Origin of the sequence: Lentzea xinjiangensis (assembly GCF_900110955.1) — a bacterium.
GTDB lineage: Bacteria > Actinomycetota > Actinomycetes > Mycobacteriales > Pseudonocardiaceae > Lentzea > Lentzea xinjiangensis.
The window spans coordinates 563,528-791,293 of the sequence record NZ_FOFR01000002.1; the positions used below are offsets into that span (position 1 = coordinate 563,528).

The following is a 227,766-nucleotide window of genomic DNA, read 5'->3' on the forward strand; positions in this document are numbered from 1 at the left end:
GGGCGCCTTGACGGCGACGGACTTGAAGGTGCCGCGGATCTTGTTGACGACCAGGGTCGCCAGGGCCTCGCCCTCGACGTCCTCGGAGATGATCAGCAGCGGCTTGCCGGACTGCATGACCTTCTCGAGCAGCGGGAGCAGGTCCTTGACCGTGGAGATCTTGGAGCCGAACAGCAGGATGTACGGGTCCTCGAGGGTCGCTTCCTGGCGCTCGGGGTCGGTCACGAAGTAACCGGAGATGTAGCCCTTGTCGAAGCGCATGCCCTCGGTGAGCTCCAGCTCGAGCCCGAGGGTGTTGCTCTCCTCGACGGTGATGACACCTTCCTTGCCGACCTTGTCCATCGCCTCGGCGATCAGCTCGCCGATCGTGGGGTCGGCGGCGGAGATGGACGCGGTGGCAGCGATCTGCTCCTTCGTCTCGATCTCCTTGGCGGCCTTCAGGAGCTGCTCGGCCACGGCTTCGACAGCCTGCTCGATGCCGCGCTTGAGGCCGAGCGGGTTCGCACCCGCGGCCACGTTGCGCAGGCCCTCGCGGACCAGAGCCTGGGCGAGCACCGTCGCGGTGGTGGTGCCGTCACCCGCGACGTCGTCGGTCTTCTTCGCGACCTCCTTGACGAGCTCGGCCCCGATCTTCTCCCACGGGTCCTCGAGCTCGATCTCCTTCGCGATGGAGACGCCATCGTTGGTGATGGTCGGCGCGCCCCACTTCTTCTCGAGCACGACGTTGCGGCCCTTGGGGCCGAGCGTCACCTTGACGGCGTCAGCGAGGATGTTCATCCCGCGCTCGAGACCGCGACGGGCTTCCTCGTCGAACGCAATCATCTTGGCCATTGCGGTGTGTTCCTCCGCCTTTGTGGATTCTGGGCCACTGCGGGCGCACGCCCACAGCGGAACACGGTGCGAGTGGCCAGGTTCGGTGCCCGCGACGGACGACCCCGGAGGGCCTCACCGTCCCAGCCTCACTGCTTGGCACTCGACTGAGCCGAGTGCTAAGACGTGTTTAGCACTCGGGCACGTCGAGTGCAAGCGAACCCGGGGTGAAGCCGGCGGCGGGACGCCGCGGGAGTCAGCGCGACGTGCGCACCGGCACGGAGGTGGGCAGCGGCTTGCGCGAGGTCGGCTCGTCGCCGATGTTCAGCGTCGGCGAGGAGTTCGTCTTGGGCTGACGTGCGGGTTCGTCGCCGGGCGACAGGATGATCACCACGACGATGATCAGGGCGATCGCCACCGCGGCGGCGATGACCGGTGCGAACCACGCGGGCCGCTCCTTGCGCCCCGGCGTGAACGCGCTCGCGCCCACCTGGTTGGGCGGGCGCAGCCGGACCGGGTCCGACAGCGGCTGCTGCTGGTAGCCGCCCTGGTACGGGCCCTGCTGCGCGGACATCGGTCCCGACATCGGGTGCTGCTGCGCCGGGATCGAGCCGGACTGCGGCCCGAGTTGAGCGGCGGCCGAGCCCAGCGCGGCCCCGGCGAGGGCGACGCGCGCCGCGGCGATCAGCTCGGCGCAGCTCGCGTAGCGCTGCGCCGGCTCCTTCGACGTGCCCTTGCGGATCACCTCGTCGATGGCCGGCGGCAACGCCACGAGCTGCGACAACGCCGGAACGGTCTGGCCGAGGTGGCCCTGGATGACCTCCTGCACACCGCCCTGGAACGGTGGCCGGCCGGACAGGCAGGCGAAGAGCATGCAGGCGAGCGCGTACTGGTCGGTGCGGCCGTCGACGGGCTCGCCGCGCAGGTGCTCCGGTGCCGCGTAGGTCGGCGAACCGAGGAAATCACCCGTCCGGGTCCGGTGGCCGGTGGCGCCGCGGCGGGTGAGGCCGAAGTCGGCGACGTAGACGTGCTCGCGCAGGCCTTCCTTGGTGGTCACCAGCACGTTGGCCGGCTTCACGTCGAGGTGCACGAGCCCCTTGCCGTGCAGCATGTCGAGCGCTTCGGCGACCTGGCCGAGCAGCGTCAGCGTGCGGGCGGGGGTGAGCGGCCCCTCCTTGATGTGACCGGCCAGGTCCTGGCCGTCCACGAGCCGCATGGCGATGTAGAGCAGGCCGTCGACCTCGTCGAAGTCGTACAGCGGCACGATGTTGGCGTGGTCGATGGCGGAGGTGTTGCGCGCCTCGTCGACGAACCGCTCGCGGAACTCCGCGTCGGGTGCGAGGTGCTCGCCGATGACCTTGAGCGCGACCTTCCGGCCGAGCCTCACGTCCGTGGCCTTGTACGTCACGCTCATGCCACCACGGCCGAGCACGCCGTCGATCCGGTAGTGCGCGATGCGCCGTCCGCTCAGGTCCTCAGACACGCAAGGCAGCCTAACGCCCGTGCGGATCCGCGTGTCCGGGGTTGGTCCAACCTGTGATCAGTTCGGCCCTAGCCGGCCCGGCGGACGTCGGAGGCCTGGCTGCGCCCGTCCCGCCCGGCCTGCACCTCGAACTCCACCCGGTCGCCCTCGGAGAGGGTCCGGAAGCCTTCCATCTGGATAGCCGAGTAGTGCACGAACACGTCGGGCCCGCCGTCGGTTGCGATGAAGCCGTATCCCTTTTCGGAGTTGAACCACTTGACGGTACCGAGAGCCAAGGCGTCCTCCTTCAGATCACACAGGCAGAACGCAACGCTAAAAGAAGAAATGTCACTCGGATACCTCCTTACGGAGTCATGAACGCGAGCTGACTCCGTTGGCGCGCAACCAGGTGGTGAGCCTGCGCGGACCGCGCGTCTGCGTCAGCACAGCGCCGGGACCAGCGAAGTCGAACACCAGGCCTTCACCTGTCTGAATGGATTGCACGCCATCGGGCGCCGAGGGGCGAAGCCGGCATTGGAGGGTGTCCGCGAACGCCACCACGTGATCGCTGCCGATGGTCACGGCCTCACCGGCGGCCAGCGTCACGAGGTCCAGCGCGCCGCAGCAGGCGAGCACCACCGAGCCCTGGCCGTGCGCGTAGCTGAGGAAGCCCTCCGCGCCGCCGAAGAGCGCTTGCACCGGAGGCGCCTGCGGGTTCATGGCCACCGTGCTGCTCGACGCGACCCAGCTCTCCCGGGCGAGGCACCAGCCGCGGGTCCCGTCGAGCTCGACGAGGTGCAGGTCGCCGGGCAGCACGGGCGCCGCGTCGAGCCAGCCGCCCTCGGCGCCCGCCGTGCACAGCGCCACCGCCTTGGCGCCCGCGCCCTTCACCTCGACCGCGAGGCCGTAGCTCGTGGCCATGACGGTCAGCGGCTCGACCAGCACCATCTCGCCGGGCGCGAGCACGAGCCTCGCCACGCCGAACGCCGGTGTGTGCCTGGTCCGGACCTGCACGAACAACACCTCCGGAGAAGAACCGCCCCAAGCGGTCGTCACGATCACCGCGACGTTGGCAGTATGCAGTCGTGTCCCCCACCACTGTCGCCGAACACCGCCAACGCGTCGCGGAGCTCGTCGGGCTGATGCCCGTGCTGCACCAGCCGCTGGACGAATGCCTCGGGCTGGTGCTCGCCGCCGACGTCCTCGCCCCGCTGCCCCTGCCGCCGTTCGACAACTCCGCGATGGACGGGTACGCCGTCCGCGCTGCGGACCTCGCCGGGCAGCTCCCGGTCCGGCTCCCGGTCGCCGACGACATCCCCGCGGGACGCACGGACGTGCGCGCGCTCGAGCCCGGCACCGTGCAGCGGATCATGACCGGCGCGCCGGTGCCGCCCGGCGCGGACGCGGTGGTCCAGGTCGAGCTGACCGACGCCGGCACGGAGATCGTGACGATCACCGGGCGCGTCGAGGCCGGCGGCAACATCCGGACCGCCGGCGACGACGTCCGCGAGGGCGACCCGGTGCTGACGGCGGGCACGGTGCTGAACCCCTCCAGGCTCGGTCTCGCGTCCGCGCTCGGGCTCGCCGAGCTGCCGGTGCGCCGCCGCCCGCGGGTGCTCGTCCTGTCCACGGGCTCGGAGCTGGTCGAGCCCGGCGAACCGCTGGCGCCCGGCCAGATCTACGAGTCGAACGGCATGATGCTCGCCTCCGCCGTGCGGGACGCGGGAGGCATCGCGGTGCGGCTGCGGTTCGTGCCCGACGACGTCGAGGAGTTCCACCGCGCACTGGCGCCGTACCTCGGCTCGGTGGACGTGGTCCTCACCTCCGGCGGGGTCAGCGCGGGTGCGTACGAGGTGGTCAAGGACGCCCTGGCGAGCCACGACGTGCGGTTCACCAAGGTCGCGATGCAGCCGGGCGGGCCGCAGGGCTCCGGCACGTACGAGGGCCTGCCGGTGCTGGCGCTGCCGGGCAACCCGGTGAGCGCGCAGGTGTCGTTCGAGGTGTTCGTGCGGCCCGCGTTGCTGGCGTCGATGGGGCACGCACAGGTCGAACGGCCGGTCGCGCGCGCGACCGTGTCGACGTCGCTGACCTCCCCGGTGGGCAAGACGCAGTTCCGGCGCGGCCTGTACGACCCGTCGTCGGGACAGGTCGTGACGCCGGTGGGCGGGCCGGGCTCGCACCTGCTGTCCGCGCTCGCGATGTCGAACTGCCTGATCGAGGTGCCGGCCGACGTCACGGAGCTGGCGGCCGGAGCCGAGGTCACCGTCAGGTACCTGCAGTAGCACTTCCTCCTGGGGGCGGGATGAGAGCGGCACTGGCGCTGGTGGTGCTGGCGGGCTTCTTCGTGCTCGCGGTGGCGCTCGTGGGCGGCCTGACGGCGCTGGCGGTCTGGCGGTTCTCGGCGGGCGACGCGGAGGGCGGCACCTGGCTGGTCGTCGTCGCGCTGGCGTTCGGCGGACCGGCGCTGTGGGCCACGCTGCGGGCGGTCTTCGCGCGGCCGGAGCCGACCGGGTTCCCGCTGACCCGCGAGGACCACCCCGGGCTGTGGCGGCACGTCGACGAGCTGGCGCGCCTCGCGGGCACGCGCGGGCCCGACGACATCCGGCTCGTCGACGGCGCGAACGCGAGCGTGTGGGAACGCCGCGGCGTGCGCTACCTGGAGCTCGGGCTGCCGCTCGTGGCCGGGCTGGGCGTCGGCGAGCTGCGGTCGGTGCTGGCGCACGAGCTCGGCCACTACGGCGGCGGTCACACCCAGCTCGCGGCGGTGACGTTCCGGGCGAAGCTCGCGCTGGAGCTGTCCCTGCGGCAAGGCCACGCGTTCGGGGTGCTCAGCGCGTGGGCCAAGCTCTACGCGCTGCTGGCGGCCTCGGAGAGCCGCGACCACGAGCGGTTCGCCGACGAGGTGGCCGTCGCCGCGGCGGGGCGTGACGCGGCCCGCCGGGCGTTGCTGCGCAGCGGTCCGGTCGGCGAGGCGTGGAGCGACTACCTGACCTCCTACGTGGCGTTGGCGCTCATGGCGGGCCGCACGCCGCCGTTGCTCGACGGCTTCCGCTGCTACCTGGGCCACCCGCGGCGCGGACACGAGCTGCGGGAGCTGGAGACCGTGCTGGCCGAGCGCGAGCCGACGTCGGTGTTCGACAGCCACCCGCCCGTTCGCGAGCGGGTGGCCAGGATGGCCCAGGTCGGCGGCGGTGACGCCCCGGTCGACGAACGGCCTGGCTGGACGTTGCTCTCGGACATCCCGCCGGAGGCCGTGGCGGAGCTCGTCGGCGTGCGGGGCCCGTTCGCGACGTGGGAGGAGCTCGTGGCGCTCAGCGGTCCCGCGCACGTGCGCCGCTACGCCGACGCGTTGCGGCACGCGGGCCGGGTGAGCAAGGTCGGCGGAACGCTCGCCGACGTGCTGGCCGCGCTGGAACGCGGCCGGCTGCACGAGCTGACCGGGGCGCCGGTGGACGCCTCCCTCACGCCGGAGCAGGTCCGCGAGACAGCGGTCGAGACGGTGACGGAACTCCTGGCGTGCGCGGTGGCCGACCAGCTCGTGACGGCGAACCGCGCGGTGCTGGAGCTCAACTGGGGCGGGATGTTCGTGCTGAGGCTGCCGGACGGGGCAGCGGTCCACCTGACCGACCTCGTGGGACCCGCCGTCCGCGACCCCGGCCGGGTGCCGCGGGTGCGGCGCGACCTGCGGGCCATCGGCGTCGACGGAGTGTGACGGAAGGCTCACCGAACGACGTTGTTCACCCATGTGACCGGGATTACACTGGTTGCAGGCGCCGGTCGTTGCGTGCATTCGTCGGGGGATGCACGCACCGACCGGCCACTTGTCTTCCCGGCAGTCCCGATGGGCGGTTTGGCGTGTTGCCGTAGCGTGATGCCGCCCGACAACTCACGGAAGCTACGGACCCACAGACACGATGAGCAGCGAGAAGCCCGTCTCCCACTTCCTCGAACTCGCGCGCGGCATGGTGCCGCCGATGCACCCGGCCGGCCGCCCGTTCGTCGCCGGCGCGGCGATCGCGACCCTCCTCGTCCGGCTGCGCTCCAAGCGCCTCGGCGTCGCCCTCGGCCTGGTCACGGCGTGGGTGGCGTGGTTCTTCCGCGAGCCGAAGCGCGTGACGCCGACCCGCCCGAACATCGCGGTGGCCCCTGCCGACGGCACGGTCTCGCACGTGGTCGACGCCATCCCGCCGGCCGAGCTCGGCCTCGGCTCCCAGCCGATGACGCGCGTCAGCGTGTTCCTCTCCGTCTTCGACGTGCACGTGCAGCGCGTGCCCGCGGAAGGCGAGGTCGTCCAGGTCTCCTACCACCCCGGCAAGTTCCTCTCGGCCGACCTCGACAAGGCCTCCGAGGAGAACGAGCGCAACACCGTGTGGCTGCGCACCACCGCGGGCCACGACCTGGTGGTCGTGCAGATCGCCGGCCTGGTCGCCCGCCGCATCGTGTGCGAGGTCGCCGAGGGCGAGAAGGTCGCCGCCGGCCAGACCTACGGCCTGATCCGCTTCGGCTCGCGCGTGGACCTCTACGTCCCCCGCGGCAGCCGCGTCCTGGTCGAGGCCGGCCAGCGCACCATCGGCGGGGAGACCGTCCTCGCCGAGCTCCCGGAGGCCTGATGGCACCCAGCGGGCCCGGCGTTCGCCTGCTGCCGAACGCGATCACGGTCCTGGCGATGTGCGCCGGCCTGTCCGCGGTGCACTTCGCGAACGTCGGCATGTGGGGCGCGGCCATCGCCTCGATCGCGGCCGCGGCCGTCTTCGACGGCCTGGACGGCCGCATCGCCCGCCTGCTGGACGCGACGTCGAAGATGGGCGCGGAGCTCGACTCGCTGGCGGACGCCATCTCGTTCGGCGTCGCGCCCGCCCTCGCGATCTACCTGTGGAAGTTCGAGGGCAACCGCGCGGGCTGGGTCATCGCGCTGATCTTCGCGGTCTGCATGGTGGTCCGCCTGGCCCGCTTCAACACGTTGCTGGAGAAGGAGCAGCCGCCGTTCGCGAAGGAGTTCTTCGTCGGCGTCCCGGCTCCGGCCGGCGGCCTGTTGCTGCTGCTGCCCCTGATCATCGAGGAGCAGGTCCGCACCGACGGCTGGTGGAACTCGCCCTTCGTCGTGGGCGTGTGGACCGTCGTCGTCGCCATGCTGCTGGTGTCGCGCATCCCGACGCTGTCGGTGAAGACCGTGAAGGTGCCGCCGCGCGCGGTCGCGCCTTTGCTGGTCGTCGTGGGCCTGCTCGCCGCTGCTGTGATCACGTACCCGTTGGTGGCGTTGATCATCGCGATGGTCGTGTACCTGGCGCACCTGCCTTACTCGGTGCGGCGGTACATGTGGCTGTCCAAGCACCCCGAGGCGTGGACCGTCACGGGCGTCGAACGCCGTGCGATCAAGCGCGCACACGGGGTGGCCGCTCGCCGTCTTGGGCTGCGTCAGCCGTTGCGCGGTCGTGTGGCTGGTGCGGCTATGCGGGCGGTGCGTCGTCCACGGCGTGACGCCCCCACCGCTGTTGCGGCGGATGGTGCTGCGCCTACTGCCGGTGCGCGTCGGCGTTCCTGGCGTCGGCTCGGGCTCCGGCGACAGCCCAAGCCCTGATCCGGGTGTGCATAGGCCGGGGCCGGACACGATCATCGTGTCCGGCCCCAATTTCATTGACGTTGAACCATCACTGCATGGTCCTGGATATCCCCCAAAGCGTCTTCCGCTATTCCTCCGAGGTCTGGGTCAGCAAGGAGTCCTCGAAGACGCGTCACGATCCGACCACTGATTTGACCACGCCTGAGACCCAGATGCCCCATGCAAGTAACGGCGATGGAATGCAGTTGTGGATCTACGGAATCATCGTCCAGCGTCCGCAACAACAAATCTTCCAACCATAGTCGATCCGGATCATCGAAGGTCAGATCAAGCAAAGCTTGAGTTGATTGCGCAATATCATAAGAAGCAAGATCACGCAGCAGCTCACTCCGCTTTTCGAGATCACTTGATTCCATATCCGCCACGGCCTTTGACAGCTCCCGACTTGACAGATTTACGCAAAGCGCTCTTTGCAGCGCACACAGAAGGAATGCGTTTATATCGGTCCTCGCACGCCCGCAAAAGATATCATTTACCCCTTCATTTCCGACGACCAAAACCGGCTTCCGTCCGTGGCGACGATCTTCTCGGCCTGCCCCTCGACCGTCAGCTCGACGAGGTTCCTGGAACCGTCGCCGAGGATCGTGCGCACCACCTCCTCCGCCGGTCTCTCACCGGTCTCCGGATCTGTGGCCAGAATTTGATCGCCTAGCCGTATCTCCGATCGGCTTCGACGACCCGTCAGCCATGAACACCCGTGCACCCGGCATGAAGCTCTTGACCAGGCATTACGCCGGATCCAAAGCCTCGGTCGCGTCCTCGCCAGCTTCTTCGACCTTCTCCTCGACCCGGCGGTGTTGGCCGAATCCGCGATCTTGTCAATGATCCGGGTGGCCTTGACGATCGCTCTGACGATCCGCTCACCGGCCTGCAGCAGCTTGAACGCCTTCGTCGTCGGCACGAGACTGACCCAAGCGAGGATGTCGGAGTTCGAGAAGCAGTCCTTGACGTCGTTGATGCCCGCGAGGCCATCAACAGGTCGAAAAGCTTCGCGACGACAACACTCCACCGCGACTGCGGATTATTGGCCTCGCGCAGGTAGTCCTTGTACTTGTCCTTCCCGCCGGCAGCGGCATAGCGGGCTTGCTGCGCCTTGTTGTGCGCGGCGTGGACTTCTTGGTGCTTCTTCGTGGCGCTGAGATACGCCGGCGCGTACTCCTCGTCATCGTTCGGCGAGTTGCCGACGCGGGGTGGCTGCTCGCCGGCTTGGGCTGCGTCAGCCGTTGTGCGGTCGGGTGGCTGGTACAGCCCCATGCGCGGTGCGTCGTCCTCGGCGTGACGCCTCCACCGTTGCTGCGGCGGACGGTGCCGCGCCTGCTACCGGTGTGCGTCGGCGTTCTTGGCGGCGGTCGAGGCTTCGGCGGCAGCCCAAGCCCTGATCTTTCGCTTGAACAGGCTGTGAGCCGGACACGTTTAACATGTCCGGCCCACAGCATTTCAGTGGCAGCTCATCAGTTGATCTCGACGCCTTCGATCATCGAACCGGGAGGCAAGTCCCTGACCTTGGACCACAATTGCCCATGGGTCGACCAGTAGACCTCTTCGTCTATGACTTCGAGATTCTCGACCGTTCCGTCACCGCCCAGGAACAACGGCACCTTGAACCCCACGCACATACCGGCCGGGATCCGTTCCGGGTGCACTGACCGCCAGGCCCTGAACAGGTCTTGAGCGAGGAACGTATCTGGATCATCGACCATCTGCTCGTCGAGCAGCTCAGGAATGGTGCCATCGAGCTCGTAAACACCGCCAGAACCGGGCTCCAGGAGAATCAGCATGGCGTTCCGGTGGAGATCCAGCGCGTACTGACGCCCGAGCCAGTCCCGCGCGATTGGCCTGATTCTCACCGCCCACTCGGGAAACATCGCGTTCGCCAGGCGCTGCGCCCGCAGTGCCTCATCTTCGGTGAACACCCGGAAAATGCCGTCACCAAAGGTGCATCCCGCAGCCGTCGTGACCAGTTCAGCAAGCCCCGGTACCTGCTTGAGCGGCTTAAGGTCGGCGGGTGGTAAGACCACACCTCCGTCGAACGGGTACATCGCCCCGAAGCGTCTGAACATCAACATCTCCCTGAGGTCGAAACACCGCAGCTCGTAGTCCTGAGTGGCGAGTGCTTGACCCTGGCAGCGATCTGAGACCCGAGACTTCTATTCACGCTGCTGTCCAATGGACGCGCCTGTCTATGGCGCATTAGATTGAGCCCCCCACGTTGTACGACGTCACACCGCCGCGTGACGACCGAGCCAGAGCTCGGATCCAGCACCACGGTGCCGTTCGGCCGTCTTGCCGGGAAGACTCTGATCGGGTTAACAACCATCTCAGCTGGGCTGCGGCGACCGCGGTGTGAGCGGTTCAGATCGGCCGGCCGCGGACCGAGCACCCGGCGTGCTCGTCGCGAGGAACTAGAGTCGTCGGGGTGATCACGCTGACGGCTCGCCTGTCCCCGTCCGCACTGGACACCCGGCGCGGGGTCGTCCGCCTCCACCCGGAGGTGCTCGACGCCTTGGGGCTGCGCGCCTGGGACGCCGTGAAGCTCACCGGCGCCCGCGTGAGCGCCGCTCTCGCCGCCGCAGGGGAACAGCCTCCCGGTGTGGTCCTCGTCGACGACGTCACCCTCACCAACCTCGGTGTGGTCGAGGGCTCCGAGATCGTCGTCGCTCCGGTGCAGGTCGCGGGCGCTCGGTCGATCACCGTCGCCGGCTCGCGGCTGGCCACCACGGCGCTGACGCCGGACCACGTCCGGATGGCGTTGACCGGCAAGGTCATCACCGTTGGCGACAACGTGTCGTTGCTGCCCCAGGACCTCGCACCGCCGCCCGGTGCGAACGTGTCCGAGACGCGCCGCAGGCTGTCCAACGCCATCGGCATGACGTGGACCAACGAGCTCATCACCATCACCTCCACCGACCCCGCGGGGCCCGTGGCCGTGCAGCCGTCGAGCGTGGTGGGCTGGCGGTCCGCTTCGGCTCCGGCCGCCGAGGTGACGCCCGTGGTGGTGCAGGAGACGCACGAGGCGCTGCCCGTCGCGGACCTGGTGGGCCAGCGCGAGCAGGCCAAGCGCCTGACCGAGTGGCTGGAGCTGATGTTCCGCCAGCCGGAGCTGCTCACGAAGCTCGGCGCGTCCGCCCGGCTGGCCGCGATGGTCAGCGGGCCGGAGGGCGTCGGCAAGGCGACGCTGGTCAGGGCCGTGGCACGGGCTGTCGGAGCCACCGTCGTCGAGCTGGCCGCGCCGAGCATCGCCGTGCTGGAGCCCGGTGCCGTGGCCAAGCAGCTCGGCGACGCGATCTCCGGTGTGCCCGAGCAGCCCACGGTCCTGCTGCTCACCGACATCGACGCGCTGCTGCCGACCGCGCCGCCGCCGGTCGCCACCGTCATCCTCGACATCCTGCGCACCGCCGTCTCCCGGCCGAACCTCGCGCTGGTCGTCACCTCGGCCCGGGCCGAGTCGGTCGACGCCCGGCTGCGCGCCCCTGACCTCGTCGACCGCGAGCTGGCGCTCCCGCTCCCCGACGCGTCCGGGCGGACCGAGCTGCTGCGCGCGCTGCTGCGCGACGTCCCGCTGGAGTCCGATGTGGACTTCGGTGAGGTGGCCTCCCGCACGCCGGGCTTCGTGGCCGCGGACCTGTGCGCGTTGCGCCGCGAGGCGGCCGTGCGCGCCGCGCTGCGCCAGCGCGAGGTGGCGGAACCCCGGGTGGGGCAAGAGGATCTGCTGGGCGCGTTGAACACGGTGCGCCCGATCTCGATGTCCGCTTCGGACACCGTGCAGACCGGCGGCCTGACGCTGGACGACGTCGGCGACATGAAGGAGGTCAAGCAGTCCCTCACCGAGGCGGCGCTGTGGCCCCTGCGCTACCCGGACTCCTTCGCCCGCCTGGGCGTGGCGCCCCCGCGCGGCGTCCTGCTCTACGGCCCGCCGGGATGCGGCAAGACGTTCCTGGTGCGCGCGCTGGCGGGCTCCGGCCAGCTCAACGTCCTGACGGTCAAGGGCGCCGAACTGATGGACAAGTTCGTGGGCGAGTCCGAACGGGCCGTTCGCGAGCTCTTCCGCCGCGCCGCCGACGCCGCGCCTTCCCTGGTCTTCCTCGACGAGGTCGACGCGCTGGCGCCCCGGCGGGGCCAGTCGTCCGACTCCGGTGTCGCGGACCGAGTCGTGGCGGCGCTGCTGACCGAACTGGACGGCGTCGAGCCCCTGCGGGACGTCGTGGTGATCGCCGCGACGAACCGCCCGGAGCTCATCGACCCCGCGCTGCTGCGGCCGGGCCGGCTGGAACGGCTCGTCTACGTGCCGCCGCCCGACGCCGAGGCGCGCACCGAGATCCTCAAGGCGGCGTCGCGGAACACGCCGCTGGCCGCGGACGTGGACCTGTCGGCACTGGCCGGAGAGCTGGACATGTACTCGGCGGCGGACTGCGCGGCGCTGGTGCGGGAGGCCGCGCTCACGGCGATGCGGGAGTCGCTGGACGCGGCCGAGGTCACGCAGGCGCACCTCGCGAAGGCCCGCCAGGTGGTGCGGCCATCGCTGGACCCGGTGCAGCTCGCGGGACTGGCCGCGTACGCGGCGGCGCGCTGACGGGCCGGGGTGTCGGTGGTGCGCTGACGGGCGAGTCGCCAGTGGGCGCACCACTCAGACAGAACTGACGAGCCGTACGGCGCTCCCCTCGGGGAGCGGCCGCACGGCGACAGGCACCGGAAGCCCGGCGCCGGACGTCACTTGCTCTTCGCGGCGCCCTGGTAGTCGTTCGTCACGATCAGGATGATCCCCGGCGCCGACGACTGGATCCCGTCGAACCGCGGCTCCACCCGCGCCCGCAGCACCGCGGCCAGCTCCTTCGCGGAGGCCTCTTCCTCGGTGCCAGGACGGAAGTACACGGTCGTGGTCGGGATCGTGCCCTGCGAGTAGTTGCCGGTCTCGGCGACCGTCCACCCGTTGGTCCGGACGTCGTCGGCGGCCTTGCCGGCCAGGCCGGTGATCGTCGAGTTGTTGTAGACCCTGACCGGCACCTTGGTCGTCCCCGGCGGGGTGACGGGCGGAGGCGGCGCGGCCGCGGACGTCGAGGTGCCCGGGGCTGTCGTGGTGCTGGTGGGAGGTGTGGACGCCGCCGACGATGACGACGGCGGCGCGCTGGTCGGCGCCGCCGAGGACTCGGAGGCGGGTGCCGAGGTGGTCTGCGCCGGTGGCGCGGTGGAAGATCCCTCCGCGGCGGGCGGTGTGTCGGAGCCCCAGTCGAAGAGGCTGATCACACCGATCACCAGGGCGACGGCGGCGACGCCGAGCAGGGCGAAGCCGGCGGCCTTGGCCGGGCGGGACGGGCTTGCGGACTCGGGGGAGGTCATCGGTCCTCGGTGCTCCTGGCGCGTGCGCGCACCCTTTGGCGGCCTGTCCGCACGCCCCGCAGCCGCTTGACCAGCATCGGGTCGGCGGCCATCGCGGCCTCGGACTCGATCAGGCCGTTCAGCAGCTGGTAATAGCGGGTGGCGGACATGTCGAACAGTTCCCTGATGGCCTGTTCCTTGGATCCCGAGTACTTCCACCACTGGCGCTCGAACGCGAGCATCGTGCGTTCGCGGCTGGTCAGCCCGTCAGCGGAGGTGAGCGTCTCGGCGTGATCCATCTGGCTCCCCACGGTCGCCACACCATCTCAGGTGCGGGCAATTCAATCACGTGATCGTTCCAACCTACCGCGCGACACCGACAGTTTTGGACCACTTAAGGTCTGACCATGGCCGTGCAACGCATCCGCATCGCTGGTGACCCCGTGCTCCACCACCCGACTCGCGAGGTCACCGAGTTCGACACCGAGCTGAAGACGCTCGTCGACGACATGTTCGAGACGATGGCCGCCGCTCGCGGAGTCGGCCTCGCGGCCAACCAGATCGGCGTCGACCTGCGGGTCTTCGTCTACGACTGCCCCGACGACGAGGGCAACCAGTACCGCGGCGCGATCTGCAACCCGGTGCTCGAGACCTCCGGGGTCCCGGAGACCATGCCCGACCCGGACGACGACTTCGAGGGCTGCCTGAGCGTGCCCGGCGAGGCGTACCCGACCGGACGCGCCCGGTGGGCGAAGGTCACCGGGCAGGACGTCGACGGGCAGCCGTTCGAGGTCGAGGGCACCGGCTTCTTCGCGCGCTGCCTGCAGCACGAGACCGACCACCTCAACGGCTACCTGTACCTGGACCGGCTCGTCGGCCGGTACAAGAAGGAGTCGAAGCGGATGCTGCGCGACAACGAGTGGGGCGTGCCGGGCCTGTCGTGGGACCCGGCCGACCCCGCGAACTTCGGCGACGACGAGGACGACTAGGGGCGGAGCACCGACTCCACCTGCGCCAGCTCCTCCGCGGTCAGCGGACCGAGCTCCAGCGCGCCCGCGTTCTCCTCGACCTGGGCCACCGTCCGGACGCCCGGGATCGGGACCAGCCGGGGAGAACGCGCCCAGAACCACGCCAGCGCGCCCTGCACCAGCGTCCGGCCGCCCGAGGTGAGGACGTCCCGCACGGCCTCCCGCGCCCGGAAGTACTCGGGCGACGGCCGGCCGTCGACGAAGAACCGCAGCCACGACGGGTTCGTGACCCGCACGTCGTCGGCGGGCAGCTCGCTGAACGTCTCCCTGGCCAGGAGGCCCATCGCGAGCGGGCGCCGGCACAGCACCGCGAAGTCGCCCGCGTACATCTCGGGGTTGTCGAACAGCAGGTTGACGTCCGCCTGGGCGGCGATCCCGTGCTCACCCGCGCAGAAGAACCGCGCTCGCTCGGGGTCGTCGGTGCTCCAGCCGTAGGCCCGGATCTTGCCGGCGGCCACCAGCGCCTCGCACTCGTCCCGCAGCAGCGCGGCCTCCTCCAGGCCCAGATCGCCGATGTGCAGCTGGTAGAGGTCGATCCGGTCGGTCCCCAGCCGCCGCAACGACCCCTCGACGGCGCGGCGCAGGTACTCGACCGATCCCTCGTCGCCGGTCATCCGCTTCGCCGCGACGTCGAACCCGCAGCCCCACTTCGTGGCGATCAGCACCTGGTCGCGCACGTCCGCAAGCGCTTGCCCCAGCACGGTCTCGGCGTGCCCGCAGCCGTAGACGTCCGCGGTGTCGAACAGCGTCACGCCGAGCTCCACCGCCCGCCGCAGCGCCTTCACCGACTCACCGTCGTCCGCCGGTCCCCAGCCGACCGGCGCACCGTCCGGGCCGGAGAACGGTCCACCCATCGCCCACGTGCCGAAACCCAGCTTCCCCAAATCCGTCATGGGGCCACCGAACATCCTGGAGCGCGCTCCAGGTCAAGCGGGAAAAAGGGATTGCCCGCGGCGCCACCATCGATGGCATGCCACTGGAAAACCTCGTCGCCTTCGTCGCGGCCTCGTTCCTCATCGCACTCTCCCCGGGACCCGGCACGGCCATGGTCCTGCGGCAGTCGGTGCACGGGCGGAAGGCGGCGCTGGCGACGGTGTTCGGCATGGAGGTCGGCGTCGCGGGCTGGGCCCTCGCCGCCGCGCTCGGCCTGAGCGCGCTGCTCACGGCGTCCGAGATCGCCTACCACGGGCTGCGCATCGCCGGCGCGGCGTTCCTGATCTACCTGGGCGTCAAGGCCCTGATCAGCAAGAACCTGCCCGCGCAGGAGCCGCCGCCCGCGAGCCGCGCGTTCCGCAGCGGGCTCGTGGTGAACCTGGCCAACCCGAAGCTCGGCGTGTTCGCGATCTCGTTCCTACCGCAGTTCCTGCCTGCCGGGCAGACCGGCGAGGGGGTTCTGCTCTTCCTCGCCGCGTTCTGGGTCGTCATCGACACCGTCTGGTACCTGGTCATCGTGTCGGTCCTGCACACGATCCGCGGCTGGCTCGGCCGGCCGCGGGTCCGCGCGGCTCTCGAGAAGCTGTCGGGCGGCGTGCTGCTGGCGCTCGGAGTCCGGCTGGTACTCGACCCGCGTTGAGATCGGGTCGCCCCGGCGCCAGAACAGCTCGGGCAGCCCGGCCAGCTCGGCGAACGTGTGGCAGGCGGCCATCGACGCGTAGCCGCCCGCCAGGACGTGGGCGCGGATCCGGTCGAGCCGGCCGAACTCGATCACCTCGCCGGCGATGAGGAACGGCAGCACGAGCTGCCAGGCCCGCACCACCGCGGGCCGGCGCCGGTGGGGTGCGCGCAGGGCGGCGCGGGCGACGCGCAGCAGGTGCTCGTTCGCGCTCATCGTGGACGGGTGCGCCGCGTGGTCCCAGCTCCACCGGCGCTCCTCCGTCACGGCGCACCGCACGCACTCGACCGGTCCGGTGCCGAGCTCGGCGCCGCAGCGGGAGCACGCGAGCAGGGTCATCGCCCAGTCGACGCAGGTCCAGGGGTACTGCCCGACGTCGGCGGAGGTCACCAGCTCGGCCAGCTCGCGGTCCGCCAGCTGGGACGACATCCGCAGGGCCTCCCAGTCCGCGAGCCAGAACTGGTCGAGCAGCTCGGCGCAGAAACCGCAGTCGGGGTAGCCACGACCTGCGAGTTCTCCGCATGACGGGCATGCGGAGACCACGGCGGGACGTTGACCGCGACGCGCGCCGGGCGGGAACGGCTGATGATCCGCCACGAGAGAGAAGGTTAGGGCCAAACCGTGCCCTTGGCAGCTAAGGCGCGCTCTGACTATGGTCAGGTCTCGACAACTCAACAAGAACGCGGGAGCTCGCGCCTGAGCGGGCTGAGAGGGTGACTGGCAGTGCTGCCGGTGTCACCGACCGCCTGAACCTGACCGGGTAATGCCGGCGTAGGGAGGAATGTCGTGACGGCACTTGACGACCGTTCGGTCAAGCCCAGTGTGACCACCGGCCCGATCTCGGGCTCGCGCAAGGTGTACCGGGAAGTCTCCCCTGACATCCGGGTGCCCTACCGCAGGGTGGAGCTGACCAACGGCGAGCATGTCGATCTCTACGACACTTCCGGTCCGTATACCGACGAGAACGCGACCATCGACGTCCACAGTGGACTTCCCGACCTGAGGTCGGGGTGGATCGCCGCACGGGAACCGATCAACGGAGCTGTCAGCCAGCTCGCGTACGCGAAGGCCGGGGTCATCACCCCGGAGATGCGCTACATCGCGACGCGGGAGAACCTCGACGCCGAGTTCGTGCGCAACGAGGTGGCCATCGGGCGTGCGGTCATCCCGTTGAACCGCAAGCACCCCGAGGCCGAGCCGATGATCATCGGCAAGAAGTTCCTCGTGAAGATCAACGCCAACATCGGCAACTCCGCGGTGTCGTCGTCGATCGAGGACGAGGTCGAGAAGATGGTGTGGGCGACCCGCTGGGGCGCCGACACGATCATGGACCTGTCCACCGGCAAGCGAATCCACGAGACGCGCGAGTGGATCCTGCGCAACTCGCCCGTCCCGGTGGGCACGGTGCCGATCTACCAGGCGCTGGAGAAGGTCAACGGCGATCCGGCCGCGCTGTCGTGGGAGGTCTACCGCGACACCGTGATCGAGCAGTGCGAGCAGGGCGTCGACTACATGACGGTGCACGCGGGCGTGCTGCTGCGGTACGTGCCGCTCACGGCCAAGCGCGTCACGGGCATCGTCTCGCGCGGCGGCTCGATCATGGCCGCGTGGTGCCTCGCGCACCACAAGGAGAGCTTCCTCTACACGCACTTCGAGGAGCTCTGCGACATCCTGCGCACCTACGACGTGACGTTCTCGCTGGGTGACGGGCTGCGGCCCGGTTCCATCGCGGACGCCAACGACGAGGCGCAGTTCGCCGAGCTCAGGACGCTGGGCGAGCTCACGCACATCGCGCGGGCCAAGGACGTCCAGGTCATGATCGAGGGCCCCGGCCACGTGCCGATGCACAAGATCGCCGAGAACGTCCGGCTGGAGGAGGAGTGGTGCGGTGAGGCGCCGTTCTACACCCTCGGGCCGCTGGCCACGGACATCGCGCCGGCCTACGACCACATCACGTCCGCGATCGGGGCGGCGCAGATCGGCTGGCTGGGCACCGCGATGCTCTGCTACGTCACGCCGAAGGAGCACCTCGGCCTGCCCAACCGCGACGACGTGAAGACCGGCGTGATCACCTACAAGATCGCGGCGCACTCGGCGGACCTCGCCAAGGGCCACCCCGGCGCCCAGGACTGGGACGACGCGCTGTCGAAGGCGCGGTTCGAGTTCCGCTGGGAGGACCAGTTCAACCTGTCGCTCGACCCGGACACCGCGCGCTCGTTCCACGACGAGACGCTCCCCGCGGAACCGGCGAAGACGGCGCACTTCTGCTCGATGTGCGGGCCGAAGTTCTGCTCCATGAAGATCACACAGGACGTGCGGCGCTACGCCGAGGAGCGCGGCCTGTCCACAGTGGAGGCGATCGAGGCGGGCATGGCGGAGAAGTCCGGTGAGTTCGCCGGCACCGGCAACAAGGTCTACCTGCCAGTGGTGGAAACGACGTGACAGAGGCACCTCCGCGGGTCCTCACCATCGCCGGAAGCGACTCCGGCGGTGGTGCGGGCATCCAGGCCGACCTCCGCACGTTCTTCGCGTGCGGGGTGCACGGCTGCGTCGCGCTGACCGCCGTGACGGTCCAGAACTCCCTGGGCGTCACGGGCGTCGCCGAGATCCCGGCGGAGACCGTCGCGGCGCAGATCCTCTCGGTGGCCGAGGACATCGGTCTGCAGGCCGCGAAGACCGGCATGCTGGCGTCGGCGGCCATCATCGAGGCGATCACCCCGGCCCTGGACCGCGTCGGGATCGGGCGCGGTGGTCGCACGCCCTTCGTCGTCGACCCGGTCTCGGCCTCGATGCACGGCGACCAGCTACTGGCCGACTCCGCCTTGGACGCGTTGCGGGGCTTGCTCTTCCCGCGCGCGACGCTGGTGACACCGAACCTCGACGAGGTGCGGCTGATCACCGGCATCGCGGTCGAGGACCGCGCGGACCAGCGGGTGGCGGCCAAGGCGCTGCACGCCCTGGGACCGGAGTGGGTGCTCGTGAAGGGCGGCCACATGTGGGACGACCCGGAGTGCCTCGACCTGCTCTACGACGGCAGCGAGTTCATCGAGCTGCCGGGCCCGCGCTACGACACCAGGCACACGCACGGCAGCGGCGACACGCTCGCGTCGTCGATCAGCTCGGCGCTCGCGAAGGGCGCGACCGTCCCGGAGGCGGTGCGGTTCGGCAAGGACTTCATCGTGAGGTCCGTCGCCGCCGCCTACCCGCTGGGCGCCGGCGACGGGCCGGTGTCCCCGCTGTGGAGGCTCGACAGGTAGCGGGCGCACATCGCCTTCGGGTCGGTGGTCTCGGGTCGAGCGGCCAGACCACGCCTGGTGAACGCCGAGGAGCTCACCAGGATCCGCGGCGGCCGGCGCGGCGCCTCAGCCAGGCGCTGCGCCGGGTCGTCGCCGGCGAACGCCGGCCAGCGGAGCGGGCGCTACTTCGGCTCTTCGCCGACGAGCGTCTCCAGGGCGTCCAGGGCGTTCACCAGCGCGGCGACGTGCTCGGGGGTGAGCTGCTCGATGCGGCGCTGCAGCTCGCGCACCCGCGCGGACCGCACACCGGACACCATCGTCTCGCCCTCGGGGGTGGGGGTGGCGAGCCACGCGCGGCCGTCCTGCGGGTCGGGTTCGCGCTTCACGTACCCGGCCTCGACCAGCGCGGCGACGATGCGGGACAGCGTCGGGGGCGCCACGCCCTCCTTGTTCGCGAGGTCGCCGAGGCGCATGGGGCCGCAGCGCGCGAGGGTGGCCAACGCGGAGACCGCGCCGGGACCGAGTCCGGGCGAGCCGGTGCGTCGCAGCAACCGGGCCAGCCGGCCGATCGCCAGGTACAGGCGCGCGGTCGCGTCCTCGACCTCGGCGTCAATGGGGGCCGTCACGGCTAGTCGTCCTCCTCGGCGGATTTCAGGTAATGCTCAATCATCCCCCAACACGTGAGTACCCAAGGTAGCGACTCAGAGACCCGGCGAAGACGCTTGGGCCCAAAAGCGCCGCGGAATTCTTCCGGCCAGTCGCGCCAGTCGTCCGCCCTCGACGGCACAACGCATGGCGGCGCCCATCCGTTCCGGGTCCTGCGCGCGCGTCACGGCCGTCGCCAGCAGCACCGCCGAGCAGCCGAGCTCCATCGCGAGCGCCGCGTCGGAGGCGGTCCCGATGCCCGCGTCCAGCACCACGGGAACGCCTGCGCGGGCCGTGATCAGCTCGATGTTGTGCGGGTTGCGGATGCCGAGGCCCGTGCCGATCGGCGAGCCCAGCGGCATCACCGCGGCGCAGCCGACGTCCTCCAGCTTCCTCGCCAGCACCGGGTCGTCGTTGGTGTACGGCAGGACGACGAAGCCGTCGGCCACCAGCCGCTCGGCCGCGTCGAGCAGCTCGACCGGGTCCGGCAGCAGGGTCTCCTCGTCGAAGACCACCTCGAGCTTGACCCAGTTCGTCTCCAGCGCCTCCCGCGCGAGCTGCGCGGTCAGCACGGCCTCGGCGGACGTGCGGCAGCCCGCGGTGTTCGGCAGCACCTCGATCCCCAGGCGCCGCAACAGCTCCAGCACACCGGTCCGGCCGGCGGCGTCGACCCGGCGCATGGCCACGGTCGTGAGCTCGGTGCCGGACGCCACCAGGGCCCGCTCCAGCACCGAGAGGTTCGCGGCACCACCGGTGCCGGTGATGAGCCTGGACCGGAACTCCCGGCCCGCGATGATCAGCGGATCGTCCACGTCAGCCTCCCTGGACCGCGGTCAGCACCTCGACCACGCCGCCGTCCGGCACGATCGTCTTCTCCCACAACGCCCTCGGCACGACGGCACCGTCGAGCGCCACCGCCACGCCGGAGGACGGCGCGCCCACCAGCGACACGACGGCGGCGACCGACGTGCCGTCGGCCAGGTCGCGGAACGTGCCGTTGACCTGTGCTTTCACCAGCTTCCTCCTTCGAGCAGCCCGACCACGAGACGAGCGGTGTGCGGGGCCAGCAGCAGACCGTTGCGGTGGTGGCCGGTCGCGGCGATGACGCCGGGTTCGAGCCAGCGCACGACCGGGACGTTGTCGGGACTGCCCGCGCGGAACCCCACGGAGGCCTCGGCGAGCGCGTACTCGGCGATGCCCGGCAGCACGGTCTCGGCGTCCCGCAACAGGTCCCGCACACCCGCCACGGACACGTCGGTGTCGAACCCGGCCTCGTACTGGGTCGCGCCGACGACCAGGCCGCCGGCCCGCGGGACCAGGTACACCGGACGGCCGGAGACCAGGGCGCGGATCGTGTGCTTCGGCGGCGGCAGCGCGCCGGGCCGGTGCGCCAGCCGCAGGATCTCGCCCTTGACCGGCCGGATGACGCCGCGCAGGGCGGGGTGCAGCTCGCCGCTCCACGCCCCGGCCGCGATGACCTCGACCCGTCCGTCCACATCGGACTGGACGCCCAGCTCGACGCACGCCTTCCACAGGGCGGAGAGCAGGAGGCGGTTGTCGACGGCGAGATCACCCGGCGCGTGCACGCCGCCGCGCACCGCCGGTCCCAGCGACGGCTCCAGGGCGCGGACCTCCCGCGAGGTGAGCACCTCGCCCGCGTGCCGCAGGTCGGCGAGGTCGCCGGGCTGCGTGCCCACGGCCAGCGTGCCGGCGGTGAACAGCGGGACACCGATCGACGCCGCGAAGCCCGGCCACATCGCCAGGGCCTCGACCCCCTGCGCCGTCACGGCTTCCTCGCCCGGCCACGCCTCCGTGACCGGTGCGAGCATCCCGCCCGCGACCCGCGATCCCGCGTGCGGCGAGCCGGCGTCGGACACGGAGACCGAGTACCCGGCCCGCGCCGCGGCCAGCGCGACGGACAGACCGATGACGCCGCCACCCCGGACGGCCACTTCCACACTGCTCAAGGCATTCACGCTCCCTGCGCCGGCATGACCCGGATCAGGTTCGACGGTCGGAGCGAACCACGCTCCCTCTCAGCCCGGTGTTCTCCAGGCTCCCGTGCGGACCGGCTTCAACATAACGGTTAACGTGCGCACGTGCCAGGACTCGACGGAAACCTGATCAGGCAACGACTCGCCGACGCGACGCTCTACCTCTGCACGCCGAACCGGCCCGACCTGGCCGAGTTCGCGGACGCGGTCCTCGCGGGCGGCGTCGACATCATCCAGCTGCGGGACAAGTCACTGGAGGCGAAGCAGGAGATCGAGGCCATCGAGGTCCTCGCCGAGGCCACCGAACGCCACGGCGCGCTGCTCGCCGTGAACGACCGCGCCGACATCGCGCACGCCGTCGACGCGGACGTGCTGCACCTCGGCCAGGACGACCTGCCCGTCCCGCTCGCCCGCCGGATCGTCGGCGACGGCGTCGTGATCGGCCGCTCCACCCACGACGTCGGCCAGATGCGGGCCGCGGCCGGAGAACCGGGCGTGGACTACTTCTGCACCGGTCCGTGCTGGCCGACGCCGACCAAGCCGGGCCGCCCGGCACCGGGTCTCGACCTCGTCCGGGCCACCAGGAGCGAACGCCCGTGGTTCGCCATCGGCGGCATCGACCTCACCAACCTCGCCGAGGTCAGGCAGGCCGGGGCCACCCGCGTGGTCGTCGTCAGGGCCATCACCGACGCCGAGGACCCGCGCGCGGCCGCCAGGGCGTTCAAGGCGGAACTCGGTAGTTAAAATTTGAACAAACAGGCGTACGCTCGGAGACGTGAGCGCACCTGTGCTTTACCTGAGCCACGGGGCACCCCCGCTGGCCGACGACGAGACGTGGACCGGAGAGCTCGAAGCCTGGTCCGCCGCTCTCCCGCGCCCGGAGGCCGTGCTCGTGGTCTCCGCGCACTGGGAGGAGGCGCCGACGACCATCGGCGCGACCGAGACCGTGCCGCTGCTCCACGACTTCTGGGGCTTCCCGCGGCGCTACTACGAGGTCACCTACGAGGCGCCGGGCGCGCCGGCGCTCGCCGACGACGTGCGCAAGCTGCTCGGCGGTCACGTCGAGCAGGACGCCGCGCGCGGCCTCGACCACGGTGCCTACGTGCCGCTCAAGGAGATGTTCCCCGGCGCGGACGTGCCGGTGCTGCAGATGTCGCTGCCCACGCTCGACCCGCGCGAGCTGCACGCGGTCGGCAGGAAGCTGGCGCCGCTGCGGGAGGGCAACGTGCTCATCGTCGGCAGCGGGTTCATGACCCACAACCTGAGCTGCGTGCACTTCAGCCGGGGCCCTGACTACGAGCCGCCGTCGTGGTCGAAGGAGTTCGACGACTGGGCGCACCGGCAACTGGCGGACGGCGACGTGGACGCGTTGCTCGACTTCCAGCACAAGGCCCCGGCGGCCGGGATCGCGCACCCCAGGACGGAGCACTTCGCGCCGCTGTTCGTGGCGCTCGGCGCCGCGAGCGACGAGAAAGCCCGTACCAGCGTTGAAGGCTTCTGGTACGGGCTCTCGAAACGATCCGTGCAGTTCGGCTAGGGCAGTTCAACCCGGGGCGGTTCAGCCAGGGCCGAACCGCCGGGAGGTCAGCCGCGGGTCAGGGTCAGGCCCCAGCGCGACAGGATCGGGTTGAGCGGCTGGAAGTACGTGGTGCCGCCGGACGAGCAGTTGCCCGAACCGCCGGACGTCACGCCCTGGGCCTGGCCGAACCCGGAACCGGCCACCCACGAACCACCCGAGTCGCCACCCTCGGCGCAGGCGTTGGTGCGGGTGAGGCCGCGCACCTGGCCCTGGGGGTAGTTCACGGTCTGGTTGAACGCCTGGACCGTGCCGCAGCGCCATCCGGTCGTGGAACCGGAACGGCAGATCTGCGAGCCGACCGCCGCCTGCGTGGAGCCCTGGACGGTCACGTTCGAGCCGTTGTAGCGGTTGACCCACGGACGCGGGGTCCAGTTCGCGTTGGTGCGCACCCAGGCCATGTCGCTGCTGGGGAACACCGAGCCGGCGAACGTGCCCTGCGCGACGCGGTTGTAGCCGGAGACGGCGGTGCCGGTGGTGCCGCAGTGGCCGGCGGTGACGTAGCCGCCGCTCACGGAGAAGCCGAGCGAGCAGCGTCCGCCACCCATGTAGATGGCGTCACCACCGCGCAGGTCGTACAGCGGCTTCGGGCTCTCGGTCACCTCCTCGACCGTGACGGCCGAGCCGATGGACTTCGCGGTGGCGATGAACTTCTCCGCCGCGGCGTCCCTGGTGTTCTTGTTGACCTCGACCACGACCGTGTTCGACTTCTCGTCGACGCGCCAGCTCGTGATGCTCGAGGGAGCGCTCATCAGGTCGAGCACCGACTTGGTGCCGTTGAGCTGGGCGAGCGAGCTGCTGACGACCTTGACGTCGGCGCCGCTCACGGAGAGTCCCGGCCTGGTCACGGCGACGGTGAGCTTTCCGCTCGCCTGGTCGATCCACGCTCCGCCGAACGCGTCGCCCAGCGAGGCCTTCGCCTGCTCGGCGAGCTCGCTCGACTTCTGGTCGGATGCCAATCGGACGCGAGCCTGCTCAGCGTTCAGGCCCAGGTCGCGCTGGACCGCTTGGAGCAATTCGGCCGGGTAGCTCTCCGTGTCGGAACCGGTTGGGGCGACTGGTGCAGCAGGGGCGCCAAACGCCGGTACGCTGAGAGCAGTGACGACTCCGGTGGCGAGCAACACGGCACCGGTAACACGGGCCGCACTCGTGCGGTTCATCAAGCGTCTCCCTCACTTTCGGGTGCAGGGGAACCCGAGAGATAGGTTGCAGGGACCTCTCTCGGGGGCTCTAGGGGGACGGGTGGTGGGGCGGCGGCAGGGGTCGCCCCACCCCTCCACTTCCCTTCCGGCTGTGTCCGGCGTCGAGGACGCTGCGCTCAAGTGGTCCTTCCACGAGCCTCATCGCGCCCTCCTTCAGTCTCTTTCGGAGCTAAACGTTCACCCGTTCGAGTGACGTTACGGTCTCGTTATTTATGACGCCCAGACCCAACCGTGGACGAAGTGTGTCACAGCTCACGACAGATCAACTCCGCTGCGTAGCAATTGACAGTTAACTATCGCTCAACGTAGTGACGTGATCACCGAATGGGGTCGCAGCCGGACGGGGTCTCGCCGAGCTGCCGGGGCAGGTCGAGGAGCCGGGCGGTCCGGTCGGCGTAGTGCTTCCGGCCGACGGCCGACCGGACGCGCGGGGGATCATCGGCAGGTAGGACGTCGGGCACATTTCACGAGCTGAGCCCCGGTGACGTGCATCATCAACACCATGCGCCTGGTGACTCTCGAAGACGTCCGAGCGGCGGCCGCCGCCATCGCCCCGCATGTCGTCCACACGCCACTGCTGACGTTCGACTCCGGCCTGCTGATCAAGCCCGAGTCCCTGCAGCCGATCGGCGCCTTCAAGCAGCGCGGCGCGGTGAACGCGTTGTCCCGCATCCCTTCCGGGGACCGCGAGCGCGGTGTCGTGGCGTACTCGAGCGGCAACCACGCGCAGGCGGTCGCGTACGCCGCGAAGACGCTGGGCATGCCCGCGGCGATCGTGGTCCCCGAGAACACGCCGCAGCTGAAGATCGACGCCACGCGGGCGCACGGCGCCGAGGTCTTCGTCGTCGGCATCACCGAACGCGAGTCGCGCGCCGCCGAACTGGTCGCGGAGCGCGGTGCGACGCTCATCCCGCCGTTCGACCACCCCGACGTCATCGCCGGCCAGGGCACCATCGGCCTGGAGATCTGCGCCGATCTCCCCGACGTGGCAACGATCCTGGTGCCGGTGAGCGGCGGCGGGCTGATCTCCGGCGTCGCGGCGGCGGTGAAGGCCCTGCGCCCCGACGTCCGCGTCATCGGTGTCGAGCCGGAGCTGGCCGGCGACACCGCAGCCTCGTTCGCCGCGGGCTCGCTCGTCCGCTGGAACGCGCACGACCGCGCCCGCACCTGCGCGGACGGCCTGCGCGCCGAGCCCTCCGAGCTGACCTGGGCGCACATCCGCGAGTACGTCGACGACTTCATCACCGTCTCCGAGGACGAGATCCGGGACGCGGTCAACCAGATCGCCCGCCGCACGCGGGTCGTGGCCGAGCCGAGCGGCGCCGTTCCCGTCGCCGCCTACCTCAACCGCTCGCTGCCCCCCGGCCCGGCCGTCGCGGTGGTGTCGGGCGGCAACATCCCGCCGTCGCTGCTGGCGTCGATCCTCGGATGATCTCGCTCGACGACGTCCGTTCGGCGGCGGCGGTGATCGCACCGCACGTGGTGCGCACGCCGTTGCTGCCGTTCGGCTCCGGCTGGCTCAAGCCGGAGAACCTGCAACCGGTCGGCGCCTTCAAGCTGCGCGGCGCGCTGAACGCGTTGGCGCGCTTGGAGGACCGCGCGAACGGCGTGGTGGCCTACTCCAGCGGCAACCACGCCCAGGCGGTGGCGTTCGCGGCCCGGTTGCACGGTGTTCCCGCCGCGATCGTGATGCCGGACAACACCCCGGCGGTCAAGGTCGAGGCCACCAGGGCGCTGGGCGCCGAGGTCTTCATCGTGGGCATCACCGAACGCGTGGAACGGGCGCGGGCGCTCGTCGCCGAGCGCGGCGCGGCGCTGATCCCGCCGTTCGACCACCCCGACGTCATCGCGGGCCAGGGCACGATCGGCCTGGAGGTCGTGGAGGACCTGCCCGGCCTCGACTCCGTGGTCGTGCCGATGTCCGGCGGCGGGCTGATCTCCGGCGTGGCCACCGCGGTCAAGGCGCTGCGCCCGGACGTCCGGGTGATCGGCGCCGAACCCGCGCTGGCCGCCGACATCGCGGAGTCGCTGCGGGCGGGCGAGCTCGTCCGGTGGGACCCGCTGCGCCGCGCCCGGACCGTCGCCGACGCGCTGCGGGACGAGCCGTCGGAGCTGACCTGGGCGCACATCCGCGAGCACGTCGACGACGTGATCACCGTGTCCGAGGACGAGGTCCTGGCGGCGGTGGCCGATCTCGCCAGGAGTGCCCGGCTCGTGGCCGAGCCCAGCGGTGCCGTCGCGGTGGCGGCGCAGGCGAAGCTCGGCCGCGGCGTCGCCGTCGTGTCCGGCGGCAACGTCGACCCGGCGCTACTGGCGCGCCTTCTCGCCGCCTGACCGGACGTGCGTCGGCGGTCCTTCGACGCCGCAGTGCAGGCACTCGCCCGGATGCGGGGTCTCGTGCTGCTCGGGTGCCGCGTCCAGCACCCGGTTGTCCACGCCCACCGCCAGCAGACCACCGATGATCGCGGCCACCGCGCACAGCACGAGGGCCGTCTTCCAGCCGTCGGTCATGACGGCCGGGTTCGCGTAGTCCTCACCCATCAGGCCGACCGCGGCGGGCAGCACGGCCATCGCGAGCAGGCTGCCGGTGCGGGCGACGGCGTTGTTCACGCCGGACGCGACACCCGCGTGGTGATCGGGCGCCGACGCCAGCACGGTCGCGGTCACCGGGGCGACCACGATCGCCAGGCCGACGCCGAAGACCAGCACGCCGGGCAGCACGCCGAAGACGTATGACGCGCCCGGCACGGCGTTGCGCAGCAGCAGCATGCCGACGCCGACCAGGACCGGGCCGACGACCAGCTGCACGCGCGGGCCGTAGCGCTGGGCGATCTTCCCCGACGTCGAGGACGCCAGCAGCATGATGATCGTGATCGGCACGCTGGCCAGGCCGGACGCGGTCGGCGAGTAGCCCAGCGAGATCTGCAGCTGGAGCACGAGCAGCACCATCACGCCGCCGAGCGCCGCGTAGACCAGGAACGTGAGGACGTTCGAGACCACGAACGTGCGGTTGCCGAACAGCTCCGGCGGCACCAGCGGGTCGGCCGAGCGCTTCTGCACGAGCCCGAACGCGATCATGGCGGCGAGCCCCGCGGCCGCGAGGAGGTACGACTGCTCGACGAGGCCGCCCGTCAGCAACGCGAGCCCCACCGCGCCGACCAGCGCGGACAGGTAGTTCGGGTGTCCGGCCGAGTCGTCCCGCGACTCCGGCACGAACCGCAGCGCGAGGTACACGCAGAGCGCGGCCACCGGCAGGTTCACCAGGAACGCGAGCCGCCACGACCAGGCCTGCACCAGCAGTCCTCCGACCAGCGGCCCGACGGCCGTGGCCACACCGGACAGCCCCGACCACGCGCCGATCGCGCGCGAGCGGTCCTCCCGGTTGAACGACGCCTGCAGGATCGCGAGCGCGCCCGGTGTCAGCAGCGCCGCGCCGACGCCCTGCAACACGCGGGCGGCCACCAGCACGGGCACGTTCCACGCGGCACCGCACAGCAGCGAGGCGACGCCGAACCAGATCACGCCGGCCACGTAGACGCGCCGCCGCCCGAACCTGTCGCCGAGCGAGCCGGCGACGAGGATCAGCGAGGCCAGCGCGAGCAGGTACCCGTTGAGGATCCACTGCAGGTCGGTGACCGAGGCGTTGAGCTCCGCGCCGATGCGCGGCAGCGCCACGTTGACGATCGTCCCGTCGAGCATCGCCATGCCGGACCCGAGGATCGTCGTCGTCAGCACCCAGCGGGCGCGCGGCGTGCCCCAAGCGATCAAGACGGCCTGTTCAGCGTGGCGACGAACTTGTAGCGGTCACCGCGGTAGACCGACCGCACCCACTCGATCGGGTTGCCCTCCGTGTCGAACGAGTGCCGCGACAGCAGCAGCATCGGCAGACCGATGTCGGCCCCGAGCAGCTCCGCCTCCTCGGGGGAGGCGAGCGCGGTCTCGATGGTCTCCTCGGCGTGTCCCATCTCGACGCCGAACCGCTCGGACAGCACCTGGTACAGCGAGGCGCCGGGCGCGAGGTACCGGCGCAGCCCGCGGAACCGGCCGAGCGCGAGGTGCGTGGTCTCGATGGCCATCGGCTCGTTGTCGGCGAGGCGCAGGCGGTGCAGGCGCAGCACCTTGGCGCCGGGGCGCACGCCGAGCAGCCGCGCGAGCTCGGCTTCCGCGGGCATCTCGGAGGCCTCGATCAGCTGGGACGACGGCACGCGGCCCTGGGCGCGCATGTCCTCTGTGTACGAAGACAGCTGCAACCTCTGGGCGACCTTCGGTTCCGCCGCGAAGGTGCCCTTGCCCTGCACGCGGAGCAGCCGGCCCTCCACCGTCAGCTCGGCGAGCGCCTGGCGAACGGTCGTCCTGGAGACGTCGAACTCGGCGGCCAGCGAGCGTTCCGTGGGGATCGGCGAACCGGGCGGCAGCGCCCTCAGCAGGTCGAGCAGGTGCCGCTTGAGACCCCAGTACTTGGGCTCACGCTGCGCGCGCGTCCTGGCGTCCACGCCTGTTGCAGGCGTCGTCTCCAGCATGGCCTCCTCCTCGCACTCCTCGTCACGCTCCACAAGGATGCCTTGTCCGCGTCGTTCCGCGCGTCCGAACCCCCGCCATTGGCACAAAAAACGTCCGAGGACTCGGCAACGCTTTGGCAACGCGCTTGACAGGAACGGTGACGCAGCACACGCTGTTCCGCATTGGTCTACACCACTTGGACGTTCCGGCGAGGGCCGGGCTCGGTGAAAGGGCGCGACTGTGAAGGGCTGGAGAGGACTCGCTGCCGGTGCCGCCGCACTGGCAGTGGCCGTGACCGGATGTGGCACGAGCACGAACAGCGGTGGCAGCACGGAGACCAAAGAGATCACCGTGTGGCTCATGGACGGCTCCGCGCCGACGACCCTGACCGACGCGTTGAACAAGGAGTTCGAGAGCGCGAACGGCATCAAGGTCAAGTACGAGGTCCAGAAGTGGACCGGCATCCAGGAGAAGCTGACCACGGCTCTGGCCAGCAGCACGCCCCCGGACATCATCGAGCTCGGCAACACCCAGACCGCGAGCTTCGCGGACCAGGGCACGCTGGCCGACGTCACCGCGGACGCGAGCCAGTTCAACAGCGGTGAGTGGCTCGGAGGTCTCAAGGACTCGCTGACGCTCAACGGCAAGCAGTACGGCGTGCCGTTCTACGCGGCGAACCGCACCGTCATCTACCGCACGGACCTGCTGCAGGCCGCGGGCGTGGCGCAGCCGCCGACCTCGCGCGCCGAGTGGCTCGACGCCATCAACAAGCTCAAGGCCGCGAACGCGTCCAACCCGGACTTCCAGGCCCTGTACCTGCCCGGTCAGTCCTGGTACTTCCTGCTCTCGCTGATCTGGGACGAGGGCGGCGACATCGCCAAGCAGGACGGCGGCAAGTGGACCGGCACGCTCGACACCCCGCAGGCCAAGGCGGGCTTCGAGGCCTACAAGGCGCTCTACGACGCGTCGGCCACCAAGAAGGTCCCGGCTGACATCGACGAGGCGAAGCCCCAGCAGATGGAGGTCTTCGGCACGGGCAACGTCGGCATGATGGTCGGTCTCCCGTGGGAGCTCGCCGGCGCCGTCAAGGCGAAGCCGGACCTGAAGGACAAGACCGCGGCGTTCCCGATCCCGTCGAAGAAGGCCGGCTCCGCCGCGCCCGTGTTCCTCGGCGGCTCGAACCTCGCGATCCCGGCTTCCAGCAAGAACGCCGACGCCGCGAAGAAGTACCTCGCGCTGCTGTCGTCCAAGAAGTACCAGGACATGCTCGCCGAGGGCGGCGCGGTTCCCGGCACCTCGAAGGACACCGCGAAGCTCGCCACCAACGCGATCGGCAAGGCCATGGCGGACTCGTCCCCCAACGGCAAGGTCACCCCGGTGACGCCGAAGTGGGCGGCCGTCGAGGCGGGCCAGAACCCGCTGAAGGACGCGCTGACCGCGTACCTCACCGGCGCCAAGTCGCTGGACCAGGCGACGAAGGACGCGAGCGAAGCCGTCACCAAGGCGATGGGCTGACCCAGCCGAGATGACGGCCGTCGAGACGACCGAAACGGCAGCGCCGGCCGGGAGCATCCCGCCGGCGCTGCCGCCTGCCGTGACGGGTGGCGCGCGCAAGCGCCGCCGGGGCGGCGCCTTCGACCGGGCGCTGCCCTACCTGCTGCTGGCCCCCGCGCTCATCGCGATCCTCTGGCTGATCGGCTGGCCGGTCGTCTCCGTCTTCGTGACGAGCTTCCGCCAGCTGAACCTCGGCGAGCTGGTGCGCGGCGAGATCGTGTGGACCGGCTTCGACAACTACGCGACGGTGCTCCAGGACGAGCGGTTCTGGACCGTCTCGCTGCGGACCGTCGTGTTCACCGCCGCCGTCGTCGGCGCCTCGGTGGGCATGGGCCTCGGCATCGCGTTGCTGATGCGCGTGCTCACGCCGTGGGTGCGGATCGCGTTGCAGATCGCGATGCTCTGCGCGTGGGCGATGCCGATCCTCGCGTCGACCACGGTCTACCAGTGGATGTTCGACCAGAACTACGGCATCTTGAACAAGACGCTGGTGCAGCTCGGCTTCGACTCCTTCGCCGGCTACTCGTGGTTCTCCTCCGGCACGTCGACGCTGTCCGTCGTCGGTCTGCTCATCGTGTGGCAGGCGATCCCCTTCCTCGCCTTCTCGCTCTACGCCGGGCTCGTCGGCATCCCGCGCGACCTCTACGAGGCGGCGGGCATCGACGGCGCGACCGGCTGGCAGACGTTCCGCGCGGTGACCTGGCCGGAGATCCGGTCGCTGCTCATGATGGTGACGTTCCTGTCGACGTTGTGGGACTTCAAGGTCTTCGCCCAGATCTGGGTCTTCCGCGAGGGCGGTCCGAGCGGTGAGAGCACCACGCTCGCCGTGCTGCAGTACCTGGAGGGCATCGCGAAGAGCCACTTCGGCGTCGCCGCCGCGATCAGCGTGCTGATGATGGTCATCCTCGGCCTGATCACGTTCCAGTACCTGCGCAGGCTGCTGCAGACCGAGGAGGGCAAGATCTGATGCTCAGGAAGTCTGCCGCGAACGTCGTGGGCCTCGTGCTCGCGCTGTTCTTCCTGTTCCCGACGTACTGGATGATCACGTCCGCGTTGAAGCCCAAGGGCACGACGATCACCTCGGACTACGACCTGGTCCCGTTCTCGGTGACGTTGACGAACTTCGCCACCGCGTGGACCAAGCCGGGCTTCCTGTCGGCGCTCGGCAACAGCCTGCTGGTGACGCTCACCGCGGTCGTCGCCGCGATCATCATCGGCATCACCGCGGCGGTCGCCATGTCGCGCTTCGCGTTCCGCGGACGCAAGAGCTTCGTGCTGCTGATGCTGGTGGCGCAGATGGCGCCGTTCGAGGCGCTGCTGATCCCGATGTTCCTGATGATGCGGGACCTGCAGCTCTACGAACACCTCTCGTCCCTGGTGCTCGTGTACTTCGCGGTGACGCTGCCGTTCTGCGCGTGGACCTTGCGCGGGTTCGTCAACGGCATCCCGGTCGAGCTCGAGGAGGCCGCGATGGTCGACGGCTGCGGCCGCTGGGGCGCGTTCCAGAAGGTGACCCTGCCCCTGCTCGGGCCGGGTCTCGTGGCCACGTCGGTGTTCGCGTTCATCACCGCGTGGAACGAGTTCCTCTTCGCCAAGGTGCTGATCCGCAGCCAGGACTCCGAGACGCTCCCGGTCTGGCTGTCCGGCTTCCAGACGGCGTTCGGCACCGACTGGGGTGGCGCGATGGCCGCCTCCGTGCTCTTCACGGTGCCCGCACTGGTGTTCTTCCTCATCGTCCAGCGCAAGATGGTCGCCGGCGTCACCGCCGGCGCAGTGAAGGGATGACCGTGGATCAGTTGGCCGCAGCCGTCCTGCTTCCGGGTTTCCACGGAACGACCGCCCCCGGCTGGTTGCTGCGGCGCGTCGCCGACGGCCTCGGCGGCGTCGTGCTCTTCGGGCGCAACGTCGTCGACGACGCCCAGGTGACCGCGCTGTGCACCGAGCTGCGGTCGGCGCGCCCGGACGTGGTGATCGGCATCGACGAGGAGGGCGGCGACGTCACGCGGCTCGACGCGGGCCGCGGCTCCGAGGTGCCGGGCAACCACGCCCTCGGCGCCGTGGACGACCTCGACCTCACCAGATCGGTGGCCGCCTCGATCGGCTCGCGGCTCGCCAAGTGCGGCATCTCGCTCAACCTGGCCCCGTCCGCCGACCTGGTGCTGACCCTGGACGACCCGATCATCGGCGTCCGCGCGTTCGGCTCGGACCCGGTCCTCGCCGCCCGCCACGTCGCCGCGTGGGTCGAGGGCCTGCAGACGGTGGGCGTCGCCGCCTGCGCCAAGCACTTCCCCGGTCACGGGGCGTCCACCGAGGACTCCCACGAGCAACTGCCCGTGCTGCCGCGCACCGAGGAACAGCTCCGCGCGGTGGAGCTCGTGCCGTTCCAGGCGGCCGTGAACGCGGGCGTCCGCTCGATCATGACCGGCCACCTCGTCGTCCCCGAGTGGGGCGCCGCGCCGGTGACGCTGAACGAGCACGCGATCGGCCTGCTGCGCACGGAGCTGGGCTTCACCGGCGCGGTGATCACCGACGGCCTGGACATGAAGGCCGTCGGCGGCGACCTCGCCGTGGGCGCCGTGCGCGCGCTGGCCGCGGGCGTCGACTCGTTGTGCCTCGGCGGCATCGCGCTGGACGACACCGACATCCAGTGGCTGATCGACTCGATCGTCGCCGCCGTGAAGTCCGGCGAGCTCTCGGAGGAGCGCCTCACCCAGGCGGCCGCCCGGTCGCTCGCCCTCGGCCTGCCCCCGTCGACCGTCGACGCGCACGACGCCGAGATCGGTCTCACGGCCGCCCGGCGGGCCGTCGAGGTGCGCGGCCGGATCGACGCCGGCACGTCGCCGGTGGTCGTCGACCTGGTCGTGGACCCGTCGATCGCGGTCGGCGACGTACCGTGGGGGCTCGGGCCGTACCTGAGCGAGGTGCTGCCCGGCACCGAGGTGATCGCCTCGCGCGACGTCTCCGCGGAAGAAGTCGCGAAAGCGGCGGGCGACCGCACTGTTGTCGTCGTCACCCGGGACGCTCACCGCCACACGAGCGCCCGGCAACTGGTGAGAAACTTGACTGACCTGGGCCTGGACGTCGTGCACGTCGAGACCGGCGTGCCCGGCCCGGACCTGGGCAGCGCCGCCCGCGTCGACACCCACGGCGGTTCTCGGGTGAGCCTGCGAGCCGCGGCCGAGCTGATCCTGAAAGGCACGACATGACCACGCCCCAGCCGGGCCGGCACATGGCAGCGGAGATCGCGGCCCAGCCGTCGATCTTCTCCTCGCTGTACGCGTCCCGTGCGGCCATCGCCGAGGTCGCGGCCGTGATCCGCGAGCGCGCACCTCGCTTCGTGCTGTTCGCCGCGCGCGGTTCCAGCGACCACGCCGCGATCTACGCGAAGTACCTGACCGAGATCCTCCTCGAACTGCCGGCCGGCCTGGTGTCGGCCTCGACGACGACGCTGTACGGCGCCGAGCCCGACCTGCGGGACGTGCTGCTGGTGACGGTGTCGCAGTCCGGCGGCTCCCCCGACCTGCTGGAGGTCACCGCCTCCTACCGCAGGCGGGGCGCGCTGACGGTGGCCGTGACCAACACGCCCGACTCGCCCCTGAACGCGGCCGCCGAGCTCTCGGTGGACGTCTCCGCGGGCGTCGAGCACGCGGTCGCCGCCACCAAGACCTACTCGGCGACGCTGCTGGCCCTGTACCTGCTGGTCGACGCCGTGCGCGGCGGTGACGGCGCGGCGGCGGCCTCCCTGGGCGAGCTGGCGCAGGTGACGCTCGACGCGTCGGCTCCGACCGTGGAGGAGGCCGTGCGCCGCTACCGGTTCGTGGACCGCGTGCTCACGACCGGCCGCGGCTACTCCTACGCCACGGCCCTGGAAGCGTCGCTGAAACTCGCCGAGACCTCCTACCTGGCGGCGCGGGCGTACAGCGGCGCCGACCTGCTGCACGGCCCGGTCGCGGCCGTCGACGGCGAGACCGCCGTCCTGGCCATCACCTCGCTGGGCAAGGGCGGCGAGTCGCTGCGCGACGCCCTCGACGTGGTGCACCAGCGCGGCGCGGACGTCGTGGCGGTCGGCTCGGCCTCGGAGAAGATGGGCGCGACGCTCGCCGTCGCGATCCCCGAGACGGCCGAGGAGGTGGCTCCGGTGCTGGAGATCCTGCCGGTGCAGCGCCTCGCCTACGGCCTGGCGCTCGCGCGCGGCGGCGACCCGGACAGCCCGCGCGGCCTGAACAAGGTCACCCGCACCCGCTGACCGCATGCCACGCGGGGGCCCCGCGTTTCCCTGGAGGAAACGCGGGGCCCCCGCGTGACTTGAAAAAAGCTTGGCTACTGGCCGGCGGTGGCGTAGCCGGCGGCCACGGCCTCGACGGGGGCGACGGGCACCTCGGCGTCGAACACGACCTCGCCGTCGACCCAGACCTTTCTGGGCCGCAGGTCGTCGTCCCACCACACGAGGTCGGCGACGGCTCCGGGGGCGAGGCGCCCCAGGCCCGGCTCGCCGATGACCTCGGCCGGCACGATCGTGGCGGAGGCGAGGGCATCGGCCACGGGCACGCCCACGGACACGATGTTGCGCACCGCGCGGTCGAGCGTGAGCGCGGAGCCCGCGATCGTGCCCTCCGGCGACCGCGGCACACCGTCCTCGGTGAGCAGCACCTCCGCCCCACCGAGGTGGTAGCGGCCGGGCGGCATCCCCGCGGCGGCCACGGCGTCGGTGACGAGCGCGACCCGTGCCCCGGCGGCGTTGAACACGAGGCGGCACACGTCCGGGCCCACGTGGGCCAGGTCCGCGATGAGGCCGAGGGTGAAGCGCTCGTCGACCAGCGCCACGCCGGGCACGCCGGGTTCGCGGTGGCCGAGCGGGCGCTGGGCGTTGAACAGGTGCGTCACCATGCGGGCGCCCGCGTCGGCGGCGGCCCTGGTCTGCTCACCGGTGGCGTCGGAGTGACCCACGGCGACCAGCACCCCGGCGGCGACGAGACGGCGCACCGCCTCCAGGCCACCTGGCTGCTCCGGCGCCATCGTCACCATCCGCAGCGCGCGGCGGAGCGCGTCGTCGTCGAGCAGGGCCGAGATCTGGTCGGGACCAGGGTCGACCATGAACGACGGGTCGTGCACCCCGGCCCGCTTCGGCGACAGGAAGGGGCCTTCCAGGTGCACGCCGAGAGGACGCGCCCCCACCCCGTCCGGCAAGGCGGCGGACGCGGCCAGCACGGCCCTGGCCTGCCGGATGACCACGTCGACCGGTGCGGTGATCAACGTGGGCAGGAACCGGGTCACCCCGGTGGACGGCAGTGCTTCGGCCACGGCGCGCATCCCGGCGGCGTCCACCTCGGCGAAGTCGACGCCGACGGCGCCGTTCACCTGGACGTCGACGAGGCCCGGTGTGAGGAGGCCGTCGGACAGGACCTCCGCGCCAGGTGGTGCTTCACCGGTGGTCACCTCGACGATGCGGCCATCTCTGATCCGCACCGAGGCAGGACCGACGATCGTGCGACCGAGCAAAGCGCGCGGTGCTGCGACAACGGCGTCCAAGATCCCTCCTAGAATGGTCCAGACCATTATGGCCACAACAGGGGTTCCCGTCACCCTTCGTTAGTAGATAACCATCTCATATCCCAATCCGTGAATCGCGGCCAAAGATGCCGGGGTGCCACGAAGGTGTCCGGCGGTGCCGCATACTGACTCCCAGACATCCGAGGTCTACGACGAGTTGAGGGTGCCCGTGGCAGTCACGGACGACGCGATCCTGCGCGTCAAGGAGATGATCGTTTCGGGCGAGCTCAAGCCCGGCGACCGTCTCCCGCGAGAGGCCGACCTGGCCGAACGCCTGGGCCTGTCCCGCAACTCGCTGCGCGAAGCCGTGAAGGCGCTGTCACTCGTCCGGGTGCTCGACGTCCGCCAGGGCGACGGCACGTACGTCTCGTCGCTGCGCGCGGACGACCTGCTCGGCGCGCTGTCGTTCGTCCTCGACCTGCACCGCGGCGAGGACTCGGTGCTCGAGGTGCTCCAGGTCCGCCGCATCCTCGAACCGGCCGCCGCCGCGATGGCCGCCCAGCGCATCGACCCGGACGAGGTCGTCAAGCTCCGCACCCTGTGCGACGCCGCAGAGTCGGCGAAGTCCGTGGAGGAACTGGTCGAGCACGACCTCGAGTTCCACCGCGCCATCGCCCAGTGCTCGGGCAACGCCTACCTGGCCCAGCTCCTCGACACCCTCGCCGGCCCGACCGTGCGGGTGCGGATCTGGCGCGGCATCACCCAGTCGAACGCCGTGGACCGCACCGTCGCCGAACACCGCGCGATCGTGGACGCGCTGGCCGCTCACCAGCCGGAGCTCGCGCGGAGCTGGTCGACGGTGCACGTGGCCGGCGTCGAGCAGTGGCTGTCGGACCTGGCCTAGCCGAACCAGGCAAGCCGAGTAGCCGCCCACTCCCGCTCTCAGACCTGCCGGAGCTGCTCCAACACCACCCGCACGGCCGGCTGACCATCCGCCCGGTTCCGCACCACCGCCGACACGGTCCGGAAGACCTGCTGCTTCAACGGCCGCAGAGCCACCCCGGGCCGCCGGGCCACGGACGGCACCAGCGCCACCCCGAGCCCGGCCTCGACGAGGCCGCACATCACCCCGAAGTCGTCGCAGTAGGCCTGCGCCCGAGGCACGAACCCGGCCGCCCCGCACGCCCGCTGGGTCAGCTCGTGGCAGGAAGCGTCGGTGCGCGGCATGATCCAGGGCCGGTCGGACAGCACCGCCAGGTCCACGGAGTCCTGCTGCACCAACGGGTCCGAGAGCGGCAGCGCGACGTTCACCGGTTCCACGAACAGCTCGTGCGACTCGCAGGACGCGGGCAGCGACCGCGGCATGATGTTGTACGAGTGGATGATCGCGATGTCGACGTCCCCGCGCCGCAACGCCGGCAGCGACGCCTCGGGTTCCATCTCGTGCACGAAGAGGTCCACATCGGACCCGTGCGCCGAGCGCAGCACCTGGATCACGCGTGGCAGCAACGCGGCCACCGACACGAACGCGCCGATCCGCACCACGCCCGAGACCGAGGTCCGCAGCGAGGCCAGGTCGGCCTCGGCGGCGGCGAGCTGGTCCAGCACCAGTTGGGTGTGCGCGGCCAGCACGTGCCCGGCGCGGGTCAGCGAGAGGCGCCGGCCGTCCCGTTCGACCAGTGGCACCCCCGCCTCGCGCTCCAGCGCCGCGAGTTGCTGGGACACGGCGGGTGAGGTCACGTGCAGGGCCTCCGCGGCGGCGGTGACCGTGCCGTGGACCGACAGAGCGTGGAGCAGCCGGAGCCGCCGAACGTCCAACACAAAGCTCAGCTTAACGTTCCGAGCAGAACTTCTAACTGGAACTTCGCGAAAACTGGAGCCACGCTGGAGTCATGTTCGGACGAGTGCTGGTAGCGATGGTCACCCCGTTCACCCCCGACGGCGACCTGGACCTCAAGGGTGCGCAGGAGCTGGCGGCGCACCTCGTCGACCGGGGCGGTGCGGACGGGCTGGTCGTCAACGGCACGACCGGCGAGGCGCCCACCACGACCGACGCCGAGAAGGCGCAGGTCGTCAGGGCTGTGAAGGAGGCCGTCGGCGACCGGACGCAGGTCCTCGCTGGCGTCGGCACCAACTCCACCCGGCACACCGTCGAGCTCGCGCGCCAGGCCGAGGCGAACGGCGCGGACGGCCTGCTCGTCGTGACGCCGTACTACAGCAAGCCCACGCAGGAGGGCGTCGAGAACCACTTCCGCGCGGTGGCCGACGCGAGCGGGCTGCCCGCGCTGCTCTACGACATCCCCGGCCGCACGGGCACGGCGATCGACACCGAGACGCTGCTCCGGCTCGCCGAGCACCCGCGCGTCGTCGGCGTGAAGGACTGCAAGGTCGACCTGCTCGCGACCGCCCGCGTGATCGCCGAGACCGGGCTCGACTACTACTCCGGCAACGACGAGCTGATCCTGCCGCTGTACTCGATCGGTGGCGTCGGCACGGTCAGCACCGTGGGCCACGTCGTCGGCAACGAGATCAAGGCGATGCTCGACGCCTACGACGAGGGCGACAACAAGGAGGCCCTGCGCCGGCACCAGGCGCTGCTGCCGGTGATCACCGCGATCATGACCCGCGAGCCCGGTGCCGTCGCGGTCAAGGCCGCGCTCAACCTGCTCGGGCTGCCGTCGGGGCCGGTCCGCGAGCCGCTGGTGGGAGCGACCCCGGAGCTGATCGACGAGCTGAAGGCGCTGTTCGCCTAGGGCGTGTCCCGTGGGTCCGTTCGATGAGAGTCACGGGCGAGAGTTCCGGAGGCGGGACACGCCCTAGATGCCGTAGACCCGGCGAGCGGTGCCCGCGAAGATCGCGGCCTGCTCGCCGGGCGCGAGCTCCGCCACCAGTTCCCTGGCTGCCCCGAGCCATTCGGCGTGCGAAGCCGCCAGCAGGCACACCGGCCAGTCCGAGCCGAACATCAGGCGATCCGGGCCGAACGCGTCGAGCACGACCTCGAAGTACGGGCGCAGGGTCGCCACGTCCCACGACTTCCAGTCGGCCTCCGTGACCATGCCGGACAGCTTGCACGTCACGTTCTCGTGCGCCGCCAGCGACCGGACCAGCCCGGCCCACTCCCCCGCGCCGGACCCGATCGCGGGCTTCGAGCAGTGGTCGAGCACGAACTCCACGTCCTCCAGCGCCGCCACGGTCCGGCGCGCGGCCGGGAGCTGGTGCGGCAGCGTCAGCAGGTCGTAGACCAGCCCGTGCGCACCGACCTGCCGCAGGCCGTGCCGGACGTCCTCGCGGCACAACCACTCCGGGTCGGGCTCGCTCTGCACCTGGTGCCGGATCCCGCGCAGCCACGAGCCGTCCGGTCCGCCGGCCAGCGCGGCCAGCTCGTCGCCGACAGCGGGGGACGTCAGGTCCGTCCAGCCCACCACCGCGCTGACCACGTCGGAGGACGCGGCGACGGCCAGGAACTCCGGCGTCTCCTCCGGCACGCAGATCGTCTGCACCAGCACGGAGGCGGAGACCTCCGGTGCCGCGGCGATGAAGTCGGGTTCCAGGAACGAGCGGCGGATCGCACCCATCGGCGGGTCGGTGATCCAGTCCTGGTCGCGCACCGACAGGTCCCACAGGTGGTGGTGAGCGTCGACGATCACGGCGTCGGCACCTCCTCGCCGAGCAGCCCCGCCGACTTCAGCTCGTCCCACAACGCCGCGGGGACCGGAGCCGAGAAGTGAGCCGCGTTGGACGTCATCTGCTCGGCGGTCCGCGAGCCGATCACCACGGACACGACGGCCGGGTGCCCGAGGGCGAACTGGATCGCCACCTGCGGCAACGTCACCCCGTGCCGCCCGCACACCTCGGCGATCGCCCTGGCGCGGGCGACCAGCGCGGCGGGCGCGTCCGCGTAGTCGTACTTCGCGCCGGACGGCACCACCGGCTTCGAGAGCAGCCCGGAGTTGAAGACACCGCAGGCCACGACCGACACCCCGCGTTCGGCGCACGCGGGCAGGAACGACGGCAACGCCGGCTGCTCCAGCACCGTGTACCGCCCAGCCAGCATCACCACGTCGACGTCGGTCTCGCGGACGAACCGCTCCGGCATCTCCCACTGGTTCATGCCCACTCCGATCGCGCCGACGACGCCCTGCGACCGCAGCTCCTCCAACGCCGGGTAGGCCTCGCCGAACGCCTCGTCCCAGTGGTCGTCGGGATCGTGGATGTAGACGATCTCCACCCGGTCGGTGCCCAGACGCTCCAAAGAGGACTCCAGGGACCGCTTGACGCCGTCGGCCGAGTAGTCGCGGACCCGCCGGAAGTGCCGCGGCACCGCGAAACCCTCGTCGTCGAGGCCTTCGCCGTCGAACGGCTCCAGCAACCGCCCCACCTTCGTGGAGAGCACGTACTCGGCGCGCGGCCGCCCGGTCAGGGCCACGCCGAGGCGCCGTTCCGACAGCCCGAGGCCGTAGTGCGGCGCGGTGTCGAAGTAGCGGACGCCGGTCTGCCAGGCCGCCTCGACCGCACCGAAGGCCTCGGCGTCGGAGATCTCGCGGTAGAGGTTCCCGATCGGCGCACCGCCGAAGCCCAGACGAGAAACAGCGACCTTCACGGCAGCTCCCACACGAGTCGCACATCGGGTTCGCTGCCGGAGTAGTCGTCGGGGACCTCCAGCAGCTCCGCCACCCGAGCCTGCCACGGAACGTTCGCCGGGTGAGTGGCCAAATGGGCCCTCATCGCCCGGTAGTCGTCCACCTCGACGAGGTGGAACAGCTCGCGGCCGGAACGCCAGATCCGCCACGAGCGCACCCCTGCCTCGCGCAACGCGCCGTCCAGCTCGGCCGGGATCGACGCGTGGACCCGGTCGTAGTCGGCTTCGCGTCCCTCGCGGAGCCGGGTGTGCAGCGCGACGGTCTCCACGGCCTACTCCTGCTTCTGCCCGGTGGCGAACCTGGTCACGACCAGCGCGAGGATGATCACCGCGCCGTACGAGGCCTGGATGTAGAACCCGGACACGCCCTGCAACCGCAGGATCTGCTCGACCAGCCCGAGCATCAGCACGCCGGACAGCGCGCCGAACAACGTGCCCTTGCCGCCCTGCAACGAGATCCCGCCGATCACCGCGGCCGCGAAGACCTGGAAGATCATGCCCTCGCCCTGCGTCGCGGCGACCGAGCCGAGGCGCCCGGTCATCAGGATGCCCGCGACCACGGCCAGCACCGATCCGATGACCAGCACGGTCCACACCACGCGGTCGACCCGGATGCCCGCGGCCCGCGCGGCCTCCGAGTTGCCGCCGATCGCGTACAGCGAGCGGCCGGCGCGCAGGTACTTCAGCACGAAGATGCCCACGGCGTAGCAGACCACGCAGATCCACACCGCCGCCGGCAGCCCGAGCCAGGTCGTGGAGCCCAGGTACAGGAACGACTCCGGCACGTCGATCAGCGACTTGCCCTCGGTGATCGCGAGCTGCAGGCCGCGCAGCAGCGTCAGCATGCCGAGGGTCACCATGAACCCGGACAGCCCGACCTTGAGGATCAGGAAGCCGTTCACGCCACCGACGACCACGCCGATGAGCAGGCACAGCGGCAGCGCCAGCCACGCGGCCAGTCCCACGTCGAGCCCGCCCGCCGACGCGGGGATGATCAGCGCGACCGCCAGCGCGGGCGCGAGACCGACGGTTGACTCGAGCGACAGGTCCATCCTGCCGACGATCAGGATCATCGCCTGCCCCAGCACCAGCAGCGACAGCTCGCTCTGCTGGGTCAGCACGGCGATCAGGTTGGCGGGGGTCAGGAAGATCGGCGACAGGACCGCGCCGATGACCAGCAGGATGAGGATGACCGGGACGAGTGCGAGGTCCTGGTACCGCGCCAGCCGGAACCTCTGCTTCGCCGGCGGTGGCGGTGTCCGGACGGGCGGTGTCATGGCTTTCGTCATTGCCCTGCGTCCATTTCTCCGGCGATCCCTTCGATGGCGGCGATGAGGTCCTGGTCGCGCCAGCCGCGGTCGAACTCGCGCACGACCCGGCCGTGGAACAGCACCAGCACGCGGTCGCAGACCCGCAGGTCGTCGAGCTCGTCGGAGACGACGATCGCGGCCTTGCCCCGGCGCGCCTGCGCGTCGACGACCCCGAGCAGCGACTCCTTCGACTTCACGTCGACGCCCGCGGTCGGGTTGATCAGCACCAGCACGGACGGGTCACCGGCGAGGGCCCGTGCCATCACGACCTTCTGCTGGTTGCCGCCGGACAGGTCGGACACCGGCTGGTCCGGCCCGGCGGCCTTGACGTCGTACGCCGCGATCGCGGCGCGGCCGGCCGACCGTTGCGCCGACGGCCACACGAACGACCCGGCCGTGCTCATCGTCGCGTTCTCCGCGATCGACAGGTCCAGCACGAGCCCCTGCTGGTGGCGGTCCCTTGGCACGCAACCGATTCCGGCCTTCAGGGCCGCGGGCACGTCACCGCCGCGCACAGCGGAGCCGTCGACCGAGATCGTGCCCAGGGAGGGCCTGCGCAGCCCGTACACGGTCTCGGCGAACTCGTGCTTGCCGGACGACGCGCTGCCGGCGAGCCCGATGACCTCGCCGCGCGTCACCAACAGCGAGACGTCCGAGAAGTGCTCCCCGCTCAACGACGACACCCGCAGCACCTCCTCGCCCGACGAAGGCCGGTCGTCGCCACCGGGCACGTTCAGCCCGCCCGCCTCGCCGGTCATCGCCTCGATCAGGCCGGGCTTCGACATCTCGGCGACCGGGGCGGTGACGACGTGCCGCGCGTCGCGGTAGACCGTCACCGTCTGGCAGACCTCGTAGACCTCCTGCAGGTGGTGGGAGATGAACAGGAACGTCACCCCCTTGTCCTGCAACGACCTCAGCCGGTCGAAGAGCCGCTCGATCGCGGGTCCGTCGAGCTGCGCGGTCGGCTCGTCGAGGATGACGAACCGCGAGCCGATCGACAGCGCCCGCGCGATCTCGACGAGCTGCCGCTGCTCGACGGTCAGCGCGGACACCAGCTCGTCCGGGCTCACCGCCACGTCGTAGGTCTCCAGCAGCGAGGACGCCTCCCGCCGGAGCTTCCGCCAGCTGATCAGGCCGCCGCCGAGGTCCTGCCGGTTGATGAACAGGTTCTCGGCGACCGACAGCTCCGGCACGACCGTCGACTTCTGGTAGACGCACGCGACATGCCGCCGCCACGCCGCGCGGTCGGCGACGGGCGGCGCGGGTTCGCCGAAGAAGCTGACCTCACCGGCGTCCGGCACCTGCATGCCGGTGAGGACCGAGACGAGCGTCGACTTGCCCGCGCCGTTGCGGCCGACCAGGGCGTGCGACTCGCCGGCGCGGATCTCGATGCCCACGTCGTCCAGCGCGAGCGTCTGCCCGAACCGCTTCGTCACGCCACGCGCGACGGCCGCGTACTCGCTCATTTGGCGATCTGGTTGCCCCAGAAGGCCTTGTCGTCGACGTTGTCCTTGGTGATCAGCGGTGCCGCGAGCTGGTCCTCCAGCCGGCCGCCGCCGGTGTCCACGATGACGGAGTCGTGGTCGGTCTTGCCCGGCGCGAACGTCTTCCCCTCCACGGCGGCCTTCGCGTAGAACAGCGCCCACTGCGCGTACAGGTCGGCGGGCTGCGACACGGTCGCGTCGATCTCGCCCTTGCGGATGGCCTCCAGCTCCTGCGGGATGCCGTCGTTGGAGACGATGAAGATGTGCTTCGGGTCGGTCGGCGGCACGATCAGGTTCTTCTGCCGCAACACCTGCAGCGTCGGCGTGAGGAACGCGCCACCGGCCTGCATGTAGATGCCGTTGATGTCGGGGTGCTGGTTGAGCCTCGTCTGCAGGGCCGCCGACGCCTTGGGGCCCTCCCAGTCGGTCGGCTCCTCGAACACCGTGATGCCGGGGTAGTTCTGCTTCATGCAGGCGGCGAACGCCTCCGACCGGTCGCGGCCGTTGATCGACGCGAGCGCGCCCTGGAACTCGACGACCTTGCCCTTGCCGCCCAGCTTGTCGCCGAGGAACTTGCAGGCCTTCTCGCCGTACGCCTTGTTGTCCGCGCGCACGACCATGTAGGTCTTGCCCTTGTCGGGGCGGGTGTCGACGGTGACGACGGGGATGTTCGCCTTCTCCAGCCGTTCCAGCGTGCTGGCGATGGCCCCGGTGTCCTGCGGCGCCATGATGATCGCCTTCGCGCCCTGCGACTGCAGCGACTGGGCGTTGGCGACGAGGTTCTCCACCTTGTTCTGCGAGTTGGTGGGGTTGAGCAGGTTGATCCCGAGGTCCTTGGCCTTCTCGGGGAAGTACTTGATGTAGGAGTTCCAGAAGTCGGTGTCGGCGCGCGGGTGGTCGGCGCCGATCGGGCCGGCGCCTGAGCTGCCGGTTCCGGCGGTCCCGCCGCCGCAGGCGGTCAGCGGGAGAGCACCGGCGAACGCGAGGCACACCGCGGCGGTGAGGTTGCGACGCTTCATCGTGGAGTTGCCTTTCATGACTGCTGGGGACGCAAGCGCAGGCCGTGCATGCCACCGTCGACGGCGAGGACCGTGCCGGTGGTGGATCCCGACAGCGGGCTCGCCAGGTAGGCGATGGCTCCCGCGACCTCGTCGGCGGTGACGAGCCGGCCGTGCGGCTGGCGCGCCTCGAGCGCGGCTCGTTCGGCGGCCGGGTCCGGTGCCGAGTCGAGCAGGCGGCCCACCCACGGGGTGTCCGCCGTGCCGGGGGCGACCGCGTTGACGCGGATGCCCTCGCGCAGGTGGTCGGCGGCCATCGCGAGCGTCAGCGAGTGCACGGCGCCCTTGCTGGCCGAGTAGAGAGCGCGCTGCGGGAGGCCGGCCCAGGCAGCGATCGAGCCGGTGTTGACGATCGCCGCGGACGGCGACTTCCGCAGGTGGGGCAGCGCGGCGCGGGACACCCTCGCCATGCCCACGACGTTGACGTCCAGCACCTTCGACCACTCGTCGTCGGTGTTGGCCGTGACGTCGCCCTGGGCACCGATGCCCGCGTTGTTCACCACCACGTCGAGGCGGCCGAACCGCCGCACGACCTCGCCGACCGCCGCCTCGACGCTCTCGTCGTCCGACACGTCCGCGCGGATCCCGGTGAGCGGGTCCGGCACCTCCGGGACGAGGTCGAGCGCCACGACGGTCGCCCCGCGCGACGAGAGCAGCTTCGCCGTTGCGAGCCCGATGCCGGACGCACCGCCCGTGACGATCGCGACGAGTCCTTCGAAGTCGGTCATCCTCGCTCCTCCAGCACCGTCCACACCGGACCCCCGGGGTAGACGTAGTCGGCCAGCGTCTCGTCCTTGAGCTGAGCGGAGAACCCCGGCCGCGCGGGCGCGAGGTAGCGCCCGCGCTCGACGACGGCCGGGTCCAGGAAGTGCTCGTGCAGGTGGTCGACCCACTCGATCACGCGGTCGCCCACCTCGCCGGAGACCGCGACGTAGTCGAAGAACGACAGGTGCCTGACCAGTTCGCACAGGCCCACGCCGCCGGCGTGCGGGCACACCGGGATGTCGAACTTCCTGGCCAGCAACAGGATCGCGATGTTCTCGTTCACGCCGGCGACCCGGCACGCGTCGAGCTGGAGCACGTCGATCGCGCCGGCTTGCAGGAGCTGCTTGAACACCACGCGGTTCTGCACGTGCTCGCCGGTGGCGACCCGGATCGGGGCCAGCGCGTCCGCGATGGCGCGGTGCGCCAGCACGTCGTCCGGCGAGGTCGGCTCCTCGATCCAGTACGGGTCGTACGGCGCCAGCTCGCGCATCCAGCGCACCGCCGTGCCGACGTCCCAGCGCTGGTTCGCGTCCACCGCCACGCGCACGTCGTCACCGACGACCTCGCGGGCGAGCTTCATCCTGCGCACGTCGTCGTCGAGGCTGCCGCCGACCTTGAGCTTGATCATGTCGAAGCCGTCGGCGACGGCCTGGCGCGCGAGCGTCGCGAGCTTCTCGTCGGAGTAGCCGAGCCAGCCCGGTGACGTCGTGTACGCCGGATATCCCTCGCGCGCAACGGTGTCCGCCCGCTCGGCCTTGCCGTGCTCGGCCGCGCGCAGGATCCCCAGCGCCTCGTCCGGCGTCAGCGCGTCGGAGAGGTAGCGGAAGTCGACGAGGCTGACGACCTCCTCGGGCGTCATGCGGGCGAGGAACCGCCAGACCGGCAGCCCCGCGCGGCGGGCGGCGAGGTCCCACGCGGCGTTGACGACCGCGCCGATCGCCATGTGCGCGACGCCCTTCTCCGGGCCGAGCCAGCGGATCTGCGAGTCGCCGATCAGCTCGAAGTACAGCTCCGCCAACGCCTTCGCGTCCTCCGGCACGTCCTTGCCGACGAGGTGCGGCGCCAGCGCCCTGATCGCGGCGGCCTGGACGTCGTTGCCGCGGCCGATGGTGAACGCGAGCCCGTGGCCCTCGGGTCCCTCGTCGGTCCGCAGCACCACGTACGCGGCGCTGTAGTCCGGGTCCGGGTTCATCGCGTCGGAGCCGTCGAGCTCGCGCGATGTCGGGAACCTGATGTCCAGCACGTCCAGTTCGATGATCTTGGGCATGGTTCAGGCCTGCCCGAGGATCTGCCGCTGCCTGCCGAGGCCCTCGATCTCCAGCTCGACGACGTCACCGGCGCGCAGGTACGGCTTGGGCTCCGGCTGGCCGAGCGCGACACCGGCGGGGGTACCAGTGTTGATCATGTCACCCGGTCGGAGGACAAGGAACTGGCTGAGGTAGCGCACGACCTCCGCGACCGGAAAGATCATGTTCTTGGTGGACGAGTTCTGCCTGATCTCACCGTTGACCCAGAGCCGCATGTCGAGGTTCTGCGGGTCGGGGATCTCGTCGGCGGGCACGAGGAAGGGACCGAGCGGGTTGAACGTCTCGCAGTTCTTGCCCTTGTCCCACGTCCCACCGCGCTCGATCTGGAACTCGCGCTCGGAGACGTCGTGCGAGAGCACGTACGCGCCGACGCAGGCCAGAGCGTCCTCGGCGGAGTCGAGGTAACGAGCGGTGCGTCCGATCACGACACCGAGCTCGACCTCCCAGTCGGTCTTCACCGACCCGCGCGGAACGAGCACCTCGTCGTACGGGCCCACGATCGTGTCGGGCGTCTTGAGGAACACCACCGGCTCGGCGGGGATGTCCGCGCCGGTCTCCTCCGCGTGGTCGCGGTAGTTGAGGCCGATGCAGATGACCTTGCCGGGGTGCGCGAGCGGCGGCCCGATCCGGACGCCTTCGACGTCCACGGCCGCGAGCTCGCCGGCGTCGAGAGCGGCCCGCACACGCGCCACCCCGTCGTTCGCGAGGAACGCGCCGTCGACGTCCGGCGTGATCGGCAGGAGGTCGTAGGTGGTCCCGTCACCGATCCGCACTGCAGGACGTTCATCGCCGACCGGCCCGAGGCGCAAGAGCTGCACGGCCGTTCCTCCTCTGGTCACACCGCACGAATACATCGGATGTATAGCCCTGCAAGGGCACATGCGTCTAGGTCTCGGCGAGAAGTCGTCCGATGAATAGGAAGAAATGATCATGCACTTGGCGGCCGCGTCGCTCCTGGCCGGCGCACTGCTCACCCCATCGGCCCCGGTGGAGCCCGTCACCGTCTTCGTGGAGCTGAACTCCGCGGCGGCGGTCGACACCCGCACCGCGGCACAGGCCCGTTCCGCACGGGACAGGACCTCGGCGCAGGCTTCGCGGGTGCTCTCGCGGTCGGGCGGGCGGGAGATCGCCCGGACGACCAACGCCGTCCCCGGCGTGGTGCTGGCCGCGGACAGGTCACGGGTGCCCGCCCTGGCGCGCCTGCCGGAGGTCCGCGCGGTGCACCGGATGGTGCCCAAGCAGCTCACCAACTCCCACGCCGCCCGCCTCACCCGGACCTCCGACGCCTGGAAGTCGTTCGGCCGCTTCGGCGACGGCGTGCGGATCGGCATCGTCGACACCGGCATCGACTACCGGCACGCGGCCTTCGGCGGCGGCTCGTTCCCGAACGCCAAGGTCGTCGGCGGCCACGACTTCGCGGGTGACGCGTACACGGGCAAGCCGGGGGCGGTGCCCGCGCCGGACGCCGACCCGCTCGACTGCCAGGGGCACGGCACGCACGTCGCCGGAACCGCGGCCGGGTTCGGCGTCAACGCCGACGGCAGCACCTACCGCGGGTCGTACTCGTCGGTGGACCTCGACTCGATGAAGATCGGGCCGGGCACGGCTCCGCGCGCGCTGCTCTACGCGCTGAAGGTGTTCGGCTGCGGCGGCGGCACGACCCTGACCGCGCAGGCGCTGGACTGGGCGCTCGACCCCGACGGCGACGGCGACTTCTCCGACAAGCTCGACGTGGTGAACCTGTCGCTGGGCGGCGACTTCGGGGCGGCCGACGACCCCGACTCGTTGTTCGTGCGCAAGCTCGTGGAACACGGCGTGGTCGTCGTCGCGGCGGCGGGCAACGGCGGCGACCTCTACGACGTGGCCGGGTCACCGGCGAACACGCCCGAGGCGATCTCCGTGGCGAACAGCCGTGACGCGTTCGCGATGCTGGACGGGCTGGAGGCGCTGGGCCGGCGGTGGCCTGGCCAGTACAGCCAGGCCTACAAGGGGCCGCTGGACCTCACGCTGCCCGTCGTGCGGCTCTCCTCCGGCGCGGACGGCTGCCAGCCGATCCCCACCCCGCTGACCGGCAAGATCGTCTGGCTGGAGTGGGACGACGACGACGCCACGCGCGCCTGCGGCAGCGGTGCCCGCACGGACAACGCGTGGAGGGCAGGGGCGGCCGGGGTGCTGCTGCCGACCACGCTGCCGGTGTTCTCGGCCGCCATCGCCGGGAACGCCCACATCCCCGCGTTCCAGCTCACGGAGGCCGCTTCCCGCGCGTTGCGGCCCGCGCTGGAGGGCGGCACGCTGACCGTGCGCCTGACCTCGTCGCTGAAGCTCGCGGTGCCGTCGGTGGAGCCCTCGATCGCGGACACGATCACACCGTCCTCGTCGCGCTCGCGTTCGTCGATCGCGGTGGCCGCGCCGGGCGACACGATCTTCTCCGCCGCGTCCGGAACGGCGTCCTCCGGTGCGTCGATGGGCGGGACCTCGATGGCCGCGCCGCACGTGGCGGGCATCGCCGCGCTGCTGCGCGAGGCGCACCCGGACTGGACCGTCGCCGAGGTCAAGGCCGCGCTGGTGAACACCGCCTCCGGCGTCGTCCGGTCAGGTTCGGGCGTGCGGGAGGCGCCGATGAGGGTCGGCTCCGGCCGGGTGGACGGGCTCGCGGCGCTGTCGGCGGACGTGCTCGCGCTGGGCGACGCGGCGTTCGGCACGGTCGAGGTGGCCACCCCGCTGACGGACCTCCGGACGATCCGCCTGGTGAACAAGGGCACGAGCACCGTCCGCCTGAACGCCCGCCACGAGCCGATCACCACCGTGCCGGGCGTGTCGTTCCAGGTCATGAAGCCGCGCGTGGTGCTGCCGCCGGGCGGGACGGAGACGGTGACCGTGCGGCTGCGGATCGCCGGCCCGGACGCGTTGCGCAAGACCCCCGACCCGACGGTCTCGCTGGCCGGCGGGCGGCAGCACCTCGCGGAGGCGTCCGGGCTGGTGCTGTTCTCGGGCGACCGCTCGCTGCAGGTGCCCGTCTACGCGGCGCCGAAGCCGGTGTCCCGGCTGGGGCTCACGTCCGACCGGGTCACCGGGTACGGCCTCGACCAGCCCGACTACCGGGCGCGCATGACCGTGCTGCGGCTCGGCGCGAGCTCTCCCCGGCTGCCGGACTGCGGCCCGGACGTGCAGGACGGCTGCGCCGTGAACCGCACGGCCCGCAGCGGCGACCTGCGCCACGTGGGCGCCACCGCGACCGGCGACCTGCTGGCGTTCGGCGTCGCGACCTGGGACACGTGGGCGAACGTCGCCGGCAACACCCAGCCGGAGGTGCGGTTCTCGGTGGGCGGCAAGGACTTCGTGACGAGGGCCGTGAAGCAGTCCAACGGCGGCGGCGTGACGGCCGACGTCTGGTTCGCGCGCACGAAGGTAGTGAGCACCGGCGAGGTCGTCGACGAGCAACCGCTGAACGGCTTCGACGGTTCCGTCGACACGAACCTGTTCGACAGCGACGTCGTCGTGCTGCCGGTGTCGCGGTCGGTGCTGCCACCTGGCCCGGTGAGCTACACCGTCGGCATGCGCAGCAACTACACCGCGCCCGCCGATTCGGACGACCTGGTCGATGTCGCCCCTGCGGCCGTGTTCGACTACGACCTGATCGTGCCTGAACTGTCCACAGTGGTGCAACGGGGTGACCGCATCCCGCCGGGATCGCTGGTGTTCTTCCACCACAACGCGAGCGGTAACCGCGCCCTGACCAGGTGACACCCGGTTGGGTGTGCCTCACTGCCCCCGACTCTCGGCATACTCGGTCGTCATGGACCTGGTGGTGGGACTCGACGCGGGCGGTACCTCGACCAGGGCGCTGGTGCTGGACCTCGACGGCGCCCGCCTGGGTCAGGGCGTGGCGGGCGGCGCGAACCCGAACTCGCACCCGCCGTCGGTGGCAGCGGCCCACATCGGCGAGGCACTGGCGGAGGCGCTGGACGGCCTGGACTCGCGCCGGGTCCGCTCCGGCGTCCTGGGCATGGCGGGCGCCTCCCGCATGACCGATCCCGCCGTGCTGGACCTCTTCCGGGCAGCTTGGGAACGCGCGGGCCTGCACTGCCCGATGCGCGTGGTCACCGACTGCGAGGCGGCCTTCGCCACCGGCACGTCGTCTCCCGACGGCACGGTCCTGGTGGCGGGCACCGGCTCCATCGCGGGCCGGATCTCCGGCCACCGCATGGTGGGCCAGTCCGGCGGCTACGGCTGGCTGATCGGCGACGACGGCTCGGCGTTCTGGCTGGGCCGCGAGGCCGTCCGCGCGACGCTGCGGCTGCTCGACCTCGGCGCACCCCTGGAAGGCCTGGCCACCGCGGTCCTGACCACCGCGAGCGCGCGCAACCGCGGCCAGCTGATCAACGCCGTCAACAGCCGGCCGCCGATCGCGCTGGCGCAGTTCGCCCCGCTGGTCAGCTCCGCCTACCACCACGGCGACCCCGAGGCGCTGGCGATCGTGGCGTCCGCCGCCCGCCTGCTCGCCGACATCGCGTCCGCCGTGCGCGAGCCCTCGGAGACGTCACCGATCGTGCTGGTCGGCAGCCTGATCAAGACGCCGGTCGGCACGCACCTCAAGCAGGAGCTGGTCACCCGCTGCAACGCCCAGGTGATCATGGCGACGGAGGGGGCCGCCGGCGCGGCCTGGCTGGCGGCGGTGGACGTGCTCGGACCGACGGCGCCACGCCCGGTGTCCTGACGCGCTTCCCCGTCGAGCCGGGCGGGGGCTTCCCACCGCAAGATCGCGAACATGGAGCCGCTCCACGCGCTCCCACCTTCAGGCACATCCGGCCGGAAACGGTGGAGCGGAAAGCCGTACCGGGCCTACCTTCCCGCCATGCCCAAAAGATCGTCCAGCGTGGTGGGACGGGAGTTCGGCGGCGGCGTTCGCGCCGTCATCGCCAGGACGGGTCTCACCCACCGCAGGCTCGCCGAGCTGCTCGGCTGGCAGGAAGCCAAGATCTCCGACCTGACGCTCGGCAAGGGCGGCGTGAGCGAGCCGGACGTCCTGCTGCTGCTCGGGTACTGCCAGGCCACGGTGGAGGAGCGGGAGCACCTCCTGTCGTTGTTCCACGAGGCGGGCAGCGCCTGGCTCCAGATGCCGAAGGACGGCGTACCGGACCAGGTGCGGACGTTGATCGAGCACGAGCGGGACGCCGAGGAGATCATCGCCTGGTCGATGGTCATCGTGCCCGGCCTGTTGCAGACACCCGACTACGGCCACGTCGTCACCGGGCACTCACCCGTGATCGAGGCCGAGGCCGTCCCGGCGGTCGCCGCCGCCAGGGCCGCGAGGGCGAGCATCCTCGAACCCGGCCGCAGGTTCGTCTTCCTCGTGCACGAGCAGGCGCTCGAACTACCGGTCGGCGGCATCGAGGTGTGGCGCGAGCAACTGGCCCACCTGCTCAGGATGTCGGTGCGGCAGTACCTCAGCATCCGGGTCGTTCCCCGGTCGGCAGGCATGCACGCGGGCACGTGCGGTGACTTCTGCCTGATGAAGTTCCCGAAGTACCCGCCGGTCGTCTACGCCGACAGCGTCAACTACTGCCTGTTCTTCGACGACCCGGAGACCGTCAAGATCCACGAGGACATCCTGACGGCTCTCGCGGCCGTCGCCCTGAGTGAGGAAGAATCGAGGGCGGTGATCGACAACATCTTGGAGGGCCTCCAATGACCGCCTGGCGCAAGAGCAGCTACAGCGGCAGCAGCAACAACTGCGTCGAGGTGGGCCGGAGCGTCGGCATCCGGGACAGCAAGGCGCCGACCACCCACATCCCCGTGTCGGCGGACGCGTGGTCGGCCTTCCTGAGGCTCGCGACCAGCCGCTGACCTACGAGGCGGCTTCCGGCACCTGCGGGTGCCGGAACCCGGGGTGCCCGTCCGGCAGCGCCCGCCGCAGCACCCACCCCGACACCAGGATGCAGACGATCTGCAGCGGCCACGACATCGCGGCCCGCACGGTGGCCAGCCAGAAGACCTGGGCGTCGAGCCACAACGGCGTGAAGACGGCGACGCGCAGCACGTACTGCCCGACCCAGGGCCACGAGGCGATGGAGTACGCGCGCAGCAGCGCCGGATCCCGCCGCCACCGCGTCTTCTGCCCGAGGATCGTGCCGACGACGACGCCGAGCAACGGCCAGCGCACCGCGATCGACCCGGCCCAGGCCAGGGCCGAGGCGGCGTTGGACAGTAGCTGGATGAGGAAGAAGTCCTCGACGCGGCCGGTGTAGAGGGCGATCAGCGCCGCCGCCACGACCAGCAGGACGGACAGGACCACGGCGCGGGGCTTCTCGCCGCGCACGAAGCGGAAGACGCCAATGACCACGCCGCACAGCACGGCGGCGACGGCACCCGCGCCGATCGAGTGGTCCCAGATCAGCCAGCCCGCGACGAACGCCAGCGGAGGCAGGGAGGCGTCGAGGGCGCCGCCTCGGCCTCCGAGCAGTGATACCAGCGACTCCTGGCGCACGTCCGTCATGGTTCCAGAGTGCCTTAGGTGAACCTAAGTGAGGTAACGGACCCGTATCGGGGATTGACCGCCGTGAACCAGGTCACTACCGTCTCCCGAAATCGTCTGGAAAGTTAACAGACAGGAGCGGACCGAATGCGCGCCGGGAGCCCACGACTGCTGCGGGAGATCAACGACCGCGCCGCCGTCGAGGCCCTGCTGCGCAACGGCCCGCTGACCAGGTCGGAGCTGGAGGGCCTGATCGGCCTGTCCAAGCCGGCGACCGCACAGCTCCTCACCCGGCTGGAGACCGCCGGCACCGTGGTCCGCGACGGACTGCGCGGTGGCGGGCGCGGACCCCGTGCCCAGCTCTGGTCGGTCAACGGGACACTGGCCCACGTCGCCGCCGTCGACCTCACGCCCGAGACGGTCGACATCGCGGTCGCGGACATCTCCGGCGCCGTGCTCACCGAGCACCGGGCGCCGATGCCCGCGAGGCACGGCGTGCTCGACGCGTTCGTCAGCGCGGTGGGCAAGGCGTGCGCGCGGGCGGGCCTGAGCGCCGACGAGCTGCTGCACGTCGTGGTGGGCTGCCCGGGAGCGGTGAACCCCGCGAACGGCGAGCTCGCCTACGCGCCGCACCTGCCCGGCTGGAGCGGTTTCGACCTGCCAGGCCGGCTGCGCGAGCGGCTCGCGACCTCGGTGAGCGTCGAGAACGACGTCAACCTGGTCGCACTGGAGGAGATGATCGCCGGACGGGCCACCGGGGTGCGCGACTTCGTCGTCATGTGGCCCGCCGACCTCGTCGGCGCCGCCGTCGTGATCAACGGGGCGCTGCTGCGCGGCGCCTCCGGCGGCGCGGGTGAGATCGACGGGCTGATGATCCCCGACCGCGCGGTCGCCGGCACCGGCACCGACCGCTCCGGCGGCACGTACGGGGAGCTGCTCAGCAGCGCGTCGATCTGCCGGCTCGCCAGGGCTCACGGGCTCGCCGCGCGCGACGGCCACGGCGCCGTGCGCAAGGCGCTCGCCGCGGGGCCCGCGGGCCGGGAGTTCCTGGGTGATCTCGCCAGACGCATCGCCACGGGCGTGGCGGGCGTCGTCGCGGTGCTCGACCCGGAGCTCGTCCTCCTGTCCGGCGACATCGCCCAGGCAGGCGGGACCACGCTGAACGACCTCGTTGCCGCGGAACTGCGGCAACTGGTGGTGCCGAGGACACCCGTCCAGCTCGCGCTGGTGACCGGGAAACCGGTGCGCAGCGGCGCACTGCACTCGGCGCTGGCCGTCGCACGCGAGCAGGTGTTCGGCCTGCCGGCGGCCACCACGGCTCCATTCCGCGGCCCTGCGGTCGCCGGGTCCCCACGTTGATCGAGAAGGAGTGCACATGCGCAAGCACACCCGTGCTGCCTTGCTCTGCGTCGCCGCAGGAATGGCTACAGCGCTGACCCTCACCGCGTGCGCGGCGGGCAAGGGCGGCGGCGCGAGCTCCGACGCCGCGGCTGCTCCTGGCAAGGACGACAAGCTGACCCTCACGGTCTGGAGCAACTACGCCGACCGCGAGTACGAAGAGGTCACCAAGGCCCTCAAGACGTTCAACCGGAAGTTCCCGAACATCGAGATCAAGCACGAGGGCTCGCAGGACGACGACAAGATCACCGCGGGCATCCGGTCGGGCAACACGCCCGACGTCGCGCTGTCGTTCACCACCGACAACATCGGGCAGTTCTGCTCCTCCGGCGCGTTCCAGCCGCTGAAGGCCTACATCGACCGCGACAAGGTCGACATGGAGCAGATCAGCCCCGCCGTCCGCGAGTACACCGAGTACAAGGGCAACCGCTGCGCGATGCCCATGCTCACCGACGTCTACGCCATGTACTACAACAAGGACCTGCTGGCGGGCGCCGGCGTCACGACCCCGCCGAAGACGCTCGACGAGCTGTACGACGCGGCCGTGAAGGCGACCAGGAAGGCGCCGAACGGTGACATCGAGGTCGCGGGCTACCTGCCCACGATGGGCTTCTACGCCAACCGCCCGACCATCCTCGCGCCGTCGTTCGGCGCGGAGTGGGAGAAGGACGGCAAGTCCTCGCTCGCGAGCTCGCCCGGCTTCACCGAGATGATGACGTTCCAGAAGAAGCTCGTCGACTTCTACGGCTACGACCGGCTGGAGCGCTTCCGCGCGGGCCTCGGCCAGGAGTACTCGGCCGACCACGCGTTCCACCAGGGCAAGATCGCGATGATGATCGACGGCGAGTACCGGACCGCCTTCCTCAAGGCGCAGGCGCCGCAGGTCAAGTTCGGCACGGCACCGTTCCCGACCTGGAAGCCCGCCGACTACGGCACCGCGTTCACCACCGGCACGATCATGGGCATCCCCAAGGGCGCCAAGAACCCCGGCGCCGCGTGGGAGCTGATCAAGCACCTGTCGTTCGACACCGACACGATCGTCGACCTCTCGAACGCCATCAAGAACGTCCCGAGCACCAAGGCCGCCATGGACAGCCCGAAGCTCGAGGTGGACGAGCAGTTCAAGACGTTCATCGACCTCGCCAGGAGCGACAAGCTCAAGGGCAACCCCGTCACCCCCATCGGGGACGCGCACATCAAGGCCGTCACCGACTTCTCGGTCTCCTACCAGTCCGGCAAGGTCGCGGACCTCGCCGCGGGCCTGAAGGAAGTCGACAAGAACATCGACGACCAGATCGCCAAGAGCGGCAAGTAGGGACCCGCGCGATGACCGCCACGCTCGGCGCGAGGCCCGCCCCCGGCAGGGGGCGGGCCCGTGCCCGCCACCGCCTCGCCGTGCTCGGGTTCATGGCCCCGGCACTCATCGGCTTCGTCCTGTTCTTCGGCTACCCGCTGGTCGCCACGGTCGTCTTCAGCTTCACGAAGTACGACCTGATCAACGCGCCGGAGTTCAACGGCCTCGACAACTACGCGTTCATGCTCAAGGACCCCCTGCTCACCAAGGCGATCACGAACACGCTGTGGTTCGTCGTGGTGCTCACGATCGCGCGCACGGTGTTCGCGCTGGGCGTGGCGTCGGTCATCGCTCGTCTCAGGTCGGGCGTCGGGCTGATCCGGACGCTCTGCTACCTGCCGTCGCTCGCGCCGCCGGTGGCCGCGACGCTCGTGTTCTTCATGGTGCTGCGCCCCAACGGCGGTCCGGTGGACAGCCTGCTCGGGGTCTTCGGGATCGACTCCCCGCTGTGGTTCTCCGACCCGGCGTGGGCCAAACCCGGCATCACCGCGATCATGCTGTGGATCTCCGGCGACCTGATGATCATCATCCTGGCCGCGATCCTCGACGTCCCCCAGGAGCAGTACGAGGCCGCCGAGCTCGACGGCGCCGGCCCGATCCGCCGCTGGTGGCACGTCACCCTGCCGACGATCTCCCCCGTGCTGCTCTTCGGCGTCGTGAACTCGGTGATCCTCGCGCTTCAGCTCTTCACGCAGGCGGTCGTCGCGGGGTCGGCCGGCTCGGGAGCGGCGGACGCGACCGGCTCGACCAAGTACCTCGGCTTCCCGGACAACTCCACGCTGACGTTCCCGGTCTACCTCTACACACAGGGCTTCCGCTACTTCGACATGGGCTACGCGGCCGCGATGGCCACCGTCCTGTTCGTCATCTCGTTCGCCGTGACCATCGTGCTGGTCCAGCGGATGCGCAAGAACTCCACCGCCGAGGAAGGAGGCCCGGGAGCATGACCGCCACGCTGACCAAACCACCGGTCGACGCACCAGCGGACCCGGTGCGGCCGCGCCGCGAGCGCAACGCCGGCGGCCTCCTGCACTGGGTCGCCACGCACGCGATCGGCCTCGCACTCGGCCTGATGTTCGCCACGCCCGTCGTGTTCGTCTTCCTCACCGCGGTGATGTCGGACGACCAGGCGTTCACCGCGGACCTGTGGCCGCGCGAGTGGCACTGGGAGAACTTCGTCGAGGTCTTCGACAAGGCCCCGCTGCTGCGGTACCTGGTCAACAGCCTCACCTACTCGCTGCTCGCGACGCTCGGCATGCTGATCTCGTCGATCCCCGCCGCCTACGCGCTGGCGAAGCTGCGGTGGCGCGGGCGGAACGTGGCCTTCCTGCTCGTCATCGGCGCGATGATGCTGCCGCCGCAGGTCGTGGCCGTGCCGCTGTACGACACCTGGTCCTCGCTGGGCCTGACGGGCACGCTGTGGCCGTTGATCGTGCCGTACTTCCTGTTCGACGCGTTCAGCATCTTCCTGCTGCGCCAGTTCATGCTCACCATCCCGCAGTCCTACGTGGACGCCGCGCGGGTGGACGGCTGCTCGGAGTTCCAGACGCTGGTGCGGATCATCGTGCCGATGGCCAAGCCCGGCATCGCGGCCACGGCGCTGTTCTGCTTCCTCTTCACCTGGAACGACTACTTCGGTCCGCTGCTCTACACCGGCGAGGTCAAGGACCAGTGGACGTTGTCGCTGGCGCTGGCGACGTTCAAGGGCATGCACATCGTGCAGTGGAACTCGTCGATGGCGGTGACGTTCCTGACGATGATCCCGGCCGTCGTGCTCTTCGTCTTCGCCCAGAAGTCGTTCGTCAAGGGAATCACGTTCACGGGAGTCAAGGGTTGACTTCCTCCCGCTCGTGCACGAGGAGATTCCCACGGCTCGCGCCGCGGGGTTTCTGCTTCGTCGCCGACAGCCCGCCCGGAGTGTTCCGTTGAGGTCTTACACCGGCTCCACAGACCGACACCGCCAGCCCCGCGGCCAAGATGTTGCGTGCCGCGTTCACGTCCCGATCATGGGTCGTGCCGCAGCCACAGGTCCACGTGCGCACGTGCAGCGGCATCGTCGGCGCGAGCACGCCGCAGATCGAGCACAGCTTGGACGACGGGAACCAGCGATCAACCACGATCACTTGCCGTCCGTACCAGCCGGCTTTGTACTCCAGCAACTGCCGGAACTGTCGCCATCCCGCGTCACCGATGGCGCGGGCCAGGCTCCGGTTGCGAACCATGTTGGACACGGCCAGGTCCTCGATCACGAGCGTTTGGGTCTCACGCACGAGCCGAGTGGTGACCTTGTGCAGGAAGTCCGATCGCCGGTCGGCGATCCGGGCGTGCACGCGAGCGACTCCGACGCGTGCCCTGGCCCGGTTGCGGCTGCCCTTCTGCTTGCGGCACAGGGCTCGCTGGGCCCTCGCCAGCGCGGTCCGGTCCCGGCGTCCGTGCCGGGGATTGCCGATCTTCTCGCCGGTCGACAGCACCAGCAGGTGATCGATGCCGACGTCGATCCCGACCACGGAATCCACCACGGGCAGCGGAGTCACGCTCGGGTCTTCGCACAGCATGGACACGAACCAGCGGCCTGCCGCGTCCCGCGACACGGTCACCGTCGAGGGCACTGCCCCCTCGGGCAGTGGCCGCGACCAACGGATGTCCAGCGGCTCGGCCATCTTGGCCAGCGTCAGCGCGCCATCCCGCCAGCGGAAGGCCGAGCGCGTGTACTCGGCACTGGCGCGCGACTTCTTGCGCGACTTGAACCGCGGATGCCTGGCACGCTTGGCGAAGAAGCCCGCGAAAGCCATCTGCAAATGTCGCAGCGTCTGCTGGAGCGGTACCGCCGACACCTCGTTGAGGAACGCCAGCTCCTCGGTGCGCTTCCAGGCAGTCAGCAGCGCCGAAGTGGCGCCGTAACCGATCCGTTCCCCGCGCTGCGCCCATGCCTCGGCACGAACGTGCAACGCCAGGTTGTAGACCCTGCGGACACATCCGAACGTGCGCGACAGCTCCACAGCCTGCGTCTCGCTCGGGTAGAAGCGATACCGGAACGCACGCTTCACCTGCCCATTCGCCGTTCACAAGCTATCAAGCCGTTGCTCGACCCCACCGGGCCGGTGGCTGAACACCACGGCGCGTTGACGGCTGACCGGCGATCTGCGCCCTGTTCAGCAGGGGTTCGTCTCCTCCCCGCCCCGTCGGACGGAATCTTCTCGAAGGACTGCACATGAAACTCACCGTCGTCGGAGGCGGTTCCACCTACACACCCGAGCTGGTCGACGGCATCGCCGGCCGTCGCACCAGCCTGGCGGTGGACGAGATCGTCCTGGTCGACCCGGACGAGCACCGCTTGGGCATCGTCGGCCCGTTCAGCCGCCGCCTGCTGGAGCACGCGGGCCACCCGGCGAAGGTGCGCACCACCACGTCGCTCGAAGAGGGCGTCGAGGGTGCGGCCGCGGTGCTGCTGCAACTGCGCGTGGGCGGCCAGAAGGCTCGCGCGTCGGACGAGACGTTCCCGTTGGCCTGCGGATGCGTCGGCCAGGAGACCACCGGCGCGGGAGGTCTCGCGAAGGCCCTGCGGACCGTGCCGGTGGTCCTGGACATCGCGGACGAGGTTCGCCGGATCGCCGGGCCGGACACCTGGATCGTGAACTTCACGAACCCGGTCGGCATCGTGACGCGCGCCCTGCTGCAGGCCGGTCACCGGGCGATCGGCCTGTGCAACGTGGCGATCACGTTCCAGCGCTGGACCTCCGCGCTGCTCGGCGTCGATCCGTCCACTGTGGAGCTGGAGCACGTCGGCCTGAACCACCTGACGTGGGAGCGCGGCGTGCTCGTCGACGGCGTCGACCGCCTGCCGGAGCTGCTGGCCGACCACGTCGAGGGCCTGGCGGAGCACATCGGCATCGACGGCGCGCTGATGCGGCGCCTGAACATGGTGCCGTCGTACTACCTGAACTACTTCTACAACCACGACGCCGTGCTGCAGAAGCAGCTCGGCTCACCACCGCGCGCCGAGGTCGTCGCGGCGGTCGAGGAGGAGCTGCTCGACATCTACCGCGACCCGTCGGTCGTGACGAAGCCGGACCAGCTCGGGCAGCGCGGCGGTGCGTACTACTCCGAGGCGGCCGTGCAGCTCGTGCACGCCCTGACCGGTGGCGCGGGCGCCGAGCGGCACGTGGTGAACGTGCGGAACAACGGCGCCCTGCCGTTCCTGCCGGACGACGCCGTGGTCGAAGTGTCGTCCACTGTGGACTCATCCGGTGGCGTGCCGCTGCCGGTCCGCCCCGTGGAACCGGCCATCTCCGGCCTGATCTCGCACGTGACCGCGTACGAGCACCTGGCTCTGGAGGCGGCGGTCCGCGGTGGCCGCGACCGGGTGGCGAACGCGCTGCTCGCCCACCCGCTGATCGGCCAGCACGCCATCGCGGACCGGCTGGCCGACGAGCTGATCGCGCAGAACCGCGACCTGCTGCCGTGGGTGAAGGGAGCTTGACGACGATGACCGACCGGGTGCTGGCCATCGACGGCGGCAACAGCAAGACCGCCGTCCTGCTGGTCGACGCGAACGGCAAGGTGCTGGCGCAGGTCCGCGGCCCCGGCGCCCCGCCGCAGACCGTGGGCATGAAGCGCGGCCTGGACGTGTTCGAAGGCCTGGCCCGCGAAGCCGCGGCCCAGGCGGGCCTGTCCCCCGACGAGCCGATCGCCACGCACACCGCCGCCTACCTGGCGGGAGCCGACCTCCCCCGCGAGGAGGAGGACCTGACGCGAGCGATCACCGAACGGGGCTGGTCCCCCTCGGTGGTGGTCGGCAACGACACGTTCGCCCTGCTGAGGTCCGGCACGGCGGCCGGCGTGGGCGTGGCGGTGGTCTGCGGCGCCGGCATCAACGCCGTGGGCGTGGCAGCCGACGGCCGAACCCACCGCTTCCCCGCCCTGGGCCCGATCTCCGGCGACTGGGGCGGCGGCGGCCACCTGGGCGAGCAGGCCCTCTGGCTGGCGGTCCGAGCGGAGGACGGCAGGGGCAGGCCCACCGAACTGCTCCCCGCCCTGCTCCAGCACTACGGCGAGTCCTCGATCCTCGACGTGGTGGAGAAACTCCACTTCGAGGAGGTCAGGTTCGACCCGCACGTCCTCTGCCCGATCCTGTTCGAGGTGGCGGCGGCAGGCGACGCCGTGGCACAAACGGTGGTCGATCGCCTGATCGAGGAGATCGTCCTGCTTTCCACCGTGTCCCTGCGAAAGCTGGACCTGGTGAACGACGCCGTGGACGTGGTCCTGGGCGGCGGCGTCATGACCGGCACGGGCGACACCGTCCTGGTCCCGGTCCGCGAGCAGGTCCTGAGAATCGCCCCCGCGGCCAGGGTGAGGGTGGTCGACCTCCCCCCGGTGGTGGGCGCCGCCCTGCTGGGCCTGGACACCATCGGCGCCGCACCGGCCGCGGAACTGCGCCTGCGCTCGGCCTACGACGACCACGTCCCCACCTCCCTGAACGTGGCCGCCAGCGGCTGACCCAGCCCCCTCTGGAGGCGATGACCGGCACCGGAAACGCGGGGCCCCCGCGTTCCCCTGAGGGGAACGCGGGGGCCCCGCGTTTCCGGCCCAAGCCCACTGCCCGGGCGACGCCGCAGGCCAGCCGTCTTGCCCCAATGAGGCGTCGGCTCCCGACATCGCGAGTGACAAGTACGAAGTGGCCACGTACGAACCAGAAAAGCCCTAAGGCACCGCCACAACCGACTCAGAAGGCTCAACCGACAAAACCGGCCCAGCGGACACACCAGGCAACTCCGAAGGCAGAACAGTCGTCCCCATGACGCTCTCCCGAACCACCGGCACCTCCGGAGTGACCACAGGCGTGGAATGCGGCGGCGAGGTGGTCACCACCGGCCGACCGGCCGATGACGCCCGGGAGGACGACCGCGCCGCCACGGTGGCGGAAGGGGTGAACTCCATGGGCGGCTGATCCCCTCCCACCACGGAGGGTTCGGACGGAGCAGCCCCGGACGGCTCCCCGAGCCGGGCGGCCGGCCCGGTGCTCAGGACCACCCCGGCGAGAGCCCCGGCTGTGACAAGCGCTACGCCAAGAGAAATGGAGGGAAGCGGCAAACCAGAACGCACCCGGCAGAAGGTAGCGATCGAACTGGACGAATCCCCCGAACTCACTCGAGCTTCCCTCGATCGAGTGGTAAAAGAATCGTCACCCACAGCCATGAACCCTACGATGCCGTAACCGACGGTGGCGTAACCAGCGGTTGTTTGTGCATGCTGACCAGTCGCCCGCGGCCGAAAGCCGCCGACGAAACCGGGAAAGCGGACCCGCGGACGCGACCGGGGCCGCAGAATCGGGCGAGGAGTGCGCAAGAAGGGGGATGTTGTGCTGCTGCGATGGAACAGTCTGGTGGCCCTGGGGGACAGCTTCACCGAGGGCATGGACGACCCTGGACCCGGAGACACCTACCTGGGCTGGGCGGACCGCCTGGCCAGCATGATCGCGCAGAACGCGCCGGGCTTCCGGTACGCCAACTTCGCGATCAGGGGCAAGATGCTGCAGGAGATCATCGACGAGCAGGTGCCGCTCGCGATCTCCCTCAAGCCCGACCTCGTCACGTTCTGCGGGGGCGGCAACGACATCCTCGTGCCCAACAGCGACCCGGACGCGCTGGCCGAGGTCTACGAGGTGGCGGTGGCGGACCTCCGGGCCGCCGGCTGCGACGTCGTGATCTTCACCGGCTTCGACACGCGCAGCACGCCCCTGCTCAGGAGCCTGCGGGGCAAGGTGGCGATCTACAACGCGCACCTGTGGTCGATCGCCGAGCGCTACCACTGCCGGATGGTCGACCTCTGGTCGATGCACGTGCTGCACGACCGTCGCGCGTGGAGCGCCGACCGGCTGCACCTCTCGCCGGAGGGGCACCAGCGGGTCGCTCTCAAGGCCGCCGAGGTGCTCGGGCTGACGAACGACCAGGCGTGGAGCGAGCCGTGGCCCGCACTTGTGCACACCGACTGGGTCACGCAGCGCAAGGCCGACCTGAAATGGGCGCGCGAGCACGTGGTGCCGTGGATCGGCAGGCAGTTGCGGGGTGAGTCCATGGGCGACGGCCTGGTGCCGAAGCGGCCGGAGCTGCTGCCGTTCGCGCTGTGCGCGGAGGAGAGCTAGCAAGAGCAGAGAGCCCGACCGGCACTCTCCCCCGAATGCCGGTCGGGCCTTCCAGGTGCAGGCGCCTTACCCCCTCGGTAATCCCCCACTCGGCGACCTGCACGTCCAACATCCCATGTTTTGGGACCAGTCGACTAAACGCCCGCTAAACCTCGGAGGACAGCGCGTCCAGCGCGGCCCGCACCTCGATCGCCCGTGCCGAGTTGACCTGCGAGAACAACCGCAGTGCCTCGGTCAGTTCCGCCGCCGCGGCAACCCATTCCGCCCGTCGGAGCAACACCCCGCCGAGCACGTGGCGGCCGAAGCCCTCCAGGTGGGTCACCTCGGCGACGGCGGCCTGGTCGACGACCTGCCTGGCGAGCGACTCCGCCTGGTCCAGCGAGCCCGCCTGCAGGTGCAGCTCGGCCAGGTTGGCCAGCCCGCGGAGCAACGCCACCTGGTCGCCGGAGCGGCGGTACACCTCGACCGCGTGGGCCTGGTGCTGCAACGCGACCTCCACGCGGCCGCGGGCCTGTTCGACCTGCGCCACGTTGTTGAGCCCGTGGCCCTCGCCGACGACGTCGCCGGACTGCTGGGCGAGCTGCACGGACTCCCAGAAGTGCAGCAGCGCCTCGTCGTGCTGCTCCAACCGGAACAGGACGTCCGCGAGCTGGGCGAGCGTCAGCACCAGGTACTGGCGCTCGCCCAGCTCCACCGCGAGCCGGTGCGCACGGCGGGCGTCCGGCAGCAGGACGGGGCGTCCCAGCCGGGCGTTCGTCGTGTAGGCCGTGTCCAGCATCAGGACCTGGCCGAGGCGGCTCCCCGTCACCTCGGCCGAGGCCAGGCCGAACCCGACCAGCGCCACCCACTCCCCCGTGAGCGCGCGCACGGTCGCGTAGGTGTGCAGCAGCCTCACCAGCTGCCACACCTGGTCGTGCAGGCCCGCCTCGGCGGACGCGTGCACGACCGCGACGACGTTGGGCCACTCCCGGTCGAACCAGGCGATCGGGTCGCCGTAGGCCGGCAACGGCGTGGACCCGTTGTCGCCCAACGCGAAGTCCAGCCCGTCCCTGGCCGGCCGGATGGCGCGGCGGGCGTGGTCGCAGGCGACGAGGTAGTAGTTCACCAGGCGCCGCAACGAGTCCCGGTCCGACCGGCCCGCCCCGCGCACGTGCAGGCGCACCAGCTCGTGCATCGTGTACCCGTCCGGCCACGGTTCGACCAGCAGGTTCACCCCGACGAGCTGGGAGAGCCGGTCGCGGGCCGACTCGACGCGGGTGCGCGTGAGCGCGGCCACGGCGTGCGAGGACATCCAGCGTCCGGGCGCCAAGCCCACCGACGTGAAGACCTCGCCCAGGTCGGCCGGCAGGTCGCGGGTCGACAGGTCCAGCGCCCGCGACACCCCCACCCCCGCCTCCGGCAGGTTCAGGCCGCGCATCCGGTGCCCGTCGTCGGCCAGCTCCCCCACCAGCTCCTCGACGGTCCACTCCGGACTGATCACGAGCTTGGCCGCGGCCACCCGCAGTGCCAGCGGCAGCCCGCCGCACAGCTCGGCGAGCTTGCGCGCCGCCGCCGGGTCCTCCGCCGACAGCGGCTTGCCCAGCACTTCGTCCACGAGCTCACGGGCCGCGTCGTCGTCCAGCGGGCCGAGCTTGCGCACGCGGGCGCTGTTCGTGACGACGAGCCGTTCCAGCCGGCTGCGCGACGTCACCAGCACCACCGAGCCGGACCCCGGCGGCAGCAGCGGCTGGACCTGCTCGACGGCCGTGGCGTCGTCCAGCACCACCAGCACGCGGCGGCGGTTGAGCAGCGACCGGTACAGCCCGACGCGGTCTTCCACCGCGACCGGCACGCCGTCCGCCGGCACGCCCAGCGCCACCAGGAACCTGGTCAGCACCTCGCCCGGTTCGGCGTCGCCGAGCGACGCGAACAGCACGCCGTGCGGGAACATCTCGGAGTTCTCGTGGCCCCACGTGATCGCGAGGGCGCTCTTGCCGACACCGGGCGGGCCGGTCAGCACCGCCACGGTCGTCGCGAGCAGGTTCCTGGCGGCGCAGAGGTCGTCGAGCCACGCCTTGTCGTCGTCGCGCCCGAACAGCCGGGTCGCGGACGCGGGCAGCAGCGCCGGCGCCACGATCCCCGCCCGCGGTGCGACGGGACGCGACTCGACCGGGCCGACCACGGCGAGCGCCGGATCGTCGCGCAGCACCTGTTCCTGCAGCAGCCGCAGCTCGGGACCGGGGTCGATGCCCAGCTCGTCCGCCGCGCGGCGCTGGAACCGCTGGTAGGTCTCGAGGGCGTCGGCGCGCTGCCCGGACCGGTACAGGGCGCGCATGCTGTGCGCGACCAGGCGTTCGCGGAACGGGTACTCGGTGCACAGCCCGCGCAGCTCGCCCACGAGCTCCAGGTGGCGGCCGAGCTCCAGCTCGGCGTCGATGCGCTCCTCCAGTGCCGAGAGCCGCAGCTCTTCGAGGTCGGAGGTCATCGGGTCGCCCGGCACGTCGGCGAGCACCGGCCCGCGCCAGAGCCCCAGCGCCTCGCGCAGCAAGCCCGCCCTGATGGCGGCGGGCTTGCCGCGGGACGACGCCACGAGCTGCCGGGCGCGGTGCAGGTCGAGGCGCCAGGGGTCCACGGTCAGCTGGTACCCGGTCGGCGTGGTGCGGATGGTCGCCGAGCGCGTGGGATCGGCCTCCTCCAGCACCTTGCGCAGCCGGGAGACGTAACCGTGCACGATCGTTCGCGCGGTGGCGGGCGGCGAGTCCGTCCAGAGCGCGTCGACGATCTGGTCGATCGAGACGGGTCGGTTCGCCTCGACGACCAGCATGGCCAGCAGGCCGCGCATGCCGCGCCGGCCCAGGTGGACGAGCCGTCCGTCCGCGAGGACCTGGAGTGGTCCGAGCACGCCGAACTCGAGTCCGGTTTTGCTCCGCATACCCCTCCTTCTCCCGTGCTGACCTCGTCACTTCAACAGGTGCGGGAGGGGCCGTCTCAGATACAAGTGCGGCCCGAGTTGGACGAGACGCTACTGTTCATCCGTGCCGCGAGATCGGAACTCCGTGGTTGACCGCGGCGCCGGGTGCCTCCTCGGCGGCGCTCTCGGTGATGCCCTGGGCGCGCCCGTGCAGTACCTCGGCTGGGCCGACATCCAGCGCGAACACGGTCCCGAGGGCGTGCTGGCGCCGCCGAAGCCCGCCCTGTTCACCGACGACACCCAGCTCACGCTCTTCACCGCCGACGGCTACCTGCGCGCGTGGGTGCGCGGGAAGAGGACGGGCGAGTGGGAGCCGGCGGAGATGGTGTGGCACAGCTACCGGCGCTGGCTCGTCACCCAGCAGCAGCCCGCCCCCGAACAGGGTGCGGTGGGCCTGCTCGCGGACGAGAGGCTGTACGAGAGCCGTTCGCCGGGGCTGACGTGCCTGCGCGCGCTGGCCGCGGAAACACCGTCCACACCGGAGAACCCGCACAACGAGTCGTCCGGCTGCAACGGCGTCACGCGCACCGCGCCCGCCGGCTTCGCGCCGTCCGCGGCGATCGCGTACGACCTGGGCTGCCGGTTCGCCGCGCTGACGCACGGCGGCACGGGCGGCTGGGTGTCCGGCGGCGCGCTCGCGCTGCTGGTCCACCTGCTCGCCGTGAAGGGCAGGCCGCTGCGCGAGGCGATCGACCAGGTCATCGGCCGGGTGTTGCGCGACGACACCTACACCGCGACGGTGCTGACCCGCGCGGTGGTGCTGGCCGAGGAGCACGACGGCGACTCGTCCGTGCGCGTCGACCGGCTGGGCAGCGGCTGGACCGGCCCGGAGGCGCTGGCCATCGCCGTCTACACCGTGCTCACGCACCCGAAGCCGGTGCAGTTCGTGGACGCGATGCGGGCCGCCGCCAACCACTCCGGCGGAAGTGACGCGACGGCGGCGCTGACCGGGAACATCCTCGGCGCGCTGCACGGCACCGAGGCGCTGCCCCGCGACTGGCTGAGCGGGCTCGAGATGGTGGACGTGCTGGACGCGATGGGCCGGGACCTCGGCATGTCCGCCGTGAACATCGACTTCAACGAGGACCGTTACGCCTGACCGGCTTCGCACCCGCGAGACGTCCGGTCCGGCGGCGGGAACAGAAAGAGCCCGTCCGGCGCGCGCTCCCGAATTCGCTCGCCGGACAGGCTCTCTCGCACGAGTTGTTGGTCGACAGCAGGCCGGGTCTTGCCCCGAGCGCGAGCTCCGATCCAGCTCTTGATCAACGAGAAACGTGCCCCGGAGTCAAAGCTCCGTTGGCCTGGCATGTTAACAGAGGTGTACCGGAAGTCCAGGACTCGAGTGCACGCGTCGATCTTCGTCGACGATGAAGACCTCGCACCCCTCCTGCGCGGCCGCCCACCCGATCCCGTCCCTGCCCAGCGCAAACGCTGCTGTGGCGGTGGTGTCCGCGATCGCGAGGTCGTCGGCGAAAATCGTCACCGACAGGAGTCCGGTGACGGGCTCGCCGGTCCGGCCGTCGACGATGTGGTGCCCGCGCTCGTACAACGCTGACGTGGCAACGGCTCCGTCCCGCACGCCGAGCACGACGCAGACCTGGTCGGCGAGATCGGGATGGCGAACGCCCACGCGCCAAGGCTTTCCCGGTTCGGGCTCGCCGGAGGTCACGACGTCACCGCCCGCGTTGACGCAGAACGAGGTCGCCCCGCCCTCGCGCAGGACGTCCGCGGCCCGCTGCACGGCCCAGCCCTTCACGACCGCGCACGGGTCGAGCCCGCGGCCGGGCACGTTCGCCGTGAACGCGCCGCCGGTCGACTCCTCGTACCAGTCGCACAGGGAGAGGACCTCGACCAGATCCGGGGTGAGCTCCTCCACGCCGAGCTCACCCCGGTCCAGTCTGGACACTTCGCTGCTCGGCTTGAACGGCGAGAACCGCTCGTCCGCCTCCCTCAGCCACGCGAAGGCCCGGTCGGCCAGTGCGGCGTCGCCGTCACGCAGGTCCACCGAGATCGGCAGGCCCATGATGTGCTCGACGCGCCGCACGGCCACGCCTACCGCGCTCCGTCGATCGCGGCCTGCAGCGACTGCCGGTAGCCCTCGGAGGTCGCCGTCGCGCCGGACACCGTGTCGATGTCCGCGCTCTGCGCCTTGAGCGCCGACTCCCGCAGCAGCGGCAGCGCCATCCTGGTCGGGTTGCTGTTGGGCGCCCGCAACGCCTTGACGTCGGTGATCTTGGCGCTCTGGAAGGTGACCTGCACCTGCACGGTGCCTTCCGACGTCTGCACCGCCGGCCCGGACACGGTGCGGGGCTGGGCCTGCTGCGGTTGCGGCTGCTGGGCCGACGGCGCGGCTCCGGTCGCCCTGGGCGCGGTGGACCCGCTCGCCTTCGGCGCGGACGCCGTCGTCTGCGGCGCGGACTGTTGTTGTTGCTGCTGCTGGGTTTCCGGCGCGGCAACCTCGCTGATCTCGCCCCCGTGGCCGGAGCCCGGCGAGTACAGCCAGACCGGGACCAGGCCGGCCACGCTCAGCGCCAGGACGGGAATTGCCCTCTTCACGTCGTCGGACCCCTTCAGTCGGCCAGCGCGAAGCGCTCGGCGTGGACCTGGTTGGCAGGCACTCCCAGCTCGTCGAGGCTGCGGACCACGGCGTCGGTCATGCCGTTCGGGCCGCAGATGAAGACGTCGCGGTCCTGCACGTCCGGCACCAGCGCGGCGATGTTCTCCGGGCCGAGCAGCGGACCGTTCGCGGTGATGGTCTTCGAGGACCCGGTGACCAGGCGCAGCACCGCGCCCTTCGCCCTGACCAGTCCTTCGATCTCGCGCAGCAGCACGGCTTCCCGCGGGTCGCTCACCCGGTACAGCACCACGACGTGGCCCCGGATCTCCTCCAGCAGCGCGCGGATCGGCGTGACGCCGACACCACCGGCGACGAGGAGCGCGTTCGCCTTGGTCTGGTGCATGGTCGTGAAGGCGCCGTACGGCCCCTCGGCGAACACCCTGGTGCCGACCCGGACGTTGCGGACGTCGGCGCTGCCCTCGCCGAGCGCCTTCGCGGTGAGCCGCAGGTACTTGCCGTTCGGCGCCGCGGACAGCGAGAACGGGTTGGCCTGCCACCAGCGGTCCTTGGTCAGGAAGCGCCAGAGGAAGAACTGGCCCGCCTTCGCGCCCAGCCGGTCGAGGTCCCTGCCCTCGATGTAGACCGAGACGACGTTGTGCGCCTCCGGCACGACGGCGGCGACGCGGAACTGATGGCGCCAGTTGCGCCAGAGCGGGAGCACCAGCCGGCCGGCGAAGACCGAGCCGAGCGCGACCGTCCAGAGCCCCCACCAGTACCCGGTCGCGAGCGCGGAGTTGCGGAACGTGCTGCCGACCGCGACCTGGTGCGTGAAGGCGAGGAAGATCGCGATGTAGGTGTAGAGGTGGATGAAGTGCCAGGTCTCGTAGGCCATCCGGCGCCGCGCGAAGCGGGCGGAGACCACGCCGACGACCATGATGATCGCCCACGCCACGAGCGCGCGGAGGATGCCCTCCAGCTCGGTGGCCTGGCGTACGACCTCGGCGACGGGGCCCTCGTCACCGGCGTTGCCGAACGCGATGAAGACCAGGTGGCCGACCAGCATCCAGAAGATCGTGAAGCCCACCCACCGGTGCCACGAGGTCAGCTTGTCCATGCCCAGCCGGCGGTCGAGCCACGGCAGCCGCGCGACCAGCAGGAGCTGGAACGCCATCGCGAGCGCGCCGTACAGACCCGTCAGCCGGCCGAGGTTCACCAGCTTGTCGGAGCCGGTGCCGGCCGCGTCGAACAGGTAGGTGACGAACGCCGCGTTGGCCAGGAGGAACAGGGAGAGACCGGCTTTGGCCAGCGCCTTGTGCGGCGTCGCCCGCCCGGCCGGAGCCGGTCGCACGGGGTGCGGCAGGGTGGTCGTCACGGCGGGCTCCTCGATCGGGCGGTCGCTGGCGGTCTTCGTCGGTCGTGGTCGATCCTCTGCGCCGGAGCTGTGGCTCCGCTTTGCCCGGGCTGTCGACTTCCTGTCGATCGAGCGGGCGGAGCACCAGGTGACGCACCATGAGCACGTGGACAAGGGGAACTCGGTTCGATTGCTCGTCGTGGACGACGAGCCGCACATCGCTGACCTGGTCGCGACGGTCGCCCGGTACGAGGGCTGGCAGGCCACCACCGCGCTCAACGGCGAGGACGCGCTCAGGGAGGCCGCCGAGTTCCAGCCGGACATCGTCGTGCTCGACCTCATGCTGCCTGACCTGGACGGATTCACCGTTCTCGATCGGATGCGGGCGGCCGGCGCGATGGTCCCAGTGGTGTTCTTGACCGCCCGTGACGGCACCGCGGACCGTGTGGCGGGACTCACCCGAGGCGGCGACGACTACCTCGTGAAGCCTTTTTCCGTCGAGGAGCTGATGGCCCGCCTGCGGGCCGTGCTGCGCCGTTCGACGGGCCCGTCGTGGAAGCGTTCCGTGCTGAAGGTCGCCGACCTGGTGATGGACGAGGACACGCGCGAGGTCCGCCGGGGCGGCAAGCTGGTGACGCTGACGCCGACCGAGTACGAGCTGCTGCGCTACCTGATGCGCCGCTCGCCGGCCGTGCTGACGAAGGCGCAGATCCTCGACCACGTGTGGGAGTACGACTTCGGCGGCCGCTCGAACGTGGTCGAGCTGGTCATCTCCCACCTGCGCCGCAAGCTCGACGACGGCCGCGAGCCGCTGATCCACACCGTGCGCGGCGTGGGGTACGTGCTCCGCCGAGCCGCGGAGTGAGCGGACCCGTGAAGCTCGCGGTGAAACCCGTCGGCCAATGGCGGCTCGGGACCCGTCTCGCCCTGGCCCTGGGCGCGCTGGCGCTGACCGTGTTCGTGATCGTCGGCTGGGTCATGGTCACGTCGATGCAGACCTTCCTGGACCGCCGCCTCGACGACCAGATCGCGATCAGCCAGCAGGGCGCGGCCAAGGAGGTCGAGTACCACCTCAAGGTCAGCAAGCTCCCGCCCGACTGGTTCGCCGTCGTCTACAAGGTGGAGAACGGCGAGCTGCGCGCCCAGCCGGGCGACCAGCAGCCGGAGGACCGCGCGGAGTTCGACGCCATCGCGAGGAAGGCGTTGAACGGCGACACGTTCGAGACCGAGTACCTGCGCGGCGACGGCAAGTTCCGGCTGCGCGCGTGCGAGGTCAGGGAGAACGAGATCGTGCTGGTCAGCGCGGCTCCGATGAACGACAGGGACGGCACGATCTCGCAGCTCGTGACGGTCGGCGTGATCGCGTTCCTGGCCGCGCTCGTCACGTTGGTGGTGGGCGGCCAGGCACTGATCCGCAAGGGCATGCAACCGCTGTCGGACATGGCCGACACCGCGCATGACATCTCCTCGCAGGACCTGACGGACTCGGGCGATCTCGCCGTGCGGGTGGACGGGCGGGGCGGCGGCGTCGAGGTGGAGGAGCTGCGCGAGGCGTTCAACAAGATGCTCGCCCACATCGACTCCTCCTTGGCCGCCCGTACGGCCGCGGAGCAACGGCTCCGGCGGTTCATCGCCGACGCGTCGCACGAGCTGCGCACGCCGTTGACGTCGTTGCGCGGTTACGCGGACCTGTTCAAGTACGCGGCGGCGAACGAGCCGGGCGAACGCGAGAAGCACCTGGAGAAGCTCCGGTCGGAGGCGGCCAGGATGAGCGTGCTGCTCGACGACCTGCTGCTGCTGGCCCGCTTGGACTCCGCGGAGTCGGAGCCGCCGCTGCGCCAGGAGGAGCTGGACCTCGCCGTGGTCGCGGAGGCGGCGGCGGACGCGTTCCGGGCGGCCAGGCCGTCGCACGCGCTGGAGGTCGACGCCGACACGGTGCTGATGACCGCGGACGCGACCCGCCTGCGGCAGGTGCTCGACAACCTGCTGACCAACGCGGCCGTGCACACCCCGCCGGGAACCGCGGTGCGGGTGCGGGTGACCGCCGAGAACGGCTCGGCCGTGCTCAGGGTGAGCGACACCGGCCCCGGCATCCCGGAGGCGGACCAGGCGCGGATCTTCGACCGGTTCTACCGCGTGGACGACTCGCGGACCCGCCAGCGCGGTGGCAGCGGCCTCGGCCTCGCCGTGGTGCAGTCGCTCGTGCACGCGCACGGCGGCACGATCGAGCTGACCAGCCGCCCCTCCTCCACAACCTTCACCATCCGCCTCCCCCGCCTTGTGGGGAACGCGGGGCCCCCGCGTTCCCCACAAGGAAACGCGGGGCCCCCGCGTTCCCAGAACTAGTCGGCTTGGGAGCTTGGCGCCCACAGGTCGATGCCCGACTCGACGGCGTGCTGGTCGATCTCGGCGAGCTCGTCGTCGGTCAGCGGCGGCGCCTGCAGTGCCGCGAGGTTCTGCTCAAGCTGCTCCACCGACGACGCGCCGATCAACGCCGACGTGACGCGCGGGTCGCGGATCGTCCAAGTCAGCGCGAGCTGGGCGAGCGACTGGCCGCGCGACCGGGCGATCTCGTTCAACGCGCGGACGCGGGCGAGGTTCTCGTCGGTCAGCAGGTCGGTCGACAGCGACTTGCCCTGCGTCGCGCGCGAGCCCTCCGGGATGCCGTCGAGGTAGCGGTCGGTCAGCATGCCCTGCGCGAGCGGCGAGAACGCGATGCAGCCCGCCCCGACCTCCTCCAGGGTGTCGAGCAGCTCCGGCTCGATCCAGCGGTTCAGCATCGAGTACGACGGCTGGTGGATCAGCAAGGGCACACCGGCGCTCCTGAGCAGCTCGGCGGCCTCGCGGGTCTTCGCGGGCGAGTAGGACGAGACACCGGCGTAGAGCGCCTTGCCCTGCTGCACGGCGCTGACCAGCGCGCCCATCGTCTCCTCGAGCGGCGTCTCCGGGTCGAACCGGTGCGAGTAGAAGATGTCGACGTAGTCGAGGCCCATGCGGGTCAGCGACTGGTCGAGCGAGCTCAGCAGGTACTTGCGGCTGCCCCACTCCCCGTACGGGCCGGGCCACATGTCGTAGCCGGCTTTCGTCGAAATCACCAGCTCGTCGCGGTAGGGCCTGAGATCATCCTTGAGGATCCGCCCGAACGTGATCTCCGCCGAGCCGTAGGGCGGGCCGTAGTTGTTGGCGAGGTCGAAGTGCGTGACGCCGAGGTCGAACGCCCTGCGCGCGATGCCGCGGCCCAGCTCGTACGGCCGGTCGCCGCCGAAGTTGTGCCACAGGCCGAGGGAGATGGCCGGCAGCTTAAGACCGCTGCGGCCGGTCCGTCGGTACGTCATCTGGTCGTAGCGCGCGCTATCCGCGAGATAGGACATGGGGCCCACGATGTCACGTCCTGATGGGACAGAGCACGACCTGAGGCGCGCCGCCGAGGCGGGCGAGGTGCTGGACCTCTCGCGGCGCGGCGACAACGTGCTGCGCGCCGAGGCGATCCACGACCTGCTGCAGACGGGAGACCTCGGTCCGGTGGGGCTCCAGGTGTCCGGTGCGCGGATCACCGGTCAGCTCGCTCTCGACTTCTTCCAGTCCACGATGCCGTTGTTGCTGGATGACTGCCTTTTCGAGGAACCGCTGTCGCTGTTCCACACCGAACTGCCCGGGTTGTCGCTCGACGGCTCGACGATGCCCCGCGTCGACGCCGAAGGCCTGCGCACGAGCTACTTCGCCATGCGGAACGCCCGCTGCACCGGCGTTCTGGACCTGGACAACGTGAGGATCGACGGACCGCTGCTGCTCCAGGGGAGCAGCCTGGGAGGGCTCACCGGCGGCAGCATGAGGATCAGCCGCGACGTGTGGATGTCCGGCGTGTTCATCGCCGCGGAAGGGATCGGGTGCTGGCTCGACAGCTGCGAGATCGGCATCGACCTCATCCTCAACGACGCGGTCATCGACGCGGCCGGTACCGCGCTGCACCTCAACGGCGGGCAGATCGGCGGCGTGGTCGGGCTCCACCGCGCCTTCCTGCGGGCAGGAGGGGACGGCGACGCGCTGGCCTTCGTCGACGCGACGGCACGCGGGCTGAACGTGTCCGGCACCGTGCTGCGCAGCGATGCGGGAAACGCCCTGTGCGCCGACGGCGCTCACGTCCGCGCGGGCATCGGTCTCGCGGAGGACTTCGACGCCCTCGCGAACAGCGCGGACGCCACGATCCGGATCGTCAACGCGAAGGTGGGCGGCGCGCTCGTGATCGACGGGTCGGTCCGGAACCGGCGCGGCCAGGCGATCTCCGTCCACCGGGCGACCGTCGACGGCAACCTGCTGATCGGCGGGAAGCTCCTCGAAGCCACCGCACCCTCCTCCGCGCTGGAGGTGAGCGACACCGACGTCGGTGGCGAGGTGACCATCCGGCCGGAGAAGACCGTCAACCACGGTGAAGGGCTCACAATCGACCTGTTCAGCACGAGAGCGGGACGGGCGCTGCGGCTCGACGTGCCGAAGCTGGTCGAGAACACCGAGTTCGCCGCGACGGTGAACGGTCTGACCTATCCCGAGCCCCCGGACGACACCGACGCGTGGCTGACGATGCTGCGCGACCACACGTTCCGGTACGAGGCCCAGCCGTACCAGCAGCTCGCGGCGGTCCACCGCGCCGCCGGCCACGAGCACGCCGCCCGCAAGGTCCTCATCGCCCAGCAGGAGGACCTCCGGCACCGCGGCGACCCCGGCAACAAGCTGTGGCACTGGTTCCTCGGCGTCACGCTCGGCTACGGCTACCGGCCCTCCCGGGCCGTGGCCGGCCTGCTGGTGACGTTCCTGCTCGCGATCGGCCTGGTGTGGACGGCGGGCGAGCTCAACGGCCTGACCCCGGCGAAGGACCGCCCCGCCGACGCCTGCTCACCGGTGAACCGGATCAGTCTCGCGGCCGATCTCGCCATCCCGCTGGTGAAGCTCGGTGGCACACCGCGGTGCGAACTGGCGAACGGGGCCGCCGGGCAGTGGGCGACCGGGGCGGGCTGGGTCGTGCAGGTCCTCGGCTGGTCGTTCGCCACGCTGAGCGTCGCGGGCTTTACCGGGCTCGTTCGCAAAAGCTGACGAACCTTCATGTCCAAATGCAGCGAGGGCCCGCCCTGCTGGGCGAACCCCCGTTCACAAGAGCCGGCGAGGGGAATCGAACCCCTAACCTTTCGCTTACAAGGCGAGTGCTCTGCCAATTGAGCTACGCCGGCCTGGCTCGTGTTCGCGGACATCGTAAGCGTCCCTTGCGGGTGCTCCCTGCGGCGAACGGTCTGCTCTCAGTGTGATCGGATTGCTCCGACCGGAGCCGGACCAACCAACCGATGGATCACGGCGCCAACCAGGCCGCCCTGACCAGGTCAGGAGGGTAATCGACGGAACGTGATCATGTCCTCCTTTTCGGGTCGCTCGATCGGGGGTGGTCGACGCCACAGCAACTGCGGAAGTGCCCGTCACGATCGCACAACGGAGGTGCGCAAGATTTCAACGAACAACCTGCACGGCCCCTCGCTGCCCGACGACACCACTGTTCACCTGGTACTCGATCTGGCGCTCAGGATCGGTGAGGTCCAAATGGCCAGTGGCGCGGGCGCGGCCGATGTGACAGCGACGATTCTCTCCGTCACCGAGAGCTATGGACTTCCGCACACGGAAGTCGACGTGATCTACACCTCTATCAGCGTGTCGTGCCACCGGGGCACCGAAGCGCCGCCGGTCACCGCCGTGCGCGTGGTCCGGCAGCGCAGCCTCGACTACACCCGGCTCGCGGCCGTCGAGCACCTCGTGCGCAACCTCGGGCCGGTCGAGGAGGCGCACGCCCGCCTCGAGGCCATCACGACGGCCAAGCACCCCTACCCGCGCTGGGTCGCCACCGCCGCGTGGGCCGGGATGGCCGCCGCGGTCGCGTTCCTCGTCGGCGGTGGCCCGTCCCTCGCCGTCACCGCCGCCGTCGTCACCGCCGTGATCGACCGGGTCGGCAGGGTCCTGAACCGCCGTGCGCTGCCCTTCTTCTTCCAGCAGCTCGTCGGCGGTGCGCTCGCCACGGGTGCCGCGCTCACCGTCTACGCCACCGGCTTGCTGCCGGCCGTGCGCCCGAGCCTGCTGGTCGCCGTCAGCATCGTCGTGCTGCTGTCCGGGCTGGCCCTGGTCAGCACCGTCCAGGACGCGATCTCCGGCTACAACGTCACCGCCGCCGGCCGCACCGTGGAGACCGTGCTGCTCAGCGCGGGCCTGATCGCGGGCGTCGCGCTCGCCATCCGCACGGCGGTCCACTTCGGCCTGGAGATCCGGCTCAGCGACCCGCTGCCGCCGTTGATCTCCGCGGTGCCGATGCAGTTCGCGGCGGGTGCGGCGACCAGCGCGTTCTTCGCCCTCGCCTGCTACGCGCGGCCCCGCGCGCTGGTCGCCGCCGCCGTCTCCGGCGCGATCGGCACCGCCGCCTACGGCCTGGTGACCACCTTCGGCCTCGACCCCCTGCTCGGGTCGGCCGTCGCCGCCGCGATCACCGGCTTCGGCGGCGCCACGATGACCCGCCGGCTGCGCATCCCCACGCTCGTCGTCGTCCAGGCGGGGGTTGTCCCGCTGCTGCCGGGCTGGACCACCTACCGGGGGCTGTTCCAGCTCACGGCCGAGAGCGATCCGGCCGGGCTGAGCACGCTGGTCTTCGCGAGTGGCATTGCTCTCGCCCTGGCCGGAGGTGTCGTCTTCGGCGAATACCTGGCCCAGCCCGTGCGCACCGGACTGGGCCGTCTGGAGCGCAAGTTCGCAGGTCCACGCATGTCCGGGCCGCTCAAACCCACCAAGCGTCGGTTGGAGTGAACCTCCCTGTGACGGGGGTTACACGGCACGCCGACCGCACGGCCGCGCACTAGCCTCACAAATGTGAGCATGGACATTGGCGAGAACGGGGCGGAATTCGTGGTCGTGGCCAACCGGTTGCCGGTTGACCTGGAGCGCTTGCCCGACGGATCGGAACGGTGGAAGCACAGCCCCGGTGGGCTGGTCAGTGCGCTGGAGCCGTTCCTCCGCTCACACAGCGGCGCTTGGGTCGGCTGGCCCGGCGTGGCCGATGCCGACGTGGCGCCGTTCGAGGACGACGGCCTGCTGCTGCACCCCGTCGAGCTGTCGGCCAAAGAGGTCGAGGACTACTACGAGGGCTTCTCCAACGGCACGTTGTGGCCGCTCTACCACGACGTCGTGGCGCAGCCCGCGTTCCACCGGCACTGGTGGAACGCCTACGTGCGGGTCAACCAGCGGTTCGCCGACGCGACCGCGAAGGTGGCGGCGCAGGGCGCGACCGTGTGGGTGCAGGACTACCAGCTCCAGCTCGTCCCGGCGATGCTGCGCGAGCAGCGGCCCGATCTGAAGATCGGCTTCTTCCTGCACATCCCGTTCCCCCCGGTCGAGCTCTTCATGCAGCTCCCGTGGCGCACGGAGATCATCCGCGGCCTGCTCGGCGCCGACCTGGTCGGCTTCCACCGGCCCGGCGGCGCGCAGAACTTCCTCTGGCTGGCCCGCCGGCTCGTCGGCCTCGAGCCCAGCCGCGGCACCGTGGGTGTCAGGACCCGGCCAGGTGTGGTGCAGGTCGGCGACCGCACCGTGCGCGTCGGCGCGTTCCCCATCTCGATCGACAGCGCGGGCCTCGACGCGGTGGCCCGGCGCAAGGAGACGCAGGCCCGCGCGAAGCAGATTCGAGCGGACCTCGGCAACCCCAAGCGCATCCTGCTGGGCGTGGACCGCCTCGACTACACGAAGGGCATCGACGTCCGGATCCGCGCTCTCTACGAGCTGATCGCGGACGGACGCGTGGATCCCGAGGACGTCACGATGATCCAGCTCGCGACGCCCAGCCGCGAGCGCGTGGACCACTACAAGACGATGCGCCAGGACATCGAGCAGTCCGTCGGGCGCATCAACGGCGAGTTCGGGCGGGTCGGCAAACCCGTCGTGCACTACCTGCACCAGTCGGTGAACCGCGAGGAGCTGGTCGCGTTCATGAGCGCGGCCGACGTCATGGTCGTCACGCCCGTTCGGGACGGAATGAACCTCGTGTGCAAGGAGTACGTGGCCTGCCGATACGATCTTGGTGGAGCTCTGGTGCTCAGCGAGTTCGCCGGCGCTGCCGCAGAACTGACCAGTGCGTTCCTGGTGAACCCCCATGATCTGGACGGTGTCAAGAACGCATTGCAGGCCGCCCTCGACATCGATCCAGCAGAAGGCCGCCGTAGGATGCGCGCGCTGCGCCGCCAAGTCCTCACCCACGACGTTGACCGTTGGGCAAGGTCGTTCCTGGAGGCGTTGGGCACGCAGACCTCGGTCTGAATCTCTTCAGATCCCATTGACCCATCGAGTGCTCCAGGAGGGGCGTTGACCGCCGAGGCCCTCCCCGCCGACCTGCGTCGAGCCATCTGTCAGCTCGCCAGGACCCCGCGACTGCTGGTCGCCAGCGACTACGACGGAACACTCGCGCCGATCGTGAGCGACCCGGAGCAGGCTCGCCCGCTCCCGGAGTCGGTGAACGCGCTGCGTTCTCTCGCGAGCCTGCACGAGACCACCTCAGCCGTGATCTCCGGTCGTGCGCTGCGCGACCTCGCCACCCTGTCCCGCCTACCCGGCGAGGTCCACCTCGTCGGATCGCACGGATCCGAGTTCGACGTCGGCTTCGTCCACGCCCTCGACGCGGACGCCAAGGCGTTGCTGCGGCGCATCGAAGCCGAGCTGGAACAGATCGTCAACGGCCACGAGGGCGTGCACCTCGAGGTCAAGCCCGCTTCCGTCGCCGTGCACGTGCGCCGCGCCGCGAGCGAGGCCATCGGCGAGGCGGTGCTGTCGGCCGTGCGCTCCGGCCCGTGCACCTGGGAGGGTGTGCAGGTCACCGAGGGCAAGGCCGTCATCGAGCTCGCTGTCGTCGAGACCAACAAGGGCCAGGCGCTCGACATCCTGCGCCACCAGGTCGGCGCCACCGCGGCGATCTTCCTGGGCGACGACGTCACGGACGAGAAGGCGTTCGCCCGCCTGCACGGTCCCGACCTGGGCATCCGGGTCGGCGCCGGCGAGTCGCTCGCCCAGCACTACGTGAACGACCCCGCCGACGTGGCGACGGTGCTCGCGTTCCTGCTGGAGGAGCGCCGCGCGTGGCTGCACGGCGACCAGGCCGTGCCGATCGAGCGGCTGACCATGCTCGCGAACGAGCGGTCCGTGGCCCTGGTGACGCCCGACGCCAAGGTCAACTGGCTGTGCCACCCGGAACCGGACTCGGCGGCGATCTTCGCCGACCTGCTGGGCGGTCCGGCCGCCGGCCACTTCTCGATCAAGCCGGAGCACGGGTCGCTGCCGCTGGGCCAGCGCTACCTGCCGGGCACGATGATCGTGGAGACCCGCTGGTCGCGGCTCCTGGTGACCGACTACCTGGAGCACGACCTCGCGTCGCACCGCACGGACCTCGTCCGGCGGATCTCCGGTTCCACGAACGCGGTGATCACGTTCGCGCCGCGGCCGGAGTTCGGCCAGGTGCCGGTGCGGTTCCTCCGCGAGCGCGAGGGCCTGCGGGTCGTGGGCACCTCGGACCCGATGGTGCTGCGTTCGCCCGGTGTCGACTGGGAGATCACCTCGGACGGCGTGCAGGAGACCGCACGCGCCGTGGTCCGCCCGCGTGAGGGCGCGCCGGTGCTGCTGGAGCTGCGCTGCGGCACCGACGACATCTCCGAGAACCCCCTGGCCGAGTCCGTCCGCCGCGACCGCGCGGCGGGCTACTGGTCGGACTGGGCGGCGGGGCTGAAGCTCCCGACCGTGCAGACGGACCTGGTGCTGCGCTCGGCGCTGACGCTGCGCGGGCTCGTGCACAAGGAGTCCGGCTCCATCATGGCGGCGGCCACCACGTCGCTGCCGGAGGAGCTCGGCGGCGTCCGCAACTGGGACTACCGCTACTGCTGGCTGCGCGACGGCGCGATGACCGCCGCCGCGCTGGTGTCGGTGGGCTCCTACGCGGAGGCCGACGGCTTCCTGAAGTGGCTGCACGGCGTCCTGGAGACCATCCCCGGCCCGGAGCGCCTGCACCCGCTGTACACGCTGCACGGCACCCAGCTCGGCGCCGAGGCCGTCATCGACACGCTCCCCGGCTACGCGGGCTCGCGTCCGGTGCGCGTGGGCAACCTCGCCAACCAGCAGGTGCAGCTCGACGTGTTCGGCCCGGTCGTCGACCTGGTCGTCCAGCTCTCGTCGGCCCGCGGTTCGCTCTCCGACGCCGACTGGAAGATGGTCCGGGCGATGGCCGAGGCCGTCTCCCGCCGCTGGCACGAACCCGACCACGGCATCTGGGAGGAGCGGCACGCGCCGCGCCACCACGTGTACTCCAAGGTCATGTGCTGGCTGACCATCGACCGCGCGATCAAGCTCGGCGAGCAGTTCGGCCGCGAGCTGGACCCCTCGTGGGTGCCGCTGCGCGACACGATCGCCACGGACGTGCTGAAGAACGGCTGGAACGACGAGGTCCAGTCGTTCACCACGGCCTACGACGGCGACGACCTGGACGCCGCGTCGTTGTTCGTGGGCCTGTCCGGCCTGATCGACCCCACCGACGAGCGCTTCCAGTCGACGGTGACGGCCATCGAGGCCGAGCTGAGGTCCGGCTCGACCGTGTACCGCTACCACCGCGACGACGGCCTGCCGGGCGACGAGGGCGGCTTCCACCTGTGCGCGGCGTGGATGATCGAGGCCTACCTGCTCACCGGCCGGCGCACCGAGGCCGAGGAGCTGTTCGCCCAGATGGTGGACGCGGCCGGCCCCACCGGCCTGCTGCCGGAGGAGTACGACCCGATCGCCGAGCGCTCGCTGGGCAACCACCCGCAGGCGTACTCGCACCTGGGCCTGATCCGCTGTGCCCAGCTGCTCTCGCAGTGATCCGGAGCAGTGATCTGAAGCAGTGACCTGAGCGGGTGTCGTCACGGTCGTGGCGGCACCCGCTCAGGTGTTCTCCCGGGCCGCAGTGCTCACGGCCGCGGCGGCACCTTCTCGATGATCTTCGCCGTCCCCGGCGACCTCCCCTGCAACGCGATCACGTCGCCCTTGCGCAGGTGCGCCCACGCCGGCGGCACGAACGGCCGCAACCGCGCCGTCGCCCGTTCCCCCGGCCCCAGCACCGGCTTGGACTCGATCCACAGCGCCGCCAGCCGCCGCTCACCGGCCGTCAGGTCCCAGGTCGGCCGTTCTCCCCTGGCCTGCACCGGCTCCGCGTCCAGCGCCAGCGTCAGCTCCACCCGCAGCAGGCCCTGGATCGACTCCACGCACCGCCACTGGTACCAGGCCTCGTCGGCACCCAGCTGCACGGCCGCCTCCGCCAGCAGGGCCCAGTAGCGCGGTGTCTGCCAGGTGTTGCCGTCGAACTCGCCGAGCAGGTCGAGCACCAGCTCCCACTCCTCGTGGTCGAGGTGGTCGAGCACGTCCTCGCTCTGCACCTCCGCCGGCACCAAAGCCGCGGCGAACCGCAACAGCTCACCGATCTCGCCGTCGTGGCTCCCCAACACGCGCGTATTCGATCACAGCCGCCCCGCGCGCCACGGCCCGTCCCCGGCGCACCGCGACGCCGGGCGGCTCAGTCGTCGTCCGCCTTGCCGGCCCGCCGCCGGTTCAGGCCGAGCACGTCCAGCGCCGACACCAGGTCGTTCGCGACCAGCGCCCGCACCCCGTCCGGCAGCGGTCCGTGGTCCGGCGGCACCAGCGCCTTCTTGAACCCCAGCCGCGCCGCCTCCGAGAGCCGCTTGCCCACGCCGTTGACCCGCCTGATCTCGCCGGCGAGCCCCACCTCGCCCAGCACCACCAGATCGGCGGGCAGCGCGATCTCGCGCTCCGCCGAGGCGACCGCCAGCACCACGGCGAGGTCGGCGGCGGGTTCGACCAGGCGCATGCCGCCCACGGTCGCGGTGAAGACGTCCTTCTGGAACAGGTTGACCTTGCCGCGCTTCTCCAGCACCGCGAGCGCCATCGAGATCCGCGCGGAGTCGAGGCCGCTGACGGCACGCCGGGGCGCGGGCAGGTTCGTCTTGGCCACCAGCGCCTGCACCTCGCCGAGCATCGGCCGCTTGCCCTCGACGATCACCGTCACGCAGGTGCCCTCGACGGCCTTCTCCCGGCGCGTGAGGAACAGCCCGGACGGGTCCGGCACACCGACGATGCCGTCGTCGCGCAGCTCGAAGCAGCCCACCTCGTCCGCGGCTCCGTAGCGGTTCTTGATGCCGCGCAGCAGCCGCAGGCTCGAGTGGCGATCGCCCTCGAACTGCAGCACCACGTCGACGAGGTGCTCCAGAACCCGCGGTCCCGCGACGGATCCGTCCTTCGTGACGTGGCCGACCAGCACGACGGGCAGCCCGCGTTCCTTGGCCATCGCGATCAGTCCGGACGCGACGGTCCGCACCTGCGTGACACCGCCGGGCACCCCGTCGACGCTCATCGTCGACATGGTCTGCACGGAGTCGACGATCAGCATCGACGGCTTCACGTGGTCGACCTGGCCGAGCAACGCGCTGAGCTCGCTCTCGGCGGCCAGGTACATCTCGGGGTGGAGGTTGCCGGTGCGCTCCGCGCGCAGCCGCACCTGGCCCGCGGACTCCTCGCCCGTGACGTACAGGCACCGGCCGTGGCTCTCCGCCCAGCGGTGCGCGGTCTCCAGCAGCAGCGTCGACTTGCCGACGCCGGGCTCGCCCGCCAGCAGCACGACGGCCCCCGGCACCAGACCGCCGCCGAGCACCCGGTCGAACTCGCTGACGCCCGTGGAGAGCGCCCGCGCCGACTCGATGTCGACCTCGCCGATGGGCCTCGCCGCCGACGTCGGCGCGCCCGCCACCACGCGGGTCACCGACGCGGCGCCGCGTTCCTCGATGCTGCCCCAGGCCTGGCACTCGGGGCAGCGGCCGAACCACTTCGCCACCTCGTGCCCGCACTCGGCACACCGGAAGATCGGCCGCGCTGTCTTCGCCACGGACCGAACGGTAGAGCACGCCACCGACAGAAACGCGCACCGCAGGTCAGAGGCCGTCCAGAAGAAAGTTCCAAGATTTTCCGGGCGGCTTGTCGATCCGCGGTGACGCCCGTTCGACGCATCAGTGGAAGGACACAACAGCCTGGAGGACACAGTGACCACCACCGCCACCACCGCGACGCAGACCAAGACCCGCAAGTTCGCCGTCGGCCGCTACGCCACCATCGTCACCCGCGTGCTGACCGGCCTGCTCTTCGCCACCACCGGCCTGAACGGCTTCCTGATGTTCATGCCCGCCCCCGACCCGAGCACGATGGCTCCCGAGGGCGTGGCGTTCAACACCGCCCTGTACGCCACCGGCTACATGGTGCAGCTCATGTCCGGCGTCCAGCTCGTCTCCGGCCTGCTGCTGGTCGCCGGCCGGTTCGTGCCGCTGGCCCTCGCGCTGCTCGCCCCGGTGGTCGTGAACATCTTCCTGTTCCACGTCTTCCTGGAGCCGAGCGGCATGGTGATGGCGCTGCTCGTCGTCGCCGCCGAGATCGGTCTCGCGTGGGCCTACCGCGACCGGTTCCGCCCGATGCTCAAGGCCTCCTGACCCCTGGCACACGAAAACGCCGCCCCGGTGAGGGAGCGGCGTTTCGTGCTTCCACGAATCCGGCCCGGCACCGACTCGCCGTCTGCGGACCAGCACCGAAGGCACGAAAAACGCCACCCCGCTGAGGGAGCGGCATTGCGTGCTTCACGAGCCCGGCCCGGCACCGACTCGCCGTCTGCGGACCAGCACCGAAGGCACGAAAAACGCCACCCCGCTGAGGGAGCGGCATTGCCTGCTTCGCGAATCCGGCCCGGCACCGACTCGCCGCTGCGGACCAGCGACGACGGCACGAAAAACGCCGCCCCGGCGAGGGGGCGGCGTCGCGTGCTCTTGCGAGTCCGTGTCGGTCGTCCGGTCACCTCTTCGGGTCAACCGCCGCAGGCGATTCGGCCCGAAGCGGTGGCCGGACGACCGACCAAGAACGGACTCGCCGCCGCTGCGAAGCAGCGGCCAAAAATTCAGTGACCGCCGGACTCGTGGTTCTCGCTGACGCGCTTGTGGTCGGACGGCGCCACCGGCACCTCCAGCGTCAGGGAGCCGGCCTTCTCGAACAGGAACGTGATCTTGACCGTCTGCGCGGCCACCACGTCGCGGTTCAGCTTCTTCAGCGTGCAGCGGATCTGCAGCACCTCGAGCGACTGGCCGTGCGCGGCCGACGACGAGGTCGGCGACACCGAGGACGACCTGGCGGCGGAGGACGGCGCACCCGACGACGGGGCACCCGAGGACGGGGCACCCGAGGACGACGGCGCACCCGAGGTCGGCGTGACCGACGAGGACGACGGCGCACCCGAGGACGACGGCGAGACCGACGACGACGGGGCGACGGACGACGACGGCGCGTTCGACGACGACAGCGCGACGGAGGACGAAGGCGTGGAGGTCTTCGTCGGCGCGTGCGAGGCGTCGTACTCGGCCCGCAGCGCGTACTGCGCCGGGATGTCCTTCGAGCCGGCGACCTCGGCCTCCGCCTCGGCCGCCTCCGACTTGATGGACAGCAGCTTGTCCGGGGTCGTGCCCGTGTTGGCGATGACGAACGTCAGCGGCGCGTCCTCACCGTCGTGGTAGCGGTTGCCGTCCGGCGGGAACGCCAGCATGGCGTTGCGCACCGCGATCGGGCCGGCGTTGCCGCTCGCACCGTCGACGGCGGCGACCTGGGTGTCGGTCTGGGTGACCTGACCGGCGCTGCAGCCGACCGCCACCAGGCCGAGGCCCGCGGCCAGCGCTGCCGTCGCGATCAACCGGCGAGACACTCCTGAGTTCACGGCTCCAGCGTCCTTCCTAGGGAACAACCACCAGGCAAAGAGCCTAACCGGGACCCGGAAAGCGGACGCGACGTGGTGCCAATCGATCTTGACAAGCCCGTACGTTGCACGCGAACAGGTGGTTTGTCAACCCCCCGCGCGGCCCTGACCAGCACTAACGGATCATCGAGCGGCGTTCGAGGCCTTGCCGGGCGTGTTAGGATGGAGGAAGCGAAAGGGGCAGAGGACACATGGTTTTCAAGGTCGGAGAGACCGTCGTCTACCCGCACCACGGTGCCGCTCTCATCGAAGCAATCGAGACCCGCGTGATCAAGGGCGAGGAGAAGAAGTACCTCGTTCTCAAGGTGGCGCAGGGCGACCTCACCGTTCGGGTTCCCGCTGACAACGCCGAGATCGTCGGCGTGCGCGACGTTGTCGGCCAGGAAGGGCTCGACCGGGTCTTCGAGGTCTTGCGCGCTCCCCACACCGAGGAGCCGACCAACTGGTCTCGGCGGTACAAGGCCAACCTTGAGAAGCTCGCCTCCGGCGACGTGAACAAGGTTGCGGAAGTGGTGCGCGACCTCTGGCGGCGCGAGAAGGATCGCGGGTTGTCCGCCGGCGAGAAGCGGATGCTGGCGAAGGCGCGGCAGATACTGGTCAGCGAGCTGGCGCTGGCCGAGGGCACCGACGAGGACAAGGCCGAGGTCCTCCTCGACGAAGTTCTCGCCACCGCGTCGTAGTTTTCATCGATCAAAAACACAGTGACACCGCACGACGTGACACTGCAAAACCACGCACCGGATGACGCCGCACGATGAGTGTTGTCGCGCTCGTTCCTGCGGCAGGGCGGGGTGAGCGTCTGGGCTACGGGATGCCCAAGGCGCTCGTGCCGGTCAACGGCGTACCGCTGTTGACGCGTGCCGTTCGAGGCCTGTTCGCGTCAGGCCAGGTTCAGCACGTCGTCATCGCTGCTCCACCATCCGATGTGGATCTTGTGCACACCGCAACCGCCTCGCTGGCCCCGGCCGGCGGGGCGGTGCACGTGCTTTCAGGGGGCGCGGAGCGCACCGACTCGGTGCGCCTCGCCCTCGACCACGCTCTCCGCGTGATCCCGGACACCTCCATCGTGCTGGTGCACGACGCCGCTCGCGCGTTCACACCTCCCGAGGTGATCGCCGACGTCGTGGCCGCTGTGCGCGACGGGCACGACGCCGTCATACCGGTGCTCCCCGTGGCCGACACGATCAAGCAGGTGGACGAGGTCGGAGTAGTCGTCTCCACACCTGACCGGGCCGCTCTGCGGGTCGTCCAGACCCCGCAGGGTTTTCGCGCCGAGACTCTCAGAGCCGCCTATCACTCCGGTATCGCCGCGACTGATGACGCTGGTCTTGTGGAGAAGAACGGTGTCGCGGTCCACACAGTTCCCGGGCACGCGCACGCCATGAAAATCACCACCCCGTTCGATCTCGCGGTCGCGGCGGCACTTCTCAGCGGAGGCCAGCAGTGAGGATCGGCCAGGGCGTCGACGTCCACCCGATCGAGGCAGGTCGCGAGTGCTGGGTCGCCGGCCTGCTGTGGGAGGGCGTCGACGGGTGCGCAGGTCACTCCGACGGCGACGTGGCCTCGCACGCGCTGTGCGACGCCCTGCTGTCCGCTGCCGGTCTCGGCGACCTCGGCGCGGTCTTCGGCACGTCCGATCCGCGCTGGTCGGGAGCGCACGGGGTGGTCCTGCTCACGGAAGTGCGCCGTCTCGTCGAAGAGGCCGGCTACCGTGTGGGAAACGCCACAGTCCAGGTCATCGGCAACCAGCCGCGCGTCGGCAAGCGCCGGGACGAAGCCCAGAAAACGCTTTCCGACGCGGTGGGCGGTCCCGTCTCCGTGGCGGGGACGACGACGGACGGGCTCGGCCTGACCGGCCGCGGCGAGGGCATCGCCGCCATCGCCACGGCACTGCTGCTCACCGCGAGCTGAGTCAGTCCGGCAGCCGCGGTGCGGGCACCTTCAGCACGGCGGTGCCGGCGTCGAGGTCCACCCGGCTGCGCGGTGGCGCGCCGTCCCCCTCCTCGTCGCGAAGCTGCCGTTCCTCCTCGCGGTACTCCAGCTCGTCGCGCTTGCCCGCCTCGAACGTCGCACCCAGCTCACCCAGGCCGGCCGCGGCCATCGGCGTGCCCTTCTTCCCCCGCCGCACGAACCGCTCGACCACCGCCAGGACGAACAGCGCCACCACCAGAGCGGGCAGCGACATCGCGAAGAGGAACCCCAGGCTCATAACTGGACAACTCCCCCACGGGGAGTGTGGTTCCCGCCACTACCATCAGCACGGTGACCAAGTACGACGTCTGCCTGTCGTTCGCCGGCGAGAACCGCGACTACGTGAGCGAGGTGGCTGGGCACCTCGGTGACATGGGCCTGCGCTACTTCTACGACAACGACGCGCAGCACGAGCTCTGGGGCGAGGAGCTCACCGAGTACCTGGACAAGGTCTACCGCGAGGACTCGCGGTTCTGCGTGATGTTCGTGTCGGAGCACTACGTGCGCAAGATCTGGACGATCCACGAGCGCCGCTCCGCGCTGTCCCGCGGCCTGACCGACCCCCACCGGCCGTACGTCCTGCCCGCCCGGTTCGACGACACCGACGTTCCCGGCGTGCGACCCAGCACCGGCTACCTGGACCTGCGGCGCTTCACCCCGTACCAGCTCGCCGAGATGATCGCGAAGAAGGCCGGCGTCGACCCGGGGCCGCCGAAACCGGGCTGGGAGTACAAGGCGTTCGCGGACGCCCTGGGCCAGAGCATCCGCGCGCTGGAGGAGAAGAAGCTCAACCACGAGATGGGCTTCGCCGACACCGTGCGCACGTTCGGCACCGACACCGAGTCGCTCGACTACTTCACCGCGCGCACCCGCAAGTTCGACGACATCGTCAACGCCGTCGCGGACGTGCTCTCGCCGCAGAAGCAGCAGTGGGCGTTCGGTCCCTCCGGTCAGGCAGGCAACTCCGACAAGATCCGCCTGCTCGCGAACCGGTTCGCCAAGAGCTACGAGGACCTGCTCGACTGGGCCGCCGACCTGCGCGGCACGACGACCCCCGACCGCCTGCGCCCGCTCTACGACGCCGCCGCGCGGCTCGCCGACCAGCCGTTGCGGCGGATCGAGGAGTTCGCCGAGCACTTCGCCACCGCCGCCCGGCGCGGCGCCGGTGAGCTGGAGCTGACGCTCGACTACGACACCTCCGAGGTGGAGGCCGAGCTCAAAAAGGTCCAGACCACGTAGCGCATCGGCACGTAGAGTCGGCGGGGTGACGATCCGCGCTGCGCTCTTCGACTTCTCCGGCACGCTCTTCCGGCTCGAGCACCCCGAGCTGGAGTCCAACGCGGCTCTGATGCGTGCGCTCACCGCGCCGGTCGGCCTGGCCGAGGGCGTCGACCCCGACCTCGCCGACGCCTGGCACCGGCGCGACCTCGACGCGGACGTGCACCGCTGGGTGCACGTCAAGGTGCTCAACGACGCGCTGGTGCCGGACGCGGAGGCGTTCTACGACCAACTCGTCGACCCCGAGTCCTGGCAGCCCTACCCCGACACCAGGGCCGCGCTGGAGCACCTCGCCGGCGTTCCCGTGGCGGTCGTCAGCAACATCGCCTGGGACATCCGCGCCGTGTTCGCCAAGCACGGCCTCACCCACCTGGTGGACGAGTTCGTCCTCTCCTACGAGGAGGGCGTGATCAAGCCGGACCCCAAGATCTTCACCACGGCCTGCGAACGGCTGGGTGTGGACCCCCGCGAGGCCGTGATGGTCGGGGACAGCGAGGAGGCGGACGGCGGCGCGGAGGCCATCGGCTGCTCCTTCCGGCTCGTCAACCCGGTTCCGACGAGTGACCGCCCGGACGCGCTGCTGGATGTGGCCCGTACCATTCCTGTGTGAGCCTCCACATCTACGACTCGGCGAGCCGGTCCATGCGGGAGTTCCACCCGCAGGTCAACGGAACGGCGTCGATCTACGTGTGTGGGGCGACCGTGCAGGGCGTCCCGCACATCGGGCACGTCCGCAGCGGCCTGAACTTCGACGTCCTCCGCCGCTGGCTCGCCCGCGACGGCGCCGACGTCACGCTGGTCCGCAACGTCACCGACATCGACGACAAGATCCTCACCAAGGCCGCCGACCACGGCAGGCCCTGGTGGGAGTGGGCGTACACGCACGAGCGCGCCTTCGACGACGCCTACGACGTGCTCGGCTGCCTGCCGCCGTCGTACTCGCCGCGCGCCACGGGCCACATCACGCAGATGGTCGAGCTGATGCAGCGGCTGATCGACAAGGGCCACGCCTACGACGTGGACGGCGACGTCTACTTCGACGTGCGCTCGTTCCCCGAGTACGGCGCGCTGTCCGGTCGCAGGATCGAGGACCAGCAGCAGGGTGAGACCGAGGTCCGCGGCAAGCGCGACCCCCGCGACTTCACGCTGTGGAAGGCCGCCAAGCCCGGCGAGCCGTCCTGGCCCACGCCGTGGGGCAACGGCAGGCCCGGCTGGCACCTCGAGTGCTCCGCGATGGCCACGACGTACCTCGGCAGCACGTTCGACATCCACGGCGGCGGGCTCGACCTGATCTTCCCGCACCACGAGAACGAGCAGGCCCAGTCGCGCGCGGCCGGCGACGGCTTCGCGAACTACTGGATGCACAACTACTGGGTGACGTTCGCGGGCGAGAAGATGTCCAAGTCGCTCGACAACACGGTCTCCATCCCGGCGATGCTGGAGCAGGTCCGCGCGCAGGAGCTGCGGTACTACCTGGTCGCGCCGCACTACCGCTCGCACATCGAGTACTCCGAAGAGGCGTTGCAGGAGGCGGTGACGTCCTACGGGCGCATCGAGTCGTTCCTGCGCCGCGTCGCCGAGCGCGTGGGACCGATCGAGCTCCGGGGCGACATGTGCCCGGACTTCGTCGTCGCGATGGACAACGACCTGAGCACGCCCCAGGCCGTGGCGGCACTGCACAACAAGGTGCGCCAGGGCAACACCGCACTCGCCGACGGCGACCACGACGCGGCGCGTGCGGCCGCCGAGTGCGTGCGCCGGATGGCCGACATCCTCGGCGTCGACCCGTTGTCGCCGAAGTGGAACGACCAGTCGCCTGCCGACCTCGGCATGCGGCAGGCGTTGACCACGCTGGTGGATCGACTGCTCGTCGAGCGCCAGGAAGCCCGCAAGAGCAGGGACTTCGCGCGTTCTGACGCTTTGCGCGACCAGCTGCACGACGCGGGCATCGCCGTCGAGGACACCCCCGACGGTCCGCAGTGGACTTTGAAGGACGACTGACTCCCGTGGCTGGCAACTCCAAGCGCAAGGGCGCGATGCGCAATCCGGGCTCGAAGAAGGGCGCGGTCGTCGGTTCCGGCGGGCAGAAGTCCAAGGGTCTGCAGGGCAAGGGTCCGACCCCCAAGGCGTCGGAACGCCCGAACCACCCCGCGTACAAGCGGGCCAAGGTGGCCGCGAAGACCGAGGCCGTGAAGACGCAGCGGCGCCAGAAGACCGACAAGGCGCAGGCCGAGACCGTGGCGGGCCGCAACCCCGTCGTGGAGTGCCTGCGCGCGGGCACGCCGGCGACGGCGCTGTACGTGGCGCTGGGCATCGACGCGGACGACCGCGTGGCCGAGGCCGTGCGCCTGGCCGCCGACCGGGGCATCTCCGTGCTGGAGGTGGCCCGCGGCGAGCTCGACCGGATCACCGGCGGCGCGATGCACCAGGGCCTCGGCCTGCAGGTGCCGCCGTTCGAGTACGCCTCACCCGACGAGCTGCTGGAACTAACTCAGCGTGCCGGTGAGCCGCCGTTGCTGGTGGCCCTGGACGGCGTGACGGACCCGCGCAACCTGGGTGCCGTCGTGCGGTCCGCCGCCGCGTTCGGTGCGCACGGCGTGGTGCTGCCGCAGCGGCGCAGCGCGTCGATGACGGCGGTGGCGTGGCGCACCAGCGCGGGAACGGCGGCCAAGCTGCCGATCGCGATGGCCACGAACCTCACCCGGACGCTGCGCGACTGGGCGGAGGCCGGCCTGATGATCGTCGGCCTGGACGCGGACGGCGACGTGGACGTGGACGGTCTCGAACTGGCGACGAGCCCGCTCGTCGTGGTCGTGGGGTCGGAAGGCCGCGGTCTCGGCCGTCTGGTCAAGGAGACGTGCGACCAGACCGTGTCGATCCCGATGGCGGCGGGCGTCGAGTCGCTCAACGCCTCCGTGGCGGCCGGAGTCGTGCTCGCCGAGGTCGCGCGGCGCCGCCGGATCGTCGCCAAGGGCTGACCGCTCTCCTGACGTTATCCGCTAGTTCGTGACGCTAAACGCCGTCATTCGTCGACGTTAGTGATCGTTTTCCTGCCCGCTGAACCGGTTTCGTTCCGCGGGCGGGGAAACGGCGTCGAGCCCTCTTGCCAACCACTTGCGAGTGACCGCGACGACAAACGGCGTGGTCTATTCCGCGTCGGTCCCGAGCGCGAGGTACGGTCGTTCCGGTGCTATTTGTCGGTTGTGCCGGGCAGGAGTCGGCGCCGGGTTGCACCGCTCGGCGCAGCGGTCGACACCCGTTCGGCATCAACTGACACGTGGCGTGACCATTTGGGGTCCAATCAGGCGACCCCAGGTCAACTGTGAAGAAGATCAGCTCTACGTTTCGCTATTGTAACTACTTTAGGTAACCGGCCTGCTCCGTTTAGGTACACACTGTGGTAGGACAGACGTTGAACGGTCAGGCAGCTTCTACCGTGATTGTCGATAGGAATTGATTACCACCGGCGGGGGCGACGTGACTCGGCGTAGAGCGAATCAGGACCTGCTGATTCGCCGCGCCCGGGACGCGGCACGCCGAGGGCACGCATGACCACCCGCGGAGCCCTCCGCGAGCTCCTGGGTTTGCGCGAGTTCCGCGCCATGTGGATCGGCTCGACCGCTTCGACCGCAGGTGACCAACTCGCGGCAGTCGCATTGTCACTGCTCGTGTACGAACGGACACAATCCGCTGCCTGGACCGCGCTGACGTGGTCGCTGACGCTCTTCCCGCCGCTGATTTCGGGTCCGTTGCTCGGCTGGGTCGCCGACCGCTTCCCGCGACGCACGGTAATGGTGACGACGGCGTGGCTGCAGGCGGTGCTGATGGCCGTGATGGCCATTCCGGGCATGCCGCTGTGGGCGATGATCGTGCTGCTCGTGGTGGTGCTGGCGATCTCCTCGCCGTACCTCGCAGCACAGGAGGCGAGCCTCCCTCACGTGCTTCCGCCTCAACGCTATGACGACGGTGTAGCCCTCTTCGGCACGTCCGTCGACATAGCGCAGATGGCGGGCCTCGCCGCCGCCGGTTTTCTCGTCACCCACACCAGCCCGGGCGTGGCGCTGGGGATCAACGCGGCCACGTTCGTGCTCTTGGCGATCTTGGTGCAGACGTCGGTGGAGCACCGTCCCGCCGCGGATCCGCTGGGCCGCAAGAAGAAGGACGACGAACCACGCGGCGCGCTGACGCTGATGGTGGCCGAGCCGAGGCTGAGGACGCTGCTGGGCGTCCGGATGCTCGCGGGCCTCGCGATGGTCCCCGAAGGGCTCGCGGTACCGCTGGCGGCGAGCCTGAACGCGGTGTGGGCGGTGGGCCTGATCCTCGCCATCGAACCCGCGGCGAACGTGCTGGGCGTAGCGCTGCTCTTCCGCCTCGTCCGCGATCCGGCGAAGCGGGAACGGCTGATCGGACCGCTCGCGATCCTGTCCCTCGCGCCGTTGATCTTGTTCGCCCTCGATCCGAACCTGACCTGGACCATCGTTTTGTTGGTCATTGCCGGTATAGGCGGGGCTTATCACACACCCGCTCGTTCGGCGTGGATGAGGCTGCTACCCGACCAGTACCGCGGAAGGGCTTATGGCATTGGCCGCGCGGCGTTGCGCTCGAGCCAGGGCGGAGGAATGGCCCTGGCCGGTGTCGTCGCCCATTCGATCGGATCGGTGACGGCCACGATCGCGGGAGCGGGCGGTATCGGACTGCTGCTGGCGACCCACGCCACCTTCGCCTGGCGACGCGCTCGCGGTCGCAGCGGCACGAAGGCGGTGGCAATCTGAAACAGAACGGTCACCAATAGCGATATCCGTTGCAGAGGTACCAGGATGATCGGGATGCATGATTGAAGTTCGGTCGAGGAGAGGCGGCGCTCAGAAGTCACGGTTGCGCATGGAAGACACCTCCTCGTTGCGACGAGCAGCAGCGCGGTAGGTCTACGACCTGGTCAGCGGCGGCTTAGCTCATGAAGTGTCATGAGCGTAGGGGGTCGTGGTGAAGAACAGTTTGACTGATCGCAGGCGATCGCGTGCACTCGGCTTGACTCCGATTCGCAACTGGGACCTTTGGACCGTTGCGCCCAGTGCGATCGCATACTTTTTCGTGCTCGAAGCAGCCGTCGCGGCAGCCTCCGTCTGGCTCCTGACGAAGCTCACTTCGATCTCGCCGTCCGACTGGCTGCGCTTCGGCGCGCTCATCGCCGCGATCACCGTTCACCTGACCGTCGTCCGCAGAGCGGAGGAGGCCCGCCGCAACGAGGCCTCCGGCCCCCACATCGACCTGACGTCGGTCTGGACCTTCGCGGCGGCCGTGGCCCTCCCCGGCGGCCTGGCGGTGATAGCCACGATCTGGATGCGCATCCTGATCCAGCCCATCGCCCGCCGCCAGCCGTACCGCTTCGTCTTCGGCACGGCCTCGATGCTGGCCTCGACCCTCCTGTCGTGGGCACTGGTCCACCTCTCGGGCGTCTCCCTGGCCGCCACCGGCCACGTCCCCACGGACCTGGGCCTGGTCCTGGTCCTCGCCATCGCCGCGGTCCTCTACTGGTTCGTCCAGGTGATGACGGTCGCCGTCGCCTTCAAGATCGTGACCCCGAACTCGAAGGTGCTCGACTTCCTGGGCTCCAAGGTCGACAACATGCTGGAGATGAGCACCCTCGGCGCCGGCGCCATGCTCGGCATGCTCATGACGAGCCACTGGGTGGGCCCGCTGCTCCTGGTCGTCCCGGTGATCCTCGTGAACGCCCTGCTCTCCCGCGCGGGAGAGCGCCGGACCCACCTGGAACGCCTGCTGCGAGAACAGGAACAACTGCACCAACGCCTCGCGGCCGACGCCCACACCGACTACCGGACGGGCCTGCTGAACACCAACGGCCTGGCCGAGTACGCGGGCCGCCTGGCAGAGCGCTGCCGCCTGGACGGCGAACCGATGACCGTCCTGGTGATCGACCTGGACCACTTCAAGCGCATCAACGACACGTGGGGCCACCCGGCGGGCAACGCGGTCCTGGCCGAGGTGGGCCGCATCCTCCGCGAGAAGCTCCGCCCCGGCGACGTGGCGGGCCGGGACGGCGGCGAGGAGTTCGTCGTGGCCCTCAAGGACACCCCGGTGGCCCAAGGCGTGACCATCGCCGAACGCATCCGCGAGGCCATCGGCTCCCTGGCGGTCCCGACGACCGACAAGCACCGCAACGTCGTGACCCTCTACGGCCGCGAGATCCAGCCCCCGGAACCCGAGGGGGAAACGCTGCAGGCGATCTCCGCCTCGATCGGCGTGGCCGTGATCCCCGACAACGGCCCGGACATGGCGATGGCCCAGCACTCGGCGGACGCGGCCCTCTACAAGGCCAAGGAAAGCGGCCGCAACCAGGTGCGGGTGGCAGGCCTGGACATCCCACCGCGCCTGATGCCTGCCCCCCGCCAGGACGACGTGACCAAGCCGATCACGTCCCGCTCGGCCTGAGGCGCTCACGCACAGCCGAAGCAACCGGTACGACGCCACACGCCCACGCGGACGTGGCCCTCAGGCGGCTCGCCGCTGAACCGCCCCGACCCCCCGGCAGACCAGGTAGATCACAAAGCTCACAGCCGTGACCAGAGCGGAAACCGGCAACCCGGGCTGGAGCGACAACAGGATCCCCCCGAGCGCCGCCACCTCGGCGAACACCACCGACAGCACGGTCGCCCGAACAGGCGAAGCGGTGACCCGCATCGCGGCAGCGGCCGGCGTGATCATCAGCGCCAGCACCAGCAACGCCCCGACGACCTGCACCGACAGCGCGGTGGCCACCCCGACCAGCACCGCGAACACGATCGAGAGCCCGCGCACCGGGACTCCGCGGGCCACGGCCACGTCCGGGTCCACCGATGCGAAGAACAACGGCCGGTAGATGAACGCCAGCACGACCAGCACGGCCACGGACGACACCACGAGCAGCCGGAGGTCGGTCGAGTCGACGCCGACGATCTGCCCGACCAGGAGCCCGAACTTGTTGCCGGACCTGCCCTTGTAGAGCGCGAGGAAGAGGATCCCCATGCCGAGGCCGAACGCGAGGATCGCCCCGATCACCGAGTCGCGGTCGCTCTCCCGGCGCGACAGCACGCCGAGCAGCACCGCGGCGATGATCGACCCGGCGAGGGCGCCGTAGCCGACGCCGATGCCGAGCAGCAGCGCCGCCGCGCCGCCGGTGAACGCGAGCTCGCTGGTGCCGTGCACCGCGAACGCCATCTTGCGGGTCACGATGAACGGGCCGAGGGCGCCGGCGACGAGGCCGAGCACCGCCGCCGTGATCAGCGCGGTCTGCACGAAGCCGAGCTCGAGCAGGTCGAAGAACGTCACGACGCCGCTCCGGAGGTCAGGTGGTGCGTCTGCTCTTCGCAGGCGCCCGCCCCGACGACGAGGATCTGGTCCCGCACCCGGACGACCTCGACCGGCGTCCGGTACAGCTCGGACAACGTCGAGGAGTTCATGACCTCTTCCGGTGTGCCGACCCGGAACCGGCCGCCGACGAGGTACAGGACCCGGTCGACCAGCGGCAGCACCGGGTTCAGCTCGTGCGTGACGAACAGGACCGCCGTGTCGGCCTCACGCCGCCGCTTGTCGATCAGCTCCGACACCACCCGCTGGTTCGCGAGGTCCAGCGACAGCAACGGCTCGTCGCACAGCATCACCGTCGGGTCGCCGACCAGCGCCTGGGCGACCCGCAGCCGCTGCTGCTCCCCGCCGGACAGCAGCCCGATCGGCGCGTCGGCGTACCGGGTGGCCCCCACGGACTCGATGGCCGCGTCGACCCGGATGCGGCGCTCGCGGCGGTTGCGGAACCCGAGCCCCCACCGGTAGCCGTCGGGGCCGAGACCGACCAGGTCCCGGCCCCGCAACGTCATGGACTGGTCGAGCGCTCGCTGCTGCGGGATGTAGCCGATGGCCCGGTTGCCGCCGGCGACCGAGACCGTGCCCGACGACAGGGGCTGCAGTCCCAGCAGCACCCTCATCAGGCTGGTCTTGCCGGAGCCGTTCGGTCCGAGGACCGCGAGGAACTCGCCCGGCTCGACATCGAGGTCGAGGGAGTCCCACAGCACGCGGTCCCCGTAGGACAGCCGGGCCCCGCGCAGCGAGATCGCGGTCATGCCTTGAGCGCCTGCGACAGCGCGTCCACCTGCTTGCTCATCCAGTCAAGGTAGCTGGTCACGCCCTCGGGCAGCGTCTCGGTGACGGCGACGACGGGCACCCCGGCGGCCTTGGCCTTCTCGACGAGCTGCTTGGTGACCTGGTTCTCGGTCTGGGTGTTGTTGACAAGCACGTTCACCTGCTTGCCCTCGACCAGCCGGTTCATCTCGGCGAGCGCGGCGGCGGGCACGTCCGACTCCTCCTCGATCGCCTTGCTGAACGCCTCGGGCGTGGCGTCGGCGGCGCCGGTCTCGTCGACGAGGTAGTGCGCGATCGGCTCGGTCGCGGCGACCTTCTTGCCGGTGCCGGCCCCCTCGACCTTCTTCTCCAGCTCCTCCAGCGCGGCGGTGAACTGCTGGGTGTTGCTCTCGAACGTGGTCTTCTTGTCCGGTGCGAGGGCGCCCAGCTCGTTCGCGGCCGCCTCGGCCACCGCGCGCACGGTGTGCAGGTCGTACCAGACGTGCTCGTTCACGCTGTGGTCGTGGCCGTCGGCGTCGGGCGCGGCCGACTCCGTCTCGCCCTCGTGGCTGTGCTCCCGCAGCGGGAACGCCTCGATCTTCTTGGTCGCGTCGCTGGTGATCAGCTTGGCGAAGAAGTCGTCGTAGCCGCCGCCGTTGAACACGACCAGCTTGGCGTCCTTGACCAGCGCGGCGTCCGCGGGCTTGCTCTCGTAGGAGTGCGGGTCGGCGCTCGGGTCGTCGAGCAGTGCCTTGACCTCGACGGCGTCGCCGCCGACGGCCTTGACGACGCTGCCCCACACGTTCGTGGAGGCCACGACCTGGATCTTCCCGTTGTCGGAAGACGGCGTGGTCGTGCCGCAGGCCGCCAGGCTCGCGACCGCCAGAGCGCCGACCAGAGCGCCGACCAGAGCGTTGCGGAGAGTCATCACGCTGTCCCTCGATCAGGTAATGGAAACCGTTGTCGAGTTCAGTTTACGACACGGAAAAGCCCCCGGCGGTCACGCCGGGGGCTTTCACGTGTGACTCACGCCTCCAGGCGCTCGCCCGTTTCGGGGTGGAACAGGTGGATCTCGGTGTGGTCGCGCACGGCGACCTTGACGTGCTGGCCCAGGGTCGGCGGCGTGCGGCCGTCGACGCGGACGACGAAGCGCTGCGACGAGTCGCCGATCTTCACGGCGCCGTGCACGAGCGCGTCGGCGCCGAGCTCCTCGACCAGCTCGACGGTCATCTCCATGCCCTCCTCACCCGAGGGCACGATGCCGAGCGCCTCGGGGCGGATGCCGAAGGTGACCTCGTCCAGGCCGCCGGCGGCGTCGAGCGCGGAGCGGGACAGCGGCACGGTGACGCCGTCGAGCTTCGCGCCCTCGGACGTGATCGGCACCGTCTTGAGGTTCATGGCGGGCGAGCCGATGAAGCCCGCGACGAACGCGTTGGCCGGGCGGTCGTACAGGGCGCGCGGCGTGTCGCACTGCTGCAGCAGGCCGTCCTTGAGCACCGCGACGCGGTGGCCCATCGTCATGGCCTCGACCTGGTCGTGCGTCACGTAGATCGTGGTCGTGCCGAGGCGCTGCTGCAGGGCCGCGATGTTCGCGCGGGTCTCGACGCGCAGCTTGGCGTCCAGGTTGGACAGCGGCTCGTCCATGAGGAACACGGAGGGCTCGCGCACGATGGCGCGGCCCATCGCGACGCGCTGCCGCTGACCGCCGGACAGCGCCTTCGGCTTGCGCTCCAGGTACTTGGTGAGGTCGAGCATCTTGGCGGCCTCTTCGACCTTCGCCTTGATCTCGGTCTTCGCGACACCGCGCAGCTTGAGCGCGAAGCCCATGTTCTCCGCGACCGTCATGTGCGGGTAGAGCGCGTACGACTGGAACACCATCGCGATGTCCCTGCCCTTCGGCGGCACGTTCGTGACGTCCTTGCCGCCGATCTGGATGGCGCCCTCGTCGACGTCCTCGAGGCCCGCGAGCATGCGCAGGGCGGTCGACTTGCCCGAACCGGACGGTCCGACCAGCACCAGGAACTCGCCGTCGGCCACGTCGAGCGACAGCTCGTCGACCGCGCGGACCGGCGGGTTGCCGGAGAACACCCGCGACGCCTTGACGTAGGACACCTCAGCCATGTGACGCACCTTTCACCTTTGTCTGGGCGCGACGTTAGGGATTGCAAGCGCTTACGGGAACAGCCGTAAGCGCTTACGTTCGCCGACTCGCAAACGTAAGCGCTTACGTCCTCAGCCCTTCACGGCACCGGACGACAGACCGGTCACCAGGAACCGCTGCACCAGGTAGAACACGATCACCGCGGGAATCGCGACCAGGATGGACGCCGCCGCCAGGTGTCCCCACTCGGTCCGGTTCTGCTGCACGAACACCTGCAGCCCCACGGCCAAGGTCTTCGACTCGTCGGCGGCCGACAGGAACGCCGACGCGAACGCGACCTCACCCCACGCGGTCAGGAACGCGTAGAACGACGTCACCGCCAGCCCCGGCTTCGCCAGCGGCATCACCAACCGCCAGAACACGCCGAACGGCGAAAGGCCGTCCACCCGCCCGGCTTCGTCGATGTCCGTGGGGATCGTGTCGAAGTAGCCCTTGAGCATGTAGGTGCAGAACGGCACCGCGGTCGTGCAGTACACGAGCACGAGGCCGATCGAGCTGCCCTGCAACCCCAGGGCGATCAGGATGTTGTAGAGCGGCACGATCAGCACCGCGAACGGGAACATCTGCACCACGAGGAACGACATCAGCAGCGACCGCTTGCCGGGGAACCGGAAGCGCGAGGCCGCGTAGCCCGTCGTCGCGGACAGGAAAACCGCGATCACCGTGGTCAGCAACGCGATCAGCACCGAGTTGCCGAACCAGGTGAGGAAGGCGCCCTTCTCACCGCCCAGGATCCGGGTGTAGTTGTCCAAAGAGGACTCGTTGAACAACTGCGGCGACGTCTCCACCGCGCGGGCGTCCGGCTTGAAGGACGTGACGAGCACCCAGAAGACCGGGAACACCGCCACCAGCGACGCGACGACCAGCGCCGCGTGCAGGCCGATCGAGGCCAGCGGGGAGCGGTCGCTGCGCTTGAGCCGGCGTTCCGGCTTCACCATCTGCAGCGAGGAAGCGTCGAGCGTCATCACCACACCTCGCCTTGCTTGCGCAGCGCACGGCGGTAGACCGTGGCGAAGACCAACAACACGGAGAGGATCAGCACGCCGTAGGTCGACGCCACCGCGTAGTCACGGGAGGCGCCCGAGAAGAAGCGCTCGAACGCGTAGGTGACGAGGATGCGCGTGTTCGGGTTGGGACCGGCGATCAGGTAGATCACCGGGAACATGTTGAACGTCCAGATGATGCCCAGCAGGACCACCGTCGAGGACACCGAGCGCAGGCCCGGCAGCGTCACGTGCCGGAACCGCTGCCACGGCGTGGCGCCGTCCACCTCGGCCGCCTCGTAGAGGTCGCCGGGGATCGATTGCAGACCACCGAGCAGCGCCACCATCATGAACGGCGTGCCCAGCCAGACGTTGACGACGATCACGGCGAACAGCGCCCAGTCGGACTGGCCGAGCCAGACCGGGTCGGGCAGGCCCACCGCGCGCAGCAACTGGTTGATGATCCCGTACTGCGCGTTGAACATGTACTTCCAAGCGAACGCACTGATGAACGCGGGCACCGCCCACGGCAGGATCAGCAGGACGCGGTAGAGCGTGCGGCCCTTCACCTGGCGGTTGAGCAGCAGCGCCAGGCCGAGGCCGATCGTGTAGTGGAAGAACACGCAGCCGAACGTCCAGATGAGCGTGCGGACCAGCGTGCTCCAGAACGCGCCGTACGAGGCGTCGCCCGACAACACGTTCAGGTAGTTCTTGAAGCCGACGCCCTCGTAGCTCGCCGGCCGGTCGAGCACCGGGTTGGCGATGTTGGCCTCGTTGATGTTGGTGAAGGTGAAGAACACGCCCTGCGCGAGCGGGTAGAGCACCAACACCGCGATGACCACCACGACGGGCAGGACCATCGCGTACGCGTACCAGTGCCGTTCCAGGAACCGGCGCACCGATCTCTCCTCTCCGACGGACCGACGAGGGGTGGCCGGGCGAACCCCGGCCACCCCGTCTGGCGAATCAGCCGATCGAGTACTCGGTGACGACGGTGTCCTTGTAGGCCTTGGCGACCTCGTCGAGCGCCGCCTTCGGCTCCTTCTTGCCGGCGAGGACGTCGGCGTAGGCGATCTTCAGCGGGTCGAAGAGCTGGCCGCCCTCGGGGATCCACGGGCGGGCGTGCGCGGCCTTGGCGACCGGCTCGAACGCGGAGACGACGGCGTTGGCCTTGACGTCGGCGTTGCCGTAGGCGGACTTGCGGGTCGGCAGCAGGCCGAGCTCCTTGGCGATCTGGGCCTGCGCCTCTGCCGAGCTCATGCACTGGATGAACTTGATCGAGGACTGCTTGGCCTTGGTGCCCTGGCGGACCACGTAGTCGTGGCCGCCAACCGGCGCGCTGCCCTTGCCCGCGACGTCACCGGGCACCGGCGCGATGCCGAGGTTCGCGGCGTCGGTGAACGCGGCGCCCTTGAGGTAGTCGGCGACGGCCCACGGACCGTTGATGACCATGGCGGCCTCGCCGGACGAGAACGCGGCCTGCATGTTCGCGTAGGAGTTCGTCGGGTCGAGCGCGGTCGTCGCGGCCTTGGCGTCGAGCAGGCCCTTGGCGGTCTCCAGCGCCTTCACGTTCGCCGCGGAGCTGACCACGATCTTCTTGGCGTCCGCGTCGACCAGGTCGCCGCCGGCGCCGTAGATGAACGGCAGCGCGTAGTACGCGTCGTTGTTGAGGAAGAACGACTTCTCGCCGCCCAGCTTGGCGGCGGCGGCCTTGAGCTCGTCCCAGGTCTTCGGCGGCTCGACGCCCGCGTCGGCGAGCTTCTTCTTGTTGTAGAGCAGGGCGAGCGAGTCGGTGACCTGCGGGACGGCGTAGGTCTTGCCCTCGAACTTCGCCGACCCCAGCGGGACCTCGAGGAAGTCGCCCGTGTCCTTGGCGAGGTCGGTGTCGCTCAGGTCGGCGACGAGGCCGTTCTTCGCGAGCTGCGGCACCCAGGCGACCTCGGAGCGGAACACGTCGGGACCCTGCCCGCCCTGCGCCGCGGTCTTGTAGTTGTTCAGCGCCTGGTCGAACGCGACGGTCTCGGTCTTGACCCGGTAACCGCCCTTCGAGGCGCAGTCGTTCGCGATCTTGGTGAAGACCGGGCTCTCGTTGGGGCCGCTGGTGTCCCAGAAGGTCACTTCGCCCGAGTCGGATCCGCTGCTGCCCGACCCACCGCCTCCGCAGGCGGTGAGCACGAGGGCGACACCCGTCGCCATGGCGGTCACGAGGGTTGTCCGTCGCATCGTTGCTGCCGTTCCCTCCAGCTGGGCCTCATCTCCCAGTGAGATGAGGGTATTGCAAGGTTTTGCGAGAATGTTGCGGGCGATTTCACTACCCGAAGCATGGTCAGGTCAAGGCATTGACCGTAACCAAGCCGTAACGGCGTTGTCTTGCAAACGCGCGTTGCAAATTTTTTCTGAAGACGGCAGGCTTGCGCCGAACCAAGCCGACCAGGAGGCAACGTGTCCGGACTGTCCGAGATCGCGAGGGCAGCCGGGGTGTCGATCTCGACGGTGAGCCGCGTGCTGAACCGCCGGGCGGGCGTCAACGAGGAGACCCGGCAACGGGTGCTGTCCGTGCTCGCGGAGATGCCCTACACCCCGCGCGGGCTCGGTGCGCTGCAACGCACCGGCGTGATCGGCCTGCTCGTGCCGGAGCTGTCGAACCCGGTGTTCCCCGCGTTCGCCGAGGCGCTGGAGACGCGGGCGGCCCGCCTGGGCTACTCCTCGCTGCTGTGCAACACCCGCAGCGGCGCCCCGATGGGCGAGGAGGAGTACGTCCGGATGCTCCTGGCCCGCGGGGTCGAGGGCATGGTGTTCGTGTCACCGGAGATCACCAACGTCGAGGTGCCGCTCGGCCAGGCGCCGCGCCCGAGCTACTACGCCAAGCTCGTCGCGGACGGCGTCCACATGGTCTTCCTCAACGGCGCCACGCCCGCGCTCGACGTGCCCGACGTGACGGTGGACGAGCAGCTCGCGGGCTACACGGCCACCAAGCACCTGATCGAGCTGGGCCACGAGCGGATCGGGTTCGTCTCGGGCCCGGCGCGCTCGCTGCCCTCCCGCCTCAAGCGCGCCGGGTGGGCCGCCGCGCTGGAGGAGAACCACCTGCCGGCGGGCTCGGAGTACGTGGCGCACGCGTCGTTCAGCGCGGAGGGCGGCGGCCAGGCGGTGGCGCAGCTGCTCGACACCGTGACGCCGACGGCCGTGATCTGCTCGTCCGACCACATGGCGCTCGGCGTCATGCGCGAAGCACACCAACGGGGGATCTCCGTACCGGACGACCTGTCCGTCGTCGGGTTCGACGACATCCCGCTGGCTGCCTACTCCTCGCCCGCTTTGACCACGCTCGCGCAGCCGATCGAGGAGATGGCGGCGGCGGCGATCGACGAGCTGGTGCTGCGCCTCGACCCGGATCGCCGCAGGCAGGGCACTGACAACTACACCCGCGTGTTCCGCCCGCGGCTCGTCGTGCGGGAGTCGACCGCGCCGCCGAAGTGAGACGCCTGGTGGTCTGGACCATGTTCTGAACAAGGCAGATGGGCCAACCTGCGCGGATGCGTCATTGGAGGGACGCAGGTCACCCTCACTTCACGAATTGGTTCTGAACCGTTACGGTCCTTTCATGGCGCGGTCGATGCATGTGCGACGTCCGGCGACGCTGGCCTCCCTGGCCGCTGAGCTGGGCGTTTCCCGGACAACGGTGTCCAACGCGTACAACCGGCCCGACCAGCTCTCGCCCGAGCTGCGTCGGCGGGTGTTGGACACGGCCCGAAGGCTGGGTTATCCCGGCCCGGATCCTGTGGCGCGCTCGTTGCGCACGCGCAAGGCCGGGGCGGTGGGCCTGCTGCTCACCGAGAACCTCTCCTACGCGTTCCGCGACCCGGCCGCGATCGGTTTCCTCGAAGGCCTCGCGCTGGCGTGCGAAGACGCCGGCACGGGCCTGCTGCTGGTTCCCGCCAACCCCGAACGCGAGGACGTCGCGTCCGTGCACCGCGCGGGTGTCGACGGCTTCGTCGTCTACTCGGTGCCCGACGACGACCCGCACCTCGCCGCGGTGCTGGAGCGGCCCGTCCCGACCGTCGTCTGCGACCAGCCGGACCTCGGCACGGTCGACCGCGTCGGCATCGACGACCGCGGCGCGATGTACGAGCTCGCGCGCCACCTGATCTCGCTGGGCCACCGGCGCGTCGGCGTCGTGTGCATGCGTCTGGCGCGTGACCGCAACGACGGCTTCGTGACACCCGACCGCCAGCACGCCGCGCACTTCCACGTGCAGCGCAACCGCCTGTCCGGCCTCGCCGAGGCGTTCAGCGAGGCGGGCGTCGACTGGTCGCAGGTGCCCGTGGTCGAGCGCTTCGACCACAACACGGCCTCCGGCGCGTCCGGCGCGGCCCAGGTGCTCGACCGCGACCCGCAGATCACCGCGTTGATCTGCACCTCGGACGTGCTCGCGCTCGGCGCGATGACCGAGGCCGCCCGCCGCGGCCTGCGCGTGCCGCACGACATCTCCGTCACCGGGTTCGACGGCATCCGCGCCGGCGAGGAGGTCGGGCTCACGACGGTCCGCCAGCCGGTGCTCGAGAAGGGCCGCGCGGCGGGCAAGCTGCTGCTCGACACGAACGAGCGGACCCGGCCGCGGTCGGTCAACCTCGCCACCGAGCTGCTCATCGGCAAGACGTCGGCGGCACCGCGCGGTGGCGCCGAGGAACGCTGGTTCGGTCCCTAGTCGCCGAGCCGGAAGACCACGGGTGAGCTGGCCTTCCCGGCCAGCTTCGCCACGAGCAGGTAGTCGCCCGCCCCGAGCCGGGTGTGCGCGCCGCACCCCGGCCGCGAGGTCGAGCCCGCCCACTTCGTGCCGTAGGTGAAGACCTCCTTGGGCCGCATCACCCGCACCTCGGAGCCCACCGTCGCGAGGCAGTGGTTGCTGGACCACAGCACCGTCGTGCCGTCGGCGGTCAGCACGGTGAGCTCGCGGTGCTGGCGGCCGATGTCCTTGATGCACGGCGCCGGCCCGTTGTTGACCAGGTCCATCGACAGTTCCGGCTGGTCACCGGTGTGGTACACCGGCTTGTTCGCCTTCGCCACCACCCCGAGCACGTCGTCGGGGCAGGGCTGCGGAGGGCCGGGAGGCGGCGCGGCCTGCGTCGGCGTGGCGGGTGGCGCCGTCGAGGAGGACGACGCGGCGGCCGTCTCCGACGTGCTCGGCGGCGGGTTGGAGGACGACGCCGCGGCCGCGTTGGTCGGCTGGGCGGTCTCCTCGTCCGAGGCGAACACGCCGACGAGCCAGATCACGAGCAGCAGTGTGGCGAGCGCGGCACCGATCGCGACGACGCGACGGCGCCAGTACACCGTGGACGGCAGCTTGTCTGCGGGCTCGGTCACGGCCCGAACGTAACCTGACCAGCGGGAATCCAGTCGGAAGCGAGCATCGCTCGATCCGGTGAACGTGACATTGACCCTGAAACCCTTGTGAACGTGCGCTAACTCCGGTTCCAATCGACGCGGGGTCCGCCGGTAGGCCATGGAGGTGTCATGACCGCGATCGACGAACTGCTCAAGCGGAACTACGAGCTCGGGAACGTGGTTCCCGGAGATCGTTCGTCCCCGAAGCCGTCCCTGCAGGTGGCGATTCTGACCTGCATGGACTCGCGCATCCGGGTGTTCGAGATCTTCGGTTTGAAGCAGGGCGAGGCACACGTGCTGCGCAACGCGGGCGGGGTCGTCACCGACGACGCGATCCGATCGCTCGCGCTGAGCCAGCGCAAGCTCGGCACGCGCGAGGTGCTGTTGGTGCACCACACCAACTGCGGCCTCGAGCTGGTGACCGAGGACGACTTCAAGGACGAGCTCGAGGCCGACACCGGCCTGCGCCCGACCTGGGCCGTCGAGGCGTTCAAGCAGGTCGAGCAGAGCGTGCGCGGCTCGATGGCGCGGCTGCGGCGCAGCCCGTTCATCCCGCACACCGACAAGATCCGCGGGTTCGTCTACGACGTGCACACCGGTGAGCTGCGCGAGGTCCAAGCCGCGGACACCGCCGCCGCCTGAGCTTCGGAACGCGGGGGCCCCGCGTTACCCCAGGGGTAACGCGGGGCCCCCGCGTTCCCTTGCGACAATGGCGGGCGATGAATCACGAGTTGCTGCTGGGCTGGTGGGACACCGCTGCCCGCGACCTGCCGTGGCGCCGTCCCTCCTGCACCGCCTGGGGCGTGCTGGTCAGCGAGATCATGCTGCAGCAGACGCCGGTGGCACGCGTCGAGCCGATCTGGCACGAGTGGCTCGCGAAGTGGCCGGTGCCGTCCGCGATGGCCGCTGCCTCCCAGGGTGAAGTGCTGCGCATGTGGGGCAAGCTCGGCTATCCCCGCCGGGCCTTGCGGCTGCACGAGGCCGCCACGGCGATCGCTCGCGACCACGGCGATGTGGTGCCGTCGGACATCGACGTGCTGGAGTCGCTGCCGGGCATCGGCAGCTACACGGCTCGTGCGGTGGCCACGTTCGCGTACGGGCAGAAGTGCGCTGTCGTCGACACGAACGTGCGCCGGGTCGTGGCTCGCGCGGTGCACGGTGCCGGTGACGCCGGGCCGCCGTCGACCAAGCGCGACCTGCGGGACGTCGAGGCGATCCTGCCGGAGGACCAGGACGACGCCGCCGTGTTCTCGGCGGCGTTGATGGAGCTCGGTGCGTTGATCTGCACCGCACGCAACCCGAAGTGCGCCGACTGCCCCCTGTACGCGGAATGCGCCTGGCAACTGGCCGGGCGGCCCGCCTACGCGGGGCCGGTGAAGAAGGTGCAGCAGTTCGCCGGCACCGACCGCCAGGTGCGGGGCAAGCTGCTGGACGTGCTGCGGGGCGCGCCGGGACCGGTGCCCAAGGCGCACCTCGACATCGTCTGGAACGACATCACGCAACGGGAGAAGTGCCTGGTCTCGCTGCTCGACGACGGGCTGGTCGAGCAGACGCGGGAAGGCCTCTTCGCCCTGCCGGGAGAGCACTGATGCACGCGCTGGTGGCGTTCTTCGACGACGAGGCGGACCGGAAGGTCCGCGACCTGTGGCGGCGGATCGGCGCCCGGCACGACTTCCCGCCGCACCTCACCTACGCCGTCGCGAGCACCATCGGTCCCAAGGTGCGCAAGGAGCTGCGCGAGGACCTCGAACGGCTCTGGATGCCGGACCTCTGGCTGCACACGCTCGGCACGTTCTCGACCGCCGACAACGTGCTGGTGCTCGGTGCCGTGGTCGACACCGAGCTGCTCGCGGTGCACTCCGCCATCCACGACGTGCTGGCGAGCAAGGTGAAGAACCCCAGCGCGTACTACCTGCCCGGCAACTGGGTGCCGCACTGCACGCTCGCGGCCGACATCGACGACGAGGCCGTGAAGGCCGCGTTCGCCGCTGTCTTCCCCGTCGAGCCGATCCGCGCGAGGGTCCGCGAGGTGTCGATCGTCGACACTCAGACCGGCGAGATCGACGTGCTCAAGAAGGCTTCCACGGCGCCGCGGTAAACCCACGGCGCGCTGTCGTGCACGACGTGACCGGCCTCCTCGACGTAGAGGTGCCGGCCGCCGGAACGCCGTGCCGCCTCGGCCATCTGCCCCGGCAGCTGGCCGCCCCCACCGGCCTCGATCACCAGCGACGGGCACCGCACGGCGTCGATGAAGTTCCAGTACGCCCGCGTGCCCCAGTGGGCCGCGATCTCGTAGAGGTCGTCCATCTCGGCGATCAGGTGCCAGCCGTCGTGGCGTTCCTCGAAGTACTCGGCGAACACCGGCGAGCCGAAGTACGAGATCACGTGGCCGACCGACTGGAAGGGCACCGGCCAGGCGTCGAAGAGCCACTTCCACTCGTCGACCGTCCTGCCCCGGTTGTCCGGCGCGAAGTCCTCGACCACAATCGCGCGCACCAGGTCCGGACGGGTCGCCGCGAGGCACCACGCGTGCAGCCCGCCCATGGAGTGCCCGATGACCACAGCGGGCCCGAGGCCGAGCTCCTCGATGGCGGCCGCGGCGTCGCGGACGAAGTCCTCGGTGCGGAACGGTCCGCGCTGCGGGTTGCGGCCGTGGCCGCGCTGGTCGACGCCGACCACGCGGCCGAACGGTGTGAGCCACTGCGCGACCGGCCACCAGGCGGTGGCCCTGCTCATCAGGCCGTGCAGGAGCAGCACGCCTTGTCCCGTTCCGCCGAACTCCACCACAGACACGGGGATGATTAAACGCATGAAGGCCCGTCCGTACCTGATCGCCCTGGTGTTGATCGTGCTCGTCGCCGGCCTGCTCGTCGTGTTCAGAACGCCGGGCGGCGACCCGGCGGGGCCACGCCAGGAGACGTCGCCGCAGGCCGCGGTGGAGGCCGGCGCGGGGGCGGGCGACGCCTACTACCCGACGGACGGCAACAGCGGCTACGACGTCACCCTCTACGACCTCGCGATCACCTACGACCCGTCGTCGCAGCAGCTCGACGGCGTCGCCTCCATCACCGCGACCGCCTCCGACGACCTCTCCCGGTTCAACCTCGACCTCGAAGGCCTGCGGGTCAGCGAGGTGGAAGTCGGTGGGCAGCCGGCGAAGTTCGCGCAGGAGGGCGACCACGAGCTGGTGATCACACCCGCTGCCCCGCTCGCGAAGGGCAGGCCGTTCACCGCCGTCGTCACCTACGGCGGCAAGCCCACGACGATCGACGACGCCTCGCTGGGCCGCAGCGGCTGGCAGATCTCGTCGACCGGCGGCGCGTTCGCCGCGGGTCAGCCGCACTCCGCGACGACGTGGTTCCCGGCCAACGACACCCCGCGCGACAAGGCGGCGCTGAAGGTCGCGGCCCGCGTCCCCGACGGCTGGACGGTGGTCTCGAACGGCCTGGAGGGACCGGCCAGGCGCGACGGCGGCTGGACCACGTTCACCTGGTCGGAGGAGACCCCGCTCGCCACCTACCTCGCGACCGTGGCCATCGACAGGTTCGAGGTCGTGCGCTCGAAGCTGCCGAGCGGCACGCCCGTGGTCGACGCGTACGCGCCCGGCACGTCCGGCTCCAAGAAGCCGATCCAGTCGCGGCTGCCGGAGGTCCTCGCGTTCCTGGAGACGAAGTTCGGCCCCTACCCGCAGCGGGCGGCCGGCGGCATCTGGGTGGCCGACCAGATCGGGTTCTCGCTGGAGACGCAGACCAGGCCGATCTACGCCTCGTGGGCGGACCTGGAGACGGTGGTGCACGAGAACGCCCACCAGTGGTTCGGCGACTCGGTGACGCTGCGGAGCTGGGCGGACATCTGCCTGAACGAGTGCCTCGCCTCCTACTCGCAGTGGCTGTGGATGGAGAAGGAGGGCACCGACCTCGACCAGCGCTACCGCGACCGCGTCGAGGAGCTGCGGTCCCGCTCGTCGTTCTGGGCGCCGAAGCTCTACGACATGGGCAAGGGCAACGAGTTCCGGGGCGTCTACGACAAGGGCATCATGGCGGTGCACGCGCTGCGCAAGCAGGTCGGCGACGACGTGTTCTTCCGGGCGCTGCGCTCGTGGACGGCCGAGCACCGCGACGGCAACGCCTCGTGGCCCGACTTCGAGGACCACTTCGAGAAGGCCTCCGGGCAGCCGCTGGACGCGTTCTTCCAGGCGTGGTTCCGCGACTCCGGCATCCCGGGTGATCAGCACCTGCTGCCCGCCGGTGTGCGCCGCTAGGCTGGGTCGCATGGCAGTCGTGAAGATCAACGCGATCAAGGTCCCCGAAGGCGCCGGTCCCGAGCTCGAGAAGCGGTTCGCCGCCCGCCTCGGCGCTGTCGACGACCAGCCCGGTTTCCTCGGCTTCGAGCTCCTGCGCCCGGTCGCGGGCGAGGACCGCTACTTCGTCGTCACGCACTGGGAGACGCACGAGGACTTCGTGGCGTGGCGCGACGGGCAGGCAGGCGCCGCGGCGCACTCCGGTGAGCGCGCCAAGCCCGTGGCGTCGGGCGCCGACCTGCTGGAGTTCGAGGTCGTGCTGGGCAGCAAGCCCAAGCCTTGATCGACGAGGCCTACGACAGAGCCGCCGAGCTGATCGCCGGCGCGGGCGCGGTGCTCGTCTGCGCCGGCGCCGGCATGGGCGTCGACTCCGGCCTGCCGGACTTCCGCGGCACCGAGGGCTTCTGGCGGGCGTACCCGCCCTACGAGCGGCTCGGGCTGAGGTTCGAGGAGATCGCCGACCCGGTGCACTTCGCCGACGACCCCGCGCTCGCCTGGGGTTTTTACGGCCACCGGCTGAACCTGTACCGCGCGACCGTGCCGCACGAGGGCTTCGAGGTCCTGCGCTCGTGGGGCGCCCGCGCCTTCACGTCCAACGTGGACGGCCAGTTCCAGAAGGCGGGCTTCACGGACGTCGCCGAGGTCCACGGCTCGATCCACCACGCCCAGTGCGTGGAACCGTGCACCGACGAGATCTGGGGGTGCGCGTTCGACGTGGAGGTCGACCCCGAGTCGATGCGGGCCGTCGGCGAGCTGCCGTCGTGCCCGTCGTGCGGGGGCCTCGCGCGGCCCAACATCCTGATGTTCGGCGACTGGGGCTGGGTGCCGCACCGCAGCCAGGCGCAGCTCGAGGAGCTGGCGCGGTGGCGGCGGGCGCAGCACGACCTCGTCGTGGTCGAGATCGGCGCCGGCACCGCGGTGCCGACCGTGCGGCGTCAGGCCGAGCTGGCGAGCGCGGCGTCCGGCGCGTTGATCCGGATCAACACCCGCGAGCCGGCCGTCCGGCACGGCCGGGGCGTGTCGCTGCCGGTGGGGGCGCTGGAAGCGCTCAGAACCTTGGCACGACGAACTGCGTGACGAGGGCCCGGTGATCGCTGCCGGGCACGTTGACCACGTCCAGCGTGTCGACCGGGCACCGCGTGTCCACCAGCACGTGGTCGATGGTGACCGGCGGCGGCCAGATGCCGACCCTGCCGGGCCACGTGTGGACCAGCCCCTTGCCGACCTCGTCCGCGGCGTCCACGTACCCCTTGTTCAGCAACCGCGTGAGCCCGACGTGGTCGAGCGTCGCGTTGAAGTCGCCCGCGAGCACCCTGATCGCGCCGGTCGAGTCGGGGCTCGGGAGCCCGGCCAGCTCCCGCTGCCACGCCTCCGGCCCCTGGGTGACGACGGGCGGCAGCGGGTGCACCGAGACGACCTCGATGTCCTTGCCCGGCAGGTCCACCAGCGCCGCGGCCTGCCGCAACGTGCTCGGCGGGGTCAGGTTCCGCTGCGTGAGCGGGTACCTCGACGCGATGCCGCTGCCGGAGCCGCCCGGCTCGTCCAGGAAGACGCGGCTGGGCAGCACCTGGTCGAGACCGGCCCGTTCGAGGTCGAGCACCATCTCCGGGGTCAGCTCCTGCATCGCCAGGACGTGGATCCGGCGCGCCTTGACCTCCCGGACGAGGAACTCCGCGTCCGCGATGCCGGTGAGCAGGTTGGCGGTCATCAGCCGGACCGGCTGCCCCACGCCGTTGGGCCGTGAGTCGGGAAACGCCCGCGGCACCACGTTCGCGGCCAGCACGATCGCCACGATCGTCATCGTCAGCCCGACGGCCCACCTCTTGCGGAACAGCGCGAACAGCCCGATGAGCAGCCCCGCGACGGTGATGTACGGGGTCAGCGAGGTCGTGGCGATCATGTACCGCGTGCCGTCGATGCCGAGCAGCCTGACGAACGCCGCCGTGACGAACGCCATCGCGCACACGACCAGCAGGAACGTGGCGAAACCGCTCTTGCGCGGCTTCACCTCGGTGGTGACCACGCCGTGCAGTCTCGCTGAGTGCTCGTCAGTCTCCGGTGTGGTCCGCACAGCCAGAGGACGGTCGGCGGCGCTCCCCCGTTGCCCGCCGGCCCCTCCGCCGTGCTGGTCCCGACCGGCCGAGGAGGACGTGCCGGCCTTCGTCAGACCGCCGCCGCGGGGTGCCGCGGCCGCGCGCCGGGCATCCGGTCGAGCAGCCCGCAGATCGTGTCGACCACGACCACCAGGTCGTCCCGGCTGATCTGGTTGCCGAGCACGGTGTAGACCACTCCGGCCTCGAACGTCAGTTGCATCCAGGAGGCCCGGGACGGGAGGTCCTCCTCCCGGTCCAGCAGCCACGACAGCGCGTCGAAGTTCAGCTCCCGGTGTACCGCGGCCGGGTCGCTACCTGTACTGGTCCTTGACGAAGATCCCGACTACTCCCCAGGACTTGTCGCCCACATCAGCCCGGTCGACCAGCTCGGTGATCTTGCTGGCCGTGGAGCGGTGGCCGTCCAGCTTGCCCGCCAGCTTGCGCAGCTCCTCCGGGTCGGCGCTGAACCCGCTCATCGACCGTCCTCGTCGTAGAGGTTCAGGAACTTGCCGTCCTGCTTGGGCGGAGTGGCAGGCGGTTGTTGGGGCGACCGGGTGTTCCGGGCGTTGTCCCGCAGGACGTTCTGGTCGGAGAAGTCGTCCGGCTCGGGCGCGGCGGGCCTGCGCGGAGGTGCCGCGGCGGCGGGTGGTGGGGGCGCGGTCTCCTCGGACCTGACGGCTCGCAGCTCCTCCTTGGACATGCCGAAGAGCTGCGCCTGGGTTTCCAGCACCTGGTCCTTTGCGTGGGGCGGTCGGCGCATGGCCAGCTCGGTCAGCCGGATGTCCTTGATGGTGCCGGAAGGACCCGCCACGACCGTCACCGCGCGGTCAGCCGAGGTGGCGACCGCCTCCAGCTCGGTGAGCTGCTGCTGCATCCCGCCGATACCGGCGAACTGCCGGTCAACACGCTGCATCTGAGCCTGGAACCGCTCGAACTGAGCGACGAGCTGCTCGAACGCCGCCGACGGCACAAGAACCTCCACCTGGGGCACCCACCCGCGCAAGATCACGCGAGCGCGAGCCATGGTGGCAGGCCGGGTTTCCGGCTGACGGCGAAACGGGCGAATCCGCGCGCGCACGTGACACGCTCAACTCGGTGCCGCAACGCGAACGGCCCCCGGACGAAAGTCCGGGGGCCGTTCGCACGTGCCGGCTAGCTCACTCGGTGTCGCTCGACGGAGAGTCCTGCGACTCGGCCGCCGCGGCCGCCGTGAGGTCGACGGGCGGAGCGTCCGGGACCCGGTTCGGCTTGGGCTCGCCGCGGAAGACGAACTTCGCCTTGTCGTGGTTCTCGGACACGCCGTCCCAGCCCTCGACGTCGGTGATGATGATCTGGCCCGGCTGGATCTCGCCGAACAGGATCTTCTCCGACAGGGTGTCCTCGATCTCGCGCTGGATCGTCCTGCGCAGCGGGCGGGCGCCCAGCACCGGGTCGAAGCCGCGCTTGGCCAGCAGGGCCTTGGCCCTGTCGGTCAGCTCGATGGCCATGTCCTTGTTCTTCAACTGCTGCTCGACGCGGGCGATCATCAGGTCCACCATCTTGATGATCTCGTCCTGAGTGAGCTGGTGGAAGACGATGATGTCGTCGATGCGGTTGAGGAACTCGGGGCGGAAGTGCTTCTTCAGCTCGTCGTTGACCTTGTTCTTCATGCGCTCGTAGTTGGACGCGGTGTCCTGACCCGAGGTGAAGCCGAGGCCGACGGCCTTGCTGATGTCGGACGTGCCCAGGTTCGACGTGAAGATGATGACGGTGTTCTTGAAGTCCACCGTCCGGCCCTGACCGTCGGTCAGGCGGCCGTCCTCCAGCACCTGGAGCAGCGTGTTGTAGACCTCCTGGTGGGCCTTCTCGATCTCGTCGAAGAGCACGACGGAGAACGGCTTGCGGCGCACCTTCTCGGTGAGCTGGCCGCCCTCTTCGTAGCCGACATAACCGGGAGGGGCACCGAAGAGCCGCGACGCGGTGTAGCGGTCGTGGAACTCGCCCATGTCGATCTGGATGAGCGCGTCGTCCTCGCCGAACAGGAAGTTCGCCAGCGCCTTCGAGAGCTCGGTCTTACCGACACCGGACGGGCCGGCGAAGATGAACGAGCCGGAGGGGCGCTTCGGGTCCTTCAGACCGGCGCGGGTGCGGCGGATCGCCTGCGACACGGCCTTGACCGCGTCGACCTGGCCGATGATCCGCTTGTGCAGCTCGTCCTCCATGCGGAGCAGACGCGTGGTCTCCTCCTCGGTGAGCTTGAACACCGGGATGCCGGTCCAGTTGGCGAGGACCTCGGCGATCTGCTCGTCGTCGACCTCGGCGACGACGTCCAGGTCACCGTCCTTCCACTGCTTCTCCCGCTCGGCCTTCTGGCCCAGGAGCTGCTTCTCCGCGTCACGCAGCTTCGCCGCGCGCTCGAAGTCCTGCGCGTCGATCGCGGACTCCTTGTCGCGGCGCACGTCCGCGATCTTCTCGTCGAACTCGCGCAGGTCCGGCGGCGCGGTCATCCGGCGGATGCGCATGCGGGCGCCCGCCTCGTCGATGAGGTCGATCGCCTTGTCCGGCAGGAACCGGTCGTTGATGTACCGGTCGGCCAGCGTGGCGGCGGCGACCAGCGCGGAGTCGGTGATCGAGACGCGGTGGTGCGCCTCGTACCGGTCGCGCAGACCCTTGAGGATCTCGATGGTGTGCTCGAGCGACGGCTCGCCCACCTGGATCGGCTGGAAGCGGCGCTCCAGCGCGGGGTCCTTCTCGACGTGCTTGCGGTACTCGTCGAGCGTGGTGGCGCCGATCGTCTGCAGCTCACCGCGGGCCAGCATCGGCTTGAGGATGCTCGCCGCGTCGATCGCGCCCTCGGCGGCACCCGCGCCGACGAGCGTGTGGATCTCGTCGATGAACAGGATGATGTCGCCGCGCGTGCGGATCTCCTTGAGGACCTTCTTCAGGCGCTCCTCGAAGTCACCGCGGTAGCGCGAGCCCGCGACCAGCGAGCCGAGGTCGAGCGTGTAGAGCTGCTTGTCCTTGAGCGTCTCGGGCACCTCGCCCTTGACGACCATCTGCGCCAGTCCCTCGACGACGGCGGTCTTGCCGACGCCGGGCTCGCCGATGAGGACCGGGTTGTTCTTGGTGCGGCGGGACAGCACCTGCATGACCCGCTCGATCTCCTTGGCGCGCCCGATCACCGGGTCGAGCTTGCCCTCCCGCGCCGAGGCGGTGAGGTTGCGCCCGAACTGGTCGAGGACCAGGGACGACGACGGCGTGCCCTCGCCGCGACCGGTCGACTCCGACGCGCCCTTCTCCGTCGAGTAGCCGGACAGCAGCTGCAGCACCTGCTGCCGCACCCTGTTGAGGTCGGCGCCGAGCTTCACGAGGACCTGGGCGGCGACGCCCTCGCCCTCGCGGATCAGGCCGAGCAGGATGTGCTCGGTGCCGATGTAGTTGTGGCCGAGCTGAAGCGCCTCGCGCAGCGAGAGCTCCAGGACCTTCTTCGCACGGGGGGTGAAGGGGATGTGTCCACTCGGGGCCTGCTGGCCCTGGCCGATGATCTCTTCGACCTGCTGGCGGACGCCCTCCAGCGCAATCCCCAACGACTCGAGCGCCTTGGCGGCGACACCTTCACCCTCGTGGATCAGACCCAGGAGGATGTGCTCGGTGCCGATGTAGTTGTGGTTGAGCATCCGTGCCTCTTCTTGGGCAAGGACAACCACCCGCCTCGCGCGGTCGGTGAACCTCTCGAACATTCGCACTCCCTGACTGCTGCGTCGGCGGTCCTCGGCTCCACCGATCTACCCTGGTGAGCGCGGCACCGTGGCTCCACTGTAGTGGGGCGGCCCCGAGACCTGTGGTTCCCATCAGCGGACAACCGCAATCGTGGAACCCTGACACCGCTATCAACGCAGGTCGGGAGCAATGGATTCCACAGATCGGGCGATGTCCGCTGAGCGCGAACAACTGACCGTTGAGCGAAGCTCCTGTGACCGGGACCACCACGACGCGCATGAGGAGCGCGATTCTGGGTAAGGTTAGGCAAGCCTCAATCGCATGAGATTGGACTTGCGCCTTGACCGTACCTGCGAGGGTCTCACAGCAGAACCCGCGTGCGCTCACGCCGCTCGCCGAGTCCATCGCCCGCCTCGACGTCGGCTCCGAGATCAGGTTCGGCACGCCGTCGCGGGACTGGACGATCTGCTCGGACCTGCTGGCCGAGCCGTCGCGCTTCGACCTGTGGCGCAAGGACCTGGCCGAATGGCTGGTGGAGCAGTACGGCGAGTCCGACGACCGCGCCACCGCCGGGTACATCATGGGCTGGTACCTCCACCAGCCCGGCTACCTCGCCGGCCTGCTGTTCCACACCGCCCGCCGGGTGCCCACGCTCAAGCCGCGCGACATGGCCTTCCGCATCGCCAGGGGTGGCCGCCCCCACCCGGACGGCATCTGCGTCCTCAGCGACGAGTTCGCCTGCCTGCCCGACGACCCGGCCTCGAACCACCCGGCCGCCACCGTCGTGGCCGACGAAGCCGCCCTGGCCGCCCTCCTGCGCGTCCGCTACGCGGCCCACGCCGCCCAGTTCGTGGCGTCCTTCGGCCAGGTGGTCCGCTTCGGCCGCCGCACGCTGTGGGCGGCGGCGACCGACATGCTGGAGTACGGCCCGTGGGCCGCCGGCCGGATCTGCGGCGACGAGAACGCGGGCGTCACCGAGGCGGCGCTGATCCTGCCCGAGAAGCTCGCGCCGTTCGTCTCCGCCTCGACGCTGCACTTCACCGACGAGGGCTGGAAGCGCAAGCGCAACAGCTGCTGCTTCCACTACGTGCTGCCGGGCGCGGAGCCCTGCACGGCCTGCCCGCGCACCTGCTCCTGACCCGGCCGCGCGGGCGAGCCGTCCCCGGCCGGGCCTACGGCACCCGGTGGCGTGACCCGACCGGCACCACGAGCGGCGTGCCGGCCACCGGGTCCTCGACGACCCTGGCGTCCAGCCCGAACACCTCCAGCAGCAGCCGCTCGGTCAGCACCTCCGCGGGCGCTCCCTGGGCCACGATCCGCCCACCCCGCATGGCGACGACGTTGTCGGCGTACCGAGCGGCGAGGTTGAGGTCGTGCAGCACCATGACCACGGTCCGCCCCATGGTGGCGTGCAGCTCCTGGACCAGGTCCAGCACGTCGATCTGGTGGGCGAGGTCCAGGTAGGTGGTGGGCTCGTCGAGCAGCAGCAGGTCGGTGCCCTGGGCGAGCGCCATCGAGATCCACGCCCGCTGCCGCTGTCCCCCGGACAGCTCGTCCACGGTCCGGTCGGCGAGGTCGGAGATGCCGGTCATCGCGAGCGCGGCGTCGACCGCGGCCGCGTCGTCCGAGGACCACTGCCGGTACCAGGCCTGGTGCGGGTGCCGGCCCCTGGCCACCAGGTCGGCCACGGTCAGCCCCTCCGGCGCGGACGGCGCCTGGGGCAGCAGCCCGAGCACCCTGGCGACGTCCCTGGTGGCCATCCGGTCGATCTGCTTGCCGTCGAGCAGCACCGCGCCGGACCGGGCGGGCAGCAACCGACCGAGGGCCTTCAGCAAGGTGGACTTGCCGCACCCGTTGGGCCCGATCACCGCGGTGACGGTGCCACCGATCACCGACAGGTCCAGGGTGTCGACGACCAACCGCTCGCCGTAACCGACCGACAGCGAGGAAGCCTCAAGCCGCACACTCATACCCGCGCCTCCCGGCGACTCCGAACCAGCAGGTACATCAGATAGGGCGCACCCAGCACGGCGGTGACGACGCCGACGGGCAGTTCCGTGCGGTAGATCGTGCGCGCGACCAGGTCCGACAGCACGACGAGCGCGCCGCCGACCACGACCGAGCCGAAGAGCGGCGGTTGCGCGGTCCCGGACAGCCGCAGGGCGATCTGCGGGGTGGCCAGCGCGACGAACGCGATCGGGCCCGCCGCGGCCGTGGCCACCGACGCCAGCACGATCGCCACGACGATCAGGAACGAGCGCGCGACGTTGACCCGGACGCCCAGGCCGCGCGAGGTCTGGTCGTCGAACTGCAGCGCGCCCAGCACGTGGCCGCCGACCAGGGCCACGGGGACCAGCACGACGAGCGCGAGCGCCACCGGCACGACGTGCTCCCAGCCGCGGCCGTTCAGCGAGCCGGTGATCCACACCATCGCGCGGCCCGCGTCCTGCACGTCACCGACGGTCAGCAGGTAGTGCGTGAAGTTGCCGGCGACCGCGGTGATGCCGATGCCGACCAGCACCATCCGGAAGCCCTCGATGCCCTGCCGCCACGCGAGCGCGTAGACCAGCAGGCCGGCGACCAGCCCGCCCGCGAGGCCGGCCAGCGGCACGCCGATGCTCGCCGCGCCGCCCGTCACCACGCCGAGCGACCCGGCGAAGGTGATCACCGAGACCGCGCCGACGCCCGCTCCCCAGGTCACGCCCAGGATGTCGGGCGAGGCCAGCGGGTTGCGCACGATCGCCTGGAAGATCGCTCCGGACAGGCCGAGCGCGCCGCCGACGAGCAGACCGGTCAACGCCCGCGGCAGCCGCAGCTCCACCACCACGAACCGGTCGCGCCGGGTGCCTCCGCCGAGCAGCGCGTCGACGACCTGCGCCGCGGTCAGCGGGAAGTCGCCGACCATGATGTCGACGACCAGCAGTGCCGCCAGCACCACGAGAGACACCGCCACCACGAGCAACGGCCGGCGGCGCAGCTTGAACGAGGTGGCGCCGATCCTCAACGCCGTCGTCGTCATATCTTCACCAGCCTCTTGCGGCGGACCAGGAAGATGAAGAACGGGGCGCCGAGCAGCGCCAGCATCACGCCGACCTCCACCTCGGCCGGCCGCGCGACCACCCGCCCGGCGATGTCGGCGAGGAGGACCAGGCCCGCGCCGAGCAGTGCCGCGTACGGCAGGATCCAGCGGTAGTCCGGTCCGGTGAACGCACGCGCCACGTGCGGCACGACGAGCCCGAGGAACCCGATCGGCCCGCAGGCGGCGACGGCCCCTCCCACCAGCAGCGTGATGGCCAGGATCCCCAGCGACCGCGTCCTGCCGACGTTCACGCCCAGCGACCTCGCCACGTCCTCGCCCAGCGACAGCGCGTTGAGGCCCGGCGCGTTGAGCGCGGCCACGACCAGCCCGGCCAGCAGGAACGGCAGCACCTGCGCCAGCACCCCCAGGTCACGCCCCGCGATGGCGCCGACCTGCCAGAACCGGAACGCGTCGAGCGACTGCTGGTCGAGCAGCACGATCGCCGACACCAGGCCGTTCATCAGCGCCGAGACCGCGGCGCCCGCCAGCGCGAGCGTGACCGGCGACGGCCCCGCCCGCCCTGCCGAGCCGAGCAGGAACACCACGACGCTCGCGACCATCGCGCCGGCGAAGGCGAACCAGATGTAGCCGACCAGCGAGGACACCCCGAACAAGAAGATCGACAGCACGACCGCCAGCGCGGCGCCGTGCGTGACGCCGAGGATGCCGGGATCGGCGAGCGGGTTGCGCGTGTGGCCCTGCATCAGCGCGCCGCCGACGCCCAGCGCGATGCCGACCACGACGCCGAGCAACGTCCGCGGGATCCGCAGCTCGCGGACCACCACGTCGTCCTCGGCGCCTGTGGGCGTGAAGAGACCGTGCCAGACCCCGGACAGCGGGATCTCCTTCGAACCGATGGCGATGCTCGCGAGGCACACGGCGGCGAGCGCGACCAGCAGCAAGAGCAGGCCGAACGACCTACGACCCAAGGCCCACCCTCCCGGCTGCGACTGAAGACAGGTAAGCCTAACCGAACTTCTGCCGCCTACTGACGAGGCACCGCGCGGTCCAGGTCACACCGCGCCGGCGAACGGCCGCATGAAGATCAGAACGCGATATTCACGCCGAACGTTGTGAAGTCAACCAATCTCGTTTGGGCACCTCCGGTCCGCGGCCGCGGACGGGCCGGCACTCGAATAACACGAAGGGGTTCCGAGGAATCTTCCCCGGAACCCCTTCGTGTTTTGCCGAATTTCAGCCCTGCTGGTGGTAGGCGTCGAGCACCTCGGCCGGGATGCGACCCCGGTCCGACACCTTCATGCCCTGCTTGCGGGCCCACTCGCGAATGGCCTGGTTCTGCTCACGATCCGCTGATGCCGGACGCGCCTTCACACCGGCCGGACGGCCGGGACCGACGCGCTTGCGACCACCCGCACGACGTGCACTTCCCACGAAGTCGGCCAAGGCATCGCGAAGTTTGCCCGCATTCCCCGAGGAAAGGTCGATCGTGTAGCTGACACCGTCCAGCCCGAACTCGACGGTCTCCTCCGCAGTGGAGCCGTCCAGGTCGTCGACGAGGGTCACCGTGACCTTCTGCGCCATGCGTATCCTCCTGGACCCCGAATGCGCGGTCACCCGCACGCCAACTAATGCCTCTCGCGACGCAGGTTAGCGCACGGATGCCGCATTGCACCGATCGACATCCGGAAAGTTACTCATTCAGGGCGAACGAGCGGGAACAAGATGGTCTCCCGGATACCCAGTCCGGTGAGGGCCATCAGCAGCCGATCGATACCCATTCCGACACCACCACTCGGTGGCATTCCGTACTCCAGTGATCGCAGAAAGTCTTCGTCGATCGGCATGGCCTCGACGTCGCCGGCCGCGCCAAGACGCGCCTGCGCTTCCAGGCGTTCCCGCTCGATGACCGGGTCGACCAGTTCGGAGTAACCGGTGCCCAGTTCGAATCCGCGGACGTACAGATCCCACTTTTCGGCGACACCGGGCTTGCTGCGGTGCTGCCTGGTCAGCGGGGACGTCTCGACCGGGTAGTCGCGCACGAACGTCGGGGCGTGCAGGGAGCCGGACACCAGGTGCTCCCAGAGCTCCTCGACCAGCTTGCCGTGCCCGAACTTGGGGTTCAGCTCGAGTTCGTGGCGGTCGCAAAGCTTGCGCAGCACCTCGACCGGCGTCTCGGGGGTGATTTCCTCACCGACCGCGCCGGACAACGACTCGTAGATGCTGAGCGTCGTCCATTCACCCGACAGGTCGTACTCGGTGCCGTCGGCCAACGTGACGATCTGAGATCCCGTCACGGCTTCCGCCGCTTCCTGGATCAGCTCCCGCGTGAGTACGGCGTTCGAGTCGTACGTGGCGTACGCCTCGTAGTACTCCAGCATGGAAAACTCGGGCGAATGTGACGAGTCCACACCCTCGTTGCGGAAGTTGCGGTTGATCTCGAAGACCTTCTCGATGCCGCCGACCACGCAGCGCTTCAAGTACAGCTCCGGCGCGATGCGGAGGTACAGATCGATGTCGAGCGCGTTCGAGTGCGTGATGAACGGGCGCGCGCTCGCACCTCCTTGCAGCGTCTGCAACATCGGCGTCTCGACTTCGAGGAATCCACGCCGGTGGAACGAGTCGCGCAGAGAACGAACGACGTTCGCACGGGTCCGAACAGTGTCGCGCGCGGTCGGCCGCAGGATGAGGTCGACGTATCGCTGGCGAATGCGGGTTTCCTCGCCGAGTTCCTTGTGCGCGACCGGCAGCGGGCGCAGCGACTTCGACGTGATCCGCCACGCGTCGGCCATCACGGAAAGCTCACCGCGGCGCGAGCTGATGACCTCGCCGTGCACGAAAACGTGGTCACCGAGGTCGACGTCGGTCTTCCACTCGGAAAGCGCTTCCTCGCCCACGCCGGCCAGGCTCAGCATCGCCTGGAGTTCGGTGCCGTCGCCTTCGCGCAACGTCGCGAAGCACAGCTTTCCGGTGTTGCGCAGGAACATCACCCGTCCGGTGACACCGACCACCTGGCCGGTCTGCGTGTCGGGTTCGAGGTCGGGATGGGCCTCGCGGATCTCACGCAACGTGTGCGTGCGCTCCACCTCGACGGGATACGGCTCCTTGCCGGAAGCGAGCAGCCGCGCACGCTTCTCCCGGCGCACGCGCATCTGCTCGGGCAGGTCTTCTTCGCTGGTCACGGCGTTTTGCTTCGGCTGCTCACTCACGCCGAGAAGGGTACGGAAGCCCTCGTGGGCAGAGCGCACCGGATACCCCGGCAGAACCCGGACACCCTAAGTTGGACGAATGGATCTACACGCGAGGCGAGCGGACTCGTTCGGCGCGCAGGCCGAGGCCTACGCCGAACACCGGCCTGACTATCCCGTGGCGGCGATCCGGTGGGCGCTGGAGCCCCTGGCCACGTCCGAGCGGTTAGAGCTGCTCGACCTGGCGGCCGGCACCGGCAAGCTGGCCGCGGGACTCGTCGCGGAGGGGCACCGCGTCACGGCCGTGGAACCCAACGAGCAAATGCTGTCCGAACTGGTCCGGCGTGTGCACGACGTGCGCGCGCTGCCTGGGCATGCCGAGCACATCCCGGTCCCGGACCACACGGTCGATGCCGTGTTCGTGGGCACCGCGTTCCACTGGTTCGACCAGGAGAAGGCACTGCCGGAGATCGCCCGCGTGCTGCGTCCCGGCGGCGTGCTCGCGGCGATGTGGAACGAGCCGGACACCGACGTCGAGTGGGTGGCGGAGTTCGAGCGGATCTCGGGCACGAGCGTCGAGAGCCAGCGGGACGCGCCGACGTGCGTGCGACCGCACCCGCTGTTCGAGGCAGTTGAACGGCGGGCGTTCGCGCACGCGCACCACCGGAACTCCCCGGAAGACCTGATCGCCACGACCAACACCCTTTCGCGCATGCTCGTCATCGACGACGAGGAGCGCGCGGCGGTCAACGAGAAGCTGCTCGCGTTCCTGCGGTCACGCCCGGAGACGTCGAACGGGCCGTTCGACGTCCCCTTGCGCACGGAGGTGACGCGGATGGTCTGCGTCAGCGAATAGCGGGCATGTTGCGCTCGAAGACGAGCCGCAGCCCCAGCAGGGTCAGGTCGGGCACGTGGTGCGCGATCGTCGAGGACTCCGAGACCACCAGCGGCGCGAGACCACCGGTCGCGATCACCGTGACCGGGCCGGGATCGGTCTGCTGGAGCTCCTCGGCGATCCTGCGCACCAGCCCGTCCACCTGGCCGACGAACCCGTAGACGATGCCGGACTGCAGGCACTCCACGGTGTTCTTGCCGATCACGTTGCGCGGCCTGACCAGCTCGACCTTGCGCAGCTGGGCGGCGCGGGCGGCCAGGGCGTCGACCGAGATCTCGATGCCGGGAGCGAGCGCGCCGCCGAGGAACTCGCCGCGCGACGAGATGACGTCGAGGTTCGTGGACGTGCCGAAGTCGACCACGATGCACGAGGTCGAGTAGAGGTGGTGCGCGGCCAGCGTGTTGATCACGCGGTCCGAGCCCACCTCCTTCGGGTTGTCCACGAGCAGCGGCACGCCGGTCTTCACACCCGGCTCCACCAGCACCTTCGGCACGGCGTCGTAGTAGCGGCCGAGCATCACCCGCAGCTCGCGCAGCACCGCGGGCACCGTGGACAGCGCCGCGATGCCGGTGATCTTGTCGGCGTACTCGCCGAGCAGGCCGCGCATGGTGAGCGCGAGCTCGTCGGCGGTCATCCTGGCGTCGGTGCGCATGCGCCAGTCGCGCACGAGCGGGGCCGAGTCACCGGCCCCGTCGTACAGGCCGAGCACGATGTTGGTGTTGCCGACGTCGATGGCGAGCAGCACTTGGTGTTCCTTCGTCAGTTGTCGGCCTGGATCAACGCGTCCAGCGCGGTCGCCTCAACGGTCTCAGAAGACGGCGCGCTCGTGGAGCCGTTCACCAGACCGGAGCCCTCGGGGGCGTGCGCGGGGTCGGTGCCGAGGTCGACGACCTTGTTGTCGGCGTCCACGAAGACGACCCGCGGCTTGTAGGTGCGGGACTCGGCGTCGTCCATCTGCCCGTAGGCGATCAGGATCACGATGTCACCGGGGTGCACGAGGTGTGCCGCCGCGCCGTTGATTCCCAGCACGCCGGTGCCGCGCTCACCGGGGATGACGTAGGTCTCCAGGCGCGCGCCGTTGGTGACGTCGACGATGGCGACCTGCTCGCCCGCCAGCAGGTCGGCGGCCTCCATCAGGTCCTCGTCCACCGTCACCGAGCCCACGTAGTGCAGGTCGGCCTGCGTCACGGTCGCGCGGTGGATCTTGGACTTCAGCATCGTGCGGAACATGCCACTCCCCCTACTCGTCGCCTTTGCCGAGCAACACCGCGATGTTGTCGATCAGACGGGTGGAACCGACGCGCGCTGCCACGAGCAGCCGGGCGTCGCCGTTCTCCGGCGCGGGGCCGAGGTCGGTCCCGCGCAGCTCCAGGTAGTCGAGCTCGATCCCCGGCTCCTGCGCCAGCACGCCGTGCGCGGCCTTGAGCACCGCGTCCGCGCCCTGGGACGACACGTGCGCGCCGGCGGTGAGCGCGGCCGACAGCGTCACCGCCTGCTGGCGCTGCTCCGGGGTCAGGTAGGCGTTGCGCGACGACAGGGCGAGACCGTCGTGCTCGCGGACCGTCGGCACGCCGACGACGTCGAGCGGGAAGTTCAGGTCGCGCGCCATCCGGTGGATGAGCTGGAGCTGCTGGTAGTCCTTCTGCCCGAACACCGCGTACGTGGGCTGCACGATGTTGAACAGCTTCGACACCACGGTCAGCACGCCCGCGAAGTGGCCGGGACGCGACGCGCCCTCCAGCTCGTCGCCCAGCGGGCCGGGGTGCACGGTGACCCGCGCGCCCCCGGAGCCGTCCGGGTACATGTCCTCGACGGAGGGGGCGAACACCAGGCCGACGCGCTCCTCGCGGCAGATGCCCAGGTCGTCCTCGAACTGCCGCGGGTACTTGGCGAGGTCCTCGTTCGGCCCGAACTGCAGCGGGTTCACGAAGATCGACACGACGACCACCGTGTTCTGCATGACCTGCGCCTCGCGGATGAGCTGCCGGTGGCCCGCGTGCAGCGCGCCCATCGTGGGCACGAGCGCGATGTTGCGGCCGGCGCTGCGCAGCGCTTTGACCACGCGGGTGAGCCGCTGCGGGTCGCGGTGCACCGTGACGTCGTCGGCGCGGTAGTCGTCCTTGGTCAGTGGCTTGGTCACGTCAGTCCTCGAGAGTGGTGCGAACGTCGTCGGCCGCGTCGGGCTTGAGCAGCCCGGAGTGCTCGGCCCGGCCGGCGGTGCGGCGGGCGAGCACGCGGTAGCTGGGCAGGATTGCGGGTGCCTGCTCGGCGAGCACGCCGAGGTGCTTGCGCAAGGTACCCGTGTCGCCGCGGGCGACCGGACCGGTGAGGGCGCGGTCACCGTGGCGCAGCGCGTTGTCGAGCGCGGCGGACAGCAACGGGCCGAGCAGGCGTTCGGCGTTGGCGACGCCCGCGTTCGTGAGCAGGTCGGCGGCGTCGCGGACCAGCGTGATCAGGTGGTTCGCGCCGTGGGCCAGTGCCGCGTGGTAGAGCGGGCGGACCGCCTCCGGCACCCTCACCGGCTCGGCGTCCATCTCCACGACCAGGGCCTCGCCGACGCTCCACGCGACCTCGTCGCCGTCCGCGGCCGTGACGCCGACGCACGCCGAGCTCATCCGCTGCACGTCCTCCGAGCGGCCGGTGAAGGTCATGACGGGGTGCAGGGCGAGCGTGAGGGCGCCGAGTCCGGCCGCGGGTCCGAGCACGCGCACGCCCTGCGCGCCGCTGGTGTGCACGACGATCTGCCCCGCGCGCAGCGACTCCGTGGCGACCAGGCCTTTGACCAGGCCTTCCAGCTCGTCGTCCGGCACAGCCAGCAGCACGAGGTCGGCGCGCCGGGCGACCTCGGTCGGATCTTCGACGGGGACACCGGGCAGCAGCTCTTCCGCGCGGTCGCGGGAGGCCTGGGAGACGGCGGACGTGCCGACGACCACGTGGCCCGCTCTGGCCAGCGCGGCGCCCAGCACCGAGCCGACCCGGCCTGCCGAGACGACACCGACGGCGAGCCTGGCCGGACGTGGGGTCGCGTCCATGCGACTAACTCCTTCAGACGTTCCAGTCCCTGGTGCGGGTACCGGACGACGCCGCCGAGGGTAGTCCCGCAGGTCCCCGCCGGGGCGGGCCGGTGACGGGACTCACCGGCGGGCGGCGGCCCTGGCGGCGTGCAGGGTGTCGAGCAGCACGCCGTGGCGCTGCTCGGCGCTCTGGCCCGCCGTCCCCTGTTCGATGCGGTGCCGCAGGAAGGCCAGCTCGGTGACCGCGATCTGGTAGTCGCGCACCGACCTGGCCGCGGCGTCCCCCGACTTGCGCTTGACCGCGCGCAGCCAGTTCCGGCGCCCGTTGAGGCTCGCGAGCAGGGCGACCTCGCTGTTCGCGATCCACCGGTTCTGCGCCATCGCGGCGAGCTGGCCGGCCACTATCCGCTGCTCCCTGCGCCGCTGCCACACCACGATCGCGACTGCTCCGGCGAACACCGGCACCATGATCAGGAAGTACAGGTTGATGAAGTCCGACCCCGTGCCGACGGTGGTCGAGAAGTTCCACAGCGAGTGCAGCCCGACCGCGGTCAGGTACCCGCCGATCGGCGCGAGGACGCGCGTCGTGGCGTGGCTCGTGCTGGCCGCGATGCCGACCCCGATGCCGGTCATCGCCGTGAACAGCGGGTGCGCGAACGGCGACAGCACCCCGCGCAACACGAACAGCGCGATCACGCCGCCGCCCATGTCGCCGAGCCCGTTCTCCAGGAAGACCCGGCCGAAGTACCAGATGTTCTCGGTGAAGGCGAAGCCCGCGGCCGTGATGCCGGCGTAGACCATGCCGTCGACGACACCGTCGAACTCGTGCCGCCGGCGCGCGAACACGGCGATGAGGAACGCGGCCTTGGTCGCCTCCTCGACGATCGGCGCCCCGACCACGGCGGTGAACGTCGTGCCGTCGTTGGTGAGCAGGTCGCCGAGCACCCTGGAGGTCTGGTTGAACGCGAGCGAGCTGATCGTCGCCCCGCACGCGCCCCACAGGAACGCGAAGAGCAGCATCTTCGCCGGCTCCGGCTCCCACCTGTCGATCCACAGGAACGCGCTCACCACGAACGCGACGGGGATCAGCGCCGCGGCGGCACCGACCAGCAGCGGCTCGATGCCGATGCTCGACGTGCCGAGCGCGAACAGCACAAGACCAGCCGCCGCGAGCGCGATCAGCGCCACGACGGGGAACAGGACGGTCCAGCGGCGCTGCTCGATGCGCTTGCGGCCCTGCGTCGGCGTGAGGTCGGCGTCGTTCACGAAAATGACCTTAGATGCACACTTGTCCGGTGTTCGACTGGGAAGCCGCTTGGCACGCCGCGCTCTACGGACCGTCCGGCTTCTTCGCGCGCGGGGAGAAGCCGTCGGCGCACTTCCGCACCTCGCCCCTCGTGGGTCCGGAGCTGGCCGTCGCGCTGGTCGAGCTGCTGTCGCGGGTGGACGCCGCGCTGGGATTTCCCCCGGTCGTGGACTTCGTGGACGTCGGCGCCGGCGGAGGTGAGCTGGCCTTCGCGGTGCGGTCGCTCGCCACCGGGTCGCTGGCTGCGCGGCTGCGGGTGACCGCCGTCGAGCTCGGCCCTCCCGTCGAGCTGCCGGGGGTCCGGTGGACCTCCGCCGTGCCGGAGTGCGTCGGGCTGCTGGTCGGGCACGAGTGGCTCGACTCGATCCCCTGCCCGGTGGTGACCGGGCCGTCCTCTGACCCGTGGATCACCCGGTGGTGGCCTTCCCTGGCCGACGGCGCGCAGGCCGAGGTCGGAGCGCCCAGGGACGCCGCCTGGGCCGCCGCGGTCGCCTCGGTGCGGGGAGCGGCGCTGGCCGTCGACTACGGGCACCTGGTGTCCTCCCGGCGGTTCACGCTGACCGGGTACCGGGCCGGGCGCCAGGTGCCGGTCGTGTTCGACGGGTCCTGCGACATCACCGCGCACGTGGCCCTGGACGCCTGTGCCGCGGCGGCCGGCGGGGACCGGGTGCTGGTGTCGCAGCGGGACGCCCTGGCCGCGCTGGGTCTCACCGGGACGGTGTCCGGGTCCGGGTGGGAGTGGCTGGAGTCGGCCGCCCGTGCCGGGCGGATCGCCGAGCTCCGCGACCCCGCCGGCCTCGGGTCGTTCGGGTGGCTGTTGCACGGCAACGGGATCCCGGTGTCGTCGCTGCTGCCCCCGCTGCCGCCCTGGTGTCCGGATCCCGCCAGCTTTCCGGAGCTGTGAGGACGATCGTCGTGGCCATGCGAATCCACACCGTGCCACCGTCCGCCGCCCTGTCCGACCCCGGCCGCGAGCACCGGGCGACCGAGCCGGGGGTGCCGTTGCGGTGCTGCCTGCGGAAGTCGCTGCCCGGTGAACCGGTCTGGCTGTTCCGCTACTCCCCCGCCCACGGCAAGGGCCCGTACTCCGAGGTCGGGCCGATCTTCACGCACGTCGAGTGCACCGGCGCACCCTCGCACGACCGCCTGCCCGCCGCGCTGCTGAACAGCCCCCGCGTCCTGCGGTCCTACAACGCCGCGGGTCAGATCCACGACGGCGAGGTGGTGCAGCCCGGATCGTTCGACCGCGCCGTCGACGACCTGCTCACCGATCCCTCGATCGAGTCGCTCCAGGTCCGGAGCCTGTCGCACGGGTGCTTCCTCTTCGCGGTCACGCGGACGTGAAACCATGCTCGGGTGAGCGAGCAGATCACCGTCGGCGTGGGCGCGGGCGCCCGGTACCTGGGCGTGGACCGCGTGATCGACCTGGGGCCGGTGCACCCGTCCGCCCACGGCGCCTACCGCCTGCGCCTGACCGTCACCCCGGAGCTGGTGATCACCGCCGCCGAGCCCCTCGTCGGCCACCTGCACCGCGGCGCGGAGAAGCTCTTCGAGGTCCGCGACTACCGGCAGGTCCTGACGCTCGCCAACCGCCACGACTGGCTGTCCGCGTTCTGCAACGAGCTGGCCGTGGCGCTGGCCGTCGAACGCATGACGGGCATGGACGTTCCCGCACGAGCCCAGTGGCTGCGCGTGCTGCTGTGCGAGCTCAACCGGCTGATGGCGCACATGGTGTTCCTGACTCCGTTGTGCCCCAAAGCCGCCGTGTACCGCGAGGGCGTCCAGACCCTGATGGAGGAGGCCTCCGGCGGGCGCATCCACTTCATGTTCAACCGGATCGGCGGCCTGCGCGAGGACGTCCCGGCGGGCTGGACCGGCAGGGTCGCCGCCTTCCTGTCCACAGTGGACCCGTCGGCGCTCGACGTCGACCACGGGAAGCTCGAAGGGCTCGGCGTTCTGCCGCACGCGGACGCGTTGGCGTACGGCGTCACCGGACCGATCGGCCGTGCCAGCGGCGTGGACTTCGACCTGCGGCGCGACGACCCGCTGCCCGCCTACCGGTCGCTGGGCTTCACGCCCGTCGTGCGCACCGGGGGCGATGCCGCCGCGCGCGTGCTCTGCATGATCGACGAGGTCCGCCTGTCGACGACCCTCGCGACGGCGTGCCTGGACCAGTTGCCGGGCGGGCCGGTGAACGTCCGGCTGCCCAAGGCCGTCAAGGCGCCGGAGGGGTCGGTCTACACCCGCGTCGAGGCGCCGCTCGGCACCTCGGGCGTGCACCTGTCGTCACGTGGCGAGAAGACGCCGTGGCGGCTGAAGCTGCGCACGCCGTCGTTCAACAACGTGCAGGCGCTGTCCGCGCTCCTGCCCGGCACGAAGGTCGACGACCTGCCGGCCGTGCTGAGCTCGTTCGCCGTCATCGTCGGCGACATCGACAAGTGACGGGCAAGTGACCGGCCCGGACCGCTAGTCCTCGCGGCGGCGACGGCGGCGGGGTGCGTCCCCACCGCCGAGGGAGGCCAGCAGCTCGCTCACGGACTTGCCGTCCGCGTGCGCGCCCGACGGGTCTTCCGGCGCGGCACGGCGGCCGGTCGAGACTGCGGGCAGGCGCGTGGACGAGTCCTCGGCCACGCGACGTCCGGCGACCGGCACGTCCTCGGCGGCACGCCGGCCGGTCGGCACCACCGGCAGCTTGGCCGACGACTGCTCGGCGGCGCGCCGGCCCACGGGCGGCAGCGACACCAGCGAGTCCTCGGAGGCCGTGCGCCGGGCCGGGGCCTCGTCGGCACGCCTGCGGCCACCGGAGCCCGACGGGCTGTCCGGCTTGAGCGTCTCCCACGAGCCGCTGTCCTGCGCGGGCGCGGGACGGTCGTCGGCGCGGCGGCGGCCGCCACCGGTCGCCTGCAACGACTTCGGGTCGATCATCTCGGTCCGCTCGGCGACGCGGGACCGCTGCGGCTCCGGCTTGCGGGTTTCCGGGGCCTTGGCGGCGGGCGCCTTCGCCGGCTGCTCCGGGCGCGGCAACGCCTCGGTGCGGTTCTGCTGCGGCCTCGGCACGCGTTCGGTCCGCTGCGCCTGCGCCTGCACGGGCTGGGCCTTCACCGTCGGCGGCTGCGCCTTCTGCGGCTGGGGCTGCTGCGGTGGTGCCTTCTGCGGCTGGGGTTGCTGCGGTTGCGGTTTCTGCGGGGCGGCGGGCGGCGCGGCGTTCAGCCTGGCCGACACCGCGGCGGCGGCGGACCTCGGCTGCGGGCGGACCGGCTCCTGCTTCGCCGCCTTCGCGGGCTCGCGGCGCGCCGCGGCGGGCTGCGGGCGCGGTGGGTTCCTGGTCGGCTCCGGGCGGGCGGGCTCCGGCCGGGCGGGTTCGCGGCGCGGCGGCTGCACCTTCGCCTCGTGGGCGACGCGCTCGATCAGCTCGGTGCGCTCGGACGGCTTCTCCACCGGGACCGAGGACGTGGCGACCACCGGCTTGGCGTTGATGACGCGCTTCTCGGGGGCCGCGGCCAGCCGGGCCGCCTCCGAGCCGAGCGAGCGCAGCCGGGTCGACTCCGCGCGCAGGGCGACGCGTTCGACCAGCACATCGCCGCCCAGCAACGCCTGGAGGTTGTCGCGCAACGCGTGCAGGTCGGCGCGCAAGGCCTCGATGTCCGCGCGGGACTCCTCCTCGATGCGCCTGCGGGTCTCCGCCTCGACCTCCAGCTCGTACTCGCGGCGGGCCGCGACCTCGCGCTCGAGCTCCAGCTCGTAGACGGACTGGAGGTCGGCCACCTCGTCGTCGCGCTCAGTGACCTGCTTGCGGTACTTGGCGGCGAGGAAAGCGCCCACCAGGGCCGCCCACAGCGCGGCCACCACGGCCAGGCGCAGCATTCGGGCGCTGTCACTCAGCACGAGCACCGCCGCGGCCACCAGAGCGAGCGCCAATGCCGCTACCAACAGCAATCGCCCGGAGCCACGACCGTGATCTTCCTGCTCGTCGTCGATCGACGCGCCTCGCCCGGTCATGGGCACTACGGTACCGCGTAGTTATGCGACTGAGACCTACGGCCGGGTATCTATTCGTTCCCGGAACTCTCACCGGGTGTCTTGCAGCAGTGCTCCAGCCACAGCGCCGCCGCCGTCAGCGCGAGCGCCGAGATCATCCCGACGACGGCGGCCACCAGGTCGTTCGACGCCGCGGGGAACGAGTCGCGGACGGGGCCGACGAAGATCAGCACCCCTGCCCACGCGCCGAGCATCAGGGCGCCCAGCACCGACGAGGCCTTCGCCAGCGCGACGGCGCGGGCCGCGGTCAGCGGCTGCACGGCACGGGCTCCCGGCTTGCGCTGGATCCTGGCGCGCAACGAGAACGCGAGCACGACCTCCACGACCGCGATGACGAACAGCGTCGACCCGGCCAGCACCGGCAGCGGGGGCAACGAGTCGTACGAGAGCCTCAGGACCAGGTGCGCCAGGATCCCGGCGATGATCGCGACGGCTGCCAGGTCGCGGGGGCGGGTGAACCTCACGAGTCCATCCAACCCGAGAGCACGAGGTCGTCGCGCCGCCGCACCCCGTCCGACGAGAACTCCAGCCGCGCAACGGGTCCGTGGCCCGGCAGGACGGCGTCCGGCTCGACGTCGAGCCACGGGACGAGGACCGTTGCGCGCTCGAACGCCCCAGGATGCGGCAGGAGCAGCTCCGGGTGGTCCGAGGTCACCCCGTCCACCGAAACCACGTCCACGTCCAACGTGCGCGGTCCCCAGCGCTGCTCCCGCACGCGCCCGGCGGCGTTCTCCAGCGCCTGGCCGCGGCGCAGCCAGCCCCACTCGTCGACGTCGTCGGCCGAGACGACCACCACGGCGTTGAGGAAGTCCGGCTGGTCCTCGACGCCCCACGCCGCCGTTTCGTACACGGGCGACACCGCGACGACGTGCGGCCGGAGCCCGTCCACGGCGGACTGCAGGAACGCGAGGCGGTCGCCGAGGTTCGAGCCGATCGAGAGGACCGCGCGGGTCACCGGGATTCCTTGGGGGGCAACGGCGCGGCCAGCCTGCGCGAGCGGCGGATCGTCACCGACACGTCGTCGAAGGTCAGCGGGATCGGCGCGGACGGCTTGTGCACCGTCACCTCGGCGGCGTGCAGGCGGGTGTCCGCCATCGCGGCGTCGGCGATGCGGCCGGCCACCGTCTCGATGAGATCGCACGGTTCGCCGCCGACGATCGCGGCGGCCATCTCGGCGAGCTCGCCGTAGTGGTAGGTCTGGCTCAGGTCGTCGGTCCTGGACGCCGAGCTCAGGTCCAGCCAGAGCGTGATGTCCACGACGAACTCCTGGCCGTCGCGCTTCTCGTGCTCGAACACCCCGTGGTTGCCGCGCACCCGCAGGCCCGTCAACGCGATCCGGTCAGCCATGTCCCCGCCTCCACGCACCGGCGACGGCGACCGAGTCCAGCGACCGGCCGACGTCGTGCACCCGCACACCCCACGCTCCGTTGAACGCGGCCAGAGCTGACACCGCCGCGGTCGCGTCCTCCCTGCCGTCTGGTGGACGGTTGCCGAGCAACGTGCCGAGGAAGCGTTTGCGCGACGCCCCCACCAGCACCGGGAAGCCCAGCTCCACCAGCTCGTCCAGGCGTTGCAGCAGCTCCCAGTTGTGGTCGCCGAGCTTCGCGAACCCCAGGCCGGGGTCGAGCACGATCGACGACTCCGCCACGCCCGCGGCCATCGCGGCCTCGACGCGTTCCAGCAGCTCCGTGCGCACGTCCATCACAACGTCGTCGTACCGCGCGAGGGAATCCATCCCCGCGCTGTGGCCACGCCAGTGCATGAGCACGTACGGCACGCCGGCCTCGGCGACGACGGTGGCCATCTTCGGATCGGCCAAGCCGCCGGACACGTCGTTCACGATCGACGCGCCCGCCTCCAGCGCCGCCGCCGCGACGGCGGCGCGCATGGTGTCCACGCTGACCGGCACGCCCTCGGCGACCAGCGCGCGGATCACGGGCACGACGCGGGCGATCTCCTCGGCGGCGTCGACGCGCTGAGCGCCGGGCCTCGTCGACTCGCCGCCCACGTCGACCAGGTCGGCGCCGCGCGCGTGCAGCTCGACGCCGTGGGCCACCGCCTCCTGCCGGTCGAGGTAGCGGCCTCCGTCGGAGAACGAGTCGGGCGTCACGTTCACCACGCCCATCACGACGCACCGGCCGGGACGAGGAAGAGCACTCACCGCGACCGGCCTCTGATCAGCTCGATCGCCTCCGCCCGCGTGGACGCGGACGTGCGCAGCAGCCCGCGCACCGCCGAGGTCGTCGTGCGGGAGCCGGGCTTGCGGACGCCGCGCATGCCCATGCACAGGTGCTCGGCCTCGACGACCACGATCACGCCGCGCGGCTCCAGCCTGCGCACCAGCGCGTCCGCGACCTGCGAGGTCAGCCGCTCCTGCACCTGCGGCCGCTTCGAGTACAGGTCGACCAGCCGCGCGAGCTTGGACAGCCCGGTCACCCGGCCCGCCTCGTTCGGGATGTACCCGACGTGCGCCACGCCGTGGAACGGCAGCAGGTGGTGCTCGCAGAAGCTGAACATCGGGATGTCGGTGACGAGGACGAGCTCCTCGTGGCTCTCGTCGAACGTCTTCGCGAGCACGGTGTCCGCGTCGGTGTAGAGACCCGCGAACAGCTCCCGGTAAGCCCGCGCCACCCGTGCGGGCGTGTCGCGCAGTCCTTCGCGCTCCGGGTCCTCCCCGCACGCGAGCAGCAGCTCGCGCACGGCCGCCTCGGCACGCGCCTGGTCGAAGACCCGCCGCGCGGAGACGCCGGCCTCCCCGTTGTGGGTGAGACCGGCGTCTGCGTCGAGCTGGTGGTGCTCGGTCACTTCCGCTCGTCCTGGTCCGTCTGCGGCTTCTTCGGTTCCCAGACGTTGTGCGGCTTGCCGCCGGGAACGGTCGCCGGAGTCCACCCGGGCGGCGCCCCGTAGTTCGGCGGGCCCGACTGGGCACCCGGCTGACCCGGCTGGTGGACGCCGTTGGAGCCGTTGGACGACGGCGGCTGCTCGGCCGGCTGCTCGCCGGGGGCGGGCGCCGGCAGCGGTTCCGGCTCGGCGTCGAGGGTGTCCTCGACGACCGGCGGCCACGGCTCGCCGCGTTCCTTGGCGAGCTCGCCCGGCGTCTTCACCGGCGGGATGTCGGACGGCTTGCGGTCACCGAAGTCGTTGAACTGGGTGATGCGCGGCCGCTTCTCGACGCGGGCGAAGATCCGCTCCAGGTCCTTCTGGTGCAGGGTCTCCTTCTCGAAGAGCTCGAGCGTGAGGTCGTCGAGGACGTCGCGGTAGGTGTTGAGCACCTCGTACGCCTCGGTGTGCGCGGCCTCGATGAGCTTGCGCACCTCCTCGTCGATCTCGTGCGCGACCTCGAGCGAGTAGTCCGCCTGCCGGCCGGCCGAACGGCCGAGGAAAGGCTCGCCCTGCTCCTGGCCGTACTTCACAGCGCCCAGCTTGGCGCTCATGCCGTACTCGGTGACCATCGCTCGGGCGATCTTGGTCGCCTGCTCGATGTCGTTGGACGCGCCGGTCGTGGGCTCGTGGAAGACGAGCTCCTCCGCCGAGCGGCCACCCAGTGCGAACACCAGCCGCGCGATCATCTCGGACCTGGTCATCAGGTCCTTGTCCTCTTCCGGCACCGAGAGGGTGTGGCCACCCGTGCGGCCGCGGGCGAGGATCGTGACCTTGTAGACCGGGTCGATGTCCGGCATCGCCCACGCGGCCAGGGCGTGCCCGGCCTCGTGGTAGGCCGTGATCTTCTTCTCCTTCTCGGAGATGATCCGGCTCTTGCGGGCGGGACCGCCGATCACGCGGTCCACCGACTCCTCCAGCGCGGCGGCCGTGATGACGGTGCCGTTCTGGCGCGCGGTGAGCAGCGCGGCCTCGTTGATGACGTTCGCGAGGTCGGCGCCGGAGAACCCGACGGTGCGCTTCGCGAGGCCGTCGAGGTCCGCCTCCGCGTCCAGCGGCTTGCCCTTCGAGTGCACGCGCAGGATCTGCTTGCGGCCCTTCAGGTCCGGTGCGGACACCGGGATCTGGCGGTCGAAGCGGCCGGGGCGCAGCAGGGCGGGGTCGAGGATGTCGGGGCGGTTCGTCGCCGCGATCAGGATGATCCCGCCGCGCGAGTCGAAGCCGTCCATCTCGACGAGGAGCTGGTTCAGCGTCTGCTCGCGCTCGTCGTGACCGCCGCCGAGACCGGCACCGCGGTGGCGACCCACCGCGTCGATCTCGTCGACGAAGATGATGCACGGCGCGTTCTGCTTGGCCTGCTCGAACAGGTCGCGCACCCGCGAGGCGCCGACACCGACGAACATCTCGACGAAGTCCGAGCCGGAGATCGAGTAGAACGGCACCCCGGCCTCACCGGCGACGGCCCTCGCGAGCAGCGTCTTGCCGGTGCCCGGCGGGCCGTACAGCAGCACGCCCTTGGGGATCTTCGCGCCGAGCGCCTGGTAGCGGCCGGGGTTCTGGAGGAAGTCCTTGATCTCCTCGAGCTCCTCGACGGCCTCCTCGGCGCCCGCGACGTCGGCGAACGTCGTCTTGGGCATGTCCTTGGACAACTGCTTGGCCTTGGACTTGCCGAAGTTCAGGACGCGGTTCCCACCGCCCTGGGCGTTGTTCATCATCCACATGAGCAGCAGCAGCAACAGGCCGAGCGGCACGAGGTAGATCAAGATCTGCATCAGGATGGACTCCTGGCTGACCTTGGTCTCGACGGTCGGCTTGTTGCCGGCCTGGTCGAGGACGGTGAAGATCTCGTCCGTCGAGCTGGCCGGGAACTGCGTGATCAGGCGGTTGCTGCCCTCGAACGTGGTGCCGTCGGTGAGGGTGAGGCGGAGACGCTGCTCCTTGTCCTCGATCGTGGCTTCCTTGACCTTGCCGTCCCGCACCTGTTGGAGTGCTTGGGACGTCTTGACCTGGTGGTAACCCCGTGAGTCGTCGAAGAGCACGGTGAAGACGAAGTAGAGCAGCAACACCGCAGCGATCCACAGCAGCGGGTTGCGAAGCAGGCGCTTGCGGTCCATGCACTTACGGCCGGCGGGCGGCCTCGACCCTCCCTGACTTGCGCGTCGGGCAGTGGAAGACCCACATACCGCGTCCGACCAGCCTACCGCCCGCTGGTCGGGTACTGAGCAACCAACGGGTGGGGGCGGTTCCGGGTTCCCGCGCGTGACCCCTGCCACGCATGTTCACGCACTTTGGTTCATCCGGAACAATTGCAGCCACCCAGACAAGTGACGCAGGTCACGCTATCTCAGTACGTTTGTTGGTCCCATGTCATCCTCGTGCATCACCCGAGTGCTTCCCCCACCACTCGAAAGAGTGAATAAGTGACCGAAGGTAAGTAACTGTATGTCAGCACGTCACACGTCCCCCGGCTTGTTCCGGAGGGTGGCCCTCCCGCTGGCCGCCCTGCTCGGAGTCGTCGCGGCGGCAGGCGTCACAGTTGTGGCACTCCGTGTCACCAGCGGCGCCGACTGCTCCGGCGCACTGCCCCTGAAGGTCGCGGTCACCCCGGCGGCACTGGATGTGGTGAACGCGGCCGCCCAGGACTACCAGCGGTCCCAACCGGTCGTGAACGGCCGGTGCGTCCAGGTCCAGGTCGAGTCGCGCAACGCGGCCGACGTGGCCAACGAGCTCCCCACCGCGCAGATCAACCCCCACTCGCTGTGGATCCCCGACTCCTCGATGTGGGCCGCCGAGGCCCAGCGCCAGGCGGCCGAGACCGGCCCGGAGGCGCCGAAGCTCGACATCAAGCCCTCGCTGGCGACCAGCCCGCTGGTGATGGCCGGGTCGGCGCAGGCGATGTCCAAGATCGGCTTCCCGGTCACCCCCGTCTCCTGGGCCAGGGTCGTCGACCCGAAGGTCCAGGTGACGATGAGCGACCCGACGATGACGTCGGAGGGCCTCGCCTCCCTCTTCGTGATCCGCACGCTGCTGGGCAACCCGGACGGGACGCCGAAGCCGGAGCTGGTCGGCACCCTGCTGCGCGTGGGGCGCAGCGCCGTGCCGTCGGTGCGCGACTCGTTCGGCCGGGTCACCACGGACGCGGAGAAGGCGCCGCTCTTCGCCGCCACCGAGCAGTCGGTCGTCGCCAACAACCGCTCGGTCAAGGACAACGCCGTCCTGGGCGCCCCGCCCAAGGAGGGCACGCTCTCGTTCGACTACCCGCTGGTCCGGGTCTCGCGGCCGAACGAGCCGGAGGGCATCGGCGAGGCCGCCGCGGAGTTCGAGAAGACGCTGCGTTCCGCCGAGACCTCCAAGCGCTTCGGCGAGGCGGGCTTCCGCACGGTCCAGGGCGCCGCGCCCGCCAAGTGGTCGACCGACGTCGAGGGCGTGCAGGCCGGTGACGTGAAGCTGATCGAGACCCCGGACGCCGACCAGGTGTCGGAGCTGCTGCGCACGTGGGGCGCCATCAGCCTGGACATGCGCATGCTGACCGTCATCGACGTCTCCGGCTCGATGATCGAGAAGAGCGGCAACGGCAGGACGCGGGTCGAGGCGGCCACCGCGGCGTCCATGACCGCGCTCGGGATGCTGCCGGACACCACCCAGATCGGCCTGTGGGCGTTCTCGACCGACAAGAAGCCGCCGAACGACTGGATCGAGCTCGTCCCGATCGGTCCACTGGGCGAACCCATCGCCGGCGTGGCGCGCCGCAAGCGCCTGGAGGCCGGCGCGAGCCAGCTCCCCGGCCTGGTCGGCGGCGGCACGGCGTTGAACGACACCACGCTGGCGGCCTACCGGCACGTGCTGTCCGGCTACGACCCGTCGAAGGTCAACTCCGTGGTGCTCATGACCGACGGCCGCAACGACGACATCTCGTCGATCGACACGGCCGCGCTGATCGAGACGCTGAAGCGGGAGTCGGACCCGGCCAAGCCCGTGCCGATCATCATGGTCGGCCTGGGTGACGAGGTCGACATGGACGCGCTGCGGTCGATCTCCGCCGCCACCGGCGGCAAGGCCTACCAGGCGCCGAACCCGGAGGACATCCGCGGCGTGCTGCTCGACGCCGTCTCGCAGCGGCGGTGCCGCCCGAACTGCTGATCGGCGACGCAACGCGGGGGCCCCGCGTTTCCCAGGAGGAAACGCGGGGCCCCCGCGTTGCGTCGGCAGGCGAGCGGAAGGTCAGTTCGAGTAGACCTTCGGGTCCAGCGTGCCGATGTAGGGCAGGTCGCGGTACCTCTCGGCGTAGTCGAGGCCGTACCCCACGACGAACTCGTTGGGGATGTCGAAACCGACGTACTTCACCGGCACCTCGACCTTCACCGCGTCGGGCTTGCGGAGCAGCGTGCACACCTCGAGCGAACGGGGCCTGCGCGACTGCAGGTTCTTGAGCAGCCACGACAGGGTGAGCCCCGAGTCGATGATGTCCTCGACGATCACCACGTTGCGGTCGGCGATGTCGCGGTCCAGGTCCTTCAGGATCCGCACCACGCCGGAGGACGACGTGGAGGAGCCGTAGGACGAAACGGCCATGAACTCGAGCTGCACCGGGACGGGCAGCGAACGGGCGAGGTCGGCCATGAACATCACTGCGCCCTTGAGCACGGTGATCAGCACGAGGTCGGAGTCACCTTCTGGGTGATCAGCCGCGACCTGCTTGGCGAGTTCGGTGACCTTGTCGCTGATCTCCTGCTCGGTGATGAGCACGGATGCGATGTCGCCGTCGTACACGGACAGGTCCCCTCTGCTTAAGACTGTGGTTCCACAGCGAGCCTGCCATGCGCGCGCCGCACGACAAAGCCGCCAGGTAGCCAAACACCGCCCTGACCGCGCCATTCACTCACCAGTGCGTCCACGCGCCGCAGGTGCGAATCGGACAGTTCAGGCACGCCTTCGTCGATGAGCCACGACCTGAGCACCCTGCGTCGCAACGCCGTGGGCAGCTCGCCGATGTCGTCGACGGCACAGCAGTCGCCGCTGAACGCCGAAGCCAGGGAGTCGAGTGCGTCACAGTCCTCGCGTAGCTGGGCCGCCGTGCGCGCCAGCGACGCGGCGACGCCGCCCTGCAACACCTCCTCCAGCAGCGGCAGCACCTCGGTCCGCAGCCGCACGCGGGTGAAAGACGGGTCCTGGTTGTGCGGGTCCTCCCACACCTCGATGCCCTGCTCCGCACACGCGGCACGGGTGACTTCCCGTGGCACGCCGAGCAGCGGACGTCCCCAGGGCGGGTCGTAAGCGCGCATGCCGGCGATCGACCGGGGACCGGATCCGCGTCCCAGGCCGAGCAGCACGGTCTCCGCCTGGTCGTCGAGGGTGTGGCCGAGCAGCACGACACCGCGCGACGGCCTCAGCGCCGCGTAGCGGGCGTTGCGCGCCGCCGCCTCCGGCCCGCCGGGCCCCTCCACCCGCACCGCTTCCACCCGCGCCACGAGACCGAGGTCGGCGCACTGCCGGGCCGCCCGCAGCGCCACGTCGGCCGAGCCCGGCTGGAGGCCGTGGTCGACGACCACCGCGGACGCGCCTGGCGCCAGCCGCGCCACGCAGGCCGCCAGCGCGAGCGAGTCGGCGCCGCCGGAGACCGCGACGGTCACCGCCTCCGGGCACACCTCGTCGAGGAACCCGCGCACCGCCGTCCTGATCCGCGCGACCGGGCCGTTCACGGTGCCACGCGGCGCAGCCACGTCATCGGTTCGGCGATCTCCGCGCGGGTCGGCAGGGTGTCGGCGGACGTCCAGATCGCGTTGAACCCGTCCATGCCGACGCGCTCCACGACGTACTCGGTGAACTCGGCGCCCTCCGCGTACTGGCGCACCTTCGCCTCGACGCCGAGCACCGTGCGCAGGATCCGGTCGAGCAGGCCACCACCCTTGCGGCGGGCGGTGAAGCGGCTGCGGATCGTCGACACGGACGGCACGACGGCCGGGCCGACCGCGTCCATCACGTGGTCGGCGTGGCCTTCGAGCAAAGTGGACAGTGCGATCAGCCGGTCCAGCACTGCTTTCTGCTGCGGCGACTGGATGAGCTCGATCAACCCCATCGGACCGTCGCCCGCGCGCAGCTTGTGCCGGAAGTCGCGGATCACGTCGGGCAGCGGCGCCCGTTCCTCGTCCATTGCGGACAGCAGACCGGTGACCTGGTCGGAGAAGTACTTCCGCAGCCACGGAACCCCGGTGAACTGCAGGCGGTGCGTGCACTCGTGCAGGCACACCCACATCCGGAAGTCGTCCTCGGGGACGTCCAGGGCCTGTTGCGCGCCAACGATGTTCGGCGCGACGAGCAGCAACCGCCCGGCGAGCTGCTCGTTCGGGCTGAACGGGTCGTACTGGCCGAGCACCCGCGAGGACAGGAACGCCATGACGACACCGGCCTGCACCCCGGCGGTGCCCGCGAGGATGCTCGCCATCGGACCGTTCTGGCGCGGCATCGCGGGCCCGGTCAGCGCGGCGAGCCCCTGCGCGGCGGCCCTGACCCACGCGGGACGGTCGACGACCTCGCCCGGCAGCAGCGGCAGCCCCTGCCCGAGACCGGTCAGCTCGCGGACGTGCACCTCGGCCTGCGGCGCGAGCTCGCGCAGTCTGCCGACGACGTGGTCCGCCTCGTCCCTGCCGATCACCGGACCCGGCCGCACGAGCCGCACGGCGGTCGAAACCGCCAGCTCCCAGTCCACCGGGCCGAGTTCTGCCTCCGTCGCGCCGTTCACGGTTCCGACGCTACCTGCGCGCGCCCCGCTACGAACAGCCACAGCCTCGCAACGCGGCGGCGAGCACGTCCAGCGCCGGCCGCACCTCGGTCTCGGGGTTGCCGCTGCTGCCCGACATGAACGCGAACACGAGCACCCGCCCGTCCACGTCGACGACCACGCCGGCGAGCGCGTTGACCGCGGTGAGCGTGCCGGTCTTGGCCCGCACCCAGCCCTTGCCGTCCGCCGCGGGACCGCCGTAGCGCTCGGCGAGCGTGCCGCTGCCGCCCGCCACCGGCAGCGCCGTCAGCAACGGCCGCAGCTTCGCGGTGCGCGGGTCGTCCACCGTGGGCTTGGCCGCCGCGGTGAGGACGTCGGTGAGCAGCTTGGCCGGGATCTTGTTCGCCGCGGAGAGCCCGCTGCCGTCGACGAAGCTCGCCCCGGTGAGGTCGAACCCGTTCTTGGTCAGCACGTCCCGCACGGCCTTCACCCCACCCGTGAACGACGGCTCGTTGCCGGTCTTGATCGCGATCTCGCGGGCGATCGCCTCGGTGAGGACGTTGTCGGAGATCTGCATCATGTTGTCGACGAGCTGCTCGACCGGAGCCGACCTGACCTCGCCGAGCACCTGCGCGCCCGCCGGGGCCGTGCCGGCGGTGGCCGCCGCGGCGCCGACGCGTTGCGCGAACGCGTCCGCCGCGGCCTGGGCCGGGCTGCCGGTGCGCACACCGTTCGTGTTGGCCTGGTCGACCCGTCCGCCGTCGAGCATGAACGGCACGATCGGCGCGACCGAGCCCCCGCCGATGTCGCCCGGCTCCCACTGCGGCCCGAGCGCCTCGCCGGTGTAGCGGCTCAGGTCGAAGAGGACCTTGGTGACCGGCCCCTTCTGCTTGACCTGGCCCGCCAGGTCGTCGAGCGTCGCGGCACCGGGGTAGACCGACCGGCCGGGCACGCCGGAGATCGTGGGGTCACCGCCACCGACGATGACGACGGTGCCGGGCTCCGCCCCCTGGACGACCTTGGTGCTGAGCCGGTCGGTCTTCTCGAGGCTGAGCAGCGCCGCGGCCGCCGTGAGGATCTTGAGGCTGGACGCCGGCGTCGCGGGCGTGGTGTTGGCCTGCTGCCACAGCAACGCACCGCTGGCGGGGTCGACGACGCTACCGGTGAGCGGCCCGAGTACACCGTTGGCCGCCGGACCGGCGAGAGCCCGCTGCACACCGGCCGGACTGGGCGCCGGCGCACCCGCGGTGGCGGCTTTGACGAGCGGCTGGACGACGGCGGGCGGAGCCGGCGGCCTGGTCTCGACCGCCTCGGCGCCGCCCAGCTCGTTGACCGCGTAGACGGCCGCGCCGGCCAGCGCGGCGACCACGAGCAGGCTGAGGACGACGAGCAGGGGCTTGCGGCTCTTCTTCGGCTCGTCGGTGGTGAGCCGGTCCTCGGGTTCCTCGTCGTAGCCCGTGACGGGGAGGTCTTCGCGCTCGGGCTTGGGGGCGGGGCGCTGGGGCTGGCCGGGGCGGTGCTGGTCGGGGCGGTGCTGGTCGGGGCGGTGCTGGTCGGGGCGCTGGGGCTCTGGGCGCTGGGACCCGTTGGGACGTTGCGGCTGGTCTGGGCGGGGTGGCTGTGGGCGCTGGGACTGCTCGAAGCGCGACGGTTCCTGGCGCTGCCACTCCTGGCGCTGGGGCTCCTGGCCGGTCTGCTCGTGCCTCAGCGGTTCCCGGCGCGTCGGCTCGTGGCGCTGGAGCTGGTCGACGCGCATCGTCGGGACGGGCTGCGGCTCGGGGCGCTGCTGACGCTGGTCAGGACGCTGCTGCTCACCGCGTTGCTGCTGCTCGACGCGCGGCCCAGAACGCTGCTGGCCGGAACGCTGCTGGTCCGGACGCTGCTGGTCCGGCCTGGCCGTCTGGTCGAACCACGACCGCTCCGACTGCGGTAGCTGGTCGACCCGCGCCGTCTTGGCGTTGGCGACCATGCTCGCGCGAGGGTCCCCTCCCTGGGGTCCCCCGATTTCAACTTTGCCAGGTGGGACCGACAGTTCGGTCGTCTTCTGGTCACCCCTGTGGACAACTTCGGATCTGTGGACAACTTCGCCGCCGCGAGCTGCCTCGGGCTGGGCAGCGGCCTCGCCCCTGCGAGCCGCCTCGGACTTGGGAGCCGCCTCGGACTTGGGAGCCGCCTCGGGCTTGGGAGCCGCCTCGGCCTTGGGAGCCGCCTCGCCTCCACGGGCCACCTCTGGCTTGAACCCAGCCTCACCTCGGCGGAGCACTTCAGGCTTGAGAGCAGCCTCGCCACTGCGGGTGCCCTCGGACTCGGAAGCGACCTCACCCCCGCGGTCCACCTCGGTTCTGGGAGCGACCTCGCCCCTACGCGCCGCGTCGGGCCTGGAGACAGCCTCGCCCCTGTAGGCCACTTCGGACCGGGGAGCGACCTCACCTCTGCGGGCCATCTCAGGCGCAGGAGCAGCCTCGCCGTTGTGGACCCCCTCGGACCGGGAAGCGACCTCACCCCCGCGGGCTCCCTCGGACTCGGGAGCGACCTCGCCTCTACGGGCCGCCTCAGGCTCGGGAGCGACCTCGCCCCGACGGGCCACCTCAGGCGCAGGAGCAGCCTCGCCCTTGTGGACCCCCTCGGACCGGGAAGGAGCCTCACCTCGACGAGCTGCCTCGGCCTGGGAAGCAGCCTCGCCTCCACGAGCAGCCTCTCCACCAGAAGCGGCCTCGCCCCTACGAGCCGCCTCCGGCTTGCGAACGGCCTGGCCCCCAGGAGCCGCCTCGGGCTTGGAGCCGGCCTCGCCTCCACGAGCGGCCTCGCCTCCACGAGCGGCCTCGCCTCCACGAGCGGCCTCGGCCTGGGAAGCAGCCTCGCCCCTGGGAGCGGCTTCGGACCGGGAAGCCTCTCCTCCGCGAGCCCCCTCGGACTTGAGTCCGGCCTCCCCCGGGCGAACCACGTCGGGCGTGGCGGCCGCGTCAGGCTTCGAGACCACCCCGGGCTTCGAGACCACACCGGGCTTGGGAACCACGCGGGTCTGGTCGCCCCTCGGCTCCACGACCGCCGCGGGCTGCCGGGCGCTGCCGCCCGGCGCGATCCGCACCGGCGCCGCACGCAGCGCCTCCCCGGAGTCCGCCGGACGCGCGGAAACCGGGACCGCCCGAGGTTGGCCGCCTTCCGCACCAATCCCCGAGTGAGACTTCCCACCCGCTGACCTGCCCGAACCCGCTGCGGAACCACCCGCAGAACCACCGGAGGACCCACCGGACCCACCGGGCCGGGAACCGGCACCCGCCGCCGTCTGCCGGACGGGCGACGAGCGCGGGGGCTCCTGTGTGGACGGTGCGGCCAGGACCGGGGCCAGGGGGAACCGCATCGTCGGCTGCTCGACGGGAGGGCGGTTGACCTGCAGCGTCGACTCCGAGGGCGCGCCGGCCGATCCGGCGTCGTCGTCCTCGGTCGGCCACTGGGGCTCGTCCGGCAAGTGGACCTCCGTCAGCTCGGTACGGGCAATCTCACACCCTCCGGCCGCCGCTCCGATGAGGGTTGACAGGGCGTCGTGGTCCACACTAGTGGGCGTCACGAATGGGCTACATGAGCGAGGACCAGTGGAGTTCGACGTCCTGATCGAGATCCCCAAGGGCGTGCGCAACAAGTACGAGGTGGACCACAAGTCTGGTCGCATCCGCCTCGACCGCACGTTGTTCACGTCGACGCAGTACCCGGCTGACTACGGGTTCATCGAGAACACCCTGGGTGAGGACGGCGACCCGCTGGACGCCCTCGTTCTCGTCCAGGAGCCGACGTTCCCCGGCTGCCTGATCGCGGCCCGTGCCATCGGCATGTTCCGCATGACCGACGAGAAGGGCGGCGACGACAAGGTTCTGTGCGTCCCGGCCTTCGACCCGCGGCACGAGCACCTGCGCGACATCCATCACCTGGCGGAGTTCGACCGCCTGGAGATCCAGCACTTCTTCGAGGTCTACAAGGACCTCGAGCCCGGCAAGAGCGTCGAGGGCGCGACCTGGGTGGGCCGCACCGAGGCCGAGGCCGAGATCCACCGCTCCTACCAGCGCCTCAAGGACGCCGAGGCGCGCGGCGAAACGCTGCACTGAACACACGGGAAAAGGGGGCCGCGCGCAGCGCGGCCCCCTTTTTCACGCCCTGACTCAGACCGCGACGGCCTCCGCGTCCGCCACCCGCTCCAGGCCGGACCTGGTCGACAGCGGCTTCTCGCGCAGGAACCACACGAGGACGAACGCCGCCACCATCACGATCCCGCCGGTGAGGAACACCAGGTCGATCGCGCTGGAGAAGCCGTCGAGGAACGGCCGCGCCAGCACCGGGTCGAGGCCGTTGAGGAACTCGGTGTTGTTGATGTCCACGCCGGTGCCGCCGCCCTGGAGCGTCTTCGCGAACTCCGGGTTGTGGGTCAGCGCCACCTTGAACGCCTCGGTCTGCATCGCGGTCCGCAGGCCCTCCGCGATCTTGTCGCCGACCGTGCTGAACAGGATCGACAGGAACACCGCGGTGCCGACGGTGCCGCCGATCTGGCGGAAGAACGTCGCCGAGGCCGTCGCCACGCCCATGTCGCGCGGCTCGGAGTCGTTCTGGATCGCCAGCAGCAGCGTCTGCATGCACTGGCCCAGGCCGGCGCCCATGACGAACATGTAGATCATGGTCAGCCAGTTCGGCGTGTCCGTGCCGATCGTGCTGAACAGGAACAACGCGATCGCCATCAGGCCGGCGCCGATGATCGGGAAGATCTTGTAGCGGCCGGTCGACGAGGTCACCTTTCCGGCGATCGCGGTGGCCGACATGATGCCGAACGTCATCGGCAGCAGCATCAGCCCCGCGGTGGTCGGCGAGACGCCCTTCACGATCTGCAGGTACAGCGGGATGGAGACCATGCCGCCGAACATGCCGATGCCGAGCACGAAGTTGATCGTGTTGCCGAGCGCGAACGTGTGGTTGCGGAACAGCCGGATCGGCAGCAGCGCCTCGTCGCCCATGCGGCTCTCGACCCACGCGAACGCCACCAGGCCGAGCACGCCCACCACGTACATCGCGATCGAGGTCGGCGACGCCCAGCCCCACTCGCGGCCCTGCTCGGCCACGATCAGCAGCGGCACCAGGCCCACGGTCAGCGCGATGGCGCCGCCGAAGTCGATGCGGTGGTTCACCCGGTTGTGCGGGATGTTCAGCACGCGGGCGACGACGAACAGCGCGAGCAGCGCGATCGGGACGTTCACCAGGAACACCCAGCGCCACCCGGTGACGCCGAAGAACGTGTCGAGGCCGGCGAAGACGCCGCCGATGACCGGGCCGAGCACGCTGGCCGAGCCGAACACGGCCATGAAGTAGGCCGAGTACTTGCTGCGCTCACGCGGCGAGATGATGTCCGCCATGATCGCGAACGCGAGCGACATCAGACCGCCGGCGCCGAGGCCCTGCACCGCGCGGAACGCCGCGAGCTCGTACATCGACGTCGCGATGCCCGCGAGCAGCGAGCCGAGCAGGAACAGCGAGATCGCCGCGAGGTACATCGGCTTGCGCCCGTAGATGTCGGACAGCTTGCCGTACAACGGGGTCGTGATGGTCGCGGTGATCAGGTAGGAGGTCGTCGCCCACGCCTGCAGCGTCTGGCCGTGCAGCTGGTCGGCGATGGTCTTCATGGCGCTGGCGATGATCATCTGGTCCAACGCCGCGAGGAACATGCCCAGCAGCAGGCCGGACAGCACCGTCAGGATTTGGCGATGCGTCAGGGAGACCCCTGGCGCGGGTGTCGCCGCATCGGTCGTCTGTGACATCTCTAGTCTTCCCCTCCTGCGCGGGTCCCCGTCCCGCGGTCGGTCAAGAGCGCCGGAATCTTGCGCTCGTAGTCGTGGACGAAGCGTTCGAACAGGTCCGCGAAGCCCTTGAACTCCTCGTCGGCCCAGTCCGCGAACACCTGCTGGATCGCCTCGTTGCGCTCCCGGCGTCGGTTCAGGATCAGCTCGCGGCCCGCTTCGGTGACCGCGAGAACGCTGGCCCGGCCGTCCGCCGGGTCAGCACGCCTCTCGACGAGCCCGTCCTTCACCAGTCCCGCCACCTGGCGGCTGACCGTGGACGGGTCGGAGAGGACCGCCTCCGCGAGCGAGCTCGAGCGGCACTCACCGAGACCGGAGAGCGTCGCGAGGAGCACGAAGGCGGACTTGTCCATGCCCTGCTTGGCCATCTGGTGTGCGACCTGGGCGTGCATCTTGTTCAGCCGCACCATCGCCATGCCGACCCGATCCGCGAGCTCGAGCTCCGGATCGACGCCAGTGCACCTGCCCGGATCGACCACCTGACACCTCGTTGCTTGTATCACCCAATTAGTTGCTCTGTACAAGCATCCATCCCGGTTCGACAGAACGCAAGTGAGTTCCGAGTCTCACTCCACCGCGGAGTGGTACGGACGCGGACGGTGGTTGTTACCGACAGGTAGCTGCGTTGGGTTACTCGCCGGTAGCATCCCTCTCATGAGCCAAGACGTGTCGTTCGTCGCCGACGCCATGAAGCAGGCCGTGCCGTGGGTGAAGACCACCGGCATCGAGTTCGAGGAGGTCTCCGCCGACCGCGTCGTCGCGTCGCTGCCGGACGACGAGACGCTGCGCAACCACGTCGGCGGCCCGCACGCCGCGATGATGTTCGGCCTCGCCGAGACCGCGTCGGGCGCCGTCGTGATGGCCGCGTTCGCCGCCCACCTGGACAAGGCCACGCCGCTGGTCGCCAAGGCGGATATCGCCTACAAGAAGCTCGCGCTCGGCGTTCTGCGCGCCGAGGCCGTGCTGGGCCGCTCCGCGGACGACGTGCTGGCCGACCTGGAGTCGGGCACGCGACCGGAGTTCCCGGTGAGCGTCACGATCACCAACGCCGAGGGCGTGACCACCGGCGAGATGACCGTCGTCTGGACGTTGAAGCCCGCACGCTGAACTGGGCGTCTCCGTATTTCAGTTCGGACTACCGATGAACCGATCCGGGCCAAATACGTAACCTTGGCCGCACCGCGCCTACCAGGCATTCTCGGGGCCATGTCGGGGTGGAGAACTGTGGGCGGCGGGGTCCTGCTGGTCGTGCTCACCGCGGGATGCGGCGCGCAGGCGCAGCAGTCGACCCCCATCGCCGTGGAGAAGCCCGCCGAGGACGTGCCGGTCTCCTCGCCGACATCGGTCTCCGTGCCACCCGCCCAGCTCGGCATCAGCGTGACGTCGATCGTCGACGGCCGTTCGGTGCTGCTGTCCGACGGGTCGAAAGCCGAGGTCGGCGGTCTCGCCCAGCCGGGAGCGTGCTGGGCGGAGGCGGCCGCGAGCTTCGCGAAGAGCATGCTGCTGAACCAGCAGGTGCGCTACGACCGGACCACCGGCGCGCTCAGCCTGGCGGACGGCACGGACTACGCGTTGCTCGCACTGGGCAACGGCGCCGCGCGCACCGCGGGCACCCCGACGGCGGCGCAGGCGGAAGCCGAGGGGGCCGCGCAACGGGTGCCGATGGGCCTGTGGGGCCCGCCGTGCGGCGGCAAGGACGCCACCGAGACCCCCGCCCCTCCTCCCCCGCCGCCTCCGGCCCCGGTCCCCACCACGGCAAAACCGAAGCCCACGACCACGACGACGCAGCCCGGACCGAGGCAGGTCTTCTACGCGAGCTGCGACGAGGCCAGGCGGGCCGGCGCGGCACCGCTGCACTGGGGTCAGCCCGGCTACCGCGTCGAGCTCGACGAGAACCGCAACGGCATCGCCTGCGAGTACCGGCACCGCCAATAACCTCAGCGGCATGAAGCTGGACAGCAGTGCCGTCGACTACACCCCCGCCGCCGCCGGGTCCCTCGCGAAGAGCGCGGAGGACCACGGCTACGACGGGTTCTGGCTCGCCGAGACCAAGCACGACCCGTTCCTGGCGCTGGCCGGCGCCGCCGCGGCGACCGAGCGGATCGAGCTCGGCACGGCGATCGCGGTGGCGTTCGCGCGCAACCCCATGACCATCGCCACCACGGCGAACGACCTGCGCCTGCTGTCCGGGGGCCGCTTCAGCCTCGGCCTGGGCTCGCAGGTCGAAGCACACATCACCAAGCGCTTCGCGATGCCGTGGAGCAGGCCCGCCGCGCGGATGCGCGAGTTCGTGCTGGCCGTCCGGGCGATCTGGCACGCGTGGGAGACGGGCGGGCGGCTGGCGTTCCGCGGCGAGTTCTACAAGCACACGCTGATGACGCCGTTCTTCGATCCCGGCCCGAACCCGCACGGCACCGCGCCGATCTACCTGGCGGGCGTCGGCGAGCGGATGACCGAGGTGGCGGGCGAGGTCGCGGACGGGTTCCTGTGCCACAACTTCACGACCGAGCGGTACCTGCGCGAGGTGACGCTGCCGGCGCTGGAGCGCGGCCGCGCGAAGGTGGGCAAGTCGCTGGCGGGCTTCGAGATCAGCGGGCCGGCGTTCACGGCCTCGACGGACGAGGAGGTCGCCGCCGTCAAGCGGCAGATCGCGTTCTACGGGTCGACGCCCGCCTACAAGCCGGTGCTGGACCTGCACGGCTGGGGAGCGCTGCACGAGGAGCTGCACCGCATGTCGCGGCGGCAGCAGTGGGCGGAGATGAGTGAGCTGATCACCGACGAGGTGCTGGCCGAGTTCGCCGTCGTCGGCTCACCGGAGACCGTCGCGGCCGCGCTTCTGGACCGCTACGGCGACGTCGTCACCCGGATCTCGCCGTCGGGGAACGTGCTCGCGAAGGCTCAGCGACCCCAGAAGTGACTCAGCCCCTGACGCGCCAGCTCGGCGTGAAAGGCGTCGAGCTCGGCGCGCACCCTGGCGACGCCCCTCTTGCGCACCCACCTGCGTCTGCCCACGTTGGCCGCGGTCAGGGCGAACGGCAGGGCCAGCAGGGTCAGGACCAGCATCATGATCATCTCGTCTCCTCAGGGGTTGCGAACAAGCAACGACCAATCGAGACATCGCTTACGGTACCGCCTCCAACGCCACTCGGGTGGAGCAAAGCCACCGACAGCTAGACAGTTCTTGACTAAATTTGTTTTCGGTGTGACGCTGGTGCCATGTTCGAAGTGGCGGTGATCGAAGACCCCTCCGCGGCCGAGGTGTCGCTGGACCCGGTGCGAGCGCGGCTGCTCGCGGAGCTGGCAGAGCCGGCATCGGCGACGATGCTCGCCGCGAAGGTGGGTCTGCCCAGGCAGAAGGTGAACTACCACCTGCGCGCGCTGGAGCAGCACGGCCTGGTGGAGCTCGTCGAGGAACGGCGCAAGGGCAACGTCACCGAGCGCCTGATGCAGGCGACCGCGGCGTCCTACGTCATCTCCCCGACGGCGCTCGCGGCCGTGCAGCCGGATCCGGCGCGCTCACCCGACCGCCTGTCCGCACGATGGCTGCTGGCCGTCTCGGCCAGGCTGGTGCGCGACGTCGGTTCGCTGATCACGGGTGCGACCAAGGCGAAGAAGCGGCTCGCGACCTTCGCCCTCGACGGCGAGATCCGGTTCGCCACAGCGGCAGACCGCGCGGCATTCGCCGAAGAGCTCGCCACGTGCGTGACGAAGCTCGTCGCCAAGTACCACGACGAACAGGCCGAAGGAGGGCGACCGCACCGAGTCGTCGTCGCCCTGCACCCGAGCGTGAGCGCCAAGGAGGAGGAGTCGTGACCCGCGAGTTCGAGATCAAGAAGGAAGTCGAGGTCGAGGGGACCCCGGAGCAGGTCTGGGAGGCCATCGCGACCGGGCCCGGCATCGACTCGTGGTTCATGGGTCCCCACACCGTCGACGGGCGCCTCGGCGGCCGCATGTCGATCGACATGGGCTTCTTCCAGGAGGCCTCGACGATCACCGCCTGGGAGCCGGGCAAGCACCTCGCCTACGAGAGCGACAAGGGCGAGGACGGCACGTTCCACGCGATGGAGTTCCTCGTCGAGGGCCGTGACCAGGGCTCGACCGTGCTGCGGTTCGTGCACAGCGGCATCCTCGGCGACGGCTGGGGCGACGAGTACCTCGACCAGAGCTCCAAGGGCTGGGACATGTACCTCTTCACGATGGCCCAGTACGTCAAGCACTTCGCTGGCCGGCCCGGCACCTACGTGTTCGCGCAGTGGCCGCAGCAGCCGGAGGGCGCCGACAACTGGCCGGTGCTGATGCGGGCGCTCGGCATCCCCTCGGACGCCGAGGCCGGCTCGCCGGTCACGATCGAGCCGTTCGGCGTCACCGGTGTCGTCGACTACGTCGTCCGGCACGACGCGCACAACTTCCTCGGCGTGCGCGGTCCGGACGGGCTGTACCGCTTCCACGGCACCAGCGCCGTCGGGCACCACCTCTTCGGTGACGCCACCGGGCAGGCCGAGAAGTGGCAGGCGTTCCTCGATCACGCTGTCGGGAATCAGGCCGGCGGGCAGGCCTCGTAGACGTAGTCCGGGTGCCCGTACGGCACCACGGCCCGGTCGCGGCGGATGACGGAGACCCGTCCGCCGCGATCGGTGCAGGACTTCCGGAACGCCTCGTCGGTGTACTCGATCTGGAAGTACTTGTCCCCGAACGCGTCGGCGTAGGGGGCGCACTCGTCGTTCGCCTGGCAGTCCTCGGTGATGGCGAAGTCGAACCCGATGTACTTCTTGCCGGAGTCGCCCAGCTCGCCGCCGTTCTTCTGCGCGACCGCGAGCCCCTTCTCGTGGGCGTGCCGGACGAACGACTTCATGAACTCCTTGGTGGCGTTGATGTCGAACGCCCCGGCGGCACGCGTGTGCGAGTCGAGGTTGTCCGCCTCGATCGCCTGGTAGCGCGACGTCTTGCACCCGTCGATCCACTTCTTCTGGATCTCCAGGATCTTGCCGCGCTTGTCGGCGGTGGAGATGTCGAGGATGCCCTCGTCCCACTCCGGGTCGATCACCGGCTCGCCGTCCGGCTTCTTGACCAGCAGGTCGCCGTGGTGCTGCCGCCACCAGCTCAGGCCGCCGTCCATCGGGTCCGGCTGCGTCTGCAGGGCGTTGAGGTAGCAGATGTTGTAGCGGTCGCCGACGGGACTCTTGCCGCGGTCGCGCACGACGATCTTGACCCGCGCCTCCGGCTGGTAGACCCCGCCGATCTGGTAGTCGAACTTCCCGCCGGACGGCGGCAGCTCGACCGGCGGCAACTCGGGTTCGCTCGCGCTGCAGGAGGCGACGAGCAGGAGCAGTGCGGCAGCAGCCGCGGCTGGCTTCATGCGCGGCAGTCTGCCAGTCGCGGTGTGACGATCCCGTCGAGTCGGGCCGGCCGTCAGCTACCGGCGATCCACTCGGTCACGACGTCGTCGAGCAGCGCGAGCGTGAGCCTGCCCTGGCTCAGCACGACCTCGTGGAAGTCCCGCACGTCCTTGCCCGCGTCCTCGGCCTTGCGCCGCAGCTCCCGGAACTTCAGGCGGCCCACCGCGTACGCGAGCGCCTGTCCGGGTTCGGCCACGTAGCGGTCCACTTCGGACTCGATCTGCGCCGACGTCATCGGCGTGTTCTCGGCGAGGTAGCGGACGGCCCGCGCACGGCTCCACCCTCGGGCGTGCAACCCGGTGTCGACGACGAGCCGGCCCGCGCGCATGGCGTCCATCGTGAGCATGCCGAGCCGGGACTCGTCGCTGCTGTACAGGCCCATCTCGTCGGCGAGGCGCTCGCAGTACAGCGCCCAGCCCTCGCTGAACACGCTGATCGGCGCCTTGCGCCGCAAGACGGGAACGTCCTCGAGCAGCGCCGCCCTGGAGTGCTCGAAGTGGTGACCCGGCACGGCCTCGTGGAAGGCCGTGGCCTCGTCCTTGATCCTGAGGCGGGTGTGCGGCTCCTTGGTGTTGACGAAGTACGTGCCGGGACGGCTGCCGTCCTCGGCGGCCGGGAAGTAGTGCGGCGGCACGTGCGCGGGCACCGCCGGTGGCGCTTCCCGGACCACGCACGGGGCGTCCGGCGTGGTCCGGAACCACTGCGGCGCCACGGCTTCGGCCTTCGCGACGGCCTTCCGCGCGGCGTCGAGCACCTCCCCGGCATCGGTGTGGCGGAACCGCGGATCGTCGCGGATGCGGTGGAACACGTCGTCGCCGTACCGCGCGAACTCCCGCTTGAGCTCCTCGACCAGCTCGACGCCGGTGGCATGCAGGTCTTCCGGGTCGAGGTCCTCGGTCGTGTGGGCACGGATCTTCTTGCGGTACACCGCATCTCCGTCCGGCAACCAGCACAGCCCGGCGTGCGCGGCGTCGCGTCCCAGCGGCACCGCCTCGGCGACGAGGAAGTCGCGGTAGCTCCGGATCGCGGACCGGACGACCTCGCCCCCGCCGTCCACGACGTCGAACGCGCCGAGGTCGCGCAGATGCCCGTCCATCAGCTCGACGGCCTGCTCCACCAGGTGCCGCACCGGCAGGAGACCGTCCTCGAACCCCCGGCGATGACGCGCGATCAACGTCGCGAAGAACCCGTCGAGGCCGCGCAGCCGCCGCAGGTACCCGGCCCGGCGCCGCGGTGTGTCGACGGGCAGGCGCGGCAGGCACGCCAGCGTGCCCGGGACCGTGGTGCGGATGTTGGCGCTGATCCCGAACTCGACCTGCCGGGACTCGACGTCGTCGATCTGGGTCCGCACCTCGTGCAGGACGATCCCGAGGGTCATGCGGTCGGACAACGTCCCCGGCCTGATCCGCCGCGCGGCGTCACCGATGTCCCGGAGCCGTTCCCGGTAGCGATGACCGGCCTCCTCGCTGTGGTCGGTGAGCGACTCGTGGCCGAGGTCGAAGCCCATGAGGGCGGCATCGACCGGGTAGCGGTCGAGGATCGTGGCGAAGAGGCGGTCTGCGAGCGCGTTGACATCGGACATCTCGTCCCCCGGAGTTACGCCGTTGAGCGGCCATCGCAGTCGATGATGGCGGGTATGCCCCTCCCATGCGGTGGCTATTGCTGATCATCCTGTTGACCGGCTGTTCCACGCTCTCCCTGCCGTCGCCGTCACCCGGCACCCAAGTCGACCGCGTACCGGCGGGCACCCTCGACGCCACGGCAGCGCGCACCTCTCTCGCGGCACTACCTCTGGCCACACCGGGCCGTCTGGACGGATACGTGCGCGACTGCGGCAACGGCAAAGCGTGCGTGTTCGGTCAGCCGTGGTTCGACACCGACGGCGACGGCTGCGACCAGCGGAGCCAGGTGCTGGCCCGCGACCTGACGGCGGTGGAGCGCAAACCCGGCCGCTGCGGCGTGCAGTCGGGCACGTTGGACGACCCCTACACCGGCTCGCAGATCAGCGGCGTCTCGAAGATCCAGATCGACCACGTCGTGCCGCTGGCCGAGATGTGGCGCAGCGGCGCGGCGGCGTGGGCGCCCGAGCAGCGGGTGGCCGCGGCCAACGACCTGCGCAACCTCGTCGCGGTGTCCGGGAAGGTCAACCAGTCGAAGGGCGACAAGACGCCGGACGAGTGGATGCCGCCCAATGCCGCCTACACGTGTTCTTACGGGCGCATTTACGTGACGGTGAAAGCCGCCTACCGGCTGACTGTCGCCCCGGCGGAACGGACGGCGCTGGAACAGGCGCTCGCCGCCTGCGGCTGAGAACAGAGGAAGGGCCAGGTCACGAATGACCTGGCCCTTCCGTCTCACCGAGCCGCCTATCGGAATCGAACCGATGACCTGCTCATTACGAGTGAGCCGCTCTGGCCGACTGAGCTAAGGCGGCGAGACGCGATAACTATAGCCGACCTTCGGACCCGTCACTCACGGGGGTCCGCTTCGTTGAACGGACCGTGACCGATGTCACCACATCCTGACCGCTGAGGAGTGGTTCATGCGCCGTTCGTTGTCCGTGCCGCTGGCCGGGTTGCTGTTCGCACTCGCCGCGGCCCCCGCGCTCGCGCAGCCTCCCACCACGCCGGTGCCCGGACCGCGGGACCCGGACCAGCCGCCCGCGTCGGCGCCGAACGGTGCCCAGTCGCTCGCGCACGCGGTCGGAGATGCGGGGACCGGGCTCAGCGTGGTGCGGCTCGGGCCGGGCGGGGTGCCGACGAGCACGATCCTTCCCGGGCTCGGCGAGCAGCTGCCGAAGCAATCGGTCACCGAGTTCGGGCTGGGGCTCGCGAGCGCGCAGGTCAACACCGAGGCGTTCCTCACCACCGAGCGGGTCGTGACGCAGGCCAGCCCGTTCGGCTTCGCGGTGGCGGGGCGGTCGCCGCAGTCACCGGGGACGCTCGTGCAGACGGCGATCCCGGACAACCCGCGGCCGGCCACCGGGGGCCTGCCGATCCCCGAGACGCCGCTCGCCAAGCTGAGCCTGCTCAACGGCAGCGTGCACGCGCGGTGGGACGACAAGCTGGGGCCGTGCGTCAGCCCGTTGGCCACCGCGCGCACCTCGCTCGCCGGGTTGCAGGTGCTCAGCGCGTTGCCGGCCGAGGTGCCGTTGCCGGTCAGGACCAGCCTGGTCAGCATCCCGGACACGTTCGAGGCGAGCTCCGTCGTCAGGCTGGTCGACCTGCCGGGCAGCGGGAACAAGGCCGTCGAGTCGACGTCGACGATGCGCGCGGCCGGTGTCGAGCTGGCCGGGGGCATCAAGATCGACGTGATCTCACCGCCGACGCTCACCGCGACGGCCACCGGGGACGAGACGACGTCGAAGATCACCTACACGGCGCCGGTGCTCAAGGTCAGCCAGAACGGCAAGGAGCTCGGCACGCTGGACGCCGCGCGTCCCACGCTGGACATCCCGCTGCTGCTGGACCTGGTCGTGGTCAAGTTGCAGATCGCCGGGCTGAACGAGAAGAAGGCCGCGTTCACGGGCAACGGGTTCAGCGGGTTCCAGCTCGGGGCGACGGCGCGGATGCTCGACGTGCAGCTGCTGCCGACCGACAAGCTCAAGCTGCCGAACCTGCCGACGGCGCTCGCGCAGATCTCGCTGGGCGAGCAGATCGTGCGGGCCGCGGCACCGCGGGGCGGCGTGGTCTGCGGAACGGCCCAGCCGCCGCGGACGACCGCGCCGGAACAGCCCGGCGGGCCGGCCGCGCCGCCCGTGAAGGCGCCGCCGCTCGCTCAGACCAACGCCGCGTACCAGTCCATCCCGCTGTTCTGGACCGGCACGGGACTGCTGCTCGCGGGCGTGGTCCTCGTCGCCGCGCTGCCGGCCAGGGGCCGGTCGCGCACCCGCCCTCCGGGTACCTCGCAAGGCTGAGGACGTCTTGTTCCGGTCGGCGGAACGTAGTTGCATGGTCGGCACCGCCGCCTTCCGACCGGAAGGCATCCCAGATGCAGATCAGCGCCAGCGCGGACACGGTGGAGCGGGCGCGGCCGTTCCTGCGTTCGTTGCAGGAGTCCACGGGGTGCGCGGTGCACCTGGCCGTGCTGTTCGGCGACGAGCTGGTCCGCGTGGACGAGGTCGCGGCCGACAAGCCGTCCCGGCTCGGCACGTCCCGGCTCGGCACGTCCCTGCCCGCGCACGGGACGGCCATCGGCAAGGCGGTGCTGGCCTCGCTCTCCGCGGCCGAGCTCGACGCCTACCTCTCGCGGACCGGGCTGCCCGGCCGCACCCCGCACACGATCACCTCGGTGGAGCGGCTGAAGGCGCAGCTCGTGAGGGTGCGGCGGTCGCGGTTCGCGATGGACGACGAGGAGAACGAGGCCGGCGTCCGGTGCGTCGGCGCGGCGGTGCGCAACCACACCGGGGCGGTGGTCGGCGGGCTGTCGGCGTCCTCGTCGGAGCACTCGCTGCAACAGCTGATCGCGCTGGGTCCGCGGGTGCTGCGGGCGGCGGACGACGTGTCCGCCGCGCTCGGCTGGATCTGACGTTCCGACGCGAACGCGGTCAGCCGCGGTGCAGCGTCGTGACCATCGCCTCGATCGCGATGCGCGGCTTCACGTTGACCTCGATCGCCTCCCGGCAGGCCAGCACCGCCTCCAGCCGCCGCAGGATCGACTCCTGCGACCACTGCGCGGCAGCGGTCCGGGAGTCCGAGGCCCGGTCCGGGTGCATCAACGCGGCCTCCGACCCGGTCTTGGTCACCAGCGCGTCCCGGTAGAACCCCGCCAGGTCCACCAGGGCCATGTCCAGCGAGTCGCGCTGGGTCCGGGTGGCGCGCGACTTCTGCCGCTTCTCCAGGTCCTTCAACGCGCCCTTGGCGCCACGGCCGGCGGCCGCCGTGCCCTTGCCGGTGCCACCGGCTCCCATGGCGGTTTCGAGGGCTTCCCGCTCGGCCTCGTCACGGGCCTCGTTGGCCGTGCTGGCGTCCTCCTCCGCGGCCTTGATCAGCTCGTCGGCGCAGGTGAAGACGTCGGCGGGCTTGCGGAGGGCCAGCGGGATCCGCAGCACGGACTCACGCCGGTCGCGGGTCTGCTCGTCCAGCGCCAGCCTCCGCGCCCGCCCGACGTGCCCGCCGCACACCGAAGCCGCCCACTGCGCCATCTCCGGCGGCACCCCGTCGACGGTCTCCAGCGCCGTCGCGATGGCGGCGGACCGCGGTGACCCCAGGGACACCAGGCGGCACCGCGACCGGATGGTCACCGACACGTCGTCGGGGTGCGCGGAGGGCGCGCACAGCAGGAACACCGTCCGCTCCGGCGGTTCCTCCACCGCTTTGAGCAGGGCGTTGGCCGCGCCCTCGGTCAGCCGGTCCGCGTCCTCGATGATCACCACCTGCCACCGCCCCGACGTGGGCCGGCGGGCGGAGATCTGGACCAGCGAGCGCATCTCGGCGACCGAGATCGACAGGCCTTCCGGCGCCACCACCCGCACGTCGGCGTGGGTGCCGTGCAGCGTCGTGCGGCAGCCGTTGCACTCGCCGCAGCCGGGCCTGTCGTCGGTCACCACGCACTGCAGGGCACCGGCGAACGCGCGCGCGGTGGACGAGCGACCGGATCCGGGCGGCCCGGTGAAGAGCCAGGCGTGCGTCATCACGCCGGGTGCCGGGGTGCCGCCCGCGACGATCACGGCCGCGGCTTCGGCGGCCGCGGACAGGGTTGCCACCGCGTCCGGCTGGCCGACCACCTCGTCCCACACGCTCATGGGTCCAGTCTTCCAGCGGACGATCAGACCGCGGCTTCGGGGACCGCCCGCTTGCGGGTCGCGAGCAGCGGCACGATGGCGGCGCGCACCCGTTCGGCGATCACGTCGGCGTCGCCGTCGGCCTCGACCACGACGTAGCGGTCCGGGTCGGACGCCGCCATCTCGCTCAGCAGCCGCTGGACGCGCCAGTGGTGTTCCAGGGCGATCGACTTGCCGTCGGCGACCGGGCGGTCGAGCAGGATCGTGAGGTCCGGGCGCAGGCGGCCGGTCGCCCAGTCGACCAGGCCTTCGAGCTCCTGGTGCTCCAGCGAGCTCGTGGCGGTGAAGTGCGCGAGCGGTGAGTCGACGTAGCGCTCCATCACGACGACGGAGCCCTCGTCCAACGCCGGACGCACCTGCCGTTCGACGACATCGGCACGGACGGCGGCGGCCACGAGAGCCTGCGCGCGCACCCCGGCCAGCTCGGCGGAGGACAGCATCGTGCGCAGGCGGCGCTCGTCGTGCTCGGGGTCGGCGGCCAGCAGCACCTCGAGGCCCTCGGCCCGCAGCGCGGCGGCCAGGCGGCGGGCCTGCACCGACGTGTCCTCGCGGGTGTCGCCCTCGACCGCGATCAGCAGGCCCTTGTTCTGCCGGCGCCCGCGGATCGCCGCGAACAGCGACGACAGCACCGGCTCCTCCCGGCGGTCGTCCATCTGCCGGTACGCGACCAGGCCCAGGACGATCGCGATGGCCGCGCCGCCGAGCATGACCGGCCGGGTCGCGTCGACCTCCATGGGGTGGCCGAAGACGCTGACCGTGCGCTTCTGCAGCAGCGCGACCAGCAGCGGCGCGCCCGCGGACGCGCCGAACAGCACGATCTTGAGCAACGACTGGATCAGCGCCACCGTGCGGCCGCGCATCTCGTCCTCGACCTGCGAGCCGACGATCGTCAGGCCGGTCAGGAACGCCACGCCGGCACACGTGCCGACCAGCATCACCGTCAGCAGCGCGATCCACAGGTGCGGGGCCAGCGCGACCAGCACCAGCGTGATGCCGGCGCCCACGATCGTCATGCCGAACAGCCGGTTGTAGGCGAGCCTGCGCGCCAGGCGCGGCGCGGTCGCCATGCCGATCGCCAGCCCGACGAACACGGCCACGAACAGCAGGCCGAACGTCGAGGCGCCACCCAGCAGCGACTGCGCGTAGAGCTTCGCCGTCGCGATCACGACACCGGCCGCGGCGAACGCGCCGATCATGCCGATGACCAGGCCGCGGACCAGCGGCGTCGCCGCGGCGAACCTGATGCCGTCGCGGAACATCGCGACGAAGCCCGGCTTGTCGGCCTCGACCTCCTTCTTCTTGGCCGAGACGCGGCCGGACAGCTCCGGCAGCCGGGTCGCGATGAGGATCGCGGAGGTGAAGTAGAGCAGGCCGTTGATCACGACGGCGATCGTCGCGATGTTGAACTCGAGGTTCCCGCCCTGCAGGTTCAGGTAGGCGGGGATGCCCGCGATCAGCGAGTACAGGCCGAAACCGCTGATCGTCGAGATGCCGTAGGTCATCACCAGGCCGAGCTGGTTCGCCGACTCCACCTGGTCGGGGCGGCGCAGCAGGTTCGGGACCGCCGACTCCTTGGCCGGGATCCACAGCATCGCGCAGCAGCCCACCAGGAAGTTCGCCACGAACAGCCAGACCGGTGACCCGATCAGCGCGATCGAGATGAAGAGCGACCCGCGCAGCACGTCGCAGACCATCATGACCTTGCGGCGGTCGAACTTGTCCGCGAGCACGCCACCGATGGGCGCGAAGAGGATGCCCGGCAGGAGCTGGGTCAGCACGACCAGCGACAGCGCGAACGACTGCCACCGGTAGCTGTTCATCATCTCGGAGACGAGACCGGTCAGCGCGAGCAGTGACAGCCAGTCACCAACGCTGCACAGATAGGTGACGAGCCAGAGCCGGCGGAACGGTCTGATGGCGAGCACCGAGCGCAGCCGGTGGACCGTGGACACGCTGGACTGGGCACGCCCTGCCTGGGCTGCCCCGGTCACTCCGGTGTCCGCGTCCTGAATTTCAGTCACCCCTACTCGCCCCACTCCGTGCGATCAGCGTAACCGGATGTGGTGAGTCAGGATGCCGCACTCTCAGCGTCATCCGCTGAAGATCGCGCCAAGAACTGCGATCAGGACCAGCACGAAGAAGCCGATCACGACCAGGCAACCGAGGAACGCGGCCACCCCACCGGTCTGCCCGGCGGGCTGTTGCTGTTGCCCGACAGGCACTTGCCCGCCCGGCGCCGACTGCTGCCAGGCCGCGCGGGGCTGGCGGGCGCGCGGTTGCCGCCGCTCGCGTTCCATCTGCTCCCAGATGGCCTGGCGCACGTCGTCCGAGGGTGCCGGCGTTGTCGGCACCGACACACGTGACGTGGAGTACTCCCCCGTCCACTGAGGAGCGATCAGGGCGTCGGCGGTCACCAGACCCGCCAGCGGGTCGGGGTACAGCCGGGGAGGCGGCGGGGCCTGGGTCCCGTCCGGACCGAAGTCGGAGCTCGGCACCGCCACCTCCTCCAGCTCAGCTCTTCGACTTGGCGGGCGCCTTCTTGGCCGCGGGCTTCTTCGCGGCCGTGGTGGCCTTCTTGGCCGGCGCCTTCTTCTTGACCGGCCCCTTGGCGCGCTTCTCGGCCAGCAGCTCCGCCGCGCGCTCGTCGGTGATGGTCTCCACGCTGTCCGTCTTGCGCAGTGACGCGTTCGCCTCGCCGTCGGTGACGTACGGCCCGAACCGGCCGTCCTTGATCACCATCGGCTTGCCGGACACCGGGTCGTTGCCGAGCTCGCGCAACGGCGGCGCGGCAGCGGCCGACCGGCCCCGCTTCTTCGGCTCCGCGTAGATCTTCAGCGCCTCGTCCAGCGTGACCGTGAAGATCTGCGACTCGTCCGCGAGCGACCGCGAGTCCGTGCCCTTCTTCAGGTACGGGCCGTAGCGGCCGTTCTGCGCGGTGATCTCGGCGCCCGTCTCCGGGTCCTTGCCGACCACGCGCGGCAGGGACAGCAGCTTGAGCGCGTCCTCCAGCGTGACCGTGTCCAGCGACATCGACTTGAACAGCGAGCCGGTGCGCGGCTTCGGCGCCTTCTTCGACGACGACCCGTTGTCGGCCGCCTCCGGCAGCACCTCGGTCACGTACGGGCCGAAGCGGCCCTCCTTGGCCACGATCTCGTTGCCCGAGACCGGGTCGGTGCCGAGCGAGCGGCCCTCCTGCGGCGTCGAGAACAGCTTCTCGGCGATCTCGCCGGTCAGCTCGTCCGGCGGCAGGTCGTCCGGCAGGTTCGCGCGCTGCGCGGCCCCGTCGACCTCGCGCTCCAGGTACGGGCCGAAGCGGCCGACGCGCACGACGACTGTGCGGCCCTCCGAGTCGCTGAACAGCGGGATCGAGTTGACCTCGCGCGGGTCGATGTCCTCGACACCCGTGCCGACCAGCTTCTTCAGCCCGCCGGAGCGGCCGATCGAGCCGTCCGGGCCGACGCTGCCGCCGAAGTAGAACCCCGACAGCCACGTCGTGCGGCGCTGACGACCGGCGGCGATGCCGTCCAGCTCGTCCTCCAGCGCCGCGGTGAAGTCGTAGTCGACCAGGCGCCCGAAGTGGTTCTCCAGCAGCCCGACCACGGCGAACGCCACCCAGGACGGGACCAGCGCGGCGCCCTTCTTCCACACGTAGCCGCGGTCCTGGATGGTGCTGATGATCGACGAGTAGGTGGAGGGGCGGCCGATGCCGAGCTCCTCCATCGTCTTGATCAGCGACGGCTCGGTGTAGCGCGAGGGCGGCGAGGTGGTGTGGCCGTCCGCGGACAGCTCCGCGATCGTCAGGTCCTGGTCCTTGACGAGCTGCGGCAGGCGCGACTCCGCGTCGTCCGACTCACCGCCCGCCTCGGCGTCGACGGTCTCGACATAGGCCTTGAGGAAGCCGGCGAACGTGATCGTGCGGCCGGACGCGGCGAACGTGACCTCCTGGCCCGTCGCGGCGCGGCCCTGGATGCGCACGCTGGTCGTGTTGCCCCGCGCGTCGGCCATCTGGGACGCGATCGTGCGCTGCCAGATCATCTCGTAGAGCTTGAACTCGTCGGAGTCGAGCTCGGCGGCCACCTGGCCGGGCGTGCGGAAGACCTCTCCCGCCGGCCTGATCGCCTCGTGGGCCTCCTGCGCGTTCTTGACCTTGCGCGTGTACTGGCGCGGCTCCTTCGCGACGTACTGCGCGCCGTAGAGGTCCGTGGCCTGCGTGCGGGCCGCGTTGATCGCGGTCTCCGACAGCGTGGTGCTGTCGGTTCGCATGTAGGTGATGTAGCCGTTCTCGTACAGCTTCTGGGCCGTGCGCATCGTGCGGTCGGCGGAGAAGCGCAGCTTGCGGCCGGCTTCCTGCTGCAACGTCGAGGTCATGAACGGCGGGTACGGCTTGCGCGAGTACGGCTTCTCCTCGACCGAGGAGACCTTGACCGGCGCGTCCTGCAGCCCCGTCGCGATGGCCCTGGCCTGCGCCTCGTCCAGCACGACCACGTCGGCCCTGCCGGTGAGCTTGCCGTCGGAGCCGAAGTCGCGGCCGGTGGCGAGCCGGGTGCCGTCGACCGCCACGAGACGCGCGCCGAACTGGCGCGGCTGGGCGTCCGCACCGGCGTCCATCTGCGCGGAGATGTCCCAGTAGCTCGCCGAGACGAACTTCATCCGCTCGCGTTCGCGCTCCACGACCAGACGCGTCGCCACGGACTGCACGCGGCCGGCCGAGAGCTTCGGCATGACCTTCTTCCACAGCACCGGGCTGACCTCGTAGCCGTAGAGGCGGTCGAGGATGCGGCGGGTCTCCTGGGCGTCGACCAGGTCCTGGTCGAGGTCGCGGGGGTTGGCGGCGGCCGCCTGGATCGCGGACTCGGTGATCTCGTGGAACACCATCCGGCGGACCGGGACCTTCGGCTTGAGCGTCTCCAGCAGGTGCCACGCGATGGCTTCGCCCTCGCGGTCGCCGTCTGTCGCGAGGTAGAGCTCGTCGACGTCCTTCAACGCTTCCTTGAGCTCGGTGACCAGCGACTTCTTGTCGGCGGAGACGACGTAGAGGGGCTCGAAGTCGTGGTCGACGTCCACGCCGAGCCGGGCCCACGACTGGCCCTTGAACTTCGCCGGGACGTCGGCGGCACCGCGCGGCAGGTCACGGATGTGTCCCCGGGAGGACTCCACGACGAAGTTGGCGCCGAGGTAGGAGGCGATCTTGCGCGCCTTCGTGGGCGACTCGACGATCACCAGTCGCCGGGTGCCACCCGCTCCTCCGCCGCTCTTCCTCGTCCGTGTCGATCCAGCCACTCGCCGTCCCGCTCTCTTCCAAACCCGGTTCCCAGGCCCGCCAGTGTTGCCCAGCGTCGGCCGAAAAGCACACCATCCGCGACGCCCGTACGACGAGACAGAGTGACACAACCATGCCTGACCGCCCGCTCAGGCCGCCGGCCAGGTGCTCATCGCCACTCCCTGCGGAGGGCTTCCGACCAGCTCAGCGAGCCGTGCCAGCCGTCGACGGCCGGTGACCCGCAACGCCGGAGCCCCTACCAGGGTGCACGGAAGTCCGGCCGCGAGCAGCGCATTTTGCAACGGCAGGTGTGTCTGTGGTGCGTTGGGGTCCAAACCGAGCAGGTACGCCGACTCCATCCAGCTCCCCGCGGCCAGCGCCCAGACCCGCAGCACTGCTCCGTTCAGCTCGAAGCCGGCCGGCACCTTCTTGGCGGATCCGTCCAGCCAGCGGGCGGCCAGTCCGGTGAGATCGGTGCGGAACGGCGTGCGGACGAACCGCGTGCCCTCCTCGTTGACGCAGAGCTCGGTCGTGACGCCGCGCTCGGCGCAGGCCTGCTTGAGCGGCCGGTGCCGCCACTCGTCGAGCAGCTCGACGTACACGCGAGCCGCGGTGCCGCGCGCGAAGCTGACGGCCTGGCCCGGCCCGCAGAGGAAGCCGGCGAGGTCCGCCTTGGCCGGGTTCCGCGCCTCGGCCGAGAAGAAGGACAGCTGCCCCACCACGGCCCACAGCGTAGAACAGGCGTTCGACTGTGACCAGTGGTGCAGGTGTGAATGCGCCGGTCGGGCGACTAGTTCCGGCTGCCCGACTGCAGCTCCGAGCACGGCTTGGACTTGGCCATCGCGGCCGAGTACTTGGGCGACTTCTCCAGGGCGTCGAAGGTCGCCCGCAGGTCTTCCGGCCTGCTCACCTGCGAGGTGCCGGCCAGTGCCTTCTCGGCGTTCTCCCAGAACTGCGCGTTCGGCTCCAGGGCCTTCACCGGCGCTTCCGCGGCCGCGTAGGACCTGGCCGACTCGCCCACGTACTTCGTCAGCCGTTCGTGGACGTCCTCCAGCTCGTCCGACGGCGGGCCCAGCTCGGTGAGCTTCTTCTCCGCGTCGGCGAGCGCCGCGGCGTTGGCCGTGACGAGCTCCAGGTACGCCGCCTTGACCGCGGCCGGGTCGGCCGGGTCCTGGGCCGTCAGCTCCTGCCCCGCGCGCTTGCCGGGCAGCAGGCCGCCGCAGAAGGCGTCGACCCAGCGGGCCTGGGAGTCGGTGAGCGGCTCGTCCTCGTCGGATCCGCAGGCGCTCGTCAGGGCGAGCGCACCGGCCAGGGCGATGGCGAGCAGACGTGACCTCACCACGTCATCTTCCACCGGCCCCGGCCGGGAGGTTCACCCGGTCAGGTCGTCGGCGCGGACGACGACGAGACCACCAGGCCCTTGCAGCCGGCCGCCTTCCGCGCGGCCTCCGCGAGACCGGTCTCGTCGAGCTTGCGCCGCACGTCCTCGCCGGCCCGGTCGAGCTCCGGCGCCTTGGTCACCATCTCGGTGAACGCGGTGACGGCCTGGTTCGCGTCGGTCGCCGAGTCGAGCTTCGACCTCGTGCCGGCGAGCAGCGACTTGACCTGCTGCAGGCCGCCCTCGGCGGTGCCGACCAGCTCCTTCGACCTCGGGTGCGGGCCGTTCTCGAGCGCCTTGAGGTCCGCGATCGACTTGTCGACGGCGGCGACCTTCGCGCCGAGCCAGTCCGACAGGCTCGCCTTGAGCGTGGCCGGGTCGCTCATGTCGAGGTCCGGCTCGTCGGACATGACCTCCGCGGTGCCGCCGACGGCACCGCAGACCTTGTCCGTCCACGCCACCACGTCGGCCTCGCTGGCCGCGGTGGGTGAGGTCGTCGGCGAACCGCCGGTGCACGCGGTGACCGCGAGCAGGCAGCTCGTCATGAGCGCGATGGCTGTGGGACGCATGTGCCGGAAGTTACTGGGCACGTCCCCGCTCAGCTCGTCGGCGTCAGGTTGAGGCGCTGCATCTCCTGGCACTTCGGCGCCGTCTGGGTGGCCTTCTGCAGCTCGGGGTTGGACTTGAGGTCGCGCAGCGGGTCGGCCAGCTCGGAGAGCTTCGCGATGGCCTCTCCGGCGGCCTGGAGGCCCCCGGTCGCGTTGTTCGCGTCGGCCTGCTCGACCTTCGCCTTGGCGTCGGCGAAGACGGTGCCGAGCGAGGTGAACGTCTCGGCCATCTTGGTGACGGCCTCCTCACCACCGGCCACCGGCGACGGGCCGACGTTCTTGAGGCCCTCGGCGGACTTGGCGAAGGCGTCGGCGAGCTGGCCCATGTAGGCGGCCATCTCGGCCTTCAGCTTGGTGGAGTCGCCAGCGTCGAGCTTGGGGGCGGTCTTCTCGATCTTGGCGAACTCCGAGGCGGCGCCGCAGACCTTGTCCATGTAGGCGACGGCCTCGGGGCTGACCGCGCCGCTCGTGGGCGTCGACGATGTGCCGGAGTTGCCACCGGTGGTGCACCCGGCCAGCGCAAGGGCGGCTGCGGCGGCAGTGGCGACGAGGCTGCGCCTCATGTCGTGACTCCTCGGTCGGGGTACTTTCGGGGGGATGTCCGAAAGTACCCCGGCCGGGGGCGGAACTACGCGGTGCCGTTGCTGACGACCTCCGCCGGCGTGTCCGCGATCGCGGTCCCGCGGCGCTTGGACACGATGACCGCGCCGATAATGATCAGCGTCGCCACCACGGCGATCGCGATGCGGATCGGGTCGGACGCGTTGTCACCGATGGAGAAGGTGACGATGGCGGGCGCGATCAGCACCGAGACCAGGTTCATGACCTTGATCAGCGGGTTGATGGCGGGGCCGGCCGTGTCCTTGAACGGGTCGCCGACGGTGTCGCCGATGACCGTCGCGGCGTGGGCGTCGGAGCCCTTGCCGCCGTGGTTGCCGTCCTCGACCAGCTTCTTGGCGTTGTCCCAGGCACCACCGGAGTTGGCCAGGAACACCGCCATCAGCGTGCCGGTGGCGATGGCGCCGGCGAGGTAGCCGGCCAGGGGGCCGACGCCGAGGCCGAAGCCGACGGCGACCGGGGCGAGCACGGCCATCAGACCCGGCGTCGCGAGCTCGCGCAGCGAGTCCTTGGTGCAGATGTCGACGACCTTGCCGTACTCGGGCTTCACCGAGTAGTCCATGATGCCGGGGTTCTCGCGGAACTGGCGGCGCACCTCGAACACGATGGCGCCGGCGGCACGCGTCACGGCGTTGATCGCGAGACCCGAGAACATGAACACGACCGCCGCGCCGATGGCGACGCCGACCAGCACGTTCGGGCTGAACACCACGTTGCTGAACGACACGGGCAGGTCACCGGCGACGTTGCCGACCTTGACCAGCGCCTGGGTGATCGCGTCCTGGTAGGACCCGAACAGCGCCGTCGCGGCGAGCACGGCCGTCGCGATCGCGATGCCCTTGGTGATGGCCTTGGTCGTGTTGCCGACCGCGTCGAGCTCGGTGAGGATCTGCGCGCCCTCGCCGTGCACGTCGCCCGACATCTCCGCGATGCCCTGAGCGTTGTCGGAGACGGGACCGAAGGTGTCCATCGCGACGATGACACCGACGGTGGTGAGCAGACCGCAACCGGCGAGCGCGATGGCGAACAGCGCGACGACGACCGAGCCGGAGAGCAGGAACGCGCCGTACACGGCGGCACCGATGACGAGCGCGGTGTAGACGGCCGACTCGAAACCGACCGAGATGCCGGACAGGATCACCGTGGCGGCACCGGTCAGCGAGGTCTTGCCGACCTCCTTGACCGGCTTGTGCTCGGTGCCGGTGTAGTAGCCGGTCAGCCACAGGATCACGCCGGCCAGCACGATGCCGATGATCACCGCGACGGACGCGATCAGCGCCGGGTTGCCGCTGGTGGCCTTGACGGCGTCGCTGATGCCGTTGAGGTCGGCGAAGGAGCTCGGCAGGAACGCGAACGCCGCGATGGTGCACAGCACCGCGGAGATGACCGCGGAGATGTAGAAGGAGCGGTTGATGGCCGACAGGCCGCTCTCGCCCGCCTTCGCCTTCGTCGTGTAGACGCCGATGACCGCGGTCAGCACGCCGATCGCGGGAACGATCAGCGGGAACAGCAGGCCCTGCGCGCCGAAGGCGGCGGTGCCGAGGATCAGCGACGCGACCAGCGTGACGGCGTAGGACTCGAAGAGGTCCGCGGCCATGCCGGCGCAGTCACCGACGTTGTCGCCCACGTTGTCCGCGATGGTGGCGGCGTTGCGGGGGTCGTCCTCGGGGATGCCCTGCTCGACCTTGCCGACGAGGTCGGCGCCGACGTCGGCGGCCTTGGTGAAGATGCCGCCACCGACGCGCATGAACATCGCGAGCAGCGCCGCGCCGAAGCCGAAGCCCTCGAGGACCTTCGGGGCCTGGCCCGCGTACACGAGCACGACCAGCGCCGCACCGAAGAGGCCCAGGCCGACCGTGGTCATGCCGACCACGCCACCGGTCCGGAAAGCGATGCGCATCGCCTTTTCGCGGCCACCTTCGCCGTCGTTCGCGGCGGCTGCGACACGCACGTTGGCGCGCGTGGACAACCACATGCCCAGGTAGCCGATGGTCGCCGAGAACGCGGCACCGACGATGAAGAACAATGATCGGCCGATTCGTTCGGCCAAATCATCCGCCGGTAGCGCGAACAGCAGCACGAACACGATCACGACAAAGATGCCGAGCGTGCGGAACTGCCTGTTGAGGTAGGCCGCTGCGCCCTCCTGAACCGCCTTGGCGATGTCCTGCATCTTGGGGGTGCCCTGGCCCGCGGCCAGCACCTCCTTGAGCAGCACGTACCCGACGGCGAGAGCAGCCAGGGCGACCACGGCGACCACGGCTACGACGCCGCGATCACCTCCGGAGAGCTCTAGGCCCTCCGCGAGGAATTGCCGGGACATCCGTCCTCCTGGTGAGTTGCCATGTGCAGCGCCAAGGCAGACCAGCCGCCCAGCGCGACGTGACGCATCCCTCATTGGATGCGATGAGCGGGGAGTCTATGGGTTGCTTGCAACGAGGCAACGATCCGTCCCGATCCGTGCACACACCGTTATCCGCGCAGGAAGTCGACTACGCCCCGGCCGAACTGTCGGTGTCGTGTGCGAAGCTCGCCTCGTGGTGGATCAGGGACGGCGGCTGCTGGACCGCGTGCTGGCGGGGGTGCCCGCCGGGGAGTCACCTCTCACACACGCACGCGATCTGCCGTTGCGGCAGGCTGATCACGTCGAATGGCCGTCGTGGGCCGCTCCGCCGGTGGTCGAGGCCTTCACGGGGACGGGCGTGCGCGAGCCGTGGCGGCACCAGGTGGAGGCGGCGTCGCTCGCGTGGTCCGGGCGGCACGTGGTGCTCGCGACGGGCACCGCGTCCGGCAAGTCGCTCGCCTACCAGCTGCCCGTGCTTTCCACTCTTTTGGCGGACACGAAAGCCACGGCGCTGTACCTGTCACCGACCAAAGCCCTTGGCGCTGACCAGCTCCGGTCCCTCGGCGAGCTGGGGATCAAGGGAGTGCGCGCGTCGGCCTACGACGGCGACACCCCGATGGCCGAACGCGACTGGGTCAAGGCGCACGCGAACTGGGTCTTCACCAACCCGGACATGCTGCACCGCGGAATCCTGCCGCAGCACCCGAAATGGCTGCGGTTCTTCCGCCGGCTGAAGTACGTGGTGATCGACGAGTGCCATTCCTACCGCGGCGTTTTCGGGTCGCACGTGGCGTTGTTGATGCGCCGGCTGCGGCGGGTCGCGCGCAAATACGGCGCGGACCCGATCTTCGTTTTGGCATCGGCCACTGTGGCTGATCCTTCTTCTTCCGCGGAGCGTTTGCTCGGCGTTCCGGTTTCCGCCGTGGTGGACGACTTCTCCCCGCGCGCGTCGCGGACCGTCGCGCTGTGGGAGCCACCACTGACCTCTCTGGAGGGTGAGAACGGCGCGCCCGTGCGGCGGTCGGCGGGTGCGGAGACCGCGCGGATCCTCGCCGACCTCGTCGTCGAGGGCGCGCGCTCGCTCGCCTTCGTGCGCTCCCGGCGGGGCGCGGAGCTGACCGCGCTGGGCGCCCAGCGCATCCTGTCCGAAGTGGACGGCGAGCTGCCGTCGCGCGTCGCCGCCTACCGGGGCGGGTTCCTGCCCGAGGAGCGGCGGGCGCTCGAGCAGGCGCTGTCCACCGGCGACCTGCTGGGCGTCGCCACCACGAACGCCCTGGAGCTCGGCGTCGACATCGCCGGGCTGGACGCCGTGGTGGTGGCCGGTTTCCCCGGCACGCTCGCATCGTTCTGGCAGCAGGCGGGCCGCGCCGGCCGGTCGGGCGACAGCGCCCTGGTGGTCTTCGTCGCCCGCGACGACCCGTTGGACACCTACCTGGTGCACAACCCGGCCGCCGTGCTGGACCGGCCGGTCGAGGCGACGGTGCTGGACCCGCTGAACCCCTACGTGCTGGGACCGCAGCTCGCGTGCGCGGCGTCGGAGATGCCGTTGACGCCCGCGTGCCTGGACGACTTCGGCGGACCGGTGGCCGAGGCCGTGCTGGCCGAGCTGGTGGCGGAGAAACTGCTGCGCAAGCGGCCCGCCGGGTGGTACTGGGCGTCGCACGACCGGCCGCACTCCGGAGTGGACATCCGCGGCTCCGGCGGCGAGCAGGTGGCCGTCGTCGAGGCGGACTCCGGCCGGATGCTCGGCACGGTCGACCCCGGGTCGGCCTGCTGGCAGGTGCATCCCGGCGCCGTCTACCTGCACCAGGGCCGGGCGTACGTGGTCGACGAGCTCGACCTGGACAGCGGGCTCGCGATGGTGCACCGCGAAGACCCGGAGTGGACGACGCAGCCGCGCGACTGCGTGGACATCACGGTCGTGCGCGAGCTGGAACGCGCGGACTTCGGCGGCGTCTCCGTCTGCCTGGGCGAGGTGGAGGTGACGACGCAGGTCATCGGCTACCTGCGCCGGCTGCCGTCGGGCGTGGTGCTCGACCAGATCCCGCTGGACCTGCCCGAGCAGACCCTGCAGACGCGCGCCGTCTGGTACACCGTCGACGAGTCGCTGCTGTTCGACGCGGGCGTCGAGGCGAAGAGGATCCCCGGCGCGCTGCACGCCGCCGAGCACGCGGCGATCGGCCTGTTGCCGCTGTTCGCGACGTGCGACAGGTGGGACATCGGCGGCGTGTCGACAGCCGTGCACCCGGACACGGGAATGCCGACGGTCTTCGTGCACGACGGCCATCCCGGCGGCGCGGGCTTCGCCGACCGCGGCCACTCCGCGCTGCGGGCGTGGCTCTCGGCGACGAGGGCGGCGATCAGCGCGTGCGCGTGCCCGATGGGCTGCCCGTCGTGCGTGCAGTCGCCGAAGTGCGGAAACGGCAACGACCCGCTGGACAAGGCCGGTGCCGTGCTCGTGCTCGACGTGGTGCTCGGCAAAATCACCTGACCGGGTCAGGGCTCTTGGCTACGGTGGCGCGGTGACCGCATGCAGCTCCAACGCCACCGATCGGACCCGTCGCGCCTGACGCGGCCGAGCCGAACGCCCTGCCGTGCCTTCGCGCGGCTGAGCTGAACGCCTGCCGTGCCCTCGCGCGGCTGAGCTGGACGCCTGCCGCGCCCTCGCGCGGCCGAGCCGGACGCACCGCCGCGCCCTCGCACGGCTGAGCCGAACGCCCTGCCGTGTCTTCTCGCACGGCTGAGCCGGACGCCCCGCTGTGCCTTCGCGTGGCCGAGCCGGACGCGCCGCCGTGTCTTCGCGTGGCCAAGCCGGACGCCTCACCTGGCGTTCGCGCGGCCGAGCCGGACGCACCGCCGTGCCCGCGCGGCCAAGCCGGACGCCCACCCGCACCCTCGTGCGGCCGAACCGAACGCACCGCCGTGTCTCGCGGCAGGCCGGACGCCTCCGCTGCGCCCTCGCACGGCCAAACCGAACGCACTGCCGTGCCCCTCGCACGTCCGAACCGAACACCCCACCGCGCCCATCGCGCGGCCAAACCGAACGCACTGCCGTGCCTCTCGCACGGCCAAACCGAACACCCCACCGCGCCCATCGCGCGGCCAAACCGAACGCCTCACCGCGCCCTCGCATGGCCGAGCCAGACGTCTCGTCGTGCCCCTCGCGCGGCCGGTCTGATCACCCAGTCGCCGACGCGGCGGTGGTGATCGCCCTGCCGCGCCCGTCCCCTTCCGGCCACGGGTTACTCAGGAGCTGCCTTGTTCACGCCCTTTCCCGATCTGGACGCACTGCTCGCCGACCTCGTCTCGTCGGTCCGCGACATCCTCGGGCCCACCTACGTGGGCGCGTACGTCCAGGGCTCGTTCGCCCTGGGCGCCGGTGACCTCCACAGCGACTGCGACTTCATCGTCGCCTGCACCGAGCCGCCGTCCGGCGAGCGTGAAGCGGGACTGCGCGCGCTGCACGACGAGATCCCGTTGCGCCCGGGCCACTGGTCGACCGAGATCGAGGGCTCGTACGCCGACGTCGAGTCGTTGCGGTCGGTGGCCGGCCTCGGCGTTCCGTGGCTGTTCAACGACCACGGCCACCGCACGTTGATCTGGGACACCCACTGCAACAGCCCGCACACCCGCTGGATCCTGCGCCACCACGGCATCGTGCTGGACGGTCCGCCGATCACCTCGCTGGTCGACGAGGTGCCCGCCTCCGCGCTGCGCTCGACGATGCGCGCCGAGCTGCCACACGTGCTGGAAGGCATCCTGAGCTGGGCGCCGGTGGACGTCGCGTGGACTCAGCGCTACATCGTCTCGACGTACTGCCGCATGCTCTACACCATCCACACCGCGGAGGTGGAGTCGAAGCGCGGCGCCCTGCTGTGGGCGAGAAAAGTGCTCGATCAGCGGTGGCACCCGCTGATCGAGCAGGTCTTGCGGGACCGGGACCTCGGCTGGGACGCCGATGCGGTGCCGCGGCCCGGATCCATGGAGGAGGCCTTCGCGTTCGCGTCCTACGCGGAGGGTCTCCGTCTCTAGCTCTCCGAGCTTTCCGGAGTTTCGTGGGCGCGGCGGGGGCTCACGGGTACCCCCGCCGCGCTCTCCACGTGCCGAACACCGTGTGCCCGCCTGCTACCGCATCGCGACCGGATCCCTTGGAACATCGGCGGAATCTGGTTCGTTCGTCTCGACAGGACACGCGGGAGGCGACGGTGTCGACTGTCTTGCGAGACGAACTCCGGGGAGGAGCCGGCTTCGCCGACCGCGGCAGAGCGGGTGCGCTGCCACTAACGTTCCTCGGTCCGGTCGTGGTGCGGGAGGCTGTCCTTCGGGGTGCGTGTTCGGCTTTCGGCCCGTTCCGCGCGACCCCCGACGTGCGGGGTGCGGGAGCCGATCAGCGGATCGGGCTGGTTGGAACGGCCGCGCAGGGCATCGCCTTCGGGGTTGTCGGGGAGAGTCCACGACGACACCCAGCGCGGCCGGGCTTTGAGTTGTGGGTCAGACGGTTTCGAGCTGGAAGCGGGCCGGGGCGTGCAGCGCCTCGACCAGCGCGTCCTGCACGACGTGCGCGTCCGGCAGGTTCCAGCCGCAGATCGACGGCTTGACCCGCCAGTGCACGACGCCGTGCGCCATCGGGGTGGGCGGCAGCGGGATGTACTCGCCCTTGGCGTAGAGGTGCACGTCCTGGTGGGAGGCCAGCTCGGCGCCGAGCTTGGAGCCGGACTTCACCAGGAACATCCACCGGCCGGACGGGGTGGCCGCGATCGGCACGGGAACGCCGATCGAGCGCAGCGCGACAGCGGCCCGGCGGCCGAGGTCGGTGCCGACCTCGATCGCGTCCACCACGTGACCGGTGGCGACGAGGAGGCTGTAGGAGCGACCCGCCCACCACGTGGCGACCTGCTCGGAGTTGGTGCCGATGCGGTCCACCCAGTCGCGGTGCACGGGGATGGGGCCATGGAGCTCGAGCCCGCTGCGGCCCGCCCACTGGGTGACGCCCTGCTCCGAACCGGCCGGGTAGGTGCCGGGCAACACGGGCCAACCGCGGAACGCGAGGCTGACGGCCTCGGCACGCAGTTCGATGCGGAAGGCCCCGCGCCAGCTGTCCGACCAATCCATCTTGCTTCGCCCTCTTCCTAGGCTCTGACTCGACATCGACGTGGTGCCGGTGTTCGTAGGACACCGCGTCGGTGCCGCCACTACAACTAACGACACCGGCACCAGCCTCCGTAACCCCCGCTCGACAACTGGTAGCTACGGCACGGCGAACGTCCTCTGACAGAACGAGCCACTGAACTCCCGGCGTTTGGTTCGATCACCGTTCAGCATGTCCCGACCCCGGTGTGAGTCCGCTCACCGCTGCGAGTCGACCGCTCGTCGCGCTCCAAACGCTTCGATCTTCAGCCGGACCTGCCCTCGCACGAGCGCTCACCGGGCCGAACGGCGTAGCCGCCGAGACCTCCACGACCACCTCCCAGCCGCTCACCGCGCAGTGGTCGAGACGGGACCGGTTGGCCTCCGCCACGCGTTTCGCCTGCTCACAAGCACTTCCGCCGCCGTCGGTGAGACGAGCGGCGGCCGCCAGCGCCGCCAGATCGGCGGCACCGCTCACCCGATGCCGCGCGATCACCGCCGCGCCGACCTGTGCGCCGACGACCGTGACGGTGATCAGCAACAACACCGCCACCACGCCGCTCAGCGCGGCCGAACCCCGCTCGCAGCCGGGCACTGCGCCGTTCACCGCGGTTCCAGCACGGCGAACGCCTCCGCGCCGAGCGGTACGCCCAGCGGTCCCCGTTTGGTCACGACGACTCTGACGGCATCCGCTTGACCGTGGACCACGACGCTCGCTCCGGGCGCGATCTGCCCGGCGGCCTCTTCACCGCGCTGCCGTTCACCGCGAGCCGTGAGCCGTGCTGCCTCTCTCGCCGCGTCGGTGCACCGCATCTGCTCGGTGACCGCCGTCAGCCCGGCCGCCGCCAGCCCCATGACCACCAGCAGCGCACACACCGCGATGGCGGCCTCCACCGTGACCATGCCCGCGTCATCAGACCGACGCCAGCGCACGCTGTATCAGCCCTTGCAACAGGTTCTGCACGAAGTCGCTGGTGAGCACCACGTACATCACTCCGGCCAGCGCGGCCGCCGCCAACGTGCCGATCGCGTACTCGACCGTGCTCATGCCGCTGTCGTCCTTCAGCAGTTCCACGTCTCTCTCCTGTCTGGATCCGGCCTTCCGGCCTATCTGAGGATCTGGCCGGCCAGCCCCAGCACCACCGGCACGACGCCGAGGCACAGGAACGCCGGCAGGAAGCACAGGGCGAGCGGCGCCGCCACCGCGACCGCGGCCCTCTGCGCCTTGGCCTCGGCGTCGTCCACCGCCGCGGCCCTGGTCCGCCCGGCGAGCTCCGCGGCCTGCGCGGCGAGCGCGGACCCGGACCTCGCGGTCCGGCGCGCGGCCCTGGCGAGCTGCGCGGTGGCGGGCCGGTCGAGCGCGGCCGCCCACGCGGTGACCGGGTCGGCGCCGAGCCCGAGCAGGTCGGCGACCTGGTCCAGCTCGGTGATGGCGACCGCCCGGATCGCCGTGGGCACCGGCAGCCCGGCCCTGAGGCAGGCGGCCAGCAGGTCCCAGGCCGCGGCCCGTTCGAACGGGCCGTCCGCCCTCGCCACCGGTCGCGGCGGATCGTGCACCGCGGGCCTGAGCCGGTCGGCCGCTCGGGCTGGCAGCGGTGCGACGAGCACCGCGAGCGCGAGCAGGAGGAAGGTCACGGCTCCACCTCCGTGATCCTCTTCGTCCACCACAGGCCGGCCGCCAGGAACGCCGCGCCGAGCACCAGCAGCACCTGCCCCGCGACGGTCTCCGTGAGCACGTGGAACGGCCCGGCACCGCTGAGCTCACCGAGCACGACCCCCAGCACCGGCAGCCCGGCCAGCACCGCCGCGCTCGCCCGCGGCCCGGCCATCCGCGCGTGCACCTGCCGTGCGAACGCCGCCCGCTGGTCGAGGTCGCGCCTCGTGGCGTCCAGGACATCGGCCAGCGCCACACCGTGCCTCGCCGACACGTGCCACGCCCTGGCCAGCTGGTCCACGGCGGTCTTCAGCCGCGGATCGCCGAGTTCGCGCAGCGTCCGCTCGACGTCGCCACCCGAACGCGCGCTGGCCGCGGCGGCTCTGAGCACGTCACCGGCCGGAGGCGGGGTGTCCAGGGCAGCGCTGTCGGCTGCCGCGGCCGGGTGGGCGCCCGCGCGCAGCTCGTCGACCACGCCGCCGATGCCGTCGCTGAGCGCCTCGGTCGCCGCCCTGGTGGCTTTGTCCCGCTTGCCGCGCCGGAGGATCCGCCAGCTCGTGACCGCGAGGACCGCTCCGGCGAACAGTCCGCCGACGCCCGCCACCAGGTAGGTGACCGTCGCGGCGGCGAGCACCCAGAGGTGCGGTGGCACAACGGCTTCGCGCTTGCCCTTCGGTCTGAGCCGGCGGAGCGGCCTGAGCTGCGGCCAGGCCAGGAGCGCCGCCGCCAGCAGGAGGAGGCTCAGCACAGCAGCTCCCTCTCGTGCCAGCCGTGCTCGCGTGTCCAAACAGGACGAACGGCGATGCCGTTCCCGGTGCGCGTGAACGCCCCGATCTCGTTGAGGTGGCGGGTGTTGCCGTCCCGGCGCATGTGCAGCACCAGCCGCAACGCCGCCGCCACCTGGCTGTGCAGGGCCCGCACGCCGAGCCCGCCCAGCGCCCCGAGCGCTTCGAGCCGTGCGGGGACCTCGGCCGGCGAGTTGGCGTGCAGCGTGCCGGCACCGCCCTCGTGCCCGGTGTTGAGCGAGGTGAGGAGCTCCCGCACCTCCGCGCCCCGCACCTCCCCCACGACGATCCGGTCCGGCCTCATGCGCAGCGCCTCCCGCACCAGCTGCCGCACCGTGATCTCGCCGGCCCCCTCGACGTTCGCCGGCCGCGCCACCAGCCGCACGAACTGCGGGTGGCCGGGCCGCAGCTCGCCCGCGTCCTCCACGCACACGATGCGTTCCCCGGCAGGGACGCACCCCAGGAGCGCGGACAGCAGCGACGTCTTGCCCGACCCGGTACCGCCGATCACCAGGAACGCGAGCCGCCGGCGGACGATCCCGCGGAGCACCTCGGCGATCTCCCCGTCGAACGTGCCGAGCCGCCGCAGCGCGTCGAGGTCGTGCGTGGCCGGCCGGAGGACCCGCAGCGACAGGCACGTGCGTTCCGCGATCGGCGGCAGCACCGCGTGCAGGCGCACCCCGCTCCCAGGCAGCCACCCGTCGACGCACGGACAGGCGTCGTCGAGACGTCTGCCCGCCGCGACCGCCAGTCGCTGGGCGAGGCGGCGGACCGCGTCCTCGTCGGGGAAGGTGACGGCGGTGCGGCGCAGGCCCGTGGCGCCGTCCACCCAGACCTGGTCCGGCGCGGTGACGAGGACGTCGGTGGTGCCGGGGTCGGCGAGCAGCGGGTCGAGGGGACCGGCGCCGAGGAACTCCTGCCGGAGGACTTGGAGGGCTTCCAAGACGTCCGAGTCGGCGAGGACGCCGCCTGCTTCGGAGCGGACCGCGTTGGCCACGACGGCCGGCGTCATCTCGATGCCCGCACCGGCCAGGCGGTGGCGGACCCGGTCGATCAGGGTGGTGGTCATGTCACGGGCCTCCGGGTCGCGGACGCGGGTGGCGCGGGTGGCGGGGTTGACACGGGTGGCGGGGTTGACGCGGGTGGCGGGGTTGGCAGGGCTGACGCGGATGGCGAAGCTGAGGCGGTTGGTGGGGGTGGCGCACCTGACGCGATGGACGCGCCTGGTGCGGTTGGCGCGGCTGACACGGTTGGCGCATGGGACACCGCGGAGGCGGCTGACGCGATTGGCGCACCTGACACCGCGGACGCGGTTGGTGCGGCCGACGCGGGTGGCGGGGCTGACGCGGCTGGCAAGGCTGACGCGGCTGGCAAGCCCGACACAGCTGACAAGCCCGACACGGCTGGCAAGCCCGACACGGCTGGCAAGCCCGACACGGCTGGCAAGCCCGACACGGCTGGCAAGCCCGACACGGCTGGCAAGCCCGACGCGGGTGGGAAGGCCGACACGGCTGGCAAGCCCGACACGGCTGGCAAGCCCGACGCGGGTGGGAAGGCCGACGCGGCTGGCGCGGTGCGGGTCGCCGGTCGGCCCGGAACGGCGGTCATGTCGCGACCTCCGTGCGGCGGGCGTGGCGGCCGCGTACGACGTCGCGGCCGATGAGGCGGAGCCAGGTCTCGCAGCACCACGCGAGGAAGCCGGTCATTTCGGCGGCTCCCGGAAGATGAAGCGGGGCGGGACGGGACGGCCGTGGACGAAGAGGTTGCGGACCATCCGGCACCAGATGCGGAGACGGGTCACGGCTGCGGTTCCTTTCGCGCAGGACATGCGGGGGGGAAGAGCGGCGAGGAGGGCGGCACCGGATTCGGGAACGGGCCAGCGACGGAGGTGGCGTCCGGAGGGCGGCACCGGGCTTGGAGGCCTGGGGCGTCGCGGACTCGGGCCCGGAGCCGGGAGTGCTCGGAGGCGGCGGAGCCCGCCGCTCACGAGCGGAGCTCCTTCAGCACCAGGCGGGCTGCCGTGGCCAGCGGGCCCTTGGCGTTGCGCGGGAACCGTCCCCGCTCCAGCACCTCGTCGAGGCCCGGCTCCTGGCGCATCTGCGTCAGCAGCGGCACCCCGATGACCTCGGCCATCTCGGCGGCCCGCAGGTTGCCCGGTGACGGGCCGCGCACCACCAGCCGGGTGGTGCGGCCCTGCGCGAGCAGGCGGGAGGCGACGCGGCTCGCCGCGGCGGTGGCGCGGACTTCGGCCGGTACCACCAGGACCGTCAGGTCCGTGCGGTCCAGGGCGGCGGAGGCGGCCGCGGTCGGGTGGCGGGGCAGGTCGCACACCACGGTGCAGCCGGCTCGGCGGCCCGCGTCGAGGACCGCCGCCACGGCTGCCGGTTCCGGGTCCGGGCCCGCACGGTCGCAGGCGAGGACGCTGAGGCTGTTGGACGTCGGCAGCGCCGCACGCAGGGCTGACATCGGGACCCGGCCACCGCTGCAGTGCACGCCCGGCCAGCGGGCGCCCTCGTCGGACTCGGCGCCCAGGGCCAGGTCGATGCCGCCGCCCAGGGGATCGCAGTCGACGAGCATCGCCTCGCCGCCGGCGGCGACTGCCTCCCGGCCGCAGGCCACGGCCAGGACCGAGGCGCCGGCGCCGCCCCGGCCGCCCACGAAGGCGACCACCCTGCCGCGGTCGGACGGTGGGCCCTCGCCCACGTCCGCGAGGGCGCTCACCAGCGAGCGGCCCTCGACGGGGAGCTCGAGCACGCCGTCGGCGCCCAGGGCCACGGCGGGGGCCCAGGGCGGGTCGCCCCCGTGGACCACCAGGACGCCCTGGCGGCGGGGCAAGCCCGCGTCGAGGCAGGCGGAGACGGCGGCCGGGTCGAGCAGGACGAGGGGCGCGTTGTGCCACTGGGAGCGCAGCGCCGTCACGTCGGCGGCGCAGGAGAGCGGGCAGTCGGCCGCGGCGGCCGCGCTGAGGACCTCGTCGAGGAGGTCTTGATCGGTGAGCAGGGCGATGGGGGTGGTCATGGGTCCACCGTCGTTCGTCGTGAGGAACGACACAACGCGCGAAGATCCAGATGTGGACAACTTCGCGGTTGTGGACAGGTCGCGATCTCGAAGGCCTCGCGGGGCCGGAACTGTCGGTCCTGTGTGCGACGCTGGAGGGTTGGGCGCCGGAACGCCTGCGGCCGGCCGCAGAAGTCCAGTCTGACCGGCTTGGAAACCGGGCCTGGATATGGGACGACCCCCGCCAGGGGGGAGGGACGGGGGTCGTCAATGGTTCAGTCCCGGGGGGTCGGACTGAACCCGTCCGTCGAACCGGACCCTCCTACTGTATCCCCATGCGCCAGTGCCGCGCGCAACTTCCACAACAGCCGTGGGCCAAAGTTCGGTAACCGTGTCGCACAACGGTTTCGTACACCACCGAAATGCCGCCCGAACGGCCTACTGACCAGTACACCTAAGCTGGGGCACATGAGCCGGATCGCCGCATTCTTCGACCTCGACAAGACCGTGATCGCGAAGTCGAGCACGCTGGCGTTCAGCCGTCCCTTCTTCCAGGAGGGGCTGATCAACCGCCGCGCGGTGCTGAAGAGCGCGTATGCCCAGTTCGTCTTCATGCTCGCCGGCGCGGACGCGGACCAAATGGACCGCATGCGCGCGCACATCACGGCACTGGCCGCGGGCTGGGACGTAGAGCAGATCCGCGGCATCGTGAACGAAACGCTGCACGACATAGTTGACCCGCTTGTGTACAAAGAGGCGACGCAGTTGATCGCCGACCACAAAGCCGAGGGCCACGACGTCGTCATCGTGAGCGCCTCGGGTGAGGAACTGGTCGCCCCCATCGCGCAGATGATCGGCGCGGACCACAGCGTCGGCACGAGGATGGTCGTCCAGAACGGCCGCTACTCCGGCGCCATCGACTTCTACTGCGCGGCCGACAACAAGGCCGTCGCGATCAAGCAGCTCGCCGCCGAGCACGGCTACGACCTCGCCAAGAGCTACGCCTACTCGGACAGCATCACGGACCTGCCGATGCTGGAGGTCGTCGGCCACCCGACGGCGGTGAACCCGGACCGGGGGCTGCGCCGCACCGCCGCACTGAAGGACTGGCCGGTGCTGCACTTCTCCGACCCGGTGAGCCTGCGTGGCCGCATCCCCACCCCCTCCGGCAAGGCGGTCGCCGTCACGGCCATCGGCCTCGGCGCGGTCGCGGCCGGTGCCGCCTGGTACGGCCTGCGGCGCAAGCGCGGCCGCGACTAGTCAAGGCCCGGCGGGCAGGACGAAGCCTTCGAGACTGGTACCGGTCGGTAGCGGCGACAGGGCGCGCACGTGGTGTCCGAGTGAGTGCACGCCGCCGCCCCGACAGCGGTACCCCGAGCCGCGCCCGGCGCCGCAAACGCTGGAACGCCAGCACTTTCGCTACTGAACGTGGCTTGACCGGTGCACCCTTCCGAGCCCTTGCTGTGACCGCCACCACGCACTTAAATGGTGGTGCGGACCTCGGGTCGGCCAGGGACCTGGCGAAGAGAAGCCAGCCTCCACCCCGGCAGGGCTCCGTGCGCGGACTTCGAGTACCCACGCGCAGCACGCCGCGGGAGGCTTGTCGTCTAGGGCCTGCGTACCGGGACGCCGGACGCCGAGGCCAGGGTTGTACGACACGAGTTGCACGCTTGGTAACTCGCAAGCCCGCGCTGTCGACGGGGCACCCTTTCGAGGGTGCCCCGTTTGCTTGCGCGGCGGGAAAGTGCCGCCGAACGGCAGAATGTCCACCCGTTGACCCACCACGCAGCCGTGAGTAACTTGCGAAATGCGCCAGTTACCTGTGGGAACATCACCGGGAGGCACTGCCAAGTGCGGAAAATCGCCGCGTTGACACTGGTCACGACCGCCACGATCGCCCTCACGCCGGTGGCGAGAGCGGACGCCTCGGTGGCCACCCTGCGCGGGATGTCGCTGGAACAGAAGGTCGGCCAGCTCTTCGTCACCTACGTCAACGGCCAGGCCGCCGACGTCCCGCACCCCGAGAACCAGACCGACTTCGGAGTGGCCACCGCCGTGGAGATGGTGCGCAAGTACCAGCCCGGCGGCGTCATCTACTTCAACAACTCGAGCCGCGACAACATCGACACGCCCAGGCAGGTCGCGCGGTTCTCCAACGGCCTGCAGAAGGCCAGCAAGATCCCGCTGCTCATCTCCACCGACCAGGAGACGGGCCTCGTGACGCGCTTCGGGCCGCCGGCCACGCAGCTACCGGGCAGCATGGCCCTCGGCGCGAGCAGGTCGGCCGAGGACGCCGAGGAGGCCGCGCGCATCACCGCGCAGGAGCTCCGGGCGATGGGCATCAACCAGAACTTCGCGCCGGACGCCGACGTCAACTCCAACCCGGCGAACCCGATCATCGGCGTGCGCAGCTTCTCGAGCGACCCGCAGCTCGCGGCCGACCTGGTCAAGGCCCAGGTCAGGGGGTACGAGGGCCGGCGGTGGTTCGACCGCGAGTCGGTCACCTCGACCGCCAAGCACTTCCCGGGCCACGGCGACACGTCCGAGGACAGCCACACCAGCCTGCCGGTCTCGAACCGCAGCCTCGACCAGTGGCGCCAGATCGACGCGCCGCCGTTCCGGGCCGCCATCGCCGCCAAGATCGACTCGATCATGACCGCGCACATCCAGGTGCCGCAGATCGACCCGTCCGGCAACCCGGCGACGCTGAGCCCGAAGATCATCACCGGCCTGCTGCGCGATGAGCTGAAGTACGACGGCGTGGTGGTCACCGACTCGCTGGAGATGAAGGGGGTGCGCAAGCTGCACTCCGACGCCGAGATCCCGGTGCTGGCCGTCAAGGCGGGCGTCGACCAGCTCCTGATGCCGCCGAACCTCGGTCTCGCGATCGACAGCGTCCTCAAGGCCGTGCGCAGCGGTGAGATCTCCGAGCGGCGCATCGACGAGAGCGTGCAGCGCATCCTCAAGATGAAGCTCATGCGCGGCGTCATGCTCGGCACCGAGGTCGACGAGGCGAAGGCCGAGCAGGTCGTCGGCTCCAACACCGAGGCCGCCCAGCGCATCGCCGACCGCACCGTCACCGTCGTGCGCAACGACGCCCAGGCGATTCCGCTGAACGCGAGCGCTCCCCTGGTCGTCGGCACCGGCGACGCCCCGGCGACCGCCCTCGCCGCGAGGCTCAAGGGCACCAAGGTCGTCACGGCGACGAGCCCCACCCCGGCGCAGGCGCAACAGGCGCTGGCGGCCGCGGCCAAGGCCGACAAGATCGTGGTGCTGACCAACAACCTGAGCACCAGGCCCGCCCAGCTCGACCTGCTCGACAAGCTGGTCGCCACCGGCAAGCCGGTCATCGCGGTCGCCACGGGCAACCCGTACGACGTGGCCCACGGCAACGCGAAGACGTGGCTCGCCACCTACTCGACCACCACGGTCTCCATCGAGGCGCTCGCGCGGATCCTGCTCGGCGAGGCCACGCCGCAGGGCAAGCTGCCGGTCGAGGTGCCGGGCCCGACGCCCTACCCGCTGGGACACGGGGTGACCTGGTGAGGAGGCGGAGCTTCCTCACCGCGGGCGCGCTGGCCGTCCCGCTCGCCGGCTCCGGCACCGCGAACGCGGCCCCGCGGCTCACCACCGCCGCCGAGCAGCTCGCGAGCGACGGCTGGCGCAAGCTGAAGGGCCGCAAGGTCGGCGTGCTCACGAACCCGACGGGCGTCCTCAGGGACCAGACCCACATCGTCGACTCGATGGTCGCCCACGGCGCCCGGCCCGCCGCGGTGTTCGGCCCCGAGCACGGCTTCCGCGGCACGGCGCAGGCAGGCGGCTCCGAGGGCGACTACCAGGACCCGCGCACGGGCGTCCCGGTGTACGACGCGTACGGCGCCAACGCCGCGAAGCTCAAGGCGATGTTCGCCAAGGCGGGCATCGACACCGTGGTCTTCGACATCGCGGACGTCGGCGCGCGCTTCTACACCTACATCTGGTCGATGTACACGGCGATGCAGGCCGCGGCGGACCTGGACTTCATCGTCCTCGACCGCCCGAACCCGATCGGCGGCACGGCCAAGGGCCCGCAGCTCGACCCGGCCCACGCCACGGGGGTGGGCCTGAAACCGATCGTCCAGCAGCACGGCATGACGGTCGGTGAGCTGGCCCGCTTCTACGTCGGCGAGTTCGGCGTCAAGACCGGCCTCGAGGTGGTCAACGTCAGGGGCTGGCGCCGCAACCAGCTCGACACCGGCCTGCCGTGGGTGCCGCCGAGCCCGAACGTGCCGACCAGGGACACCGCGCTGGCGTATCCCGGCACGTGCCTGTTCGAGGGCACGGTGCTCTCCGAGGGCCGCGGCACCACCCGCCCGTTCGAGACCGTCGGCGCGCCCGGCATCGACTGGCGCTGGGCCGAGGCCCTCAACGAGCTGGGCCTGCACGGCGTCCGGTTCCGCGAGACGTACTTCTCGCCGACGTTCCACAAGTTCCAGGGCCAGACCTGCGGCGGCGTCACCCTGCACGTCACCGACGCGCGGTCCTTCGACGCGATCGAGGCGGCCGTCGCCATGCTCGTCACCGCGAAGTCGCTGTACCCCGGCGTGTTCGCGTGGCGGCCGGACAACTGGATCGACAAGCTCAGCGGCTCCGACCGGCTGCGCAGGATGGTCGACTCCCGGGCACGCCTGGACGAGATCACCGGCGCGTGGCAGGAGGAGCTGCAGCAGTTCCGCCGCACCCGCCTGCCCTACCTGCGCTACAGGTGAGGACGCCATGCTCATCCCTGCACTCGCCCTCGCGGTCGTGACGGCCGCCGTTCCCGGCCACTTCGACCGGCCCCAGGAGGGTTTCGCGCACCCCTGGACGACCCTGCGCGAGTCCAACCCCTACTGGGCCGGTCTCGACCCCACGCCGGTCAACGCGGCGCTGCGCCAGCTCCGCGACTTCACCAAGCCCCAGGCCAACGGCAAACCGCTCTACGCCGGCGCCGTCACGATGTACGTGCACGACGGCAAGATCGTCGCGCACGACCGCACGGGCTACGCCGTCCTCTACGGGGACAGGCAAACCCTGCTGCCGGAAGAAGAACGCGTCCCCATGCGCAAGGACACGATCTTCGACTTCGCCTCGATCTCCAAGCTCTTCACGTCGATCGCGGTGATCCAGCAGGTCGAGAAGGGCCGGGTGGACATCGACGAGAAGGTGGCCGCCTACCTGCCCGAGTTCGGCGTGAACGGCAAGGAGAACATCACCGTCAAGCAGCTCCTCACCCACACGAGCGGCTTGGAGCCGTTCATCCCGTTGTGGCAGAGGTACCCGGACATCCCGTCACGCGTCAAAGCCGTGATGGACGTGCAGCCCAAGTCCACGCCCGGCACCACGTACGTCTACTCCGACCTGAACCTGATCACGCTCGGGGAACTGGTCCACCGGGTGAGCGGGAAGCGGCTCGACCAGGCGGTCCGGGACGGCATCACCACGCCGCTCGGCATGAAGGACACCGGCTACAACCCGACGGCCGACGACCGCACGGCCGCGACGGAGTTCCAGTCCACACCCCCGCGCGGGATCGTCCGCGGCGAGGTGCACGACGAGAACGCGTGGTCCCTCGGAGGAGTCGCCGGTCACGCGGGTGTCTTCGGCACGGCCAAAGACCTCGCCATCCTCGGTCAGACGATCCTCAACGGCGGCACGTACCAGGGCCGGCGGATCCTCTCCGAGCGCTCCGTCGAGCTGATGCTCACGAACTTCACGCCGCAGTTCCCGGACAACGCCCACGGGCTCGGGTTCGAGCTGGACCAGCGCTGGTACATGGGCGCGCTGAGCAGTCCGGGCACCGCGGGGCACACCGGCTACACCGGCACGTCGTTCGTGGTCGACAAGGCCTCGCGGTCGATCGCGATCCTGCTGACCAACCGCGTGCACCCCAGCCGCGACTGGGGCAGCGTGAACCCCGCGCGCCGGGTCGCCGCCGACGGCCTGGCCGGCGCGCTCGCGGTCAAGGCCGGCGGCAAGCAGTGGCGTGCGACGGCCTCCGGCGGCACGCTCACCGCGGAGCGCCCGGCCGAGGTCTTCGTCGACGTCGACAAGGGCGACCGGCTCACGGTCCAGCACTGGAACGGCACCGGGTGGCAGGACGTCCGCACGATCACGACGACGAACCGCCGCTGGGTGTCCACGGAACCCGTCAAGACCAGGTTCGTCTACACCAAGGCGGGCCAGTACAACGGTCGTGGCGTCTACGTCCACGCCCGTGGCGATGTCACGGCCGATGGCTGGTCACTGGCACGCCGCTAGCACCTCGGCGAAATCCTGGAGCGCCCGTGGAAACGCGGGCGCTCCAAAGCTGATCACGACTCCGGTGCGGTCGTCGTCGCTCAGCTCGTGCCGGAACCACGAGAGAGGGCTGACCGCGATCCCACGTTCCCGCGCGGTCTGCACGATGGCCGTCTCATGTGGAGTGTCGAGCACGGCGTGCATTCCCGCCGAGATCCCGGAGATCTCCACGTACGGGGAGACAGCCTCCACGAGCCGATCGCGTCGCCGTTGGTACTTCAACCGCATCCGCCGCACGTGGCTGTCGTACGCACCCGACGACAGGAAGTCCGCCAACGTCAACTGGTCGAGCATGCTGATGTGCTGCTCGCGGTCGGTCTTCAACGCGAGCACCGGGTCGACGAACCGGTCCGGCAGCACCATCCACGCGATCCGCAACGCCGGTGACAACGCCTTGCTCGACGTGCCCAGGTAGACGACGTGCTCCGGGTCCAGGCCCTGCACCGCCCCGACGGGCTGCCGGTCGTAGCGGAACTCGCCGTCGTAGTCGTCTTCCAGCACAAGGCCATCGACGCGCCGTGCCCACTCCACCGCCGATGCGCGCCGCCGCGGGTGCAGAGGGCCGCCCAACGGGAACTGGTGCGCCGGCGTCAGCACACAAGCACGCAGATCGTCGGGCAACTGCTCGGTGTTCGCGCCGTGGTCGTCCACCGCCAGAGGCACCGTCGAACTCCACAACGACCGGTGGAAGCCCAGTCCGTACTCCTCGACGACGACCGGCGGCGCCAGCAACCGGTCGAACATCCGCACGGCGCCCGCGAACCCCGAGCACAGCACGATCCGCTCGGGATCGGCCCGCACGCCGCGGGCCCGCGGCAGGTACTCGGCCAGCGCCGTCCGCAGCTCGATCCGCCCCCGCGGGTCCCCCGGCCCGAAGGCCTCCGCCGGAGCCGCCGTCAACGCCCGCCGCGTCGAGCGGATCCACTCCGCGCGCGGGAACTCGGTGACGTCCGGGGTGGACACGGTGAGGTCGAACCGCACGTCCGGGCCGGCCGCCCTGCGGGTGACCGGCGGGGGTGGCGCCACCCGTTGCGCGACCACGGTTCCCGATCCCTGACGGGCGGTCAGCCAGCCCTCCGCCACCAGTTCCGCGTACGCCTCGGCCACGGTGTTCCGCGCGATACCGAGGTCGCGGGCGAGCGAGCGGGAGGCCGGCAGCCGGGTTCCCGGGGGCAGCCGCGCCGACCTGACCGCGTCCCGCAGTGACGCCGTCAACCGGTGCCGCAGTCCGCCCGGACCGGACAGGTCCAGGTGGAAGTCGAGATTGGCCCAGGATTCCACGATCAGATTGCACCACGCGCCGGGCCAATCGAGGCTCTAACTTCGAGAACATGACGAACCGCATCGACATCGCCAAGAAGGCCCCGAAGGTCTACCGGGCCATGATCGCCCTCGACGCCGCCGCCCGCGAAGGTCTCGACGAGCAGCTCGCCGAGCTCGTCCGCATCCGCGCCTCCCAGCTCAACCACTGCGCCTACTGCCTCAACATGCACACCGTCGACGCCAGGAAGGCCGGTGAGACCGAGGCCCGCATCTACCTGCTCAGCGCGTGGGAGGAAGCCGGCGACCTCTACACCGCCAAGGAGCGGGCCGCGCTGCGCCTCACCGAGGCCATCACGGTCCTGAGCAGCCACGAGTACGTCAGCGACGAGGTCTACGAGCAGGCTGCGGAGCACTTCGGCGAGGAGGAGCTGGCGCAGCTCATCGCGCTGATCTTCACCATCAACGCGTGGAACCGGATCGCGGTGTCCACCCGCAAGGCGCCCGACGTCCGGTGAGCTGGCGGCGGCCGTGCCGGGAGGGTGACTTTCGGACACACTCCGTTGACCGTCGAAGTGGCGGTTAGTAAGTTTCCCACGTGTCCACTGAGAGCAGTGCCGAGTCCAGTCCGCTGGTGAAGATCCGGTCGTTGCTGCCGGGTCTCGCGCGCGCCGAGCAGCGCGTCGCCAAGGTGGTGCTGGAGAACCCGGGGACGGTCGCACACCGCAGCATCACCGAGGTCGCCGAGCAGGCCGGCACCAGTGAGACGACGGTGACGCGGTTCTGCAAGGCCATCGGCGTCGGCGGCTACCCGGAGCTGCGCATCGCACTCGCCGCCGACACCGCCCGCAGCGCCGCCCGTGCCAACCACGACATGGGCGGCGACATCGGGCCCGGCGACGACCTGGGGCAGGTCGTCGGCAAGGTCGCGTTCGCGGACGCCCGCGCCGTCGAGGAGACCGCCGAGCAGCTCGACGTCGAGGCGCTCGGCAAGGTCGTCGAGGCCGTCGCGGGCGCGCGCCGCGTGGACGTCTACGGCTTCGGCGCGAGCGCCTTCGTGGCGTTCGACCTGCAGCAGAAGCTGCACCGCATCGGCCTGACCTGCTTCGCGTGGAACGACACGCACATCGCGCTGACCTCGGCCGCCGTGCTGACCGGCGAGGACGTCGCCGTCGGCATCTCGCACACCGGCTCGACCTCGGAGACCGTCGAGTCCCTGCGCGTGGCCCGCGAGACCGGCGCCACCACCGTCGCGCTGACGAACTTCCCGCGCTCGCCGATCACCGAGGTCGCCGACCACGTGCTGACCACGGCCGCCCGCGAGACCACCTTCCGCTCCGGCGCGATGGCGAGCCGCATCGCCCAGCTCACGGTGATCGACTGCCTGTTCATCGGCGTCGCCCAGCACCACGTGGAGACGGCGAAGACGGCGCTGGAGGCGACCTACGAAGCGGTGTCCGGCCACCGGCTGGGCGCGAGACCGGACGGCCGCCGGCGGTCGCGGGAGACGACTAAATGACCTCCCCCCGGAACGGTGTGGTGGTGCGCGTGGAATCTCCGACCGAGCAGCGGAACCCCCGCACGACGGACATCGACCGGGTTCCCACGATCGACGTGCTGCGGATGATCAACGAAGAGGACCGCACGGTCCCGTCCGCCGTCGCCAAGGCGCTGCCGGAGCTGGCGCGCGCGGTCGACCTGGGCGTCGCCGCGATCTCCTCCGGCGGCCGCGTGCACTACGTCGGCGCCGGCACGTCCGGGCGGCTGGCGACGCTGGACGCGGCCGAGCTGGTGCCCACGTTCAACGCGCCGGGCGACTGGTTCGTCGCCCACCACGCCGGCGGCCCGGAAGCCCTCGTCCGCGCCGTCGAGGAGGTCGAGGACCACTCGGGCGCCACCCAGATCCGCCGCCACGCCACCTCCGACGACCTGGTGGTGGGCGTGACGGCGTCCGGGCGCACGCCGTTCGTGATCGGTGCGCTGCAAGAGGCGCAGGCACTCGGCGCTCACACCGTGCTCGTGTCGAACAACGCGTCGGTGCCGTTCACGCCGGACGTCCTGGTCGCGCTGGACACCGGTCCGGAGGCCATCGCGGGCTCGACGCGGATGAAGGCGGGATCGGCCCAGAAGCTGGTGCTGACCTCGTTCTCCACCGCGGTGATGATCAAGCTCGGCCGCACCTACTCGAACCTGATGGTCAGCATGCGCGCCACCAACGCGAAGCTGCGCGGGCGCACGATCCGCATCCTGCACGAGGCCACCGGCCTGCCGGCGGACGACTGCGAGCGGGCGCTGGCGGAAGCGGCCGGCGACCTCAAGGTGGCGCTGGTGCACTTGCTCTCCGGCGTGCCGGCCGACCGCGCGGCCGCGGCGCTGGAGGACGCGAAGGGCCGCGTCCGCGACGCCCTGGACCGGCTAGCCGGCTAGCCGCAGGTCGGGTCCGAACACCTCGTAGTGGATGTCGGTGACACCCGCTTCGAGGAGCTGGGCCCGCATCGCGCGCAGGAACGGCACGGGTCCGCACAGGTAGGCGGTGGCGTCCGGCGGGACCGGGACGCCGTCGAGCCGGACCAGCCCGGTGCGATCGGCCGGCCAGTCCCCGATCGGCCGTTCGTAGAAGACGTGCGCCTGCGCGTCCGCAAGCTTGGCGACGAGCTGGGCGAGCTCGGCGCGGAACGGGTGCGAGAGCTGGTCGCGGTCGCCGTGCACCGCGACCACCCGCCGCGGGGAGTCCGCGGCCGCCAGCTCGGCGAGCATCGCGATCAGCGGCGTGCAGCCGATCCCGGCCGACAGGAGCAGCACCGGACCGGCACCGGGCTGGAGCGTCACGTCCCCGGCCGGCTGGCTGACCAGCACCGTGCTGCCCACCGGGGTGCGGTCGTGCAGGTGCGCCGACACCTCGCCGTCCCGCTTCACCGAGAACCGCAACGCGTCGTCGGTGCGTCCGGACAGGCTGTACTGGCGGATCTGCCGGGCGCCGTCGGCGAGCTGGACCTGCACCGACACGTACTGGCCCGGCTTGCTGCGCGGCACCGGGCCGTCGAGCGGCCGGACGACGAACGTCACCACGTCGTCGGTCTCCTGGAACCGGGCGATCACCCGGTGCTCCTGCTGCCCCTGCGGCAGGAACCGCTCGATGCCGATCAACGAGTCCGCCATCAGCCAGTAGACCTCGCTCCAGGCCGCCGCGACCTCCGCCGGGACGTCCAGGACCTCGGCGATGGCGCCGAGCAGGTGCCTGTGCACGACGGCGTACTGGCCCGGCGTGACGCCGACCGAGACGTGCTTGTGCGCGATGCGGCGCAGCATCGTCTCCGGCCGCTGCCCGGCCAGCAGACCGGACGCGAAGGCGGCGATCGAGCCCGCCAAGGCCTGCGACTGGGTGCCGTTGGCCTGGTTGCCGCGGTTGAACATGTCCCGCAAGAGGATCGGATGCTCGGCGAACAGGCGCTCGTAGAACATCCGGCTGATGTCGCAGATGGCGGCGCCGACCGCGGGCAACGTGGCCTCGACCAGCTCCGCGGACCTCGGGGACAGCATCGCCGAGCTCCTCACCTCAGCCCAGGCCGATCAGAACGGGACCGGTGGGTGCGGCGACGAGGTCGTCGACGCGCAGCGGATCGAGCGAGGCGTAGAAGGCTTCCTGGGCCTGGCGCAACGCGTACCGCAGCCGGCAGGCCGAGCTCAGCGGGCACGCTCGCTCGCCCTCGCAGTCGACGACGTCACCGACGCCCTCCAGCTCGCGCACCAGGTGGCCGATCGAGCCGGCCCTGCCCGCCGCGGTGAGCGCGAGCCCGCCGCCGCGGCCGCGGCGCGCCTCGACGACACCGAGGTGCTGCAACTGCGCCACGACCTTCGCGGCATGGGTGTACTGCACGCCCATGACCTCGGCGACTCCGCGCGTGGTCGGGTTCGCCGCGCCGTCGACGACAGCCAGCCGCATCACGATCCGCAGCGCGATGTCAGTGCTCTTGGTCAGCCTCACAAGATCGAGACTAACTTGATGCGAATCTTGGATTCCAGTTATCCCGGCAGCACGGGACGCCACGGGATCGGCGTCGACAGCACCATTGCGCTGGACGTCTCACCGTGCGCCGCCAGCCGGACCAGCAGCCGTTCCAACTCCACGATCGACGTGGTGACGACCTTCACGACCGAGCAGATGTCACCGGTCAGCCGCACCACCTCCACCACCTCGGGGAGGTCGTCGAGCAGTTCGGGGTGGACCGTGATGCACCGCGGGCCGTAGCACTTCATGCGCACGAGCGCGACGACCGGCCGTCCGACGACGGTGGGGTCGACCACGGCCCGATAGCCGGTGATCGCGCCCATGTTCTCCAGCCGCCGAACGCGTTGCGCGACGGTCGGCGGGGAGACGTGGACCCGCCGCGCGAGCTCGTTGTACGACAGGCGCGCATCTTCTTGGAGGGCCTCCAACAGGGCCTTGTCCACCTCGTCCAACATGAACGCAAAGCTAGTCGTCAGTCCGTTTTGCGTTCGGAAGAATTTTTCGACGAACGCCTTTGATCATCCATTCAGGTGAGGAGCGGTTCCCGCGAGGATTGGGGCATGAGCTGCCCCGTGTCCCCCAAGCTGGATTTCGGCGGCACCACGCCGTACGAGGACTACGTGCACGCGTCGGTGCTGCACACCCTTCAACAGCAGTGGTCCAAAGATCCGCGCGAGATGTCGTTCCTGGTCATCACGCAGGTGATGGAGCTGTACTTCGGCCTGCTCTGCTTCGAGTGGCGGCAGGCCCAGACCGAGCTGCGCGCCGACGACCTGCGCGCGGCCGTCAGCACCCTGCGCCGCTCCGGCCTGCACCTCCAGGCGTTGTCCGCGGCCTGGCGGCCGATCGCGCGCATGACGCCGACCGAGTTCAACTCGTTCCGCGACGCGCTCGGCGAGGGCTCCGGCTTCCAGTCGGGCATGTACCGCGAGATGGAGTTCCTGCTCGGCGAGAAGTCGCGCTCGATGCTCGTGCCGCACCGCGCGGTGCCGGCGATGCACGACCAGCTCGAGAAGTCGCTCGGCGAGCCTTCGCTCTACGACGACGTGCTGGCGGCGTTGCGGCGCCGCGGGTTCGCCATCCCGCAGAGCGTGCTGGACCGCGACCTGACCACGGCCTACGAGCCGTCGGCCGAGGTCGAGCAGGTGTGGGCGTCGATCTACCGCGGTGACGACCGGGATCTGCTGGAACTGGGCGAGGCGCTGACCGACATCGCCGAGGAGTTCGCGCGCTGGCGCTACGACCACCTGCTCGCGACCCGCCGCTCGATGGGCGCGAAGGTCGGCACGGGTGGCTCCGCCGGTGTCGCGTGGCTGGAGAAGCGCACCCAGCGCGCGGTGTTCCCCGAACTGTGGACCGCCAGGAGCTACGTGTGAGGCGCGAGCTGTTCGACATCCCCGAGGGCGTCATCTACCTCGACGGCAACTCCCTCGGCGCACTCCCGAAGCACGTCCCGGCCAGGGTGCAGGAGGTCGTGCGGGAACAGTGGGGTCAGCGGCTCATCAGGTCGTGGTCCGAGGGCTGGTGGGAGGCGCCGCAACGGATCGGCGACCGCATCGGCCGACTGGTCGGGGCCGCGCCGGGTCAGGTCGTGGTGGGTGACTCGACCTCGGTGAACCTCTACAAGGCGCTGATGGGCGCGGTGAAGGGCACCACGCGGACGGAGATCGTGCTCGACGCGACGTCGTTCCCGACCGACGGCTACATCGCGCGGTCCGTCGGCGAGCTGACCGGCCTGGAGGTCCGGCCGGCACATCCGTCCTCCTTGGACCTCACGGAGAACACCGCGGTGGTGTTGCTCAACCACGTCGACTACCGCACCGGCGGCATCCTCGACATGGTGGAGCTGACCGCACAGGCCCATTCCGTTGGCGCGCAGGTGGTCTGGGACCTCTGCCACAGCGTCGGCGTGTACCCGACCGAACTGGACGAGATCGGCGTGGACTTCGCCGTCGGGTGCACCTACAAGTTCCTCAACGGTGGACCGGGCGCGCCCGCGTTCATCTACGTGCCGCGCGAGCGCCAGGCCACCTTCGAGAACCCGCTGTCCGGCTGGAACGGGCACCGTGCGCCGTTCGCGATGGAATCGAGCTACGTGCCCGATCCCGGCATCGCGCGCGCACGAGTCGGCACACCGGACATCATCTCGATGCTGACGCTCGACGCCGCGCTGGACGTCTGGGACGAGATCGACATGCGCACGCACTGGCAGCACGGGCTGAGCCTGACCAGCTTGTTCCGCTCGTACGTCGAGCAGATGACCTCGTTGGAGGTGATCACCCCCAACACGGTCCTGCGCGGTCACCAGATCTCGGTGCGCTGCGAGAACGCGGCCGAGGTGATGGACAAGCTGATCGCGCGCGGCGTGATCGGCGACCACCGGCCGCCGGACGTCCTGCGGTTCGGGATCGCCCCGCTCTACATCGGCCCCGACGACGTGAAGCGCGCCGCCGAGGTGCTGGCGGAAGTCACCCGGTGAGCGCGGCGTCCGCGATGCTCTTCGCCTCGCGGGCGCCCGCCTCCAGCGCGGAGCAGACGAACAGGATCCACTGGGTCAGCCCGTCGAGCTCGCCCGACGCGAACGCCACGGACGCCGCCTCGTACTCGGCCGACCGGCGCAGGCACGCCACCTCGGGCACGCCGAGGCCCTTGGGGTCGAGACCGGTCGAGATCGACGTCAGCCGCGCGGCGGCACGGGCCACCACGCCGTTGGCGACCTCGAACGGCGCCAGCCCGAGCAGCTCGCCGTGCACCACCGCGACGAGCACCGGCGCCGGCACGCTCGTCCCGCCGGTCACCAGCGCCGCGAGCAGGTCGAGCCGTTGCGACACGTCCCCGGACACGCGGGGCCGGCCGACGTCGGAGGCCAGGTCCGCGGCGGCGAGCACGTGCAACCGGGCGAGGGCCTGCAACGGCGCCCGCTGCCACGTGCCGACGAGCCCGCCCAGCGCCTCCGCGATCCGCAGGGACCCGGCCAGCACCGGGTCGGCGACCTCGCCGGACTCCGGGATCTCGGTCGGCCCGCCCTCGAGCGCCGCGGACGCGCGCGCGGCGCGGACGGACGCCTCCGCCGCCGTCGTGGCCCAGCCGCGCAGGTTCACCCGGTGGCGGTGCACCTGGAAAACGGCGTCCTTGGCCGCGTTCGCGGCGTCGGCCACGCCGGGCAGGGAAAGCAGCGGAGCGAGGGGATCGGTCACGGTCGCGCAGAGTACCTGACCAGGTGAAACGGGTGATCCAGCTCACTGGTCGAACCGTTGAGCGCCCAACTCCACCCGTTCAACGCGCCACACGTGCCCCGAGCGGACAAAACGGGTTACACAGTGACAACCGTGTAACCCACCTCCCCAGATTGGTCTGAACCTTTTGGGGGAGGAACCTGTTGGAAGTGAACTGGCTCGCACTACGGTCAGTACCCGCATCCCCAACCGGTCTGGACTTTCCAGGAGGTCTCGCACCATGACGCAGTCGCCAGGCCAGGGCCAAGCCCTGGACAACCTGCTCACGGAGAGCAGGACGTTCCCGCCCTCCGCGGAGTTCGCGGCACAGGCGAACGCCCGTCCCGAGCTGTACGAGGAGGCGAAGGCCGACCGCGAGGCGTTCTGGGCGAAGCAGGCGGAACGGCTGCACTGGGAAACCAAGTGGGACCAGGTGCTCGACTGGTCGAACGCCCCCTTCGCGAAGTGGTTCGTCGGCGGCAAGCTCAACGTCGCCTACAACTGCGTCGACCGGCACGTCGAGTCCGGCCACGGCGACCAGGTCGCGATCCACTGGGAGGGCGAGCCCGGCGACTCCCGCGCCATCACCTACGCCGAGCTGCAGCGCGAGGTCTCCAAGGCCGCGAACGCGCTGGCCTCGCTGGGGATCGGCGCCGAGGACCGCGTCGCGATCTACATGCCGATGATCCCCGAGGCGATCTTCGCGATGCTCGCGTGCGCCCGCGTCGGCGCGTTGCACAACGTCGTGTTCGGCGGCTTCTCCGCCGAGGCGCTGCGCACCCGCATCCAGGACTCCGCGTGCCGGCTCGTCATCACGACCGACGGCCAGTACCGCCGCGGCACCCCGGCACCGCTCAAGCCCGCCGTGGACGAGGCCGTCGCCGGCGCCCCGTCGGTGGAGAAGGTGCTCGTCGTCAAGCGCACCGACACCGAGGTCGCGTGGACCGACAAGGACGTGTGGTGGCACGAGCTGGTGGACTCGCAGCCCGACCAGCACACCCCCGAGGCGTTCGACTCCGAGCACCCGCTCTTCATCCTCTACACCTCGGGCACCACGGGTAAGCCGAAGGGCATCCTGCACACGTCCGGCGGCTACCTCACGCAGACGTCGTACACGCACCACAACGTGTTCGACCTCAAGCCGGACACCGACGTCTACTGGTGCACCGCGGACATCGGCTGGGTCACCGGCCACAGCTACATCGTCTACGGGCCGCTGTCGAACCGCGTGACGCAGGTCGTCTACGAGGGCACGCCGAACACCCCGCACGAGGGCCGCCACTGGGAGATCGTGCAGAAGTACGGCGTCTCGATCTACTACACGGCACCGACGCTGATCCGCACCTTCATGAAGTGGGGCGCGGACATCCCGGCCAAGTACGACCTCAGCTCGCTGCGCGTGCTGGGCTCGGTCGGCGAGCCGATCAACCCCGAGGCGTGGATCTGGTACCGCGAGAACGTCGGCGGCGGCAAGGCCCCGATCGTCGACACCTGGTGGCAGACCGAGACCGGCGCGATCATGATCTCGCCGCTGCCCGGTGTCGTGTCGACCAAGCCCGGTTCGGCGCAGCGCCCGCTGCCCGGCATCGGCGCGAAGGTCGTCAACGACGAGGGCGTCGAGGTCGAGCACGGCGGCGGTGGCTACCTGGTGCTCGACGAGCCGTGGCCGTCGATGCTGCGCGGCATCTGGGGCGACGAGGAGCGCTACCGCGACACCTACTGGTCGCGGTTCGGCGAGCAGGGCTTCTACTTCGCCGGTGACGGCGCGAAGTACGACGACGACGGCGACATCTGGCTGCTCGGCCGCGTCGACGACGTGATGAACGTGTCCGGCCACCGCATCTCGACCACCGAGGTCGAGTCCGCGCTGGTCTCGCACCCGACCGTCGCCGAGGCGGCCGTCGTCGGCGCGTCCGACGCGACCACCGGCCAGGGCATCGTGGCGTTCGTGATCCTGCGCGGCGGCGCGGGCGACGACGCCGGTGGCGCCGAGGCGATCAAGGCGCTGCGCGACCACGTCGCCAAGGAGATCGGCCCGATCGCGAAGCCGCGGCAGATCATGGTCGTGCCGGAGCTGCCGAAGACGCGCTCGGGCAAGATCATGCGCCGCCTGCTGCGCGACGTGGCGGAGAACCGCGCCGTCGGCGACGTGACGACGCTCGCCGACTCGTCGGTGATGGACCTGATCTCCGCGGGCCTGCAGTCGGACAAGTCCGAGGACTGAGCAGCGCAAACGTGACGGGCGTCCCCTGCCGGGGGCGCCCGTTCGCGTTAAGATCGCGTCAGGGTGAGCCGGGAAGTCTGGTCGGCACGATGATTTGCCGTACCCGCAGACCGCCCCTGGGAGCCCCGTGTCGCGCAACAAGAAGACCGTCGTCGCCGATTTCGCCCGTTACCTGCGCACGGAGACGGTTGGCGGCACCGTGCTGCTCATCGCCACGGCCATCGCGCTGATCTGGGCCAACTCGCCGTTCTCCCCCACCTACTTCGGGCTGCGCGACCTGCACCTGGGGCCGCTGTCCGTCGGCGACTGGGCCAAGGACGGGTTGCTGGCCATCTTCTTCTTCGTCGCCGGGCTCGAGCTCAAGCGCGAGCTCGTCGTCGGGGAGCTGTCGGAGCTCAAGGCGGCGATCCTGCCGGTGCTGGCGGCCGTCGGCGGGATGGTCGTGCCCGCCCTGGTCGCGCTGGCGATCGGCTGGGGGCAGCCGGGGATCGAGAAGGCGTGGGCGATCCCGGTGGCGACGGACATCGCGTTCGCGCTGGGGGTGCTGGCGCTGACGGCGTCCGGGCTGCCGTCGAGCCTGCGGGTGTTCCTGCTGTCGCTGGCCGTCGTCGACGACCTGGGCGCGATCATCGTGATCGCGGTGCTGTTCACGGCGAAGTTCAACCTGCTCGCGGCCGGGGCCGTCGTGCTGCTGCTGGCGCTGTACTGGTTCCTCCAGCACAAGAGGGTCACCACGCCGTTCGCCTACGTGCCGATCACGCTCGCCACCTGGTGGTTCATGCACGAGTCGGGCGTCCACGCCACGATCGCGGGCGTCGCGCTGGCCCTGCTCACCAGGGTCCGGCGCGACCCCTACGAGTCCCAGGCGCCGGCGGTCCGGCTCGAGCACCGGCTCCAGCCGTGGTCGGCCGGGGTGGCGGTGCCGGTGTTCGCGCTGTTCGCGGCGGGTGTGCCGGTCGGCGCGGAAGCGTTGGGCAAGCTCTTCGCGGACAAGATCGCGATCGGGGTGATGGTCGGGCTCGTCGTGGGCAAGGTGATCGGCATCGTCGGCGCGTCGGCGCTCGCGGTGTGGCTCAAGGCGGCGGTCTGGCCGTCCGGCGCGGGGCCGCGGGACATCGTCGCGGTGGCCGTGCTGGGAGGGGTCGGGTTCACGGTGAGCCTGCTCATCGCCGAGCTCTCGCTGGCAGAGCCGGAGACCGCCAAGGCCGCCGTGCTGATCGCCTCGATGGTCGCGTCGCTGCTCGCCGCGGTGTTGCTCATTCGCCGCAGCCGGGCGCATGGCACGATGTCCGGGTGACCACCAGGGAGCACATCGCGTCGATTCCGCTGACCGCTGACGACCCCACCGCCGAGGCCTCCATCGGTGGCCTCGTCCGTGACGCGACCTCGCACGTGTCCACCTTGGTCAGAGCGGAGGTCGAGCTCGCCAAGGGCGAGATCACGGCCGAGATCAAGAAGGGGCTCAAGGGCAGCGTCTTCTTCATCGTCGCGCTGACGGTCCTCTGCTTCAGCCTGTTCTTCCTGTTCATGACGCTCGGGTTCGCCCTCGCCGAGTGGTTCGACATGGGCTACTCGGCGGGCTTCGGACTCGTCTTCGCGCTCATGCTGCTGACCGCCGTGCTGTTCGCGTTCCTCGGCTACCGCAAGGTGCGCAAGCTCAGGGCGCCGGAGAAGTCGATCGCGGCCGCGAGGGACACCGTCGCGGCCCTCACCCAGCGCGACTCCCAGAGCAGGGGCGACGACAACTGAGCCGCAAACCCGACCCGTCGGTGGTGCGGGTCGCGGGCCCGTGGACGCACCGCGACGTCTCGGCCAACGGCATCCGCCTGCACGTCGCCGAGCTCGGCGAGGGACCTCTCGTGCTGCTCCTGCACGGGTTCCCCGAGTTCTGGTGGTCCTGGCGGCACCAGCTCACCGCACTGGCCGAGGCGGGCTACCGCGCCGTCGCCGTCGACCTGCGCGGGTACGGCGACTCGGACAAACCACCGCGCGGCTACGACGGCTTCACGCTCGCGGGTGACATCGCGGGTCTGATCAAGGCGCTCGGCGCCCCACGCGCGCACCTGGTGGGCCACGCGTGGGGCGGCGCCACGGCGTGGACGGTCGGCGCCATCCACCCGCGGCTGGTCTCGTCGATCTCGGTGCTGTCCGCGCCGCACCCGCTCGCGATGCGCCGCGCGTTCCGCAGGCATCCCCGCGTGAACTCCCACGTCCTGCGCTTCCAGTTGCCGATCTACCCGGAGCGCTGGCTGACCGGCCACAACGCCGTGCAGGTCGCCAGGCTGCTCTCGGCGTGGTCGGGGCCGAAGTGGCGGTCGGCGCCCGAGTTCGACGAGGTCCTCCGCCGCTGCCGGCAGGCGATGACGGTGCCGGGCGTCGCCCACAGCGCGATGGAGTACTACCGGTGGGCGGTGCGCTCGCAGCTCCGCAGCGACGGCCGGCGCTTCACCGAGGCCGTCGACAAGCCGATGCGGGTGCCGGTGCTGCAGATCCACGGCTCGCTGGACCCGATCGTCCTGGAGTCGTCGGCGCGCGACTCGCAGCCGTGGCTCGGGCCCTCGTCGGAGTTCCGGTACCTGCCGGAGGTGGGGCACTTCCCGAACCAGGAGGCGTCCCACCACACGAGCAGGCTGATCACCGAGTTCCTGCGGAAGACCTCCTGAACGCCGTCTTCAGCGCGTCGGCCGGGTCGTCGGGCAGGTCCTCCGCACGCCAGGCGATGTAGCCGTCCGGCCGCACCAGCGAGGCGCCCTTCGCGGACAGCCCGAACGGCTCCAGCCGTTCCAGGCGTTCGCACCGGATGCCCAGCTCCGCGGACGCCTCCTCCCACTGCGGGTGGTCGGCGACGAGCACCCAGCCGCGCCCGAAGAGGTCCAGGGTGGACTTCCCGGGCGCGAGCCACACGTGCGGGGCCCGCGTGCCCGGCTGGCCGTTCCACTGCTCGGGGCGTTGCGCCGCAGGCAGCTCCGGACCCGCGCCGAGCACCGCGTCCGAGCGGTAGAGGATCCCGAAGTGCATCGCGTCGTTGTCGAGCAACGGCGCGTCCTCGCGTTCACCGTCGCGGTTGTGGCCGTCGTCGCGCGCGAAGATCTGCTGGTGGCACAGCAACGCGACCGGGCGCCGTTCCGCGTCGTAGGTGTCCAGCAGGGACGGTCGTGACTCGCCGTTCAGCACGGCGGCGAGCTTCCACGCGAGGTTGTGCGCGTCCTCGATGCCGACGTTCGCCCCGAACCCGCCGCGGCTCGGCGGCAGCGTGTGCGCGGCGTCGCCCGCCAGGAAGACCCGTCCCCGCGAGAACCTGTCCGCGACGGCGGCGCTGATCGTCCACCGGCCGGTCGTGATGATCTCGACGTCCAGGTCGTCGCGGCCGATCGCCCGGAAGATCTGCTGCCGCAGCTCGGGCTCGGAGTACTCGCGGTCGTCGAGCATCAGGACCCAGCGGCCGTCGCCGTAGGTGGTCAGGAAGCCGACGCCGTCGACGATGAACTGACCGATCCCGTCCCGCAGGTACTCGTCCAGCGGCGCGCGGAACAGCACGCTGCGGGAGGTGTGCAGGTAGCCGCGGCCGCCGCGGGTGATGCCGAGGGCCTCCCTGACCGGGCTGCGGTGGCCGTCCGCCGCGACCAGGTAGTCCGCGCGGATCTCGTACGGCTCGCCGTCGCCCCGCACGACCGCCGTGACACCCGCGTCGTCCTGGGAGAACTCCAGCATCCGGGTGCTCATCCTGATGTCCGCGCCGAGCTCGCGCGCCTTGTCCCGCAGCAACGGCTCCATCCTGTCCTGGGCCACGCCGATGCCCGTGGACGGCGAGTACTCGACCTGCGCTCCTCCGGCCTGTGTTCTTCCATTCGGGGACTGCTCGGCCGGCGGCGACCAGAACGTCTCCTCGAACCGCTTCCCGGCCAGGCTCTCGACCCGGACCCGCCGGATGCCGAAGCCCTTCGCCATCCTGCTCGGCGGCAGCTCGTCCTCGATCCCGGCCGCGCGCAGCATCTCGCCCGTCCGCGCCGTGAACCCGACCGCACGCGGGTGCGGCGAGCTGCCCGGATGCTTCTCCACCAGCGTCACGCGCACCCCGTGCCACGCCAGGAACAACGCGGCCGACGTTCCCGCCAGCCCTCCCCCGACCACCAAGACGTCCGTCTTCACCCGCACTCCTTCGATACGCTGTATTTGTCGATACACTGTATCGAGGAGAGACGGTGTATTGTCCAGTCCGATGTCGAAAGAAGTCGTCTGGGACCGCCCGGAACCCCCGAGCAGGCCCTCCCGGGTACCGCTGAGCCGCGAGCTGATCGTGCGCACCGCCGTGCGCCTCGCGGACGAGGGCGGCCTCGACGAGGTCTCGTTGCGCAAGGTCGCCACCGCCCTGAACGCCGGCCCGATGCGCCTCTACGGCTACATCGAGACCAAGGCCGAGCTGCTCGACCTCATGGTCGACGAGGTCTACGGCGAGATCACGCCGCCTCCGCCGTCAGCGGGCTGGCGGGAGGGGCTGCGCCACGTCGCGCACGGCCTCCGGGACGCGGTCAGGCGGCACGAGTGGTTCATCGACCTGCTCAGCGGCCGTCCGCACCAGGGGCCGAACTCGCTCAGGCACATGGAGACCACGCTCGCCACCGTCCGGTTCGACGACATCGACCAGGTGCTCGGCGTGGTCAGCGCGGTGATGGCGTACGTGTTCGGCGCCGTCCGCGGCGAGATCACCGAGCTGCGCACCGAACGGGCCACCGGCATGACCGAGGAGCAGTGGCAGCGGGCGTCCGGCCCGTACATGCAGCGGATGCTCGACACCGGCCGCTTCCCGATGCTCGGGAAGGTCATGCACGAGTCGAGCGACCGCGACCCCGTGGAGGTCTTCGAGTCGGGCCTCGGCTACGTGCTGGACGGCATCGCCGCCCGCCACGGCATCTAGCTCGCGCACCCCTGGGTCGACGCGCGGCGGGTGAGCGACGGCGCCTTCTGCACGAGCTGCTGCACCTGCTGGGCCGTGAGCACGAAACCGGTCTCGGGGTCGTCGACGGCGGCGCCGAAGACCACGCCCATCACCCGGCCGTTCGGGTCGACCAGCGGGCCGCCGGAGTTGCCGGACCGGACCTCCGCGCGAACGGTGTAGACGTCCCGCGTCACCGTCTGGGCGTCGTAGATGTCCGGGCCGCGCAGCAGCGGGATCCGCTCCCGCACGCGGGCAGGCGAGGCCTTGTACGGGCCGTCGAGCGGGTAGCCGAGCACGATGCCGTCCTCGCCCGGCTGCACCTCGTCCGAGCGGAACTGCAACGGCGTGGCCTCGAGGTCCGGCACCGCGAGCACGGCGATGTCCGTGCGCGGGTCGTAGGCGACGACAGTGGCGTCGAACTGGCCGCGGCCGACCTCGACCGTCACCTCGTTGGTGCCGGCGACGACGTGGGCGTTGGTCATGACCCGTTCCGGCGCGATCACGAAGCCGGTGCCCTCCAGGGCGCGCGAGCACGAGGGCGCGCGGCCGCGAACCTTCAGCACCGAGGACTTCAGGCGGTTCGCCACCGGCGAGTTCGCGAGCTGGCCGTCCGGCGGCTCGACCTCCTTGAGCGGCGTGCGGTTGAACGGGTCCATCGCCTGCGGGAAGCCTGACACGTCGAAGAGCTTCTGCAGGTCGCCGGACAGCACGCGGGCGGCCTGCGGCATGGTCTGGTCGACCTTGCCGAGGATCACCGACTGCTTGAGCGACGAGGTGAGGTCCGGCAGGCCGACGACCGAGGTCAGCGGCAGCGCGATCATCCACGCCACGACGAAGACGACCAGGCCCTGCACGATCGCGCCCAGCGCGTTGTCCGCGCCGCGCAACGGCGACGCGTTGACCCGCGCCTTGATCGTCCTGCCGATGTAGACGCCGATCGTCTCGCCGAGCGCCACGAGCAGCACCACGATGCCGACCGCGAACACGACCTTGGTCACGACGTTCTCGAACTGGGAGACCAGCAGCGGTGCGATCTGCGTGCCGAGGATGAGGCCGACGAGCACACCGACGAACGCGGGCAGCGCGACGACCATGCCCTGCCTGGCCCCGGAGACCGCGGCGATCGCGGCAAGGCCCAGCACGAGCAGGTCAACCCAGTTCAACCCAGAACCTCCGCCTCACTGTGTAGCGCGCAACGCTAGATCAAGGTCACGCACATCGGTCGCGTCCCACGGCTGTTCCCAGCCGCCGAGCGCGATCAGGCCGTCGATCAACCCCGCGGTGAAACCCCACACCAGCATGCCCGGCGCGGAGAAGGCCGCTCCGACGTAGCCCGCGGGGTGGCGCACCCGGAACCTGTTCGCGGGATCGGCGAGGTGCGCCACGGGCACGCGTGCGACGGCGGCGGTCTCCGCCGGGTCGACGGGTGCGACGGGGCTCGGCTGTTCCCAGTAGGCGAGCACGGGTGTGACCACGAACCCGGACACCGGCACGTACAGCTCCGGCAGCAGGGCCAGCGGTCTCACTCCCGACTCAAGTACACCGGTCTCCTCGTAAGCCTCGCGTAATGCCGTGGCGACCGGTCCGTCGTCGGTCTCGTCCGCGGCACCACCGGGGAACGCGACCTGGCCGGGGTGCGAGCCGAGCGTGTCCGAACGGCGCAGGAGCAGGACGTCCGGCCCGTGCTCCTCGGACTCGCCGAAGAGCATCAGCACGGCCGCCTCGCGGTACGCGCGGGTCGGCGTGCGGAGGTCGCGCACGAACGTGCTCGCGTCGATCTGCTCGGTGGCCTTGACCAGGCGCTGCATCCAGTCGGGTGGCTCTGTCGCCTCCGTCATCGAACCGCCTTCCCCACTTGCTCGGGCGCCGTGAAGTACGGCGGGTCCGTGATCTGCCGGACCTGACCGTCCGCTGCTACGTAATACGTGGCGGGCAGCGTCATCGGCGCCTTGACCTTCTTGCGCAGCTCGTCCGGGCCGTCGTACACCGACGGCAGCCGCACGCCGAGCCGGGCGAGCAGCTCCAGCCCGTCGGTCTCCCTGCTCTCCACGAGAACTGGGACGACCGGCACGGCGTCCGGTTGCTCCGCATAACGTTCCAGCACGGGCAGCTCCTCCTGGCACGGCTGGCACCAGGTGGCCCAGAAGTTGATCAGGAGCGGACCTTTCAGCGCGAGGGCCGTCCGGGTGCCGTCACCGAGACACGTCACGCCGACGCCACCCTCCGCTCCCGGCACGCACGGCCGCAGCTTCGCCTGCGCGCGCAACGCGGCGACGTCCTGCGTCGGGCGAGTGGGCGTGGGCGGCTCCGGAGCCTCGTCACGGGGCCAGAGCGCCACCACCCCCGCCAGGCCGAGGACGAGCACGACGACGAGCCAGCGCGTGCGGTTGTTCACCCCACCAGCTTCTCACCGGCCCGGACCCGCTCGGCGAGCTCGATCAGGTGCGGCTTCTCGTCGCCCTTCACGAGCTTGGCCGCCTTGACCGGGTCCTCGGGACCGAGGCCGTACGACGGGCAGTCCTTCATCAGCAGGCAGGCGCCGCACGCGGGCGTCTTGGCGTGGCAGACCCGGCGGCCGTGGAAGATGATCCAGTGCGAGGCCATCGTCCAGTCGCGCTTCTCGATCAGCTCGCCGATGGCGTGCTCGACCTTGACCGCGTCCTCTTCCGCGGTCCAGCCCCAGCGGCGCACGAGCCGGCCGAAGTGGGTGTCGACTGTGATGCCGGGCACATCGAACGCGTTGCCGAGAACCACGTTGGCCGTCTTGCGTCCTACACCCGGGAGCTTGACCAGCTCCTCCAGGGAACCGGGAACCACACCGTCGTGCTGCTCCACAAGAGCAGCGCCCAGCCCCAGCAGGGATGTCGCCTTGTTCCGGTAGAAACCGGTGGGGCGGATCATCTCCTCGAGCTCCGCCCGGTCGGCGCCGGCGTAGTCGGCGGCCGTCGGGTACTTCGCGAAGAGCGCGGGAGTGACCTCGTTGACCTTCTTGTCGGTGCACTGCGCGGAAAGAACGACCGCCACGAGGAGCTCCAGCGGCGTGGTGAAGTCCAGCTCGCAGTGCGCGTCGGGGTATCCCTCGGCGAGCACGCGCACCATCCGGCGGGCCCTGCGGGTCAGGCCGAGCTTGGTTTCCGGTTTCTTGGTTGCGGGCACTGATCCAGCGTAGTCAACACGCCGGACGCACCCCCTAGACGCGTGCTCGAATCCCCCATGCGCCACACTGCGGAGCATCATGACTGCCTGGCTTGTGATCGTCGTCCCCATCGTGATCATGTTCTTCGCCCTCTTCATGGAGCGCGTTGAAGCGAAGCTCCGGCACGTTGCCGTGCAGGAGAACGAAGTCGAAGAGTTCCTGGAGTCCGCCCGCCCCGACGAGGTGAAGGCGCTCTACGGACACGGCATCGGTCGCGCACTGGAGCTGTTCCGCCTTCGTCGCCGTGGCCGCGGAGGTGCTCGCAAGCGCGTTCGCTGATGCCAGTGCACTGACCGGCACCCGAATGGAGTAGACTGGCTCGTTGGGCTCTGGATCGAGTCAGTCGGGTTGTTACCAGTAAGTCGGCGAGCCGGACGGCGATCCACAACACAGCCCTTAGACTGCAACGCAGTGATCGGCGGCACGGCGCTGACTCCACCAAAGATGGTGGTAGGCGTGCCGTCGCGTCGATTAGGAGGGATGAGGTGGACGAGACCCTGGCGCGAGCGGGCATCTTCCAAGGGGTTGACCCGGCAGCCGCAGAGGCGCTGGCGCAGACCCTGGAGACGGTGGAGTTCCCGCGTGGCCACGTGATCTTCGCGGAGGGTGAGCCGGGCGATCGCCTGTACATCATCCAGTCCGGCAAGGTGAAGATCGGTCGCAAGTCGCCGGACGGCCGCGAGAACCTGTTGGGGATCTTCGGACCCTCCGACATGTTCGGCGAACTGTCCATTTTCGATCCCGGCCCGCGCACGTCGACCGCGACGACGGTGACCGAGGTGCGCGCGGTGTCCATGGACCGCCCCGCGCTCCGCCAGTGGATCACCAACCGGCCGGAGATCGCCGAACAGCTGCTGCGGGCGCTCGCCCGCAGGCTGCGCCGGACGAACTCCATGCTGGCCGACCTGATCTTCACGGACGTGCCCGGCCGCGTCGCCAAGGCGTTGCTGCAGCTCGCACAGCGCTTCGGCTCGCAGGAGGCCGGTCTGCTCCGCGTCACGCACGACCTGACGCAGGAGGAGATCGCCCAGTTCGTCGGCGCGTCCCGCGAGACCGTGAACAAGGCGCTCGCCGACTTCGCGCACCGCGGCTGGCTGCGGCTCGAGGGCAAGAGCGTGCTGATCCTGGACCCGGAGCGCCTCGCGCGCCGCGCCCGTTAGGACGCTTCAACACAAAGGACCGGGCGCCACCCCCGACGTGGCGCACCGGTCCTTTGCGTTGCACGGCCCATCCCCCGACGAACCGTGCCTCCCATCCCTCTGGTGCGCAGGCCCCGACCCTCGAACCAGAGGCTGGTCTCGACCGACGACTCAACTTTCGCATGTCGGCACCCCGACCGCTCAAGGCCTTTCACCCTCAAGGACCTCACCTGCGGTCGATTCGTTGCATGTTTCACCCGGTCATCCCATCGCTGTGACCCGATCGCAACCTCGGTGACCCTCGGCACCCGATGTGGTACCTCCGTACCATCTTTGGCATACTGGTACACATGTCCCACTCTGCCCGTCTCTCCGACTACCGCGCTGCCCTGACCACCCCCGGCATGCGCGGCCCCGTGGCCGCGTCGCTGCTCGCCCGCCTGCCCATCGCGATGGTCGGGCTCTCGCTGCTGCTCTACGTGGAGCGCACGACGGGCTCGTTCGCGATCGCCGGTCTGGTCTCGGGAGCGGCGCTGGTGGGCGTGGCGATGGGTTCGGTCCTCCAGGGCCGCCTGATGGACCGCTTCGGCCCCACCCGGCCACTGCTCCTCGTCACCGGCCTGTTCGCCTTCTTCGTCACCGTCTCGGTGCTCGCGGTCGAGTCGGGCGCCGCCGTCGGGGCGTTGATCCCGCTGGCCTTCGGCGTCGGCGCGACCGAGCCGATGGTGGGCTCGGCGTCCCGCGCGCTGTGGGAGCGCATGGTGCCCGCCGGCCAGACCCGGATGGCCGCCTACGCCTACGAGGCGATCAGCATGGAGGTCTTCTTCATCCTCGGACCGGGCCTCGCCGGCCTGCTGCTGGCCGCACCGTGGGCAGGCACCGGTGTCGTGGTCGGCGCCGTGATGATGGTCTTCGGCGCGCTGTGGTTCGCCGCGAACCCGGTCGTGCGCGCGTGGGGCCCGGTGGAGGCCACGCCACGCCCGTTGCTCGGCGCGTTCGCCTATCCCGGCATGCGCACGGTCGCCCTCGCCGCCCTGGGCTTCGGCGTGACGATCGGCTTCGTCGAGGTGGCCGTGCCGGCGTTCGCGAAGGCCGCGGGCCACGCCTCGATGGGCGGCCTGATGCTGTCGCTGTGGTCGATCAGCTCGGTGATCTTCGGTGTCCTCTACGGCATGCGCCCGTGGCCTCGCCCGATGCACCTGCGCCTGCCGGTGCTGCTGGGCGGCTTCGGCCTGCTGACGCTGCTGCTCGCGATCCCGGCCTCGCTGCTGGGCCTCGGCGTGGCGCTGTTCGTGGTGGGCACGCTGATCACCCCGCAGTCGACCGCGCACTCGGCGGCGATCGAGCAGGTCACCCCGAACGGGATGGCCGCGGAGGCGTTCGGCTGGGTGATCACCTCGGTGACGGTCGGCCTCGCCATCGGGCAGGGCCTGTCCGGGCAGCTCATCGAGCACTTCGGCACCCGGCCGGCGTTCGTCGCCGCGGGCGTCGCGGGGCTGCTGATCGCTCTCGCGGTGTGGCTGCTGCGGGCGACCGTGCGGCGGGGCGTGCCCTCGGAGCCCCAGCCGGCGCGGTCGGAGATGGAACTGGCGGCTCGCTGACGACCGCTCGCGCGGTGCCCGCGCAGGGCTTGGGCGCCGCGGGGGTGACATCCGTGGACGTGTCCGGGTCGCGACGGCTTGGTCGGTCGGGCTTGCGGTCCGGAGGGCTGTGCGGCACTGACCGGTAGATGCGACCCGAGGCGGGCTCAGCGCCTGCTGGATCGCGCTCGCGATCTGGTGGGTTGCGCAGCACCGGCCCGTGCACGCACCACCTCGACGCCACCCGACACGGGCCCGACGCCCACTGAAACGCGCACACGATCCGGCGGCCTACACGGCATCGACCGGTAGACACGCCACCTCGACGCCACCCGACACGGGCTCGACGCCCGCTGGAACGCGCACACGATCCGATGGGCCGTGTGGCACCAGCACCAGCCGTGAACACCACCCCGATGGCTGTGCGGCATCGGGCCCATGAACACACCGCCTCGACACCGCCCGAAACGAGCTCGACGTCTGCTGAATCGCGCATCCGGTCCAGCGGCCATGCGACACCGACCGGCAACCCCGCCACCTCGACGCGACCCAAGGCGGACCCCGGTGTCCGCCGCACACCCCAGGCATGAACGCCACAACCTGCGCTGACGCGTCCAACCCCGACCCCCAGCCGACCGCCACGCGCCCCGGCACGAACCAGCCGCGTCAAGCCACCGAACGCATCGGCACCACGAGGTAGGTGAGCTCGACGCCGTCCTCACCCGGAGGCGACGTGAGCACCGTGGACCGCAGGCCGTCCTGGATCTTGAGCTCGATCCGGCGCCCCGCGAACGCCTTCAGGGCGTCCGCCAGGTAGCGCGCCTGGAAGGTCTTGGTCAGGCGGTCGCCCTCGACGGTGGCCTTCACGAACTCCTCGGACTCGCCCTGCTGCGGATCGCTGCCCTTGACCCGGACCTCGCTGTCCTCCACCTGGATGGTCACCGCCTGGTGCGGGCCTCCGTAGGGGGTTGCTCTGCGGACGGCGCGGGCGAGCGCGTCCGCGTCCACGAGCACCGTGCTGTCGATGTCTGCCTCCAGGAGTCGGCGCGCCCGGTCGTCCGGGAACGGAGCGGCCAAGAGTGCGGTGGAGATCGAGTTGGTGGCCCAGGCCAGACCGATGCGGTCCGCGCCGGCGTGCAGGGCCACCGTGCCGAAGGCCTGCCTCGCCGCCTCCGCGATGGGCTTAGCAGGTACCAACAGGTCTACTTGACCTTCTTGTTCCCATTCAAACGTGGCGTACGCCATGCGGTAGCGGTCCGTCGCCATCAGGTGCAGCCGGTGCCCGTCGGACTGGACGCGGATGCCGGTGAAGATCGGCAGCGCGTCGTCCTTCGAGGCCGCGCCCGCGACCGCGGTGATGATCTTGAGCTGCTCGGCGTCGGCGCGGCCCCTCAGCGGGGGCAGCTCGGGGATGCCGGGGTGGGTGTCGAGGTCGAGGAGCGGGAGCGCGAACCGGGAGTTCGGCGTGCGGATGGCGAGGCGCCTGCCCTCCACCTTGAGCCTCACCTGGTCCTCGTCGAACGCCTGGAGGGTGGCGGCCAGCGGCTTCGCGGGCACGAGCACCTCTCCCTCGGCGTGGACCGTCGCGTGCGCGCTCAGGCGCACGCCGTGTTCCTGGTCGCTGCCCGCGATCTCCACCTCCGTGGCGTCCGCGCGCAGGCGGAGCCCGGCCAGCACCGGGTCGAGCACGCGGGCCGGCAGCAGCCTGGCCACCTCGGCGGCGGCACCGGCGAGCTCGGCTGTCGTGGCGGTGAGGTCCATGTCACGGACGCTAGCGGGCACCCCTGACAATTCCGGACGCCTCGGCCGGGACGAGGTGGCGCCCCGCGGAACCGGCCGGCGCGTGCTCCTAGCCCTCGGTCCGCAGGTACTCGAGCTGCGCCCGCACCGACCACTCGGCCGCCGGCCACAGCACCCGGTCGACGTCCGCGTAGACCACCTCGACGACCTGGCGCGGGGTCGGCGCGCCGCCCAGCGACTCCACGGCGCGGCGGACCTGTTCCAGGCGCTGGGCGCGGTGCGCGAGGTACGCCCGCGCGGCCTCGCCGGCGTCCGCCAGCTCCGGGCCGTGGCCCGGCAGCACGGCCGTGTCCGGCGGCAGCTCGGCCAGCCGCCGCAACGACTCGAAGTACTCGCCGAGCTTGCCGTCGGGGTGCGCCACGATCGTCGTGCCGCGGCCCAGGACCGTGTCGCCGGTCAGCACCGCCTCCCCGTCGAGCACGAAGCACAGCGAGTCGCCGGTGTGGCCGGGGGTGCCGAGGACGCGCAGCTCCAGGCCGGCACTGGTGATCACGTCGCCGTCCACCAGCCCTTCGGCGCCGTGGGTGAACGTCGGGTCCAAGGCGCGCACCGGAGCACCCACCAGCTCGGCGAACGCGCGGGCGCCCTCCGAGTGGTCGGGGTGGCCGTGGGTCAGCAGGATCTCGGCGACCGGCCCGGCCGCCGCGAGCCGCCGCAGGTGGGCGGGGTCCAACGGGCCGGGGTCGACGACCACGGAGGAGGAGGCGTCCGGGGACTTCAGCAGCCACGTGTTCGTGCCGTCGAGGGTCATCGGCGACGGGTTGTCGGCCAGCAGCACCGCCGCGTGCGGCGTGACCTGGCGCAGTTCGCCGTACCTCGGGTGCGCGGCGCGGGCGCCGATCAGCGCGGAGCCGCTCACGGCAGCACCACCCGGATGACGTCGCCGTCGCGGATCAGCTTGGGGATGATCTTCTCGACGCTGCGCTCCTGCGCCATGACCGCCGCGACGCTGCCGAGAGCGCCCACCTCGTCGAGGGTGCGCCAGGTCGGTGGCATGAGCATGCGGCGGCCTTCCTGGGCGTCCAGGACCGCCTCGGCCGGGGTCTGCCACGACGCGTCGGAGGCCTCGGTCGTCTCGCCGTCGGCACGTTGGCCGGACGGCAGCGCGGCGACGAAGAACCGGGTGTCGTAGCGCCGCGGCTCCTCGTGGGGGGTGACCCAGTTCGACCACGGGCGCAGCAGGTCGGCGCGCAGCACCAAGCCCTCGGACGCGAGGAACTGCGCCAGCGACATCTCGCGGTCGACGAGCTTCTGCCGGGCGGCGGCGTAGGTGGAGGTGTCCGCGACGACCGACGACGCGTCCGGGCCGGCCAGCAGGACGCCCGACTCCTCGAAGGTCTCCCGCACCGCGGCGCACACGAACGCGCGGGCCAGCGCCGGGTCGACGCCGAACACCGAGCCCCACCACTCCGGCGGCGGACCGGCCCACGCGACGGACGTGTCCGCGTCGCGCGGGTCGACGCCACCGCCGGGGAACACGGTCATGCCGCCCGCGAACGCCATGCCCTGCACGCGGCGCAGCAGGAAGGCCTCCAGACCGTCGGAGCCGTCGCGCAGCAGCACGACGGTCACGGCGTCGCGCGCCGCGACGGGTTGAGCGGGCGGCGAGGTGGGTACCAGGTTTCCCGGCAAGGTCATGTCGTCGGGCATCCTCCGAGCGTACGACCGCGCTTACCCGAGGATGGTGTGATGGCGACGAACGTCTCCGGCTGCCTGGTGAAGATCCTGCTGTTCCTGTTCGGCGCGGTGATGGGCACGGTCCTCACCGCCGTGGCGGGCGTGGTGCTGTTCCTGCCCGACCGCACGACCGTGATCAGCGTCGATCCGACGGCCACCGCGCCGGGCGTGTACGTGAAGGAGGTCGAGCAGCTCGTCGGCGGGACCCGCTACGAGATCTGGCTCGGGCCGACGCCGGACCGCGGCCACGTGGTGACCGTCCCGAGCGGCTGGGAGCACGACCCGCAGCGGGAGACGACCGACGGCGGGATGCGCCTGAAGTTCGACAACGGGGGCGAGATCTTCGTTCCGAAGGCCAGTTACTCCTGAGGCAGGATGGGCGAGTGGACGAGCAGTTGCGCGTAGGACTTGTCGGTGCGGGCCCCTGGGCGAGCATGATCCACGCCCCCGGCATCGCGAACCACCCCGGGACGACGCTGACGGGTGTGTGGGCGCGGCGGCCGGAGGCGGCGCACGAGCTGGCGCACGCCCACGGCGCCGAACCGTTCTCCGACTACGTGGAGATGCTGTCCACTGTGGACGCGGTGGCGTTCTGCGTGCCGCCGGGCGTGCAGGGCCCGATGGCGATCGAGGCGGCCAACGCGGGCAAGCACCTCGTGCTGGAGAAGCCGATCGCGGAGTCGGTCGAGGTGGCGGAGCACCTCGTCGCGGCGGTGACCGAGGCCGGTGTCGCGTCACTGGTCGTGCTGACCCGCCGCTACGCCCCGGAGACCAAGGAGCTGCTGGCCCAGCTGCGCCGCACCGGCGGCTGGACCGGCGCCGACAGCCGCTGGATCTCCGGCGCGCTGCTCGACGGCCCGTTCTCGAACTCGCCGTGGCGCCACGACAGGGGCGCGCTGGACGACGTGGGCCCGCACGCGTTCGACCTGCTGGACGCGGCGCTGGGCGAGATCACCGACGTGGTCGCCGCGACCCTGTCGGACACCGGGCTGTGGCAGCTGATCCTGCGCCACGCGGGCGGTGCCACGAGCACGGTCTCGCTGTGCCTGTCGTTGCCGCTGCAACCGCCGTTCGCGGACTTGACGATCTTCGGCACCAACGGCCACCGCACGCTGACGAACCGGGGCACGCCCGCGCTCGAGTGCTTCACGAACCTGCTCGACGACTTCGTGGCCATGGTGCACAGCGGCACCACGGGCCACGAGTGCGACGTGCGGCGCGGCCTGCACCTGCAGCGGATCATCGACCTGGCCCGGCGCAAGGCCGGGGCCTGATCACCCGTCCTCGGCCCTACTGCGGCTGGTGGCCGTTGTTCGTGCCACCGAACGCCGACTGGCGCGACGACGACCGGTCGATCTGCCAGCGGCCGGTGTCGGTCGCCTTCGCGCCGGTCTGCTCCCGCTGGGCCAGCTCCTCGTGGAGCTGCTGGAGCAGGGCGCGCTCGCGTTCGCTCAGGTTCGCGTCCACCGAGGCCGGCTCCGCGGGCGGCTCCGCCAGCGCGGCCTGCAGCTCCGCCAGCTCGTCCCCCCTCAGCTCGGTGGTCACCTCGGCGCGGTTGATCGGCACGGGCTCGGGCAGCGCCTCGGCCTCCGGCTCCGCCGTCGCCATCGGGATGCGCTTCACGGGTTTCGGGGGAAAGGGCTGCGACCCCTCCAGGGAGGGTGTCCGCGCGCGTCGTGAGCCGGTCTCTTCCAGTGGCTCCGGCGCCGGTGTCGGCTCGGCCATCGGCGCCGGAGCGGGAAGTTCTTCGTTCTGGTCGAACCACGCGGCGGTCGCCTCGTGGGCCATGGCCGGCTGGGCGGGCGGGGACGCCTCCGCGGCGCCGGAGACCGGTACCGCTCGCGAGGACGTCATCGCCGAGGCGTGGTAGTCGCTGAGCTGCGTGCCGGTGGTCAGCACCTCGACCGAGGCGCGGATGCCCGCCTTGCGCAGCACCGAGTCGACCCGGTAGGCCGTCGCCGGCGCGAAGCCCTGCGGACCTATGTCCACCAGCACCACCCGGTGCGGCAACGGGCCGGGTGTCGAGCCCGCGGGCGAGGAGCGCCAGACGCACCGCACCGAGCGGACGTCCGGCAGCACCGACACCGCGCGCGACAGCGGACCGGTGATGTCCGCGGACGGGTCGGTCTCGGAGGTGAAGCGGTGCCGGATGAACGGCAGCATCTCGACGACCGGCAGGCGGTCGGTCAGCGACGCGTCCGAGCGGACCTCGTGCAACGCCCACGTGATCGCCGCCCGCTCGTCGGGCAGCACCGGGATGCCACCGGCGACGAGCGTGCCGACCAGCATCTCGACCGCGCGGTCGAGCTCTCCGACCGCGAGGAACTCACGTGCCTGCGACAGGGCGGCATCATCGATCCGCCCGGCCATCGACAGCAGGAGATCGTGCAGACGGACCGGCAGGCCGACACCGTCGTTCGTCACGTCAACTCTCCTTAGCTGAGCACCAGGTGCTCCTCGGACTCGGCGCCGGCACACACCAGCTCCGAAGCCGCCAACGCCGCCCGGTGGTAGGGCGGAAGGTCCATACCGGACGGCACGACCTCGACACACGGGTCGTGCTCGCCCAACGCCCGCAGCACGCGCTGCAACTCGCCGGTCAGCCGGGCGTGGCCGGTGGTGGCCGCCACCAGCAGGACGCGGTTGACCCCGGAGGGACCGATGCGCCAGCAGGAGCGAACCTCACCGACCCCGTTCCGGCCACGCAGCGTGGCACCGAGAACGACGGTCGCGGAATCCCCCATCGACACCCTATCGGGTGATTCCGGGGAAAAGGTGTAGTCGGTGGGCGGCAGTTCGTCCAGCCCTTTGACCGAACTGACCGCACCCGGCTCGGCCCCGTAGGGCACGAGCGCGTCCTGCAGAAGGCGCATCTCGTGATCGGTCAGAGGGATGCGCCCGTGCAGCAGGGTGCGCGGCAACGACCGCGCCAGCACCGCGTACGCGTCGGAGGCGGCCCAGTCCCGGTACCGCCACAGCAGGTCGTCCGGAAGGCGTCCGGCGAGCCGCAGCAGCAGTTCGTGGCACGTGTCCGACATGTCACACCCTTCCCAGGAACCCGGGACAACGACCGGGAACTCAGACCTCGACGATCAGTTCGATCTCCACCGGGGCGCCGATCGGCAGCTCGGCCACGCCCACGGCGGACCGCGCGTGCCTGCCCGCGTCGCCGAAGATCTCGCCGAGCAGCTCCGAGGCGCCGTTCACGACACCCGGCTGCCCGGTGAAGCCCTCGGCGGAAGCCACGAAACCGACAACCTTCACGACTCTCTTGATCGAGTCAATCCCCACGAGCGCGTGCACGGCGGCGAGCGCGTTGAGGATGCAGGTCGCGGCGTAGGACTTGGCCTCCTCCGGGGAGACCTCCGCGCCGACCTTGCCGGTGGCGGGCAGCTTGCCCTCGACGAACGGGAGCTGGCCCGAGGTGAACACCCAGGACCCGCTCTGCGTGGCGGGGACGTAGGCGGCGAGCGGGGCGGCGACGCCGGGCAGCTCGATGCCGAGCTCCTCCAGGCGCGTGCTCCAGGTGCTCACGCCTTCGCCCGCTTCAGGTACGCGACGTGCTGCTCACCCGTCGGGTTCGTCAGCACGGTCACCAGCTCCCAGCCGTCGTCGCCCCACTGGTCGAGGATCTGCTTCGTGGCGTGGATCAACAACGGCACGGTCGCGTACTCCCACTTCGTCATGGGGCGAGCCTAACGCGCCACCCGATCGAAGCCTGCGGGGTTCTCGCCCTTCGGGCTACCTTGATCACATGGAGACCTGGCGGATCATCGCCACCAGCCTGTTCGCGCTCGGCGGGCTGGTGCTGGTGCTCGTCGCCATGGCGCAGGTGCGCGACCGGAAGCGCAGCCAGCGCGTCGAGGTCGTCCGCGCCGGGCTGATCGGACTCGTGGCCGTGGTCGTCGTCACGGCCTGCATCGCGCTGTGGCTGCCGTCGGTGGTGGCCTGGGGACTGGTCGCCGCCACCGCCATGGCCGTTCTCTTCATCACCATGGTCGATTGACCGCTCAGTCCACACCCGGCCGAATTCACACCTAGTCTGGACGTGTGACGTCGTGGACCGAGGAGCTGACCCGAGCCCGTCTGCACGTGGTCTCCGGCAAGGGCGGCACCGGCAAGACCACGGTCGCGGCGGCGCTGGCGCTCGCGCTCGCCACCGGTGGCCGCCGGGTGCTGCTGGTCGAGGTCGAAGGCAGGCAGGGCATCGCCCAGCTCTTCGACCGGGCCCCGCTGCCCTACGCCGAGGAGCGGATCGCGTCCGCGCCGGGCGGGGGCGAGGTGCACGCGCTGGCGGTCGACGCCGAGGCCGCGCTGCTCGAGTACCTGGCGATGTTCTACAACCTCGGGTTCGCGGGCAGGACGCTGCGCAAGATGGGCGCCATCGAGTTCGCCACCACGCTCGCGCCGGGCCTGCGGGACGTCCTGCTGACCGGCAAGGTCAAGGAGTGCGTGAACCGCACCGGCGCGGACGGCCGCCACGTCTACGACGCCGTGGTGCTCGACGCGCCGCCGACCGGGCGCGTGGTCAAGTTCCTGGACGTCACCAAGGCGATGGCCGACCTCGCCAAGGTCGGGCCGATCAAGGGCCAGAGCGAGGGCGTCGTGCGGCTGCTGCACTCCGGTGACACGGCGGTGCACCTGGTGGCGCTGCTCGAGGAGATGCCGGTGCGCGAGACCCTGGACGCGGTCGCCGAGCTCGACAGCGCCGACCTGCGACCGGGCGCGGTGCTGGTCAACCGGGTCCAGGCGGAGCGGTTGCCGGCCCGTTCGCTGCCGGTCGCGGCCGAGGGCAGGGTCGACGGGTCGCGGGTGCGCGCCGGGCTCGCGGCCGCCGGGCTCGACCTCGACGAGTTCACGCTCGAAGGTCTGGTCGACGAGACGGTGGAGCACGCCATCAGGGTGCAGTCGCAGCAGGAGGCCATGGAGCTGCTCCGCGAGTCGGACCTGCCGACGCTGGAGCTGCCGGAGCTGACGGACGGGGTGGACGTGGCCGCGCTGTACGAGCTGGCCGAGGTGCTGGCCGGGGCGGGTGTGCGGTGACGAGGCTCGAGTTCGACCCGTTGCTCGACGACCCCGGGACCCGCGTCCTCGTGTGCTGCGGCTCCGGTGGCGTCGGCAAGACGACGACCGCGGCGGCGCTGGCGCTGCGTGCGGCCGAACGCGGCCGGCGCGTCGTCGTGCTGACGATCGACCCGGCCAGGAGGCTCGCGCAGTCGCTCGGCCTGCGGGAGCTCGACAACCACCCGCGCGAGGTCGTCGTCGAGGGCTTCGAGCCCAAGGGCGAGCTGTTCGCGATGATGCTCGACATGCGCCGCACGTTCGACGACATGGTGCTGACCCACGCGGGCCGCGACCGGGCCGACCAGATCCTGTCGAACCCCTTCTACCAGACGATCTCCTCGTCGTTCTCCGGCACGCAGGAGTACATGGCGATGGAGAAGCTGGGCCAGCTCGTGGCGCAGGACGAGTGGGACCTGATCGTCGTCGACACCCCGCCGAGCCGGTCGGCGCTCGACTTCCTCGACGCGCCGCAGCGGTTGTCGACGGTGCTCGACGGCAGGTTCATCCGGATGCTCTCGGCGCCGGCGCGAGCGAGCGGCCGCGGCCTGCTCAAGATCGTCGGAACCGGTTTCAGCCTGTTCACCCGCGCGGTGTCCACGATCGTCGGCGGCCAGCTCCTGCAGGACGCGTCGACGTTCGTGCAGGCGTTCGACAGCATGTTCGGCGGGTTCCGCGAACGGGCCCAGCGCACCTACGAGCTGCTCCGCTCACCGGGCACCGGGTTCGTCGTGGTGGCGGCCGCGGAGCCGGACGCGCTGCGCGAGGCGAGCTACTTCGTGGAACGGCTCAGCGCCGAGGGCATGCCGCTGTGCGGCCTCGTCGCGAACCGGACCCACCCGGTGCTCGCGGCGGACCTGCCCGCGGCGAAGGCGCTCGCCGCGGCGGACGAGCTCGACCGCTCCGGCGGCGCGCCGCTCGCGGCGGCGGTGCTGCGCCTGCATGCGGACCGGGTAGCAGTCGCCGGTCGGGAGAAGCGACTGCTGGCCCGGTTCACACGTGCTCATCCCGGTGTCGCGCTGGTCGGCGTGCCCGCGTTGCCCGCGGACGTGCACGACCTCGACGGCCTTCGGGAGATGGGCCGGCGGCTCGCCGGTGAGTGAGCCTCCAGCCGGCCGCTAGCCGACCCTGGTGTCCTCGTGGTGCTCCTGACGTGCGTTGTCGAGCAGCTCGAACCACGACTCCACGTCCGGGCGACGGCGCAGCAGAGCGCGGCGTTCGCGCTCGGTCATGCCTCCCCAGACCCCGAACTCGATCCTGTTGTCCAGCGCTTCGGCCAGGCATTCCATGCGAACTGGGCAACCCAGGCACACGAGCTTCGCCTTGCGCTGCTCCGCACCTCTGACGAAGAGCTGGTCCGGCTCCTCATCTCGGCACGAAGCGCTGATACGCCAATCCCCCTGGTTCATATCCCCCACTCCTCAGTGCTGTCCAAATGTGGAAAATCCGCCACACCCCTGCCACGGATGCCGTAGCGTTCGAGCTACGGCTGCATTCCTTGGACGTTGACGGACTGTAGTGCCGTTCGGTTCCATGTCCAAGCCTGGGTCACCCGACTGTTACCTGTCTTGCGTATGTCTACTCATGCTGAGTAACGGGCCTTACTGATCACCTTCACCCGTTCGTGTACGGCGTACGCTGACCTGCGTGCGAGTCAGGAATGGCGTGCTCAAGATGCTCGGCCTGTGCCTGCTGGCTGGGGTTCTCCTCGCCGGCATGCTGTTCCCCGTGGTGGGCGCGACCGGCCTCGTGTCCAACCGCGCCAGCGACACCGTGGACAGCATCTCCGCCGACCTCGTGACGACGGACCCCCCGTTGATCACGACGGTCACCGACAAGGACGGGGCGCCGATCGCGTACCTGTTCGACCAGTACAGAGTCCTGACACCGCCCGAGAAGATCTCGCCGACCATGAAGGCGGCGCTGATCTCGGTCGAGGACCGCCGGTTCTACGAGCACCAGGGCGTGGACTGGAAGGGCACGATCCGCGCAGGGCTCACCAACCAGGTCAGCGGCGCCGTGACGCAGGGCGCGTCCACGCTGACGCAGCAGTACGTGAAGAACTACCTGGTCCACGTCGTGGCGCGGAACAACAAGCTGGAGCAGGCCAAGGCCCAGGAGCAGACCATCGCGCGCAAGATGCGCGAGGCCCGGATCTCGCTGCAGCTCGAGCGGAAGCTCGGCAAGGAGGAGATCCTCGCCCGCTACCTCAATGTCGTTCCATTTGGTTCGACCATTTACGGCATCGCGGCGGCGTCCCAGGCTTACTTCAGCACCACGCCGGACAAGTTGACCGTTCCCCAGGCGGCGATGCTCGCCGGAATGGTGAACAGCCCGTCAGCACTCGACCCCGAAGCGTATCCGGACAAAGCGCTGGAGCGGCGCAACAAAGTGATCGACAGGATGGTCGAGAACGACAAGCTGTCGCGCGACGCGGGAGAAGCGGCCAAGAAGGAAGGCCTCGGTCTCGCGAACCCGGTCCGCACGCCGCCGAACGGATGTGTCGGCGCCGGCCCGGAAAACGGTTTCTTCTGCTCGTACGTCCTGAACTACTTGCAACGCGCGGGTTTCAGCGAGGAGCAGCTGCGCACCGGCGGGTACACCATCCAGACCACTTTGGACCGCGCGGTCACCCAGCAGGCGAAGGCCGCGGCCGAGGCGGGCGTCGCCAAGACCACCGAGGGCATCGCGAACACGATGGCGGTCGTGAAGCCGGGCAAGGAACGCCACGACGTGCTCGCGCTGGTGGCGAACCGCGACTACGGCCTGAAGACCGACCTGCGCCAGACGACGTACGACCTGCCCAGCGGCGTGGAGAACAAGTTCGGCGCCGGCTCGGTGTACAAGGTCTTCACCGCGGCCGCCGCGCTGGAGAAGGGCCTCGGCATCGAGAACGTCATCCAGACGCCCACCTCGTACACCTCGCGCGTCTTCAAGGGCGGTGCGCAGCGCTGCCAGAGCACCGGCGAGCCCGGCACCCGCTGGTACTGCCTGTCGAACTTCGACGGCAGCTACCCGTCGTCGATGACGTTGCAGCAGGCCCTCGCGACCTCGCCGAACACCGGCTTCGTGATCCTGGAGGAGCAGACCGGCATGGACGCGGTCGTCGACATGGCCTCGCGGCTCGGCATGCGCGAGACGATGGCGACGAACCTGCAGGGCACCAGGCCGGACCCGAAGGCCAAGGACAAGCAGAACCGCATCTCGCAGACCGAGTTCTACAAGCAGAACGGCGGCAACGCGTCGTTCACGCTGTCGCCCGCGCCGGTGTCCACACTGGAGCTGGCGAACGTCGCCGCGACGATCGTGAGCGGCGGCAAGTGGTGCCCGCCCACCCCGATCGCCAAGGTGCTCGACCGCAACGGCAAGCTCGTCCCGGTCAACGAGGCGCCGTGCGAGCAAGTCGTGGCGGAGGGTCTCGCGAACGGCCTGGCCGCCGGCATGAGCAAGGACGACCAGGGCAGCGGCACCGCCGCGGCGGCCGCCCGCGCGGTCAAGTGGTCCCGGCCGATGATCGGCAAGACGGGCACCACCGAGGAGTACAAGTCGGCGGCGTTCATCGGCGCGACCCCGGACTTCGCGGGCGCCGTGCAGACGTTCAACGACGGCACCTCGCCGCGGCCGATCTGCGTGACCGGCGCTCCGCGCCTGTGCGGCAACGGCAACATCTTCGGCGGCACGATCCCGGCCAAGACGTGGTTCGAGACGATGTCGAAGGTGCACGGCTCGTTGCCGGTGTCGCAGCTCGCGGCGGTCGACGAGCGCTACCGCAAGGGCGGCAAGGAGATCCAGATCCCCGACGTCGTGGGCCGCCAGGTCAACGACGCCGTGCGGCGGCTGGAGCAGGCCGGCTACCGGTCGAGCCAGCAGACGGTGAACTCCGACCAGCCGAAGGGCACGGTCGTGAGCCAGACGCCGCGCGGCAACGCGTTGCGCGGCACGGTGATCACGCTCTCGGTCAGCTCGGGCTACGTGCCGCCGCCGGTGCCGGCCGAGCCGTCGGCCGGCGACCCCGGCCAGCCCACGGCGCCCGGCACACCCGGCCCCGGCACCGGGGGCGGACCGCCGATCACGCTGCCGACCGATCCACCTGGCGTACCCAGGTAGATCCAGGGCCCCTTCCGCCGCCGCGGGAGGGGCCCTGTTCATGTGGCCGGCGGACTCTGGACAGGCAAACGCGATCCTCCCTATCATCGGTCGGTAGCCGGTCTCACACGACCGGGCACGAGAGCTGGGGGGCTCAGATCATGACCGCTTCTGACGGCTGACCGTCTTCTCCGTTCACGACGCCGACGGCACTTGCCGTGGCGTCCTCTTCCGCGCTGACGCTGCCTGAGCGCAGCTTCTTCTGCTTGCCGCCGCATTCGTCCTGTTCCGGATCCGGCGCGCTGCCGCGCGCCCGCACGACGCGGAGACCACTTTGTCCTGGTCCAGATCGTCACGCTTGCTGGGGGCAGCTCTGCTGAGCGCACTGCTGCCCGTGACCGCCGCGCACGCGGCTCCCGACAAGAACGCCGACCCACCCGGCTCGCCCGCCGAGGTGGCCAGTGCCGAACCCGCCGCGGTGACGCCGGAAAAGCGCACCGAGGTTCTCGGCAAGGGCTGGCAGAACTCACCCGACGTCGCGTGGACGACGACCGGCGATTCCGACGGGCTGCACGTGCTCGTCGCCTCCGCGAAGGAGGGCTACACCTGGCGCACCCTGACCACGCTCTCCGAGCCCGGTTTCGATGTCGACCAGTGGATCGGCAACACCTGCGTGACCAGTTCCGGCAAGCGGCTCGTGGTCGTCTACGCGCCGCGCACCTTCACCAACAAGCCGGACCTGTTCGAGCGCGGTGGGTACACCGCCACCGTGGACCTGGAGTCCGGCGCGGTGACCAAGGTGCCGATCCAGACCACCCTCGCCTACTACAACCCCGGTTGCGGCGCGGGTGAGAGCGCGATCCTCACCCAGGCGGGATCGGAGTCCCTCGGCAGGACCCGGCTCGTCGAGCTCGACGCCGCGAAGGGCTCGCTGGGCCGCCGCATCGAGGTTCCCGGTCAACTGACCTCGGCGATCCCCACGAAGGACGGCATCGTCGCCGCTGACAACGGCGCGGTCGTGACGGTCGACGAGAAAGGCGCCCGGCGGGTGCTCTCGAAGGCTTCCGCCACGCCGTTCCACCTCAAGGCCGACGGCGACGGTGGTGTGGTCTTCCTCGACCGCGAAGGTGAAACGTCGTTCGTGCGTCGTGTCGGCAAGGTCGCGAAGAGCGCGCAACAGGCGGACACGCTTGCCCGTGGCCCGCTCACGGAGCTGAGTCTCGCCGGTACCGCGGCAGGCAAGGTGGTCATCACGGGTAAGACCGACGAGGTGAAGCCCCTGCCCGCCGGCGTGTCCAAGATGGATGTGCCGAAGGACAGCGAGGTGTCGACCACCGGCCAGATCGCGATCACTTCCGTGCTTCGGGCGAAGGCGGCGGACCCGCGCATCGCCGACCCGCGCGGACCGCGGACCGTCCGGATCGAGGCCGAGGTCGCCACGACCGGCAAGCGGACCGCGTTCACCGTCGACCCGGCGGGCGAGATCTCGACGAGCGGCCGGGTCACGCACCCGAAGCTCGCGTCGACCGGTGACGGGGAGTTGCGTGCGGCAGGCGACCCGTCCTCGCCGCTCGATCCCGAGCAGGTGTGTGCGATCCCGCGCAACGACCCGAAAACCCAGGTGTACCAACCAACTCCCCGCCAGGTCGAGTGGGCCGTCAACTACGCCGTGACGAACGGGCTGCACATCCAGCGCGCGGCCGACTGGAAACAGGCGGGGATGCCGTCCGCGTGGAAGCCGCAGGAGATGTTCCCACCGATCCCGCTCGACGGGGGCGGCCGGGTGCCTTCCCAGGTGCTGCTCGGCATCCTCGCCCAGGAGTCCAACCTCTGGCAGGCCGCCAGGTTCGCACTGCCCGGCGAAACCGCCAATCCGCTGATCGGGAACTTCTACGGCGTCAACATCTACAACCGCGACCAGGGTGACGACTGGGACATCAACTGGGCCAAGGCGGACTGCGGTTACGGAGTCACGCAGATCACCGACGGCATGCGGCTCGCGGGCCGCACGAAGCCAGGCGAGACCGCGCTGCCCGCCGACAAACAGCGAGCAGTGGCCGTGGACTTCGCCACCAACATCGCGGCCGGTCTGCAGATCCTGCAGAAGAAGTGGAACCAGACCAGGCAGGCGGGCCTGTTCGTCAACGACGGCAACCCCAAGTGGCTGGAGAACTGGTTCTTCGCGGTGTGGGCGTACAACTCCGGCTTCTACACCCAGAACAGCGGGCCGTGGGGCCTCGGCTGGCTCAACAACCCGGCGAACCCGCACTACCCGCCGAACCGCGCGCCGTTCCTGGAAACGAGCTACGCCGACGCCGCGCATCCCGGTGACTGGTCCTACCCGGAGAAGGTGATGGGCTGGGCAGGTCATCCGATCGAGTCCGTGGTCTCGCCGGGCAAGCTCGTCTCCGGCTACGCCTACACCTGGTGGGGCGGCTGGGACGAGACCAGGGACGCCCCGATCCCCGGCAAGCCGAGCGCCCAGCAGAACCGGCGCAACGTCAAACCGCCGACGTACCTCTTCTGCGAGCCGAGCAAGAACGACTGCGACCGCAACGCGAAGGTGACCCCGAACCAGCCGGACGACCCGAACACACCGGAGGACGAGTCGACCATCGGTGAACCTGCCGGACCGTGCACCCATCGCAACGAACAGGGGTATTACGACCTGAGGTGCTGGTGGCACTACCCGGCCACGTGGAAGTCCGACTGCGCGTACGAGTGCGGCAACGAGCTGATCCGCTTCCGCGAACCGGACGTCGGCTACCAGCCCGACGGCATCAGCTACCCGCCGAACTGCTCCCGCGCTGGCCTGCCGGCCGAAGCGCTGATCGTCGACGACGTGCCGACGACCGTGCGTCCAGTGACGAGCGAACCTCGGCCGTGTCCGGTCATGTGGCAGAGCAACGGCTCGTTCGCGCTGAACTTCGCGAGCGACGCACAGGGCAGGTATCCGTCCAAAATCGACTACCACCAGATGGGCGCGGGCTTCGGTGGCCACTTCACGTTCGCGCACACCTGGAAGGCGGACCCGAACCTGAAGGTCACCGGGACGTGGACGCTGGACCGCCCGCTCAACGGCTGGGCGCGCGTGCTGGTGCACACGCCGGACCACGGTGCACACACCCAGCAGGCCCGCTACCAGATCAACCGGGGCAACGGGTCGTTCGACAAGTCGAGGTACATCTCGCAGGGCACCGAGGCGAACAAGTGGGTGTCGCTCGGCGTGTACCAGTTCAACGGCACACCGCAGATCCGGTTGGACAACCAGACGCTGGAAGGCAGGGGCGTCGAGGACATCGCGTGGGACGCTGTCGCGTTCCAGCCGCTGCCCGCGAAGCCGCGGCACCTGGTGGCCGTGCTCGGTGACTCCTTCAGCTCCGGTGAGGGTGGCGGCGAGTACTACCGCGAGTCGGACAACAACCACGGCAAGAGCACGTGGGCGGCATGCCGCCGCAGTCCGCACGCGTGGGGTCGCAAGGTCGTGCTGCCCGCCGGTTCGGACTCGCTCGGCAAGCTGGCGGACGAGTTCTCGACCGAGGCAGAACTCGGCTTCGTGGCGTGCTCCGGAGCACGCACGGGCAACGTCCGCGGCACCATCACCCCGGGGTCGTGGACGACGCCCACCCGCTACGACTGGGGTGAGGGGCAGTTCCGGGAGATCGGACAGATCGACTCCGGAGCGGTGGACGAGAACACGACGCTCGTGCTGCTCACCATCGGCGGCAACGACGAGGGCATGTTCGCCGGCGCGATCACGGAATGCGCCATGCCGCCCGGCTGTGCGTGGAACTCGGCGGAGTTCATCGCCAAGTACAAGGCCAAAGCCGACCGCACGAGGTCGGCGATCGAGTCGACGCTGCTCGCCCTCGCACGCAAAGCGCCCAACGCGAAGGTTGTGCTGCTGAGCTATCCGAGGCTGTTCAACGAGACGCCGGAAAGCATCTGCACGTGGCAGTTGCTCGGCGACGTCGAGGGACGCAACCTCAACACGCTCGGCGATCACCTGACCCAGGTGCAGCGCGACGCCGTGGCCTCCGTGGCGGGCACGGCGGCCGGAAAGAACGTGTACTTCGCTCCGGTGACGGACGCGTTCAACAGCCACCGGGTCTGCGACGACCCGCCGTGGATCAACGAGGCGATCTTCGGCCCGCACGGGCAGGGCGACTACCACGAGGGAGACATCCCGGTGGAGGGCTCGTGCCTGCCACGGCCGGAGGCACCCGATCTGTGCCTGAGCCGGGAGACTTTCCACCCGAACCAGATGGGCACGACCGGGTACGCGCAGGTGCTCCAGCAGAAACTGCTGCAGATCGGCTATCAAGGTTCATGAGCGAAAAAGCCGGCCGAGCACTCACAGCCGTCGTGCTGTGGGTGCTCGGCGGATTCGTGGCCCTCGTGTTCGGCGGCGCGATCTGGTGGGTCGTCGCGTCGTCGGACTCGGCCGAACGCGGCCGGCAGGACGCACGGGCCTCGATCGTCATGACCATGAACCGCACGAACGCCGACCTCAGGGAGGCGATCGGGGACGGCGAGCTGTCCGAGGCGGACGTGTCGCTGGCGAGCGGTCACCCGCAGGAACTGCGTTCCGTGCGCAGGGACTCCGACCGGGTCGTGATCACGACCTCGATCGAGGGCAGAGGGCCGGGTTGGTTCGGCTCCACCTCGGTCACGCAGTGCGCCGAGTACGAGATCACGCTGCCGATCACCGCGCAGACCTCCGTCCGGCAGCGCGAGGTGGACAGCTGTCCGCCGACACCTTCATGACAGGCATTGCATCCTGGGGGAACAATGCTCCGCATCCACCTCACCGAGGCGGACGTCGCACGCACGCGCCTGGCCGGCGTGCCGGACCCGGCCTGGGAAGTCCCGTTGAGCCGGCGGATCCTGCACAGCGAGCACGCCGCACCGGTGTTCGGCGCCTGGCGGTCACAGGTGCGCCGGGCGCCGTCGCTCGACAGCTACTTCGATGTCGCGCTGGCTCCCCACTGGCACACGATCTGCGCCCACGTGGCGGTGGAACACCGGGTTCGTGCCGGGAAGCCGTTCAGCGTGACGCATCCGGCGCTGCGGTGGACACCGCTGGGGCTGGACGTGGTGGGCCCTGCCGAGCAGGACGTGCGACTTGACGGCCGCGGCCTCACGCTCGCGCCGTCGTTCTTCTGCTGGGGAGCACCGGTCTACTTCATGGAACTGAGAGTGCTGGCGTTCCCGATCGACCACGCTCCCGGCTGGGCGGACAACAGCGCGGCGGAACCGTCGGAGCAGTCGCTCACCACGCTGCTCGGGCGCACCAGAGCCGCAGTGCTCGGCGCCATCCGGGCCCAGCCGCACATCACGACGACCGAACTGGCCCGCCGCCTCGGCATCTCCGCCGCGGGGGCGAGCCAGCACGCAGCCGTCCTCCGTGAATCAGGTCTGATCACCACGGTGCGGCTCGCCGGTGTGGCGATCCACGCCCTCGCGCCCCGTGGCCGGGCTCTGCTCGGTCAGCCCCGGCTTTGCACGACCATCGTGCACTCGCTCGCCGCCGGGGAGACGACACCGTTCCACCACTCCGTGACGCACGCGTGAACGCTGCCGTCGAACATCATCGGGCTCCAGGTGATGCCCGTGGTCGCCGGCGCGTCCTGCCGGTCACGGCCCTGCCAGCCCTCAACCAGGCCCGTCGCGTAGTGGACGCCGGAACTCCGCGCGATTCTCACCCAGAACGCGCGGCACTCGGTGGAGAAGCGCAACTCGACCTGCGAGCCGTACTGGGAGTACCTCGTGTCCATGTTGACCCCGCTCGCCGCACAGCCGGAGGACTGCGGATCCCAGCCGGTGCAGCCCTGCCACTTGCACGCAGGGGCCGCGGCGGCGTTACCGGTCGTCATGCCGAACAGGAACGCGGCGGTCGCGATCACCGAAAGAATTTTCTTGGTCATGGCACGGACGCTAGGAATGCCGCCACACCCCGCCAATCCCCTTTCAGCGAGGGCTGAAAGGGGATTGCGGCGCCGAACCGAGGCGCGTAAGTCCTGACTTGTCGGTGATCGAGGGCGATGCGGGATCGGCTGACGGGCCGGCCGGTGGACCGAGCAGCCGAACGTCAGGACTTGTTCGTCAGGTGGCGCTCGACGAGCATCTCGTTGAGGCGCCGGACGCTCGTGTCGATGTGGGCGCGGATCTCGGCGACCGCCCTGTCGCGGTCGCCGAGGCGGATGGCGTCGAGGATGACCGCGTGCTCGGCGACGACCTCCTCCGGCGTCTCCGACTTCGAGAGCACGGTGAGGTAGAACCGCAGCTCCTGGGTCATCGCGGCGAAGAACTCGTCGAGCCGGGAGCTGTCGAGCAGCGCCACGACGGCCTGGTGGAACGCGAGGTCGCGGTCGACGATCGCGCGCGGGTCGCCGGTGCGCGCGGCGTCCTCCAGCTCGTGGAACGCCCTGGTGATCGCGTCGAGCTGGCCGGGACGCGGTGTGCGGGCGACCGCGGCGGTCTCCAGGCGTTCGCGGGCGGTGTAGAGCGCCTCGACCTTCTCGGGCGTGGGCGCGATGACGACGGCGCCGCGGTTGACCTCGTAGCGGACCAGGCCGGTCAGCTCCAGGATCCGGACGGCCTCGCGGATGGTGTTGCGCGCGACGCCCAGCTCGGCCGCGATCGCGCTCTCCCTGAGCCTGTCGCCGGGACCGAAGGCGCCGGCCATGATCCGTTCGGACAGGCCGTCGGCCAACTGCTGGGCCGTGGTGGTGCGGCGCACTTCGAGGCCTTCGAGGGCGGACATGCGGCGAGTTTACCCGTTGCCCTACAGTTGAACTGTACTACAGTTTTCGGCATGGACCTGACGAAGTACCAGGCGCTCAGCTTCGACTGCTACGGCACGCTCATCGACTGGGAGACCGGGATCGCCGCGGTGCTCTCGCCGTGGGCGCGGTCGGAGGGGCTTGAGCTCTCCGACGAGGAGCTGCTCCTCGCCTACGGCGACCAGGAGGCGGCCGTGGAGCTCGAGACGCCGTCCGCGCTGTACCCCGACGTGCTGGCGGCGGCGTTCCGCCGGACCGGTGAGGCGCTGGGACGGCCCGTGAGCGACGAGTGGGCCCAGCGGCTCGGCTCGTCGGTGCCGGACTGGCCGGCGTTCCCCGACTCCGCCGATGCGTTGGCGCGCCTGGCTTCCCACTACCGGCTGATCATTCTGTCCAATGTGCACCGCGCGGGTTTCGCGGGCAGCAACCGGCAGCTCCGGGGGGAGTTCGCGGCGATCATCACCGCGGAGGACGTCGGCGCGTACAAGCCCGCGGAGAACCACTTCCGGGCTCTCGACGCGAAGCTCGGCGAGCTGAGCGTGCCGCGGACCGCCCTGCTGCACGTGGCGCAGAGCCTGTTCCACGACCACGTGCCGGCCAAGCGGGAGGGGCTGCCGTCGGTGTGGATCAACCGCAGGCGCGACCGGCCGGGCTGGGGCGCGACGCCGCAACCGTCCGGCGACTACGGCTTCGACCTCGAGTTCGGGTCGATGGCCGAGTTCGCGGACGCCGTCGACAAGGCGTTCTGAGCAAGGGGTGCCGCAGCGGGATGGCCCGCTGCGGCACCGCGGTCACGACGTGAGCCTGGACTTCACCGCGGCGGCGACGCGGCCGCCCTCGGCACGCCCGGCGACCTCGGCGTTGACGGCCTTCATGACCTGGCCCATCTGCTTCGGTCCCGGCGTCTCGCCGAGCTGAGCGGCAACGGCCTCGACCGCCTTGTCCACAATGGACGCCAGTTCGGCGTCGTCGAGCTGGGCGGGGAGGTAGGTCTCCAGCACGGCGAGCTCCTGGCGCTCCAGCTCGGCCTTCTCGGCCCGGCCGGCGCCCTCGAACGCCTCGGCGGCCTCCTTGCGCTTCTTCGCCTCGCGCGAGAGGACCTTCACGACCTCGTCGTCACTGAGCTCGCGCGCCTGCTTGCCCGCGACCTCCTCGTTCGTCACAGCCGTGAGCGCCATCCGCAGCGCACCAGCCGTGACCGTCTCCCGGGCCTTCATAGCCGCAGTCAGGTCGTTCTGCAGCCGCGTCTTCAACTCCGCCATGGCGCAGAACGGTACCGCCCGCCGGATGCCGCGCCGATCGAGTTAACGGTCTTCCGTACCCTTGACGCGTGAACAAGCTCGGCCGCGCCCTCCTCGCCACGACCGCACTCGGCACCGCGACCATCGCGTACGCGGCGGGAATCGAGAGGAGGCACTGGACCCTGCGCACAGCCACGGTGCCGGTGCTGTCCCCCGGCGCCAAGCCGATCCGCGTGCTGCACATCTCAGACCTGCACATGACGCCGAACCAGGTGTCGAAGCAGCGCTGGGTCGCCTCCCTGGCCGACCTGAACCCGGACTTCGTCGTGAACACGGGCGACAACCTCGCGCACAAGGACGCCGTACCCGGCGTGCTGCGCGCGCTCGGCCCGTTGCTCGACCGTCCGGGCGTGTTCGTGTTCGGCAGCAACGACTACTACGCGCCGAAGCTCAAGAACCCGGTCCGCTACCTCCTGCCGTCGTCCAAGACGAAGCGCATCCACGGCGTGACCCTCCCGTGGCGCGACCTCCGCGCCGGCATGGTCGAACGCGGCTGGGAAGACCTGACGCACGTCCGCAAGTCCCTGGTCGTCAACGGCCAGACGATCTTCTGCGCGGGCCTCGACGACCCGCACCTGAAGCGCGACCGCTACGCCGACATCGCCGGTACCCCGGACCCGTCCGCGGTGCTGCGCCTCGGCGTCACGCACTCACCCGAACCGCGCGTGCTGGACCCGTTCGCCGCCGACGGCTACGACTTCGTGATGGCCGGCCACACCCACGGCGGCCAGCTCCGCGTGCCGTTCTACGGCGCCCTGGTGACGAACTGCGAACTGGACCGCTCGCGAGCCCGTGGCGTCTCGCGGTGGGGCTCGCACATGTGGATGAACGTCTCCGCGGGCATGGGCACTTCGCCGTACGCGCCGGTGCGGTTCTGCTGCCCTCCGGAGGCTTCGCTGCTGACCCTCGTTCCTCGGCCCGTTACGCCTGGTCAGGGGCGGAATGAGGGGGTCCGATTCGGAGCTGGGGCGGACATGATGTAGAGTTCTACTCGTTCCCAGCCGGGGTGTGGCGCAGCTTGGTAGCGCGCTTCGTTCGGGACGAAGAGGTCGCAGGTTCAAATCCTGTCACCCCGATTGAATAACACAGGTCAGGCCCTGTCCACAGCAGTGTGGACAGGGCCTGACCTGTTGTTGCGGGGAATTCGGCCGGCAACCGCCGAATTCGTCCGCCCAGGCACGCCTGCCATCACGACTCGGGCACGCCGCTCGCAGCGGCTCTCAAGGCGGTAACGCCGACCGGCGCCCGGACGAAGAGCCGGTCAAGCGACCGTGAGGAGCGGCCTTCCGGACGGAGCCGAAGCTGATGCGCTTACTACTCAGGTACATCACGAGCGACCCGACGAATCCCCACCCCGAGACCTCCGCGGACGAGGTCAAGAGGGTGCTGAGCGAACTGGGCTGGTTGCCCACCGATGCCGGGTTCGCGGCCGCGAAGCTCGCGGAGATCATCGAACACCTGCCGGGCACGATTCGGGCCCAGGTCGCGGGCGCGGAGCCCATCCTGATCAGCACGAGGCCGGGCACCTGGGGCATCGTCAGCCACGAGAACAGCAGGCGGCTGCACATCCGGCTGTTGCACGACGACCTGCAGACGCTGCGCGAGGAAGCCGAGGACGTGGTCCGG

General features: G+C 70.6%; 222 protein-coding genes, 3 tRNA genes and 2 riboswitches (2 of these 227 only partly in view). Of the genes, 105 read left to right on the forward strand and 120 right to left on the reverse strand.

What is annotated here, in order from left to right; all coding sequences use genetic code 11:
- From groL to BMW88_RS08135, 4 genes are all read right to left on the reverse strand, one after another.
- On the reverse strand, positions 1-831 hold the 5' portion of the coding sequence (gene groL / locus BMW88_RS08120) for a chaperonin GroEL (RefSeq protein ID WP_089949959.1). Its footprint begins 789 nt before the window's first position; only the first 831 of its 1,620 coding nucleotides appear in the window; the start codon lies at positions 829-831; the stop codon falls past the left edge of the window.
- A 235-nt stretch (positions 832-1,066) separates the two neighbouring features.
- Positions 1,067-2,293, reverse strand: a complete 1,227-nt coding sequence (locus BMW88_RS08125) for a serine/threonine-protein kinase (RefSeq protein ID WP_089949960.1) — start codon at positions 2,291-2,293, stop codon at positions 1,067-1,069.
- A gap of 68 nt (positions 2,294-2,361) precedes the next feature.
- Positions 2,362-2,568, reverse strand: a complete 207-nt coding sequence (locus BMW88_RS08130) for a cold-shock protein (protein ID WP_030470913.1) — start codon at positions 2,566-2,568, stop codon at positions 2,362-2,364.
- A gap of 76 nt (positions 2,569-2,644) precedes the next feature.
- Positions 2,645-3,286: an AIM24 family protein gene (locus BMW88_RS08135; RefSeq protein ID WP_089950264.1), complete on the reverse strand. Its 642-nt coding sequence runs from the start codon at positions 3,284-3,286 to the stop codon at positions 2,645-2,647.
- Positions 3,287-3,357: 71 nt separating this feature from the next.
- Between BMW88_RS08135 and moeA the strand changes: the two genes are divergently transcribed.
- The 4 genes from moeA to pssA all read left to right on the forward strand — a co-directional run bounded on the left by moeA (position 3,358) and on the right by pssA (position 7,850).
- Positions 3,358-4,554: a molybdopterin molybdotransferase MoeA gene (moeA, locus tag BMW88_RS08140; protein ID WP_281249373.1), complete on the forward strand. Its 1,197-nt coding sequence runs from the start codon at positions 3,358-3,360 to the stop codon at positions 4,552-4,554.
- Positions 4,555-4,574: 20 nt separating this feature from the next.
- Positions 4,575-5,984, forward strand: a complete 1,410-nt coding sequence (locus BMW88_RS08145) for a M48 family metallopeptidase (RefSeq protein WP_089949961.1) — start codon at positions 4,575-4,577, stop codon at positions 5,982-5,984.
- A gap of 202 nt (positions 5,985-6,186) precedes the next feature.
- Positions 6,187-6,882, forward strand: a complete 696-nt coding sequence (locus BMW88_RS08150) for a phosphatidylserine decarboxylase (RefSeq protein ID WP_089949962.1) — start codon at positions 6,187-6,189, stop codon at positions 6,880-6,882.
- On the forward strand, positions 6,882-7,850 hold the full coding sequence (pssA, locus tag BMW88_RS08155; RefSeq protein ID WP_089949963.1) for a CDP-diacylglycerol--serine O-phosphatidyltransferase: 969 nt from the start codon (positions 6,882-6,884) through the stop codon (positions 7,848-7,850). The genes BMW88_RS08150 and pssA overlap by 1 nt, the downstream gene beginning before the upstream one ends.
- Positions 7,851-7,903: 53 nt before the next feature.
- Here the strand turns inward: pssA and BMW88_RS40855 are convergent, their stop codons facing one another.
- The 3 genes from BMW88_RS40855 to BMW88_RS08165 all read right to left on the reverse strand — a co-directional run bounded on the left by BMW88_RS40855 (position 7,904) and on the right by BMW88_RS08165 (position 9,952).
- Positions 7,904-8,257, reverse strand: coding sequence for a hypothetical protein (locus BMW88_RS40855; RefSeq protein ID WP_143116005.1), 354 nt, complete (start codon positions 8,255-8,257; stop codon positions 7,904-7,906).
- A 107-nt stretch (positions 8,258-8,364) separates the two neighbouring features.
- Positions 8,365-8,793 (reverse strand): hypothetical protein, encoded by a 429-nt coding sequence (locus BMW88_RS40860; protein ID WP_143116006.1) that lies wholly within the window; start codon positions 8,791-8,793, stop codon positions 8,365-8,367.
- Positions 8,794-9,343: 550 nt separating this feature from the next.
- A complete protein-coding gene (locus tag BMW88_RS08165) occupies positions 9,344-9,952 on the reverse strand; it encodes a hypothetical protein (RefSeq protein ID WP_143116007.1) in 609 nt (202 codons plus the stop codon).
- A 356-nt stretch (positions 9,953-10,308) separates the two neighbouring features.
- Between BMW88_RS08165 and BMW88_RS08170 the strand changes: the two genes are divergently transcribed.
- Positions 10,309-12,462 (forward strand): AAA family ATPase, encoded by a 2,154-nt coding sequence (locus BMW88_RS08170; RefSeq protein WP_089949966.1) that lies wholly within the window; start codon positions 10,309-10,311, stop codon positions 12,460-12,462.
- A gap of 137 nt (positions 12,463-12,599) precedes the next feature.
- On the opposite strand, the gene BMW88_RS08175 is transcribed toward BMW88_RS08170, so the two are convergent.
- On the reverse strand, positions 12,600-13,226 hold the full coding sequence (locus BMW88_RS08175) for a LytR C-terminal domain-containing protein (RefSeq protein WP_089949967.1): 627 nt from the start codon (positions 13,224-13,226) through the stop codon (positions 12,600-12,602).
- Entirely contained in the window at positions 13,223-13,504 is a 282-nt protein-coding gene (locus tag BMW88_RS08180) for a DUF3263 domain-containing protein (RefSeq protein ID WP_089950266.1), read from the reverse strand. The genes BMW88_RS08175 and BMW88_RS08180 overlap by 4 nt, the downstream gene beginning before the upstream one ends.
- Positions 13,505-13,612: 108 nt before the next feature.
- Here BMW88_RS08180 and BMW88_RS08185 point away from each other — a divergent pair, with 108 nt between their 5' ends.
- The gene (locus BMW88_RS08185) at positions 13,613-14,194 is read left to right on the forward strand and encodes a peptide deformylase (RefSeq protein WP_089949968.1); all 582 of its coding nucleotides are present in this window, start codon (positions 13,613-13,615) and stop codon (positions 14,192-14,194) included.
- Here BMW88_RS08185 and BMW88_RS08190 read toward each other — a convergent pair.
- Complete coding sequence (locus BMW88_RS08190; RefSeq protein WP_218148007.1) at positions 14,191-15,126, reverse strand: aldo/keto reductase; 936 nt, start codon at positions 15,124-15,126, stop codon at positions 14,191-14,193. The two genes, BMW88_RS08185 and BMW88_RS08190, sit on opposite strands and share 4 nt — an antisense overlap.
- 77 nt (positions 15,127-15,203) lie before the next feature.
- Between BMW88_RS08190 and BMW88_RS08195 the strand changes: the two genes are divergently transcribed.
- From BMW88_RS08195 to thiD, 4 genes are all read left to right on the forward strand, one after another.
- Positions 15,204-15,806: a LysE family translocator gene (locus BMW88_RS08195; protein ID WP_089949970.1), complete on the forward strand. Its 603-nt coding sequence runs from the start codon at positions 15,204-15,206 to the stop codon at positions 15,804-15,806.
- Positions 15,807-15,951: 145 nt separating this feature from the next.
- A complete protein-coding gene (locus tag BMW88_RS41710; RefSeq protein ID WP_089949971.1) occupies positions 15,952-16,344 on the forward strand; it encodes a hypothetical protein in 393 nt (130 codons plus the stop codon).
- A 173-nt stretch (positions 16,345-16,517) separates the two neighbouring features.
- Positions 16,518-16,640, forward strand: a riboswitch (TPP riboswitch).
- A complete protein-coding gene (thiC, locus tag BMW88_RS08205) occupies positions 16,632-18,287 on the forward strand; it encodes a phosphomethylpyrimidine synthase ThiC (protein ID WP_089949972.1) in 1,656 nt (551 codons plus the stop codon). It overlaps the preceding riboswitch by 9 nt.
- A complete protein-coding gene (gene thiD, locus BMW88_RS08210) occupies positions 18,284-19,102 on the forward strand; it encodes a bifunctional hydroxymethylpyrimidine kinase/phosphomethylpyrimidine kinase (RefSeq protein WP_089949973.1) in 819 nt (272 codons plus the stop codon). Before thiC ends, thiD begins: the two co-directional genes overlap by 4 nt.
- Positions 19,103-19,263: 161 nt before the next feature.
- On the opposite strand, the gene BMW88_RS08215 is transcribed toward thiD, so the two are convergent.
- From BMW88_RS08215 to BMW88_RS08230, 4 genes are all read right to left on the reverse strand, one after another.
- A complete protein-coding gene (locus BMW88_RS08215) occupies positions 19,264-19,707 on the reverse strand; it encodes a MarR family winged helix-turn-helix transcriptional regulator (RefSeq protein ID WP_236220661.1) in 444 nt (147 codons plus the stop codon).
- Between the two features lie 75 nt (positions 19,708-19,782).
- Positions 19,783-20,538, reverse strand: coding sequence for a thiazole synthase (thiG, locus tag BMW88_RS08220; protein WP_089949974.1), 756 nt, complete (start codon positions 20,536-20,538; stop codon positions 19,783-19,785).
- A 1-nt stretch (position 20,539) separates the two neighbouring features.
- Entirely contained in the window at positions 20,540-20,740 is a 201-nt protein-coding gene (gene thiS, locus BMW88_RS08225) for a sulfur carrier protein ThiS (RefSeq protein WP_089949975.1), read from the reverse strand.
- Positions 20,737-21,684, reverse strand: coding sequence for an FAD-dependent oxidoreductase (locus BMW88_RS08230; RefSeq protein ID WP_342714979.1), 948 nt, complete (start codon positions 21,682-21,684; stop codon positions 20,737-20,739). Before BMW88_RS08230 ends, thiS begins: the two co-directional genes overlap by 4 nt.
- 3 nt (positions 21,685-21,687) lie before the next feature.
- A riboswitch (TPP riboswitch) is annotated at positions 21,688-21,799 on the reverse strand.
- A gap of 26 nt (positions 21,800-21,825) precedes the next feature.
- On the opposite strand from BMW88_RS08230, the gene thiE reads away from it, so the two are divergent.
- Positions 21,826-22,464 carry a thiamine phosphate synthase gene (gene thiE, locus BMW88_RS08235; RefSeq protein WP_089949977.1) on the forward strand — a complete coding sequence of 213 codons (639 nt, stop codon included), beginning with the start codon at positions 21,826-21,828 and terminating at the stop codon, positions 22,462-22,464.
- 31 nt (positions 22,465-22,495) lie between these two features.
- Positions 22,496-23,257, forward strand: a complete 762-nt coding sequence (locus BMW88_RS08240; protein WP_089949978.1) for a dioxygenase family protein — start codon at positions 22,496-22,498, stop codon at positions 23,255-23,257.
- A gap of 47 nt (positions 23,258-23,304) precedes the next feature.
- On the opposite strand, the gene BMW88_RS08245 is transcribed toward BMW88_RS08240, so the two are convergent.
- A complete protein-coding gene (locus BMW88_RS08245; protein ID WP_342714977.1) occupies positions 23,305-24,255 on the reverse strand; it encodes a S1 family peptidase in 951 nt (316 codons plus the stop codon).
- Positions 24,256-25,000: 745 nt separating this feature from the next.
- Between BMW88_RS08245 and BMW88_RS08250 the strand changes: the two genes are divergently transcribed.
- Positions 25,001-25,930: a threonine ammonia-lyase gene (locus tag BMW88_RS08250; RefSeq protein WP_089950269.1), complete on the forward strand. Its 930-nt coding sequence runs from the start codon at positions 25,001-25,003 to the stop codon at positions 25,928-25,930.
- The gene (locus BMW88_RS08255) at positions 25,927-26,832 is read left to right on the forward strand and encodes a threonine ammonia-lyase (protein ID WP_089949980.1); all 906 of its coding nucleotides are present in this window, start codon (positions 25,927-25,929) and stop codon (positions 26,830-26,832) included. The genes BMW88_RS08250 and BMW88_RS08255 overlap by 4 nt, the downstream gene beginning before the upstream one ends.
- Here the strand turns inward: BMW88_RS08255 and BMW88_RS08260 are convergent.
- Both BMW88_RS08260 and BMW88_RS08265 read right to left on the reverse strand, forming a co-directional pair.
- Positions 26,806-28,266: an MFS transporter gene (locus tag BMW88_RS08260; RefSeq protein WP_281249374.1), complete on the reverse strand. Its 1,461-nt coding sequence runs from the start codon at positions 28,264-28,266 to the stop codon at positions 26,806-26,808. The genes BMW88_RS08255 and BMW88_RS08260 overlap by 27 nt on opposite strands.
- Positions 28,263-29,018: a GntR family transcriptional regulator gene (locus BMW88_RS08265; RefSeq protein WP_089950270.1), complete on the reverse strand. Its 756-nt coding sequence runs from the start codon at positions 29,016-29,018 to the stop codon at positions 28,263-28,265. The genes BMW88_RS08260 and BMW88_RS08265 overlap by 4 nt, the downstream gene beginning before the upstream one ends.
- A 220-nt stretch (positions 29,019-29,238) precedes the next feature.
- Between BMW88_RS08265 and BMW88_RS08270 the strand changes: the two genes are divergently transcribed.
- The 5 genes from BMW88_RS08270 to BMW88_RS08290 are packed head-to-tail and all read left to right on the forward strand — an operon-like array spanning position 29,239 to position 34,798.
- Positions 29,239-30,513 carry a sugar ABC transporter substrate-binding protein gene (locus BMW88_RS08270; RefSeq protein ID WP_089949981.1) on the forward strand — a complete coding sequence of 425 codons (1,275 nt, stop codon included), beginning with the start codon at positions 29,239-29,241 and terminating at the stop codon, positions 30,511-30,513.
- A 10-nt stretch (positions 30,514-30,523) separates the two neighbouring features.
- On the forward strand, positions 30,524-31,519 hold the full coding sequence (locus tag BMW88_RS08275; protein ID WP_089949982.1) for a carbohydrate ABC transporter permease: 996 nt from the start codon (positions 30,524-30,526) through the stop codon (positions 31,517-31,519).
- Positions 31,519-32,337: a carbohydrate ABC transporter permease gene (locus tag BMW88_RS08280; RefSeq protein ID WP_089949983.1), complete on the forward strand. Its 819-nt coding sequence runs from the start codon at positions 31,519-31,521 to the stop codon at positions 32,335-32,337. The genes BMW88_RS08275 and BMW88_RS08280 overlap by 1 nt, the downstream gene beginning before the upstream one ends.
- Positions 32,338-32,339: 2 nt before the next feature.
- A complete protein-coding gene (locus tag BMW88_RS08285; RefSeq protein ID WP_425434624.1) occupies positions 32,340-33,758 on the forward strand; it encodes a glycoside hydrolase family 3 protein in 1,419 nt (472 codons plus the stop codon).
- Complete coding sequence (locus BMW88_RS08290) at positions 33,755-34,798, forward strand: SIS domain-containing protein (protein ID WP_089949985.1); 1,044 nt, start codon at positions 33,755-33,757, stop codon at positions 34,796-34,798. The genes BMW88_RS08285 and BMW88_RS08290 overlap by 4 nt, the downstream gene beginning before the upstream one ends.
- A 74-nt stretch (positions 34,799-34,872) precedes the next feature.
- On the opposite strand, the gene nagA is transcribed toward BMW88_RS08290, so the two are convergent.
- Positions 34,873-36,018 (reverse strand): N-acetylglucosamine-6-phosphate deacetylase, encoded by a 1,146-nt coding sequence (gene nagA, locus BMW88_RS08295; protein WP_245777632.1) that lies wholly within the window; start codon positions 36,016-36,018, stop codon positions 34,873-34,875.
- Positions 36,019-36,271: 253 nt separating this feature from the next.
- On the opposite strand from nagA, the gene BMW88_RS08300 reads away from it, so the two are divergent.
- Positions 36,272-36,946 carry a FadR/GntR family transcriptional regulator gene (locus BMW88_RS08300; protein ID WP_089949987.1) on the forward strand — a complete coding sequence of 225 codons (675 nt, stop codon included), beginning with the start codon at positions 36,272-36,274 and terminating at the stop codon, positions 36,944-36,946.
- 38 nt (positions 36,947-36,984) lie between these two features.
- Here the strand turns inward: BMW88_RS08300 and BMW88_RS08305 are convergent, their stop codons facing one another.
- A complete protein-coding gene (locus tag BMW88_RS08305) occupies positions 36,985-37,863 on the reverse strand; it encodes a LysR family transcriptional regulator (protein WP_089949988.1) in 879 nt (292 codons plus the stop codon).
- Positions 37,864-37,934: 71 nt separating this feature from the next.
- Here BMW88_RS08305 and dapA point away from each other — a divergent pair, with 71 nt between their 5' ends.
- Positions 37,935-38,795, forward strand: coding sequence for a 4-hydroxy-tetrahydrodipicolinate synthase (dapA, locus tag BMW88_RS08310; protein WP_089949989.1), 861 nt, complete (start codon positions 37,935-37,937; stop codon positions 38,793-38,795).
- Positions 38,796-38,858: 63 nt separating this feature from the next.
- On the opposite strand, the gene BMW88_RS42660 is transcribed toward dapA, so the two are convergent.
- Genes BMW88_RS42660 through BMW88_RS08355 form a run of 9 tightly spaced genes read right to left on the reverse strand, consistent with a single transcriptional unit; the run spans position 38,859 to position 47,423 of the window.
- Entirely contained in the window at positions 38,859-39,689 is an 831-nt protein-coding gene (locus tag BMW88_RS42660) for an amidohydrolase family protein (RefSeq protein WP_089949990.1), read from the reverse strand.
- The gene (locus BMW88_RS42665; RefSeq protein ID WP_089949991.1) at positions 39,686-40,642 is read right to left on the reverse strand and encodes an aldo/keto reductase; all 957 of its coding nucleotides are present in this window, start codon (positions 40,640-40,642) and stop codon (positions 39,686-39,688) included. The genes BMW88_RS42660 and BMW88_RS42665 overlap by 4 nt, the downstream gene beginning before the upstream one ends.
- The gene (locus tag BMW88_RS08325) at positions 40,639-40,950 is read right to left on the reverse strand and encodes an L-rhamnose mutarotase (RefSeq protein WP_089949992.1); all 312 of its coding nucleotides are present in this window, start codon (positions 40,948-40,950) and stop codon (positions 40,639-40,641) included. Before BMW88_RS08325 ends, BMW88_RS42665 begins: the two co-directional genes overlap by 4 nt.
- 3 nt (positions 40,951-40,953) lie before the next feature.
- Positions 40,954-41,970, reverse strand: coding sequence for an ABC transporter permease (locus BMW88_RS08330; RefSeq protein WP_089949993.1), 1,017 nt, complete (start codon positions 41,968-41,970; stop codon positions 40,954-40,956).
- A complete protein-coding gene (locus BMW88_RS08335; RefSeq protein WP_089949994.1) occupies positions 41,967-43,457 on the reverse strand; it encodes a sugar ABC transporter ATP-binding protein in 1,491 nt (496 codons plus the stop codon). The genes BMW88_RS08330 and BMW88_RS08335 overlap by 4 nt, the downstream gene beginning before the upstream one ends.
- Positions 43,454-44,494, reverse strand: coding sequence for a sugar ABC transporter substrate-binding protein (locus tag BMW88_RS08340; RefSeq protein WP_089949995.1), 1,041 nt, complete (start codon positions 44,492-44,494; stop codon positions 43,454-43,456). Before BMW88_RS08340 ends, BMW88_RS08335 begins: the two co-directional genes overlap by 4 nt.
- Before the next feature lie 14 nt (positions 44,495-44,508).
- Entirely contained in the window at positions 44,509-45,261 is a 753-nt protein-coding gene (locus BMW88_RS08345; protein WP_089949996.1) for an SDR family NAD(P)-dependent oxidoreductase, read from the reverse strand.
- Positions 45,258-46,565 (reverse strand): enolase C-terminal domain-like protein, encoded by a 1,308-nt coding sequence (locus BMW88_RS08350; protein WP_089949997.1) that lies wholly within the window; start codon positions 46,563-46,565, stop codon positions 45,258-45,260. Before BMW88_RS08350 ends, BMW88_RS08345 begins: the two co-directional genes overlap by 4 nt.
- 3 nt (positions 46,566-46,568) lie before the next feature.
- Entirely contained in the window at positions 46,569-47,423 is an 855-nt protein-coding gene (locus BMW88_RS08355; RefSeq protein ID WP_089949998.1) for a fumarylacetoacetate hydrolase family protein, read from the reverse strand.
- Positions 47,424-47,529: 106 nt separating this feature from the next.
- On the opposite strand from BMW88_RS08355, the gene BMW88_RS08360 reads away from it, so the two are divergent.
- The 4 genes from BMW88_RS08360 to BMW88_RS08375 all read left to right on the forward strand — a co-directional run bounded on the left by BMW88_RS08360 (position 47,530) and on the right by BMW88_RS08375 (position 52,452).
- Positions 47,530-50,349 (forward strand): S8 family peptidase, encoded by a 2,820-nt coding sequence (locus BMW88_RS08360; RefSeq protein WP_089949999.1) that lies wholly within the window; start codon positions 47,530-47,532, stop codon positions 50,347-50,349.
- Positions 50,350-50,401: 52 nt separating this feature from the next.
- Positions 50,402-51,322 carry an N-acetylglucosamine kinase gene (locus BMW88_RS08365; protein WP_089950000.1) on the forward strand — a complete coding sequence of 307 codons (921 nt, stop codon included), beginning with the start codon at positions 50,402-50,404 and terminating at the stop codon, positions 51,320-51,322.
- A gap of 138 nt (positions 51,323-51,460) precedes the next feature.
- Positions 51,461-52,297, forward strand: a complete 837-nt coding sequence (locus BMW88_RS08370; RefSeq protein ID WP_177220994.1) for a helix-turn-helix domain-containing protein — start codon at positions 51,461-51,463, stop codon at positions 52,295-52,297.
- Positions 52,294-52,452: a DUF397 domain-containing protein gene (locus BMW88_RS08375; RefSeq protein WP_089950002.1), complete on the forward strand. Its 159-nt coding sequence runs from the start codon at positions 52,294-52,296 to the stop codon at positions 52,450-52,452. The genes BMW88_RS08370 and BMW88_RS08375 overlap by 4 nt, the downstream gene beginning before the upstream one ends.
- Before the next feature lies 1 nt (position 52,453).
- Here BMW88_RS08375 and BMW88_RS08380 read toward each other — a convergent pair whose 3' ends face one another.
- Positions 52,454-53,101 (reverse strand): DUF3159 domain-containing protein, encoded by a 648-nt coding sequence (locus tag BMW88_RS08380; RefSeq protein ID WP_089950003.1) that lies wholly within the window; start codon positions 53,099-53,101, stop codon positions 52,454-52,456.
- Positions 53,102-53,227: 126 nt separating this feature from the next.
- On the opposite strand from BMW88_RS08380, the gene BMW88_RS08385 reads away from it, so the two are divergent.
- From BMW88_RS08385 to BMW88_RS08400, 4 genes are read left to right on the forward strand one after another with little or no spacing between them, the layout of a single operon-like run.
- On the forward strand, positions 53,228-54,439 hold the full coding sequence (locus BMW88_RS08385; protein ID WP_089950004.1) for an ROK family transcriptional regulator: 1,212 nt from the start codon (positions 53,228-53,230) through the stop codon (positions 54,437-54,439).
- A 16-nt stretch (positions 54,440-54,455) separates the two neighbouring features.
- Positions 54,456-55,793 (forward strand): ABC transporter substrate-binding protein, encoded by a 1,338-nt coding sequence (locus BMW88_RS08390; RefSeq protein WP_089950005.1) that lies wholly within the window; start codon positions 54,456-54,458, stop codon positions 55,791-55,793.
- 11 nt (positions 55,794-55,804) lie between these two features.
- Positions 55,805-56,779: a carbohydrate ABC transporter permease gene (locus BMW88_RS08395; protein ID WP_089950006.1), complete on the forward strand. Its 975-nt coding sequence runs from the start codon at positions 55,805-55,807 to the stop codon at positions 56,777-56,779.
- Complete coding sequence (locus BMW88_RS08400) at positions 56,776-57,669, forward strand: carbohydrate ABC transporter permease (RefSeq protein WP_089950007.1); 894 nt, start codon at positions 56,776-56,778, stop codon at positions 57,667-57,669. The genes BMW88_RS08395 and BMW88_RS08400 overlap by 4 nt, the downstream gene beginning before the upstream one ends.
- On the opposite strand, the gene BMW88_RS43150 is transcribed toward BMW88_RS08400, so the two are convergent.
- Positions 57,659-58,879 carry an RNA-guided endonuclease InsQ/TnpB family protein gene (locus BMW88_RS43150; protein WP_089950008.1) on the reverse strand — a complete coding sequence of 407 codons (1,221 nt, stop codon included), beginning with the start codon at positions 58,877-58,879 and terminating at the stop codon, positions 57,659-57,661. The genes BMW88_RS08400 and BMW88_RS43150 overlap by 11 nt on opposite strands.
- A gap of 164 nt (positions 58,880-59,043) precedes the next feature.
- Between BMW88_RS43150 and BMW88_RS08410 the strand changes: the two genes are divergently transcribed.
- The 4 genes from BMW88_RS08410 to BMW88_RS08420 all read left to right on the forward strand — a co-directional run bounded on the left by BMW88_RS08410 (position 59,044) and on the right by BMW88_RS08420 (position 62,973).
- Entirely contained in the window at positions 59,044-60,312 is a 1,269-nt protein-coding gene (locus BMW88_RS08410; protein WP_089950009.1) for a 6-phospho-beta-glucosidase, read from the forward strand.
- A 5-nt stretch (positions 60,313-60,317) separates the two neighbouring features.
- Positions 60,318-61,328, forward strand: coding sequence for an N-acetylglucosamine kinase (locus BMW88_RS08415; RefSeq protein ID WP_089950271.1), 1,011 nt, complete (start codon positions 60,318-60,320; stop codon positions 61,326-61,328).
- A 298-nt stretch (positions 61,329-61,626) separates the two neighbouring features.
- A complete protein-coding gene (locus BMW88_RS41720; RefSeq protein WP_177220995.1) occupies positions 61,627-61,779 on the forward strand; it encodes a hypothetical protein in 153 nt (50 codons plus the stop codon).
- A gap of 435 nt (positions 61,780-62,214) precedes the next feature.
- Positions 62,215-62,973, forward strand: a complete 759-nt coding sequence (locus BMW88_RS08420) for an SGNH/GDSL hydrolase family protein (protein ID WP_342714978.1) — start codon at positions 62,215-62,217, stop codon at positions 62,971-62,973.
- A 145-nt stretch (positions 62,974-63,118) separates the two neighbouring features.
- Here BMW88_RS08420 and BMW88_RS08425 read toward each other — a convergent pair whose 3' ends face one another.
- The gene (locus BMW88_RS08425) at positions 63,119-65,884 is read right to left on the reverse strand and encodes an AfsR/SARP family transcriptional regulator (RefSeq protein ID WP_089950011.1); all 2,766 of its coding nucleotides are present in this window, start codon (positions 65,882-65,884) and stop codon (positions 63,119-63,121) included.
- Positions 65,885-65,987: 103 nt separating this feature from the next.
- On the opposite strand from BMW88_RS08425, the gene BMW88_RS08430 reads away from it, so the two are divergent.
- Positions 65,988-67,022 (forward strand): ADP-ribosylglycohydrolase family protein, encoded by a 1,035-nt coding sequence (locus tag BMW88_RS08430; protein WP_089950012.1) that lies wholly within the window; start codon positions 65,988-65,990, stop codon positions 67,020-67,022.
- A gap of 210 nt (positions 67,023-67,232) precedes the next feature.
- Here BMW88_RS08430 and BMW88_RS08435 read toward each other — a convergent pair whose 3' ends face one another.
- The 3 genes from BMW88_RS08435 to BMW88_RS08445 are packed head-to-tail and all read right to left on the reverse strand — an operon-like array spanning position 67,233 to position 69,852.
- Positions 67,233-67,973, reverse strand: a complete 741-nt coding sequence (locus BMW88_RS08435; RefSeq protein WP_245777633.1) for an FAD:protein FMN transferase — start codon at positions 67,971-67,973, stop codon at positions 67,233-67,235.
- A gap of 2 nt (positions 67,974-67,975) precedes the next feature.
- A complete protein-coding gene (locus tag BMW88_RS08440; protein WP_089950013.1) occupies positions 67,976-68,479 on the reverse strand; it encodes an FMN-binding protein in 504 nt (167 codons plus the stop codon).
- Between the two features lie 14 nt (positions 68,480-68,493).
- Positions 68,494-69,852 carry a ferredoxin reductase family protein gene (locus BMW88_RS08445; protein ID WP_425434625.1) on the reverse strand — a complete coding sequence of 453 codons (1,359 nt, stop codon included), beginning with the start codon at positions 69,850-69,852 and terminating at the stop codon, positions 68,494-68,496.
- 127 nt (positions 69,853-69,979) lie between these two features.
- Here BMW88_RS08445 and BMW88_RS08450 point away from each other — a divergent pair, with 127 nt between their 5' ends.
- Positions 69,980-70,696: a response regulator transcription factor gene (locus tag BMW88_RS08450; protein WP_089950274.1), complete on the forward strand. Its 717-nt coding sequence runs from the start codon at positions 69,980-69,982 to the stop codon at positions 70,694-70,696.
- 8 nt (positions 70,697-70,704) lie between these two features.
- Positions 70,705-72,177 (forward strand): sensor histidine kinase, encoded by a 1,473-nt coding sequence (locus BMW88_RS08455; protein WP_245777634.1) that lies wholly within the window; start codon positions 70,705-70,707, stop codon positions 72,175-72,177.
- On the opposite strand, the gene mgrA is transcribed toward BMW88_RS08455, so the two are convergent.
- The gene (gene mgrA, locus BMW88_RS08460) at positions 72,174-73,202 is read right to left on the reverse strand and encodes an L-glyceraldehyde 3-phosphate reductase (protein ID WP_089950014.1); all 1,029 of its coding nucleotides are present in this window, start codon (positions 73,200-73,202) and stop codon (positions 72,174-72,176) included. The genes BMW88_RS08455 and mgrA overlap by 4 nt on opposite strands.
- A gap of 10 nt (positions 73,203-73,212) precedes the next feature.
- Here mgrA and BMW88_RS08465 point away from each other — a divergent pair, with 10 nt between their 5' ends.
- Positions 73,213-74,919: a hypothetical protein gene (locus BMW88_RS08465; RefSeq protein WP_143116008.1), complete on the forward strand. Its 1,707-nt coding sequence runs from the start codon at positions 73,213-73,215 to the stop codon at positions 74,917-74,919.
- Positions 74,920-74,980: 61 nt separating this feature from the next.
- Here BMW88_RS08465 and BMW88_RS08470 read toward each other — a convergent pair.
- Positions 74,981-75,053 (reverse strand) — tRNA-Thr (locus BMW88_RS08470).
- A 175-nt stretch (positions 75,054-75,228) separates the two neighbouring features.
- On the opposite strand from BMW88_RS08470, the gene BMW88_RS08475 reads away from it, so the two are divergent.
- The 3 genes from BMW88_RS08475 (at position 75,229) to otsB (ending at position 80,739) form a co-directional block, all read left to right on the forward strand.
- A complete protein-coding gene (locus BMW88_RS08475) occupies positions 75,229-76,659 on the forward strand; it encodes a threonine/serine exporter family protein (protein ID WP_089950276.1) in 1,431 nt (476 codons plus the stop codon).
- A 69-nt stretch (positions 76,660-76,728) separates the two neighbouring features.
- Positions 76,729-78,162: an alpha,alpha-trehalose-phosphate synthase (UDP-forming) gene (locus BMW88_RS08480; RefSeq protein ID WP_089950016.1), complete on the forward strand. Its 1,434-nt coding sequence runs from the start codon at positions 76,729-76,731 to the stop codon at positions 78,160-78,162.
- A gap of 45 nt (positions 78,163-78,207) precedes the next feature.
- Positions 78,208-80,739: a trehalose-phosphatase gene (gene otsB / locus BMW88_RS08485; RefSeq protein WP_089950017.1), complete on the forward strand. Its 2,532-nt coding sequence runs from the start codon at positions 78,208-78,210 to the stop codon at positions 80,737-80,739.
- Positions 80,740-80,828: 89 nt separating this feature from the next.
- On the opposite strand, the gene BMW88_RS42685 is transcribed toward otsB, so the two are convergent.
- Positions 80,829-81,362 (reverse strand): hypothetical protein, encoded by a 534-nt coding sequence (locus BMW88_RS42685; RefSeq protein ID WP_089950018.1) that lies wholly within the window; start codon positions 81,360-81,362, stop codon positions 80,829-80,831.
- A 68-nt stretch (positions 81,363-81,430) separates the two neighbouring features.
- Positions 81,431-82,813 (reverse strand): DNA repair protein RadA, encoded by a 1,383-nt coding sequence (gene radA, locus BMW88_RS08495; protein WP_089950019.1) that lies wholly within the window; start codon positions 82,811-82,813, stop codon positions 81,431-81,433.
- Between the two features lie 154 nt (positions 82,814-82,967).
- On the opposite strand from radA, the gene BMW88_RS08500 reads away from it, so the two are divergent.
- Positions 82,968-83,408, forward strand: a complete 441-nt coding sequence (locus BMW88_RS08500; protein WP_089950020.1) for a hypothetical protein — start codon at positions 82,968-82,970, stop codon at positions 83,406-83,408.
- Positions 83,409-83,866: 458 nt separating this feature from the next.
- Here the strand turns inward: BMW88_RS08500 and BMW88_RS08505 are convergent, their stop codons facing one another.
- The gene (locus BMW88_RS08505; RefSeq protein ID WP_143116009.1) at positions 83,867-84,673 is read right to left on the reverse strand and encodes a copper chaperone PCu(A)C; all 807 of its coding nucleotides are present in this window, start codon (positions 84,671-84,673) and stop codon (positions 83,867-83,869) included.
- 230 nt (positions 84,674-84,903) lie between these two features.
- Here BMW88_RS08505 and BMW88_RS08510 point away from each other — a divergent pair, with 230 nt between their 5' ends.
- The 3 genes from BMW88_RS08510 to ispF all read left to right on the forward strand — a co-directional run bounded on the left by BMW88_RS08510 (position 84,904) and on the right by ispF (position 86,623).
- Positions 84,904-85,392, forward strand: a complete 489-nt coding sequence (locus BMW88_RS08510; protein WP_065915127.1) for a CarD family transcriptional regulator — start codon at positions 84,904-84,906, stop codon at positions 85,390-85,392.
- A gap of 74 nt (positions 85,393-85,466) precedes the next feature.
- Positions 85,467-86,159, forward strand: coding sequence for a 2-C-methyl-D-erythritol 4-phosphate cytidylyltransferase (ispD, locus tag BMW88_RS08515; protein ID WP_089950022.1), 693 nt, complete (start codon positions 85,467-85,469; stop codon positions 86,157-86,159).
- Positions 86,156-86,623, forward strand: a complete 468-nt coding sequence (ispF, locus tag BMW88_RS08520; protein WP_089950023.1) for a 2-C-methyl-D-erythritol 2,4-cyclodiphosphate synthase — start codon at positions 86,156-86,158, stop codon at positions 86,621-86,623. The genes ispD and ispF overlap by 4 nt, the downstream gene beginning before the upstream one ends.
- 1 nt (position 86,624) lies before the next feature.
- On the opposite strand, the gene BMW88_RS08525 is transcribed toward ispF, so the two are convergent.
- The gene (locus BMW88_RS08525; RefSeq protein WP_089950024.1) at positions 86,625-86,921 is read right to left on the reverse strand and encodes a DUF6191 domain-containing protein; all 297 of its coding nucleotides are present in this window, start codon (positions 86,919-86,921) and stop codon (positions 86,625-86,627) included.
- Positions 86,922-86,974: 53 nt separating this feature from the next.
- On the opposite strand from BMW88_RS08525, the gene BMW88_RS08530 reads away from it, so the two are divergent.
- The 6 genes from BMW88_RS08530 to BMW88_RS08555 all read left to right on the forward strand — a co-directional run bounded on the left by BMW88_RS08530 (position 86,975) and on the right by BMW88_RS08555 (position 94,411).
- Positions 86,975-87,922 (forward strand): toll/interleukin-1 receptor domain-containing protein, encoded by a 948-nt coding sequence (locus tag BMW88_RS08530; RefSeq protein WP_143116010.1) that lies wholly within the window; start codon positions 86,975-86,977, stop codon positions 87,920-87,922.
- A gap of 25 nt (positions 87,923-87,947) precedes the next feature.
- Positions 87,948-88,571 carry an HAD family hydrolase gene (locus tag BMW88_RS08535; RefSeq protein WP_089950026.1) on the forward strand — a complete coding sequence of 208 codons (624 nt, stop codon included), beginning with the start codon at positions 87,948-87,950 and terminating at the stop codon, positions 88,569-88,571.
- A complete protein-coding gene (gene cysS / locus BMW88_RS08540) occupies positions 88,568-89,962 on the forward strand; it encodes a cysteine--tRNA ligase (RefSeq protein ID WP_089950027.1) in 1,395 nt (464 codons plus the stop codon). Before BMW88_RS08535 ends, cysS begins: the two co-directional genes overlap by 4 nt.
- A gap of 5 nt (positions 89,963-89,967) precedes the next feature.
- The gene (gene rlmB, locus BMW88_RS08545; RefSeq protein ID WP_089950028.1) at positions 89,968-90,939 is read left to right on the forward strand and encodes a 23S rRNA (guanosine(2251)-2'-O)-methyltransferase RlmB; all 972 of its coding nucleotides are present in this window, start codon (positions 89,968-89,970) and stop codon (positions 90,937-90,939) included.
- Between the two features lie 570 nt (positions 90,940-91,509).
- On the forward strand, positions 91,510-92,733 hold the full coding sequence (locus BMW88_RS08550; protein ID WP_089950029.1) for an MFS transporter: 1,224 nt from the start codon (positions 91,510-91,512) through the stop codon (positions 92,731-92,733).
- A 319-nt stretch (positions 92,734-93,052) separates the two neighbouring features.
- Positions 93,053-94,411: a GGDEF domain-containing protein gene (locus BMW88_RS08555; protein ID WP_245777636.1), complete on the forward strand. Its 1,359-nt coding sequence runs from the start codon at positions 93,053-93,055 to the stop codon at positions 94,409-94,411.
- Positions 94,412-94,471: 60 nt separating this feature from the next.
- On the opposite strand, the gene BMW88_RS08560 is transcribed toward BMW88_RS08555, so the two are convergent.
- The 7 genes from BMW88_RS08560 to BMW88_RS08590 all read right to left on the reverse strand — a co-directional run bounded on the left by BMW88_RS08560 (position 94,472) and on the right by BMW88_RS08590 (position 101,440).
- Positions 94,472-95,287, reverse strand: a complete 816-nt coding sequence (locus BMW88_RS08560; RefSeq protein ID WP_089950030.1) for a metal ABC transporter permease — start codon at positions 95,285-95,287, stop codon at positions 94,472-94,474.
- Positions 95,284-96,075, reverse strand: coding sequence for a metal ABC transporter ATP-binding protein (locus BMW88_RS08565; RefSeq protein ID WP_089950031.1), 792 nt, complete (start codon positions 96,073-96,075; stop codon positions 95,284-95,286). Before BMW88_RS08565 ends, BMW88_RS08560 begins: the two co-directional genes overlap by 4 nt.
- Positions 96,072-97,001: a metal ABC transporter solute-binding protein, Zn/Mn family gene (locus tag BMW88_RS08570; RefSeq protein WP_089950032.1), complete on the reverse strand. Its 930-nt coding sequence runs from the start codon at positions 96,999-97,001 to the stop codon at positions 96,072-96,074. Before BMW88_RS08570 ends, BMW88_RS08565 begins: the two co-directional genes overlap by 4 nt.
- A 98-nt stretch (positions 97,002-97,099) precedes the next feature.
- Complete coding sequence (locus tag BMW88_RS08575; RefSeq protein WP_089950033.1) at positions 97,100-98,194, reverse strand: ABC transporter ATP-binding protein; 1,095 nt, start codon at positions 98,192-98,194, stop codon at positions 97,100-97,102.
- A 111-nt stretch (positions 98,195-98,305) separates the two neighbouring features.
- Positions 98,306-99,199, reverse strand: coding sequence for a sugar ABC transporter permease (locus BMW88_RS08580; RefSeq protein ID WP_089950034.1), 894 nt, complete (start codon positions 99,197-99,199; stop codon positions 98,306-98,308).
- Positions 99,199-100,116 (reverse strand): carbohydrate ABC transporter permease, encoded by a 918-nt coding sequence (locus tag BMW88_RS08585; protein ID WP_425434626.1) that lies wholly within the window; start codon positions 100,114-100,116, stop codon positions 99,199-99,201. Before BMW88_RS08585 ends, BMW88_RS08580 begins: the two co-directional genes overlap by 1 nt.
- Before the next feature lie 67 nt (positions 100,117-100,183).
- Positions 100,184-101,440, reverse strand: coding sequence for an extracellular solute-binding protein (locus tag BMW88_RS08590; protein WP_089950035.1), 1,257 nt, complete (start codon positions 101,438-101,440; stop codon positions 100,184-100,186).
- 219 nt (positions 101,441-101,659) lie between these two features.
- Here BMW88_RS08590 and BMW88_RS08595 point away from each other — a divergent pair, with 219 nt between their 5' ends.
- The gene (locus BMW88_RS08595; protein WP_089950036.1) at positions 101,660-102,697 is read left to right on the forward strand and encodes a LacI family DNA-binding transcriptional regulator; all 1,038 of its coding nucleotides are present in this window, start codon (positions 101,660-101,662) and stop codon (positions 102,695-102,697) included.
- A 124-nt stretch (positions 102,698-102,821) separates the two neighbouring features.
- Positions 102,822-103,925 (forward strand): LacI family DNA-binding transcriptional regulator, encoded by a 1,104-nt coding sequence (locus BMW88_RS08600; protein WP_089950037.1) that lies wholly within the window; start codon positions 102,822-102,824, stop codon positions 103,923-103,925.
- On the opposite strand, the gene BMW88_RS41730 is transcribed toward BMW88_RS08600, so the two are convergent.
- Complete coding sequence (locus BMW88_RS41730) at positions 103,922-104,581, reverse strand: hypothetical protein (protein ID WP_089950038.1); 660 nt, start codon at positions 104,579-104,581, stop codon at positions 103,922-103,924. The two genes, BMW88_RS08600 and BMW88_RS41730, sit on opposite strands and share 4 nt — an antisense overlap.
- A gap of 150 nt (positions 104,582-104,731) precedes the next feature.
- Here BMW88_RS41730 and BMW88_RS08610 point away from each other — a divergent pair, with 150 nt between their 5' ends.
- The 3 genes from BMW88_RS08610 to BMW88_RS08620 all read left to right on the forward strand — a co-directional run bounded on the left by BMW88_RS08610 (position 104,732) and on the right by BMW88_RS08620 (position 106,700).
- Positions 104,732-105,244: a beta-class carbonic anhydrase gene (locus BMW88_RS08610; protein WP_089950039.1), complete on the forward strand. Its 513-nt coding sequence runs from the start codon at positions 104,732-104,734 to the stop codon at positions 105,242-105,244.
- A gap of 77 nt (positions 105,245-105,321) precedes the next feature.
- The gene (locus BMW88_RS08615; protein WP_089950040.1) at positions 105,322-106,191 is read left to right on the forward strand and encodes an HhH-GPD family protein; all 870 of its coding nucleotides are present in this window, start codon (positions 105,322-105,324) and stop codon (positions 106,189-106,191) included.
- Positions 106,191-106,700 carry a 2'-5' RNA ligase family protein gene (locus tag BMW88_RS08620; protein WP_177220996.1) on the forward strand — a complete coding sequence of 170 codons (510 nt, stop codon included), beginning with the start codon at positions 106,191-106,193 and terminating at the stop codon, positions 106,698-106,700. Before BMW88_RS08615 ends, BMW88_RS08620 begins: the two co-directional genes overlap by 1 nt.
- On the opposite strand, the gene BMW88_RS08625 is transcribed toward BMW88_RS08620, so the two are convergent.
- Positions 106,649-107,395 carry an alpha/beta fold hydrolase gene (locus tag BMW88_RS08625; protein WP_245777637.1) on the reverse strand — a complete coding sequence of 249 codons (747 nt, stop codon included), beginning with the start codon at positions 107,393-107,395 and terminating at the stop codon, positions 106,649-106,651. The two genes, BMW88_RS08620 and BMW88_RS08625, sit on opposite strands and share 52 nt — an antisense overlap.
- A 16-nt stretch (positions 107,396-107,411) precedes the next feature.
- Between BMW88_RS08625 and BMW88_RS08630 the strand changes: the two genes are divergently transcribed.
- Genes BMW88_RS08630 through BMW88_RS08640 form a run of 3 tightly spaced genes read left to right on the forward strand, consistent with a single transcriptional unit; the run spans position 107,412 to position 109,979 of the window.
- Positions 107,412-108,863 carry a M1 family metallopeptidase gene (locus BMW88_RS08630; RefSeq protein ID WP_089950041.1) on the forward strand — a complete coding sequence of 484 codons (1,452 nt, stop codon included), beginning with the start codon at positions 107,412-107,414 and terminating at the stop codon, positions 108,861-108,863.
- Positions 108,864-108,873: 10 nt separating this feature from the next.
- Complete coding sequence (locus tag BMW88_RS08635; protein ID WP_089950042.1) at positions 108,874-109,185, forward strand: antibiotic biosynthesis monooxygenase family protein; 312 nt, start codon at positions 108,874-108,876, stop codon at positions 109,183-109,185.
- Positions 109,185-109,979: an SIR2 family NAD-dependent protein deacylase gene (locus tag BMW88_RS08640; protein ID WP_245777672.1), complete on the forward strand. Its 795-nt coding sequence runs from the start codon at positions 109,185-109,187 to the stop codon at positions 109,977-109,979. Before BMW88_RS08635 ends, BMW88_RS08640 begins: the two co-directional genes overlap by 1 nt.
- On the opposite strand, the gene BMW88_RS08645 is transcribed toward BMW88_RS08640, so the two are convergent.
- From BMW88_RS08645 to BMW88_RS08655, 5 genes are all read right to left on the reverse strand, one after another.
- Positions 109,951-110,925, reverse strand: a complete 975-nt coding sequence (locus BMW88_RS08645) for an endonuclease/exonuclease/phosphatase family protein (RefSeq protein WP_245777638.1) — start codon at positions 110,923-110,925, stop codon at positions 109,951-109,953. The genes BMW88_RS08640 and BMW88_RS08645 overlap by 29 nt on opposite strands.
- A 140-nt stretch (positions 110,926-111,065) precedes the next feature.
- Complete coding sequence (locus tag BMW88_RS41735) at positions 111,066-111,215, reverse strand: hypothetical protein (protein WP_177220998.1); 150 nt, start codon at positions 111,213-111,215, stop codon at positions 111,066-111,068.
- 91 nt (positions 111,216-111,306) lie between these two features.
- Positions 111,307-111,471: a hypothetical protein gene (locus BMW88_RS41740; protein WP_177220999.1), complete on the reverse strand. Its 165-nt coding sequence runs from the start codon at positions 111,469-111,471 to the stop codon at positions 111,307-111,309.
- The gene (locus BMW88_RS08650; RefSeq protein WP_245777639.1) at positions 111,468-111,977 is read right to left on the reverse strand and encodes a YbaB/EbfC family nucleoid-associated protein; all 510 of its coding nucleotides are present in this window, start codon (positions 111,975-111,977) and stop codon (positions 111,468-111,470) included. Before BMW88_RS08650 ends, BMW88_RS41740 begins: the two co-directional genes overlap by 4 nt.
- Before the next feature lie 175 nt (positions 111,978-112,152).
- On the reverse strand, positions 112,153-114,714 hold the full coding sequence (locus tag BMW88_RS08655; protein ID WP_089950044.1) for an ATP-dependent Clp protease ATP-binding subunit: 2,562 nt from the start codon (positions 114,712-114,714) through the stop codon (positions 112,153-112,155).
- A gap of 320 nt (positions 114,715-115,034) precedes the next feature.
- Between BMW88_RS08655 and BMW88_RS43965 the strand changes: the two genes are divergently transcribed.
- A complete protein-coding gene (locus BMW88_RS43965) occupies positions 115,035-115,832 on the forward strand; it encodes a (2Fe-2S)-binding protein (protein WP_089950045.1) in 798 nt (265 codons plus the stop codon).
- Between the two features lie 34 nt (positions 115,833-115,866).
- Here the strand turns inward: BMW88_RS43965 and BMW88_RS08665 are convergent, their stop codons facing one another.
- From BMW88_RS08665 to lysS, 5 genes are all read right to left on the reverse strand, one after another.
- Entirely contained in the window at positions 115,867-116,664 is a 798-nt protein-coding gene (locus tag BMW88_RS08665) for an ABC transporter ATP-binding protein (RefSeq protein WP_089950046.1), read from the reverse strand.
- A complete protein-coding gene (locus tag BMW88_RS08670; protein ID WP_089950047.1) occupies positions 116,661-117,713 on the reverse strand; it encodes a FecCD family ABC transporter permease in 1,053 nt (350 codons plus the stop codon). Before BMW88_RS08670 ends, BMW88_RS08665 begins: the two co-directional genes overlap by 4 nt.
- Positions 117,710-118,702 carry a FecCD family ABC transporter permease gene (locus BMW88_RS08675; RefSeq protein WP_089950048.1) on the reverse strand — a complete coding sequence of 331 codons (993 nt, stop codon included), beginning with the start codon at positions 118,700-118,702 and terminating at the stop codon, positions 117,710-117,712. The genes BMW88_RS08670 and BMW88_RS08675 overlap by 4 nt, the downstream gene beginning before the upstream one ends.
- 265 nt (positions 118,703-118,967) lie before the next feature.
- Entirely contained in the window at positions 118,968-119,315 is a 348-nt protein-coding gene (locus tag BMW88_RS08680; RefSeq protein ID WP_030471050.1) for a histone-like nucleoid-structuring protein Lsr2, read from the reverse strand.
- Positions 119,316-119,428: 113 nt separating this feature from the next.
- Positions 119,429-120,883 carry a lysine--tRNA ligase gene (lysS, locus tag BMW88_RS08685; protein ID WP_089950283.1) on the reverse strand — a complete coding sequence of 485 codons (1,455 nt, stop codon included), beginning with the start codon at positions 120,881-120,883 and terminating at the stop codon, positions 119,429-119,431.
- A 136-nt stretch (positions 120,884-121,019) separates the two neighbouring features.
- Between lysS and BMW88_RS08690 the strand changes: the two genes are divergently transcribed.
- The gene (locus BMW88_RS08690; protein WP_089950049.1) at positions 121,020-121,775 is read left to right on the forward strand and encodes a class I SAM-dependent methyltransferase; all 756 of its coding nucleotides are present in this window, start codon (positions 121,020-121,022) and stop codon (positions 121,773-121,775) included.
- Here the strand turns inward: BMW88_RS08690 and BMW88_RS08695 are convergent.
- The 5 genes from BMW88_RS08695 to BMW88_RS08715 form a co-directional block, all read right to left on the reverse strand.
- The gene (locus BMW88_RS08695) at positions 121,765-122,559 is read right to left on the reverse strand and encodes a type III pantothenate kinase (RefSeq protein ID WP_089950050.1); all 795 of its coding nucleotides are present in this window, start codon (positions 122,557-122,559) and stop codon (positions 121,765-121,767) included. The genes BMW88_RS08690 and BMW88_RS08695 overlap by 11 nt on opposite strands.
- A gap of 14 nt (positions 122,560-122,573) precedes the next feature.
- Complete coding sequence (gene panD, locus BMW88_RS08700) at positions 122,574-123,044, reverse strand: aspartate 1-decarboxylase (protein ID WP_089950051.1); 471 nt, start codon at positions 123,042-123,044, stop codon at positions 122,574-122,576.
- Between the two features lie 10 nt (positions 123,045-123,054).
- Complete coding sequence (gene panC / locus BMW88_RS08705; RefSeq protein WP_089950052.1) at positions 123,055-123,954, reverse strand: pantoate--beta-alanine ligase; 900 nt, start codon at positions 123,952-123,954, stop codon at positions 123,055-123,057.
- Position 123,955: 1 nt separating this feature from the next.
- Positions 123,956-124,846, reverse strand: coding sequence for a Rossmann-like and DUF2520 domain-containing protein (locus tag BMW88_RS08710; RefSeq protein WP_089950053.1), 891 nt, complete (start codon positions 124,844-124,846; stop codon positions 123,956-123,958).
- A gap of 102 nt (positions 124,847-124,948) precedes the next feature.
- Positions 124,949-126,094: a PrsW family intramembrane metalloprotease gene (locus BMW88_RS08715; protein ID WP_177221000.1), complete on the reverse strand. Its 1,146-nt coding sequence runs from the start codon at positions 126,092-126,094 to the stop codon at positions 124,949-124,951.
- A 29-nt stretch (positions 126,095-126,123) separates the two neighbouring features.
- Between BMW88_RS08715 and BMW88_RS08720 the strand changes: the two genes are divergently transcribed.
- Genes BMW88_RS08720 through BMW88_RS08730 form a run of 3 tightly spaced genes read left to right on the forward strand, consistent with a single transcriptional unit; the run spans position 126,124 to position 128,576 of the window.
- Entirely contained in the window at positions 126,124-127,038 is a 915-nt protein-coding gene (locus BMW88_RS08720) for an SAM-dependent methyltransferase (protein ID WP_218148009.1), read from the forward strand.
- Between the two features lie 17 nt (positions 127,039-127,055).
- Positions 127,056-127,478, forward strand: coding sequence for a DUF1203 domain-containing protein (locus BMW88_RS08725; RefSeq protein ID WP_143116013.1), 423 nt, complete (start codon positions 127,056-127,058; stop codon positions 127,476-127,478).
- Between the two features lie 12 nt (positions 127,479-127,490).
- On the forward strand, positions 127,491-128,576 hold the full coding sequence (locus tag BMW88_RS08730) for an NADH-quinone oxidoreductase subunit D (RefSeq protein ID WP_089950056.1): 1,086 nt from the start codon (positions 127,491-127,493) through the stop codon (positions 128,574-128,576).
- A gap of 24 nt (positions 128,577-128,600) precedes the next feature.
- Here the strand turns inward: BMW88_RS08730 and BMW88_RS08735 are convergent, their stop codons facing one another.
- From BMW88_RS08735 to ftsH, 7 genes are read right to left on the reverse strand one after another with little or no spacing between them, the layout of a single operon-like run.
- The gene (locus BMW88_RS08735) at positions 128,601-130,133 is read right to left on the reverse strand and encodes a DUF6779 domain-containing protein (protein WP_143116014.1); all 1,533 of its coding nucleotides are present in this window, start codon (positions 130,131-130,133) and stop codon (positions 128,601-128,603) included.
- Between the two features lie 50 nt (positions 130,134-130,183).
- Complete coding sequence (locus tag BMW88_RS08740; RefSeq protein WP_089950058.1) at positions 130,184-130,636, reverse strand: DUF3180 domain-containing protein; 453 nt, start codon at positions 130,634-130,636, stop codon at positions 130,184-130,186.
- Positions 130,633-131,127 carry a 2-amino-4-hydroxy-6-hydroxymethyldihydropteridine diphosphokinase gene (folK, locus tag BMW88_RS08745; protein WP_089950059.1) on the reverse strand — a complete coding sequence of 165 codons (495 nt, stop codon included), beginning with the start codon at positions 131,125-131,127 and terminating at the stop codon, positions 130,633-130,635. Before folK ends, BMW88_RS08740 begins: the two co-directional genes overlap by 4 nt.
- Complete coding sequence (gene folB, locus BMW88_RS08750) at positions 131,124-131,519, reverse strand: dihydroneopterin aldolase (RefSeq protein WP_089950060.1); 396 nt, start codon at positions 131,517-131,519, stop codon at positions 131,124-131,126. The genes folK and folB overlap by 4 nt, the downstream gene beginning before the upstream one ends.
- Entirely contained in the window at positions 131,512-132,297 is a 786-nt protein-coding gene (folP, locus tag BMW88_RS08755) for a dihydropteroate synthase (protein ID WP_089950061.1), read from the reverse strand. Before folP ends, folB begins: the two co-directional genes overlap by 8 nt.
- Before the next feature lie 32 nt (positions 132,298-132,329).
- A complete protein-coding gene (gene folE / locus BMW88_RS08760; RefSeq protein ID WP_089950062.1) occupies positions 132,330-132,977 on the reverse strand; it encodes a GTP cyclohydrolase I FolE in 648 nt (215 codons plus the stop codon).
- Complete coding sequence (gene ftsH, locus BMW88_RS08765; RefSeq protein ID WP_089950063.1) at positions 132,974-135,166, reverse strand: ATP-dependent zinc metalloprotease FtsH; 2,193 nt, start codon at positions 135,164-135,166, stop codon at positions 132,974-132,976. Before ftsH ends, folE begins: the two co-directional genes overlap by 4 nt.
- A gap of 328 nt (positions 135,167-135,494) precedes the next feature.
- On the opposite strand from ftsH, the gene BMW88_RS08770 reads away from it, so the two are divergent.
- Complete coding sequence (locus tag BMW88_RS08770) at positions 135,495-137,192, forward strand: substrate-binding domain-containing protein (RefSeq protein WP_089950064.1); 1,698 nt, start codon at positions 135,495-135,497, stop codon at positions 137,190-137,192.
- 81 nt (positions 137,193-137,273) lie between these two features.
- Here the strand turns inward: BMW88_RS08770 and hpt are convergent, their stop codons facing one another.
- Genes hpt through dacB form a run of 4 tightly spaced genes read right to left on the reverse strand, consistent with a single transcriptional unit; the run spans position 137,274 to position 141,739 of the window.
- Complete coding sequence (gene hpt / locus BMW88_RS08775) at positions 137,274-137,822, reverse strand: hypoxanthine phosphoribosyltransferase (protein WP_089950065.1); 549 nt, start codon at positions 137,820-137,822, stop codon at positions 137,274-137,276.
- 17 nt (positions 137,823-137,839) lie between these two features.
- Positions 137,840-138,751 (reverse strand): tRNA lysidine(34) synthetase TilS, encoded by a 912-nt coding sequence (tilS, locus tag BMW88_RS08780; RefSeq protein ID WP_089950285.1) that lies wholly within the window; start codon positions 138,749-138,751, stop codon positions 137,840-137,842.
- Positions 138,748-139,791 (reverse strand): zinc-dependent metalloprotease, encoded by a 1,044-nt coding sequence (locus tag BMW88_RS08785; RefSeq protein ID WP_089950066.1) that lies wholly within the window; start codon positions 139,789-139,791, stop codon positions 138,748-138,750. Before BMW88_RS08785 ends, tilS begins: the two co-directional genes overlap by 4 nt.
- Before the next feature lie 28 nt (positions 139,792-139,819).
- Positions 139,820-141,739, reverse strand: a complete 1,920-nt coding sequence (gene dacB, locus BMW88_RS08790; protein ID WP_089950067.1) for a D-alanyl-D-alanine carboxypeptidase/D-alanyl-D-alanine endopeptidase — start codon at positions 141,737-141,739, stop codon at positions 139,820-139,822.
- Positions 141,740-143,363: 1,624 nt separating this feature from the next.
- Here dacB and BMW88_RS08800 point away from each other — a divergent pair.
- On the forward strand, positions 143,364-143,870 hold the full coding sequence (locus tag BMW88_RS08800; RefSeq protein ID WP_053738779.1) for an inorganic diphosphatase: 507 nt from the start codon (positions 143,364-143,366) through the stop codon (positions 143,868-143,870).
- 54 nt (positions 143,871-143,924) lie between these two features.
- On the opposite strand, the gene BMW88_RS08805 is transcribed toward BMW88_RS08800, so the two are convergent.
- Together BMW88_RS08805 and BMW88_RS08810 are read right to left on the reverse strand one after the other, a co-directional pair.
- Positions 143,925-145,565, reverse strand: coding sequence for an MDR family MFS transporter (locus tag BMW88_RS08805; protein WP_089950069.1), 1,641 nt, complete (start codon positions 145,563-145,565; stop codon positions 143,925-143,927).
- A 2-nt stretch (positions 145,566-145,567) separates the two neighbouring features.
- Complete coding sequence (locus BMW88_RS08810; protein WP_245777640.1) at positions 145,568-146,083, reverse strand: MarR family winged helix-turn-helix transcriptional regulator; 516 nt, start codon at positions 146,081-146,083, stop codon at positions 145,568-145,570.
- Positions 146,084-146,258: 175 nt separating this feature from the next.
- Here BMW88_RS08810 and BMW88_RS08815 point away from each other — a divergent pair, with 175 nt between their 5' ends.
- The 3 genes from BMW88_RS08815 (at position 146,259) to BMW88_RS08825 (ending at position 148,521) form a co-directional block, all read left to right on the forward strand.
- Entirely contained in the window at positions 146,259-146,711 is a 453-nt protein-coding gene (locus BMW88_RS08815; RefSeq protein ID WP_089950070.1) for a DUF4442 domain-containing protein, read from the forward strand.
- A gap of 99 nt (positions 146,712-146,810) precedes the next feature.
- Positions 146,811-147,539, forward strand: coding sequence for an excalibur calcium-binding domain-containing protein (locus tag BMW88_RS08820; RefSeq protein WP_089950071.1), 729 nt, complete (start codon positions 146,811-146,813; stop codon positions 147,537-147,539).
- Positions 147,540-147,549: 10 nt separating this feature from the next.
- Positions 147,550-148,521: a TIGR03617 family F420-dependent LLM class oxidoreductase gene (locus tag BMW88_RS08825; protein WP_089950072.1), complete on the forward strand. Its 972-nt coding sequence runs from the start codon at positions 147,550-147,552 to the stop codon at positions 148,519-148,521.
- Here BMW88_RS08825 and BMW88_RS41745 read toward each other — a convergent pair.
- The gene (locus BMW88_RS41745; protein ID WP_177221001.1) at positions 148,503-148,676 is read right to left on the reverse strand and encodes a hypothetical protein; all 174 of its coding nucleotides are present in this window, start codon (positions 148,674-148,676) and stop codon (positions 148,503-148,505) included. The two genes, BMW88_RS08825 and BMW88_RS41745, sit on opposite strands and share 19 nt — an antisense overlap.
- Before the next feature lie 144 nt (positions 148,677-148,820).
- Here BMW88_RS41745 and BMW88_RS08830 point away from each other — a divergent pair, with 144 nt between their 5' ends.
- Both BMW88_RS08830 and BMW88_RS08835 read left to right on the forward strand, forming a co-directional pair.
- Positions 148,821-149,417, forward strand: coding sequence for an ArsR/SmtB family transcription factor (locus BMW88_RS08830; protein WP_177221002.1), 597 nt, complete (start codon positions 148,821-148,823; stop codon positions 149,415-149,417).
- A complete protein-coding gene (locus BMW88_RS08835; RefSeq protein WP_177221003.1) occupies positions 149,414-150,166 on the forward strand; it encodes an SRPBCC family protein in 753 nt (250 codons plus the stop codon). The genes BMW88_RS08830 and BMW88_RS08835 overlap by 4 nt, the downstream gene beginning before the upstream one ends.
- On the opposite strand, the gene BMW88_RS08840 is transcribed toward BMW88_RS08835, so the two are convergent.
- Both BMW88_RS08840 and BMW88_RS08845 read right to left on the reverse strand, forming a co-directional pair.
- Positions 150,142-150,960: an endo alpha-1,4 polygalactosaminidase gene (locus tag BMW88_RS08840; protein WP_089950074.1), complete on the reverse strand. Its 819-nt coding sequence runs from the start codon at positions 150,958-150,960 to the stop codon at positions 150,142-150,144. The genes BMW88_RS08835 and BMW88_RS08840 overlap by 25 nt on opposite strands.
- Positions 150,961-151,013: 53 nt before the next feature.
- On the reverse strand, positions 151,014-152,582 hold the full coding sequence (locus BMW88_RS08845) for a DUF885 domain-containing protein (RefSeq protein WP_089950075.1): 1,569 nt from the start codon (positions 152,580-152,582) through the stop codon (positions 151,014-151,016).
- 65 nt (positions 152,583-152,647) lie between these two features.
- Between BMW88_RS08845 and BMW88_RS08850 the strand changes: the two genes are divergently transcribed.
- The gene (locus BMW88_RS08850) at positions 152,648-153,310 is read left to right on the forward strand and encodes an HNH endonuclease family protein (RefSeq protein ID WP_089950076.1); all 663 of its coding nucleotides are present in this window, start codon (positions 152,648-152,650) and stop codon (positions 153,308-153,310) included.
- Between the two features lie 50 nt (positions 153,311-153,360).
- On the opposite strand, the gene BMW88_RS08855 is transcribed toward BMW88_RS08850, so the two are convergent.
- Positions 153,361-153,434, reverse strand: a tRNA-Thr gene (locus BMW88_RS08855).
- A gap of 108 nt (positions 153,435-153,542) precedes the next feature.
- Between BMW88_RS08855 and BMW88_RS08860 the strand changes: the two genes are divergently transcribed.
- Positions 153,543-154,916 (forward strand): hypothetical protein, encoded by a 1,374-nt coding sequence (locus BMW88_RS08860; protein WP_089950077.1) that lies wholly within the window; start codon positions 153,543-153,545, stop codon positions 154,914-154,916.
- A gap of 74 nt (positions 154,917-154,990) precedes the next feature.
- A complete protein-coding gene (locus BMW88_RS08865; RefSeq protein WP_089950078.1) occupies positions 154,991-155,527 on the forward strand; it encodes an IclR family transcriptional regulator in 537 nt (178 codons plus the stop codon).
- 19 nt (positions 155,528-155,546) lie between these two features.
- On the opposite strand, the gene BMW88_RS08870 is transcribed toward BMW88_RS08865, so the two are convergent.
- From BMW88_RS08870 to BMW88_RS08910, 9 genes are all read right to left on the reverse strand, one after another.
- Entirely contained in the window at positions 155,547-156,743 is a 1,197-nt protein-coding gene (locus BMW88_RS08870) for a DNA polymerase III subunit delta' (RefSeq protein WP_089950079.1), read from the reverse strand.
- A gap of 23 nt (positions 156,744-156,766) precedes the next feature.
- Complete coding sequence (locus tag BMW88_RS08875; protein WP_089950080.1) at positions 156,767-158,803, reverse strand: bifunctional MFS transporter/dTMP kinase; 2,037 nt, start codon at positions 158,801-158,803, stop codon at positions 156,767-156,769.
- A gap of 69 nt (positions 158,804-158,872) precedes the next feature.
- On the reverse strand, positions 158,873-159,277 hold the full coding sequence (locus BMW88_RS08880; protein ID WP_089950081.1) for a hypothetical protein: 405 nt from the start codon (positions 159,275-159,277) through the stop codon (positions 158,873-158,875).
- Between the two features lie 16 nt (positions 159,278-159,293).
- Positions 159,294-162,062: a type I DNA topoisomerase gene (gene topA, locus BMW88_RS08885; protein WP_089950082.1), complete on the reverse strand. Its 2,769-nt coding sequence runs from the start codon at positions 162,060-162,062 to the stop codon at positions 159,294-159,296.
- Between the two features lie 129 nt (positions 162,063-162,191).
- Complete coding sequence (locus BMW88_RS08890; RefSeq protein ID WP_245777641.1) at positions 162,192-162,764, reverse strand: hypothetical protein; 573 nt, start codon at positions 162,762-162,764, stop codon at positions 162,192-162,194.
- A gap of 68 nt (positions 162,765-162,832) precedes the next feature.
- Positions 162,833-163,381, reverse strand: coding sequence for a hypothetical protein (locus tag BMW88_RS08895; RefSeq protein ID WP_143116016.1), 549 nt, complete (start codon positions 163,379-163,381; stop codon positions 162,833-162,835).
- A gap of 41 nt (positions 163,382-163,422) precedes the next feature.
- Positions 163,423-163,989, reverse strand: coding sequence for a hypothetical protein (locus BMW88_RS08900; RefSeq protein ID WP_089950084.1), 567 nt, complete (start codon positions 163,987-163,989; stop codon positions 163,423-163,425).
- Between the two features lie 29 nt (positions 163,990-164,018).
- Positions 164,019-164,591: a hypothetical protein gene (locus BMW88_RS08905; RefSeq protein WP_089950085.1), complete on the reverse strand. Its 573-nt coding sequence runs from the start codon at positions 164,589-164,591 to the stop codon at positions 164,019-164,021.
- A 65-nt stretch (positions 164,592-164,656) separates the two neighbouring features.
- Positions 164,657-166,969 (reverse strand): sodium-translocating pyrophosphatase, encoded by a 2,313-nt coding sequence (locus BMW88_RS08910; protein ID WP_089950086.1) that lies wholly within the window; start codon positions 166,967-166,969, stop codon positions 164,657-164,659.
- 214 nt (positions 166,970-167,183) lie between these two features.
- Here BMW88_RS08910 and BMW88_RS08915 point away from each other — a divergent pair, with 214 nt between their 5' ends.
- Together BMW88_RS08915 and BMW88_RS08920 are read left to right on the forward strand one after the other, a co-directional pair.
- Positions 167,184-169,481: a DEAD/DEAH box helicase gene (locus BMW88_RS08915; RefSeq protein ID WP_089950289.1), complete on the forward strand. Its 2,298-nt coding sequence runs from the start codon at positions 167,184-167,186 to the stop codon at positions 169,479-169,481.
- 767 nt (positions 169,482-170,248) lie between these two features.
- Positions 170,249-171,022 carry an aminoglycoside adenylyltransferase domain-containing protein gene (locus BMW88_RS08920; protein ID WP_089950087.1) on the forward strand — a complete coding sequence of 258 codons (774 nt, stop codon included), beginning with the start codon at positions 170,249-170,251 and terminating at the stop codon, positions 171,020-171,022.
- 459 nt (positions 171,023-171,481) lie between these two features.
- Here BMW88_RS08920 and BMW88_RS08925 read toward each other — a convergent pair whose 3' ends face one another.
- The 8 genes from BMW88_RS08925 to ssd form a co-directional block, all read right to left on the reverse strand.
- Positions 171,482-172,102: a bifunctional DNA primase/polymerase gene (locus BMW88_RS08925; protein WP_089950088.1), complete on the reverse strand. Its 621-nt coding sequence runs from the start codon at positions 172,100-172,102 to the stop codon at positions 171,482-171,484.
- Between the two features lie 196 nt (positions 172,103-172,298).
- Positions 172,299-172,724 (reverse strand): Rv3654c family TadE-like protein, encoded by a 426-nt coding sequence (locus tag BMW88_RS08930; RefSeq protein ID WP_245777642.1) that lies wholly within the window; start codon positions 172,722-172,724, stop codon positions 172,299-172,301.
- Complete coding sequence (locus BMW88_RS08935) at positions 172,721-173,020, reverse strand: TadE family type IV pilus minor pilin (RefSeq protein WP_089950089.1); 300 nt, start codon at positions 173,018-173,020, stop codon at positions 172,721-172,723. The genes BMW88_RS08930 and BMW88_RS08935 overlap by 4 nt, the downstream gene beginning before the upstream one ends.
- Before the next feature lie 10 nt (positions 173,021-173,030).
- Positions 173,031-173,192 (reverse strand): DUF4244 domain-containing protein, encoded by a 162-nt coding sequence (locus BMW88_RS08940; protein ID WP_281249376.1) that lies wholly within the window; start codon positions 173,190-173,192, stop codon positions 173,031-173,033.
- Positions 173,193-173,224: 32 nt separating this feature from the next.
- Positions 173,225-173,752 carry a type II secretion system F family protein gene (locus tag BMW88_RS08945; protein ID WP_089950090.1) on the reverse strand — a complete coding sequence of 176 codons (528 nt, stop codon included), beginning with the start codon at positions 173,750-173,752 and terminating at the stop codon, positions 173,225-173,227.
- Positions 173,749-174,519, reverse strand: a complete 771-nt coding sequence (locus BMW88_RS08950; protein ID WP_089950091.1) for a type II secretion system F family protein — start codon at positions 174,517-174,519, stop codon at positions 173,749-173,751. Before BMW88_RS08950 ends, BMW88_RS08945 begins: the two co-directional genes overlap by 4 nt.
- A complete protein-coding gene (locus BMW88_RS08955; RefSeq protein ID WP_089950092.1) occupies positions 174,513-175,625 on the reverse strand; it encodes a TadA family conjugal transfer-associated ATPase in 1,113 nt (370 codons plus the stop codon). Before BMW88_RS08955 ends, BMW88_RS08950 begins: the two co-directional genes overlap by 7 nt.
- 914 nt (positions 175,626-176,539) lie before the next feature.
- Positions 176,540-177,574: a septum site-determining protein Ssd gene (gene ssd, locus BMW88_RS08965; protein ID WP_089950292.1), complete on the reverse strand. Its 1,035-nt coding sequence runs from the start codon at positions 177,572-177,574 to the stop codon at positions 176,540-176,542.
- A gap of 447 nt (positions 177,575-178,021) precedes the next feature.
- On the opposite strand from ssd, the gene BMW88_RS08970 reads away from it, so the two are divergent.
- From BMW88_RS08970 to BMW88_RS08985, 4 genes are all read left to right on the forward strand, one after another.
- Positions 178,022-178,813 (forward strand): HAD-IB family hydrolase, encoded by a 792-nt coding sequence (locus tag BMW88_RS08970; protein ID WP_089950093.1) that lies wholly within the window; start codon positions 178,022-178,024, stop codon positions 178,811-178,813.
- Between the two features lie 600 nt (positions 178,814-179,413).
- A complete protein-coding gene (locus tag BMW88_RS08975; RefSeq protein WP_425434636.1) occupies positions 179,414-181,099 on the forward strand; it encodes a glycoside hydrolase family 3 protein in 1,686 nt (561 codons plus the stop codon).
- Complete coding sequence (locus BMW88_RS08980; protein WP_089950294.1) at positions 181,093-182,301, forward strand: exo-beta-N-acetylmuramidase NamZ family protein; 1,209 nt, start codon at positions 181,093-181,095, stop codon at positions 182,299-182,301. The genes BMW88_RS08975 and BMW88_RS08980 overlap by 7 nt, the downstream gene beginning before the upstream one ends.
- Positions 182,302-182,308: 7 nt before the next feature.
- Complete coding sequence (locus BMW88_RS08985) at positions 182,309-183,832, forward strand: serine hydrolase domain-containing protein (protein WP_089950094.1); 1,524 nt, start codon at positions 182,309-182,311, stop codon at positions 183,830-183,832.
- On the opposite strand, the gene pdxR is transcribed toward BMW88_RS08985, so the two are convergent.
- Complete coding sequence (gene pdxR / locus BMW88_RS08990) at positions 183,815-185,152, reverse strand: MocR-like pyridoxine biosynthesis transcription factor PdxR (RefSeq protein ID WP_245777645.1); 1,338 nt, start codon at positions 185,150-185,152, stop codon at positions 183,815-183,817. The two genes, BMW88_RS08985 and pdxR, sit on opposite strands and share 18 nt — an antisense overlap.
- 50 nt (positions 185,153-185,202) lie before the next feature.
- Between pdxR and BMW88_RS08995 the strand changes: the two genes are divergently transcribed.
- The 3 genes from BMW88_RS08995 (at position 185,203) to BMW88_RS09005 (ending at position 187,558) form a co-directional block, all read left to right on the forward strand.
- Positions 185,203-185,649, forward strand: coding sequence for a carboxymuconolactone decarboxylase family protein (locus BMW88_RS08995; protein ID WP_089950096.1), 447 nt, complete (start codon positions 185,203-185,205; stop codon positions 185,647-185,649).
- Between the two features lie 80 nt (positions 185,650-185,729).
- On the forward strand, positions 185,730-186,650 hold the full coding sequence (locus BMW88_RS09000) for a MurR/RpiR family transcriptional regulator (protein WP_177221004.1): 921 nt from the start codon (positions 185,730-185,732) through the stop codon (positions 186,648-186,650).
- Positions 186,647-187,558 (forward strand): N-acetylmuramic acid 6-phosphate etherase, encoded by a 912-nt coding sequence (locus BMW88_RS09005; RefSeq protein WP_089950098.1) that lies wholly within the window; start codon positions 186,647-186,649, stop codon positions 187,556-187,558. The genes BMW88_RS09000 and BMW88_RS09005 overlap by 4 nt, the downstream gene beginning before the upstream one ends.
- On the opposite strand, the gene BMW88_RS09010 is transcribed toward BMW88_RS09005, so the two are convergent.
- From BMW88_RS09010 to BMW88_RS09020, 3 genes are read right to left on the reverse strand one after another with little or no spacing between them, the layout of a single operon-like run.
- Positions 187,547-188,671, reverse strand: coding sequence for a globin domain-containing protein (locus tag BMW88_RS09010; RefSeq protein ID WP_089950099.1), 1,125 nt, complete (start codon positions 188,669-188,671; stop codon positions 187,547-187,549). The two genes, BMW88_RS09005 and BMW88_RS09010, sit on opposite strands and share 12 nt — an antisense overlap.
- 16 nt (positions 188,672-188,687) lie before the next feature.
- Complete coding sequence (locus BMW88_RS09015) at positions 188,688-189,116, reverse strand: RrF2 family transcriptional regulator (RefSeq protein ID WP_089950100.1); 429 nt, start codon at positions 189,114-189,116, stop codon at positions 188,688-188,690.
- 38 nt (positions 189,117-189,154) lie between these two features.
- Complete coding sequence (locus BMW88_RS09020; protein WP_211257779.1) at positions 189,155-189,595, reverse strand: Lrp/AsnC family transcriptional regulator; 441 nt, start codon at positions 189,593-189,595, stop codon at positions 189,155-189,157.
- 105 nt (positions 189,596-189,700) lie between these two features.
- Between BMW88_RS09020 and BMW88_RS09025 the strand changes: the two genes are divergently transcribed.
- Together BMW88_RS09025 and BMW88_RS09030 are read left to right on the forward strand one after the other, a co-directional pair.
- On the forward strand, positions 189,701-190,516 hold the full coding sequence (locus tag BMW88_RS09025; RefSeq protein ID WP_089950101.1) for a tryptophan 2,3-dioxygenase: 816 nt from the start codon (positions 189,701-189,703) through the stop codon (positions 190,514-190,516).
- Entirely contained in the window at positions 190,513-191,619 is a 1,107-nt protein-coding gene (locus BMW88_RS09030) for a kynureninase (protein WP_245777646.1), read from the forward strand. Before BMW88_RS09025 ends, BMW88_RS09030 begins: the two co-directional genes overlap by 4 nt.
- On the opposite strand, the gene BMW88_RS09035 is transcribed toward BMW88_RS09030, so the two are convergent.
- Complete coding sequence (locus tag BMW88_RS09035; RefSeq protein ID WP_089950103.1) at positions 191,609-192,337, reverse strand: Fic family protein; 729 nt, start codon at positions 192,335-192,337, stop codon at positions 191,609-191,611. The two genes, BMW88_RS09030 and BMW88_RS09035, sit on opposite strands and share 11 nt — an antisense overlap.
- A gap of 259 nt (positions 192,338-192,596) precedes the next feature.
- Here BMW88_RS09035 and acs point away from each other — a divergent pair, with 259 nt between their 5' ends.
- The 4 genes from acs to BMW88_RS09055 all read left to right on the forward strand — a co-directional run bounded on the left by acs (position 192,597) and on the right by BMW88_RS09055 (position 197,242).
- Positions 192,597-194,579, forward strand: a complete 1,983-nt coding sequence (gene acs / locus BMW88_RS09040; protein WP_089950104.1) for an acetate--CoA ligase — start codon at positions 192,597-192,599, stop codon at positions 194,577-194,579.
- Between the two features lie 127 nt (positions 194,580-194,706).
- A complete protein-coding gene (gene nhaA / locus BMW88_RS09045; RefSeq protein WP_089950105.1) occupies positions 194,707-195,876 on the forward strand; it encodes a Na+/H+ antiporter NhaA in 1,170 nt (389 codons plus the stop codon).
- On the forward strand, positions 195,873-196,328 hold the full coding sequence (locus BMW88_RS09050; protein WP_218148010.1) for a phage holin family protein: 456 nt from the start codon (positions 195,873-195,875) through the stop codon (positions 196,326-196,328). The genes nhaA and BMW88_RS09050 overlap by 4 nt, the downstream gene beginning before the upstream one ends.
- Entirely contained in the window at positions 196,325-197,242 is a 918-nt protein-coding gene (locus tag BMW88_RS09055; protein ID WP_089950296.1) for an alpha/beta fold hydrolase, read from the forward strand. The genes BMW88_RS09050 and BMW88_RS09055 overlap by 4 nt, the downstream gene beginning before the upstream one ends.
- Here the strand turns inward: BMW88_RS09055 and BMW88_RS09060 are convergent.
- Positions 197,214-198,728 carry an FAD-dependent oxidoreductase gene (locus tag BMW88_RS09060; RefSeq protein ID WP_245777647.1) on the reverse strand — a complete coding sequence of 505 codons (1,515 nt, stop codon included), beginning with the start codon at positions 198,726-198,728 and terminating at the stop codon, positions 197,214-197,216. The two genes, BMW88_RS09055 and BMW88_RS09060, sit on opposite strands and share 29 nt — an antisense overlap.
- A 70-nt stretch (positions 198,729-198,798) precedes the next feature.
- On the opposite strand from BMW88_RS09060, the gene BMW88_RS09065 reads away from it, so the two are divergent.
- The gene (locus BMW88_RS09065; RefSeq protein ID WP_089950107.1) at positions 198,799-199,494 is read left to right on the forward strand and encodes a TetR/AcrR family transcriptional regulator C-terminal domain-containing protein; all 696 of its coding nucleotides are present in this window, start codon (positions 198,799-198,801) and stop codon (positions 199,492-199,494) included.
- Here the strand turns inward: BMW88_RS09065 and BMW88_RS09070 are convergent.
- From BMW88_RS09070 to nth, 4 genes are read right to left on the reverse strand one after another with little or no spacing between them, the layout of a single operon-like run.
- A complete protein-coding gene (locus BMW88_RS09070; protein ID WP_089950108.1) occupies positions 199,491-200,678 on the reverse strand; it encodes a MarP family serine protease in 1,188 nt (395 codons plus the stop codon). The genes BMW88_RS09065 and BMW88_RS09070 overlap by 4 nt on opposite strands.
- Positions 200,679-200,693: 15 nt before the next feature.
- The gene (locus BMW88_RS09075) at positions 200,694-201,353 is read right to left on the reverse strand and encodes an NUDIX hydrolase (RefSeq protein ID WP_089950109.1); all 660 of its coding nucleotides are present in this window, start codon (positions 201,351-201,353) and stop codon (positions 200,694-200,696) included.
- A complete protein-coding gene (locus tag BMW88_RS09080; RefSeq protein ID WP_089950110.1) occupies positions 201,350-201,910 on the reverse strand; it encodes a TlpA family protein disulfide reductase in 561 nt (186 codons plus the stop codon). Before BMW88_RS09080 ends, BMW88_RS09075 begins: the two co-directional genes overlap by 4 nt.
- The gene (gene nth / locus BMW88_RS09085; protein ID WP_089950111.1) at positions 201,907-202,614 is read right to left on the reverse strand and encodes an endonuclease III; all 708 of its coding nucleotides are present in this window, start codon (positions 202,612-202,614) and stop codon (positions 201,907-201,909) included. Before nth ends, BMW88_RS09080 begins: the two co-directional genes overlap by 4 nt.
- Before the next feature lie 136 nt (positions 202,615-202,750).
- Here nth and BMW88_RS09090 point away from each other — a divergent pair, with 136 nt between their 5' ends.
- From BMW88_RS09090 to BMW88_RS09100, 3 genes are all read left to right on the forward strand, one after another.
- On the forward strand, positions 202,751-202,990 hold the full coding sequence (locus tag BMW88_RS09090) for a hypothetical protein (RefSeq protein ID WP_030469452.1): 240 nt from the start codon (positions 202,751-202,753) through the stop codon (positions 202,988-202,990).
- Between the two features lie 206 nt (positions 202,991-203,196).
- Positions 203,197-203,871, forward strand: coding sequence for a Crp/Fnr family transcriptional regulator (locus BMW88_RS09095; RefSeq protein WP_030469453.1), 675 nt, complete (start codon positions 203,197-203,199; stop codon positions 203,869-203,871).
- Between the two features lie 329 nt (positions 203,872-204,200).
- On the forward strand, positions 204,201-205,451 hold the full coding sequence (locus BMW88_RS09100; protein WP_089950112.1) for an MFS transporter: 1,251 nt from the start codon (positions 204,201-204,203) through the stop codon (positions 205,449-205,451).
- A 645-nt stretch (positions 205,452-206,096) separates the two neighbouring features.
- On the opposite strand, the gene dnaN is transcribed toward BMW88_RS09100, so the two are convergent.
- From dnaN to BMW88_RS09115, 3 genes are all read right to left on the reverse strand, one after another.
- Complete coding sequence (gene dnaN / locus BMW88_RS09105) at positions 206,097-207,191, reverse strand: DNA polymerase III subunit beta (RefSeq protein ID WP_089950113.1); 1,095 nt, start codon at positions 207,189-207,191, stop codon at positions 206,097-206,099.
- Between the two features lie 88 nt (positions 207,192-207,279).
- Positions 207,280-208,089, reverse strand: a complete 810-nt coding sequence (locus BMW88_RS09110) for an MBL fold metallo-hydrolase (protein WP_245777648.1) — start codon at positions 208,087-208,089, stop codon at positions 207,280-207,282.
- Positions 208,086-208,880 (reverse strand): NUDIX hydrolase, encoded by a 795-nt coding sequence (locus BMW88_RS09115; RefSeq protein ID WP_089950114.1) that lies wholly within the window; start codon positions 208,878-208,880, stop codon positions 208,086-208,088. The genes BMW88_RS09110 and BMW88_RS09115 overlap by 4 nt, the downstream gene beginning before the upstream one ends.
- Before the next feature lie 39 nt (positions 208,881-208,919).
- Between BMW88_RS09115 and BMW88_RS09120 the strand changes: the two genes are divergently transcribed.
- Both BMW88_RS09120 and BMW88_RS09125 read left to right on the forward strand, forming a co-directional pair.
- Positions 208,920-209,276, forward strand: a complete 357-nt coding sequence (locus BMW88_RS09120; protein WP_089950115.1) for a hypothetical protein — start codon at positions 208,920-208,922, stop codon at positions 209,274-209,276.
- 14 nt (positions 209,277-209,290) lie between these two features.
- Complete coding sequence (locus tag BMW88_RS09125) at positions 209,291-210,181, forward strand: Gfo/Idh/MocA family protein (RefSeq protein ID WP_089950116.1); 891 nt, start codon at positions 209,291-209,293, stop codon at positions 210,179-210,181.
- Between the two features lie 16 nt (positions 210,182-210,197).
- On the opposite strand, the gene BMW88_RS09130 is transcribed toward BMW88_RS09125, so the two are convergent.
- From BMW88_RS09130 to sp36, 4 genes are read right to left on the reverse strand one after another with little or no spacing between them, the layout of a single operon-like run.
- Positions 210,198-211,331 (reverse strand): hypothetical protein, encoded by a 1,134-nt coding sequence (locus BMW88_RS09130; RefSeq protein ID WP_089950117.1) that lies wholly within the window; start codon positions 211,329-211,331, stop codon positions 210,198-210,200.
- 11 nt (positions 211,332-211,342) lie between these two features.
- Positions 211,343-211,945 carry a hypothetical protein gene (locus BMW88_RS09135; protein ID WP_089950118.1) on the reverse strand — a complete coding sequence of 201 codons (603 nt, stop codon included), beginning with the start codon at positions 211,943-211,945 and terminating at the stop codon, positions 211,343-211,345.
- A 40-nt stretch (positions 211,946-211,985) separates the two neighbouring features.
- Positions 211,986-212,441 (reverse strand): RidA family protein, encoded by a 456-nt coding sequence (locus tag BMW88_RS09140; RefSeq protein WP_089950119.1) that lies wholly within the window; start codon positions 212,439-212,441, stop codon positions 211,986-211,988.
- A complete protein-coding gene (sp36, locus tag BMW88_RS09145; protein ID WP_089950120.1) occupies positions 212,438-212,593 on the reverse strand; it encodes a Sp36 family protein in 156 nt (51 codons plus the stop codon). The genes BMW88_RS09140 and sp36 overlap by 4 nt, the downstream gene beginning before the upstream one ends.
- Positions 212,594-212,661: 68 nt before the next feature.
- Here sp36 and BMW88_RS09150 point away from each other — a divergent pair, with 68 nt between their 5' ends.
- The 3 genes from BMW88_RS09150 to bagB are packed head-to-tail and all read left to right on the forward strand — an operon-like array spanning position 212,662 to position 215,071.
- A complete protein-coding gene (locus BMW88_RS09150) occupies positions 212,662-212,913 on the forward strand; it encodes a hypothetical protein (RefSeq protein WP_089950121.1) in 252 nt (83 codons plus the stop codon).
- Between the two features lie 44 nt (positions 212,914-212,957).
- Entirely contained in the window at positions 212,958-213,950 is a 993-nt protein-coding gene (gene bagA, locus BMW88_RS09155; protein ID WP_089950122.1) for an ATPase BagA, read from the forward strand.
- Entirely contained in the window at positions 213,947-215,071 is a 1,125-nt protein-coding gene (bagB, locus tag BMW88_RS09160) for an ATPase BagB (RefSeq protein WP_089950123.1), read from the forward strand. Before bagA ends, bagB begins: the two co-directional genes overlap by 4 nt.
- 15 nt (positions 215,072-215,086) lie before the next feature.
- Here the strand turns inward: bagB and BMW88_RS09165 are convergent, their stop codons facing one another.
- Positions 215,087-215,377, reverse strand: a complete 291-nt coding sequence (locus BMW88_RS09165) for a WhiB family transcriptional regulator (RefSeq protein ID WP_089950124.1) — start codon at positions 215,375-215,377, stop codon at positions 215,087-215,089.
- Positions 215,378-215,615: 238 nt separating this feature from the next.
- Here BMW88_RS09165 and BMW88_RS09170 point away from each other — a divergent pair, with 238 nt between their 5' ends.
- A complete protein-coding gene (locus BMW88_RS09170) occupies positions 215,616-218,075 on the forward strand; it encodes a transglycosylase domain-containing protein (RefSeq protein WP_089950125.1) in 2,460 nt (819 codons plus the stop codon).
- A gap of 133 nt (positions 218,076-218,208) precedes the next feature.
- Here BMW88_RS09170 and BMW88_RS41750 read toward each other — a convergent pair whose 3' ends face one another.
- Complete coding sequence (locus BMW88_RS41750; RefSeq protein ID WP_177221005.1) at positions 218,209-218,373, reverse strand: hypothetical protein; 165 nt, start codon at positions 218,371-218,373, stop codon at positions 218,209-218,211.
- A gap of 39 nt (positions 218,374-218,412) precedes the next feature.
- On the opposite strand from BMW88_RS41750, the gene BMW88_RS09175 reads away from it, so the two are divergent.
- From BMW88_RS09175 to BMW88_RS09185, 3 genes are read left to right on the forward strand one after another with little or no spacing between them, the layout of a single operon-like run.
- On the forward strand, positions 218,413-222,387 hold the full coding sequence (locus tag BMW88_RS09175) for an SGNH/GDSL hydrolase family protein (protein WP_218148012.1): 3,975 nt from the start codon (positions 218,413-218,415) through the stop codon (positions 222,385-222,387).
- A complete protein-coding gene (locus BMW88_RS09180; protein WP_143116017.1) occupies positions 222,384-222,821 on the forward strand; it encodes a hypothetical protein in 438 nt (145 codons plus the stop codon). Before BMW88_RS09175 ends, BMW88_RS09180 begins: the two co-directional genes overlap by 4 nt.
- Positions 222,822-222,845: 24 nt before the next feature.
- Positions 222,846-223,628 carry an ArsR/SmtB family transcription factor gene (locus tag BMW88_RS09185; RefSeq protein WP_089950128.1) on the forward strand — a complete coding sequence of 261 codons (783 nt, stop codon included), beginning with the start codon at positions 222,846-222,848 and terminating at the stop codon, positions 223,626-223,628.
- Here BMW88_RS09185 and BMW88_RS09190 read toward each other — a convergent pair.
- Together BMW88_RS09190 and BMW88_RS09195 are read right to left on the reverse strand one after the other, a co-directional pair.
- On the reverse strand, positions 223,544-223,981 hold the full coding sequence (locus tag BMW88_RS09190) for a DUF2690 domain-containing protein (RefSeq protein ID WP_089950129.1): 438 nt from the start codon (positions 223,979-223,981) through the stop codon (positions 223,544-223,546). The genes BMW88_RS09185 and BMW88_RS09190 overlap by 85 nt on opposite strands.
- Before the next feature lie 164 nt (positions 223,982-224,145).
- Complete coding sequence (locus BMW88_RS09195; RefSeq protein WP_089950130.1) at positions 224,146-224,820, reverse strand: GntR family transcriptional regulator; 675 nt, start codon at positions 224,818-224,820, stop codon at positions 224,146-224,148.
- A gap of 51 nt (positions 224,821-224,871) precedes the next feature.
- Between BMW88_RS09195 and BMW88_RS09200 the strand changes: the two genes are divergently transcribed.
- Positions 224,872-225,588, forward strand: a complete 717-nt coding sequence (locus tag BMW88_RS09200; RefSeq protein ID WP_089950131.1) for an HAD-IA family hydrolase — start codon at positions 224,872-224,874, stop codon at positions 225,586-225,588.
- A 42-nt stretch (positions 225,589-225,630) separates the two neighbouring features.
- Here the strand turns inward: BMW88_RS09200 and BMW88_RS09205 are convergent, their stop codons facing one another.
- On the reverse strand, positions 225,631-226,101 hold the full coding sequence (locus tag BMW88_RS09205; protein ID WP_089950132.1) for a GatB/YqeY domain-containing protein: 471 nt from the start codon (positions 226,099-226,101) through the stop codon (positions 225,631-225,633).
- 68 nt (positions 226,102-226,169) lie between these two features.
- Here BMW88_RS09205 and BMW88_RS09210 point away from each other — a divergent pair, with 68 nt between their 5' ends.
- The 3 genes from BMW88_RS09210 to BMW88_RS09220 form a co-directional block, all read left to right on the forward strand.
- A complete protein-coding gene (locus tag BMW88_RS09210) occupies positions 226,170-227,123 on the forward strand; it encodes a metallophosphoesterase (protein ID WP_089950133.1) in 954 nt (317 codons plus the stop codon).
- A gap of 19 nt (positions 227,124-227,142) precedes the next feature.
- Positions 227,143-227,216: transfer RNA gene (locus tag BMW88_RS09215), tRNA-Pro, on the forward strand.
- A 307-nt stretch (positions 227,217-227,523) separates the two neighbouring features.
- Positions 227,524-227,766, forward strand: the start of a protein-coding gene (locus BMW88_RS09220; protein ID WP_143116018.1) for a hypothetical protein. Its footprint extends 390 nt past the window's final position; the window shows 243 of its 633 coding nt (coding positions 1-243); its start codon is at positions 227,524-227,526; its stop codon lies beyond the right edge, outside the window.

Coding starts and splice junctions, on each gene's coding strand:
- BMW88_RS08145 (WP_089949961.1), top strand. CDS start 4,575: ATGAGAGCGGCACTGGCGCTGGTGGTGCTGGCGGGCTTCTTCGTGCTC.
- BMW88_RS08150 (WP_089949962.1), top strand. CDS start 6,187: ATGAGCAGCGAGAAGCCCGTCTCCCACTTCCTCGAACTCGCGCGCGGC.
- pssA (WP_089949963.1), top strand. CDS start 6,882: ATGGCACCCAGCGGGCCCGGCGTTCGCCTGCTGCCGAACGCGATCACG.
- BMW88_RS08165 (WP_143116007.1), bottom strand. CDS start 9,952: ATGTTCAGACGCTTCGGGGCGATGTACCCGTTCGACGGAGGTGTGGTC.
- BMW88_RS08175 (WP_089949967.1), bottom strand. CDS start 13,226: ATGACCTCCCCCGAGTCCGCAAGCCCGTCCCGCCCGGCCAAGGCCGCC.
- BMW88_RS08180 (WP_089950266.1), bottom strand. CDS start 13,504: ATGGATCACGCCGAGACGCTCACCTCCGCTGACGGGCTGACCAGCCGC.
- BMW88_RS08185 (WP_089949968.1), top strand. CDS start 13,613: ATGGCCGTGCAACGCATCCGCATCGCTGGTGACCCCGTGCTCCACCAC.
- BMW88_RS08190 (WP_218148007.1), bottom strand. CDS start 15,126: ATGACGGATTTGGGGAAGCTGGGTTTCGGCACGTGGGCGATGGGTGGA.
- BMW88_RS08195 (WP_089949970.1), top strand. CDS start 15,204: ATGCCACTGGAAAACCTCGTCGCCTTCGTCGCGGCCTCGTTCCTCATC.
- BMW88_RS41710 (WP_089949971.1), top strand. CDS start 15,952: ATGAGGAACGGCAGCACGAGCTGCCAGGCCCGCACCACCGCGGGCCGG.
- BMW88_RS08250 (WP_089950269.1), top strand. CDS start 25,001: ATGCGCCTGGTGACTCTCGAAGACGTCCGAGCGGCGGCCGCCGCCATC.
- BMW88_RS08255 (WP_089949980.1), top strand. CDS start 25,927: ATGATCTCGCTCGACGACGTCCGTTCGGCGGCGGCGGTGATCGCACCG.
- BMW88_RS08265 (WP_089950270.1), bottom strand. CDS start 29,018: ATGCTGGAGACGACGCCTGCAACAGGCGTGGACGCCAGGACGCGCGCG.
- BMW88_RS08275 (WP_089949982.1), top strand. CDS start 30,524: ATGACGGCCGTCGAGACGACCGAAACGGCAGCGCCGGCCGGGAGCATC.
- BMW88_RS08280 (WP_089949983.1), top strand. CDS start 31,519: ATGCTCAGGAAGTCTGCCGCGAACGTCGTGGGCCTCGTGCTCGCGCTG.
- BMW88_RS08290 (WP_089949985.1), top strand. CDS start 33,755: ATGACCACGCCCCAGCCGGGCCGGCACATGGCAGCGGAGATCGCGGCC.
- dapA (WP_089949989.1), top strand. CDS start 37,935: ATGTTCGGACGAGTGCTGGTAGCGATGGTCACCCCGTTCACCCCCGAC.
- BMW88_RS08330 (WP_089949993.1), bottom strand. CDS start 41,970: ATGACGAAAGCCATGACACCGCCCGTCCGGACACCGCCACCGCCGGCG.
- BMW88_RS08335 (WP_089949994.1), bottom strand. CDS start 43,457: ATGAGCGAGTACGCGGCCGTCGCGCGTGGCGTGACGAAGCGGTTCGGG.
- BMW88_RS08340 (WP_089949995.1), bottom strand. CDS start 44,494: ATGAAGCGTCGCAACCTCACCGCCGCGGTGTGCCTCGCGTTCGCCGGT.
- BMW88_RS08345 (WP_089949996.1), bottom strand. CDS start 45,261: ATGACCGACTTCGAAGGACTCGTCGCGATCGTCACGGGCGGTGCGTCC.
- BMW88_RS08350 (WP_089949997.1), bottom strand. CDS start 46,565: ATGCCCAAGATCATCGAACTGGACGTGCTGGACATCAGGTTCCCGACA.
- BMW88_RS08360 (WP_089949999.1), top strand. CDS start 47,530: ATGATCATGCACTTGGCGGCCGCGTCGCTCCTGGCCGGCGCACTGCTC.
- BMW88_RS08365 (WP_089950000.1), top strand. CDS start 50,402: ATGGACCTGGTGGTGGGACTCGACGCGGGCGGTACCTCGACCAGGGCG.
- BMW88_RS08370 (WP_177220994.1), top strand. CDS start 51,461: ATGCCCAAAAGATCGTCCAGCGTGGTGGGACGGGAGTTCGGCGGCGGC.
- BMW88_RS08375 (WP_089950002.1), top strand. CDS start 52,294: ATGACCGCCTGGCGCAAGAGCAGCTACAGCGGCAGCAGCAACAACTGC.
- BMW88_RS08380 (WP_089950003.1), bottom strand. CDS start 53,101: ATGACGGACGTGCGCCAGGAGTCGCTGGTATCACTGCTCGGAGGCCGA.
- BMW88_RS08385 (WP_089950004.1), top strand. CDS start 53,228: ATGCGCGCCGGGAGCCCACGACTGCTGCGGGAGATCAACGACCGCGCC.
- BMW88_RS08390 (WP_089950005.1), top strand. CDS start 54,456: ATGCGCAAGCACACCCGTGCTGCCTTGCTCTGCGTCGCCGCAGGAATG.
- BMW88_RS08395 (WP_089950006.1), top strand. CDS start 55,805: ATGACCGCCACGCTCGGCGCGAGGCCCGCCCCCGGCAGGGGGCGGGCC.
- BMW88_RS08400 (WP_089950007.1), top strand. CDS start 56,776: ATGACCGCCACGCTGACCAAACCACCGGTCGACGCACCAGCGGACCCG.
- BMW88_RS08410 (WP_089950009.1), top strand. CDS start 59,044: ATGAAACTCACCGTCGTCGGAGGCGGTTCCACCTACACACCCGAGCTG.
- BMW88_RS08415 (WP_089950271.1), top strand. CDS start 60,318: ATGACCGACCGGGTGCTGGCCATCGACGGCGGCAACAGCAAGACCGCC.
- BMW88_RS41720 (WP_177220995.1), top strand. CDS start 61,627: ATGACGCTCTCCCGAACCACCGGCACCTCCGGAGTGACCACAGGCGTG.
- BMW88_RS08425 (WP_089950011.1), bottom strand. CDS start 65,884: ATGCGGAGCAAAACCGGACTCGAGTTCGGCGTGCTCGGACCACTCCAG.
- mgrA (WP_089950014.1), bottom strand. CDS start 73,202: ATGTCCTATCTCGCGGATAGCGCGCGCTACGACCAGATGACGTACCGA.
- BMW88_RS08465 (WP_143116008.1), top strand. CDS start 73,213: ATGTCACGTCCTGATGGGACAGAGCACGACCTGAGGCGCGCCGCCGAG.
- BMW88_RS08475 (WP_089950276.1), top strand. CDS start 75,229: ATGTCCTCCTTTTCGGGTCGCTCGATCGGGGGTGGTCGACGCCACAGC.
- BMW88_RS08480 (WP_089950016.1), top strand. CDS start 76,729: ATGGACATTGGCGAGAACGGGGCGGAATTCGTGGTCGTGGCCAACCGG.
- BMW88_RS08510 (WP_065915127.1), top strand. CDS start 84,904: ATGGTTTTCAAGGTCGGAGAGACCGTCGTCTACCCGCACCACGGTGCC.
- ispD (WP_089950022.1), top strand. CDS start 85,467: ATGAGTGTTGTCGCGCTCGTTCCTGCGGCAGGGCGGGGTGAGCGTCTG.
- BMW88_RS08525 (WP_089950024.1), bottom strand. CDS start 86,921: ATGAGCCTGGGGTTCCTCTTCGCGATGTCGCTGCCCGCTCTGGTGGTG.
- BMW88_RS08550 (WP_089950029.1), top strand. CDS start 91,510: ATGACCACCCGCGGAGCCCTCCGCGAGCTCCTGGGTTTGCGCGAGTTC.
- BMW88_RS08565 (WP_089950031.1), bottom strand. CDS start 96,075: ATGACCGCGATCTCGCTGCGCGGGGCCCGGCTGTCCTACGGGGACCGC.
- BMW88_RS08570 (WP_089950032.1), bottom strand. CDS start 97,001: ATGACTCTCCGCAACGCTCTGGTCGGCGCTCTGGTCGGCGCTCTGGCG.
- BMW88_RS08575 (WP_089950033.1), bottom strand. CDS start 98,194: ATGGCTGAGGTGTCCTACGTCAAGGCGTCGCGGGTGTTCTCCGGCAAC.
- BMW88_RS08580 (WP_089950034.1), bottom strand. CDS start 99,199: ATGACGCTCGACGCTTCCTCGCTGCAGATGGTGAAGCCGGAACGCCGG.
- BMW88_RS08590 (WP_089950035.1), bottom strand. CDS start 101,440: ATGCGACGGACAACCCTCGTGACCGCCATGGCGACGGGTGTCGCCCTC.
- BMW88_RS08600 (WP_089950037.1), top strand. CDS start 102,822: ATGGCGCGGTCGATGCATGTGCGACGTCCGGCGACGCTGGCCTCCCTG.
- BMW88_RS08610 (WP_089950039.1), top strand. CDS start 104,732: ATGACCGCGATCGACGAACTGCTCAAGCGGAACTACGAGCTCGGGAAC.
- BMW88_RS08615 (WP_089950040.1), top strand. CDS start 105,322: ATGAATCACGAGTTGCTGCTGGGCTGGTGGGACACCGCTGCCCGCGAC.
- BMW88_RS08620 (WP_177220996.1), top strand. CDS start 106,191: ATGCACGCGCTGGTGGCGTTCTTCGACGACGAGGCGGACCGGAAGGTC.
- BMW88_RS08630 (WP_089950041.1), top strand. CDS start 107,412: ATGAAGGCCCGTCCGTACCTGATCGCCCTGGTGTTGATCGTGCTCGTC.
- BMW88_RS08635 (WP_089950042.1), top strand. CDS start 108,874: ATGGCAGTCGTGAAGATCAACGCGATCAAGGTCCCCGAAGGCGCCGGT.
- BMW88_RS41735 (WP_177220998.1), bottom strand. CDS start 111,215: ATGCAACTGACGTTCGAGGCCGGAGTGGTCTACACCGTGCTCGGCAAC.
- BMW88_RS41740 (WP_177220999.1), bottom strand. CDS start 111,471: ATGAGCGGGTTCAGCGCCGACCCGGAGGAGCTGCGCAAGCTGGCGGGC.
- BMW88_RS08655 (WP_089950044.1), bottom strand. CDS start 114,714: ATGTTCGAGAGGTTCACCGACCGCGCGAGGCGGGTGGTTGTCCTTGCC.
- BMW88_RS08665 (WP_089950046.1), bottom strand. CDS start 116,664: ATGAGTGTGCGGCTTGAGGCTTCCTCGCTGTCGGTCGGTTACGGCGAG.
- BMW88_RS08670 (WP_089950047.1), bottom strand. CDS start 117,713: ATGACGACGACGGCGTTGAGGATCGGCGCCACCTCGTTCAAGCTGCGC.
- BMW88_RS08680 (WP_030471050.1), bottom strand. CDS start 119,315: ATGGCGCAGAAGGTCACGGTGACCCTCGTCGACGACCTGGACGGCTCC.
- lysS (WP_089950283.1), bottom strand. CDS start 120,883: ATGCGCGTGCGCCGGGAGAAGCGTGCGCGGCTGCTCGCTTCCGGCAAG.
- BMW88_RS08690 (WP_089950049.1), top strand. CDS start 121,020: ATGGATCTACACGCGAGGCGAGCGGACTCGTTCGGCGCGCAGGCCGAG.
- panD (WP_089950051.1), bottom strand. CDS start 123,044: ATGTTCCGCACGATGCTGAAGTCCAAGATCCACCGCGCGACCGTGACG.
- BMW88_RS08710 (WP_089950053.1), bottom strand. CDS start 124,846: ATGGACGCGACCCCACGTCCGGCCAGGCTCGCCGTCGGTGTCGTCTCG.
- BMW88_RS08725 (WP_143116013.1), top strand. CDS start 127,056: ATGCGAATCCACACCGTGCCACCGTCCGCCGCCCTGTCCGACCCCGGC.
- BMW88_RS08735 (WP_143116014.1), bottom strand. CDS start 130,133: ATGACCGGGCGAGGCGCGTCGATCGACGACGAGCAGGAAGATCACGGT.
- folB (WP_089950060.1), bottom strand. CDS start 131,519: ATGGCTGACCGGATCGCGTTGACGGGCCTGCGGGTGCGCGGCAACCAC.
- folP (WP_089950061.1), bottom strand. CDS start 132,297: ATGGGCGTGGTGAACGTGACGCCCGACTCGTTCTCCGACGGAGGCCGC.
- ftsH (WP_089950063.1), bottom strand. CDS start 135,166: ATGGACCGCAAGCGCCTGCTTCGCAACCCGCTGCTGTGGATCGCTGCG.
- BMW88_RS08770 (WP_089950064.1), top strand. CDS start 135,495: ATGTCAGCACGTCACACGTCCCCCGGCTTGTTCCGGAGGGTGGCCCTC.
- dacB (WP_089950067.1), bottom strand. CDS start 141,739: ATGGTCGCCAACGCCAAGACGGCGCGGGTCGACCAGCTACCGCAGTCG.
- BMW88_RS08805 (WP_089950069.1), bottom strand. CDS start 145,565: ATGTCACAGACGACCGATGCGGCGACACCCGCGCCAGGGGTCTCCCTG.
- BMW88_RS08815 (WP_089950070.1), top strand. CDS start 146,259: ATGAGCCAAGACGTGTCGTTCGTCGCCGACGCCATGAAGCAGGCCGTG.
- BMW88_RS08820 (WP_089950071.1), top strand. CDS start 146,811: ATGTCGGGGTGGAGAACTGTGGGCGGCGGGGTCCTGCTGGTCGTGCTC.
- BMW88_RS08825 (WP_089950072.1), top strand. CDS start 147,550: ATGAAGCTGGACAGCAGTGCCGTCGACTACACCCCCGCCGCCGCCGGG.
- BMW88_RS41745 (WP_177221001.1), bottom strand. CDS start 148,676: ATGATCATGATGCTGGTCCTGACCCTGCTGGCCCTGCCGTTCGCCCTG.
- BMW88_RS08830 (WP_177221002.1), top strand. CDS start 148,821: ATGTTCGAAGTGGCGGTGATCGAAGACCCCTCCGCGGCCGAGGTGTCG.
- BMW88_RS08840 (WP_089950074.1), bottom strand. CDS start 150,960: ATGAAGCCAGCCGCGGCTGCTGCCGCACTGCTCCTGCTCGTCGCCTCC.
- BMW88_RS08845 (WP_089950075.1), bottom strand. CDS start 152,582: ATGTCCGATGTCAACGCGCTCGCAGACCGCCTCTTCGCCACGATCCTC.
- BMW88_RS08850 (WP_089950076.1), top strand. CDS start 152,648: ATGCGGTGGCTATTGCTGATCATCCTGTTGACCGGCTGTTCCACGCTC.
- BMW88_RS08860 (WP_089950077.1), top strand. CDS start 153,543: ATGCGCCGTTCGTTGTCCGTGCCGCTGGCCGGGTTGCTGTTCGCACTC.
- BMW88_RS08865 (WP_089950078.1), top strand. CDS start 154,991: ATGCAGATCAGCGCCAGCGCGGACACGGTGGAGCGGGCGCGGCCGTTC.
- BMW88_RS08870 (WP_089950079.1), bottom strand. CDS start 156,743: ATGAGCGTGTGGGACGAGGTGGTCGGCCAGCCGGACGCGGTGGCAACC.
- BMW88_RS08900 (WP_089950084.1), bottom strand. CDS start 163,989: ATGCGTCCCACAGCCATCGCGCTCATGACGAGCTGCCTGCTCGCGGTC.
- BMW88_RS08905 (WP_089950085.1), bottom strand. CDS start 164,591: ATGAGGCGCAGCCTCGTCGCCACTGCCGCCGCAGCCGCCCTTGCGCTG.
- BMW88_RS08910 (WP_089950086.1), bottom strand. CDS start 166,969: ATGTCCCGGCAATTCCTCGCGGAGGGCCTAGAGCTCTCCGGAGGTGAT.
- BMW88_RS08925 (WP_089950088.1), bottom strand. CDS start 172,102: ATGGATTGGTCGGACAGCTGGCGCGGGGCCTTCCGCATCGAACTGCGT.
- BMW88_RS08935 (WP_089950089.1), bottom strand. CDS start 173,020: ATGGTCACGGTGGAGGCCGCCATCGCGGTGTGTGCGCTGCTGGTGGTC.
- BMW88_RS08955 (WP_089950092.1), bottom strand. CDS start 175,625: ATGACCACCACCCTGATCGACCGGGTCCGCCACCGCCTGGCCGGTGCG.
- ssd (WP_089950292.1), bottom strand. CDS start 177,574: ATGACCACCCCCATCGCCCTGCTCACCGATCAAGACCTCCTCGACGAG.
- BMW88_RS08970 (WP_089950093.1), top strand. CDS start 178,022: ATGAGCCGGATCGCCGCATTCTTCGACCTCGACAAGACCGTGATCGCG.
- BMW88_RS08985 (WP_089950094.1), top strand. CDS start 182,309: ATGCTCATCCCTGCACTCGCCCTCGCGGTCGTGACGGCCGCCGTTCCC.
- BMW88_RS08995 (WP_089950096.1), top strand. CDS start 185,203: ATGACGAACCGCATCGACATCGCCAAGAAGGCCCCGAAGGTCTACCGG.
- BMW88_RS09005 (WP_089950098.1), top strand. CDS start 186,647: ATGACCTCCCCCCGGAACGGTGTGGTGGTGCGCGTGGAATCTCCGACC.
- BMW88_RS09010 (WP_089950099.1), bottom strand. CDS start 188,671: ATGCTGTCCCCGAGGTCCGCGGAGCTGGTCGAGGCCACGTTGCCCGCG.
- BMW88_RS09020 (WP_211257779.1), bottom strand. CDS start 189,595: ATGTTGGACGAGGTGGACAAGGCCCTGTTGGAGGCCCTCCAAGAAGAT.
- BMW88_RS09025 (WP_089950101.1), top strand. CDS start 189,701: ATGAGCTGCCCCGTGTCCCCCAAGCTGGATTTCGGCGGCACCACGCCG.
- acs (WP_089950104.1), top strand. CDS start 192,597: ATGACGCAGTCGCCAGGCCAGGGCCAAGCCCTGGACAACCTGCTCACG.
- BMW88_RS09065 (WP_089950107.1), top strand. CDS start 198,799: ATGTCGAAAGAAGTCGTCTGGGACCGCCCGGAACCCCCGAGCAGGCCC.
- BMW88_RS09075 (WP_089950109.1), bottom strand. CDS start 201,353: ATGACGGAGGCGACAGAGCCACCCGACTGGATGCAGCGCCTGGTCAAG.
- nth (WP_089950111.1), bottom strand. CDS start 202,614: ATGGTGCGCGTGCTCGCCGAGGGATACCCCGACGCGCACTGCGAGCTG.
- BMW88_RS09090 (WP_030469452.1), top strand. CDS start 202,751: ATGACTGCCTGGCTTGTGATCGTCGTCCCCATCGTGATCATGTTCTTC.
- BMW88_RS09100 (WP_089950112.1), top strand. CDS start 204,201: ATGTCCCACTCTGCCCGTCTCTCCGACTACCGCGCTGCCCTGACCACC.
- dnaN (WP_089950113.1), bottom strand. CDS start 207,191: ATGGACCTCACCGCCACGACAGCCGAGCTCGCCGGTGCCGCCGCCGAG.
- BMW88_RS09115 (WP_089950114.1), bottom strand. CDS start 208,880: ATGCCCGACGACATGACCTTGCCGGGAAACCTGGTACCCACCTCGCCG.
- BMW88_RS09120 (WP_089950115.1), top strand. CDS start 208,920: ATGGCGACGAACGTCTCCGGCTGCCTGGTGAAGATCCTGCTGTTCCTG.
- BMW88_RS09135 (WP_089950118.1), bottom strand. CDS start 211,945: ATGTCGGACACGTGCCACGAACTGCTGCTGCGGCTCGCCGGACGCCTT.
- sp36 (WP_089950120.1), bottom strand. CDS start 212,593: ATGACGAAGTGGGAGTACGCGACCGTGCCGTTGTTGATCCACGCCACG.
- BMW88_RS09150 (WP_089950121.1), top strand. CDS start 212,662: ATGGAGACCTGGCGGATCATCGCCACCAGCCTGTTCGCGCTCGGCGGG.
- BMW88_RS09165 (WP_089950124.1), bottom strand. CDS start 215,377: ATGAACCAGGGGGATTGGCGTATCAGCGCTTCGTGCCGAGATGAGGAG.
- BMW88_RS09180 (WP_143116017.1), top strand. CDS start 222,384: ATGAGCGAAAAAGCCGGCCGAGCACTCACAGCCGTCGTGCTGTGGGTG.
- BMW88_RS09185 (WP_089950128.1), top strand. CDS start 222,846: ATGCTCCGCATCCACCTCACCGAGGCGGACGTCGCACGCACGCGCCTG.
- BMW88_RS09190 (WP_089950129.1), bottom strand. CDS start 223,981: ATGACCAAGAAAATTCTTTCGGTGATCGCGACCGCCGCGTTCCTGTTC.
- BMW88_RS09195 (WP_089950130.1), bottom strand. CDS start 224,820: ATGTCCGCCCTCGAAGGCCTCGAAGTGCGCCGCACCACCACGGCCCAG.
- BMW88_RS09200 (WP_089950131.1), top strand. CDS start 224,872: ATGGACCTGACGAAGTACCAGGCGCTCAGCTTCGACTGCTACGGCACG.
- BMW88_RS09205 (WP_089950132.1), bottom strand. CDS start 226,101: ATGGCGGAGTTGAAGACGCGGCTGCAGAACGACCTGACTGCGGCTATG.